Source organism: Citrobacter sp. CK188 (assembly GCF_030333525.1).
GTDB lineage: Bacteria > Pseudomonadota > Gammaproteobacteria > Enterobacterales > Enterobacteriaceae > Citrobacter_B > Citrobacter_B koseri.
The window spans coordinates 114741-342885 of record NZ_JAOWFU010000033.1 but is presented as its reverse complement, the minus strand read 5'-3'; the positions used below and the strand labels follow the sequence as shown (position 1 = coordinate 342885).

Genomic DNA, 228145 nt, shown 5'->3' with positions numbered 1-228145 from the left:
TGGAATATTGAGCTGCGACATGCAGCGGATCGGGCATGAGTGGCAACCGCTCATTTTCACGGTGTATTTTTCAGCCGCCGGACCTAAGTCAAACACGGATTTATAGGTGCGAAAGCCGACCGTATTTTGATTACCCGGCGGGATCTCGCCGGTTTCAACAGGCCCGCCCTCTGCGGCCCCCCAGAACAAACCTTTACGCGCCGTCCAGCGCGAGGCCGGTGAGGAAAATTCCGCCCATGCCTGCGGGGTGCTCGGCACAACATGATTATTATTGGCGCCAATCAGCTCCGTCATCATGTAGTCATTCAGCCGCTTCATCTCTTTGCGATCGGCAATATTGACCCCTTTGTTGCCTTCAACGGCAATGGCCTTGAGGTTTTTCGACCCCATCACCGCGCCGGCTCCCGCCCCGCCGCTGTGGTTACGGCTGTTGAGCATACAGGAGAGCGGCACCAGGTTTTCACCCGCCTGACCAATGGCCGCCACGCAGGTCTCCAGGCTGGTCATACGGCAGATCTCTTCGGTCGTGGCGCGCGTCCCTTTGCCCCACAGAAAATCTGCTTTTTCGAGGCTGACCTTGTCATCTTTAATATTGATCCACACAGGCGAAGCGGATTTACCCTCAATAATAATCGCGTCGTACCCGGCAAATTTCATTTGTGCCGCAAAGAAGCCGCCCATATGCGCGTCGACAACCAAATTACCTTTAGTAAACGTAGAGAGCGAAGTGATATTGACGCGGGAACTACAGGGCGCGCCAGATCCGGTCAGCGGGCCGGTGGCAAATACCAGTTTATTTCCTTCATCGAAAGGTTTCGTGCCAGGCGGGACTTCGTCATACATAATTTTGTAGCCGAACCCCATTCCGCCGACAAATTTTTTATATTTACTGGAATCTTCGAGGGTAATATCGCCTGTTGTAAGATTGACCCGTAATATATTACCTGTCCAACCGTTAGCCATAATGTTTTCCTTTGCAAGATTCAAACAGTAATATCTTTCCACTCGATAACTTTCAGCGCCCCTGTTGGACAGGCGCTGGCGCACTCGCCGCATAAAACACATTTTGACGATTTTTTCGTTTCGCTGTTTACGGTAGCCATCATCCAGGGGCAGGCAGTGGTGCAGGCGCTACAGCCAATACACCGCTTATGATCAACCGCGATGCAGCCATCGTCCTGTTTCCAGGTAATTGCGCCGATTGGGCAGACCTTCATGCACTGCGGGTCCTTACACTGGCGACAGGTATCTGCGGTGTAGTTTAAATCGCCATACAGGCCGCCGCCGGAGCCGACGCCGTTGTCGCCAAAGAAGTAATTACGGTGAATCTTAATGCGGGAGAAGAACGAGCCCACGGCGCCATCGTTGTAATTGGTGCAGGAGATTTCGCAACGATGGCAGCCTGTGCAGCGGGCGCGTTGGGTCACTAATACCCCTTTGGGCGTGTTTATCAGTCCTACCGTACCGCTATCAACGTCTTCCTGTTTGCAGCCAAAAAGTGACAGCAGCGCGGGAGCGATAGTTAATCCTGCCAGACCCTTTCCTGATATACGCAGAAATTCGAGCCGCGTTAAGCCAAAATCTAATATTGGACGTTCGACCTGGTTCATTTATTTCGCATCCTCTTCGCAAACACAGTGCTGACAACACCCGATGTTTTGCCCTAACCGGATCGCATACGTCATATCATTAAATACAAATAGACTAATCCTAAAGAGTTAGGCACATAAATAATGTGGTTATTCAGTGCTATTAACTTTGATCGTTATCAATTAAAAACCGGAAGTGAAATAATAAAAGCGGAGTGATATTTATTATCATTTAGAGGATATAAAACACGGCAATCTATTAATAATTAATAATGTGACCTCGTTCCCATTATTAATATCAATTAACTTCGTTATATATTAATATACATATCGATATTAATATAAACGCGATATCTGATTATTTACAAGGTGAAGAATTTAAATACCGGGAATAAGGGATGACGAAGCGAGCGCCATCCCTGAGAGAATTATCCTGCCAGGGCTTTGATAACCGTTTCCATCGCCTGTTTTTCAAGTTCGCTGCGCTGGAGTCGCTGGTTCGCCATGGCGGTTCGTAACACTCCCGCAATCACGATATGCTTCGGCTCTTGCCCCAGGTCGCGCATCTCCAGAACCACTTTGCCAACCACTCTGCACATCTCACGGTACAGTTCGTCGTCTTTTGTCAGGTTTCCCATTATTGTCTCTCATCGCCAGCACAAACAAACAGCATATATCACTCTAACGATGAAGACAAAACTCAAATAAATCAAACAAATAAACAGAGTGACTATTCAACTTAACCGATATCCGTCACCTCACACTCTGTAACTTGCTCACCCGTTCGGCCAGGCTCTTTTATAGGCCGGATAAGCGTCACGCTATCCGGCACTACGTGGTATTAGTTATTGACCGGAATCACCGCGCCTTTGTACTTCGTGCGGATCCAGTCCTGAATCTCTTTTGAGTGCAGAACGTCAACCAGCGCCACGATGTCTTTTTTCTTCTCGTCGCCACGATGTACGGTAATGATGTTGGCGTACGGATTGTTTTCTCCGCTCTCAACGGCGATCGGATCGTTAACCGGGTCCAGACCTGCGTCGATAGCGTAGTTGGCGTTAATCACCACCGCATCGCCTTCATCGTTGTTGTACATCTGTGGTAACAGCGCCGCTTCCACGTTCGGCAGGAACTTCAGTTTTTTCGGGTTATCCACGATGTCGCTGATGCGCGCGCTGACCTTATCCACGTCCGGCTTCAGTTTGATCACGCCCTCTTTTTCAAAAATCGACAGAATACGTCCCTCTTCAGAGACCGCGTCACGCATAATGATCCTGCCGCCTTCCGGCAGATCTTTCAGCGATTTGTATTTTTTAGAGTAGATGCCGATCGGCTCAATATGAATCGCCCCGGCGCTGACGAAATCATAGGTTTTATCACCCGCATGATCTTTCAGCACGCTATTCAGGTACGGGATATGCTGGAAGTAGTTGGCGTCGATTTCACGACCGGCCAGCGCGGTATTCGGCAGAATGTAATCCTGGAAAGGTTTAATCTCCAGATCGATCCCCTGTTTCGCCAGAATCGGTTTCGCCTGCTCAAGGATTTCCGCATGCGGTACGTTAGAGGCGCCAACGGTCAGCGTATCCGCCCAGGAGGCAAAGCTCAGGGCGCTTAAGGTTGCTGCGGCGAGTAATGTCAGTGATTTTTTCATGATAATGGTTTCCGTATTTTATTAGCGTTTATCTAACAGAGAGGTGATCACATCGCCGCAGAACTGGATAATGAAGACGATGATCAGGATAGTCACCGTCGCCACCAGCGTGACGTCGTTGTGGTTGCGCTGGAATCCTTCCAGATAAGCCAGGTTCCCTAAACCGCCTGCCCCAATCACTCCGGCCATCGCGCTGTAACTGACCAGCGCAATCAGCGTCACGGTGATCCCGGACACCAGTGCGGGTGATGATTCAGGCAGTAAAACCCGAAAAATAAGTGTGCTGAGACGTGCGCCCATCGAACGCGTGGCTTCAATCACGCCTCTGTCGACCTCGCGCAGTGCGATTTCAACCAGACGCGCATAAAACGGCGCCGCCCCGACAATCAGCGCTGGCAGCGCAGCGTTCGCGCCGAGAATGGTGCCGACCAGCGCCTTGGTAAACGGGATCAGTAAGACGATCAAAATGATGAACGGGATCGAGCGGAAAATATTCACCACCAGCGAAATGACGCTATACAGCGTGCGGTTCTGAAACAGCCCGCCGCGCGCGGTCAAAAATAGCGCCAGCCCCAGTACAATCCCCAGCACAAACGTCGCGATACCGGAAAGCGCCGTCATATAGAGCGTTTCCTGCGTTGCCGCAAAAAGTTGTTCCCATTTCAGATGGGGAAACAGATTCTCAACCATGTTGTACTACCTCACCTTCAATATCGCTCTGCCGCAAATCCGCCAGAATATTATTCAGTTGCTCTTCCGTCGCCACGACGTGCAGCCACAGTTGGCCAAACACGCCATGCGCGGTTTGCGTCATCTTGCCGTGTAAGATATTGAAAGGCAGGCCGTAACGCAGGGTAAGCTCCCCTACGATCGGCTGATGCGTACTGTGCCCGGTGAAGGTCAGCTTAATCACCGTCCCGCCCAGCTCGCTCGCCAGCTGCGGGTTAAACGCCTCCTCTTCGGCATACTGACTTACCTGGCGGACAAACTGCCGGGTAATCGGCTGTTGCGGATGAGTAAAGACGTTCAGCACATCGCCTTCCTCCACCACTCTGCCGTTTTCCATCACCGCAACGCGATCGCAGATTTTGCGCACCACATGCATCTCGTGGGTAATAAGCACAATCGTGAGCTGGAAGCGGCGATTAATATCGAGCAGCAGATCCAGAATCTGATCGGTGGTTTGCGGGTCCAGCGCGGAAGTCGCCTCGTCGCAGAGCAGCACATCCGGGTTATTTGCCAGCGCACGGGCAATCCCCACACGTTGCTTTTGCCCGCCGCTCAGTTGGGATGGGTAAGCATTCTCACGCCCGGTTAACCCCACCAGGTCGATCAGCTCCGCCACCCGCGCCTTGATTTTTGCTTTTGGCGCGCCCGCGATTTGCATAGAAAAAGCGATGTTTTCGCTGACGGTACGCGACCACAGCAAATTAAAGTGCTGAAACACCATGCTGATTTTCAGCCTCGCCTGGCGCAGGGACTCTCCTGTCGCCGCTGAAATATCATGACCATTGATGGTCACGCTGCCCACGGTCGGTTTTTCCAGACCGTTCAGCAAACGAATCAACGTACTCTTTCCGGCGCCGCTGTAGCCAATAATCCCGTAAATTTGTCCCTGTTCAACCGTCAGATTAACGTTATCCACTGCGGTAATGGACAGCTTGCCGGGCGTAAAAACTTTCGAAATATTTTTCAGGACGATCATATCGTTATCGTATCCGCTGCTGCTTATGGTTATCCTGCCAGTGCTTTTAGCTGTTTAGCAGTATGGATGTCCAAACGAGTGTAATCAGGGTGTTTCTGCTTTTAAATGACCAAAAAGGAATTTGATATATCCACAAGGAATAAGAGAGGCGCAGCGCGGGAAAATGGCTTTAGTACAATTTCGGCAACCTTTATGCGGGGAGCGGCATTATCCTTAACGCGAGCAGCGTAAACTGTTGAATTAATCGACAAAAACAGGGTAATTCGGCCATCAACACCGCCAGACGACTGCACGGCTAAACGTCCTGCCATCCAAATAGCGTTTTATATTCCATTCTGTTCTTATTCACAGACAAACATTCTTTAGGCGTGCATTTTGGCAACCCTATTATTTCGTCATGTTATTCACTGACGGATATTCACCATGACAACGTTTCACTCCGTAACGGAACTGATTGGCAATACGCCGCTGCTTCAGTTGCATAAGCTGAATAGCGGCGTAAGCGAACTCTTTTTGAAACTGGAGAACCAGAATCCAGGCGGTTCGATTAAAGATCGCGTCGCACTTTCTATGATCAATGAAGCGGAAAGACAGGGGCTGCTAAAACCCGGCGGCACGATTATTGAAGCGACGGCGGGCAACACCGGGCTGGGGCTGGCGCTGATCGCCGCGCAAAAAGGTTATGCCCTGACGCTGGTCGTGCCGGACAAAATGAGCCGTGAGAAGATCTTCCATTTACGCGCGCTTGGCGCACAGGTGGTATTAACCCGCTCAGACGTCAACAAAGGTCATCCGGCCTATTATCAGGATTACGCACGCCGTCTGGCGCAGGAGACGCCCGGCGCCTTCTATATTGATCAGTTCAACAACGCCGCGAACCCGCTGGCGCATGCTTCCACCACCGCCCCCGAATTGTTTGCCCAGATGGATGGCCGCATTGACGCCATCGTAGTCGGCGTCGGTTCCGGCGGCACGCTGGGCGGTTTACAGGCATGGTTTCGCGAACACTCCCCGCACACGGAGTTCGTGCTGGCCGACCCCGCCGGTTCAATCCTTGCCGATCAGGTCGAGACAGGCACATTCGGCACCGCCGGTTCCTGGCTGGTTGAAGGGATTGGCGAGGACTTTATTCCGCCGCTCGCCCACATCGAATCCGTTTCACAGGCCTTTCGCATCAGCGATAAAGACGCCTTCGCCACGGCGCGCGAGTTGCTCAGAACCGAAGGCATCCTTGCCGGTTCATCGACCGGTACGCTGCTCGCCGCCGCCCTGCGCTACTGCCAGGCGCAGACGCAGCCAAAGCGCGTGGCGACCTTCGCCTGCGATAGCGGCAATAAGTATCTCTCGAAAATGTTTAACGATGACTGGATGCGCCAGCAAGGGCTCATCACCCGGCCACAGGCTGGCGATCTGAGCGACTTCATCGCCTTACGTCATGACGAAGGGGCAACCGTGACCGCCGCGCCGGACGATACGCTGGCGACCGTGCTGGCGCGTATGCGCCTGTACGATATTTCGCAGTTGCCGGTTCTTCAGGAGGATCAGCTTATCGGCATTATCGACGAATGGGATCTGATTACGCATATTCAGGGCGATAACCCGCGTTTTTCCCTCCCGGTAAAAGAAGCGATGACGCGCGAGGTGGTCCGGCTTGATAAACGCGAACCGGAAAGCGCGCTGAAACCTATTTTTGATCGCGGCCAGGTGGCTGTGATTGTCGACAACGACCAGTTCCTCGGTCTGGTCACCCGTAGCGATGTGCTCACCCACTGGCGCAACCGCCTGGATAAATAAGGAACTATCATGAAATCGTATTCCACACTTAGCGTCCATAGCGGAACCTTTTCTGACGCGCACGGCGCCGTTATGCCGCCGATTTATGCGACATCGACGTTTGCGCAACCCGCGCCGGGTCAGCATACCGGATATGAATATTCACGCAGCGGCAACCCAACGCGCCATGCGCTGGAAACCGCCATTGCCGAGCTGGAAGGCGGTACGCAAGGTTATGCCTTCGCGTCCGGTCTGGCGGGCATTGCTACCGTGCTTGAACTTCTCGATAAAGACAGCCATCTGGTGGCGATTGACGATGTCTATGGCGGCACCTATCGACTGATTGAAAATGTGCGCCGTCGCAGCGCCGGACTACAGGTTAGCTGGGTAAAACCTGACGATCTGGCCGGTATCGAAGCCGCGATTCGTCCTGATACCCGCATGATCTGGGTAGAAACGCCGACAAATCCGTTACTAAAACTGGCCGATCTGGCGGCCATTGCCGATATCGCGCGTCGCCACCAGCTTATCAGCGTGGCCGATAACACCTTCGCTTCGCCGTTGATCCATCGTCCTCTTGATCTGGGGTTCGATATTGTGGTGCATTCCGCGACGAAATACCTGAACGGCCATTCAGACGTCGTCGCCGGACTGGCGGTCGTCGGGGACAACCCGGCGCTCGCACAACAGCTGGGGTATCTGCAAAACGCCGTCGGCGGCGTACTGGACCCATTTAGCAGTTTTCTGACATTACGCGGTATTCGCACGCTGGCCTTGCGAATTGAGCGGCACAGCGGCAATGCGCTGACGCTGGCGCAATGGCTGGAAAAACATCCGGCGGTAGAACACGTCTGGTATCCGGGGCTGGCGTCGCATCCTCAGCATGCCCTTGCGCGCCAGCAAATGTCACAGTTCGGCGGGATGATCTCCATCGTCATAAAAGGCGATGACCAGCGCGCCACTGACGTTATCACGCGGCTGAAATTATTCACCCTGGCGGAAAGCCTGGGCGGTGTTGAAAGCCTCGTCAGCCAGCCGTTTACCATGACTCACGCCTCTATTCCGCTTGAGCAGCGTCTGGCGAATGGCATCACCCCGCAATTGATTCGCCTGTCAGTGGGCATTGAAGATGTTCAGGATTTGCAGGACGATTTAGCTCAGGCGCTCGCCGGGTAGTTGCGCAACGCCGCCCTTTCCCGGGCGGCACAACGCAAGGATCATAATTAACGCTTTAATAACAATTTGTTGTGAATCTGCACAGATGTTTTTTGAAACGCTGTTTTCATTTTCCTTTTGTGTAAATTTCAGCGTATAATGCGCGCCAATTGTCTCTTGAATGGTTTCAGCGCATTGGACTGCAAAACTCAACGACTAAAAAACACGCCATCCCGTTGGGCTGAAACACGAGCACACATTCCTCTGCACGCTCTTTCGATGTCACCTATCCTTAGAGCGAGGCAACACCACTTTCGCAACACAGGTTTAGCTTCAAGGCCGTGCGCCCCTGAAGCCAGATTTCCATATCCTTCTCAACTTAAAGACTAAGACTGTCATGAAAAAGACGAAAATTGTTTGCACCATCGGTCCGAAAACCGAATCTGAAGAGATGTTAACCAAAATGCTGGACGCAGGCATGAACGTTATGCGTCTGAACTTCTCTCACGGTGACTATGCAGAACACGGTCAGCGCATCAAGAATTTGCGCAACGTAATGAGCAAAACCGGTAAAAAAGCCGCAATCCTGCTCGATACCAAAGGCCCGGAAATCCGTACCATTAAGCTGGAAGGTGGTAATGACGTCTCCCTGAAAGCGGGCCAGACCTTCACTTTCACAACGGACAAATCCGTTATCGGCAACAGCGAAATGGTTGCCGTCACTTACGAAGGTTTCACTTCTGACCTGTCCGTAGGCAACACCGTACTGGTTGACGATGGTCTGATCGGCATGGAAGTCACCGCGATCGAAGGTAACAAGGTTATCTGTAAAGTGCTGAACAACGGCGACCTGGGCGAAAACAAAGGCGTTAACCTGCCGGGCGTTTCCATCGCGCTGCCAGCACTGGCTGAAAAAGACAAACAGGATCTGATCTTCGGCTGCGAACAAGGCGTTGACTTTGTTGCCGCGTCCTTTATCCGTAAGCGTTCTGACGTTGTTGAAATCCGTGAGCACCTGAAAGCGCACGGCGGCGAGAACATCCAGATCATCTCCAAGATCGAAAACCAGGAAGGCCTGAACAACTTCGATGAGATCCTCGAAGCGTCTGACGGCATCATGGTTGCTCGTGGCGACATGGGCGTTGAGATCCCGGTTGAAGAAGTTATCTTCGCGCAGAAGATGATCATCGAAAAATGTATCCGCGCACGTAAAGTCGTTATCACCGCGACCCAGATGCTGGATTCCATGATCAAGAACCCGCGTCCGACCCGCGCAGAAGCTGGCGACGTGGCGAACGCCATCCTCGACGGCACCGACGCAGTGATGCTGTCCGGCGAATCCGCAAAAGGAAAATACCCTCTGGAAGCCGTCACCATCATGGCGACCATCTGCGAGCGTACTGACCGCGTGATGACCAGCCGTCTGGACTTCAATAACGACAGCCGTAAACTGCGCATCACCGAAGCGGTGTGCCGCGGCGCGGTTGAAACTGCCGAAAAACTGGAAGCGCCGGTCATTGTCGTTGCAACTCAGGGCGGTAAATCTGCTCGCGCAGTGCGTAAATACTTCCCGGACGCTACCATCCTGGCGCTGACCACCAACGAAGTGACCGCGCGTCAGCTGGTGCTGAGCAAAGGCATTGTGCCGCAGCTGGTGAAAGAAATTAACTCTACTGACGACTTCTACCGTCTGGGTAAAGAAGTCGCTCTACAGAGCGGTCTGGGCCAGAAAGGCGACGTTGTGGTCATGGTTTCCGGCGCGCTGGTACCAAGCGGCACGACCAACACCGCATCTGTTCACGTCCTGTAATAATTCCTGTGTGAATTAATTTTCTGAATAAAAAGCGCCCTCGCGGCGCTTTTTTTATTTAATCGATAGCCACTCTTAATAAAAAATCAAATCGGATTTCACTATCTAATCGCAGATTATCTAAGACGAATCCGATGGAAGGATTCTGTTTTCACTCGGTTTTTTAGCCATTTTAGCTCAATTCGATGCTTCTTTGAGCGAACGATCAAAAATAAGTGCATTCCCGTCAAAAAAATATTCTCAACCTAAAAAAGTTTGTGTAATACTTGTAACGCTACATGGAGATTAACTCAATCTAGAGGGTATTAATAATGAATCGTACTAAACTGGTACTGGGCGCGGTAATCCTGGGTTCTACTCTGCTGGCTGGTTGCTCCAGCAACGCTAAAATCGATCAGCTGTCTTCTGACGTTCAGACTCTGAACGCTAAAGTTGACCAGCTGAGCAACGACGTGAACGCAATGCGTTCCGACGTTCAGGCTGCTAAAGACGACGCAGCTCGCGCTAACCAGCGTCTGGACAACCAGGCTACTAAATACCGTAAGTAATAGTACCTGTGTAATAAAAATGGCGCACATTGTGCGCCATTTTTTTTGCCTGTGTTTTCCCTTCCCTGCTACTGCGTTGCCCGGGTTTCAACGCCGCTTCCGGGTTGGCTGTTTTGCGCGGACTCCACCACAGAGCGACCAGAAGCTACCGGCGCCTGCCCTGATGTAACGGCAACCGGATATCCCGCCCGGCGATACAGCGCGTTTTCCACCAGACGCTCATCCACCTCCTGAGTCGCCTTAAACTGCGTAAAGCCTGCTGGCAACACATACGGCATCGTCTGTACGTTTTGCTCCTCTTCAGGCGACAGCGGGCGGTGTACTTCAACGTAACGCATTCCATTTGGTTCCACGGCGAATTTCACCGGTTCGTTAATCACCCGTACCGGCGTTCCCGTTCTGACCTGCGCAAACAGCGCCTTAATGTCCGGCGCGTTCATCCGAATACAGCCGGAACTGACGCGTAACCCGACGCTGTCCGGGGCATTGGTGCCGTGAATGAGATACTCACCGTTGCCGTATGCCAGGCGCAGGGCGAAGCGTCCTAACGGGTTATTTGGCCCGGCGGGCACCACCGGCGGCAGCGTAATGCCGCGTTCAAGCGAGCGTTTGCGGATACCTGCCGTCGGCGTCCAGGTCGGATTCGGGATTTTTTGCCCGACGCGCGTCGCCATCACTGGCGTTTCCAGCCCCTCTAAACCAATACCGATAGGGTAAACCTGAACACTATTTTCACCCGGCGGGAAATAATAGAGTCGTAACTCCGCCAGGTTCACAATAATGCCTTCACGCGGCGCATCGGGTAATAACAGTTGAGATGGAATGATAATCGGCGTCCCCGGTTTAGGGACCGGCGCGATGGTATTATTTGCCTCCAGGATCAGCATTGCGGCAGTATCAAAACGCCGGGCAATCGCCTGTAAGTTTTTATCCCCCGCTTGCACGGTATAGGTTTGATTCTGCCCGACAAGGCGACTGTTTGCTGGCGGCAAGGGGTAATCCACTGCCCAGGCCGCCTGAAATGCGCTGTAAGCGCCGAAAAGTGTAACTGCAATGAGAGACGCACGTTTCATATCCACCCCCCTGGCGTTTTGCCGGATGGCGGTTAAATGCCTTATCCGGCCTACGAGTCACGTAGAGCTGTACGCCATCTGGCGTTCTACGTCTTTTCAGTTTAGCTAAGAGTTGCGGCTCTGGCGCGGATCGCGCGAATCATTGCTTCCAGTCCTTGTGAACGGGAGGGCGTGAGATGTTGCGTCAGCGCCATTTTTTCAAACCACGGCCGCACATCAAAATTCACAATATCCTGTGGCGTCATCTGATGATACAAAATGAAGACGATGGCAATTAACCCTTTTACTATTGCTGCATCGCTGTCGCCCTGCAATTCAATAACGCCGTCAGCGTTCTGACGCATAACAATCCATACCTGACTCTGACATCCCTGAATACTATTTTCCGGGTGACGATCCTGCTCATTTAATTCCGCCAGACGCTGCCCCAGTTCAATAATGTACAGATACTTTTCTTCCCAATTGGCGCAACGCTGAAAATTACGCAGCAATCTTTCTTTATCTGGTAGCGCAGCCATAGCGTCTCCCTGTTATCCCAGTAAGCGATGAATACGTTTTAGCCCGGTTGCCAGACGATCCACTTCTTCATGGGTGTTATACATTGCTATCGACGCCCGGCACATGGCGGGAACGTTGTAATACGTCATCAGCGGCATTGCGCAGTGATGGCCGGTTCGTACGGCGATACCGTAATTGTCGAGGAAGCTGCCCACGTCATAGGCGTGGTGTTTGCCCAGATTAAAGGCGATGACCCCCAGCCGGTTAGCCGGGCCATATAGCGTCAACTCCGGCACGTCCGCCAGCTGTTCCAGCGCATAGTGCATCAGGTTTTGTTCATATTCGCTGATTTCCGCCAGCCCTAACGCGCAAACGTATTCAATGGCGGCGCCAAGGCCGATAATTCCGCCCGTGTTCGGCGTCCCCGCCTCAAAACGCCAGGGCGCTTTGGTCCAGGTCGTCCCTTCCGTCAGACTAACGGTCGCAATCATCGAACCGCCGCCTTCCCACGGCGGCATATCCTGAAGCAGTTCCTCCCGGACATACAGCACGCCGATACCGGTGGGGCCATACAGCTTATGCCCGGAGAAAACGTAAAAATCACAATCCAGCGCCTGAACATCCACCGCATGGTGCATTACCGCCTGCGCGCCATCGACCAGCACTTTCGCGCCATACTGATGCGCCAGCGCGATCATTTCAGGAAGCGGGTTTTCCGTTCCCAGCACGTTCGACACATGCGCGATAGCCAGCAGTCGGGTACGCTCATCAAACAGCGACGGGAGCGTATCCAGCTGCAACGTGCCGTCCGTATTGAGCGGAATGACGCGCAGTTCCGCCCCTGTACGCGCGCACAGCATCTGCCAGGGGACAATATTGGCGTGGTGCTCCATCTCGCTGATGATGATGTTATCGCCAGCCCGAACATTCTCCGGCCCCCAGCTGTTGGCAACAAGGTTGATGCCCTCGGTCGTCCCGCGCACGAACACCAGCTCTTCCGCTGAGCGGGCGTTAATGAACAGCGATGCCTGTTTACGCACATTTTCCATCTTCTCGGTGGCCTGCGCGCTCAGCGTATGGATGCCCCGGTGCACCGCCGCATAGCCATGACGGTAAAACTCTGCTTCAGCGTCAATCACCTGGTTGGGCTTTTGCGCACTGGCCGCGCTATCCAGATACGCCAACGGCAGCCCGTTGACTTCACGCGTCAGGACGGGAAAATCAGCCCGCACTTTTTCGATGGGAAATGTCATGCTATGCCTCCCGGCAGGCGAAGCCCTATTCGCGCCAGCACCTGTTGTTTAAGCGCGTCATCGCCGAGGGCTTCCGTCAACTCAGCGGCAAACGCGTAGAGAATCATCTGTCTGGCATCCTGCTCTCCAATCCCGCGTGAACGCAGGTAGAACATCTGCTCGTCATCAATCCGTCCTACCGTCGCCCCGTGGCTGCATTTCACGTCATCGGCGTAAATCTCCAGCTGCGGTTTGGTGTCCACCTCGGCAAGTTTACCGAGCAGCAGATTGTTATTGGTCATTTGTCCGTCGGTTTTAATGGCGTGCTGCGCCACGTTGATCAAGCCATTGAATACCGCCCGACCTTTATCGCTGACAATGGTTTTATGCAACTGACGGCTGTTGCAGTAACCCTTATTGTGCTCCAGCCACGTACGGGTATCACACACTTCGTTTTTCACCGGCATCGCCAGGCTGTTAATCCGCAGCGTGGTGTTTTCACCGTTTAACTGGGTGCTGGTGTTATGTCGCAGCACGGCATCGCCCAACAGGAAACTGTGGCTGTGCGCGCTTGCATCCGCCGCCAGCAGAATGTCGTTATGGGCAAAGTGGTGGCTCACCGGGTTTTCAAACGCCAGTTTGATGTGGTGCAGATGCGCATTCGCCGCCACGTTCATGGTCAGACGCGCCCCGGTAAAGTGCCGTGCCGCGTTAAGGCTGACATAGTGTTCTATCACCGTCGCCTCTGCCCCTTCCGCCAGTTCCAGGTGGTGGCGGTAGTGCGCAGTGTTGACCTCATCGCCTTCCAGCCCCTGCGTGATGTGCATCAGCAGCAACGGCTTAGAGGGCCGCTGGTTGCGCTTAACGCTGATGTGCGTCACGCTCTGCGCCAGGCTTTCCGTCAGATGCAGGAAAACCTCCGGCTGAACCGGTGTGGCCAGCGTCTGACGTTCGTCGTTGATCGCAATGTCGAAACCGCTGGCTGTAGCGCTGTCGCTAAGCTGCGGGTTGAACTGGCCGTCAACAAACACCAGACGCACAGCGTCGATATCCAGCGCCAGCGCGTCGCGCTGTTCCTGAGTAACCTCGGCAAAACGGCTGACAAACTGGCTACTGACCAACCCTTCCAGCGGCGTGTATTTCCAGTTTTCATGCTTACGCGTCGGCAGCCCCAGGCGCAGCATCTGTTGTAAATGCTGCTGCGCGTGCGCCGAGCGGGATTCGCCCTGCGCCTCAAACAGATGGTGCCATTGTTGCAGCGCGTTACTGCTGTTCGGTAAGCCAGCCATATCCTTGCTCCTCCAGTTGTTTGACCAGAGTGAAATCGCCGGACTTCACAATCCGCCCCTGATACAGGACGTGGACGTAATCAGGTTTGATGTAGTCCAGAATACGCTGATAGTGCGTCACGATAATGAACGAACGTTTACCGTCACGCAGCGAGTTGACGCCTTCCGCGACAATTTTCAGCGCATCAATATCCAGCCCGGAGTCAGACTCATCAAGAATGCACAGTTCCGGCTCCAGCACCGCCATTTGCAGAATATCGTTACGTTTCTTCTCACCGCCGGAGAAGCCCACGTTTACCGAACGGGTCAACAAATCTTCCGGCATCTTCAAAAGCGCGATTTTCTCTTCCATCAGATCCTGAAAATCAAAACGATCCAGCGACTCCTGACCACGATAGCTGCGCACGGCATTCAGCGCTGTTTGCAGGAAAAACTGGTTGCTGACGCCAGGAATTTCTACCGGATACTGGAACGCCATAAAGATGCCTTCGCCCGCCCGATCCTCTGGCGACAGTTCCAGTAAATCTTTGCCTTTAAATTCGACAGAGCCGCCAACCACTTCATAATCTTCACGGCCCGCCAGCGTCGCGGAAAGCGTACTCTTCCCGGAACCGTTCGGCCCCATAATGGCATGCACTTCTCCAGGTCTGACGTCGAGGTCCAGACCGCGCAGAATCGCTTTATCTTCCACACTGACCTGTAAATCTTTAATGCTTAACATGTGCTTTCCTTAATACTTAACCGACGCTGTGTTCAAGGCTGATCGCCAGCAGTTTTTGCGCTTCAACGGCAAATTCCAGCGGCAGTTCAGAGAAGACGTCTTTACAGAAGCCATTAACAATCATCGAGATGGCATCCTCTTCGCTGATGCCGCGTTGCAGGCAGTAAAAGAGCTGATCTTCACCGATCCGCGACGTCGTCGCCTCGTGCTCAAGCTGGGCGCTGTTATTACGACACTCGACATACGGGAAGGTGTGCGCGCCGCAGTCCGCGCCAATCAGCATTGAGTCGCACTGGGTAAAGTTACGGGCGTTGGTTGCTGTCGGCATGATCTTCACCAGCCCGCGATAGCTGTTCTGGCTATTCCCGGCGGAGATCCCTTTTGAAATAATGGTTGATTTGGTGTTCTTACCGATGTGGATCATTTTGGTGCCGGTGTCGGCCTGCTGATGACCGCTGGTCAGCGCCACAGAGTAAAACTCACCGATGGAGTTATCGCCGCGCAGAATGCAGCTCGGGTATTTCCAGGTGATGGCCGACCCCGTTTCGGACTGCGTCCACGACATCTTGCTGTTTTCACCTTCGCACAGCGCGCGCTTGGTGACGAAGTTCAGTATCCCGCCGGTGTTGTTATCGCCGGGGAACCAGTTTTGCACGGTGGAATATTTTACTTCGGCATCTTTGTGGATGATCACCTCTACCACCGCCGCGTGCAGCTGGTAGCTGTCGCGCACTGGCGCAGAACACCCTTCGATGTAGCTGACGTAGCTGCCCTCATCCGCCACCAGAATGGTGCGTTCGAACTGCCCTGTTTTTTCCGCGTTGATTCGGAAATAGGTCGACAGCTCCATCGGGCAACGAACGCCTTTCGGCACATAAATGAAGGTGCCGTCAGACGCTACCGCAGCGCTCAGCGCAGCAAAAAAGTTGTCATTACCCGGCACCACGGTGCCCAGATATTTCTTCACCAGCTCAGGGTGATCGTGAATCGCCTCGCCAAACGAACAGAAGATGATGCCCTGTTCCGCCAGCTTTTCCCGGTAGGTAGTGGCAACGGAAACGGAGTCGAAAATGGCATCCACCGCCACCTCTTTACCCTCACGTACCGGTACGCCAAGCTGTTCGAAGGCGTCTTCCACCTCTTTGCTGAGAAACGCATTCGCACCGGTTTGCTGTACGGCACCCGGTTCTGACGCGCACGTCTCATCGCAGTTACCGCACGATGGCGCAGAGTAATAACTGTAATCCTGATAATTCAGCTTATCGTAGTGCGCTTTCAGCCAGTGCGGCTCTTCCATCTCAAGCCAGGCTTTGTACGCATTAAGGCGAAACTCCAGCATCCACTCCGGCTCATTTCTCTTGGTGGAAATCGCACGCACGACCTCTTCGCTGATGCCTTTTGCCAGCTCGTCAGTCTGTAACTGGGTGAAGAAGCCTTCTTTATAATTCAGTGGACCACCGGTCCAGGTTTTGACATCGTCAGTTGCTTCAGTATTACGAGACATAGTACCGCCTATACCCCGAAGCTTTCGCCACAGCCGCATTCGTTCTGGGCTTTCGGGTTATGAAATTTAAATAACTGGTTTAATCCTTCGCGCACATAATCGACCTCTGTCCCGTCAATAAACGGCATGGCCTGAAGCGGCACGTACAACCTCGCGCCCTCCGTTTCAAACAACAGATCGTCCTTTTCCGGCTCGCTGACGGTATCCAGCACGTAACCAAATCCCGCGCACCCCGTCTGCTTCACGCCTAAACGCACGCCAAGCATGCCGGGTTGCTTCGCAACCAGGTCACGAATATGCGCCGCCGCCTCAGGCGTTAGCGTCAGACCACGCCATGCAAAATCGTCTGGATTAAATGTTCCTGAATGCAATTCCATAGGTCCACCTCGTGTAATAAGCCACCAGGGCATAACACCATGTTAGTGATAATGATTATCACTTCAACCCTCTGACAGAAGGGTCATTCGGGTTAACCGCCCTTTTTGACCACTTTTACTAAGCATAGACCTTGTTACGAGGGTTATCAGTGATGGATTATTTTATTCAATACATTGATAGATAAAGCATTTAAGAAGAGTAAACAGCGCGGCAGGTTAAAAAATTAAATATGTATCGAAAATGCCTATTTTTGAGATAGGGTTATCAATAAAAATGGGGGTCAAAAGCGGACGATGACGGTGCTAAACAATAGCTCAAACAGCCGTCGGATTAGCAAATCCACTAACGTGAAAAAGAAAGAACGGAGTAATTAACAACGAACGATCGGTATTGTATGAATAACACCGATCGTTCGTTGCCCCACCCGGCGCTTATCTCCGGCACTCATTTCAGGCTTAGCTCTTGAAGGGGTGTAAGAATATTCTCATAAGTTTGCATCGCGTATTTAACAGATCTTGCTTTCTGCACAATTTTTATACGCCTTATGCTGCGTCAGGAACAGGCTTCACCGTCGCGCATCGCGCCTTGCACCGCCTCAAGAAACAGGCGTAGCGCGGCGGGCTGATGCTCACGGGAAAGGTATAACCCGTATACGGCCAATTGCCTCGGTTGTAGATGGGGCAACAAACGAACCAGTTTCTCCTGCGCCAGCCCCTCTCGCGCCTCTTTTTCCGGCACCAGCGCAATCCCCATCCCTGCCAGCGCCGCTTCACACAAAAGCGAAGAGATTCCGGCGCTCAGGTTGCCCTTGATCGCAACGGAGATCGGTTCTCCCTGCTCATCCAGAAAATGCCAGGATTTTCCAGCAAATCCGCTGTAATAGAGGCAATTGTGTTGCGCCAGCGCCTCCGGCGTCTGCGGCGTGCCATAGCGATGCAGATAGTCAGGAGACGCGCAGAGCACAGACTCACAGTCACCAAGCCGACGCGCAATTGTCCCTGGCTCAGGGTTATCGGTAATGCGTATCGCCACATCAATACGCTCCCCCACTAAACTGACAGGCTGATTATTAATCTCCACTTCAATGCGCAATTCAGGATAACGCGCTAAAAAAGCGGGCAGCATCGGGGCAAGAATATGCATCGCGGTGAAATGGGCGCAGGCGACGCGCAACGTGCCGGACGGCACCTCTCGCCCGGTCGCCCCCGCAATATCCAGGGAAAGCCGCGCCAGCGTTCGCGTTTTCATCAACGCGTCTTCTCCGGCAGGCGTGATCGTCAGGCGGCGCGACGAACGATGAATAAGTCTGGCTCCGGCCCATTTCTCCATTTCATCCAGATAACGGCTCACCATCGGCCTGGAGATCCCTAATGCGCGCGCAGCCGCGCTCAGGCTACCCAAATCGCAGATATGGTTAAACACCGTTGCCGCCATCACTCTGTCCATAACCTTCCATCCGATCGTTTTATGAAACTCAGCATGTCCTGATAGGGGAATTTTAACAGATCGAGATTTGCTTAAAATAAGCCACGTAAATAAATCAACATCATCTGCCGATAAGGTCACTCAGAATGAAAATCAAAACGCTGGCACTTCTGCTGTCGCTGACTAGCGCGCCATTGTTCGCCGCCCCACTGCAACTCGACGTCTATAATCCGCAGGAAAACGCGATTTTCCCGGTCTCTTCCACGCTGGTCTCTGGCCCTAAAGAAGCCATTTTATTCGACGCGCAGTTCAGTACCAAAGACGGGGAAAAGCTGGTCGAAATGATTAAAAAGAGCGGCAAGTCGCTGAAAGCCATCGTGATTACCTCCGGCGATCCAGATTTCTATTTTGGTCTGGAACCGATTGTAAAAGCCTTCCCGAACGTGAAAGTTCTGGCGACGCCGCATGTGGTGGAACACATTCGCGCAACGAAAGACGCCAAACTGCAATACTGGGGCCCGCAAATGAAAGATGGCGCGCCAGCGGCGCTCACCATCCCGCAGGCAACCACCGAGACACAATTTACGATTGATGGGGAAACGCTGGAACTGCGCCACCCGAACGATTACGCCGCTTACGTCTGGGTCCCGGCGAACCGCGCAATACTTGGCGGAACGGGAATCGCATCCGGTATCCATGTCTGGACGGCGGATACCCAGTCTCCTGAGCAGCGTGCGGCCTGGCGTCATGTGTTGACAGAGATGCACAGTTTGCAGCCGACCCAGGTGATTCCGGGTCACTATATCGGTGAACGTCCAGCAGGCGACGCCGCTATACGCTTCACGCAGGATTATCTGCAATCCTTTGAGCAAGCGCTTGAGGCGAAAAAAGGGTCAGAGTATGTCATCAAAACGATGACCGCCGCCTGGCCTGGCCTCGCTGACGAAAGTTCCCTGACGCTGAGCGCGAAAGTGAATACCGGTGAAATGAAGTGGTAAACCGCCGCTCATAACCCAAAAAATAACCCCGGCAGAGCGTGTCGGGGTTTTCTGTTAGTGTTAATTCACCGAGCGATAAAACAGTGCGGAATCAATGAACGCCCAGACGCCAGGCAAAGTAAATCTCTTCTTTTAGCTCAGAGGAAGAGAGCGTGAGTAAATCGGCAAATTCCAGCTCTAATTGTTTTAAGCGCTTCAAATACTGGGCTGGAGAAAGCTCGGTTTTATCACGGCGTAAAAATTCAATTGCCAGTTGGGTTGGGTCTAAATCGGTAGACATATCATCCTCGCTTATGTTCAAAACGTGCACAGTATAACACTTTTTTCTGCACACATTTTGACCAAAAGCAGTCTGCGATAAAGATATTTTGTGACAATGTCACACAACGGCGGTTGTCAGACGTGAAGAACAGCACAGCCGCCCCTGCTCATCAAAAATATCGATCTGCCAGACCTGATGACGAGAGCCGGTATGCAGCGCTTTGCACACCCCTCTGACGCGCCCTTCACGCGCTGAGCGAACGTGGTTGGCATTCACCTCCAGCCCCACGACTTTCTGTTCGCCCTGCGTGCACAGATAGCCCGCAACCGAGCCGATACTTTCAGCCAGCACAACGGACGCGCCGCCGTGTAGCAGACCAAAAGGTTGCTTTGTGCGGCTATCCACCGGCATCGTTGCTTCCAGCGTATCGTCGCTAATATGCTCAAAGCGAATATCCAGTAGCCCCACCATGTTCCCTTCGCCCAGAGCGTTCAGCGCTTCGAGCGTGACTTTACGTTTCCAGATCATCCAATAATCTCCAGTAGTGCCTGTAACGGATGGCGAACCCCGGTGCCTTCAACGCGTTTTACCTGGCTGCGGCAAGAGTAACCGGTCGCCAGGCAGCGATTGCGCGGCAGTCGCGCCATCGCCTGTTGCCACGACAGCGCATAGATCCCCAGCGAATTTTCATGATTTTTCACTTCATGGCCGTAAGTACCCGCCATGCCGCAGCAGCCTACGCTGACGCTCTCCAGCTTCGCCCCTAAGCGCGCAAAAATGGCCGCCCACTGCGCCGGTGCGCCAGGCAATGCCGTCACTTCGGTACAATGTCCAAAGAAATACCAGGGCTCACCGCTCACGGCAAGAGGCTGTCGGGACGCCAGCACCGTCGGCAGCCACTCATTCACCAGCTGTACGTGGAAATCACCACGCTGTTCGCCGAGGGTTTGTTTGTATTCATCACGATAGCAAAGCACCAGCGCCGGGTCGACACCGACCATCGGGATACGCAACTGCGCCACCCGATTGAGAAATTCGGCCGTTTTCTTCGCCGTCTTCGCAAATCGGTTAAGGAACCCTTTGATGTGCTGGGCCTTGCCATTTGGCGAGAACGGCAGCAATACAGGCTGAATGCCGAGCTTTTCCACCAGCCGGATAAAATCCGCCACCACCTGCGCATCGTAGTAACTGGTAAACGGGTCCTGCACCACCAGCACCGTACGCTCTTTTTGCTCCTGGCTCAGGAGTTCAAGCTGTTCCAGCGTCATATTGGCGGAACGGTGCCCGACCATTTGCTGTTGCAGCGACGGTGTCGAAAGTAGCGGTAAATCCACCATGCCGATATGTTTCTTCGCGAGGTTTCGCACCAACGGCTGATTGAGAAAGAAGTTAAAGGTTTTCGGCGCCCGCGCCATTAATGGCGCATAGCTTTCGACCGTCGCCACCATATGATCGCGCAGCGGACGCAGGTAGCGCGTGTGATAAAGCGCCAGGAAGCGTGAGCGGAACTCCGGCACGTCTATTTTAATCGGACATTGTGTCGAGCAGGCTTTGCACGCCAGGCAACCCGACATCGCCTCCTTCACCTCATGGGAGAAATCATATTCGCCTTTACGAGCGTGCCAGCTGTTGCGGGTACGGGCAATTAACGTCCGCAGACTGGCGCGTTTTTCCGGCAGATCTTTTTCCAGCTGTAACGGATCAACCCCACGGTCGGCCAGCAGGCGCAACCATTCACGCACCAGCGTCGCACGCCCTTTGGGAGAGTGAATGCGATTCAGGCTGATTTTCATTGACGGGCACATCGGGCTTTTGGCGTCAAAGTTGAAGCACAGGCCATTGCCGTTACACTCCATCGCCCCGCGCCAGACCTGACGCACCGCCAGTGGAATCTGCCGATCGTAAGTACCGCGTTTCACCGCATCGACCTTCATCATCGGCGCATCAATGCCTTCCGGCGGACAAATTTTTCCGGGGTTCAGGCGGTTTTGCGGGTCGAACGCCGCCTTCACTTTGCGTAGTTCGCCATAAAGCTGCTCGCCAAAAAACGCCGGGCTATATTCAGCGCGAAAACCTTTACCGTGCTCGCCCCACAGCAGACCGCCATATTTCGCGGTGAGCGCCACCACATCATCGGAAAGACTCTTCATCAGAATTTCCTGTTGCGGATCGCACATATCCAGCGCGGGTCTGACGTGCAGCACCCCGGCATCAACATGCCCGAACATGCCATAACTTAAGCCATGACCGTCGAGCAACGCGCGGAATTCAGCAATATAGTCGGCCAGATGCTCCGGCGGCACGCAGGTATCTTCCGCAAACGGAATCGGTTTGGCCGCGCCTTTGGCATTACCCAACAGACCAACCGCTTTTTTCCGCATGGCATAGATACGCTCCACGCCCGCCAGCTCCGCGCACAGCTGCCAGCCGATCACCCCGGCTTCCTGGCGAGCAATCAGCTCATCCAGACGCTGGCACAACGCGCTCACCTGAGCATCAATAGCCGCTTCGTCATCCCCGGCGAACTCGACGATGTTCAGGCCCAGCATCTCTTTATCAGGCACATCGGTAATCAGCTCACTGACGGAGTGCCAGACGATGTCCTCCCTCGCCAGATTAAGCACTTTAGAATCGACGGTTTCCACCGAGAGCGCCCGCGCCTCGACCATAAAGGGCGCGTTACGCAACGCGGAATCAAAAGAGTCATATTTGACGTTCACCAGACGGCGAACTTTAGGCAGCGGAGTAATATCCAGACGCGCTTCCGTGATAAACGCCAGCGTGCCTTCAGAACCGGTCAGCACGCGCGTTAAGTCAAACTCCGTCATCTCATCGTTAAAGACATGGCGTAAGTCGTAGCCCGTTAAGAAGCGGTTGAGTCTGGGAAACTTATCAATAATCAGTTGTCGGTTTTCCCGACAACGCTGGTATACGGTGTTATAGATGCGACCGATCGCGGTGTTGCTTTTACCGAGCGTTTCCGCAAGTTCGACCGGCATTGCCTGGGTATCCAGAATATCGCCACCCAGCAATACCGCGCGAACGCCCAGCACATGATCGGATGTCTTACCGTAAACTAACGACCCCTGACCTGACGCATCGGTATTGATCATGCCCCCGAGGGTCGCACGGTTGCTGGTCGAAAGCTCCGGGGCAAAGAAGTAGCCATACGGCTTCAGATACTGATTGAGTTGATCTTTGATCACCCCGGCTTCAACCCGCACCCAGCCCTCTTCCGGGTTAATTTCAATAATACGGCTCATATAGCGGGACATATCAACGATAATGCCCTGGTTCAGCGCCTGACCATTGGTGCCGGTGCCGCCGCCGCGCGGGGTAAAAATCAATGAGGCGAAGCGCGACTCTGCCGCCAGACGGGCGATAAGCGCCACATCCGCCGTTGAACGCGGGAAAACCACAGCATCAGGAAGAAGCTGATAGATACTGTTATCTGTCGACATTGTCAGACGATCGGCGTAATTCGTTGCCGTATCGCCGGTAAACCCTTGCTGCTCCAGCGCCTGCAAAAAATTGAGCACCAGCTGAACGACGCCAGGTGCCTGAGAAATCTGTGGAATCATTATAGTGACCCTTTCCTGCGGTCTGTATTGTGAATTTAATCGTTTGCGTGTTGCTCTGTTTGTTGTATCACATTTTTTTCTTACACGCCCAGCAGAATTACAGGCAGAATCCGCCTGTTAAAAACCGCTGAAATTGCTCATCATTATGGGGTAAGGTTCGCGTGTTCGCGTCGCGTCAACGTTCTGACGCACAGAAAAGGTGAAAAGGTATTTATGGTAAATCTTCGTCAGCCCAGGGATATCGCGCAAGTGCTGCTGTCGGTGCTGTTTTTAGCCATCATGATCGTGGCCTGCTTGTGGATTGTGCGTCCCTTTGTCCTTGGTTTTGCATGGGCGGGTACGATCGTTATTGCGACCTGGCCCGTTTTGTTACGTTTACAGAAAATACTCTGGGGCCGCCGTTCTCTGGCCGTTCTGGTTATGACGCTGTTGTTGGTTCTGCTGTTCATTATTCCCATCGCCCTGCTGGTCAACAGCATCGTGGACGGTAGCGGCCCGCTCATCCACGCCGTCACCGCCGGCGACATGACGTTGCCCGACCTGGCCTGGTTAAACAGTATTCCGCTGATTGGCGCAAAATTGTATGCCGGGTGGCACAACCTGCTGGATATGGGCGGCACGGCGATCATGGCGAAAGTGCGTCCTTATATTGGCACCACCACGACCTGGTTTGTGGGTCAGGCCGCGCATATCGGTCGCTTTATGATGCACTGTGGTCTGATGCTGCTGTTCAGCGCCCTGCTGTACTGGCGCGGCGAGCAGGTGGCATTAGGCATCCGCCACTTCGCCAGTCGTCTGGCCGCGAAACGCGGCGATGCCGCCGTGCTGCTGGCGGCCCAGGCCATCCGCGCCGTTGCATTGGGTGTGGTTGTCACCGCGCTGGTTCAGGCGATTCTCGGCGGGATTGGCCTCGCCATTTCCGGCGTGCCTTACGCAACGCTGCTGACGGTCGTCATGATCCTCTCCTGCCTGGTGCAACTGGGGCCGTTACCGGTGTTAATCCCGGCAATCATTTGGCTGTACTGGACGGGCGATACGACCTGGGGCACGGTGCTGCTGGTGTGGAGCTGCGTGGTCGGTACGCTGGATAACGTGATTCGCCCGGTATTGATTCGTATGGGCGCTGACCTGCCGCTGATCCTGATTCTCTCTGGCGTTATCGGCGGGCTGATTGCCTTTGGAATGATCGGTCTGTTTATCGGTCCGGTATTGCTGGCGGTTTCCTGGCGTCTGTTCTCCGCATGGGTGCATGAAGTGCCCGCGCCGGGAAACGACCCTGACGAACTCCTCGAAGAACTGGGGGAGATTGAGGACAGCCATAAATAAACCCCATCGGCCGATCGACGCATTCGGTCGGCCGATACTTTAGCATTGCTCATCAATTAGCATCCTGACCAACCTGCCTTATGGCGTAATCCTCCTTACGTAATTCATTTACGTCGCAAATTCTTCATAGTTTTTAAACTATTGGGACGAATCTGATCGACGCAAAAAATCTCCACGCCTACTATTAGGGCACGGTTATAAATCAACGCCTTGATTTATAAGCATGGAAATCCCCTGAGTGAAACAACGAATTGCTGTGTGTAGTCTTTGCCCATCTCCCACGATGGGCCTTTTTTTAAGTGCCTGCCCTCACACCCCTTTTCTCCACCGCCAACAATTCTGATATGCCCACGCATGACGTCGGGTGGGATAGCGCGCATCGCAAAAAAAAACGGCTCCTTTTTACGGGAGCCGTTGCGGATTAGGATCAGCGCTGACGCTTATTTTTTCAGTTCAGCCAGACTCAACCAGGTCTGTACGACGGTGTCCGGGTTCAGCGACAGGCTGTCGATTCCCTCTTCCATCAGCCAGGCGGCGAAGTCTTCGTGATCGGACGGCCCCTGACCACAGATGCCGACATACTTGCCTTGTTTCTTCGCCGCGCGGATCGCCATCGACAGCAGCGCTTTCACCGCCTCGTTACGCTCATCGAACAGTTCAGAAACCACGCCGGAGTCGCGATCCAGACCCAGCGCCAGCTGCGTCATGTCGTTAGAACCAATCGAGAAGCCGTCAAAGTGCTCCAGGAATTGTTCAGCCAGCAGGGCGTTGGACGGAATCTCACACATCATGATGATCTTCAGCCCGTTCTCACCCCGCTTCAGCCCCTGACGCGCCAGCTCGTCAACTACCGCTTTCGCCTGCTCAACGGTACGTACAAACGGGATCATGATCTCCACGTTGGTCAGTCCCATATCGTTGCGCACGCGTTTCACCGCTTCACATTCCAGCGCGAAGCAATCACGGAAGCTGTCAGAGACATAGCGACCGGCGCCACGGAAGCCCAGCATCGGGTTCTCTTCATCGGGTTCGTAACGCTCGCCGCCCACCAGGTTGGCGTATTCGTTCGATTTGAAATCCGACAGGCGCACGATAACGCGTTTCGGATAAAATGCCGCGCCCAGCGTCGCAATGCCCTCTGTCAGACGACCGACATAGAACTCACGCGGTGAATCGAAGCCTTTCATCATCTCGCGGATTTCGTTTTGCAGTTTCGCATCCTGGTCATCAAATTCCAGCAGTGCGCGAGGATGCACGCCAATCATTCGGTTGATAATAAATTCGAGACGCGCCAGGCCAACGCCTTCATTCGGCAGGCAGGCGAAGTCAAAGGCGCGATCCGGGTTACCGACGTTCATCATGACTTTCAACGGCAGATCGGGCATGGTGTCCACGCTTGAACTTTTGACGCTGAAGTCGAGCAGGTCAGCATAGACATAGCCGGTATCGCCTTCGGCGCAAGAAACGGTGACGTTTTCATCATCCTTCATGCGTTCCGTCGCGTCGCCGCAGCCGACAACCGCCGGAATACCCAGTTCACGGGCAATAATGGCCGCGTGGCAGGTACGACCGCCACGGTTGGTCACGATGGCCGCCGCTTTCTTCATGATCGGTTCCCAGTCCGGGTCGGTCATGTCAGTCACCAGCACGTCGCCAGGCTGGATACGGTTCATTTCGCTAATGTCGTGGATGACTTTAACCGCCCCCGCGCCAATGCGATGTCCGATGGCGCGGCCTTCCGCGACCACTTTCCCCTGCGCATGCAGCGTGTAGCGCTCCATTACCTGACCACGAGAACGGACGGTTTCCGGGCGGGCCTGTACAATAAACAGTTTGCCGGTATGGCCGTCTTTCGCCCATTCGATATCCATCGGGCGACCGTAGTGTTTCTCAATCTGTACGGCCTGTTTCGCCAGTTCCTGCACTTCTTCGTTGGTCAGCGAGAAGATGTCGCGCTGTTCCTGCGGCACATCTTCAATTTTGACCTGCTTGCCGTGCTCCTGGGTTGGCGCGTAAACCATTCGGATTTTTTTCGACCCCATCGTGCGACGAACGATCGCCGGGCGATTCGCCGCCAGCGTCGGTTTATGCACGTAGAATTCATCCGGGTTGACTGCGCCCTGCACCACCATCTCGCCCAGACCCCAGGCTGAAGTGATAAACACCACCTGATCGAAACCGGACTCGGTATCAATAGAGAACATAACCCCGGACGAGGCCAGGTCGGAGCGTACCATCCGCTGTACGCCAGCGGAGAGCGCGACGCCGCGATGGTCATACCCCTGGTGAACGCGATAAGAGATAGCGCGGTCATTAAACAGCGAGGCAAAAACATGTTTCACCGCCACCAGCACCGCATCGAAACCCTGCACGTTGAGGAAGGTTTCCTGCTGGCCGGCGAAAGAGGCATCCGGCATATCTTCAGCCGTTGCGGACGAGCGCACGGCGAAAGACGCCTGCGCATCATCCGCAGAGAGCTGTGCATAAGCATCGCGAATAGCGTTTTCCAGCTCTGGCTGGAAAGGAGTGTCGATAATCCACTGGCGGATCTGCGCGCCGGCCTTCGCCAGCGCGGTGACATCGTCAATATCCGTTTGATCCAGCAGTTCATAAATACGCTGGTTTACGCCGCTTTGATCCAGAAACTGGTTAAACGCATCGGCGGTCGTTGCAAAACCATTCGGTACGGAAACACCCATACCGGAAAGGTTAGTAATCATTTCACCCAGGGAGGCATTTTTGCCCCCAACTCTGTCTACATCATTCATGCCGAGTTGGTTATACCAAAGCACCAGCGGTGACGAGCCATTGTTGGACATCGAACAATCCTTTTGTGATAAATGAACGAGTTTAGAAACTACATTATTGCGTATTTATCTTTGCATATTTAAACCCCTGAAAAAAACGGTGAATCGTTCAAGCAGATTTATTTTTTATTTTTTCAGATTGTTTACGCATTTGCGCAAACCCGCGGGCGACGGGCGATCTCCCCAAAAACTGTCGGTATAAACATAAGTTCCGAAAAATGAAATGCACTTTTCACTTAATATAAAAATAGCGTTTCATTTTATAAAATAAGTATCGTGATATACGCTTCTGGCAAATTTTAATTTATGCTTTCAGATAATTATGTTTGCTCCTCAGGATAAACAAAATGGATAATGTTGTTGATCGCCATGTTTTTTATATTTCCGATGGTACGGCCATCACCGCCGAGGTTTTGGGTCATGCGGTGATGTCGCAATTCCCTGTGACCATCAGCAGCATTACGCTGCCGTTCGTTGAAAACGAGAGTCGCGCCAGGGCCGTGAAAGATCAGATCGACGCGATTTATCAGCAAACTGGCGTGCGTCCGCTGGTGTTCTATTCGATTGTTCTGCCGGAAATTCGCGCCATCATCTTACAAAGCGAAGGGTTCTGTCAGGACATCGTGCAGGCGCTGGTGGCGCCGCTACAGCAGGAAATGAAGCTCGACCCAACGCCAATCGCGCATCGCACCCACGGGCTTAACCCCGGCAACCTCAACAAGTATGACGCGCGTATCGCGGCAATCGACTATACCCTTGCGCACGACGATGGGATCTCCTTGCGCAATCTGGATCAGGCGCAGGTGATCCTGCTGGGGGTTTCACGCTGCGGAAAAACGCCGACCAGCCTCTATCTGGCGATGCAGTTTGGCATCCGGGCGGCGAACTACCCCTTTATTGCTGACGATATGGATAACCTGGTGTTGCCCACGTCGCTTAAACCGCTACAGCATAAGCTTTTTGGCCTGACCATTGACCCGGAACGTCTGGCGGCAATCCGCGAGGAACGCCGTGAAAACAGCCGCTACGCATCGCTACGCCAGTGCCGGATGGAGGTTGCGGAAGTTGAAGCGCTCTACCGTAAAAATCAGATCCCTTGCCTGAACAGTACTAACTATTCGGTAGAAGAAATTGCCACCAAGATTCTCGACATCATGGGGCTGAATCGTCGAATGTACTAACAAACTAGTGCAAGAGTTCAATTTTTTGCTATCATGCCGCTCTGCTTGCGAGGTGTGAAACGCCTCGCATTTGAAATCAGCAGGTGAAGGTTGAAGTGTGTTATTGTGATGCCCATCACTTCCCGGTAGTCCTGCCGTTGAAGCAACAAATTTCTGAGACTTGTCATGAACAGAACCGACGAACTGCGTACCGCGCGTATTGACAGCCTGGTCACCCCTGCTGAGCTAGCGCTACGTCATCCTGTATCATCCTCCGTCGCCAGCCACGTTACTGACTCCCGACGCCGGATTGAAAAAATATTAAATGGTGAAGATCGCCGCCTGCTGGTGATCATCGGCCCCTGCTCGATTCACGATCTGGACGCTGCGATGGAATACGCAACGCGCTTGCAAACGTTGCGCAACACGCATCAGGCGCGTCTGGAAATCGTTATGCGCACCTATTTTGAAAAACCGCGCACGGTTGTGGGCTGGAAAGGCCTCATCTCCGATCCCGATTTAAATGGCAGTTACCGCGTAAATCATGGCCTCGAACTGGCGCGCAAGCTGCTGTTGCAGGTCAATGAGCTGGGAGTCCCCACCGCCACCGAATTTCTCGACATGGTCACCGGCCAGTTTATTGCCGATTTGATCAGCTGGGGCGCCATTGGCGCGCGCACGACGGAAAGCCAGATTCACCGTGAAATGGCTTCCGCGCTCTCCTGCCCGGTTGGGTTTAAAAACGGGACCGATGGCAACACGCGCATCGCCGTTGATGCGATTCGCGCATCGCGCGCCAGCCATATGTTCCTCTCGCCGGATAAAACTGGCCAGATGACGATTTATCAGACCAGCGGGAACCCGTACGGCCATATCATCATGCGCGGCGGTAAAAAACCGAATTACCACGCGGAAGACATCGCTGCCGCCTGCGATACGCTGCATGAGTTTGGTCTGCCGGAACACCTGGTGGTGGACTTCAGCCACGGTAACTGCCAGAAGCAGCATCGCCGCCAGTTAGAAGTTTGTGATGATATCTGCCAGCAAATCCGTAACGGTTCTACCGCAATTGCCGGGATCATGGCCGAAAGTTTCCTGCGTGAAGATACGCAGAAAATCGTCAGTGGTCAGCCGCTGGTGTACGGTCAGTCCATTACCGACCCTTGCCTGAACTGGGAAGATACTGAATTACTGTTAGAAAAACTTGCCTCAGCGGTTGATAGCCGTTTTTGACATCATGCCCATCCTCGCGGGGATGGGCGCGCTTCTTTCCCCTCCACGCATTCCCCACTCGCCTGATTTGCTACCAGAATTAACACTTGCTGTCGCCATACACAATATTGATAATAATAATCATTGTTAAACTGATTATTATTAATTATCGATATGCCACTTATGGACGACATTGAGTTACTTCATTTTAAGGAAAGAGACAGCGTGCCCCCTTCCCCTGCTGCCGAGCGGCGTATCAGCAGCCAGACATTGTTAGGCCCTGAAGGCAAAGTCATCATCGATCATGACGGCCAGGAATACCTGCTGCGCAAGACGCAGGCAGGTAAGTTGCTGTTGACCAAGTAGCAATCAGCTTGAGCAACTGACTTCCAGCCGTTTACCCCAGTCCGGCGGACGGTTGACATAATCGTCATCTCTGTCGGCAAAGGGGTCGCGCAGAACCTGATGCAGTTGATGTAATTCGCCCATATCCCCCTGCTCAGCGCTGGCTATCGCGCGTTGCGCCAGCCAGTTGCGCAGCACCACCGCAGGATTCACGCGCTGCATGTGCTGTTGACGCGTTGCATCATCCACCTGCTCCTGCTGTAAACGCGCCCGGTAACGGCTGAACCACCCGTCAAAGGCCGCGCGATCGATAAATTCGTCACGCAGCGGCGATGCCGCGCTCTGTTGCTCAGTCTGACTCAACATACGGAACGTTCGGCTATAATCGCTGCCTTCGCGTGCCATCAGGGCGAAAAGCTCGTTGAGAAGCGCGTTGTCCTCTTTTTGTTCGGTAAAGAAGCCCAGTTTTTGCCGCATGCGCTGCCCGTAGTGCGTGAGCAACGCCAGCTGATAGCCATCCAGCGCATCATTCAGCGTATCGACCGGCATAAACGGCGACAGGGTTTGCGCCAGGCGTTGCAGATTCCACAATCCGACAGCCGGTTGATTATCGAAGCTATAGCGCCCCTGGTGATCGGAGTGGTTACAGATAAACCCTGGCTGATAATCATCCAGGAAACCGAAAGGACCATAATCTATCGTCAGCCCCAGTACAGACATGTTATCGGTGTTCATCACGCCATGCGCAAAACCTACCGTTTGCCAGTCAGCAATCAACCTCGCCGTGCGCGCCACTACGTCCCGGAACCAGAGCGCATACTTGTCCTCTTCCGTCTGAAATTGCGGCCAGTAATGGCGAATTGCAAAATCGGCCAGCTGACGGACTTTATCCGGCTCACGCCGATAGTAAAAATGTTCGAAATGACCGAAACGCATATGGCTCTGCGCCAGACGCATGAGCATCGCGCCGGATTCAACCGTTTCCCTGTAAACAGGCGTGTCACTGGTGACGATAGACAGCGCCCGCGTTGTGGGGATGCCAAGATAGTGCATCGCCTCGCTGGCCAGACTTTCACGGATCGTTGAGCGCAGCACTGCTCGCCCGTCGCCCATGCGGGAGTATGGCGTTAGTCCGGCGCCTTTCAGGTGCCAGTCAAGCGTACTGCCGTCCGCCAGCAGTTGTTCGCCTAACAGAATACCGCGTCCATCACCGAGCTGGCCGGCCCAGACGCCAAACTGATGGCCGCTATAAACCTGAGCCAGAGGCGACATGCCGGGCAGTAATGACTCGCCGCCCCATACGCCTGCGCCGTTTTCCATAGCAAACAACGAAGGTGGTATCGCCAGCTGCTGCGCCAGCGCATCGTTATGCCAAATCAGGCGGGCATTACTCAGAGGAGTAGGAGAAAGTGCTGTATATGTGGCTGGCAGTTCGTCACGCCAGCAGGATGTAAAAGACAGGGTCATAGGGCCTCCTGCCTGTAGTGTAGACGGTTAATACCCGCTTAAACACCAGCAAATAAAAAGGTTATCCCTGAACCAGCGTCGTAACCTGGCTCGCTGGCACGGCAGGCCATAAACATCCTTGCAGCGCGCTAAATCCCATTGATGATATCCGCGCCAGCATCTCTTCAGTATCAATACCCGCAATCATTATCGAATCACAGCACGGTGATATCTGCGAAATAATAGCCTGCATAAAGGGTTCAAAAGAAAGACTTGCGGATCTTTGCTGGACAAAGTTTTTATCCAGCGCGACGCGTTTGAAGAGACCATCAAAGATCGCTTTTATCGATGTATCGCCAGCGCCGAAATTGGCAAGGATGAGGGGAAATCGTCCGGCTAACTCAGCCAGAATTTGATTCTCTTTCCCAAGACTTAATTCAGGATAATTCTCATTAATCATCAGTTCCAAAAATGGAAAGCGCCTTACATGGGATACAAACTCGCCGTCTGATAATAATGATGCGACGACGGCTGGCGTTAAATTAATCCAGGCAATAAGTTTATGTTGAATAAAAAAATGTTGGCACGTTTCCAGCAATGCGAGTTTTTCTTCGAACAGACAACGCTGTTCTTCTGCTGACAGGCGCGGCATGACCAGCTCCGTCGGCATACGGACATTACCGTCTTCAGTGACAAAGTTTGCAACAATCTCCAGGCCGACGAGTTTCTCTTTCTCTGTTCGGGCAGGAACAAAATAAAGGTGAGAATGATAAAAGTTATCCAGTGAAACAATCATTGTGCCAGCCCCGCTGCATGGGTGTAATCCGGCATCCTGTAAGAAAGAACGAAGAAAGATGTCATTTCTGATACGACTGGAGGTGCTTTCATTTTTTCCTTTTTAGCCGGTAAACCGGGTCCTTTTTTTAGCTTATCTCGATTATAAACCAATATCCAGTTTTGCATTTTCCGCAAGACACCGGATAAATCATTTTGACTAAAAATACTTTTGCAAAATGTAGGGTTAAAACTATTTCTGATAACTCACGATAGCCCTGGCATTCAGACAATGAGAAATCAATTTCTTAAATATAGATGATGAAGCGGCCGCTGGGTATCCGCTTTACCATCGATAGCATTAAATACGTCTCGCCTGCCAGAAATTTTTCCGCCAGTAGACATTGTCGAGCGATGAGCGCATCACGCCGCGGCTGGTAGACGCATGAATAAATTGATTGTTGGTATCATAAATGCCGACGTGCAAACCACTTTCCCCCGATCCGGTTTTAAAAAAGACCAGGTCGCCGGGCAGCAGTTCATCTTTGTCGATTTCCGTACCAATTTTTGACTGTTGGCGCGTTTCACGCGGCAGTTGTAAATCAAATTTGTCGCGCATCGTCATCAACACAAATCCCGAGCAGTCCACCCCGCTACGGCTCATTCCGCCATAGCGATACGGTGTACCTCTCCAGGACTGTAGCTGATCGTTCAGGCCCGCGATAACCATAATGGAATCCGAAAGCCTGGCGTTAGGTGCTGGCGCACGATGGCTGCTACACCCTGCCAAAAACAGTGCTGCGATAAGAAGAAGCCAAAAGCGCATTCAGGACGAATCCTCTATCTTTTTATTCTTGCTTCTATTTAGCGTGGAAATTATGTGTTTTTCAAGAACCCATTTAACTTAAGTGGTTGATATGAGCATTCTGTGGCCTTCAACGTCCAGCCGACGGAAGTTCATGCCGTATGCCCGGGCCAGATTTGGCGGCGTCAGCACCTCGTCACGCCGCCCGCTGGCGATCAATTTCCCCTGTTTCAGCAACCAGGCGCGATGCGCGTGGCGCAGAGTATGGTTAAGGTCATGGCTGCTCATCACGATGGCGATACCCTGGCTGCATAGCTGGCTCAACAGCCTATCCAGCGCGTTTTGTTGCGCAACGTCCAGACTGTTCATCGGCTCATCCAGTAGCAGAAGTTGCCCGCGCGGGTTAGCGTGAGGGTGAATTTGCAATATCACCGCCGCCAGACGTACACGCTGCCACTCGCCGCCGGAGAGTTGATTCGCGCTCCGCCCCAGCTTGTCGCTCAGCCCAAGCGCCTGCGCAACGTCATTCAGCAGGTTCGTTTGCGTTTTATCAGGTTGATGCAGCGTCAGGAAATGCCAGACCGGCATTGAAAATGGGGAATTCTGCTGCTGCGCGAGATAGGCCCGATGTTGAGCCAGTTTCGCCGCAGGCCATACCTCCAGCGACACGCCGTCGAATATGACGGTGCCTTCCCCGAAGGTTAAGCCCGCCATACGCGCCAGCAGCGTACTTTTCCCTGCCCCATTCGGCCCCACAAGGTGAAGAATCTCGCCAGGCTTAACGTCGCCGGAAAGCGGCCCCAGACGCGTCGTTTCGGCAACATCCTGTAACTGCATCAACGAGATCATTATTTTGCCAACGCGATTTTGATACTTTCCACCATACCCGGATCTTCAGGCGTCATGTCCGGTGAGAAACGCTGTACGACCTGTCCATCCCTGCCGATTAAAAACTTCTCAAAGTTCCACAAAATATCGTCCGGGTAAAGCGGCGCGCGGCCTTTACTCGCCATGCGCTCATAGAAACCGCTACCTTCCGGCGCAACGGCGGCAGGCGCTGCGGCAATCAACTTCTGATACAGTGGATGGCGGTTCTCACCATTGACGTCAACCTTGCTGAACATCGGGAATGTGACGCCCCAGGTGGTGCTGCAATAGGTTTTAATCTCCTCTTCAGTGCCAGGTTCCTGACCAAGAAACTGGTTGCAGGGAAAACCTAACACCGTAAAGCCCTGGTCGGCCCAGGCTTTCTGAATATTCTCCAGCTGTTCGTATTGTGGCGTTAAGCCACATTTCGAGGCCACATTAACCACCAGCAGTACGTTTCCGGCGTACTTCTCAAGCGTGGTGACATCCCCGTCGATCGTCGTCACTTCAGTGTTGAGAATGGTATCTTGCATAGCGTCTCCCATATAACAGGCGGATGTGAGTGATCAAATATCAGCTTTTAATCATAGACTGCGAGTGTTGAAAACAGCGACTCCCCGATGCGGACAATCGCGGCGTCACGCTGCGCCATTGTCGCCGGAGTTTGTGTAATATAGATAACCACGAGCAAAGGTTTTTGTGATGTCGGCCAGACAACGCTGACAATAGAACGCGAACCGTTGTCGCCCGCCCCGGTTTTATCCGCGATTTTCCAGCCGTCCGGCAAGACCGAACGCAGCAGACCGTCAGCCACTTTGTCGTCCCGCATCCATTGCATAAGCTGCTCTCTTGAGGATGGCTGCAACACATTCCCCAGCAGTAGCGTATTGAGCGTCTTCGCTATCGCGACAGGCGTCGTGGAGTCGCGTTCATCACCGGGAATGGCGCTGTTCAGTTCGGGCTCATAGCGATCGAGGCGGGTTATCGTATCCCCCGAATCACGCAAAAACTGCGTGACGGCCTGCGGCCCGTTGAGCTTCCTGGCGATGAGATTGGCGGCCGTGTTATCGCTGTAGCTTACCGCCGCGCTGCACAATTGCGCCCAGTTCATGGCGTCTGGCGCCACATGTTTTTCAGTAATCGGCGAATACTCCACCAGCTGCGAGGGTTCAAACTGCGTTGAAGCAGAAAGCGCCAGCGCCTTCCTGTCGACTTCGCGTAATAACGCTGCGCATAACAGCGGCTTGTGCGTACTGTTTAACGGGAACCGTTCTTCTCCCCGATAATGGGTGATACTGTTGGTCGCCGTATCAAGTACCGCAATGCCAATCCGGGCATGAAGACGCTGTTCTTCCTGCGTCGCGATAGCCGACACGTATTGCGCCGTCAGCGGTGCGGCCATCGCAGAACCGCTGAGTGCCAGCACACACAGACCCCATTTCATCCGTTGCCACATACTAATGACTTCCTCATTTCTCATTTTGGCTAGCGCCTGGATTTTAATAATAGCCAGATGAAGACCGGTGCCCCCATCGTCGCCGTCACTACGCCGATAGGCAGTTCCGCCGACGCCAGCGCCAGACGGGCGATGACATCCGCCAGCAGCAGAGCTATCGCCCCCGCCAGCGCGCAGCCCGGCAGCAAAGCGCGATGATCGCTCAGACCGCAAAGCCGTAAGATATGTGGGATCACCAGGCCGATAAACCCAATCGAACCCGCAAGCGCAACGCTAACACCGACCATCCAGCCCGTGGCGACCACCAGCAAATTGCGCCAGAACCACAGCGGCAGCCCCAGTTGACGCGCGGACGTTTCGCCCAGCGCCAGAATATTCATCGGCTGCGACTGGCAGCAAATCCAGAGTGAAACCGGGATCAGGGCAATCATCAGCCAGGCCTGCTGCCAGTCCACCCCGCCGAATCCTCCCATCATCCAGTACATCAACTGGCGCAGGTCGAAGGAGGTTGAAAAATAGATGGCCCACGTCATCATCGCGCTGCAAATAATGCCAAGCGCAACGCCCGCCAGCAGCAGGCGGCTGGTTGATAAATGTCGACGGGCAAATCGCAGGAGAATAAGTGTGATGATAAGCGCGCCGGCAATAGCGCAAATCCCCAGCGCCCAGCCGGGTAACTGACCTTGCCCCAGTAGCACCGCGGCAATAAGGCCCACGCCAGCGCCGTTGGAGACGCCAAGCAATCCGGGCTCGGCAAGCGGGTTTTCAAATAACGCCTGCATTACCGCGCCTGACAGCGCCAGCGCGGCGCCTACCAGCAGAACAGCAAGCGTGCGAGGGAGTCGTATCTGCCAGACAAACAGTTCACCACGGGCGCTGAACCAGTCGCCAGGGGCTATCCACTGATCTCCGGCGCACAGGCTTAATACCACTGCCAGCAGCATAAGCACCGACAGACTGGATAACCAGCGCACATTACGGCGCTGTTGTTGGCAGGCAAAAGTCAGCATGTTTTCCATTCAGCTGAAAAGGGATGATGTTGATTTTACGGTGCGTAACCATCGCAGGAAAGAAAAAAGGCCGCAAAGCGGCCTTTTTAGTTAGATCAGATTACTCTTCTTTGGGCGAAGCGTTTTCAACCCGGCTTTTCAACTTCTGTCCGGGTCTGAAGGTCACCACGCGCCGTGCTGTAATGGGAATATCTTCGCCCGTTTTCGGGTTACGTCCCGGACGTTGATTCTTATCACGCAGATCGAAGTTACCAAAACCAGAGAGTTTCACCTGCTCACCGTTTTCCAGAGCACGACGAATCTCCTCGAAAAACAGCTCGACCAGTTCTTTGGCATCCCGCTTGCTAAGCCCAAGCTTATCAAACAGATATTCTGACATTTCAGCTTTTGTAAGCGCCATAGGTTCAATCCCTCAATGATGCCTGGAATCGCTCTTTTAATGCCTCTACACATTTGGCGACGGTAGCGGCAATCTCCTCTTCTTCGAGTGTACGGCTGGTATCCTGAAGGATCAGGCTGATAGCGAGGCTCTTATAACCCTCCGCAACACCCTTACCGCGGTACACGTCAAATAAGTTTACGCCAACTACCTGATTTACGCCAACTTTCTTACACTCGGATAAAATATCCGCTGCGGGAACGTTTTCTGCGACCACCACCGCGATGTCGCGACGGTTAGCCGGGAAGCGCGAAATCTCGCGCGCCTGAGGCACCACGCGGTCTGCGAGCTTATTCCACTCCAGTTCAAACACCAGAGTGCGACCGTTCAGATCCAGTTTACGTTCCAGCTCAGGATGAACAACCCCAATAAAACCAATGCGTTCACCTTTCAGATAAATCGCCGCGGACTGCCCAGGATGCAGCGCCGGATTCGCTTCCGCCCTGAACTGAATGTCGGCCAGTTTGCCGGTGAGATCCAGCACCGCTTCCAGATCGCCTTTCAGATCATAGAAATCAACGGTCTCTTTCGCCAGATTCCAGTGCTCGTCATAACGGTTGCCGCAAATCACCCCTGCCAGCATCAGATCCTGACGAATGCCCAGATTTGCCTGGGTATCCGGCACGAAACGCAGACCGGTTTCAAAGATACGCACGCGGTTCTGCTGACGGTTCTGGTTATAAACCACCGTTGGCAGCAGGCCGGTCCACAGTGAGAGACGCATCGCCGACATCTCAATGGAGATCGGGCTTGGCAGCAACAGCGCTTCTTCGCCCGGATGCAGCAGTTGCTGAACCTTCGGATCGACAAAGCTATAGGTGATCACTTCCTGGTAGCCTTTGTCATTGAGCATGGTTTTCACACGCTTCAGCGACAAGTTGGCTTCATGGTGAGTCCCCATGATTAAACCTGCCTGAATCGGCTCATCAGGAATGTTGTTGTAGCCATACACGCGGGCCACTTCTTCGACCAGATCTTCTTCAATCTCCATGTCGAAACGCCAGCTCGGCGCGACCGCTTTCCACTCGTCCTGACCTTCAGTCACTTCGCAGCCCAGACGACGCAGAATATTGCTCACCTGTTCATCGGCAATGTGATGCCCGATCAGACGATCCAGCTTGCTACGACGAAGCGTAATGGTCGCGCGTTTCGGCAGCGTGGCGTCATTCGTGACGTCGATAACCGGACCGGCTTCGCCGCCGCAAATGTCGATCAACAGGCGGGTGGCGCGCTCCATTGCTTTGTACTGCAACGCCGGGTCCACACCACGCTCATAGCGGTGGGAAGCATCGGTATGCAGACCGTGGCGACGCGCACGACCGGTAATAGACAGCGGGCTAAAGAACGCGCATTCCAGCAGCACGTTTTGCGTTTCCTCATTCACGCCGGAATGCTCGCCGCCAAAGATACCGCCCATCGCCAGCGCTTTGTGGTGATCCGCGATCACCAGCGTATCGGTGCTCAGCTTCGCTTCTGTGCCGTCCAGCAGCACCAGGGTTTCGCCCTCTTTGGCCATACGCACGACAATACCGCCTTCAATACGGTCTTTGTCAAAGGCATGCATCGGCTGACCCAGTTCAAGCAGTACATAGTTGGTGACGTCAACGACAGCATCAATGGAACGAATGCCGCAACGACGCAGCTTCTCTTTCATCCACAGCGGCGTAGGCGCTTTAACATTAATGCCTTTCACCACGCGACCCAGGTAGCGCGGGCAGGCATCCGGTGCTTCAACCGCGATCGGCAGCGTGTCATTGATGGTGGCTGCAACAGGTGCGATCTCCGGCTCAACCAGCGCGATTTTGTTCAGGACAGCGACATCACGCGCCACACCGATGATCCCTAAGCAGTCGGCGCGGTTCGGCGTCACGCTGATTTCAATGGTGTTATCGTCAAGCTTCAGGTATTCGCGGATATCGGTTCCGATCGGCGCATCCGTCGGTAATTCGATGATGCCGCTATGGTCGTCGGAAATCCCCAGTTCGGAGAAGGAGCACAGCATCCCTTCCGACGGCTCGCCGCGCAGTTTAGCGGCTTTGATTTTGAAATCGCCCGGCAGAACCGCGCCGATAGTTGCAACGGCTACTTTCAGCCCCTGACGGCAGTTAGGCGCGCCACAGACGATATCCAGCAGGCGTTCGCCGCCCACGTTCACTTTCGTAACGCGCAGTTTATCTGCGTTCGGGTGCTGGCCGCACTCCACCACTTCACCCACAACCACACCGTTGAACTCACCGGCGACGGCGTCAACGCCATCCACTTCTAGGCCCGCCATCGTAATCTGATCCGACAGCGCATCGCTGTCGATTGCCGGGTTCACCCATTCGCGTAACCACAGTTCACTGAATTTCATTGTTTTACCCTGCCTTTATTTAAACTGTTTGAGGAAACGCAGATCGTTTTCGAAGAATGAGCGCAGATCGGTCACGCCATAACGCAGCATGGTCAGACGCTCCATCCCCATACCAAACGCGAAGCCAGAGTAGATTTCCGGGTCGATGCCCACGTTGCGCAGAACGTTCGGATGCACCATCCCGCAACCCAGCACTTCCAGCCATTTGCCGTTTTTGCCCATTACATCCACTTCTGCGGACGGTTCCGTGAACGGGAAGTAAGAAGGACGGAAACGGATTTGCAGGTCTTCTTCAAAGAAGTTACGCAGGAAGTCGTGCAGCGTGCCTTTCAGGTTGGTGAAGCTGATGTTGGTGTCAACAATCAGCCCTTCCATCTGATGGAACATCGGGGTGTGCGTTTGATCGTAGTCGTTACGGTACACTCGACCCGGCGCAATAATACGGATCGGTGGCTGCTGTTCTTTCATGGTACGAATCTGCACGCCGGAAGTCTGCGTACGTAGCAGGCGGGTGGCATCAAACCAGAAAGTGTCGTGGTCAGCGCGGGCCGGATGATGGCCTGGAATGTTCAGCGCATCGAAGTTATGGTAATCGTCTTCGATCTCCGGGCCAGTCGCCACGGTAAAACCAAGCTCACCGAAGAAACTTTCAATACGATCAATGGTACGTGTTACCGGATGCAGACCACCGTTCTCAATACGACGCCCAGGCAGAGAAACGTCGATGGTTTCCGCCGCCAGACGTGCATTCAGCGCCGCGTTTTCTAAATCCGCTTTGCGCGCGTTCAGCGCTTGTTGTACCTGCTCTTTTGCTTCATTGATAACCGCGCCGGCTGCCGGACGCTCTTCTGGCGGCAATTCACGCAGGGTCGTCATCTGAAGGGTTAAATGCCCTTTCTTGCCCAAATATTCGACGCGTACATTGTCTAACGCGGCAACATCTGACGCCTGGTTAATGGCTGCCTTCGCACTGGCAACCAGCTCTGCGAGATGTGACATGGTTTTCCTCATTGTGTCGGTGAAGACACCGGTTCGTTGGACTTAATCTCTCGATTTCAGGTACAAAAAAAGCCTCCATCAGGAGGCTTTTTCGCGCTGTTTTTCGTTTCTTCTTTCACGCGCTAGCCTCCTGGAGTCAGGTGCTAAAGTAAAAAAAGAAGCGGAAAATAGCAGCATTCATGCTTGCGTTACCTTGTGTGGTAAAACCGGACAACCTTTATTGAAAAGGGTTACGGATAAATTGTCAACTGATTGATTGCACTACAAATAAAAGAGAGGGAGCCAGGCTCCCTCTTTTCACTGGCTTATGCCAGAGCTGCTTTCGCTTTTTCAACCAGAGCGGTGAACGCTACTTTGTCGAATACTGCGATGTCAGCCAGGATCTTACGGTCGATTTCAACAGAGGCTTTTTTCAGGCCGTTGATGAATTTGCTGTAAGAAATACCGTTCTGACGTGCTGCTGCGTTGATACGCGCAATCCACAGTTGACGGAACTGACGCTTACGTTGACGACGGTCACGGTAAGCATACTGACCAGCTTTGATAACTGCCTGGAAGGCAACGCGGTATACGCGAGAACGCGCACCGTAGTAGCCTTTGGCTTGTTTCAAAATTTTCTTGTGACGTGCGCGTGCAATTACACCACGTTTTACGCGAGCCATAGTGCTCTCCTGTATCTATTCTGATTCGCCCTTCATCTTTCACATTTTCGCGGCGTTAACCGCCTTGCGACATGCGAAATCTATCGGGCATAAAAAAGTTAAAAAAAACGTTAACGGCTTATGCGTACGGCAGGCACGCGATTACCAGACCCAGATCGCCTTTGGAAACCATGGCTTTCGGGCGCAGGTGACGTTTACGCTTGGTCGCTTTTTTGGTCAGAATATGACGCAGGTTAGCGTGCTTGTGCTTAAAACCACCTTTACCGGTTTTTTTGAAGCGCTTAGCAGCACCGCGTACGGTCTTAATTTTTGGCATTTTAATAACTTCCACTTCGCATTGTTAATAAACGAAACCCAGGCGAACAAAATCTGTGAAGCCCGAAGGCTCCACAGGAATTGCTACTTGAAGGCCTTACTGTTTCTTCTTAGGAGCGAGCACCATAATCATCTGACGGCCTTCGATCTTCGTAGGGAAGGATTCGACAACTGCCAGTTCAGCCAGATCTTCTTTCACGCGATTAAGCACTTCCATACCGATCTGTTGGTGGGCCATCTCACGACCGCGGAAACGCAGCGTGATCTTGGCCTTATCGCCCTCTTCGAGAAAGCGAATCAGGCTGCGGAGTTTTACCTGATAGTCGCCTTCATCTGTACCAGGACGGAATTTAATTTCCTTAACCTGGATAACTTTTTGCTTTTTCTTCTGTTCCTTAGAAGACTTACTCTTTTCATAGAGGAATTTGCCGTAATCCATTATACGACAAACCGGCGGCTCGGCGTTAGGGCTGATTTCGACTAAGTCTACTCCAGCTTCTTCAGCTTTTTCCAGAGCTTCTCTCAGACTCACAATACCAAGCTGCTCGCCTTCCAGACCTGTTAAGCGAACTTCCTGGGCGCGAATTTCGCCATTGATACGGTTAGGACGCGCCGTTTGAACTCGTTTTCCGCCTTTAATACTTTATTCCTCCAGTTGTTGAAGACTGCGGCTGCGAATCTCTTGTTGCAGCTTCTCGATAACTTCATTTACGTCCAGGCTGCCCAAGTCTTTGCCACGACGGGTACGCACGGCTACTTTGCCTGCTTCTACCTCTTTGTCGCCACAGACCAACATGTAAGGGACACGACGTAAAGTGTGCTCGCGGATTTTAAAGCCTATCTTCTCATTTCTCAAGTCTGCTTTTACACGAATGCCCGCATTTTGTAGTTTCTGCGTCAATTCGTTAACGTATTCAGACTGAGTATCGGTAATGTTCATCACCACTACCTGAACCGGCGCAAGCCAGGTCGGGAAGAAGCCCGCGAACTCTTCAGTCAGGATACCGATGAAACGTTCCATTGACCCAAGAATCGCGCGGTGAATCATCACCGGCACCTGACGCTCGTTGTTTTCGCCAACATAAGAGGCGTTCAGACGAGACGGCAGAGAGAAGTCCAGCTGTACCGTACCGCACTGCCATGCACGATCGAGGCAGTCATACAGGGTAAATTCAATTTTCGGACCGTAGAATGCGCCCTCACCCAGTTGATACTCAAACGGGATGTTGTTTTCTTCCAGCGCAACGGCCAGATCCGCCTCAGCACGATCCCACATTTCATCGCTACCGATACGTTTTTCGGGGCGAGTGGAAAGTTTGACGACGATTTTCTCGAAGCCAAAGGTGCTGTACATATCGTAGACCATACGAATACAGGCGTTCACTTCATCGCGAATCTGTTCTTCAGTACAGAAGATATGCGCATCATCCTGGGTGAAGCCACGTACGCGCATCAGGCCATGCAAGGCGCCTGACGGTTCGTTACGATGGCAGCTACCGAATTCCGCCATACGCAGCGGCAGATCGCGGTAGGACTTCAGACCCTGGTTGAAGATCTGCACGTGGCCCGGACAGTTCATCGGCTTGATGCAGTATTCACGGTTCTCTGAAGAGGTAGTGAACATCGCATCTTTGTAGTTTTCCCAGTGCCCGGTTTTTTCCCACAGCACACGGTCCATCATGAACGGACCTTTAACTTCCTGATACTGATATTCTTTGAGCTTAGAACGCACAAAGACTTCCAGTTCACGGAAGATAGTCCAGCCGTCGTTATGCCAGAACACCATACCCGGCGCTTCTTCCTGCATATGATACAGGTCAAGCTGCTTACCGATTTTACGGTGGTCGCGCTTGGCGGCTTCTTCAAGGCGTTGCAGATAGGCGTTCAGGGATTTTTTATCCGCCCACGCCGTACCATAAATACGTTGCAGCATCTTGTTGTTGCTGTCGCCACGCCAGTATGCCCCTGCGGTTTTCATCAGTTTGAAGTGATGGCAGAAACGCATGTTCGGCACGTGCGGGCCTCGGCACATATCGACATATTCTTCATGATGATACAAGCCCGGCTTGTCATCATGCGCAATATTCTCATCAAGAATAGAAACCTTATAGGTTTCGCCACGCTTCACGAAGGTTTCACGCGCTTCGTGCCAGCTCACTTTCTTCTTAATGACGTCGTAGTTTTTCTCAGCAAGCTCGTGCATCCGTTTTTCGAGCGCGTCGACATCTTCCTGGGTTAACGTACGGTCGAGATCAATATCATAGTAAAAACCGTTATCGACAACCGGACCGATAGCCATTTTGGTGTTCGGCCAAAGTTGTTTAATCGCGTGCCCTAACAGGTGCGCGCAGGAGTGACGAATGATCTCCAGACCTTCTTCATCTTTCGCGGTGATGATTGCCAGCTGAGCGTCGTTTTCAATGAGATCGGACGCGTCAACCAGTTCGCCATTAACGCGACCTGCGATACAGGCTTTCGCCAGTCCTGGACCAATGTCCAGCGCAACATCCATGGGGCTTACAGCGTGGTCGTAATGGCGTTGGCTGCCATCAGGAAGAGTAATAACAGGCATGTTATATCCTTATTTGCAGTGGTGACCCATACGCAAGATCACATACAAAGTTTCAATATTTAAAATTATCAAAAAGTTATGGGCTGATTCCCGCTTCACTCTGCGAAATATGTCACGGCCCGCCTGAATGGCGAGACTGGACCTACACCCGTTTTTTGATAACACCGTTTGACAGTGTACACGGCATTGACTGCCGATCAAAGCCGCAATCACGCCGAACTGTATGATGTAAATCAATTCCCTGACGCGCCATCGCTTTTGTTACACTGAGAGCATCAGTCCGATTTTGACAGGAAGAGAGAAAATGCCAACAAACCGCTTTGCCAAAAAACACTGGAAGATGGTTGTCGTATTGCTCCTCATTTGCGGCGCAATGTTGCTGCTCCGCTGGGCGGCGATGATTTGGGGCTAATATCCGAAGCGTTCGCCGAAAGTTAATTCCTGCGAATGAATAGAAAGCATCAATAATATGCACGTTCAACGCGTTTTTATGAATGGCATTCGCCACGGAAACTATAAATATAATTTCACTTAGCGCACAATCGCGATAAAAACGCTAATTTAAAAAGCCGGGTCGTGTTTAAAACAACCCGGCGGGCGATTACATCTTATACCCTAACGATACCGTCGTGCGGCGATCGGTATGTTCCGGCGCCGTTGCGGGCGGTTCGGAGTTCCAGGTCAGGTTATAAGCCACCTTTAAACCAAAATGCTCGTTGATCGCGACATTCAACGCCGTCTCTGAGTTGAGGGTGGTATCTTCAGCGCCGAAAACGGACACGCCCTGCGTAAATTTGGTGTTATCCGTCATCTGCCAGGCGTAGCTACCGGAAGCGTAGCCCAGCGGTTGAGTCTCGGTTTTGCCATCGGTATGTTCGTCATAGCGTACGCCAGGACCGAATTCAAAACGGAAGCTGTGCACCGGCCCGTTGAGGAACTGACGGCCATAACCGGCGGTCAGTGTGTCACGCTCACGATAACCGTTGTAACGGTCTGTCAGCCAGCTTGCCTGGCCAAACAGGTAATCGTAGTCGGTCATATTGAAACGGCTACGGCCGCCTACCGCGTATTTCTCCGAAGAGCGCTCATCGTTGGAGGATGTATTGCTGGCATTCCCCCACAGCGACCAGGCGGTGGTTGCACCGTACCAGGTCATCGTGGTGTCAGCCGTTAAAGAAGAACTTTTCGTGTTGCCTGACTGAGCAAGGTAGCCCGCATTCAGGTTACCTTCGAAGGGTTTCTTCGCAGTGGCGGGATCATCCATGACAGTAAAAACGGAATCATCAGCAGCGGCATGCATTGACGCAAATACGCCCCCTGCCAACATTAATGCAGCGGGTACTGTCTTCAAAAGCTTCATTTATAAAGAGTCCGTACAACAAAAAAAGAGACCGTTACGGTCCCGGAAACTTTCATAAGGATCAATGACAAACGATCCAGGAAAGGTAACAAATTATAAAAAGGCTCGAATAACATAGCAATGAATTCTTATTTCATTTTTTGAATAAGAGAGTTCCCAAAGCAGATATTTATTTATATATCTTTCTCCCGGTAATTTTAAATAAATATCCAGTAAATCATATTGTTAATTACTTCCCTTTCCGGGCATTCAGTGCCAGACTGAAGTCAGCCTAACAGGAGGTAAAGATGATACGTATCTATACGTTAACACTTGCGCCCTCTCTCGATAGCGCAACAATCACCCCACAACTCTATCCCGAAGGGAAACTTCGCTGTTCATCACCCGTTTTTGAACCTGGCGGCGGCGGAATCAACGTTGCCCGCGCGATTGCCCATCTTGGCGGAACCGCAACCGCGATTTTCCCCGCAGGCGGCGCGACCGGCGAACATCTGGTCGCACTTCTGGCCGATGAAAACGTCCCCGTCGTCACCATCGACGCCAAAGACTGGACGCGACAAAACCTGCATGTTCATGTGGAGTCCAGCGGGGAGCAATATCGCTTTGTCATGCCCGGCGCCGCACTCGACGATGACGAATTTCGCCAGATTGAAGAACAGGTTCTGGAGATCGAATCCGGCGCCATTTTGGTTATCAGCGGGAGTCTGCCGCCCGGCGTCAAGCTGGAAAAACTGACGCAGCTTATTGCCGCCGCGCAGAAACAGGGCATCCGCTGCATTATTGATAGTTCGGGCGATGCGCTCAACGCGGCGTTATCTCTCGGCAATATTGAACTGGTCAAACCGAACCAAAAAGAGCTGAGCGCGCTGGTCAATCGCGAACTCACGCAGCCTGACGATGTGCGCCAAGCGGCGCAGGAAATCGTGAAGAGCGGCAAAGCGCGCCGCGTCGTTGTTTCTCTGGGGCCGCAGGGGGCGCTGGCGGTGGATAGCGAAAGCTGCGTCCAGGTTGTTCCCCCTCCCGTCAGAAGTCAAAGTACCGTCGGCGCGGGCGACAGCATGGTTGGCGCAATGACGCTAAAACTGGCGGAAAACGCCTCGCTGGAAGAGATGGTGCGTTTCGGCGTCTCGGCAGGCAGCGCGGCGACGTTGAATCAAGGGACACGTCTGTGTTCCCGGGACGATACGCAGAAAATCTACGCCTGGCTTTCTCAGTGATCGGCCATCCCCCTCCTTATTACGAGGGGGTTTCAGCGGCAAAGCTATCAGCATACGAATTAACCGACTATGCTAAAAAATCATGTGATTACAAAGAGGTGATTTATGGCCAGTGGCGATGTCATCCGCTATGTCATAACCGTGAAATTTCATGAAGACTCGCTGACAGAGATTAACGAGTTGAACAACCATCTGACGCGGTGCGGTTTTCTGCTCACCATGACCGACGAGCAAGGGCATGTGCATGAACTGGGTACCAACACATTTGGTTTTATCAGCGCCCTGAGCGAAGATGAGATCGCCGCGCTTACCGCCGGGCTGGCGGAAAGCGCTTTAGATAAGAAACCAGAAATATCGGTCATGACATGGGAGGAGTGGACTAAAGACCGATAATATCAGTGCCATTGTGCAAAAACGCGTCTACGGTGTGCGTTAGCTCGTGTTTTTTCACCGCATTTATGCGCTAACCTTATGATCTGGCAGACAACATGGGGAGAGACATCATGTGGCAGGCTATCAGTCGTCTTTTAAGCGAGCAATTAGGTGAAGGCGAAATCGAACTGCGTAATGAACTGCCCGGCGGAGAGATCCATGCCGCATGGCATTTACGCTATGCGGGACGCGATTTTTTCGTCAAATGTGATGAAAGAGAGCTCCTTCCCGGCTTTACGGCGGAAGCTGACCAACTGGAACTGCTTTCGCGCAGTAAAACCGTCACCGTCCCGAAAGTCTGGGCGCAGGGCTCAGACAGAGACTACAGTTTTCTGGTGATGGATTATCTTCCTCCCCGTCCTCTGGATGCCCACAACGCCTTTATCCTCGGTCAGCAACTTGCCCATTTACATGAATGGAGCGACCAGCCCCAGTTTGGCCTTGATTTTGATAACGCCCTGTCCACCACGCCTCAACCCAATGCCTGGCAACGACGCTGGTCAACATTTTTTGCCGAACAACGCATTGGCTGGCAGCTCGAACTGGCGGCAGAAAAAGGCATCGCATTTGGCAATATCGATGCGATCGTTGAGCATGTTCAGCAGCGTCTGGCCTCACATCAGCCGCAGCCTTCGCTGCTGCACGGCGATTTATGGTCAGGAAACTGCGCGCTTGGGCCTGATGGCCCCTATATTTTCGATCCCGCCTGTTACTGGGGCGACAGGGAGTGCGATCTGGCCATGCTGCCACTGCATACCGACCAACCTCCGCAGATCTATGATGGCTACCAGTCCGTCTCTCCGCTACCGCTGGATTTTCTGGATCGCCAGCCGATTTATCAGCTCTATACCCTGCTCAATCGGGCGAGACTGTTTGGCGGGCAACACCTGGTGGTGGCGCAAAAAGCGATGGAAAGGTTGCTGGCGGCATAGCTATTGTGCCGGATGACAGCTTACAGATGCACTGAACCACAGGCCCGATAAGCGAAACGCTATCGGGCATTTTTCATTGCTACACAAATCCAAGAAGCGAAAAGAAAACGTAGCCCAACACGATGATAATCACCGGCAGGATATAAAGCGGGAAAAACTGTAAGAAGATCGTGTGATGCGGAACCACGATGCGCGACTCAATTTGCTCGCGTGACAACCCCTCGCTGCCTTTCGCTTTTTCCAGAATAAGCCGATCTTCAACCCCTTCGCGAAGAAAACGCGCCTGGCGGCTCATCCTGGCGCCTGAGTCCTGCAATGCCAGGCCAACGAAAATCAACACAAAAATCACCCAGAAAACAATGTTCAGACTGTGTTGAAAATCCGGCGTTGGCGAGTTATACCAGAACAGGTTCAGGAACGCGGTATTCGCCCGCATCATATCAATCATAACGTGAGTAAAATCAAGCATCACCGCGTTAATCCCTTCCTGCTTTTCGCTGTGCTCATACATAAACTTCAGCAATGAAACCAGTGTGGAAATAAGCGCAGGGATAAAAATCACCCATCCCAGAATCCTTTTTAAGACAGCAATGCGTCCAGCTTGTTGATACGTCATGAGTTCCCCTTGATAAAGACGCGTCGTTTTGGCCTAAGTCTACCTGCTGATAACCAATTTCGCCTGTTCTTTAAAGGCGCTATGATACGTCATTAGCCATAATAAGCGCTTAATCCATTGTGTTTTCACCTCAAAAGGAGAGGTTGTAATGTCAACCCCGCGTCAGATTCTTGCTGCAATTTTCGATATGGATGGACTACTGATCGATTCCGAACCGCTTTGGGATCAAGCTGAACTGGAGGTCATGGCAAGTTTAGGCGTAGATATTACCCGCCGCCATGAACTCCCGGATACGCTGGGTTTACGCATCGATATGGTTGTTGACCTCTGGTACGCCCAACAACCGTGGAATGGGCCAGACCGGCAGGCGGTTACCGACCGAATCATTTCCCGCGCCATCTCACTGGTTGAAGAAACTCGCCCGCTGCTCCCCGGCGTGCGCGAAGCGGTCGCACTGTGCAAATCTCAGGGGTTAATGGTCGGTCTGGCCTCCGCTTCCCCTCTGCATATGCTGGAAAAGGTGCTGACCATGTTTGATCTGCGTGAAAGTTTCGATGCCCTGGCCTCTGCGGAAAAACTGCCTTACAGCAAGCCGCATCCGCAGGTATACCTCGATTGCGCGGCCAAACTGGGCGTTGACCCGTTAACCTGCGTTGCGCTGGAAGACTCCGTCAACGGCATGGTCGCCTCAAAAGCGGCGCGAATGCGCTCAATTGTTGTTCCGGCGGAAGAAGGCCAGCACGACCCGCGCTTCGCCCTTGCCAACGTCAAACTGACTTCGCTGGCTGAACTGACCGCAGCGCATCTGCGCGGTTAAATAGCGACGGGCGGTGGCGACATTGCCCGTTTTGCTACGCACATCTGTTTTATAAAACACTGTTTCATTTTTTATTGTATTCCTTCACCGCCTCTTCTATCCTTTTCTCAGGGCAAAAAACTGATAAAAACCGATAGCCGAGGTGAACATGATTCTGGATGCGTTTAGTCTTGCAGGTAAAGTCGCGATAGTGACCGGATGCGATACCGGGCTTGGGCAGGGTATGACGCTGGCGCTGGCGGAAGCAGGCTGCGACATCGTCGGCGTTAATCGCAAAGTCCCCCACGATACGGCAGCAAAAGTGGAGGCGCTCGGACGCCGTTTTATGGCGATCCAGGCCGACCTGAGCCAGCAACGCGCTATCCCGGCTATTGTCGCGCAAACGGTCGAACAGTTTGGCCGAATCGACATTCTGGTGAACAACGCCGGGACGATCCGCCGCGAAGACGCGCTGTCGTTTAGCGAGAAAGACTGGGACGATGTGATGAATTTGAATCTCAAATCCGTGTTCTTTCTCTCTCAGGCCGTCGCACGGCAATTCCTGAAGCAAGGTGATGGCGGGAAGATTATTAATATCGCCTCAATGCTTTCATTCCAGGGCGGCATTCGCGTTCCTTCTTATACTGCGTCGAAAAGCGGCGTATTGGGCATCACGCGGTTGCTGGCGAACGAATGGGCGGAGCACCACATCAACGTGAACGCCATCGCTCCCGGTTATATGGCGACGAACAATACGCAGCAGCTGCGGGATGACGCCGCACGCAGCAAAGAGATTGTTGACCGCATCCCGGCCGGACGCTGGGGCACACCTGCCGATCTGCAAGGCCCGGTTGTCTTTCTCGCTTCTTCGGCGTCTGATTACGTTCACGGCTATACCCTCGCCGTCGATGGCGGCTGGCTGGCGCGCTAATTCATGTCATTTGTGACATAGAGTTACAACGTCACCTCTTCCGCCTACTGTATAAAAACCCTATACTGTATGAATTGACAGTTTATTGGGTTTTATCATGACGGCGGAAGGCCACCTTCTTTTTTCCATTGCCTGCGCAGTGTTTGCCAAAAATGCGGAATTGACGCCGGTTCTCGCTCAGGGCGACTGGTGGCATATTGTCCCTTCGGCCATCCTGACCTGCCTGCTGCCCGATATTGATCATCCAAAATCATTTCTTGGCCAGCGTCTGAAATGGATATCAAAACCTGTCGCGCGCGCGTTCGGCCATCGCGGGTTTACGCACAGCCTGTTCGCCGTGTTCGCTATGCTTGCCCTTTTCTACCTGAAAGTGCCGGAGAGCTGGATTATTCCGGCCGATGCCCTGCAAGGAATGGTGCTCGGTTATTTAAGCCATATTCTGGCCGATATGCTGACCCCGGCGGGCGTTCCCCTGCTCTGGCCCTGCCGCTGGCGCTTTCGTCTGCCGATCCTCGTTCCGCAAAAAGGCAATCAACTGGAGCGTTTTTTATGCATGGCGTTATTCGTGTGGGCTATCTGGATGCCGCAGACAATGCCCGAAAACAGTGCAGTGCGTTGGTCGTCGCAGATGATTAATATGCTGCAAATGCAGTTCGATCGCTTTATAAATCACCAGATTGCTGAGTAAACCAGCATAAATGTCATTTTTGGCATAAACAATTCCATTTGAATATAAGAGGTCGGTCACAGTTCTGCTAACCTTGCGCCAACAGGATCGCTGTCACACGGCGATACGTATAAAAAAATCAGGAGAACGGGGATGAATTTTCCATTAATCGCGAACATCGTGGTGTTCGTTGCACTGCTGTTCGTGCTGGCGCAAACTCGCCACAAACAGTGGAGTCTGGCAAAAAAAGTGCTGGTCGGTCTGGTGATGGGCGTGATCTTCGGTCTCGCCCTGCACACCATTTACGGGTCTGACAGCCAGGTACTAAAAGACTCCGTTCAGTGGTTCAACATCGTCGGCAACGGCTATGTACAACTGCTGCAAATGATCGTCATGCCGCTGGTCTTCGCGTCTATTCTCAGCGCCGTTGCGCGTCTGCATAACGCGTCTCAGTTGGGTAAGATCAGCTTTCTGACCATTGGCACGCTGCTTTTCACTACCCTGATTGCCGCACTGGTGGGTGTACTGGTCACCAACCTGTTCGGTCTGACGGCGGAAGGTCTGGTGCAGGGCGGCGCGGAAACCGCGCGTCTGAACGCCATCGAAACCAACTATGTTGGAAAAGTCGCCGACCTCAGTGTGCCGCAACTGGTGCTGTCGTTTGTGCCGAAAAACCCGTTTGCTGACCTGACCGGCGCAAACCCGACCTCCATCATCAGCGTGGTGATCTTCGCGGCATTCCTCGGCGTCGCGGCGCTGAAACTGCTGAAAGACGACGCGCCGAAAGGCGAACGCGTGTTAATCGCTATCGATACCCTGCAAAGCTGGGTGATGAAGCTGGTGCGCCTGGTAATGCAACTGACGCCATATGGCGTACTGGCGCTGATGACCAAAGTCGTCGCAGGGTCTAACCTACAGGACATCATCAAACTGGGTAGCTTCGTGGTCGCGTCTTATCTTGGCCTGATCATCATGTTTGTGGTGCACGGTATCCTGCTGGGCGTCAACGGCGTTAGCCCGCTGAAATATTTCCGTAAAGTATGGCCGGTTCTGACGTTCGCCTTTACCAGCCGCTCCAGCGCCGCGTCCATTCCGCTGAACGTGGAAGCGCAAACGCGTCGTCTGGGCGTACCGGAATCCATCGCCAGCTTCTCCGCCTCTTTTGGCGCGACGATTGGTCAGAACGGTTGTGCTGGCCTGTACCCGGCTATGCTGGCGGTGATGGTTGCGCCGACTGTCGGTATTAACCCGCTTGATCCGGTCTGGATTGCCACCCTGGTCGGTATTGTGACCGTCAGCTCTGCCGGTGTCGCGGGCGTCGGCGGCGGCGCCACCTTCGCTGCGCTGATCGTCCTGCCTGCGATGGGCCTGCCGGTCACGCTGGTCGCGCTGCTGATTTCCGTTGAACCGCTGATCGATATGGGTCGTACCGCGCTGAACGTGAGCGGCTCAATGACTGCCGGTACGCTGACCAGCCAGTGGCTGAAGCAGACGGACAAAACCCTTCTGGACAGTGAAGACGATGCCGAACTGGCACATCATTGATCCCGCGTGATGAACAAACCGCCTTAATCAGGCGGTTTTTTTATGCGAATTATTCGGCTATCTCATTTTCCTGGCGAACCTGATTCGCCCATCGCTGCGCCGACTCAGGAACGGTAAATGCAGGCGATCGCTGAAATGCCTCCCCCATTAAGATAAAGGCGACATACTTTCCGCGCAGTATCCATACGTCACGAAACGCGTCCATTTTTATCGCATGTTCTGGCGGCGCGGGCTCCACGCGTGGAACATAGCTGATAACCGGGCGATTTTGTTGGCGAAGAGGTTTCATCATCAGTTGTTTCACTAAAGGCAAATGCTAAAAATCAGAAAAACACTATCTTAGCTGATTTTGCCCCCGTTCGTCCCGCCTTGCATGTGCGGTTTACGCTGATGGCGACGCACCGCGTCTGGTCACGGGCGGGTAAAACAAGCGCCGTCAGGCTGACGGCATAAAAAATGCGGCGCAGCAATGCGCCGCAAACTCAGGAGTCAGACATCAAGAAAACTGCCGAGACGATACCCGCGTTCCGCAATCGCATACTTCAGCGACGCAGACGTCAGCACGTCAAGCTCAGTCAAGCGGGGGTAACAATAGGCGCTCTGACGGATGATATTGTCGATAAACGCCGGATGACACATCACTTCCAGTGACTTTTCGCCTCTGTCAGCAGAGGCATCCAGCACCTGAAGAAACAGCGCTTCTGAAATAGCGTCGCCGTAAAACTCGCTGCTGAATCCCTGCGAGCTACGTAACGCTACCGGCAGATCGTCAGCATTAAGCACCGACTGACGATCGATACGCAGAGCAACGCCGCGTTCTGCCGCAAACTGTGCCACAATGGGAAAAATTTGCGGGAACATATGCACATGGTGATGACTGTCCAGATGCGTTGGCTCACGGCCAAAAAGGTCGATAAAACGCTGATACTGACACTCCAGCTCATGCGAAATTTCATCCAGCGGCAAGGTCTCTTCCTCGGCCATTTGCCAGATCCATTTTCCCAGCAGCCCTTCACGCGTCAAACCCGGCATTGCCGTCAGCGGCTTCCCTAAGGTGAGCACAAAATGCATCCCCACCGCCAGTTTCGGCACGTCACGGCACAATTGCGCCGCATGGTCGATGGCTTCACCATTGACCAGCGCCGTTGTGGACGTCACAACGCCATTCCGACAAGCCTCGACAATGCCGTAGTTTTGTCCCTTGCTCAGGCCAAAATCATCCGCATTCACAATCAATAAGCGTTCCATACCCAACCTCTGTTAGTGTTGTGCGCCTTTGAGTTTCTCGATGCATTCCGCAAAATTCGGCAGCCACTTCTCGTGGGCCAGAATCAACTCCCGCGCCAGGGTTTCCGCATCGCGATCGGAGTGCACCAGCGGGCTCAGGTTAAGCGCTAACAGCACATCATTGAACTCACCGCTCAGCGCCGCCTTACTGGCTGCGACTTCAAACCCTTTGATGGTATAGATGAGGCCCAGCACTTTTTCATCGAAATGCGTGATGCGCGGGTGCGGCGTCGCCCCATTCCGCCCTAATGTGCAGGTCATCTCCACCGCCCAGTCAGCAGGGATATTATCCACATGACCATGATGCGGGATATTAACGTAGTGTTCCGTCTGCTTATCGTTATAGATAGCGTTAATCACTTCACATGCGGCGTCGGAATAGTAAGCCCCACCGCGCTGCTCCAGCTCTTTCGGTTTGATGTTCAGCTCTGGATTTTTATAAAGATCGAAGAGCTGTTTCTCAACCTTCTGCACCACCTGAGCGCGCGCGCCGCCTTTATAGTATTCGCCCATTTCAATCGCCAGCATCTCTTTTTGCTTGAAGTAGTAAAGCAGGTAGGAGCACGGCAGCATATTCAGCGAGCGAATAAGCCCTTCGCTAAACGGCAGGTCAAAAATATTTTTCACCGTTGACGCTTTTAACTGCCCGGACGCCACGCCATCCAGCAGTTCAGCAAAGCGCGATTCGCCATTCACCAGTACGTCTTTAATGAACACCATGTGGTTGAGGCCAAACAGGTCGATCGACAGATCGTCGCTGTCTTGCAATGCCAGCACGTCATGGATGAACATTTTCATCCCCACGGGGATATTGCATACGCCGATGAATTTCTTAAAGTGGGTGTGGCGATAAACCGCTTCTGTCACCATGCCTGCCGGGTTAGTGAAGTTAATGACCCACGCGTTCGGGCACAGTTCTTCGACATCTTTCACGATATCAAAGATAACCGGGATGGTGCGCAACCCTTTGAACAGGCCGCCTGCGCCGTTGGTCTCTTGCCCCAGATACCCGTGACTTAGCGGAATGCGTTCATCCTGTTCACGGGCTTTCAGCTGGCCCACGCGCAGTTGCGTAGTGACGAAATCTGCCCCTTGCAAAGCTTCGCGACGATCCAGCGTTTTGTATAATTTCAGCGGGACACCGGCTTTGTCGATCATGCGCTGGCAGAGGTCAAAAATAATATCCAGCTTCTCTTTTCCGTCTTCAACATCCACCAGCCATAATTCAGAAACCGGCAATTCATGATAACGCTTAATAAAACCTTCCAGTAATTCAGGGGTGTAGCTGCTCCCGCCACCAATTGTGACGACTTTTAATTTCTGGCTCATACTTTCTCCCTTCAGTGTAAAAACACTGGCGTGTATTACGCTCTGCCCGTTCGTCAGGTATGGCGCGGACGTCCCGCGCTATTCAGGGCAAGCGATAAAATCGTGTTGTCAGGTCAATATTGTTTACTGATTAAATTCAGTTAATTTTTTACGATAACTGTTCGGTGTAAATGAGGTCAGCTTTTTAAACGTTTTAATAAACAGACTTGGGCTACTGTAACCCGCCTCATACGCTATATCCGTTACGGAGTAGTTGGTCATTTCCAGCTGTTTTTTCGCAAAATTAATACGGATCTCATTAATAATCTGCATTGGCGTTTTGCTGTAATAACGCTGCGTTGCGCGGGTCAGATACTCCTGAGATTTTGCGGACAGGTGCACCATATTTTCCAGCGCGTTTTCACCAAACTGCGTTTTGTCGTGCATTGTCTCCACGGTCGCTTTCAGCCATTGCGGAATATCGTCAATCACCTGCTCTTCACGGTGATGGCGCAGCCGGTTAATGATGTAGAAGGTGACCACTTCTACAAACTCATCTAACCCGTTTCCCCGGAAGTTCAGCGACGCGATAACCGTTTCAATATAAGTCAGAAAAGCGCTGTTGACCCGGTATACCTGAGACGCAACAAAACAAAACGGTAATAAAGGATGATAGTGTTGTTCAAAAAAACGCTTACTGATACCAACGTTAAGAATACGCGTGGCGCCGAACTCATAGAAACTCTGGTGGTGCGATCCCAACGGGATAAACACGAAATCACCACGCTCCAGCAGCACACGTTTACCGTTGATTTCCTGATAGTAGCGCCCCGTTAACACCAGGGTAAATTCATAATAATCATGCTGATGCAGCCCACTGATGCTCTCAGTTTTGTTATAGATAAACACATGGAAATTCTTGCCGTTAAAAAGCTGTTGCTCACGAGCGGTGGCGATCTCCGGTGCGTTAACCTGTAGCTGCATCATTTATTCCTCACTGTTCCAGCTTCTCGTGAAGCTCGATTAACTCTGTAACCAGTTCCCGCGCTAACATCGACGTCATCAGGTGATCCTGAGCATGAACCAGCACCAGGCTGACTTTCATTTTACCTTCGCCCTGATCGCCTTCAATCAGTTTCGTCTGCACGAGATGCGCTTCATTGAGCGCCATCCGCGACTGCTCCATCATCGTTTTTGCCGCAGCAAAATCACCCTGCTTGGCCTGTTTCAGCGCCGCATAAGCCAGGCTGCGCGCCTGACCGGAGTTGATGATAAGCCCCATCACCACTTCTTCGAGTTCTTCAGCCTCTGACGGCGTACCCGCTACGTTTTCGAGATCCAACATACGTTTTCCTCTGGTTCAGCCCGGCATGGGGAGACCATGCCGGATTAAATTTAAAATTTCAGTGCGTTAGCGATTTCTTCTTCGCTTTCTTCTTGCTCAATTGCATTCTGCGCTTTGTTGGCGACAACCACGAAAGGCAGATAAATCAGCGTCGCGACGCCCAGGTTGAACAGTGCGACCAGCAGAGCGGCAACGCTGCCGTTGGTGTTAAAGAACGCTCCCAGACCGGTTGGCATCGTCCACGGCGCGATGTTGGTAATCGGCGGGATAATCCCCAGGTAATACGCAATCAGCGTAATGGCGGCCAGAATCGGCTGAACCAGAATGAACGGGATAAACATCACCGGGTTCATAATAATCGGCAGGCCGAACAGAATCGGTTCGTTAATCTGGAAGATACCGGACGGCAGCGCCAGTTTTGCTACCTGGCGGTAATCCGCACGACGCGAGGCCAGGAAGATAGCGATAATCAGACCCAGCGTCGCGCCACTCCCTCCGAGGAAAATATAGGAATCGAGCATCGGTTTCGCCCAGACGTGGAACGTCTTCCCGGCTTCCAGCGCCGCATCCACGGAACCAAACTGCTGATAGATGGCGATGTTTTCCAGCGCCCACGGGGTCATAATACCGCTGTCCAGCGCGGTCAATGCCAACGAGCCGTGAATACCAAAGAACCACAGCAGCGGAACAAACAGCACATAGGCCCAGCCGACCACGCTGCCCAGCGATGCCAGCGGCGTAGAAATGGTATCCATAATGATCTGGTGGAAGTTAGAACCGTAGTTCGCCAGCGCCCACGCAATGATCCCCATAATGGAGAGAATAATAAAGCCAGGAATTAACGCCGAGAATGAACGGGAAACCGACGCCGGGACGCTGTCCGGTAATCTAATGACCCAGTTGCGGCGCACAATAAAGGTAAACATTTCCGCCACGACCAGACCGATAATAATACCGGAGATAATATTCGCACCGCCCAGCCAGTTCGCGCCAACCGCATAAGCTTCGCCTACGCTATATGGCGTAACGGTCATAAAGGCCGCCACGGATAACAGCCCCGCCGCCAGCGCATCAACTTTACGCTCTTCCGCCAGCGCCATTCCGATAAAGAACGGCGCCATTAACGACATAATACCGAGCGTACCGTTATAGACGTTTCCGCCAATGCCTTTTAAGCCATTCAATGTTTCAATGGTAGAAGCATCAAGCCGAATGCCTAAAGAATAAAAAAACGACCCCTCCCCAAAGCTCAGGAAAACGTTGTTGATTAATACAAACATGGCCCCCGCAAGGGTTAACGGCATTAAGCGAATAAAGCCGTTTTTGATTGCATTAACGTGCGGCTGCTTTCCTATTTTAACAGCAAAAGGAAGGAGTACCTTTTCAAGTGAAGCAATGACGTTACTCATAGAAAAATACCCTTAAATACCGCAATAAAATATTGCGGTGAATGTTTATGAAATAACTCTTTGACGGGAAAAATTAAAACAAAAAATTAATTTGCGGCGGCTTTTTTAATTGCTGCGACAGCAGCCTTAAGCACGCCTAAACCATCGACTTTGCCATACAGCAGCGAGTCAATCACTTCCACAGGTTTATTGGGTAACAAACGCTGAATTTCGGGTAACATATAAGCAATTTGTGGGCCTAATAACACGACATCCGCTGAAAGACCTTTTTCTCCTGCCAGCGTCTCAGGAAATGCTTCAATAATAACCGGCACTTCATATTTCTCAGCCTGAGCGCGCATCTTCGATACCAGTAAAGAAGTCGACATGCCCGCAGAACAAAACAGATAAATGTGTTTCTTTTCCATAAAAACGATCCTCATATGCGATTATCTGTTAGCCAGCCATTCCGCAAGCCTTAACCTGCATCCATGCACTGGACAACTTGCGTAACCGAATTTACTTTTTTAGGTGGCTGAAATGAGTATACGGGATAGAACTGGCGGATGGTATTTCTTTGACTAACAAAATTGTCTCTCATTGACCTGTTGTTATGACCCCTCTCACATTTCAGGCAAATATTTCGCGACAATAAATAAGATTATCCCAGGAACAAAAAAACCGGCACACAGGCCGGTTCATACATATGCTCAGGCAATATACAGTTGTTACTGCTTCGGAGCCTGCGGATCGGTGTCATACTCTGCACAGCTCTGGTAGCCGGAGTTAATCACATGACCAGTGTCATCCAGCGCGACAAAATAGGTTTCAGCTTTACCATCACGTTGACCCAGGATGTAGGTCTGGCAAGTACCGCGCGCGTGAATCATGCTCACTTCAGATGAAGGCTTACCGGCAATCTGCTCAACCTGCGACCGGCTCATCCCTTTTTTCACATCTTTTACTACAGGCTGGACAAATTGGTCTTTTGTACGATCGTACGCCGTACACCCTGCCAGCATAGTCATTACCGCCGCTGCACTCAGAATTCCTGCTATATTCTTGTTCATTTTCCGTCCTCTTGTTTATCAGCGTGTTATATAAGCCTGGAATACATCAGGGCTTTTTTCAAGCCCACAATCGATGCAACAAATCTTTCAGAAAATTCCAATTAAACAAAACGATGTCGTTTTAATGCCGTAAATTGCGCCACTCAGGCCGTGGAGTCTTGTCGTTTAGAGAGCAAAGCGTTAGCTTTAACGCAGTATATTTATTCTGAAAATCTTCGGAGGGGTTAAATGACGCTACAGCAAGAGATAATCCGGGCGCTTGGCGCAAAACCGCACATTAATGCAGAAGAGGAAATTCGCCGCAGCGTAGATTTCCTGAAAGCGTACCTGAAAACATATCCCTTCCTGAAATCCCTGGTACTGGGTATCAGCGGAGGGCAGGATTCGACGCTGACGGGCAAATTGTGCCAGACCGCAATTACTGAACTGCGTGAAGAGACAGGGAACGACGCCCTGCAATTTATTGCCGTGCGTCTGCCATTCGGCGTGCAGGCCGACGAGCAGGATTGTCAGGATGCGATCGCGTTTATTCAGCCGGACAGAGTCCTGACCGTCAATATTAAAGGCGCCGTTCTGGCCAGCGAGCAGGCGTTGCGTGAAGCAGGCATTGAATTAAGCGATTTTGTTCGCGGCAACGAAAAAGCCCGCGAACGCATGAAGGCACAGTACAGTATCGCCGGAATGACCAACGGTGTGGTGGTCGGCACCGATCATGCCGCCGAAGCGGTGACGGGCTTCTTCACTAAATATGGCGATGGCGGTACCGATATTAACCCGCTTTTCCGTCTGAACAAGCGCCAGGGAAAACAGCTGCTCGCCGCGTTGGGTTGCCCGGAACATTTATATAAGAAAGCGCCAACGGCGGATCTCGAAGACGATCGCCCTTCTCTGCCGGACGAAGCGGCGCTTGGCGTCACCTATGACAACATTGATGATTATCTGGAAGGGAAAACGCTGGATGCCAGCGTCGCGAAAATCATCGAAGGTTGGTATATCCGAACGGAACACAAGCGTCGCACACCCATTACGGTGTTTGACGATTTCTGGAAGAGATCATAATCGCCGGATGGCGACGTACCGTCTTATCCGGCCTACATCACTGTATAACGCCCGTAGGCCCGATAAGCGAAGCGCCATCGGGCGCCGTCCTGTTACACTTACTGGACGGTGTCCGGCGTATAACCCGGCAACCACGTAATCTCGCTAAACAACAGCTGTCCTTCTGGCTTCAACAACCGTAACGTGTGTTTCCCGTCATGCCAGCAGGCGCCCTGATCGGCGGTCAGGAGCTTGTCTCCCAGTTGCCAGGCGCCGCTAATAACAAACACAACGCCACCGCGCGAACCGAAGGTCGTAAACGTGCGATCGGCAACCCTGACCTTCGCCTTACAACGATCGCGTCGGGTCATGATATTGAGATCCATCGACATTTGCCCTTCCGACAGCGTGGCTTTCACGACGCTATCGCCTGCAAACGTGAACGGCTGATGTCGCTTGAGGGTATGGGTAAACGCATTCACGCCTTCCAGCATCACCTCTCCGCCTTCCAGTAACGTAATAACGCGCTCAACCCCAGGAAAAAGGGAAAACTCCCCGTTCCCGGCGATAGACGCAATACTGGCGCGCCAGTGAAAATCCCGCGTCGCCGGAGGAAAACAACAAATCTCGCGCGTTTCGCCCGCACCATTGCGCCAGAGGTTTACCGGCATTTTACGGATATCAAAGTATTCCATTATCACTCCCGAGAAGGACGCAGCGCCATAATATGGCACATTGTTGTTATCGGCAGCAGTGAAGATTTACCTTAACGAGAAGAAAAGAAAAACCGCCGATCCTGTCCACATCGAGAAGAGATGTTGTGAACAGGACCGGCGGTCTTGAATGCGTTAGCGTAACGCTGAGGGATTACTCAGCAGGTGGTGTTGGCATTTTACCTTCCGGCGCCGGACGTTCTGTCAGACGCTTCTCAAAATTGGCATTAAACTGTTTTTTCTGTTCCGGCGTCAGAATGTTGTAGATCTTATTCTGCGTTTCCATGTGCGCCAGCATATTGGCTTTACGCTGTTCTTCCATCTTCGCAATCTGCGCTTCGGCTTTCGCCTTATCGAAGCTGTCGCTGGCGATGATATCGTGCATTGCGCGGCGCTCTTCCAGCGGCGGACGTTTCATCTGGTCACGCTGACCTTTCATAATGTCGCGGATTTGCTGTTTCTGCGCGTCGGTCAGGTTCAAATCTTTGAACATCATGTCATGATGCGGACCGAATTTGCCTTTGTGGTGCATCATCGGCTTCGCATCTGCCGGAGCAGCGGTAGTGGTATCAGCCGCGTGAGCCAGGTTCGCAGCGCCCAGCGCCAGGGTAGAGGCAACAAACAGTGCAGTTAATTTACGCATAATCTATGTCCTTCCTTTCAGTTATTCTTTCGGCGTAGCGCCGTGTTGACGAGATAAACTTTACCGCCTTAATCGTCAATTAGTCAGAGCAACGGTAAAACAATGAAAGTGTAAAAAACAATTTTTCGTCAATTATGAAGAAAAAAAGAATAAATCGAGGAGAGTTGCAATATTTTATTGCAAGCGGGTGATTTTGCAGGAAATATGAAGAACTATACCTGACCGATGACTATTAATAAAGCAGTTTACCAGGATTAATCCGTAATAAATCGCGATAGCACACAAAAATAAGACCCTCAGACGTTCGCCTGAGGGGAGAAATAATTACGCGAGTTTTTCCAGCATCAGGCCAGCGCGTAAACCACAGGCCACATTAGGGTTAGGAAAGAGAACATATTCAACATCATGGGTAACGATCACCCGTTCATCGCCATCCTGCGCCAGTAGCGTTCCTTCTTTGAACGGCGTGAAATTCAGCGTCTGGTTATCCATATAGAGAACAAACGCGTCGCTGCGGCGTGTAATTTGCGCCACCACGCGATAGCGAACCGGCCTTATTCCCCCTTCCATCGGCTTTTCTCCCGCCAGCAACGTCGCCAGCGCCTGCGCGGTGGGGGTAAATTGCGTCAGATCGTTGTGCCCAAACGGCAGCGCTTTGCCCAGCTCCAGCGTGCAGGACAACGCGCCAAAATGCTCACAGCTAAAATGCGTAAAGGTGCCGCCCGGCGTTTGATGAAAAACCAGCGCCTCCAGCCCTGCCGCCCCCAGCCATGACAAAAAGTGTTCATCCCAGGGGATCGACCGTTGCGGCAAGACGCCAAACCGAACGTGGCGGGAGCCGCGAATCGCAGTATGCAGATCAAGATGCCAGCGTATCCGCGTTTTGCGGCGGGAATAAAAATCCTCCAGCAGCTGTTCCAGCTCGCGAGCGCGCAGCGTTTCCCCGCTCTCCTCGAACATCTGCCAGCGCCCGTCGAACATACGGTTCATATCGCTATGGCAATAGCGTACCCCCTCGGCCAGCGCCGGAGGATTCCCCAAAATCACCAGCAATCGCCAGCGCAGGGGGATTTTCCCTTCAAACAGCGCCGAAAGGAGTGCGTCCAGCATTTCCACAGGCGCCGTTTCATTGCCGTGGATGCCCGCAGAGAGCACCAGAGCGCGGTCAACCTCAACGGCAGGCGTAAGTTCAAGCACACCAGGCATCTGCCAGCGCCAGTGAAAGCTCTCCGTTTCCCCTTGCGTAATATCGGGGGATATTCCTGCCAGCGTCTGCGCCAGAAAGTTATCCATTCCCTGCACCCTCCTGCTGGAAGGGATACACCGACCCCAGGTTAAGCAGTTGCGTCAGCGTATCAAGCGCCTCCCGCCCTTCACGCAGCAATTGCGGATCGGCCAGATCGGCGGCGGTGAGGCGGTCGCGATAATAACGATCCACCCAGTCATTGAGCGTGCTGAACAGGGTATCGTTCATCATCACCGCCGGATTCACCGCCCGCAGCTCATCCTCGGTCAATACCACGCGCAAGCGTAAACAGGCCGGGCCGCCGCCGTTCGCCATACTTTCGCGCAGGTCGAACACGCGCAGATCGCTGATGGGGTTATCAGCCGCCAGCAACGCGTTCAGATACCGCCACACACCGGCATGTTCCCGGCACTCCTGCGGCAGAACCAGCACCATCGAGCCGTCATCGCGGCTTAAAAGCTGACTATTAAACAGGTACGTGGCGACGGCATCCTGCACAGAAACCTCCCGGGCAGGCACCTCAAGCGGCATAAATCCCGCCACGCGCGACCGGAGCTGGCGCATCAGCTCGCCCTGCTTTGCGAACGCCTGTTCATGGCAGAACAGCACCTGGCGGTTCGACACCGCAATCACATCATTGTGGAACACGCCGAGATCGATAACGTCTGGATTCTGCCGGGCAAAGATAACCTGATGCGGATTCACCTGGTTAAGACGCGCCACCGCTTCACTGGCCTCGCGGGTTTGCCGCGCCGGATAGCGCACCGGACGCGTGTCGACGCCCTCTTCACGCCCATAGACAAACAGCTGAATGCCCGGCGCGCCATAATCACCGCCGAGCCGGTTATGGTTGGCAGCGCCTTCATCCCCCAGCAGCGCCACCTGCGGCAGCGCGTCATGCACTGCGAAAAACTGCGCATCACGGAAGATGGCCCGCAACAAAGACGCCGTGGTCGGCGCCTCCAGCGCGCGGTGAAATTTGTTGTTCAGGTTCGCCACCGTCAGATGCACTTTGCCGTCAAGCGCGTCCGCTGAAGGACATACCGTCGCCGCATTCGCCACCCACATCGGCGAAGCGGAGCTGACGCTGGAGAGCCAGTGAGGTGCCTGGCGCGCCACCTTCTCCAGCACCTGCTCGTCCTGCCCGCTAAAACCTAGCTGACGAAGCACGGGAATAAACGGCCGCTCGTGCGGAGGGATAACCGCCTGAGGGAACCCCGCATCCGCCAGCGCTTTCATCTTGAGTAAGCCCTGCTTCGCCGCCAGGCGGGGATTCGACACCTGAAAGCGGTGCTGTATCGACGCCTCATTACCAAAGGACAGCCCGGCATAGTGGTGGGTTAACCCCACCAGACCGTCAAAATTCACTTCATGCGCTTTCATACCGGTTCCTCGCGAGAGAAGTCCAGCCCCGGACTGAGCGAATCGGGCAGTACAAGCGTCGGCGATTCCAGGCTCGCCATCGGCCAGGCGCAATAATCTGCTGCATACCAGGCGCTGGGGCGATGGTTCCCCGACGCGCCAACGCCACCAAACGGCGCCGTGCTGGCCGCTCCGGTCAGCGGTTTGTTCCAGTTAACAATACCCGCACGCGCCTCCAGCAGTAGCTGGTCGAACTGCTTACGATCGGGAGACACCAGCCCGCACGACAAACCGAAGCGGGTGTTATTCGCCATACGAATGGCTTCATCAAAGCGCTCATAGCGCCAGACGCTCAGTAACGGGCCAAACACTTCGTCATCCGGGACCTGCTTCACGCCGGTCATTTCGATAATGCCCGGCGTCAACAAGGACGTTCCCGCTTTCAGCATACGTGGGGCCAGCAGCGTTCGTCCGCCCATCGCCTCAAGACGCTGCCAGGCCTCATACACATGACGCGCAGCCGGTTCGGAAATCAGCCCGCCGATGAACGGCTGCGGTTCATCATCCCACTCACCCGGCGTTAAACGCTGACTCACCTCCAGCAGGCGCGCCAGAAACGCGTCGCCCTGTTCCCCGCGTTTCACCAGCAAACGGCGGGCGCAGGTGCAGCGCTGTCCGGCGGTGACAAACGCCGACTGAATCGTGAGGTGTACCGCCGCATCAATATCCTCTGGATTCTCAATGATGAGCGGGTTATTCCCTCCCATTTCCAGCGCCAGGATTTTTTCCGGTTGCCCGGATAACTGACGGTGCAACTGATATCCCGTATTCGCGCTGCCGGTAAAGAGCAGGCCGTCAAGCGCGTCCAGCGCGCTGAGCGCCTGTCCCGTTTCGCGCCCTCCTTGCACCAGGTTGAGTACGCCAGGCGGCAACCCCGCCTGTTGCCACAGTTTCATCACCGCTTCGCCAGTCCACGGCGTCAGCTCGCTCGGTTTAAAAATCAGGGTATTTCCGGCCAGCAGCGCCGGAACGATATGGCCGTTGGGTAAATGGCCGGGAAAATTGTATGGGCCAAACACCGCCAGCACGCCATGCGGTCGATGGCGCAATGTCGCCGCCCCGTCCGGCAATTCGCTTTGTTGTTCTCCCGTCCGGGCATGGTATGCCTTCACCGAGATAGCGATTTTATTGATCATCGCCGCCACTTCCGTCGCCGCTTCCCAGCGAGGCTTCCCGGTTTCTCGCGCAATAATTGCCGTCAACTCCGCTTTATGAACCTCCAGCAAGGCGGCAAATTTTTCCACGATGGCCTGCCGCGCGGCGAAAGGCAGCCTGGCCCAGGCCGGAAACGCCGCACGCGCCGCACGCCCTGCCTCAGCGACCTGTGTCGCATCCGCGTCGCTGCCCTGCCAGAGCACTTCGCCATTCACCGGATTCGTTTTGACCCGGCGCTCCCCCTGACCAGTTACCCAGTCGCCATTTATCCATAAAGTCATGCGGTTTTCTCCTCAGCGCAAAGACGTACCAGACGAACGCGATCTCCCGCGTGGCATTTGAGCGCATCAAGTTGCGCCGCAGTCAGCACCAGACGTTGCGTATCCGGGTCGGTGCGAATCAGCATGGCGCGAAAGTGATGATAATTTTCATTGGCGACCAGACACGCCGGAAACTCGCCCGGCGCGGGCTGGCCTTCCACCACGTCCAGCAGGCGGCTTTTACGGATTGCCCGAACCCGATCAATGTCGCACTCCAGCGTCGGGCCGCCGTCGAAAATGTCGATATAGTTGCGGTAGCGGAAACCTTCTTTCTCCAGTACCGTTCTGGCCGGCGCCGTTTGCGGATGTACTTCGCCAATCACCGCCTGCGCTTCTTCCGATAAGAAATGGGTGTAGATAGGGTGCTTCGGCATCAGTTCAGCAATAAACGCCTTCTGCCCGGTGCCGCATAAATAGTCTGCCCGGCTGAATTCCATGGAAAAAAAGCGTTCTCCCAGGCTTTCCCAGAACGGCGAGTAGCCGTGTTCGTCGATCACGCCGCGCATTTCCGCCACAACCTTTTCATTAAATTTGTCGCGAAACGCCGCCATAAACATAAAGCGTGATTTAGAGAGCAAATAGCCGTTGCCCTCTTTACGCCAGTCGGGATCGAGGAACAGCGTGCACAGTTCGCTGCTCCCGGTGTGATCGTTACTGAGAAACAGCGTCGGCAGCGCGTTATAGACATTCAGCTCTTTAGAAGCATGCACCAGCGTGCCAACGCGATAGTTGTACCAGGGATCGTTCAACCCCACGGCCACCTCAATCGCACAAATTCCCGCAACGCTTCCTGTATCGCTGTCCTCCAGCACAAACACGTAACCCTGTTCGCTTTTCGGCAGTTCGCCACGCCACGTTTTTAGCGCACGCTCAATACGCGACGTCAGCGTCGCTTCATCTGCTGGCAGAGAGGTCAGGCCGCCGCCGGTTTTACTGGCAAGCTGCATCAACGCACTGACATCACGTCGTTCGACGGGGCGGATCACCATCATGACGAACCTCCTGCTTTGATGCGTTCACAGGCCAGCGCAAAGCGATCCAGCCCGGTTGCCACTTCCTCTTTGCTGACGTTTAACGCAGGTGCGAAACGCACCACGTTAGCGCCCGCAATCAGCACCATCACTCCGGCTTTTGCGGCTTCCTGTGAAATAAGTTTAGCTTTTCCGGCAAACTCAGCCTCCAGAACACAGCCAATAAGCAGCCCCAGTCCACGAATTTCACTGAACAATCCGAAGCGTTCATTTATGGCGTTCAGGCGTTCGACAAACCAGTCATGGCGTTGCTTAACGCCGTTCAGCATCTCCGGCGTATTGACGATTTCCAGCAGCTTTCCCGCCACCGCAGAAGCCAGCGGGTTGCCGCCGTAGGTGGTTCCGTGAGTGCCTACCGTCATCACGCTGGCGCATTTTTCAGTGGCCAACAGCGCCCCGATGGGGAAACCGCCGCCCAGCGCTTTCGCAGTGGTAAGCAGATCGGGGGTGACGCCATAATGCATGTAGGCATACAGCTCGCCGGTACGCCCAACCCCCGTTTGTACTTCATCAAAAATCAGCAAGGCATTGTGTCGGTCGCACAATTCACGCAGCCCCTGTAAGAATGCTTTCGTGGCCGGGAGCACTCCCCCTTCGCCCTGCATGGGTTCCACGATCACCGCGCATGTCGAGTCATCAATCAGTTCGCTGGCCGCGTTGAGATCGTTATACACGGCATGGCGGATATCCGGCGGCAGCGGAGCGAAATCCTGTGAATACGCAGGCTGCCCGCCTGCGCTGACGGTAAACAGTGTGCGGCCATGAAAGGCATTTTTGAATGCCACAATCCCGCTTTTATGCGTGCCAAAATGATCGTGCGCATACTTACGCGCCAGTTTCAGCGCCGCTTCGTTGGCCTCCGCGCCGGAGTTACAGAAGAAGACGCGTTCAGCAAAGGTGGCGTCAATCAGCATCTTCGCCAGTCGCAGCACCGGCTCGTTGGTGTAGCCATTTCCGGTATGCCAGAATTTGCTCGCCTGCTCATTCAACGCCTCGCGTAAAGCCGGGTGCGCATGGCCAAGCGCATTCACCGCAATTCCCCCGGCGAAGTCGATATACTCTTTCCCCTGCTGATCCCACAGGCGTGAGCCTTCTCCACGAACAGGAATAAAAGGTGCCGGGGCATAGACCGGCATCATCCATTCATCAAAATTTTCACGCGTAATTGACAGAGACATAGCGACCTCTTCCGGTAAATAAAAAGTTATTTATATGTTAATAAAATGAGTGTTTGCGCTGTAAATGTAGATTGCACTGTTCGTGCCAGCCAGAGGAAAAAATGCATAAACCGGTTTTGGAAACGAAAAATCAACGGGTTACAACCCGCCGGTATTCACTATTGCTGCATAAAAAGTGAATATATTTGCGAAGAAAAGAACAAATAAGAGGAAAAATCGAAATATTATTCAGTCGCCAAATATAATTCTGGAATTGTGATCGTAGACGAAATTTATCGGAAATTATTGCATCGTTATGACGCACTCCGCCCTGAAACAGTGCAGTTTTTGCTCCATCGTTAAGGCCATTGGCAGTTATCGTTTGATTCGCGCGACAAGTGGCAGTCAGCCCGTCTAATTTCTGCTACCATCCTTGCACTATTCACCTTGCAAAGTGGCAGCGACTATGAAATTTGTCTCTTTTAATATCAACGGCCTGCGCGCCCGTCCTCATCAACTGTCAGCCATTGTCGACAAGCACCAGCCTGACGTGATCGGCTTGCAGGAGACAAAAGTTCACGACGATATGTTCCCTCTCGAAGAGGTAGCAAAGCTCGGCTATAACGTCTTCTATCACGGACAGAAAGGCCATTACGGCGTCGCGCTACTGACCAAAGAGACGCCTGTTTCTGTGCGCCGTGGTTTTCCCGACGACGGCGAAGAGGCGCAGCGCCGTATCATCATGGCGGAAATCCCGTCGCCGCTGGGCAGTATCACCGTCATTAACGGTTATTTCCCGCAGGGCGAAAGCCGTGACCACCCGCTGAAATTTCCGGCAAAAGCGCAGTTTTATCAGAACCTGCAAAACTACCTGGACAACGAACTGAAACGCGACAATCCGGTGCTGATCATGGGGGATATGAATATCAGCCCAACCGATCTGGACATCGGCATTGGCGAAGAGAACCGCAAACGCTGGCTGCGTACCGGTAAGTGCTCTTTCCTGCCGGAAGAGCGCGAGTGGATGGATCGCCTGATTAACTGGGGGCTGGTGGATACCTTCCGTCACGCGCACCCGGAAACGGTCGATAAATTTTCATGGTTTGATTACCGCTCAAAAGGTTTCGACGACAACCGGGGGCTGCGCATCGACCTGCTGCTGGCGAGCAATCCGCTGGCCGAACACTGCGTTGAAACCGGCATTGACTATGAAATCCGCAGCATGGAAAAACCGTCCGACCATGCGCCCGTCTGGGCAAAATTCCGGGTCTGATAAACGCAGGTGAACGCGAAAAAACGACTGCTCTCAGGTTTTTTAATCATCTGTATCGCCGGGGTGGTGTGGGCTTTGCCTCCCGGTTTTCTCTCCCTTGATACCCTGAAACGCTATCACACGATGCTGGCGGCCTGGCAGCAACAGTCGCCATTCCTGAGCGCCGGTCTCTATTTTCTGGTCTATACGCTGGTGGCGGCCTTATCGATTCCCGGCGCTGCGCTGCTGACGCTGCTCGGCGGCGCGCTATTCGGACTCTGGCAAGGAACGCTGCTGGTCTCCTTCGCGTCAACCCTCGGCGCTACGCTCGCCATGCTGGCCAGCCGCTACCTGCTGCGGGAGTGGATCTCCCGCCGGTTCGCACGCCAGATGCAAACCGTAAATCATGGTATGGCGCGCGACGGCGCCTTTTATCTGTTTGCGCTACGCGTAATGCCGCTGTTCCCCTTTGTTCTCGTTAATTTACTCGCCGGGTTGACGTCAATCCGCGTACGTCAATACTGGTGGATCAGTCAGGCGGGCATGTTTCCGGCAACGGTAATTTATCTCAACGCCGGACGCCAGCTCAGCCAGTTGACATCAATACGCGACATCATTTCCCCCGGTATGCTGGCGGCCTTTGCCCTGCTGGGGCTGTTACCGCTGGCCTCCCGTTGGCTGGTTAAGCGTTTTTTACGATCCTAATTTCAGGAGCGATCATGCGTCGTACTCTATTACTGGCGGGTCTGCTGTTGACGGGCCATGTGCAAGCCGTCGAAAACTGGCAGGCGGTGAAAGATGAAGCCAAAGGCCAGACCGTCTGGTTTAACGCCTGGGGCGGCGACAATGCCGTTAATCAGTATCTCGACTGGGTCAGCGGCGAGATGAAAACGCATTACGCCATTAACCTCAGGATTGTCCGGCTTGCGGATGCCGCCGATGCCGTGAAACGCATTCAGACAGAGTCCGCCGCCGGGCGTAAAACCGATGGTTCCGTCGATCTGCTGTGGGTAAATGGCGAGAACTTCCGCACGCTGAAAGAAGCCGGACTGCTGCAAACTCACTGGGCGGAAACGCTGCCAAACTGGCGCTATGTCGATACGCGCAAACCGGTACGCGAGGATTTTTCCATGCCGACGCAAGGGGCGGAGTCACCCTGGGGCGGCGCGCAGTTAACCTTCATTGCTAACCGGGATATTACGCCGCAGCCGCCGCAAAGCCCGCAGGCGCTACTCGCTTTTGCGAAAGCCCATCCCGGTACTGTCACCTACCCACGGCCGCCGGATTTTACCGGGACGGCGTTTCTGGAACAGCTGTTACTGGCGTTAACCCCTCAACCGGATGCGCTCAAGGTCGCACCGGATGACGCGACGTTCGATTCCGTCACCGCGCCGCTATGGGCATATCTTGATGCGCTGCATCCCAGCCTGTGGCGGAAGGGAAAAGACTTCCCTCCCTCTCCCGCCCGGATGGACGCGCTGCTGCAAGCCGGTTCGCTGCGCCTGTCTCTGACGTTTAATCCCGCTCATGCGCAGCAAAAGATCGCCAGCGGCGAACTGCCCAAAACCAGCTACAGTTTCGGTTTTTCACAAGGCATGATTGGCAACGTGCATTTTGTCACGATCCCGGCAAACGCCCGCTCCAGCGCAGGCGCAAAGGTGGTTGCCAATTTCCTGCTTTCCCCCGACGCGCAGTTGCGCAAAGCCGATCCGGCGTTCTGGGGCGATCCTTCCGTGCTTGACCCGCATAAGCTGCCCGCCGGGCAGCGGGAAGCGTTACGGTCGCGCATTCCTGACGGGTTGCCGCCTACGCTGGCGGAACCGCATTCCGCATGGGTGAACGCGCTGGAACAGGCATGGCTACGCCGCTACGGTACGCAGTAACCCTGCTGGTCTGGGGCGTGATGGCGGTCATCTGGCTGCCGCTGGTTCCTGCCGCATTCACGCTTATCACGCCCGCGCTCTCCGCTACGCACTGGCTGGCGCTGTTTAGCGATCCGCAGCTTCCGCAGGCGCTGCGGGCAACGCTGGTCTCCGTCACCCTGGCGGCAACCGGCGCGCTGACTATTGCGCTGACGATCGTCGTCGCGTTGTGGCCTGGCGCAAAATGGGCGCGTCTTTGCGCCCGCCTCCCCTGGCTACTGGCCATTCCCCATGTGGCCTTTGCCGCCAGCGCCCTGCTGCTTTTTGCCGAAGGCGGGATGCTTTATCGCCTTTTCCCCTCGCTCACGCCGCAGATGGATCGCTATGGCATCGGGCTTGGGCTCACGCTGGCCGTCAAAGAGAGCGCCTTTCTGCTCTGGGTCCTGTCGGCATTATTAAGTGAAAAACAACTTTCGCAGCAGGTCATCGTGCTGGATACCCTGGGCTACAGCCGTCTGCAATGCCTGAGCTGGCTGCTGTTACCCGCCGTTGCGCCTGGATTAGGCGCGGTAATGCTGGCGATTGTCGCCTGGTCATTATCGGCAGTGGATGTCGCGATGATTCTGGGGCCGGGCAATCCACCTACGCTGGCTGTGTTAAGCTGGCAATGGCTGAGCCAGGGCGACGCCGACCAACAGGCCAAAGGCGCGCTCGCCAGTTTACTGCTCGTGGCGTTGCTTATGCTGTTTGCCCTGTTCGGCTATCTCATCTGGCGGGGATGGCAACGCACCCTTCCTGCCATCAACGGTTTTCGCCGCCAGCGCTTATCAGGCAGAAGCGGAAAAACGTTGGCGCTAACGCTGCCGTTAAGCGGCATGCTGTGCGTGTCGCTGCTGGCTTGTATGGCTGAACCCGCGTCGGTGAACCGCGAAGCGCTGGTGAACAGCCTGCAAATGGGGCTGGCGTCCACCGTGCTGGGGTTGATGACGCTGTTCTTATGGCTGGAATGGGGGCCGCAAACCGGGCACCGCTGGGTCTGGCTGCCAATACTGCTGCCTGCGCTGCCGTTGGTCGCCGGGCAATACACTCTGGCGCTGCTCGCCGGGCAAGACGGCCAGTACGCTACCATTATCTGGGGACACCTGCTGTGGGTTATCCCGTGGATGTTATTCGTCCTCAAACCCGCCTGGCAGCGCATTGACCCACGGCTGGTGCTGATCGCGCAAACGCTGGGCTGGACGCGGGCTCGTATCTTCTGGCGCATCAAGTGCCCACTTTTACTGCGCCCCGCATTGTTTGCCTTCGCGGTCGGCTTTTCCGTCAGCATCGCCCAATACATGCCGACACTCTGGCTGGGCGCCGGACGCTATCCTACGCTCACCACAGAAGCCGTGGCGCTCAGCAGCGGCGGCAGTACCACAATTCTTGCGTCGCAGGCGCTATGGCAACTGCTGTTACCCCTGCTGGTTTTCGCGCTGACGGCGCTATGTTCACGCGTCATTGGCCACTATCGTCAAGGACTCCGCTAATGCTCATCGTTCAACATCTCACGCTGCGCCAGGACAATCACCGCTTATTGAATCAGGTCGCCTTTCAGGTCAAAAAAGGTGACATTGTCACGTTAATGGGACCTTCCGGTAGCGGAAAGTCTTCGCTGTTTTCGTGGATGGTCGGCGCACTGCCGTCTCAGTTTCAGGCCTCCGGCGAGCTTTGGCTCAACGAACGACGCATCGATACGCTCCCCACCGCGCAACGTCAAATCGGTATTTTGTTTCAGGATGCCCTGCTGTTTGACCATTTCAGCGTCGGGCAGAACTTACTGCTGGCGCTGCCTGCCGCGATAAAAGGGGCGGCCAGACAAACGGAAGTGCGGCATGCTCTTGAGCGCGCCGGGCTGGACGGGTTCAGCCGCCGCGATCCGGCGTCATTGTCCGGCGGCCAGCGCGCCAGGGTGGCCCTGCTTCGCGCGCTGCTGGCGCAACCGCAGGCATTACTGCTGGATGAGCCGTTCAGCCGACTGGACGCCGGGCGCCGCGACACCTTCCGCCGGTGGGTCTTTGCCGAAGTACGGCAACAAAATATTCCGGTGGTACAGGTGACGCACGATATCCAGGATGTTCCTCCCGGCGGCACGGTGCTCCAGATGGAGGCGTGGGCGTGAATATGCTGACAAACTGCGTTAACGCAAAGTTTTTCCCTGCCAGCCAGCAGAGAATGGCGCCCTCTTATTTTAACGTCGGGCTATTCGATGAAACGTGTTTCTCAAATGACCGCGCTGGCACTGGCTTCAGGACTCGCCTGCGCTTCCTCCTGGGCTGCTGATATGGCGCAGTCGCTTACCTTCAGCCAGCTACAGCAAAAACAGGGCGCCGCGATTGATACGCGCCAGAGCGCTTTTTACAACGGCTGGCCGCAAACCCTTAATGGCCCTTCCGGTCACGAACCTTCCGCACTGAATCTGTCAGCCTCCTGGCTCGATAAAATGAGCGACGAGCAGCTCGCCGCCTGGCTGCAACGGCATCAGCTCAGGAAAGACGCCCCGCTGGCGCTGTATGGCAATGACAGTGGCGTACAGGCGGTGAAATCACGTTTACAGAAGGCAGGCTTCAGCCAGATTGCTACGCTGAGCGATGCACTGACCGATCCTTCCCGACTGCAAAAGCTCCCTCACTTCGAGCAATTAGCATACCCACAGTGGTTGCATGCCCTTCAACAAAACCAGCCGGTTACGGCTAAACCGGCGGGAGACTGGAAGGTGATTGAAGCAGGCTGGGGCGCGCCGAAATATTATCTGCTCAGCCACATTCCCGGCGCCGGATACATCGACACCAATGAGGTGGAAAGCGAACCGCTGTGGAATAAAGTCTCTGACGCGCAGTTGAAAGCGATGCTGGCGAAACACGGTATTCGCCATGACACGACGGTTATTCTGTATGGCCGCGACGTGTACGCTGCGGCGCGCGTTGCGCAGATTATGCTCTATGCGGGCGTGAAGGACGTTCGTCTGCTCGACGGCGGCTGGCAAACCTGGTCCGATGCGGGTCTGCCGGTTGAACGCGGCATGCCGGCTGACGTGAAGCCGGAACCCGACTTTGGCGTGGCGATCCCGGCGCAGCCGCAGTTAATGCTGGATATGGAACAGGCCCGCGCCCTGCTGCACCGTCAGGACGCATCGCTGGTCAGCATCCGTTCCTGGCCGGAATTTATCGGCACCACCAGCGGATACAGCTATATCAAGCCAAAAGGCGAAATTGCCGGCGCGCGCTGGGGACATGCGGGCAGCGACTCCACGCATATGGAGGATTTCCATAACCCGGACGGCACCATGCGTAGCGCAGAGGATATCGCCGCCATGTGGAAGCAGTGGGATATCCTGCCAGATCAGCACGTTGCCTTCTATTGCGGCACCGGCTGGCGCGCCTCCGAAACGTTTATGTACGCGCGGGCGATGGGCTGGAAAAACGTCGCCGTGTATGACGGCGGTTGGTACGAATGGAGCAGCGATCCGAAAAATCCGGTGTCCACCGGCGAGCGCGACCCGGACAGCAGTAAGTAGACATAATGCGCCTGATGGCGCTGCGCTTATCAGGCCTACGGGAAAGCGCCGTGCCATACTGATGCCTGATGGCGCTACGCTTATCAGGCCTACAGGGAGGATCTTTTTCCAGGCCGGATAACCTTCAGCGTCAGGTATCCACTCCAGACCCTTGTCAGGGTGGTCATCCAGCACAACGCGCCAAATACCCACGCCAGAACGGGGAAATAACGCGGAAACAGGCAGCTCAGGACAAAAAGCAATATTGTCTCGGTGCCTTCGGTCAACCCGCCCAGATAGTAAAACGATTTGTGCGCATAGCCCGGATTATCAATCTGATACTTCGCCGCCAGCGTCGCAAACGCCAGAAAACTGCTGCCCGTACCGATAAACGCAAACAGCAGCCAGCCCCCTGCCAGCGCGTTTTGTTCCGGTGCGGCCAGAATAAAGCCAAACGGAACCAGCGCGTAAAACAGAAAATCGAGGGTGATATCAAGAAATCCCCCCGCATCGGTTAACCCTCTGCGCCGCGCCAGCGCGCCATCCAGCCCGTCGAACAGGCGATTCAGCACAATGGCCGCCAGCGCGGCCAGATACCAACCCAGCGCCAGAAACGGCAGCGCCAGCACGCCAATGGCAAATCCGAACAGCGTCAGGCCGTCCGGGGTGATCGCCGGTTTATCGAGATACGCGGCACAGCGGTGCAGGAGCGGTTTAACCCGTGGGTGCAGATGCCGGTCAAACATGTGGCGCCCCTTTCAATGCGTCACACAGCCCTTGCGAAGGAATATCCAGCGCGGCATTAAAACGCGCTGACAGGTTCTGAAAGGCGATCAGCGCCGTCATTTCGGTAATCGCATCGTCAGTAAAATAGCGTTTCATCATCGCCTTGAGCGCCTCATCAACCTGCGGCGGCGTGGCGGTCACGGCCTCGGCATAAGCCAGTGCGACACGCTCCTCCTCGCTGAACAGCGTGGACGATTGCCACCCGGCAACGGCCTGTACTTTATCCAGCGCCCCACACCGTTCAGCCAGACGTAAACTGTTGGCATCCACACAGAAGGCGCAATGGCACACCTGCGAAACGCGCGTCATCAACAACGCGCGCATCACCGGCCTTACCCGCGCGCGCTTACGTTCCAGAAACCCGACAAACAGCGCCACCAGCCAGAACAGAAACGGCATTCGCCCCCACCAGCGCGTGGGGTGCAGAACGTCGCCGTAATGTTTTTTCTGCGTAGCGACGAGAGGTTTCAGACTGGAAGGGATATGGGTCAATGGGCTAACCCAGGGTTGTGGATCGTTCAACGCTTGCTCCTGAAGACTTTAGGTCACGCAAAGATAAGGATAGTATGTCACTTTCCGTTGTTGAACCTTGATGAATATGATGAAAACCATTGATGTCGTCGCCGCAATCATTGAGCGTGACGACAAAATATTGCTGGCTCAACGCCCGGAACACGCCGATCAGCCGGGTATGTGGGAGTTTGCCGGAGGCAAAGTGGAGTCCAGTGAGACGCAACCTCAGGCGTTGATTCGCGAACTGCGTGAAGAGTTGGGTATTGAGGCGGTTGTCGGGCGCTATATCGCCAGCCATCAGCGCGAAGTCTCTGGCCGGCTGATCCATCTGCACGCCTGGCACGTCCCGGCGTTTACCGGCGCCGTCACCGCGCATTATCATCAGAACATGATCTGGTGTTCGCCAAAAGAGGCGCTGCGTTACCCGCTTGCGCCTGCGGACATTCCGCTGTTAGAGGCGTTTATGGCTTTACGCGACGCCAGACCAACGGATTCGTACTGAGCGTTTTTTCGTCGCGCTGGCATTGCAGCAGCACGCCTTCGGCTTTAATCACCGCCCCTTCCGAATAGTTTTGATCCTGGTAGACGCAGCACTGATTGCAGGGCTGCGCACGCTGCCCGCTGGAGCTGAACACTTCGGGCGGGACGTTAACCTCCACATCCGGGCGATAATGCTGATTCGCCAGCGCAGCAAAAGAGACCATCGCCGCTGCTGCCGCGATAAATAAACGATGCATAGCGTTTCCTTGTTATGAAGCCTACCTTCAGTATAACGGTCGTAAGCGACTGAAACTTTAGCCACTCCATCCATCGCTTTTTATTATGACGCGCGCGCCGTTATTAATTTCCCTGGCACGCCATTTTTTTTTCTTGCTTACCGTCACACTGCTGGTGGTATAGTCAAAAACTGCATAAACACGAAACACAACATTATAAATATAACCATATCTATACATAAGAGGTTCTTATATCTATGGATCAGACATGTTCTCTGGAGTCGTTTCTAAACCATGTTCAACAGCGTGACCCCAATCAGACCGAGTTCGCGCAGGCCGTTCGTGAAGTAATGACCACGTTGTGGCCTTTCCTTGAGCAAAATCCTCGTTATCGTCAGATGTCATTGCTGGAACGTTTGGTTGAGCCAGAACGCGTGATCCAGTTCCGCGTGGTGTGGGTGGACGATCGTAACCAGGTGCAGGTTAACCGTGCCTGGCGCGTACAGTTTAATTCCGCCATCGGCCCGTATAAGGGCGGGATGCGTTTTCATCCTTCCGTTAACCTCTCGATCCTGAAATTCCTCGGCTTCGAGCAGACGTTTAAAAATGCGCTGACCACGCTGCCGATGGGCGGCGGTAAAGGCGGTAGCGATTTCGATCCTAAAGGCAAGAGCGAAGGCGAAGTGATGCGTTTCTGTCAGGCTCTGATGACGGAGCTCTATCGCCATTTAGGGCCAGACACTGACGTACCTGCTGGCGATATCGGCGTGGGCGGACGTGAAGTGGGCTTTATGGCCGGTATGATGCGTAAGCTCTCCAACAACAGCGCCTGCGTGTTCACCGGGAAAGGCCTCTCGTTTGGCGGTAGCCTGATTCGCCCGGAAGCCACCGGTTATGGCCTGGTGTACTTTACTGAAGCGATGCTCAAACGCCACGGTCTGGGTTTTGAGGGTATGCGTGTGGCGGTGTCCGGTTCCGGCAATGTGGCGCAGTACGCTATCGAGAAAGCAATGGCGTTCGGCGCTCGTGTGGTGACGGCTTCGGACTCCAGCGGCACCGTCGTGGATGAGAGCGGCTTCACCGAAGAAAAACTGGCGCGCCTGTGCGAAATCAAAGCCAGCCGTGACGGGCGCGTGGCGGATTACGCCCGCGAGTTTGGCCTGCCCTATATGGAAGGCAAACAGCCGTGGTCAGTGCCGGTTGATATCGCCCTGCCGTGCGCAACGCAGAACGAACTCGACGTGGACGCCGCGCGCGTGCTGATCGCCAACGGCGTGAAAGCGGTGGCGGAAGGCGCCAATATGCCAACCACCATTGAAGCCACCGATCTGTTCCTCGAAGCTGGCGTGCTGTTCGCGCCGGGTAAAGCGGCCAACGCAGGCGGCGTGGCGACCTCCGGTCTGGAGATGGCGCAGAACGCCGCGCGAATGAGCTGGAAAGCCGAGAAAGTGGATGCGCGTCTGCACCACATCATGCTGGATATTCATCATGCCTGCGTGGAATACGGCGGCGAAAACAAACATACCAACTATGTTCGCGGGGCGAACATCGCAGGCTTCGTCAAAGTGGCCGACGCGATGCTGGCGCAGGGTGTGATTTAATTTTCCGTGGCATGCAGGCCTGATAAGCGTTGTAGGCCTGATAAGCGCAGCGCCATCAGGCATTACCGGATGACGGCGCAAATGCCTTATCCGGCCTGTGCGTTATACGCTCGCCTCTTCTGACGGCGGGCTTTTTTTCGCCGCTCGCTTACGAGGCGCGCTCTTTTTCTTCTCGCCGCCACCGCCTGGCGCGACAATGCCCCGGAATTGACGTACCGGCGTGCGTTTAGCCTGATCGATCAACTGAAACAGCGTGCCGACCAGCGGCTGCATAAAATCCTGATAGCGGCACTGCTTTTCACTGATTTGCGTCAGGACAGACTCCCAGTGCGCCGTCATATCCGGTCGGGCAGCCATCTCCGGTAACGAGTGAATCAGGGCTTTCCCGGCATCCGTTGAATGAATGTAACGCCCTTTCTTGGTCAGGAATCCGCGCCTGAACAGCAGTTCGATAATGCCCGCACGCGTCGCTTCGGTTCCCAGTCCGTCGGTCGCTCGCAGGATCTTTTTCAGATCTTTATCCTGCACGAAACGGGCAATCCCGGTCATGGCGGACAGCAGCGTAGCATCGGTAAAATGGCGTGGCGGCTGGGTCTGACGCTCAACGACCTCGCCCTTTTCGCACAGCAGCTCGTCGTCTTTCGCCACCACCGGTAACGGCGTACCGTCGTTCTCTTCGTCACGCTCTTTATTGCCCAACAGCGTTCGCCATCCGGCCTCCGCCAGAAAACGCGCTTTGGCGACGAATTTCCCCTTCGCAATCTCCAGTTCAATGACGCATTTGCGAAATACCGCGTCCGGGCAGAATTGCATCAGGTACTGGAGTGCGATCAGGTTGTACACCTTCGCTTCATTGTCGCTGAGGGAAATTGATGAACTGCGCGCAGTCGGGATGATCGCGTGGTGAGCGTCAACTTTTTTATCATCCCAGCAGCGGTTTCGCGTGTCCGGGTCAACCACCGGCTGCGGCAACAAATCCGCAGCATGCACGCCAATGGCGTTCATCACCGCATGGCGTCCGGCAAAATGCTCTTCCGGCAGATAGCGGCAGTCGGAACGCGGATAGGTAATTAATTTGTGGGTTTCGTACAACTTCTGGCAGATATCAAGCACGTTCTGCGCGCTCAGGCCAAAGCGTTTCGCCGCTTCAATCTGCAACGCCGACAGCGAAAACGGCAACGGGGCAGATTCTGATTCCCGTTTATCGTTATAGCTGGTGACGATCGCGGGCTGACCGTTAATACGATTCACCACATGCTCCGCCAGCGGACGATGCAGCAAACGCCCCTCTTCATCCTGATACGGTTCGCACGCTTCACTGGGTTGCCAGATGGCGGTAAACCGCTCCTCAGCTGGCGTGACGATATGTGCTTTCACTTCAAAGAAATCTTTGGCGACGAAGTTCTCGATCTCTTCATCGCGGCGAACCACCAGCCCGAGAACCGGTGTCTGAACACGCCCTACCGAGAGCACGCCCTGGTAGCCCGCGTTGCGCCCGAGAAGGGTATACGCGCGGGTCATGTTAATGCCGTACAGCCAGTCGGCGCGCGCACGCGCCAGCGCGGAGACGCACAGCGGCACAAATTCGCTGTTGGCGCGCAGCCGGGAAATCGCACGCTCCACCGCCTGCGGGTTAAGATCGTTGATCAGGCAACGCTGCACCTGCTGGCGTTTTTCCGGGGACAGTTGCAGATAATCCAGCACCTCGTCCACCAGCAGTTGCCCTTCGCGATCCGGGTCTCCCGCGTGAATCACTTCGCTTGCGTCATGTAAAAAGCGCTTAATGACATTGAGCTGCTTCGTCACGGAAGGTCGAGGCTGGAGCTGCCACTTTTCCGGCACAATCGGCAGATCGGCCAGATTCCAGCGCGCATAACGACCGTCATACGCGTCCGGCTGCGCCTGTTCAAGCAGATGGCCGATGCACCAGGTCACCACCTGTCCATTCCCGCATTCGATAAAGCCGTCGCCTTTGCGGTGCGGCTTTGGCAGCACATCCGCAATGGCGCGGCCCAGACTCGGCTTTTCGGCAATAAACAACCGCATCGAATTAACGGATCTCTACCATGGCGCGACCGCCACGGGCGTCAACCAGTTCACCAATCGCCGTCAGTTCAATACCAAACTCCGCCGCGGTGACTTTCACTTCCTCTACCGCTTCCGGCGTCACCGCCAGCAGCAGGCCGCCAGACGTTTGCGGATCGCACAGCAGATCACGCACCTCGCGCGGCATGTCGCCCATCAGATGACCGTAGCTGGCGAAATTACGCTCCGTCCCCCCCGGCACTGCGCCAAGTTTAATGTACTCTTCGACGCCCGGCAGTTTTGGAATGTCCTGATAGCAGATCCGCGCCTGCACGCCTGCGCCCTGGCACATTTCGCTGAGATGCCCCAGCAGACCAAAACCGGTCACGTCGGTCATCGCTTTCACGCCGTCGATATGGGCAAACGACGCCCCCGCAATGTTCATCCGGCACATCACTTCTGTCGCCAGCCCCTGATGTTCCGGCTTGAGCAGTGATTTTTTCTCGGCAGTGGTCAACACGCCAATGCCCAGCGGCTTGGTGAGGAACAGTTTGCATCCGGCCTGCGCGGTGCTGTTTTTCTTCACGCGCTCGGTCGGCACCACGCCGGTGACAGCCAGACCGAAAATGGGCTCAGGCGCGTCGATAGAGTGCCCGCCCGCCAGCGCAATACCCGCCTGACGACAGGCAAAACGCCCGCCTTCGGTGACTTCCCGGGCAATTTCCGGCGACAGTTTGTTGATAGGCCAGCCCAGAATGGCGATCGCCATAATTGGTTTGCCGCCCATCGCGAAGATATCGCTGATGGCGTTGGTCGCCGCAATACGGCCAAAATCAAACGGATTATCGACAATCGGCATAAAGAAGTCGGTGGTGCTGATGATGCTGGTGCCATTACCCAGGTCGTATACCGCCGCGTCATCGCGGGTTTCATTGCCCACAAGCAGGTTCGGGTCGACAAACTTCGCCTGCTCGCTGTGCAGGATGGTTTCCAACACTTTAGGGGAAATTTTACAACCGCAACCAGCTCCGTGGCTGTATTGCGTTAAACGAATAGCGTGCTCGCTCATGGACATCTCCTGTCATTGCAATCGGGCTATGGTAGCGCTCATTCCATGACGTGGTAAGAGAGAGTGTCTGAATTCCGGCGTCTTTGCTCATAATCCAGACAGTTTTGCCGAATAATCGGCAGGCGCTCACCGAAAAAGCCGCCTGCCGGGGCCATGACGCTTAGAAATACGTCACGAAAGGCGTCGGGTCCGGTACGCTGATGGTCGTCGACGCTTTCAGCTGCGGCGTGCCCAGATAGAGGAAGCCCACAATTTTATCCTGTGCGCGGCAGCCGAACGCCTCGCGAACCACCGGGCTTTCGGTTAACGCGCCGCTGCGCCAGATGCCGTTGAAGCCTTGCGCAATCGCCGCCATCTGCATCGCCATAACCGCACATCCTGCTGACATTTCCTGCTCCCACAGCGGCACTTTGTGGTTCTCCTCGCATTTCGCCACCACCGTGATGATCAGCGGCGCGCGAAATGGCGCGGTGCGCGCTTTCTCTATCGCTTTCTCATCGCTTTCCGCCGCAATGGCGCCCTGCTCCAGAACAGCGCTGAAGCGCTCACGCCCCTCACCTTCAATCACAAAAAAACGCCAGGGTTGCAGGGATTTGTGATCGGGTACGCGCATGCCCGCGCGCAGAATATTTTGTAACTGTTCACCCGCAGGCGCGGGCTCGGCCAGACGAGAGGCGCTACGACGGTTTACAAGTAATTCGAGTGCGTCCATTTGGTTAACTCCAGCAATGATATTTATTCACAAAATTAACACGAGAGGGGATTTAGTTACAGCACAGGCAGTGATTCCTGCTGACAAGTGCCTGCCTGGTCATTACGATACCCACATCTTATACGCTTTCTCTCTGAGTATGACGGAGATAGCGGAATGTTAATCTGGTAGGGAGAATACATGCGAACCCTGTGGCGATTTATTGCCGGATTTTTTAAGTGGACATGGCGACTGCTGAATTTCGTCCGGGAACTGGTGCTCAACCTGTTCTTCATCTTTCTGGTTCTGGTGGGCGTCGGTATCTGGATGCAGCTTAGCGATGGCAACACCAGCCAACAAACTGCACGCGGCGCGCTGCTGTTGGATATTTCCGGCGTGATCGTCGATAAACCGTCCAGCACCAACCGCCTGGGCGTCATTGGCCGACAGCTGTTTGGCGCCAGCTCTGACCGCCTGCAAGAAAACTCACTGTTTGATATCGTCAACACCATTCGTCAGGCGAAAGACGATCGCAATATCACCGGCATCGTGATGGATCTGAAAAACTTCGCGGGCGCCGATCAGCCTTCCATGCAGTACATCGGGAAAGCGCTGCGCGAATTTCGCGATAGCGGCAAGCCGGTCTTTGCCGTAGGCGACAGCTACAGTCAGGGGCAATATTACCTGGCGAGCTTCGCCAATAAAATCTGGCTTTCTCCGCAGGGTACGGTCGATCTGCACGGCTTCGCAACCAACGGCCTGTATTACAAATCCTTGCTGGATAAGCTGAAAGTCTCCACGCACGTCTTCCGCGTCGGCACTTATAAATCCGCAGTGGAACCGTTTATCCGCGATGATATGTCGCCTGCCGCGCGCGAAGCGGACAGCCGCTGGATTGGCGAGCTGTGGCAAAACTACCTGAACACCGTTGCGGCGAACCGTCAGATCCCCGCGCAGCAGGTCTTCCCTGGCGCGCAGGCTATGCTCGACGGGCTGAGCAAAGTGGATGGCGATACCGCGAAATACGCGCTCGACAACAAACTGGTGGATGCGCTGGCGTCTAACGCCGAAGTGGAAAAAGCGCTGACCAAACAGTTTGGCTGGAGCAAAGCAGAAAACAACTATCGGGCCATCAGCTATTACGATTATTCGCTGAAAACGCCTGCCGATACCGGCGACGGTATTGGCGTTGTGTTCGCCAATGGCGCGATTATGGACGGTGAAGAGACGCCGGGCAACGTTGGCGGCGACACGACAGCGTCGCAAATCCGCGATGCGCGCCTGGACCCGAAAGTGAAAGCGATTGTGCTGCGCGTAAACAGCCCCGGCGGCAGCGTCAGCGCCTCTGAAGTCATTCGCGCCGAACTGGCCGCTGCGAAAGCCGCAGGCAAGCCGGTTGTGGTGTCGATGGGCGGAATGGCGGCATCCGGCGGTTACTGGATCTCCACCCCGGCAAGCTACATTGTGGCGAACCCGAGCACCCTGACAGGCTCAATCGGCATTTTTGGCGTTATCAACACCGTTGAGAACAGCCTGGATTCGATCGGCGTGCATACCGATGGCGTCGCCACCTCGCCGCTGGCGGACGTTTCTGTCACCAAATCGCTGCCGCCTGAAGTGCAGCAGATGATGCAGCTCAGCATTGAGAATGGCTACAAACGCTTTATCACGCTAGTTGCCGATGCGCGTAAGAGCACCCCAGCGCAGATTGATAAAATCGCGCAGGGGCATGTCTGGACCGGTCAGGATGCAAAAGCGAATGGTCTGGTAGACAGTCTGGGTGACTTTGACGACGCCATCGCCAAAGCCGCAGAGCTGGCTAAACTGAAGCAATGGCATCTTGAGTATTATCAGGATGAACCGACATTCTTCGACAGAATCATGGACAGCATGTCCGGCTCCGTGCGCGCAATGCTGCCGGAAGCCATTCAGGCGATGCTCCCGGCGCCGCTGGCGACAGCCGCCAGCGCGGTAAAAGCAGAGAGTGATAAACTGGCTGCCTTTAACGATCCGCAAAACCGTTATGCGTTCTGCCTGACCTGCGCGAACGTGCGCTAAATTGCCATTGCCGGATGGCGATGCTATCGCGTCTTATCCGGCCTACGAGTTTCGCGTAATTTGTAGGCCGGATAAGGCGCAACCGCCTCCGGCAATATAAGAGACTTCACTTCGTAAGAACATTGCCATGCAGAAGAAATCGATTTACGTTGCCTATACCGGCGGTACGATTGGTATGCAGCGCTCGGAACAGGGTTACATTCCGGTATCAGGCCATCTCCAGCGCCAGCTGGCGCTGATGCCCGAATTTCACCGCCCGGAAATGCCGGACTTCACCATTCATGAATATGCCCCGCTGATGGACTCATCCGATATGACGCCGGAAGACTGGCAGCATATCGCAGAAGACATCAAAGCGCGTTACAACGACTATGACGGCTTTGTCATCCTCCACGGCACGGACACGATGGCGTTCACCGCCTCGGCGCTCTCCTTCATGCTGGAGAATCTGGGTAAGCCGGTAATTGTGACAGGGTCACAAATCCCGCTGGCGGAGCTGCGCTCCGATGGGCAGATTAATCTGCTGAATGCCCTGTATGTCGCCGCGAATTACCCCATCAATGAGGTCACCCTCTTTTTCAATAATCGGCTGTTTCGCGGCAACCGCACGACAAAAGCGCATGCCGATGGCTTTGACGCGTTCGCCTCCCCCAACCTTCAGCCGCTGCTGGAAGCCGGAATTCATATCCGTCGCTTAAGTACGCCGCCCGCACCGCACGGCGAAGGCGAGCTGATTGTTCACCCAATCACGCCGCAGCCTATTGGCGTCGTCACCATTTATCCGGGAATTTCTGCCGAAGTGGTGCGTAACTTCCTGCGCCAGCCGGTAAAAGCGCTGATCCTGCGTTCTTACGGCGTCGGCAACGCGCCGCAGAACAAAGAGTTCCTCAAAGAACTGGAAGATGCGAGTTCACGCGGTATCGTGGTGGTTAACCTGACGCAATGCATGTCCGGCAAGGTGAATATGGGTGGGTATGCCACCGGCAACGCGCTGGCGCATGCTGGCGTGATCGGCGGCGCGGATATGACCGTTGAAGCAACGCTGACTAAGCTGCACTACTTGTTAAGCCAGAATCTGGATACACAGACCATTCGTACCGCGATGACGCAAAATCTACGCGGTGAACTGACGCCAGACGAATAAGGAACTTTTCATGACGACCCGGGCCTTACTACTGGTTGATTTGCAGAATGATTTTTGTGCCGGCGGCGCACTGGCCGTCCCTGAAGGCGACAGCACCGTGGACGTAGCAAACCGTCTTATCGCCTGGTGTAAAGCGCGCGGCGACGCGGTGATCGCCAGCCAGGACTGGCATCCTGCCGGACACGGCAGTTTCGCCAGCCAGCATCAGGCGCAGCCCTACAGCCAGGGACAACTGGACGGTTTAGCGCAAACCTTCTGGCCCGATCACTGCGTACAAAATAGCGACGGCGCGGCCCTGCATCCCCTGCTCAGGCAGAACGCCATCGACGCGGTTTTCCATAAAGGCGAGAATCCGCAGGTGGACAGCTACAGCGCCTTTTTTGATAACGGACGCCGCCAGAAAACCGCCCTGGACGCCTGGCTTCGGGAGAACGGCGTACAGACGCTGATCGTGATGGGGCTGGCGACCGATTACTGCGTGAAGTTTACCGTGCTGGATGCGCTGCAACTGGGTTATACGGTGAATGTGATTACCGACGGCTGTCGCGGCGTGAATATTCAGCCGCAAGACAGCACGCACGCCTTTATGGAGATGGCGGCCGCCGGCGCCACGCTGTATACGCTGGCTGACTGGGAAGAGACGCAGGGTTAGGTGTTCTTACTGCCTGATGGCGCTTCGCTTATCAGGCCTACTGGTCATCGCTTTGTAGGCCTGATAAGCGAAGCGCCATCAGGCTACCAACAAAAAAGCGCTACATTACAGTTTCAGCGTCGCAATCGATTTTGGCGCAATACCAAAATCCTCTTTCAACTGCTGCTTACTTTTCATCACCATCTGACCGTTGGTATCAATGGTCATATGCTGCGCGTCGGTATTGTGCCGCGCCTGCCAGAGCATCACCAGTTGCATGCTGTTCTCTTTTTGCTCCGGCGTCAGCGCAACGCCATCCGGCCATTTTCCCAGCTCAACGGCGGTAGATAAGCGCTGATAAACTTCCGGCGTCATGCTGTCGATCATCTCATCAAGATTCATGATAAGTCCGCTCCTGTGGAATAATTTGCTGAATCGTTTTTTCAGCCCTTAGTTTGTTCGCCGTTTTCATCATCGGTGAAGCTTAATGAGGCCGAATTGACGCAATAACGCTCACCCGTCGGCTGTGGGCCATCCGAAAAGACATGTCCCAGGTGCGCATCACAGTTGCCGCAGCGAATTTCTATACGCTGCATCCCGTGGGAAAAGTCCTTAATGTAACGGATAGATTCTTCACTGACCGGCTCGTAAAAGCTCGGCCAGCCGCAGCCGGAATCATACTTGGTTTGGGAATGAAACAGCGGCGCGTCGCAGACCAGACAGTGGTAGACGCCATCACGCTTATTATGCAGCAAACGCCCGGTAAATGGCGGTTCTGTACCGTGATTCTGCGTCACGTAGAATTGCATTTCGGACAACTTTTTTTTCAGATCTTCCGCAGAGGGTTGATTAGCCATTTGCTCACATCTCGCTTTAGCCATACTCACATTGCGTGACCGATTCTAACAAAACATTAACACCCCAGTGTGAACTTTTGTTCTAAACTTGATCCTTGCGAAATGGCAGCTTATGAATCGTGATCGAAATCACGTTTTTATCTCAGTTGCCCTTTAAAATTCGGGGCGCCGCCCCCATGTGGTTTCAAGCCGAAAGGAAGAGTGAGGCGAGTCAGCCGTGCAAAGCTTGTACAGAGGATTGATTTGTCGCAATGATTGACACGATTCCGCTTGACGCTGCGTAAGGTTTTTGTAATTTTACAGGCAACCTTTTATTCACTAACAAATAGCTGGTGGAATATATGACTATCAAAGTAGGTATCAACGGTTTTGGCCGTATCGGTCGCATTGTTTTCCGTGCTGCTCAGAAACGTTCTGACATTGAGATTGTTGCAATCAACGATCTGTTAGACGCTGAATACATGGCTTACATGCTGAAATATGACTCCACTCACGGTCGTTTCGATGGCACCGTTGAAGTGAAAGACGGTCATCTGATCGTTAACGGTAAAAAAATCCGTGTTACCGCTGAACGTGATCCGGCTAACCTGAAATGGGACGAAGTTGGTGTTGACGTAGTTGCTGAAGCTACCGGTATCTTCCTGACTGACGAAACCGCACGTAAGCACATCACTGCTGGCGCGAAAAAAGTGGTTCTGACGGGCCCGTCCAAAGACAACACTCCGATGTTTGTTAAAGGCGCTAACTTTGACAAATACGAAGGCCAGGACATCGTTTCCAACGCATCCTGCACCACCAACTGCCTGGCGCCGCTGGCTAAAGTTATCAACGACAACTTCGGCATCATCGAAGGTCTGATGACCACCGTTCACGCGACCACCGCTACTCAGAAAACCGTTGACGGCCCGTCTCACAAAGACTGGCGCGGCGGCCGTGGCGCGGCTCAGAACATCATCCCGTCCTCTACCGGTGCTGCTAAAGCGGTAGGTAAAGTGCTGCCGGAACTGAACGGCAAACTGACTGGTATGGCGTTCCGCGTTCCGACTCCGAACGTATCCGTTGTTGACCTGACCGTTCGTCTGGAAAAAGCGGCTTCTTACGAAGACATTAAGAAAGCGATCAAAGCTGCTTCCGAAGGCCCGATGAAAGGCGTTCTGGGTTACACCGAAGACGACGTAGTATCTACCGATTTCAACGGCGAAGTGTGCACTTCCGTGTTCGATGCTAAAGCAGGTATCGCGCTGAACGACAACTTCGTGAAACTGGTCTCCTGGTACGACAACGAAACCGGCTACTCCAACAAAGTTCTGGATCTGATTGCTCACATCTCCAAATAAGTTGAGATGAGAAATTGATCCCAAAAGGCGACCTCCGGTCGCCTTTTTTTATGGCTAAGAGTTTTCAACTCCAAGGATTGCATCATGATTAACACAATTTTCGCTCTCCCGGTCATCGAACAAATTACCCCTGTCCTCTCCCGCCGCCAGCTCGACGAGCTTGACGTGATCGTCGTCGATCACCCGCAAGTTAAGGCGTCTTTTGCACTCCAGGGCGCACATTTGCTCTCCTGGAAACCAGCAGGCGCCGAAGAAGTGCTGTGGCTGAGCAACAACACGCCGTTTAAAACAGGCGTTGCGCTGCGTGGCGGCGTACCGATCTGCTGGCCGTGGTTTGGCCCCTCTGCGCAGCAGGGGCTGCCGTCTCACGGCTTTGCCCGTAACCTGCCGTGGGCGCTGAAAGCCCACAACGAAGACGACAACGGCGCGGTACTGACATTTGAACTACAGAGCAGTGAGGCGACTCGCCAGTACTGGCCGCACGATTTCACCCTGCTTGCGCGCTTCAAAGTGGGTAAAACCTGTGAGATCGAACTAGAGGCCCACGGCGAATTCGAAACCACGTCTGCCCTGCACACCTACTTTAACGTCGGCGATATCGCCGCAGTTAAGGTCAGCGGCCTTGGCGACCGTTTCATTGATAAAGTGAACGACGCCAAAGAAGATGTGCTGGCAGACGGCGTCCAGACGTTCCCGGATCGCACTGACCGTGTTTACCTGAACCCGGAAGCCTGTAGCGTCATCCACGATGACGCGCTGAACCGCAACATTGACGTCATCCACCATCACAACATTAACGTTGTGGGATGGAACCCTGGCCCGGCACTCGCCGCCAGCATGGGCGACATGCCGGATGATGGCTACAAAACCTTTGTCTGTGTGGAAACGGCTTACGCCACCGCGCCGCAAAAAGCCAGCGAAGAAAAACCGTCTCGCCTGGTGCAAACAATTCGCGTCGCAAAACGTTAAGGGTTGACTGATGCCGGATGACGATGCTGACGCATCTTATCCGGCCTGCAACCTGTCGGAGCAGATGTCTGCGTACATCTCTGCGCTGGCATTCTCACCCATGTACCACGTCCTGTCATCGCATCCTCCCCATCAATGCACCACCGTAAAGCAAAACAGAGCGCAAGCGCCCTGTTTTGATGCACAAATTGCACTGTAAAAATGCACAATCAGAACTTATAGGTGATCCCGGTTGAGATCAGGCCGGTCCAGGATTTATCAACCATCGGGCTGTCGGTCACTTCATCCGACAAACGGGTATAACGCGCTGTACCGTAAACGCTCCAGTCCCCGAGGAAGTTGTAGTTAGCGCTGATTTCCAGGTACGGGTTCCAGCCGCTTTCTGGATCGTAGCTACGCAGGCCGCTGCGCGAGGACTCTTTGCGCGAAACGCCATAGTAGTATTCGTTCTGGTTTTCGCTGTTCCACTGCACACCAATGCCCGGCGTCAGCGTCAGCGCACCATTGGTATAGCGGTACAACCAGGCCAGATCCCACACGATGCCGTTGCTGTTATCCAGCGTATCACCCGCCAGCGTGGTGCGCAGGAAACCGTATTCGGTATTGTGGATGTAAGACAGGCCCGCCATCATGGTGCTCTTACGCTTGTCGAGTTCGCGCAGTCGGCGATCGTCGCTGTCGCCCGGCTTAAAGTACAGCGGAGACCAGTACGCGGTAATCGACAATTTATCCGCTTTGTCGTTCCACAGGTAGTATCCGCCGCCCAGCCCCCGGAACCAGAAGTTATCACTTTCATAGTTGATAACCGGCACCGGATACACATCAGCATCGTAATCTTTGTAAGGATGTTCAACCACACCAACGCCAGCGCCCAGCGTCAAGTCGTTTTCAGCTTGCGCTACGCCAGCTGATGTGGCGATAAGCACGCCAAATGCCAGAAGTTTGAGTTTGGTCACAATCCATATTCCTTATTCAAATGTTTAGCGCCAAAAGTGTAACTGCCAATACGTTTCAACCCAACTATTTTACTTATTCGTTTCACTCTCTGTAACCGGTTAATTTCTCAATAGTGGATGACAGTTTGCTTGCAGTCGGATGAACGCGGGATGACTTTCATCTCTTTTCTTTACATAACCATGCACTTTTAGCGGATGAGTTATTGATATGCCATTGAAATTCATTTATGCGCACAGGCAAGTTTTGCAAATGCCATCTACGCTTAATTTTAAGAAGGTGTATCACCGGGCACGTTGATCTCTTGCTCTGCGTTGTGGCATGAGAGTTGCTGTTTATCAGTAGAGACGTCGTTCAGTTACCTCTTCCGGGAGCCTCTACTATTCATATGAACGGCTCTTACCATGTGCTAAAAAACGAAAGGACGGCATACCATGAATATATTCGATCACTATCGCCAGCGCTATGAAGCTGCCAAGGACGAAGAGTTCACACTGCAGGAGTTTCTTACCACTTGTCGGCAAGATCGCAGTGCTTATGCCAACGCGGCAGAGCGGCTACTGATGGCTATTGGTGAGCCTGTCATGGTCGATACTGCCCAGGAACCTCGACTTTCTCGACTCTTTTCGAACCGGGTCATCGCTCGCTATCCCGCATTCGAAGAGTTTTACGGCATGGAAGACGCGATTGAACAGATTGTCTCTTATCTGAAACACGCGGCTCAGGGGCTGGAAGAGAAGAAACAGATCCTGTATCTGTTGGGGCCTGTAGGGGGCGGTAAATCGTCGCTGGCCGAGCGACTGAAATCTTTGATGCAGCATGTGCCTATTTATGTTCTGAGCGCCAACGGTGAGCGTAGTCCGGTAAACGATCACCCGTTATGCCTGTTTAATCCGCAGGAGGACGCGCAGATTCTGGAAAAAGAGTACGGCATTCCGCGCCGCTATCTCGGCACCATTATGTCGCCGTGGGCCGCGAAACGTCTGCATGAGTTCGGCGGGGATATTACCAAATTCCGCGTCATCAAAGTCTGGCCGTCCATTCTGGAACAGATTGCTATCGCCAAAACAGAACCCGGCGATGAAAACAACCAGGATATTTCCGCGCTGGTCGGCAAGGTGGATATTCGTAAACTCGAACACCACGCGCAAAACGACCCGGATGCCTATGGCTATTCCGGCGCGCTGTGCCGCGCTAACCAGGGGATCATGGAGTTCGTCGAGATGTTTAAAGCACCGATTAAAGTGCTGCATCCGCTGCTGACCGCCACTCAGGAAGGTAACTACAACGGGACGGAAGGTATCTCCGCCCTGCCGTTTAACGGCATTATTCTTGCCCACTCGAACGAATCCGAATGGGTGACTTTCCGCAACAACAAAAATAACGAAGCCTTCCTCGACCGTGTTTACATCGTGAAAGTGCCGTATTGCTTACGCATTTCCGAAGAGATCAAAATCTACGAGAAGCTGCTGAATCACAGTGAGCTGACTCATGCGCCATGCGCGCCGGGTACGCTGGAAACCCTGTCGCGCTTCTCGATTCTTTCCCGTCTGAAAGAGCCGGAAAACTCGAGCATCTACTCGAAAATGCGCGTCTATGATGGCGAAAGCCTGAAAGATACCGACCCGAAAGCGAAGTCCTATCAGGAATACCGGGATTACGCCGGCGTCGATGAAGGGATGAATGGTCTGTCCACGCGTTTCGCGTTTAAGATCCTCTCCCGCGTGTTTAACTTTGACCATGCCGAAGTGGCCGCCAACCCGGTGCATCTGTTCTACGTACTGGAGCAGCAGATCGAGCGCGAACAGTTCCCGCAGGAGCTGGCTGAGCGTTATCTGGAGTTCCTGAAGGGTTATCTGATCCCGAAATACGCCGAGTTTATTGGCAAAGAGATCCAGACCGCCTATCTGGAATCCTATTCCGAGTACGGACAGAACATTTTTGATCGTTATGTCACCTATGCGGATTTCTGGATTCAGGATCAGGAATACCGTGACCCGGATACCGGCCAGCTCTTTGACCGCGAGTCACTGAACGCTGAACTGGAGAAAATCGAAAAACCGGCGGGCATCAGCAACCCGAAAGATTTCCGTAACGAGATAGTCAACTTCGTTCTGCGTGCCAGAGCGAATAACAGCGGTCGCAATCCAAACTGGACCAGTTACGAAAAACTGCGCACGGTTATTGAGAAGAAAATGTTCTCGAATACCGAGGAGCTGCTGCCGGTGATTTCGTTTAACGCGAAAACCTCAACCGACGAGCAGAAAAAACACGACGATTTTGTCGACCGCATGATGGAGAAAGGTTATACCCGTAAGCAGGTTCGCCTGCTGTGCGAATGGTATCTGCGCGTACGTAAATCGTCTTAACAGCATAAATGGCCCGGAAAATTTTATCCGTTTACCGGGCCAACAATTCTTTTGTACGCGAAATCATTCAAGAGGTATCAAGGCGGCAAATGAGTGAATCCCCAGGAGCGTACATAAGTACGTGACTGGGGTGAGCGAATACAGCCAACGCAGAGACAACTTGAAGGATGAAGCGTAAGTTGGCAAATGCAGTACGGGGGGCTTATGACCTGGTTTATTGACCGGCGTCTTAACGGTAAAAACAAGAGCATGGTGAACCGCCAGCGCTTCTTACGCCGTTATAAAGCGCAAATTAAACAGTCGATCTCCGAGGCCATTAATAAACGTTCGGTGACCGATGTAGAGAGCGGCGAGTCCGTTTCAATCCCGACGGATGACATCAGCGAACCGATGTTTCATCAGGGACGGGGCGGCTTGCGCCATCGCGTACACCCCGGCAACGATCATTTCGTACAGAACGATCGCATTGAGCGTCCACAAGGTGGCGGCGGTGGTTCCGGGAGTGGGCAAGGCCAGGCCAGTCAGGATGGTGAGGGTCAGGATGAATTCGTCTTTCAGATTTCCAAAGATGAGTATCTGGATCTGCTCTTTGAAGATTTAGCGCTGCCTAATCTGAAAAAAAATCAGCAACGGCAGCTTACTGAGTATAAAACCCACCGCGCGGGTTTTACCTCCAACGGCGTTCCGGCCAACATCAGCGTGGTGCGTTCCCTGCAAAACTCTCTGGCGCGCCGCACGGCGATGACTGCGGGTAAACGTCGGGAGCTGCGTGCGCTTGAGGACGACCTGGACATCATCACCAAAAGCGAACCCGCGCAGTTGCTGGAAGAGGAGCGGCTACGTAAAGAGATTGCTGAACTGCGGGCAAAAATCGACCGTGTCCCCTTTATCGACACCTTTGATTTACGCTACAAAAATTATGAAAAGCGCCCTGACCCTTCCAGCCAGGCCGTGATGTTCTGCCTGATGGACGTATCCGGCTCGATGGATCAGGCCACCAAAGATATGGCCAAACGTTTTTATATCCTGCTCTACCTGTTCCTCAGCCGAACCTATAAGAACGTTGAAGTGGTCTATATCCGCCACCATACGCAGGCAAAAGAGGTGGATGAGCATGAGTTCTTCTACTCCCAGGAAACCGGGGGCACTATCGTCTCCAGCGCCCTGAAATTGATGGATGAGGTAGTGAAAGATCGCTACGACCCGGCGCAGTGGAATATCTACGCGGCGCAGGCTTCGGATGGCGATAACTGGGCAGATGACTCTCCGCTGTGTCATGAGATTCTGGCGAAAAAACTGCTGCCGGTGGTGCGCTATTACAGCTATATCGAAATCACCCGCCGCGCCCACCAGACCTTATGGCGCGAATATGAGCATCTGCAATCGACCTTTGATAACTTTGCGATGCAGCATATCCGCGACCAGGATGATATCTATCCGGTCTTCCGTGAACTGTTCCAGAAACAAAGTACGACAAGTAAAGACTAGAAATCACTCCGTCAGGTCAGTAAAAAGCCAGAACCCTGTTCTGGCTTTTCTTTATTTCCCCTTAACCGAACAGCAGGCAATGTAATTCAACTGATGGCGCTGTGATTTAAAGAAGCGAAACATCTTGATAAAACGGCTGCGATTGTCACGGATGCACAGCCCGTTATAAACAATTTTAAGCGCCCCTTTCAGCCCTTCATCGCGAATCAACCCTCGCGGAGACATCAGCGACATTTCACCGTTTTGCTGTAAAACCTGCTCAAACCCGGAATCCAGCAACAGATCGCGCCAGCCTTGTTTGGTCATTGGGCTTACATTCGATTTCACCACATGCTGAAGCTGGTTCTGCTCACCTTCCGCCAGCTTCTGGCTGGTCAGCATAATATCGTGCGTTAAGAGACGGCCACCCGGCTTCAGAACCCGATAATATTCACCGATCAGCTTTGCTTTCGCTTTGTCGGCATACATGGTGAGCATGGCCTCGTTAATCACGACATCGAAACTGTTATCGGCAAAGGGTAAGCTGTTGGCATTGGCGGCCATGACATGGATGTGATTTTCCAGCCCGTGCGCCGCAACATTGTTCCGCGCGTTTGCCAGCGCGTTTTTATCCATATCGATGGCGTAGACCGAACAACCAAAACGTTGCACCAACTCAATGGCGGTCGTCGCCATATTGCATGCCACTTCCAGCACCTGGCTGCCCGGCGTCAGCTGAGACTGGCTGAACAGCCACTCCGTCGCCTCAATGCCGCCCGGACGCAGACGGGTTTTGCCCAGGCTTGCTAAAAATGTATGGCCCGCTTTTTCATTCGCACTCATCGCGCACCTCCTTCCTGATAAGTTGCATTATAAATACAACATTAAGAGAAAAAGGGGAAGTATGAGAATGATTTTTATTTCACAACACAAAAGAGGACGAAGGCGCTGTTAGAGAGAACATCACCACTGTGATAAACTGAAGCGTCGCCCTTTGAAAACTGTTATTCATCATGAAATTGCATCATAAAGCGCTCAGGCTCTTTATCTCCGCAAGCGTCATTGTACTGACGTCCTCTTTTCTGGCTTATGAATTGATCGCCAGTGACAGGGCGATGAATGCCTATATGGGCTACATCATCGAAAAGGCAGACTCTTCATTTTTGTATGACAAGTACCAGAATCAGAGCATTGCAGCTCATTTAATGCGCACGTTCACGGAGCCCAAAACACCACCATCCGATGAACAACAATATGCGTTATGCCGCGGATTTGAAACAGACAGCAATACCCACGGCATCAATCTCACCACGCATAATAACCCATCGCTACATGGAACACTGCAAACCGCCGAGGCAAGCTGCGCGATCGTAGCTGACGACGCTCCTCTGTTGTTCGCTTTTGATCAGGCGGTGGCGGCGAATCGTAACCAGAAGGATTATGGTAAAGGGCTGGGCACTGTAGAAGATAAATTCCACTACTATCTGGATATTAAAAAACGCTACGTCTATTTCTATAACCTGATTGACTCCAGACAATTTTTTATGCACCACTGGTCTTTTCTGCGAAAAGGAACGCTGGGAATCAACCGTAACGATATTGATGGTCAATTCACAGGGCGAACAGTGCTCTCAAGCATTTATCAGGACGATCTTACGGAAAAAAATGTGATGAGTTTTTTAACTCCCGTTTATCTACATGGAAAGTTAAAAGGCATAGTAATGGTGGATATTAACCAGGATAACCTGAAGAATATTTTTTACACTCAGGATCGTCCACTGGTCTGGCGCTATCTGGACGCGACTCTGTTCGACCTTAATTCAGAGAAAAAAATCATTGTCCATCAGAGCGAAAATAACCTCTTTAATTATGTTAATTATGTTCACGACCTGCCAGGCGGAATCCGTGTCACATTATCTCTCGACATCCTGTATTTTATTGTCTCATCATGGAAACTGTTCGCCTTTTACCTGCTCGTTACCGCTACGTTACTGAACATGGTCAGAATGCATTTTCGCCTTTACCATAATGTTAATCGTGAAAATATCAGCGATGCGATGACCGGCCTCTATAACCGTAAGATCCTGACACCGCAGCTTGAACAGCGGTTGCAGCGACTGGTCAACACAGGCACCTCCGTGACGTTTATCGCCATCGATCTGGATAGGTTGAAAGTCATTAACGACACGCAGGGGCATCAGGAAGGCGATCGCACAATTACATTGCTGGCAAAAGCCATTGAAGCATCGGTGCGTAAAACAGATTACGCAATAAGATTGGGAGGTGATGAATTTTGTGTAATTCTTATCGATTCAGTTGTACCGGCAACAACTTTACCTGAGCGTATTGCCAATAAGTTGCGAATCATCGCGCCAGATAAGGTAATTAGTTTTTCCGCTGGACTTTATCATATGCAGCCTGAGGATACGATCCAGGACGCATACAAGGCCTCTGATGAGCAACTCTATCTCAACAAACAACAAAATCATGCACGTTTGTGATACCCTTTTACCGTTAAAACTTCATCGCAATATTGGGAGTGAATGATGAATGAAGTCGCTAAGGGGATCACGGCTCACCAGCGTTTGATTACCCTTTTATCGCAGGAAGGCGCCACTTATCGTGTACTCAGTCACGAGGCGGTCGGTAAGTGCGAAGCGGTTTCGGAAATTCGCGGCACCGCACTAGGCCAGGGGGCAAAAGCGCTGGTGTGTAAAGTGAAAGGCAATGGCGTCAATCAACATGTCCTGGCGATCCTTTCCGCTGACCTGCAGGCCGATCTCGCCCAACTCGCAAACCATCTCGGCGGACTAAGAGCTTCGCTTGCCAGCCCTGCCGAGGTGGATGCGCTGACCGGCTGCGTCTTTGGCGCGATTCCCCCTTTTAGCTTCCACCCTAACCTGAAGCTGGTGGCCGATCCGCTGTTGTTCGAGCGCTTCAACGAAATCGCGTTTAACGCCGGTGTGCTGGAAAAATCGGTCATTATGAATACCGACGATTACCTGCGCATTGCGCAGCCGGAACTGGTCAACTTTCGCCGAGCGCAATAACGGCTCAGAAACGTCTTTCCAGCACCAGTACGGAAATCACAATCACCGCGGCAATAGCGAAAAATGATGAGGTAATGATCAGCGTTTCAATCAGCATATGATCGTTCATGGTTTCACCCCGTTGCGACAGAGAAAACGGCTCACCTGTTATTGATAAATCGAATTAATGGCAATTTAATGACAGCAAGCCTGATCTGCCCGGAAAATTCTCCTCAGGCATTCGCCTGAAAATGTGCCGTTATTGATAAAAAAGCCTGTTCACTCACGTATTTGCGCGTACAGTAAGCAGGCTTATCTTTCTCTGGCAAGGAAACCACGATGTTTGATGTCACTCTGCTGATCCTGCTTGGACTGGCAGCGCTGGGCTTTATCAGCCATAACACCACTGTCGCCGTTTCAATTCTGGTGTTGATCATTGTCCGCGTTACCCCACTCAATACGTTTTTCCCGTGGATTGAGAAACAGGGGCTGACCGTCGGGATCATTATCCTGACTATCGGCGTCATGGCGCCGATCGCCAGCGGTTCGCTGCCTCCCTCTACGCTCATTCACTCCTTCGTCAACTGGAAATCACTGGTTGCCATCGCCATTGGTGTCTTTGTTTCCTGGCTGGGCGGGCGCGGCGTTACGCTGATGGGAAGCCAGCCGCAGCTGGTCGCGGGTTTACTGGTGGGGACGGTACTGGGCGTTGCACTGTTCCGGGGCGTGCCGGTCGGCCCGCTCATTGCCGCAGGCCTGGTGTCGCTGATTATTGGGAAGCAGTAAGCCCGACCAGATAACGGCCTGGAGTTTGCCCCAGCCCCTTTTTAAACATGGTGATAAACGCGGTCGTTGAATCATAACCCAGCGTTTGGGCGACGTGCTGCACGCTGTGTCCGTCAATCAGCGCCTGCAACGCCAGAATAAGCTGCAACTGGTGACGCCAGCGACGAAAGCTCAGGCCGGTTTCCTTTACCACCAGTCGGGCAAGATTGCGTTCGCTCATGGCGAACAGGCTCGCCCACTGCCCCAGCGTTTGCCAGCGGGCTGGTTCACGCGCCATCGTCTCCACCATTTGACGTATTTTGGGATGCCCGGAAACCGGAAGCTGCATCTGCTCCTGTGGTTGCTGCGGAAGCTCATCAAACAAGACCTGTGTCAGGCGCTGCGTCATTGGCTCGGTACGCTGAATATCCGTTCTCGCGGCAAGCGCCAGAATCAGCTCCCGGCACAATGGCGTTATTTTTAGCGTACAGCAGCGATCCGGCATCACGACCGCATCCGGCTCAATAAACAGAAAACATAATTCCGCCCCCGCCGTGACGTGGTTACTGTGGGGAATTTCGCCGGGAACCCATACTGCATACTGTGGCGGCACCATCCACATGGCGCTTTCTACCTCGCAGGTAATAGCGCCATGCAGCGCCAGGATCAGTTGCCCTTTTCGATGGTGATGCAGCGGACTGAAAAGCTCATCTTCGCGAGCGCGAATGCAAAAGGCCACAGCCGCATCATGGTGAAGGTCAGGCTCGTAGCCATCCAGTCTCAGGCCAATCATCATATTGTCCGATTTTAGCGATAAACTGTCATTTTAGCTTGATTGATCCAGAGAGTAAAAACGGTAAGGTATCGCCTCGCCTGTTGATATGAGAAAACAATGACTATTTCCCCTTCATTACGCGGCAAAAACGGTGCATTACTGATTGCCGGTATTCTGATGATTGCGACGACGCTGCGCGTTACCTTCACTGGCGCTGCGCCGTTACTGGAGACGATTCGTGCGGATTACGGGCTAACTACCGCACAAACGGGCCTCCTGACCACGCTTCCCTTGCTGGCTTTCGCGCTGGTCTCTCCGCTGGCGGCAAACATTGCGCGCCGGTTCGGCATGGAACGCAGCCTGTTTGCCGCCATGCTGTTGATTTGCTTTGGTATTGCCGTGCGCTCGCTACCTTCTGCCAGCTTCCTGTTTACCGGCACAGCCATTATTGGTTGCGGTATCGCGCTGGGAAACGTGCTGCTCCCCGGGCTGATTAAACGCGATTATTCACAGCATGTGGCAAAACTGACCGGCGCCTATTCATTGACAATGGGCGCCGCAGCGGCGGTGGGTTCGGCAATGGTCGTACCGCTGGCGTTGCATGGCTTTGGTTGGCGCGGCGCGCTGTTAATGCTGATGCTGTTTCCCCTGCTGGCCTTTCTTATCTGGCTGCCGCAGTGGCGCAACACGGCTACCGCCAACCTGAGCAACTCCCGCGCGCTACACTCGCGCGGCATCTGGCGATCCTCCCTCGCCTGGCAAGTCACCTTATTCCTCGGCATTAACTCGCTTATCTATTACGTTATCATCGGCTGGCTGCCCGCGATTTTAATCAGCCACGGCTACAGTGAAGCGCAGGCCGGATCGCTACACGGCCTGCTGCAACTGGCGACGGCTGCGCCGGGACTGTTGATTCCGCTCATCCTGCACCGGTTCAAGGATCAGCGCAGTATTGCCGCGCTGGTATCGCTCATGTGCGCTCTCGGCGCGGCCGGATTCTGGTTTGTGCCGGGGCAGGCGGTGCTGTGGACGATTCTGTTTGGATTTGGCTCTGGCGCGACAATGATTTTGGGTCTGACGTTTATTGGGCTGCGCGCCAGTTCCGCACACCAGGCGGCGGCGCTTTCGGGCATGGCGCAATCTGTCGGCTATCTGCTGGCGGCATGTGGGCCGCCGTTGATGGGTAAGATTCATGATGCCAACGGCGACTGGCACATCCCGCTAATTGGCGTGGCGGTTCTGGCGGTCGCGATGGCGATATTCGGCCTTTATGCCGGACGCGATCGGGAGATCGCAGCAAAATAACCGAACGGGCAGGCATTGACCTGCCCTTGTTTTTATCCCCGTGCGGCTCGCAGCATCGCCTGCACCAGGGGAACGGGTTTACCCGCCAGCGCGCCACGTTCATGTTGAAAAAGCGTACCAACGAAAAAGGGATGCGTTACCAGTTCCACGGCACGGATGTCTCCCGCCTCATCCCACCCGGTAACCCGCAAATCGCCATTCTCAAGTTCAGCGGCAAAATCTTCTGATACCCCGTAGTTGCAGTGATATCCTTCGGAGATAACGTCCTGCCCGTAGGCTTTGGCGACCAGCGTATTCGCCCTCAGTTCGATATCATCCGTTTTTTCCACCAGCGAGCAGCTCAACGGGGCGATAACCATCCGACCGGAAGCATCAGTTTCGGCGTGCGCCGCATCGCGCCAGCCCAGCACATTACGGGCATACTCGAGGATCGCGTGCTGGAATCCGCCGCAGGTTCCCAGAAAAGGAATGCTGTTTTCACGGGCATAACGAATAGCAATCAATGCCCCTTCGGTATTTTTATAGGGGCTGCCGGGAACAACCCAGATGGCATCATAGCCCACCAAATCTTCGTCACTATTGATGTCGGGCGTCGTCAGCCAGTCATAGTCCGCCATTAACTCCAGCACGGCGGCCGCATCATCAATAGCAAGGGGTATGGCCTGGTGCGCCACGATATCGGGGTTGTAATCACCCACCAGCGCAATACGTAGCGTGTCTTTAACAGGGGAAAGTTCCATGAGGCGTTCCTTATGTCAATGCAATGAGGGACAACATAAGGAACCTCAGACTACCGATCTTTTACTGTTATCACAATCCCTTAAATTGAGGAGGATCGAAGTGCTATAGTGATGACGTTCTACGTTTCAGAAACAGCCTGCTGCGTCAGCATGACGCGGCACGATTTTCCGGCAATCAGATTAATGAAGTCATGGCCTGGATTGAGGAGAGAAAAGGATGAAAATTCAGTGTAAACGCGTCTACGACCCGGCAGAAAAAAGCGACGGCTACCGTGTACTGGTTGACAGGCTGTGGCCGCGAGGGGTCAAAAAAACCGATCTGGCCTTTGACGAGTGGGATAAAACGCTGACGCCTTCATCTGAATTACGCAAGGCCTTTCACTCTGAAGTGATTGATTTCAAAAATTTTACTGAGCAATACCGGAGTGAACTCGACCAACAGAAGCAGGAAGGTAAACGGCTGGCGGATATTGCCCGCCAGCAGACGCTGACCCTGCTATATGCGGCAAAGAACACAGAGCAGAATCACGCACTTGTCCTGGCCGACTGGCTACGCGGATTGTGATTCGCACACAAAATCCGCCAAAACACGGCGCACGCGCAAAGCGATGCGCCAGGTATCACTTACCGCTGGCAGGATGATCTCTGCGCCAGAGATCCCACTCTTCAATCACTTCACCGCCGGGTAGTTTACATTCCGTGCGTACCCCTTGCGGGCTTTGAACGGGCACTCGCGTACCGCCCTTCTGTTCGCAATAGACGGCAGCCGGGTTTGCCATACCTATCTGCGGAGGTTTCGGCGCCTCGGGCTGGGATGACGACGAACAGGCGGAGAGCGCCAACGCGCACGGCAGCGCGACAAACATGAATCTCATATGAACTCCCGTTAACATTACACCCCGACAGGTTAACCCGCCTGCCGTTGTATCTCCATGTTTTCTTGCGATGCGTATCAGAATGAAAAGCGTGACGTTAAAACATCTTTTGTCACGCACGACGCCCTGCTATCCTTGCTCGTCTTCCTATAACGAGAACGGGTGATAGCATGAAATTAGGCATTATTTTTCCTGTCGTGATTTTCATTACGGCGGTGACTTTTTTGGCATGGTTTTTCATCGGCGGCTACGCCACGCCGGGGGCGTAACGATGAAGAAAACGACGCTCATCATGATTGGCATTGCGATTATCGCGGTGGCAGGAACCAAACTGGGCTGGTGGTAACGGGCTTATCAAAATAATAAAGGCCACCAACGGTAGCCTTTTCGTCTTACGAACTACTTCGCTTAACTTTTGATTTTTCTGTAGATAAACAGAACGACAATCGCGCCGATAACCGCTACGGCAAAGCTGCCAAAGTTGAAGCCGTCAACTTTGCCAAACCCGAAGAACGTGCTGATCCATCCCCCTACCACGGCACCGACGATCCCCAGGATGATCGTCATGAAGAACCCGCCGCCATCCTTACCAGGCATAATCCACTTCGCCAGAATACCTGCAATAAGCCCAAAGATAATCCATGAAATAATGCCCATTTTTTCCTCACTTATGTTTGTACGTTAGCGGTTTACTCGCCGTTAAAAAGAATAGCACATCATCAGAGAATTGAAATTTGTGATAAATGTCACTTTTATTATTTTTTCTTTACTCCCATAAAAGTTGGGGTTGCAAGTTTAGATGATAAAGATTATCTTTCTCATTACTGAATAGTTGAGCAAATCACTCAGGTATTCAGTACGACATTGCTCACATTGCTTCCAGTATTTTTGCCCGCCTCACTGAGTGCGGGCTTTTTTTTGACGTTTACTCGTCATTTATGACGAATCCGCTGTCATTTTCTTCATCTTTTCGCAGACAAGCCCCGCCGCGCCTGAGTTTCTGTTTCTGGCACGGTTTGTGCTTTAACAGCCCGTCGCTACGACAAACCGAAGCCAGCGCCATGCCGCGCGTCGGCTTCGACTACAATTCGCGCTATTTCAGCTTTTAACAGGTCTGTTATTGATGAAAAAAATCACCAGTGTGTGCCCGTACTGTGGGGCCGGGTGCAAGCTCAAGCTTGTTGTTGAAAATAACAAAATTATCCGTGCCGAAGGCGCAGAGGGTGTAACCAACCAGAACCAGTTATGCCTGAAAGGCTACTATGGCTGGGACTTCCTTAACGACACGCGGCTTCTGACGCCACGTCTGACCCGCCCGATGATCCGCTATCAAAAAGGCGGAAAATTTACCCCCGTCAGTTGGGATGAAGCGATCCGCTATACCGCACAACGCTTATCCGCCATTAAAGAAACCTTTGGGCCCCGCGCCATTATGACGACAGGCTCTTCCCGTGGGACAGGGAATGAAACCAACTACGTCATGCAGAAATTCGCCCGCGCCGTACTCAATACCAACAATGTCGATTGCTGCGCCCGCGTATGCCACGGCCCTTCCGTCGCCGGGTTGCAGGAGACGCTGGGTAATGGGGCGATGAGTAACTCCATCAGCGATATAGAGAACTCCAAATGCCTGCTGATTTTCGGCTATAACTGCGCAGACTCTCACCCTATTGTCGCGCGCAGAGTCATTAAGGCCAGGCAGAACGGCGCCAAAATTATTGTGTGCGATCCCCGGCGCATTGAGACCGCCCGTATTGCCGATCAGCACCTGCAACTGAACAACGGCTGCAATATGGCGCTGGTTAACGCCTTTGGCTACGTTCTGCTTGATGAACACCTTTACGACACGGAGTACGTACAAAAGCACACGGAAGGACTGGAGGCCTACCGGGAGACCGTAAAAGATTACGCCCCGGAATCCGTCGAACATTTAACCGGCGTCCCTGCCCAGCAGGTGCGTCAGGCGATGCGAACGTTCGCCGCCGCCCCTTCCGCTACGGTCATGTGGGGAATGGGCGTGACCCAGTTTGGTCAGGCTGTCGACGTCGTGCGCGGTTTGTCGAGCCTGGCGCTGCTGACGGGCAATCTGGGGCGTCCTGACGTCGGCGTCGGCCCGGTACGCGGTCAGAACAACGTCCAGGGAGCGTGCGATATGGGCGTTCTGCCTAACCAGTTCCCCGGCTACCAGGACGTGACGGATGCAGCCGCCAGAGAGAAATTCGCGCAAGCCTGGGGAATCGATGCCAGCCTGATGGATGACAAAGTCGGCACGCGTATTACCGAGGTGCCGCACCTGGCGATGGAAGGCAAAATTAAAGCCTACTACATCATGGGGGAAGATCCGCTGCAAACCGAGGCCGACCTGGGGCTGGTGCGGGCCGGTTTCGAGGCGCTGGACTTTATCGTGGTGCAGGATATTTTCATGACCAAAACGGCAGAAATGGCGGATGTTCTCCTGCCCGCGACCTCATGGGGCGAACACGGCGGCGTCTTCACCTGTGCCGACCGTGGCTTCCAGCGGTTTGAAAAAGCCATCGACCCCACCGGAGATGTGAAGCGCGACTGGGAGATTATCAGTCTGCTGGCGACCGAAATGGGCTACCCGATGCATTATGAAAGTAACCAGCACATCTGGGATGAGATGCGCGAACTGTGTCCGCTTTTCTACGGCGTCACCTGGGAGAAAATGGGCGATATGGGGCATGTGCAGTGGCCGTGCCCGGATCTTGATCACCCCGGTACGCCGTATCTTTACGCACATAGTCAGTTTGATACGCCCAGCGGCAAAGGCAAGTTATTCGCCGCGCCGTGGCGGGCTCCGGCGGAAGTTCCTGATGATGCGTTCCCGATGGTGCTCTGTACCGTTCGCGAAGTGGGACACTATTCCTGCCGCTCAATGACCGGCAACTGCGCTGCGCTACAGGCGCTGGCAGATGAACCTGGCAACGTGCAAATCAACACGAACGACGCGGAAAAACTGGGGATTCGTCATCGCGAACTGGTGTGGGTGAGTTCACGTCGCGGTAAAGTCATCAGCCGGGCCGATGTTTCAGATCGCATTAACCAGGGGACGGTCTATATGACCTATCAATGGTGGATAGGCGCCTGTAACGAACTGACTCAGGATAATCTTGATCCGATTTCGAAAACGCCTGAAACCAAATATTGCGCCGTGAAGGTCGAAGTCATTACCGATCAGCGCTGGGCGGAAAACCATGCTGCCCAATCGTACAGCGACATGAAGTCGCGTTTATGCGAGGCAATTGCATAAGCCGCGCTGTGCCTGTTAGCCCGGGGTCGGGAAAAAGAACCCGGGCGTTTTCATCAGCGAACCTCAATATTCCGCATGCTGTGGTTCCGCCGTCTGCAACGCAATATATTCATCTTGTTTATCGCGTTTCATAAATGTCAGCGTAACCAAAAAAAGCCCGATCATGAACGGCAATTCGTACAGTTCTTCAATCAAATCGGTGTATTGCTTACTGTGCAGGAACAGCGGCGCCAGTAACCGATGATGCTCCACCGTATCGGAAATTAAAAACGCACAGGCAGTAACAGTTAGCAACCACAGCGGCAGGGATTCTTCACGCAGCCGACGCGCAATTTCCTGGCGCAAAGTCTTTGAGATCAATACCGGAAGCACAAGCGCGGCGATCAGGACGACGGAGATCCCCCGGAAGATCATTTTGGGATGATCAGGAAAGTAGTCGCGCCCCCAGCTGGTGCTTCGCCCTAACAACACCAGCCACCACACCACCGCCCAAAGCCAAAACTGCTTTGCGCCGTCAGGGCGAGACAACGGCCTGATATACCAGGCGGTAAATAGCGCACCAAACAGTAGCCATAGCGCCTGCCCATTTTCAATCCATAACACCACGACGCCATTTAGCAGAGGTACGTGCCAGTTCGCAGTGAAAGGAATAACCAACGCAACAAGCGCAAGGACGAGAGACGACGAGGTTAATCGAGTATCAAATTTCATGGTGGTCATTTTCTGTTCAGTGTTTGATGCTCAATCATATATTTTATGAATGCCAGAGCATTAACAAACAATGCGATGTTCTTAAGGTTTCCTTAATATTTCTTTTCAATTAATTTCAGTTGTCAGGTACATGCTGATATCAGGCGAAAAAAAACCGCCCAGCGTCGTGATAGCGCTGTGCGGTTTAGCGTAACGGTTAAAAAATCGCGGTCGCAGGCTTCCCGAACGGGATCACCAGCCGCAAACGTCGTGCTCGTTTTCGGTGTCGTATGAGCGCACGGTGTTCACCAGATCTTTCACCACTTCTGCCGCAACGTCCGGGACCAGCAGTGTCATCGGCGCTTCAGTTTCATAATCAACTGAAACACCGTTGCTGTTATTGGTTACGGTAACGGTATAGGTCGCTTTGCCCATGATTTACTCCTTCCCGGTATGAATGACTTTTCGTTGGCTGGCGCTTTCCATCAGCACTTCCGGTGCAACAAAAAAGTCGATGTTAAAGTAGGTATCGTCGCTCATCACTTCGATGTTGTGCCATTTTTCCGGGGGAAAAACGCCGAACTGACCGGCTTCAATGATCATCACTTTTTCCGGTTCCGGGCTGTGTTCATCTGCGTATCCGAGATATTTGACCGCCCCCTGCATAACCGACAGGCGAGGATAAACCCCTGGTCGGGTTCCTTTATCAAGGTGGCGTTCGAAAATTCCGGCTGGCGCGGTGTCTTTATTCCAGAACGGAGTGGAGCGTGTATGGATATGATTTTGTGGAATTTGAAGCATTTTATTCCCTCTTCCAGTAACAACCAGCGATCTTACTGAATCGCTGCTGTAAAAAGGGTACGCCTCATAAGATGTGTTTTAAATACCATTTATTGGTTATTTTTTTCCGTCGCGCGTGGCGGTGAGCATCATCTTTAAGCAAAAAGTAAAAACGGAAGGCCCACAGAATGCGCGGGCCTGATGGCGTTATGACTGAAGCGTCGCCAGACGTGCGGCAAAACCAACGAAAATCAAACCGATAAGGGAATTCCCCACCTTCGCCAGTTTCTTTTTCGTGCGAATGTACTGCGTTACAAAAGCGCCCGAAATAATCAGGAAGCTCAGATAGAAAAAGCTCACCACTTCAAGCGTTGTCGCCAGGATAAAAAATGACAGCCCCGCGTGCGGCGCATTGACGTCAATAAACTGGACGAAAAACGAAACGTAAAAAAGGATGGCTTTGGGATTGGTCAGGCTCAGTATTAAGGCACGTTTAAAGATTGCGCCAAACGGAACCTCATCATGCGCCACTTCGCTCCCTTTCGATTTAAGCGTGGCGTAAAGGATCTTCGCACCAAGATACAGCAGATAAAAAGCGCCGAGATAACGAACGATATTAAACAGCACCGGCGTTGTTTTTATTAATGTTGCGACGCCCGCATACGCCAGAAACATCAGCACCGCATCGCCAATGAACACGCCGCTGGCGGCGAGATATCCGCCTTTCATCCCTCGCCCGACGCTGTTTTTCAGCACAAATATCGTATTAGGCCCCGGCACCAGCACGATAAAAATGGCCCCAACCAGATACGTCCAGTAGTTCAGAACTCCATACTCTGCGAACACGTTAACCTCTTCCTGAAAAAAACAGATACGCTTTACTGCGAAACAATATGCTAACGAATGAACTGAATGATGGGAAGGGAAATCATAGCGTTGCGTTATATCATGATATTTACCGGCAAAGGCGCCCTACTTATGACAGATATCGCTCTTTTGGGACGCCGTCACAACACGATGGCGGGTCCTGCCGGGCCCGCCATAATAACAACATCTTAGTGGTGCAACATCTCGTCGACGACCTCTTCGGCCTTCAGCTGGTACGGATAATAGGTTGGCCAGTTATCCATTTCTTCAAGCAATGCCTGCTGGGAAGTGTTCCCCATAAAGATATGGAAATGGCTCGACTTACGCGGCGCGATAATATGATCGCTGAACTGCACATATTTAGGCGCGTTGCTCTTCGCATCTTTACACTCAAACAGATAGCGAACGCCTTTTTTACCGGATGCGTAGGTCAGGATTTTGTGTCCGGCATAATCGTATTGGCAGGACTCAACCTGATTACCGGTGTGAAATTCCATGACACCATTCTCAATGCCGATAGTATCCACATTGGTGGCGTAGCCTTTACGGTAATAGGCCTTAATCTCCTCGGCCGTTTTGCTGTTATCTTTCTCCGCTTTCTTTTTAAATACCGGATCAAGCTCCCCGCTTACCAGATACGGATAAACAGACTGCCACATACCGTCCCAGTCCGTTAGCGCCCTGTCCTTCACGTTTTTATCGTCAAAAACGCCTTCTGCCGCCTTTTGCTCCATCTCCGTTAACGGTGCGCCATGTGAATGGTGCCCATGCGCAAGCGCGTGTCCGCTAACCAGAAGCATTCCCAGAGCTACTGCTAATTTTTCAAAATGAATCGCCAAAATATCACCCTCAATCAGTGCGTAAAGATGGAATGTTATAATATAACATAACCATTAATTCAACTCTGAATGAGAAGCATAAAAAACGGGAGCACACAGGCTCCCGCTTATTCCGACAAACTAACAGTCCCCGGCGTTACAGAGTGACAATCTCTGGCTCATCAAATACCGTGAGCGTCGGGGCTTCGCCGGTAAATTTCTCTGCGTATACCAGGGTCGTATTCCCCGCGCAGCCGTTCGCCAGCCTTGACGTCGGGATGTCCGCCGTCAGCACGTTGGCGCCGCCGTTTTTACAGATGCCATTCTCGATATCAGGCCAGGCGCCTTCATGGATACAGATGATCCCCGGTTTGATCCCATCGCTGACGTGCGCCCCGACCAGAACCTGACCACGACCATTCCATACGCGTACCAGGTCGCCTTCGGCAATGCCTCTTGCCTTCGCATCATCTGGATGAATCGTCACCGGCTCGCGATCGGCAATGGCATACTCTTTTCGCAACGACGCATAGTTCAACTGACTGTGCAGACGGTGCGCCGGATGGGCGGTCAGCAACTGTAACTGATCCTTATCCGCGGACCCTTTCCACTCATCCGGTTCAATCCATGAAGCATGAGGCGGACAGTCTTTGTAGTGATAACCTTCAATGGTTTTTGAGTAGATCTCGATCTTACCGCTTGGCGTACCGAGCGCATTCATGACCGGATCATGGCGGAAATCGGCATAACGCACATACTTGTTGTTCTTTTCGTTCTCGCGCATTTCAATCAGCTTATTCTGCTGCCAGAACGCATTGAACTGAGGCATTGCCACACGTTGAGCGCGAGCCGCCTTTTGCGCGGCGTCGTAGAATTGCTTAAGCCACGCCATCTCATCTTTACCTTCGGTATAGACCGCTTTGCCGCCGGGTTTGAGCATCTCAGCTAAATCAGCAAAGACGTCAAAGTCATTACGGGCCTCAAACTGCGGCGCAATCACCTGCTTCATGGGCACCAGATGCTGGTTGCTGTAGTCTCCGGTCATCGTGAGATCGTTACGTTCAAACGATGTGGTGATCGGGAGAACAATATCGGCATGTTTCGCCGCCGCCGTCCAGTAACACTCGGAAATCACCACCAGCTCGGGCTTCTGCCACGCTTTGATTAAGCGGTTGGTATCCTGATGATGGGTAAAGTTCGCGCCGCCTGCCCACCAGATCATTTTGATATCCGGGAAGGTCTGCTCTTTACCATTATGCTGATATTTTCCTCCCGGGTTTTCCAGCGCCTCCACAATTCGCGCCACAGGCAGATTCACCACCGCATCCGATACCGCCCAGTCGTTCCCTGCCGACGATCCCCCCTCAATTTGCGCCGATATCGCAGGCAGTACACCACCGGTACGCGTCGGGTTCCCGCCGTTGGAATAGTGATAGGAGAAACCGAAACCGCCGCCTTCCGTCCCAATTTGCCCCAGCATCGCGGCCAGCGTCACCAGCATCCAGTGTTTTTGCTCACCGTATTGCTGACGTTGAATCCCCCAGCCCGCCATCAGCATGGTTTGGTTGCTGGCAAAAATTTCCGCCAGTTTCTCAATCTGTTCTGCGGGTACGCCACAGACACCGGATGCCCATTCAGCGGTTTTCTCAACGTTGTCGCTCTTGCCGAGCAGATACTCTTCAAACTGCGGATAACCGGTGGTGTATTTTTCCAGGAACGCTTTATCGTGACGCTCTTTTTTCACCAGCGTATGCGCAATCCCCAGCATCATCGCCACGTCAGTTCCCATATGCGGGGCGATCCACGTTGCATTGTCGCCAAAAAACTCAATGGTTTCTGAGCGCATTGGGTCGATCGCGATAACAGTTTTTCCCGATTTCTTCAGCAGATTAAAATACTCAAGCCCCTGCTCATCCGTACTGCTCCAGGCTATTTTTAACGTGTTGAGCGGGTTCATCCCCCACAGCACCACCACCTGGCTGTGCTCAAGCACCATCGGCCATGTCGTCTGTTGTTCGTATACCTCAACCGATCCCACAACATATGGCATGATAACCTGCGCCGCCCCGGTGGAATAATCCCCGGTATGGCCTGCATATCCCCCGGCCATACTCATATAGCGTTGCAGCAACGTTTGCGCTTTATGCAAGACGCCGCTGGAGCGCCAGCCATAGGAACCCGCAAAAATGGAGGACGGGCCATAGCTGCTACGAATACGGCTATGCTGCTCATGAATGAGTTTCAGCGCCTGTTCCCAGCTCACCCGCACAAAGGGATCACTTCCCCGTTTACCGTCCGCTTTACCTGGATTTTCCAGATAGCTTTTACGCACCATTGGGTATTTTACTCGGGCGTTGGTATGTACCTGATCCGGCGCGGTTTGCTGCAATGAGTTCGGTATGGTTTTAGGTAATGCGCCTTTTGAAGAGACAACTTTGCCGTCTTTGACCTCCACATATACGGCCCCCCAACGTGCGGCCGTCAGGATGGCGCCGCCATTTTGGTTTTCGGCCCAGGCAGGCATTGGGATCACCGAAGAAATCGCCATAGTCCCGGTTGCCGCTCCAGCCGTCTTGATAAAGTCACGTCTTGTGAGTTTCATGATTTCTCCTGGTATTATCACTATTCATGCATGTCTTTCGCGTTGTACTGGAAGTAACGGCTCAGGATATCCAGTTCGTTTTCACTGATGTTGGTACGAGCCCCCATCCCTTTCGCCACAGAGGGCCAGGCATTGAGGGTAAAATGCTTCGCAGGAATCGGCGCATGGCAGCCTGCGCAGTACACATTGTCGAGTTTGCGCGCGTAGTCCCACATCGGTTCGCGGCTGGCGAGCGCAGAGCCGCTCCACTCGCCCTGTAGCGCCACATCCCGCCACGCGTTACCGTAATCATCTTTTTTCCAGTCAGAGAGAATGTGGAGTGATTGCTGCCCTTTCTCACTCAGACTGGCAAGGATCAACCGCTGGCCTGCCGCGTAGTAAATAACCTGCTCGCTCCCCTGCATCTGGCTCCCGCGGATCTCCACCAGCCGTGACGTTTCCGTCGATTTCAGGACATGCATTTGCGTGGCCGGATAGACCGTTGCCAGATCGCCAAGTGCGGTATTGCTTACGGCATAGAGCGTTTTTGCAGATGCGGGGGTAGATGCAGACTGGGCCTCAAGCGCTTTGAGGGCGCTGTCGTCCATTGTTATTTCGGGTGGGAAGTGGGCGACGCCTTTGTGGCAATCAATACAGGTTTGTTTTTCCTGAATGCCCATTTGGTGCATTTTGCGGGCATCAGCGCTTTGCGCGTCAAGATCCATCGCATCCATGCTATGACAGCTACGACAGGTTGCGGAGTCGCTGGCTTTCAACTGCGCCCAAACGGTTTGCGCCATCTCCAGACGATGCTCTTCAAACTTCTCTGGCGTGTCGATTTTTTTGGTGATGAACTGATGATAGACATCTTTCGAGGCAAGGAGCTTGGCTACCAGGTAATCCACCCCGCCTTCCGGGATATGGCAATCCGCGCATTCCGCACGAATCCCCTTCTGATTCTGGAAGTGAACCGAGCCCGTATACTCCTCATAAGGCGCCTGCATCGTATGGCAAGACAGACAAAATTCAGTGCTCGATGTTTTATGTAACGTCCATTGCCCCGCTAAAACAATTACTGCGCCAAGAACGATGCAAAGCAGCATCGTCCATAAAATGGTTTTATTTATTTTTCTCATTCTTCATTCTCGTCAGACAACTACCCTTTTAGAGGTAGACAATAATTAGACCGAGCAGGTTAATTATTGATATCCATCAAGCGTGGATGTGAATAAGAATTAGCATGCAAGTAAATTTGAAGGGGATCGCAGATTACACAACAACGGAATATATGAGTATAAAATCGTTAAAACACAGAAAGTTACACTGTATTATATAGATATTTAAACCATTATTAAATTAAATATCAGGAGAAAGTTTCAAATAATTAAGATGGCGATTCAAGAGAGAGAAAATATCCCGTCGTTATATAAATAAATATACAATGAAATAAAGTAAAACGGAACCCATTACTGCTTCATAACGATATTCACGGTAAAAATCATTCTCCTGACAGCCATCATGTCGGTAACACCTTCTGGTGGACGTTTTGTGTCTACATTCTTACGACTTGCGGACTCGTTCACATAACTTTGATCTGATTACTTCTTATACAACCGATAAGTCCAGTACACTTAAGGTGGAGATAAAACAAACAGGAGGTGGTGAATATGTATCGTTCTATTCTGGTGCCGATTGATATCTCAGAAGCCAGCTTGACCCGTCAGATCATCCCGCAGGTTGAGGCGCATGCTAAAACCGCAAAGGTGCATTTTTTGGCCGTAATACCTTCTGTCCCGTTCTATGCCTCACTGGGTCTGGCCTACTCCAGCGAGTTCCCGGACAGAAGCGGTCTTCAGTCAAAGGCCGCCGTCAAACTGGAGGAAATTGTTAAACAATTCAATATCCCCGAGGGCAGGAGCCAGTCCCATATTGTCTACGGCCCGCCCAAAGATCAGATCCTCAAACTGGCGGATGCGGTAGAAGCCGACCTGATTATCATTGCGTCGCATCAACCGGGTTTCAGTACCTATCTGCTGGGTTCAACTGCTGCGGCCGTTGTTCGCCATGCAAACTGCCCTGTTCTGGTTGTACGCTAATACCGCTCGCTAACCCTGGCGAAAACGGGAGCCAACAGGCTCCCGTTCTTGTATCACACCTGTTTTCTGATGAATGACTCCCGATAAAAACAGCCTTATAAAACGAATGGTTGAATCATTAAATGATAATGGTTATCATTCTCTTGCTGTAAATACCTTAGCGCCTAATACAGGTATTGAAAGCACGACATTGCTCACATTGCTTCCAGTATGATTTTGCCCGCACTCTGTTGCGGGCTTTTTTTGCCAGAGTATTCATGCTCTCAGGGAAAAGGGCATGTGAGTCGTTAAACATTAAAAGGATATTTATGAACATAAAGAGAGTTGCCGGCACGATTTCAATCGTATTGTTGACGGCTTGTGTCGACTCAGAAGTACAACCCGCGCCCTCTTCCGCCAGCCCAATTTGTCAGGGATTCGGCTGTGTAAAAACTCCCGGGAAACTTCCCAGCCGCGCCGCCACCCATAAACCGACAAAAGAAGAAAGAAACCGTGTGATCCGGGGCGAGAAACCCGATTTTGGCTCCGAAGAGTGGAGTGTCGGAGGTACGCTGCCTGGCTGGTAATTGCAGGTGCAGAGTCGTCACTCTCACAACACGCCATTCTACTGGCATAAAAAAACGGGAACTGACAGGTTCCCGTTCTTGTTTATCCTCAGGTGCATATTTACAGATACCCGGCGATATAACCGGAGATCATACGCACAAGATAAGGCCACCCGGCCATGACAAGCAGCATCAGCAGCGCGATAAGCAGCCCCGTTAATACTGACCGAATGCGTTCATGTTCCGTGCCCATTTTCACCTCCCCTGACCGCAGAAAATGAATGACTAAATTCCCAATAGCACGAACACATGACAGGTTTATGACGGCATTGTTGACCAGTAACCGCCCGGAGGCGGTTTGAAACCAGGAAGCGAGCTATTCGCCGTTACTCTCAATCGCATTTTCCTTCTTCCCATACAGAGCCGGCTTGCCTGCTGGTCGGGTCTTAAAGCGACGGTGTAGCCACATATATTGTTCAGGAGCCAGGCTGATTGCGCGTTCAATCGCCCGGTTCATTCTGGTCGCAACGGTTTCCTTGCCCTCGTCATACAGTTCATGGCCGATATCCGGGAGGATGATCAGCTCGTACCCTCTTCCATCCGCTCGGCGTCGGGGAACAAAAGGTACAACAGCCGGTCGCGCGCTTCTGACGAGCATGTAACTGCCTGCGGTAGTCGCCGCATCGGGAACATCAAAAAAAGGAACAAACACGCTGTTACGAGCGCCATAGTCATGATCAGGTGCATACCAGACAATCTCACCTTGTTTGAGCACTCGTATCATGCCTTTTAAATCATAGCGATCGAGCATGGTTTTATTTGAGCGAAGACGTCCCCGCGTCTGCAACCAGTCATACAGCGCGTTATTGTTCGGCCTGTATACGCCAATGCCCGGATTGAGCATCCCAAATATGCGCGCCCCAAGTTCAAGAGTAAGAAAGTGCATACCGATGAGAAGCACGCCTTTATTTTCAGCTCGCGCACTTTCCATATGTTCATAACCCGTAACCGTAAACCATTTGCGTAAACGCCTGTCTGACCAGAACCAGGCGATGCCGGTTTCAAGTACCCCCATGCCTACCGACTCAAAATTTTTAATCAGTAATTTCTCACGCTCCTTCGCAGGTAACGCCTTAAAGCAAAGTTCCAGGTTGCGACGGGCTATTGTTACCCTGCGAGGCAATGCGCGCATGGCCACTCTCCCCAGACAAGCGCCAAGCCTGAGCAGAATGGGATAAGGCAGCAAAACAGCACATCGTAAGAAGAAAATACCCAGCCATAGCAGCCAGTAGCGAGGATGAAAAAAAGCGAATGAAAATGTTGGGAGTCTCGTCATTGAGTAAAATACGTTCCGGTTTACTGATAACTGCGGTGTTAGCTATCTGCCTATTACAAAGAGGGGAAAACTAAACCCCCGGTTAGCACAAAAAGTCTATAAAAAGACGAAAAAGTCGTTTTGTCATTTTTTGCGACTTATCCCCTGCTCACCGCGAGGTCGTAAAAACGTCATTTACCTTTTCGCCGCCACATGACCGATCGGACAATTTCAGGTCTATTCATTAAGCACAATTGAGGTTATGTTATTACATAACTTTTAGTGAGAAGGGTAATCATCAGATGAAAGTCAGAAACATATTCGCCATATCACTGGCTGCCTCGTCGTTCAGTTGCCTGGCATTCAAATCGCCGCCCAACGTAGTACCCGGTACGGCTCCTGATAACGTTCGCACACTCGAAAGTAAGATTCTGGGAAGTTTTTACAGTCAGCATGGTACTGAGCCGCAGACAACATTTTTGGGAACCTGTGACGCTTCACCCGTTCCAGGTTGTTCATGCCCGTTTTGCACAATGCTCCGTAGCCACATCCGCTGATGGGCTAATCGTCTGAGCCACTGGCAGATGCGCATCTTCCCCGTCTGGAGACTTGCGAAATATCGTCTTAGTCCTCTGCGAGTTCGACATTCAAAAAACAAGTTCGAATGCTAATAACAAAAAACGGGAACCCTCAGGCTCCCGTTCTTGTTTAACCCAGAAACTGGATTACATATTTGCGATGATCGCGTCGCCAAATTCGGAACATTTCAGCAGCTTAGCGCCTTCCATCAGACGTTCGAAATCGTAAGTGACGGTCTTCGCGGCAATCGCGCCTTCCATCCCTTTGACGATCAGATCTGCGGCTTCGAACCACTGCATGTGGCGCAGCATCATCTCAGCAGACAGAATGATGGAGCCCGGGTTAACTTTATCCTGGCCCGCGTACTTCGGCGCAGTACCGTGAGTCGCTTCGAACAGCGCGCACTCGTCACCGATGTTCGCGCCCGGCGCGATACCGATACCGCCAACCTGCGCAGCCAGAGCGTCAGAGATGTAGTCGCCGTTCAGGTTCATACAGGCAATCACGTCGTACTCAGCCGGACGCAGCAGGATCTGTTGCAGGAACGCATCGGCGATCACGTCTTTAATCACGATCTCTTTGCCGGTGTTCGGGTTCTTGATTTTGACCCACGGGCCGCCGTCGATCAGCTCACCGCCGAATTCATCACGCGCTAACTGGTAGCCCCAGTCTTTAAACGCGCCTTCGGTGAACTTCATGATGTTGCCTTTGTGAACCAGGGTCACAGAATCACGGTCGTTAGCGATGGCATACTCAATCGCCGCACGCACCAGACGTTTGGTCCCTTCTTCGGAACACGGCTTAATACCGATACCACAGTGTTCAGGGAAGCGAATTTTCTTCACGCCCATCTCTTCACGCAGGAATTTGATCACTTTCTCGGCATCCGCAGAGTCGGCTTTCCATTCGATACCTGCATAAATATCTTCAGCGTTTTCGCGGAAGATGACCATATCGGTCAGTTCAGGGTGTTTAACCGGGCTTGGGGTGCCCTGATAGTAACGAACCGGACGCAGACACACGTACAGGTCGAGTTCCTGACGCAGCGCCACGTTCAGGGAACGAATACCGCCGCCGACCGGGGTAGTCAGAGGGCCTTTGATGGCCACGCGATAATCACGAATCAGATCCAGGGTTTCAGCAGGCAGCCAGACATCCTGGCCATAAACCTGAGTGGATTTTTCACCGGTGTAAATTTCCATCCAGGAGATTTTACGCTCGCCTTTATAGGCTTTCTCGACAGCGGCATCGACCACTTTGAGCATGGCTGGGGTTACATCAACACCGATACCGTCGCCTTCAATGAACGGGATAATCGGATTTTCAGGAACGTTGAGTTTGCCGTTTTGCAGGGTGATCTTCTTACCTTCCGCCGGAACAACTACTTTGCTTTCCATTCACCTCTCCTTCGAGCGCTTCTGGTTTGCTCGTCTGTCATCACGCTGCATGTGCGTTTGCGTCCTGCGACACGGATGCATTAGAGCAACTTTTTTGTTAATGATTTGTAATGAGCGTGTCAATACTACCCTATTGTTTGCTGCCATGAAAGACACTCGTTATTAGGCTATAATGCGGCAATTGATAAGCCCTGAAAATACCATGCAAAAAACTTCTTTTAGAAATCACCGGGTTGAGCGATTCAGCTCACGACAAGTCACTAAGCGGCGGAAAGAAAACCAGCCAAAACGCGTGGTTTTGTTCAATAAACCTTACGATGTTTTGCCGCAATTTACGGATGAGGCCGGGCGCAGCACATTAAAAGACTATATTCCTGTCCAGGGCGTCTACGCAGCAGGTCGTCTGGACAGGGACAGCGAAGGTCTTCTGGTGCTCACCAACGATGGCGCATTGCAGGCTCGTCTGACGCAGCCCGGCAAACGTACCGGTAAGATTTATTACGTTCAGGTTGAAGGCGAACCCACCGCAGAAGCGCTGGAAGCCCTGCGCAATGGCGTGACGCTCAATGATGGCCCCACTCTGCCTGCGGGTATTGAGGTGGTGGACGAACCCGAATGGCTGTGGCCGAGAACGCCACCGATTCGCGAACGAAAAAGTATTCCCACCCGCTGGCTCAAAGTGACCTTATATGAAGGCCGTAACCGTCAGGTACGGCGTATGACGGCGCACGTCGGCCACCCTACGCTGCGACTGATCCGCTACGCAATGGGCAACTACACGCTGGATAATCTTGCCAACGGCGAATGGCGAGACGCTACCGATTAAGGAAAAACCATGTTCAAACCGCACGTCACCGTCGCCTGCATCGTCCATGCAGAAGGTCAATTCCTCGTGGTGGAAGAGACCATTAACGGCAAAGCGCTCTGGAATCAGCCAGCCGGACACCTGGAAGCCGACGAAACGCTGGTGGAAGCCGCCGCGCGCGAACTCTGGGAAGAGACAGGGATTACCGCGCAACCCCAGCACTTTATTCGTCTGCATCAATGGATCGCGCCGGACAACACGCCGTTCCTGCGTTTCCTGTTTTCCATTGAACTTACCAGAATGTGCGCCACTGAACCTCACGACAACGACATTGACTGCTGTCGCTGGGTCAGCGCCGACGCGATCCTCAACGCCCCCAACCTGCGTTCGCCGCTGGTTGCCGAGAGCATTCGTTGCTGGCAGAACGGGCAACGTTATCCGCTGGCGATCATCGGCGAATTTAACTGGCCGTTTACAGAGGGTGTCAAGTAAAAGGGCTGCGTGATAGAATACGCCGCCTTGAAGTTCAATGTCGTGAGTATTCCAATGTCAGAAAGCCCAAAAAAAGTGATCGTCGGCATGTCCGGCGGTGTCGACTCCTCCGTTTCCGCCTGGCTGTTGCAACAACAGGGCTACCAGGTAGAAGGCCTGTTCATGAAGAACTGGGAAGAGGACGACGGTGAGGAATATTGCACAGCGGCAGCCGACCTGGCTGATGCGCAGGCCGTTTGCGACAAACTTGGCATTGAACTGCATACCGTAAACTTTGCCGCAGAATACTGGGACAACGTTTTTGAACTCTTCCTGGAAGAGTACAAAGCGGGCCGCACGCCAAACCCGGATATTCTGTGTAATAAAGAGATCAAATTTAAAGCCTTCCTCGAATTTGCCGCTGAAGATCTGGGCGCTGATTATATCGCCACCGGTCACTACGTCCGTCGCGCGGATGTGGACGGCAAAAGCCGCCTGCTGCGCGGGCTCGACGGTAACAAAGATCAGAGCTACTTCCTTTACACGCTCGGCCATGAGCAGATCGCCCAAAGCCTGTTCCCGGTCGGTGAACTGGAAAAACCGCAGGTACGCAAAATTGCCGAAGACCTCGGTCTGATCACCGCGAAGAAAAAAGACTCTACCGGCATCTGCTTTATCGGCGAACGTAAATTCCGCGAGTTCCTCGGTCGCTATCTCCCGGCGCAGCCAGGAAAAATCATCACCGTAGACGGCGACGAAATCGGTCAGCACCAGGGGTTGATGTACCACACGTTGGGACAACGTAAAGGTCTGGGTATCGGCGGCACCAAAGAAGGCACCGAAGATCCGTGGTACGTGGTCGATAAAGATGTCGAGAACAACATTCTGGTTGTCGCTCAGGGTCATGAGCATCCACGTCTGATGTCCGTCGGCCTGATTGCCCAACAGCTTCACTGGGTCGATCGCGAACCGTTTAGCGGCACCCTGCGCTGCACGGTGAAAACCCGCTACCGCCAGACCGACATTCCGTGCACCGTGAAAGCGCTGGATGACGAACGCATTGAAGTGATTTTTGATGAGCCGGTAGCCGCAGTAACGCCGGGTCAGTCGGCTGTCTTTTATAACGGAGAAGTGTGCCTCGGCGGCGGTATTATCGAGCAGCGCCTGCCTCTGCCGGTATAATTATTCTCTATAACTGATACAAGGAAGCAGTGATCGTGGCAAAGAATTATTATGACATCACCCTCGCACTGGCAGGTATTTGCCAGTCAGCACGCCTGGTGCAACAGCTGGCGCACCAGGGGCACTGTGATGCCGATGCGCTACACGTTTCACTGAACAGCGTTATCGATATGAACCCCAGCTCTACGCTGGGCGTATTCGGCGGCAGCGAAGCGAACCTTCGCCTCGGTCTGGAAACCCTGCTAGGCGTCCTGAATGCCAGTAGCCGCCAGGGGCTGAACGCAGAGCTGACGCGCTATACGCTGAGCCTGATGGTGCTGGAGCGCAAACTGTCAGCCGCCAAAGGCGCGCTGGACATGCTGGGCGAGCGCATTAACGGCTTACAGCGTCAGCTTGACCATTTTGACCTGCAATCAGAAACGCTGATGAGCGCGATGGCCGGTATTTATGTCGATGTCATCAGCCCGCTGGGGCCGCGCATTCAGGTGACGGGCTCACCCGCCGTGCTGCAAAGCCCGCAGGTGCAGGCAAAAGTTCGCGCCTCGCTTCTGGCCGGTATCCGTGCCGCAGTGCTCTGGCACCAGGTCGGCGGTGGCCGCCTGCAATTAATGTTTTCTCGTAATCGCCTGACCACTCAGGCAAAACAAATTCTTGCTCATTTAACCCCGGAGTTGTGATCTATGGAATTATCCTCACTGACCGCCGTTTCCCCTGTCGATGGACGCTACGGCGATAAAGTCAGCGCGCTGCGCGGGATTTTCAGCGAATACGGTTTGCTGAAATTCCGTGTACAGGTTGAAGTACGCTGGCTGCAAAAACTGGCCGCGCACGCAGCGATCAAGGAAGTTCCTGCTTTTGCTGCCGACGCAAACGGTTTCCTGGATACGATCGTCGCGAACTTCAATGAAGAAGATGCCGCGCGTATCAAAACCATTGAGCGCACGACGAACCACGACGTGAAGGCTGTTGAGTATTTCCTGAAAGAAAAAGTGGCGGATATCCCGGAACTGCATGCGGTTTCAGAGTTCATCCACTTCGCCTGTACTTCTGAAGACATCAACAACCTGTCTCATGCGCTGATGCTGAAAACCGCGCGCGACGAAGTGATCCTGCCGTACTGGCGTCAGTTGATCGACGCAGTAAAAGATCTGTCCGTTCAGTATCGCGACATTCCCCTGCTCTCCCGTACCCACGGTCAACCGGCTACGCCGTCCACGATGGGGAAAGAGATGGCTAACGTGGCTTACCGTATGGAACGCCAGTTCCGCCAGTTAAACCAGGTGGAAATCCTTGGTAAAATCAACGGCGCGGTCGGTAACTATAACGCCCACATTGCCGCTTACCCGGAAGTGGACTGGCACCATTTCAGCGAAGAGTTTGTGACGTCGCTGGGTATTCAGTGGAACCCGTACACCACACAGATTGAACCGCATGACTACATCGCAGAGCTGTTTGACTGCGTCGCGCGCTTTAACACCATCCTGATTGACTTCGATCGCGACGTCTGGGGTTATATCGCGCTCAACCACTTCAAACAGAGAACCATCGCGGGTGAAATTGGTTCTTCCACCATGCCGCACAAGGTTAACCCGATTGACTTCGAAAACTCCGAAGGCAACCTGGGCCTGGCTAACGCCGTACTGCAACACCTGGCAAGCAAACTGCCGGTTTCCCGCTGGCAGCGCGACCTGACGGACTCCACCGTGCTGCGTAACCTGGGCGTCGGTATTGGCTATGCGTTGATCGCGTATCAGTCCACCCTGAAAGGCGTAAGCAAACTGGAAGTGAACCGCGATCGTCTGCTGGATGAACTGGATCACAACTGGGAAGTGCTGGCAGAGCCGATCCAGACCGTAATGCGCCGCTACGGCATTGAGAAACCGTACGAGAAGCTGAAAGAGTTAACGCGCGGCAAACGTGTTGACGCCGAAGGCATGAAGCAGTTTATCGACAGTCTGGCCCTGCCGGAAGAAGAGAAAACGCGCCTGAAGGCGATGACCCCGGCCAACTATATTGGTCGCGCCATCACTATGGTTGACGAGCTAAAGTAATCCCCCCTGCCGGATAGCGATGCTAACGCATCTTATCCGGCCGATATTCAGCGCCCCCAATGCCGGAGACTCATCCGGCATAACTCTCCCCCCGGTTTACGAAATGTTTATCCCCGCCGCAACACAATCAGCGTTAGACTGCGAATGAAAAAAATAAACAATTTAAAAAAACATATATTTATAACAATATCAAAAAGTTGGGGAATGTACTCATCGGACAATAGCAGACAATATCAGGTATTTTATCGCCCCTAAAGTTGCCCCTAACCTACTATTTGCCCCCAGATCCGCCCCCAAAATCCATACCGAAAACCAATAAAAACCCTGTCGAAGCAGGGTTTGAAAATAATCAGTTTATAAATTCAGGCAGCAGCAGTAACACCAAGCAATTTAGAGATCTTTGCTATACCTTTAACGAATGCCATCCCAGTAGTGCTCATAACCGTCGGCCAGTTTCGGCAACACCTCGCCGGTTATGCGGTCTGTTTTGTACGACCACATATGGGCCTCTCGCGCTACCTTCTTGCAGCGCGGGTGAATGATTATCTCGTCGAAGCCACGAAGATGTGCGATCCCGTCCTCAACGCTTCCCTGCCACTTCTCGGCGGCTGAGATTTTGAAACCCTGCCGCTTGAGATAGCTGATTGTCTCAGGGCGCGCCGAGTCGGCTGTAATGGGCCATTCACGCGACCCGGGGATTGTGTCGTATAGCTCCGGCATGTGGTCCAGCTCTGTTTGCTGACCGTATGCTTCATATTCGATGTACAGCCTGTTATGCAGAATGAATGAACGCACCAGCGTGTTCGGGTCTTTGGCAAAACTGAAGTCGACGCCGAAGAACAAGCGCTCGGCCTCTTTCCAGAGATTATCTGAGAATTCGGCGACCCGGTATTTACCGGCCAGAACCTGTTTATCCAAGTTTTCCAGGTAAGTCCCTTCCCACACCCAGTCATAGGTAGCAGGGTCGAGTCGGCGCTGGTCGTTCAGGCGTTCTCCTTCGAGCACGTCGGGGAATCACGGGTTATCCGTATAGTTCACATCTCAACGGTGATGCAGTCGTCACCTGCTTCTTTGCGGAAAAGCTTGTCAGTGGCGCTACCGTCGCGCTCCGGGTTCCACGTCACCCAAATCTCTGAGCCTTCTTCGCGCACTGTTGGGCTGAGTTTCAGCCAAGCTATTTCACTGACTGATTCAGCTTCATCAAACTCCGCAGGCGTCAGCAAGTCTTTGCTGGCTTCCCACAATTTTCAGCGCCCTATAAATAACCAAATTCATGACGCATTCCTCAAGTGGTAATTAATAATGAAAAAAAATAACTAAAATTATACAATCAATCCATAATATTTGTTATTTTACTTTCTATAACCACGGTTATAAATTGACTGTATGAAAACCTTCGCAGAACGATTAATCGCCGCTATGACCGCCACTGGCTTGTCCCAAGGACAGCTAGCTGAACGTGTTGGACTCTCACAACCGGCGATTCAAAAAATGACATCAGGAAAGACAAATGGCAGCCGTAAAATGGTTGAGCTTTCGCGCGCGCTAAGCGTCAGACCAGAATGGCTAAGCGCAGGAAGCGGACCGATGCGTCATGAAGACAACACCCCCCCCAGAGAAAGAATGGGGGAAAATTGACTCATGGGACAGAAATACGCAGCTTCCTGAAGATGAGGTGGAGATCCCTTTTTTGAGAGATATAGAGTTTGCTTGTGGTGATGGCAGGGTTTCTGACGACGATTACAACGGTTTTAAGCTGAGGTTTTCAAAAGCTACTCTGCGCAAGGTAGGAGCTAACACCGACGGTTCAGGTGTTCTATGTTTCCCCGCCAGAGGAAATAGTATGGAACCTAATATTCCTGATGGCACTACGGTCGCTGTAAATACGAAAGATAAAAAAATCATTGATGGGAAAATGTATGCCATCAACGAAGATGGGTGGAAAAGAATTAAACTGCTTTATCGCACAGGACCCGAGATGATCAGCATTCGCAGTTACAATAGTGCTGAGTATCCATCTGAGGATAAAAATCTAGGAGATATAGAAATTATAGGCAGAGTTTTTTGGTGGTCAGTTTTAGACTATTAACACAGACATGGGACACCCCAAATGGATGCATTTAAAAACAGGTTAAAACTTCATAGTGAGCATGTTAAAAACGTTGGACTGCATTGCACTACTGAAGAAACAACAAAACAGGCACTAATTTTACCTTTTTTGGATATTCTCGGTTTTAGTCCATACGATCCACAAAAAGTAAAAGCTGAATACGGTGCTGATTTTCCTGGGGTGAAAGCTAATGAGCGGGTTGACTATGCCTTGTTTTGTCAAGGGATTCCAGTCATGTTCATTGAGGCCAAAGCCTATAAAGAAAAAATTGATAATCACTGCCCACAGCTATCAAGATATTTTAACTCAACCCCAGAAGTGACAATCTCAGCCATAACCAATGGAGTTGAGTGGCGGTTTTTTACTGATCTAAAAGAGAAGAACATTATGGATCCCACTCCATTCTTAAAAATAAGAATGGATGAAGTTACGGACGCCGATGCCGAGCAACTATTTAGATTTAGGCATGATAAGTTCAAACCAGAAGCCTTAAGAACTCTCGCAGAAGAAAGCGTATACCTTTCCGCTTTTACTAAAACAATAAGTTCAAGCCTTCGAGAAGTTGACCAGGAATTTGTTAGATATGTAGCAAGCAGATCGAATGTAGAAAGGCAATTGAACCAAAGATTTCTTGAGTCGATAACTCCATTAGTTAAACAAGCAGTAGAATTATCAGTAAGTGCCATGGTAGTTTCTGGGCTATCAGGAAAAAACTCAACAGAATCCCCGAACGATGAAGTTCATGATGATAACGAACAAGAAAAGTCTGACGCACAGGCGGATGTTGTAGATCCCGATAATCCTAATATTGTCACGACTTATAAAGAAAGGCAGCTCTTTGATAAAATCGTATCCATCATTGGATCTGAGCACGACATTCAATACAAAGACACTGCATCGTACTTCGGTGTTCTCTTCCAGGGTAAAACGAACCGCTGGATAGTTCGCTACTATGATAAGAAATCAAAATCATCGATCCAGCTACCTATAGAATTGAATGACATAACAATTAATGAAATCTCTAGAGCAGGGTTAACCTGCGATGCTTCAAGAATTTACATGGATAATCCTGAAGATATTTTGAGGATATCGGGATTGGTTCTTGATTCATTTGAGTACGTAAAAAACGACGAAAATTTCCGCAAGAAGTAAGAACATAACCGGCCTTATGGCCGGTTTCTTCCTCCCCATCCTAAAGCAACCAATCCACTTCTGCTATCCATGCCCCAATTTCATAAAATGAAATTCTCTTTGTTATCATGAATATATAACTTAATTATTATAACTATAAGTTAAGTTACGGGCATTGCAGATAACCATGGTTATCCTTAATCCATCGCGAAACACTAAGCACATAAGACTTCTAATTCTCAGCAGGCCGGCTTTATTAATGAGGAAACCAAGCTGGAAATCCGCGTACGCCCTGACCTTGAAATCGACATCGGCGCGGACCTGAAGACTATCAGCATGTGGAACAGGCCTGAGCGCTGCCATGTACTGCGAAACCGCAGCACTGGACCAGTTTTTCTGGGTATTCGTCAACAAAGACGAGAACTACCACTGGATCGCCATCGTCGAAGCATCCGAAGAATTGCTGAAACTCGGCATGCTGGAATACCGCAAAGCAATGCGCGCCATAGCGAACGGGTTCGACACAGGCGAATGGCTGGCACCGATTACCAAAGATTACGCCGAAGAACTCAATGATTTTGATGTCCGCCGCCTTGAAGCGCTGCGCGTACAGGCATAAGGGGGAAATCATGGAAAACACAAATATTGTTACCACTGAGCAGCAGGCACCAAACACCATTTCTGCCAGTAACGCGATTTTTAACGTACAGACGCTGGGCCAGTTAACCGCGTTCGCAAATCTGATGGCCGATTCCCAAGTGACTGTACCAGCGCACCTTGCAGGAAAACCAGTCGACTGTATGGCTATCGTGGTGCAGGCTATGCAGTGGGGCATGAACCCATACGCGGTGGCGCAAAAAACGCATCTGGTTAACGGTGTTCTTGGATACAAGGCGCAACTTGTCAACGCGGTAATCTCCAGTTCCAGTGCCATTCATGGCCGTTTTCATTACCGTTAACACCCTGAAACGAGTCGTGGGCGAGAACACACGCCTGGTTGATATTCAGCACGCAGATATTCTGAATTACCGCAAAGAACTCCTGACCGGGGAAGTTTTCAACCCTTCAATGCCAAACCGCATCAAAAATGGGCGCGCGCCCTCAACAGTCAATAAACAGATGGCTGTTTTATCAGAAATGCTGAAGCTTGCAAACCGAAGCCAGTTTATATTGCATGCTCCTTATGAAGGAGTGTCGCGACTCAAGTTATCTAAAAATGATCCCGATCCACTTTTACTTCATGAGTACCAGGCACTGATAGCCGCCCTTCCCCGTAGCCAGGCATTAATCATCATTATTGCAGTACATACAGGGATGAGGCCCCCACGGGCGAGGGAGTATGAAAAAAGTCATTTAATTTCATAACGCTGGTTTCAATCCACACAATCAGCGTTAAACTACTAATACCGTTAATTTAGGGAGAAAAGATGATGCGCGTACTGGTTGTCGAAGATAATGCCTTATTACGCCACCACCTGAAGGTTCAATTACAGGATTTGGGGCACCAGGTTGATGACGCAGAAGATGCAAAGGAAGCCGATTATTATCTTAACGAGCATCTGCCGGACATCGCCATCGTCGATTTAGGCCTCCCGGATGAAGACGGGCTTTCGCTGATCCGCCGCTGGCGCAGCAATGACGTTTCCCTTCCTGTTCTGGTATTAACCGCCCGTGAAGGCTGGCAGGATAAAGTGGAAGTGCTGAGCGCCGGCGCCGACGACTACGTGACAAAACCGTTTCATATTGAAGAAGTGGTCGCGCGTATGCAGGCGTTAATGCGCCGCAACAGCGGTCTGGCCTCGCAGGTTATCTCTATTCCGCCTTTTCAGGTGGATCTCTCCCGCCGTGAATTGTCCGTAAATGATGAAGTGATAAAATTGACGGCGTTTGAATACACCATTATGGAAACACTGATCCGCAATAATGGCAAAGTCGTCAGCAAAGATTCGTTGATGCTACAACTCTACCCGGATGCGGAACTGCGTGAAAGCCATACCATTGATGTATTAATGGGGCGCTTACGCAAAAAAATTCAGGCGCGATATCCTGATGATGTGATTACCACCGTCCGTGGTCAGGGATACCTGTTCGAACTGCGCTAATGAATAAATTACTGCGTCATCTTTTTCCTTTATCGCTGCGCCTGCGCTTTCTGCTGGCGACGGCAGGCGTTGTGCTGGTGCTCTCTCTGGCCTACGGCATGGTCGCGCTGGTTGGCTACAGCGTCAGTTTTGATAAGACAACCTTTCGCCTGTTACGCGGTGAGAGCAACCTTTTCTACACCCTCGCGTCATGGCAAAACAATAAAATCAATATCGAGATCCCGGAAAATCTCGATATGCAAAGCCCCACGATGACACTGATCTATGATGAGAACGGCAAGTTGTTATGGGCGCAGCGCAACGTTCCCTGGCTGGAGAAACGTATCCAGCCGGAATGGCTGAAAGCCAACGGTTTTCATGAAATTGAAGCCGATGTCGATGCTACCAGCACATTGCTGAGTGAAGATCATTCCGCCCAACAGCAGCTCAAAGAGGTGCGGGAAGATGACGACGATGCGGAAATGACCCACTCCGTGGCGGTGAATGTCTATCCGGCTACCGCGCGGATGCCGCAACTGACGATAGTGGTTGTCGATACCATCCCCATTGAGCTGAAACGCTCGTATATGGTCTGGAGCTGGTTTATTTATGTTCTGGCGGCAAACCTGCTGTTAGTCATCCCGTTGCTCTGGGTCGCCGCATGGTGGAGTTTACGCCCTATCGAAGCGCTGGCGCGTGAAGTGCGCGAGCTGGAAGAACACCACCGTGAAATGCTCAACCCGGAAACCACGCGGGAACTGACCAGCCTGGTGCGCAACCTCAACCGGCTGCTAAAGAGCGAACGTGAACGTTATGATAAATACCGCACCACGTTAACCGATCTCACCCATAGTCTGAAAACGCCGCTGGCGGTATTGCAGAGCACCCTGCGTTCAATGCGCAGCGAAAAAATGAGCGTCAGCGACGCCGAACCGGTCATGCTGGAACAGATCAGCCGTATATCCCAGCAGATTGGTTATTACCTGCATCGCGCCAGCATGCGCGGAAGCGGCGTGTTACTCAGCCGCGAGCTACACCCCGTAGCTCCGTTACTGGACAATCTCACCTGCGCGCTCAATAAGGTGTATCAGCGTAAAGGGGTCAACATTAGCCTCGATATTTCGCCGGAAATCAGCTTCGTCGGCGAGCAGAATGACTTTGTTGAAGTGATGGGCAACGTGCTGGATAACGCCTGTAAATACTGCCTGGAGTTTGTCGAAATTTCAGCCCGGCAGACCGATGAGCATCTGCATATTCTGGTAGAAGACGACGGCCCGGGCATTCCGCAAAGCAAGCGTGATGTGGTTTTCGATCGCGGTCAGCGCATTGACACCCTGCGACCAGGGCAAGGCGTAGGGCTGGCGGTCGCCCGTGAGATCACTGAGCAATATGAAGGGAAGATCGTCGCCGGTGACAGTTTGCTCGGCGGAGCGCGGATGGAGGTGATTTTTGGTCGCCAGCACCCGATTCAGCGCGATGAATGACGCTGGCGTGTAATATTTATGTATGTTCTTCACCGCATGTCGTTAAGCATCCGTTATAATCGGTGTCAGATACCAGCCTGCAGATAATCAACATGGAATATCAATTAACACTTAACTGGCCCGAATTTCTTGAACGCCACTGGCAAAAACGCCCGGTGGTGTTAAAACGTGGGTTCAACAACTTCATTGATCCGCTCTCCCCTGACGAACTGGCGGGACTGGCGATGGAAAGCGAAGTCGATAGCCGTCTGGTCAGTCATCAGGATGGTAAATGGCAGGTCAGCCACGGCCCATTCGAGAGTTACGACCATCTCGGCGAGAACAACTGGTCGCTGCTGGTTCAGGCCGTAAACCACTGGCATGAACCTACCGCTGCGCTGATGCGCCCTTTCCGCGCGTTGCCGGACTGGCGTATTGACGATCTGATGATCTCCTTTTCCGTCCCTGGCGGCGGCGTGGGTCCGCATCTGGATCAGTACGATGTCTTTATCATTCAGGGAACCGGTCGCCGCCGCTGGCGCGTAGGCGAGAAGCTGCAACTGAAGCAGCATTGCCCTCACCCGGACCTGCTCCAGGTCGATCCTTTTGAAGCCATCATTGATGAAGAGCTGGAGCCCGGCGATATTCTGTATATCCCACCAGGATTCCCGCACGAAGGCTACGCGCTGGAAAACGCGATGAACTACTCGGTTGGTTTCCGCGCGCCGAATACGCGTGAACTGATCAGCGGTTTTGCCGACTACGTTCTGCAACGCGAGCTGGGCAGCACCTATTACAGCGACCCGGATATCCCGCCGCGCGAGCATCCTGCCGACGTTCTGCCGCAGGAGATGGACAAGCTGCGTGAAATGATGCTCGACCTGATCAATCAGCCTGAACACTTTAAACAGTGGTTTGGCGAATTTATCTCCCAGTCTCGTCACGAACTGGACATCGCGCCGCCGGAACCGCCGTATCAGCCGGATGAGATCTATGATGCGCTGAAACAAGGCGATGTGCTGGTGCGTCTGGGCGGCTTACGCGTCCTGCGCATTGGCGATGAGGTCTACGCCAACGGTGAGAAGATTGATTCTCCGCACCGCCCGGCGCTGGAGGCGCTCTCCAGTCACATCGTGCTGACCGCCGAGAATTTTGGCGATGCGCTGGAAGACCCGTCGTTCCTCGCAATGCTGGCCGCGCTGGTCAACAGCGGGTACTGGTTCTTCGAAGGGTAAATAAGTTATTGCGATTGAGCCTGATGGCAACGCGAACGCGTTTTATCAGGCCTACGCACGGTAGGCCTGATAAGCGAAGCGCCATCCGGCGCCATCACACCACGACACCATTACTGCTGCTTCGCAGTTAGCTCCGCAATACGCACAATCACCTGCACCGCTTTCTCCATCCCTTCCAGCGTCACAAACTCGTGCTTGCCATGATAGTTATAGCCGCCGGTAAAGAGGTTCGGGCACGGTAAGCCCATAAACGAAAGCTGGGCGCCGTCAGTGCCGCCACGAATCGGCTTCATATCCGGCACAATATCGCAGTCACGCATTGCCTGCTGTGCAATATCGAGAATATGTGGGTGTTCGACCACTTTCTCACGCATATTGTAATAGCTGTCTTCGATCACCAGCTCGATGTAGCAGTCCGGGTGCAGCCCCTTCCCGACCTTTTTAGCGATCTCCATCATTTTGCGCTTGCGGGCTTCAAACTGTTTGCGGTCGAAATCGCGAATGATGTAGTGCATATCCGCACGATCAACGGTGCCTTTCATACTCGCCAGATGGTAGAAGCCTTCATAGCCTTCAGTCGTCTCCGGGCTCTCATCCGCCGGAACCTCGGCATGAATACGCGCCGCCAGCGACAGCGCATTCACCATCACGCCCTTCGCCGTACCGGGGTGTACGTTATTGCCCACGATTTTGATATTCACGGAGGCCGCATTGAAGTTTTCAAACTCCAGCTCCCCTACGCCGCCGCCATCAACGGTATAAGCCCACTGCGCGCCGAAAGCCTCAACGTCAAAATGTTTCGCCCCTTTTCCGACCTCTTCATCCGGCGTAAAGGCCACGCGAATATCACCGTGCGGAATGTCTTTCTGTTTCAGTACCGCCAGCGCGGTCATGATTTCCGCCACGCCCGCTTTGTCGTCAGCGCCCAGCAGCGTTTTCCCGTCAGTGGTGATCAGCGTCTGCCCCAGCAGTTGATGCAGAACCGGGAACATCACCGGCGACAGCACCTCATCGCCGATCCCTAGCGCAATATCGCCACCACGGTAGTTTTCCACAATCTGCGGATTCACATTTTTACCGCTGAAATCAGGTGAGGTATCCACATGAGAGATAAAACCAATCGCGGGGATATCGCCAGCAACGTTGGCTGGCAGCGTCGCCATGACGGTCCCTTTGTCACTTAACGTGACATTCACCAGCCCCATTTCTTCAAGCTGTTGTTTGAGCAAATGTAATAATTTCCACTGGCCCTCAGTGCTGGGCACTTGCCGTACGCCCGCCTTTGATTGGGTATCCAGCGACACGTAGTGTAAAAAACGCTCAAGTAGTTTATCCATGCAGTCACCCTCACTTTTCGTGACAACATTATTAATAAGCAAGAAAAGACAAATATTGCGTCAGGTCACTTTTATCCCTGCAAACGAGAATATTTCGCGTAGACACTTTTTCTGACTATAAAGCTAAGCCAGTAATTCGCAACAAGGATTGGCGATTTTAGCGGTTTGCCGTAGAATGACCGCCCTCATTAAGAGTCACCAAGGTGGTTAACCACAAACCCCGCATCGGTCAGCCATCCGTTGCGTCTACATGGGACAGAGTAAAAAATTGAATAAACAACCGCGTTCGCTTTCACCGCTGGTACAACTGGCGGGAATTCGCAAAAGCTTCGACGGAAAAGAGGTCATTTCTAATCTGAATCTGACCATCAATAACGGCGAATTCCTCACGCTGCTTGGCCCCTCTGGCTGCGGTAAAACAACCGTTCTGCGCCTGATTGCCGGTCTGGAAAATGTTGATGCCGGTCATATTATGTTGGATAACCAGGACATCACCGACGTTCCAGCGGAACACCGCTATGTGAACACCGTCTTTCAAAGCTATGCGTTATTCCCCCACATGACCGTATTTGAAAATGTGGCTTTCGGTTTACGCATGCAGAAAACCCCCGCCGCCGAGATTACCCCTCGCGTCACCGACGCTCTGCGCATGGTGCAACTGGAAGAGTTTGCGCAGCGAAAGCCGCATCAGCTTTCCGGCGGGCAGCAGCAGCGTGTGGCCATCGCCCGCGCCGTCGTCAATAAACCGCGTTTATTGCTGCTGGATGAATCCCTCTCCGCGCTGGATTACAAGCTGCGAAAGCAGATGCAGAACGAACTGAAAGCGTTGCAGCGTAAGCTGGGCATCACTTTTGTGTTCGTTACGCACGATCAGGAAGAAGCGCTAACCATGTCTGACCGTATCGTGGTGATGCGCGACGGCATTATTGAGCAGGACGGCACGCCGCGAGAAATCTATGAGGAACCGAAAAACCTGTTCGTCGCCGGATTCATTGGCGAAATCAACATGTTTAACGCCACGGTAATTGAACGTCTCGACGAACAACGCGTACGCGCCAATGTAGAAGGACGCGAGTGCAATATTTATGTTAACTTTGCCGTCGTTCCTGGTCAGAAACTGAACGTACTGTTACGCCCGGAAGATCTGCGCGTTGATGAAATTAACGATGATAACCACATTGAAGGTCTCATTGGCTACGTGCGCGAGCGCAACTACAAAGGCATGACGCTGGAATCCGTCGTCGAACTGGAAAATGGCAAAATGGTGATGGTCAGCGAATTCTTCAATGAAGACGATCCTGACTTCGACCACTCTCTCGACCAAAAAATGGCCATTAATTGGGTAGAAAGCTGGGAGGTCGTACTGGCTGATGAAGAACACAAGTAAATTCCAGAATGTGGTGATTGTCACTGTCGTTGGTTGGCTTGTGTTGTTTGTCTTTCTGCCCAACCTGATGATTATTGGTACCAGCTTTTTGACCCGTGATGACGCGAACTTCGTCAAAATGGTCTTTACGCTGGATAACTACGCTCGTCTGCTCGATCCGCTCTATTTTGAGGTCTTGCTGCATTCCCTCAATATGGCGCTCATCGCCACCTTCGCCTGCCTGGTGCTCGGCTATCCCTTTGCCTGGTTTCTGGCGAAACTGCCGGAAAAAGTGCGTCCGCTGCTGCTGTTTTTGCTGATCGTACCGTTCTGGACCAACTCGCTGATCCGTATTTACGGCCTGAAAATTTTTCTCAGCACCAAGGGCTATCTCAACGAGTTCCTGCTGTGGCTGGGTGTGATTGACGCCCCGATCCGCATCATGTTCACGCCGGGCGCGGTCATTATCGGTCTGGTCTATATCCTGCTGCCGTTTATGGTGATGCCGCTCTACTCCAGCATTGAAAAACTGGATAAGCCGCTGCTGGAGGCCGCCCGCGATCTGGGCGCCAGTAAATTGCAGACCTTTATTCGCATTATTATTCCACTGACCATGCCGGGGATCATCGCCGGATGTCTGCTGGTGATGCTGCCGGCGATGGGGCTGTTCTATGTCTCTGACCTGATGGGTGGAGCAAAGAACCTGCTGATTGGTAACGTTATTAAGGTTCAGTTCCTGAACATTCGCGACTGGCCGTTTGGCGCAGCCACCAGCATTACGCTGACGATTGTGATGGGCCTGATGCTGCTGGTTTACTGGCGCGCATCGCGGCTGCTGAATAAGAAGGTGGAACTCGAATGATCGGTCGACTGCTTCGTGGCGGTTTTATGACCGCTATCTACGCGTACCTGTATATTCCAATCATCATCTTGATTGTGAACTCCTTTAACAGTTCGCGCTTTGGCATCAACTGGCAGGGCTTTACCACCAACTGGTACAGCCTGCTGATGAATAACGACAGCCTGTTGCAGGCGGCACAGCACTCGCTGACGATGGCGGTGTTCTCGGCCACCTTTGCCACGATCATCGGCTCGCTAACGGCAGTGGCGCTGTATCGCTATCGTTTTCGCGGTAAACCGTTTGTCAGCGGCATGCTGTTCGTCGTCATGATGTCGCCGGATATTGTAATGGCGATTTCACTGCTGGTGCTGTTTATGCTGCTCGGCATCCAGTTGGGCTTCTGGTCGTTGCTGTTTTCGCATATCACCTTTTGCCTGCCCTTCGTGGTCGTTACCGTTTACTCGCGCCTGAAAGGGTTTGACGTGCGGATGCTGGAAGCGGCAAAAGACCTTGGAGCCAGTGAAGTCACGATTTTGCGTAAGATCATTCTGCCGCTGGCAATGCCTGCGGTCGCGGCTGGCTGGTTGCTCAGTTTCACCCTGTCGATGGATGACGTGGTGGTTTCGTCATTCGTCACCGGGCCTGGCTATGAGATTCTGCCATTGAAAATTTACTCAATGGTAAAAGTCGGCGTTTCGCCGGAAGTTAACGCGCTGGCAACGATTTTGTTGGTTCTGTCGCTGGTTATGGTCATCGCCAGCCAGCTTATTGCTCGTGATAAAACCAAGGGCCGTTGAGGCCCACTATTCAGGGGACGTTAAATGAAAAAATGGTCACGCCACCTGCTCGCGGCGGGTGCTCTGGCACTGGGCATGAGCGCCGCTCACGCTGATGACAACAACACGCTCTATTTCTACAACTGGACCGAGTATGTTCCACCAGGACTGCTGGAACAGTTCACTAAAGAGACGGGCATTAAGGTTATCTATTCGACCTACGAGTCGAATGAAACCATGTATGCCAAGCTGAAAACGTATAAAGACGGCGCCTACGACCTGGTGGTGCCTTCCACCTATTACGTCGATAAAATGCGTAAAGAGGGCATGATCCAGAAGATCGACAAAACGAAGTTAACCAACTTCCACAACCTCGATCCTGAAATGCTCAACAAACCGTTTGACCCGAATAACGACTACTCCATCCCGTATATCTGGGGCGCAACGGCAATTGGCGTTAACAGCGACGAAATTGACCCGAAAACCGTCACCAGTTGGGCTGACCTGTGGAAGCCTGAGTATAAAGGCGGCCTGCTGCTGACTGACGATGCGCGTGAAGTGTTCCAGATGGCGCTGCGTAAGCTGGGTTACTCCGGCAACACCACCGATCCTAAAGAGATTGAAGCGGCGTATAACGAACTGAAAAAACTGATGCCAAATGTGGCGGCGTTCAACTCCGACAACCCGGCTAACCCGTATATGGAAGGCGAAGTCAACCTGGGGATGGTGTGGAACGGTTCTGCGTACGTTGCACGTCAGGCGGGGACGCCGCTTGAGGTTATCTGGCCGAAAGAAGGCGGTATTTTCTGGATGGACAGCCTTTCTATTCCGGCGAACGCCAAAAACAAAGAAGGCGCGCTGAAGCTGATCAACTTCCTGCTGCGCCCGGATGTGGCGAAAGAAGTGGCGGAAACCATCGGTTATCCGACGCCGAACCTGGCCGCACGTAAGCTGTTAAGCCCTGAAGTGGCAAATGATAAATCACTCTACCCTGATGCCGACACCATCAACAAAGGGGAATGGCAGAACGACGTGGGTTCCGCCAGTGCTATCTATGAAGAGTATTATCAGAAGCTGAAAGCGGGACGCTAATTCAGCGTTGTAAAAAATGCCCGATAGCGCTGCGCTTATCGGGCCTGGACAAATGCGAACCGTAGGCCGGATAAGGCATTCGCCGCCATCCGGCAAAAAAATCACAGTCCTTTCAATAATTTCTCAATAAACACCGGTACGACCTGGCTTGCCGGGCCATAATATTTCTCTTCAAACTCGCTGCCAACCTGGCTTGGTTCAAGGTTTAGCTCGACCGTATGCGCGCCGTGCAGGCGGGCCTCATGCACAAACCCGGCCGCCGGATAAACATGCCCGGATGTTCCGATAGCGATAAACACATCCGCCATCGCCAGCGCCATATAGATCTCATCCATGCCAAGCGGCATTTCACCAAACCACACGACGTGCGGGCGAAGCGAAGCCGGGAACTGGCAGCAATGGCACTTATCGTCTGAGGTCACATCGCCCGTCCAGTCCAGAATTTGCCCGCTCTGGGAGCAGCGCACTTTCAACAGCTCGCCGTGCATGTGAATGATATTCTTGTTGCCCGCGCGTTCATGCAGATTATCGATATTTTGCGTCACCAGCAGGAAACGATCGCCCAGCGCCTCTTCCAGTTTTGCCAGCGCAACATGCGCCGGGTTGGGCTGAATCTCAGGCCGCTGCAACTGCTGACGGCGGGCGTTGTAAAATGACTGAACCAGTTCTGGATCGCGGGCAAACCCTTCCGGGGTCGCCACATCCTCTACCCGATGCTCTTCCCAGAGACCATCAGCGGCGCGAAATGTACGAATGCCGGATTCGGCAGAGATTCCCGCTCCAGTAAGAACTAATACTCTTGGTTTTTCCATCATTTCCGGCACCACTCTGTCTCTGAAAAAGATTCGCTGACGCAGGCGTTCACGCAAATGGCGTTTGTTTTTACGAAAACGGCTTAATCGATGAGCCCGACGCGACTGCATAACAACCTCTTTTGATTAATCGGTAAGATGTAAGAAGGCAGCGCCGCGCATCCCGCCCGCATCACCGTGTCGCGCCCGTTCAATACGCGGTACACGAGCAACAGGAAGGAGATGACGTGGCAACCTGTCTGCCAGTTGCGTTGTTATAGCAGTGAAGTTTGATAATCCTCCCCCAATCACCACCAGATCGGGATCGACGATCGTGAGGATATTCCCCAGGCAGACCGCCAGTAAATCCAGGTAACGTTCAACATGCGCACGCGCGCGTTCATCACCTTGCTCCCACAAAGCAATAATCTCCGGCGCCTGTAGAGGTTGATGATAGTAATGCTGATACAGCCACGCAAACCCGCGGCCGGAAAGATAATTTTCGATGCAGCCCAGTTGACCGCAGCCGCAGCGACGCAGAGGAAAATCGAACCCCATCAGGGTGAGCGCATCGACAGGCAAACGCATATGACCAAACTCGCCGGTAATATAGCTGCGACCGGTGATCGGCTTACCGTTGAGCACCAGTCCGCCGCCTACGCCCGTCCCGAGGATAAGCCCCATGACCAGCGGATACTGCGTGAACTCATCATCCCAGGCTTCCGACAGTGCAAAGCAGTTCGCGTCGTTATCCAGGCGAACATCACGATCCAGCCGGGCGCTGAGATCGGCGCGGAGCGGTTTACCGCTGGCGGCCGGAACATTGGCGGCATACAGCGTTCCGTCTTCCGTTTCCGGCATCCCGGGAATACCAATGCCCACGGAGCCTTTTACGTCAAACTGCTGGTCGGCTTCCGCCACCAGATCGCAGACCGCCGTTAAAAAAGCCTCATAGCCTTCGCGTGGCGTCGGTACGCGTTTTTCCCAGCGCAAACGTCGCTCGTTATCAAACACGCCTAAGGCAATTTTTGTCCCGCCAATGTCAAACCCGTAATGCATCACGCACCGCTCCTTGTTCTTATGTACTGCGACTACTGGCCGCTTAACACTCTCGCGGGGTCAATATTGCTGGCGCGTCGCGCCGGATACCAGCTCGCCAACAAGCTCAGCAACAATGCCGTAACCAGTACGTAAATAACGTCCAGCCAGTGTAATTCGGATGGCAGGAAGTCGATAAAATAGATGTCTCCAGAAAGGAACTGATGCCCTATCAGCTTTTCGATGCCTTCGATAATAGGGGTCAGTTGCAACGAGACGACCACGCCAATCGCCACACCGCACAGACTGCCGAGCAGACCCGCCAGCAGCCCATACCAGACGAAAATGGCGCGGATTAGGCCATCTTTCGCCCCTAAGGTTCTTAATACCGCGATATCGCCGCTCTTATCTTTTACCGCCATCACCAGCGTCGAAACGATGTTGAAGCAGGCCACGCCGATCACCAGCACCATCGCCAGATACATGATGGCGCGGATCATCTGAATATCATGGTACATATAGCCGTAAGTACCGATCCAGCTCTTAATGTAAACGTAACTGTCGGTCACTTCGCCAGCGTCCCGAACCAATTTATTGGCGTTAAAGACATCGTTGACCTTAATCGCGATGCCGGACACGCTGGCCCCCATATCCAGGTACTGCTGCGCGTCTTCCATAGGGATCATGGCAAAGCTGTGATCGAGCTGACCGCTCAGTTGCAGAATCCCCGTCACATGCAGACGTACTCGCTTAGGCTGCTGCAATTTATGATCGGCGCTGGCATTGGGGATCATGATCGACACCCAGTCGCCCTGCTTCACTTTCAGCGCATCGGCAACGCCCTTGCCAATGATGATCTGCTGCTCGCCCGCCCTGAAGTTATCCCAGGCATGGTTTTGCACAAACGACGGCAGCGCGCTCAAGCGCTGTTCCTGTTCCGGGTCCACGCCCTTCACCTGGATTGCGCGCAGATTCGCCCCGCTCTCCACCAGCCCGGTAAAGTTGATATAGGGCGCTGCCGCTGCAATCCCCTGTACGTGCTGCACTTTTTCCAGCGCTTCGCGCCAGTGAGTCCACGGCTGATTCACCGCTTCAATTTCACCATGCGGCACCACGGCCAGAATACGGTTGTTCAGCTCGCGCTCAAAACCGTTCATCGCGCTTAAGCCGACAATCAGTACCGCCACGCCCAGCGCGATGCCGATAGTCGAGATAACGGAAATCAGCGACACCATACCGCCGCGTCGACGACCACGACTAAAGCGCAAGCCAATCAATAACGATAAAGGCGAAGCCATTACTCAGCTCCCATCAGGCTCAGTTCTGCCGTCAGCAGACCGTCGCGCATTTCAAGCTGACGGCTCATTCGCTTCGCCAGCTGCAAATCGTGAGTCACTACCAGAAACGCCGTTCCCTGAGCGCGATTGAGTTCACCCAGAAGCTGGAAAATACTGTCGGCATTGCGCGCATCCAGGTTGCCGGTCGGTTCATCCGCCAGCACCAGGCGCGGATTGTTGACCAGCGCTCGGGCGATGGCGACACGCTGACGCTCGCCGCCGGAAAGTTCGGATGGACGATGGTTAGCACGGTGATCCAGCCCCACCGCCTGCAACATTTCACGCGCCCGCTCGGTAATTTCAGCCGGTTTTTTCTTGCCGATCAGCAGCGGCATCGCGACGTTTTCCAGCGCGGTGAAATCCGGCAGCAGGTGATGGAACTGATAAATAAAGCCAAGCTTCTGGTTGCGCAGTTCCGCTTTCGCCGCCGACGAGAGTTTGCTCATCGGCTGGCCGCTAAAAATGACATCGCCCGACGTCGGCGTATCCAGGCCGCCCAGCAGGTGCAGGAGCGTACTTTTCCCGGAGCCGGAGCTGCCGACAATCGCCATCATTTCGCCTTCGCCAATGCTGAAGCTGACATCGTGCAGCACGTCGGTTTGCACGGAGCCTTCCTGATAGCGTTTGCACAGGTTGTCGCATTGCAACAGGATCTTATTCATAACGTAAAGCCTCAGCGGGTTGGGTGGCGGCAGCGCGCCAGGAAGGATACAGCGTGGACAATAACGCGATGGCCATCGCCACCAGCGCAATAACAACAACCTGTAGCGGTTCAATCGCCACCGGCAGCGCAGCGCCATCCAGGAATGCACCAATGATCGGCATCAGGTTATTCAGTTGGCTGGCCAGCAATGCGCCCAGCACTGCCCCCAGCAGCGCGCCGATAATCCCGGCGCTGGCGCCCTGAACCATAAACACCATCATGATCTGGCGCGGCGTCAGCCCCTGGGTTTGTAAAATAGCCACTTCGCCCTGCTTCTCCATCACCATTAAACCTAACGAAGTAATAATATTAAACGCCGCCACGGCGACAATCAGGCTTAACAGCAAACCCATCATGTTTTTTTCCATGCGCACGGCCTGGAACAGCTCGCCTTTTCGCTCACGCCAGTCCTGCCATTTCGTCCCCTCCGGCAGCGTCTGCTGGCTGAGGGTATCCACCTTCAGCGGCTCATTAAGCCACAAGCGCCAGCCGGTGATATTGCCCGCCGGGTAGCGCATCAGGCGCGACGCATCCTGAATATTGGTCAGCATCTGGTAGCCATCCACTTCGCTGTTCGCCGCGAAGGTGCCAATCACCGTAAACAGGCGCTGGCTCGGCAGCCGTCCCATTGGCGTGAACTGGCTGGCGGAAGGCACCATCACGCGAATTTGATCGCCGCGATTGACGCCCAACTGCCCGGCAAGCTGCTCGCCGAGGATGACATTATACTTGCCCGCTTCAAGAGAGGTTTGCTTCACATTGACCAGAAACGGCGTTAGGGGATCTTTTTGCGCCGGGTCGATACCCAGCATCACGCCCACGGCGACGCTACGCGCGCTTTGCAGCACGACATCTCCCGTGGTAAGCGGCGCGATACGGTTGACGCCATTCAACGTAACCGCTTTTTCGGGTATCTGCTGTGGATTAAGGGAGCCCTGCTCAGACGAGAGAATTGCCTGCGGCATCAGGCCAAGGATGTTGTTTTGCAGTTCACGTTCAAAACCATTCATCACCGACAATACCGTGACCAGCGCCATCACCCCGAGAGTAATGCCAATGGTGGAAAGCCAGGAGACGAAACGACCGAAACGATCTGCTGCACGCCCACGCATATAACGCAGGCCAATAAATAGAGCGACAGGTTGGTACATGAAATCCGTCTGGTTGCTGTTAGCAAAGCCCTGAGTATATAAGCGAAAGCGGAATGGGTAAATGACTGAACCGTAAGTGTTCGTCAGCGTAATTCTGAAAAGTATCAAGAAATCAACTTCCTGAAGATACCTGCCTTGATACTCACCCTTGACCCTGATCTTTATCTTAAAAAAATAAAATACAGAATGTTACGCATTACAACACCGATCCCCGCCCGCAGGATCACAGGCTATGTTGAATAACACGAGTACGCCGTCCTGATGAAACAAAAAGAATTGTGGATCAACCAAATCAAAGGGTTATGCATCTGCCTGGTGGTCATTTATCACTCTGTGATTACGTTCTATCCCCACCTGACCGCTTTCCAGTATCCGTTATCGGAGATTCTGACGAAATGCTGGATCTACTTTAACCTCTATCTGGCGCCGTTTCGTATGCCGGTGTTTTTCTTTATTTCCGGGTATCTGATCCGCCGCTATATTGACAGCATGCCCTGGGGAACCTGTATTGATAAACGGATCTGGAGCATTGTCTGGGTACTGGCGCTCTGGGGAGTGGCGCAATGGCTGGCGCTTAGCTGGCTCAACCACTGGCTGGCGCCCGAACGCGACATCAACAATGCCTCCAACGCCGCTTATGCCGGGTCCGTCGGCGAGTTTATTCACGGAATGCTGACGGCCAGCACCAGCCTCTGGTATCTGTATGCGCTGGTTGTCTATTTTGTGCTGTGTAAAGTCTTCAGCCAATGGGCAAAACCACTGTTCGTACTGTTTGTACTGCTGAGCGTGACGATAAACTTCGTGCCGACGCCGTGGTGGGGAATGAACAGCGTGATCCGCAACCTGCCTTACTACAGCCTCGGCGCCTGGTTTGGCGCCACGCTGATGGAGTGGATTAAGCATGTCCCACTGCGTCGTTATGCTATCGCGTTTGCGGGCATTGCGCTGCTCGCCGTCATCGCCTAGCTGGCTCATGTATCCCTGCTGCTCTCACTGGTGTCGATTGTGCTGATCATGAAGCTTTTCTATCAGTATGAGCAGCGCTTCGGCATGCGTTCTTCCAGCCTGCTGAATGTCATCGGCTCAAACACTATTGCTATCTATACAACCCACCGTATCCTGGTCGAAGCGTTCAGCTTAACGTTGATTCCGAAAATCAACGGCGCGGCATGGTCGCCGCAGCTTGAGTTTGCTCTGCTGTTGGTTTACCCCTTTGCCAGTCTGCTGATTTGCACGCTGACGGGCCTTACCGTCCGAAAAATTTCGCAACGCCTGTTTGCCGATCTCTTCTTCTCTCCGCCTTCACTCCCCGCCGTTACCAGCTATTCGCGTTAATCTTTTCGCCCCCTCCCGGGGGCGAATCAATTTGCTAAAGAGAAACGATCACGGATAATAAAGAGCATTGCTTATCAGTGATATGCCCCCATAGTGTGGTGTATACCCAATAGAGATCCTGCAACCACTATGCCTGAACAACAACGTTATACTCTGCCAACCAAACCCGGCGATCAGCGCCAGTTGGGTGAGCTTACCGGCGCCGCCTGCGCCACGCTGGTGGCGGAGATTGCCGAGCGCCATGCTGGCCCAATCGTGCTTATTGCACCTGACATGCAAAACGCCCTGCGCCTGCATGACGAAGTTCGCCAGTTCACCGACCAACTGGTGATGAATCTGGCGGACTGGGAAACGCTCCCTTACGACAGCTTTTCCCCACACCAGGAAATCATCTCTTCACGCCTGTCCACGCTTTACCAGTTGCCGTCAATGCAGCGCGGCGTATTGATTGTTCCGGTAAATACGCTGATGCAGCGCGTTTGCCCGCACAGTTATTTGCACGGCCACGCCCTGGTGATGAAAAAGGGTCAGCGTTTGTCGCGCGACGCCCTGCGCGCACAGCTGGATAGCGCGGGCTATCGCCATGTTGATCAGGTCATGGAACACGGTGAATACGCCACTCGCGGCGCGCTGCTGGATCTGTTTCCGATGGGCAGCGAACAGCCCTATCGTCTTGATTTTTTTGATGATGAAATCGACAGCTTGCGCCTGTTTGATGCCGATACCCAGCGTACGCTGGAAGAAGTCGACGCCATCAATTTGCTGCCCGCGCATGAATTTCCGACCGATAAAACGGCCATCGAGCTGTTCCGCAGCCAGTGGCGTGACACATTTGAAGTTAAACGCGACGCCGAGCATATTTACCAGCAGGTCAGTAAAGGCACGCTGCCTGCCGGGATCGAATACTGGCAGCCGCTGTTCTTCAACGAGCCGCTGCCGCCTCTGTTCAGCTACTTCCCGGCGAACACGCTGCTGGTGAATACCGGCGCGCTGGAAAACAGCGCTGAACGCTTCCAGGCCGATACCCTGGCGCGTTTTGAAAACCGTGGCGTCGATCCTATGCGCCCACTTTTGCCGCCGGAATCCCTGTGGCTGCGGGTCGATGAGCTGTTCTCCGAACTCAAACGCTGGCCCCGCGTACAGTTAAAAACCGAACATCTGCCAGGTAAGGCGGCGAATACCAATCTGGGTTTCCAGAAACTGCCGGATCTGGCGGTACAGGCGCAGCAAAAAGCGCCGCTGGACGCGCTGCGTAGATTTCTTGAATCCTTCAACGGGCCGGTCATTTTCTCCGTAGAAAGCGAAGGCCGCCGCGAAGCGCTCGGGGAACTGCTCGCCCGTATTAAAATTTCACCCAAACGAATTTTGCGCCTGGATGAAGCGCTCGACGCCGGACGTTACCTGATGATTGGCGCTGCGGAGCATGGCTTCATTGATACGCAGCGTAATCTGGCGCTTATTTGCGAGAGCGATTTGCTGGGTGAACGCGTTGCGCGTCGCCGTCAGGACTCACGTCGCACGATTAACCCCGACACGCTGATCCGCAACCTGGCGGAACTGCATCCTGGCCAGCCGGTGGTACACCTTGAGCATGGTGTGGGGCGTTATGCGGGTATGACGACGCTGGAAGCCGGCGGCATCAAGGGCGAGTACCTGATGCTCACCTACGCCAACGACGCCAGACTGTACGTACCGGTGTCATCTTTGCATCTCATCAGCCGCTATGCCGGAGGCGCCGAAGAGAACGCGCCGCTGCATAAACTGGGCGGCGACGCCTGGTCTCGCGCCCGACAGAAAGCCGCGGAGAAAGTGCGCGACGTAGCGGCAGAGCTACTGGATATTTACGCCCAGCGCGCGGCAAAAGAAGGTTTCGCCTTTAAGCACGATCGCGAGCAGTATCAACTGTTCTGCGACAGCTTCCCGTTCGAAACCACGCCAGACCAGGCGCAGGCCATTAACGCCGTCCTGAGCGACATGTGCCAACCGCTGGCAATGGATCGTCTGGTGTGCGGCGACGTCGGCTTCGGGAAAACCGAAGTGGCGATGCGCGCCGCGTTCCTAGCGGTGGAAAACCACAAACAGGTCGCGGTGCTGGTGCCTACCACCCTGCTGGCGCAACAGCATTTCGATAACTTCCGCGACCGCTTCGCCAACTGGCCGGTGCGCATCGAAATGCTCTCCCGTTTCCGTAGCGCCAAAGAGCAAGCGCAGATCCTTGAGCAGGTCGCTGAGGGGAAAATCGACATTCTGATCGGCACTCATAAGCTGCTGCAAAGCGATGTGAAATTAAAAGATTTGGGCTTGCTGATTGTCGATGAAGAGCACCGTTTCGGCGTGCGGCATAAAGAGCGCATCAAGGCAATGCGCGCCGACGTCGATATTCTGACGCTGACGGCAACGCCAATCCCTCGTACGCTCAACATGGCGATGAGCGGTATGCGCGATCTGTCGATCATTGCCACACCGCCCGCCCGTCGTCTGGCGGTAAAAACCTTCGTCCGCGAATATGACAACCTGGTGGTGCGCGAGGCTATCCTGCGTGAAGTTCTGCGCGGCGGCCAGGTGTATTATCTGTATAACGACGTGGAGAATATCCAGAAAGCCGCGGACCGACTGGCGGAACTGGTGCCGGAAGCCCGCATCGCGATTGGTCACGGGCAGATGCGCGAGCGCGAACTTGAGCGCGTTATGAACGACTTCCACCACCAGCGCTTTAACGTTCTGGTGTGTACCACCATTATCGAAACCGGTATTGATATTCCAACCGCGAACACGATCATCATTGAGCGCGCCGACCATTTCGGCCTGGCGCAGCTCCACCAGCTACGTGGTCGCGTTGGACGTTCGCACCATCAGGCGTATGCCTGGCTGCTGACGCCGCATCCAAAAGCGATGACGACCGACGCGCAAAAACGTCTGGAAGCCATTGCCTCGCTGGAGGATTTGGGCGCCGGTTTTGCGCTGGCGACCCACGACCTCGAAATTCGCGGCGCTGGCGAGCTGCTTGGCGAAGATCAGAGCGGGCAGATGGAGACTATCGGCTTCTCGCTGTATATGGAGCTGCTGGAAAACGCCGTGGATGCGCTGAAAGCCGGACGTGAGCCGTCGCTGGAAGACCTCACCAGCCAGCAGACGGAAGTCGAACTGCGTATGCCGTCGCTGCTGCCGGATGATTTTATCCCGGATGTGAATACGCGTCTGTCGTTCTATAAACGCATTGCCAGTGCGAAAAACGAAAACGAGCTGGAGGAGCTCAAGGTAGAGCTGATCGACCGTTTCGGCCTGCTGCCTGACCCGGCGCGCAATCTGCTGGATATCGCGCGTCTGCGCCAACAGGCACAGAAGCTGGGCATTCGAAAACTGGAAGGCAACGAGAAAGGCGGTACGATTGAGTTTGCCGAGAAAAATCACGTTAACCCAACCTGGCTGATTGGTCTGTTGCAAAAACAACCGCAGCACTTCCGCCTCGACGGCCCGACACGCCTGAAGTTTATTCAGGATCTGGCGGAGCGTAAAACGCGTATGGACTGGGTGCGCCAGTTTATGGCGCAACTGGAAGAAAACGCGGCGGCGTAACGCTCTACGACGCCGGATGGCGGCGCAAGCGCCTTATCCGGCCTACGGGAAGCATATCCTGTAGGCCCGGTAAGCGCAGCGCCACCGGGCACATCGCCTTATCCGACCTACGGGAAGCATACCCTGTAGGCCCGGTAAGCGCAGCACCACCGGGCGTAATGCCCTCTGCCATCCCCGCGTTTTCGCCCACATTTACAACACTTTGCACTTCTCTTGCACTTCAAGACATGACAACCCGCCATAATGATCATTGACTCAATTTATTACAATAACCCTTTTATTTGTGATGATAATGAATAACATGCGACTTTCCCGCTGGCTGGCGTTTTTTACGCTCGCCGCGTCCGTAGCGCTGGCGATACCGGCGCAGGCGAACACATGGCCGCTTCCTCCTCCCGGCAGCAAACTGGTGGGCGAGAATACATTTCACGTTGTCGAAAACAACGGCGGCTCGCTGGAGGCGATTGCTAAAAAATACAATGTCGGTTTTTTAGCGTTGCTACAGGCAAACCCGGGCGTTGATCCTTACGTTCCCCGCGCGGGCAGCGTTCTGACCATCCCTCTGCAAACCTTACTGCCGGATGCGCCGCGCGAAGGTATTGTGATTAACCTCGCCGAATTGCGTCTGTATTACTACCCTCCCGGAAAAAATTCGGTGACCGTGTATCCAATCGGTATCGGTCAACTGGGTGGCGATACGTTGACGCCAACGATGGTCACTACCGTCTCGGATAAGCGCGCGAACCCAACCTGGACGCCTACGGCGAATATCCGCGCCCGTTACAAGGCTCAGGGAATAGACCTCCCTGCCGTGGTTCCCGCCGGGCCGGATAACCCAATGGGCCATCATGCGATCCGCTTAGCGGCTTATGGCGGCGTCTACTTGCTGCACGGCACGAATGCTGATTTCGGTATCGGGATGCGCGTCAGTTCCGGCTGTATTCGCCTGCGTGACGGTGATATTGAGACGCTGTTCCGTCAGGTCACGCCAGGTACGAAGGTCAACATTATTAATACGCCGATCAAAGCGTCCGTTGAACCTGGCGGCATGCGCCTGGTAGAAGTCCACCAGCCGTTATCGAAGAATATTGATGACGATCCGCAAATATTGCCGATCGTATTGAACGGTCAAATGCAGGCTTTCAAAGATGCCGCACAGACCGATGCCGCCGTTATGGAGCATGTTATGGAAGTGCGTTCAGGAATGCCGGTCGATGTCACCCGCCATCCCGGGATAACGCAGCAGTCGATGTAACGTCGGATAATAAAAAAGCCCCGCTCAGACAGCGGGGCTTTTTTGTGGCAGTAGCAGTGGCATTAATGAGGGTTAATGCTTATTTGTAGATAACCGCAGTCCCGTGGAGGGTGTTAGGACCGGTTACCGAAGTAATGCGGAAAGATTTCGCGCCCATTTCATCCGCTTTTTGCGCCAGTTGATCTTCCAGAGATCCCAGGTTAGTCCCGGCGGTTGCGGAAATGGTGCCCACTTTCTGTTGATCTACAGGCGTCGCCTGAACTTCAACAGCAGCGAAACTTGCGAAAGAGAGTGAACTCAGTACAGCGGCAGCAATGAGGGTTTTTACGTTTTTCATGATAGTGACCTTTAGCAGATGAACGGTGTCGAATATTTACTTAACGATCGATAGGTAAATCATAGATGTGATCCATGTCACACGTCAACACTTTTTTATAACGATCATTATATAAATTAAAAAGAACTTATTTTTCATATCAATACAGGTGAATTATTTTTCTTCTGAATGCGCTGGAGACTGAGCGGGATTATTTTTATAATGGTTGTTCAACAAACCCAACAAGGTACAACGGCATCATGACAACTGACTCGACAGGTTGCGTAAAAAAAAGCCGTGGCCGACCAAAAGTGTTCGACAGGGAAGCCGCGCTTGATAAGGCCATGACACTCTTCTGGCAGCACGGCTATGAAGCAACATCGCTCGCCGACCTCGTGGAAGCGACCGGCGCAAAAGCGCCCACGCTGTACGCAGAATTTACGAACAAGGAAGGGTTGTTCCGCGCAGTGCTGGACCGCTATATCAGCCGCTTTGCGGCAAAACATGAGGCCCAGCTCTTTTGTGAAGAAAAAAGCGTTGAGTCCGCGCTGGAAGACTATTTCACCGCCGTCGCGACATGCTTCACCAGTAAAGACACCCCTGCCGGGTGCTTTATGATCAACACGTCCGCCACACTGGCCGCCTCCTCCCGTGAAATCGCCCATACGGTGAAATCCCGCCACGCGATGCAGGAGCAGACGCTGACCCAGTTTTTGCGCCAGCGGCAGGAGCGCGGGGAAATTCCGGCGCACTGCAATCCACAAACGCTGGCGGAATATCTGAACTGTATTTTACAAGGAATGTCGATCAGCGCGCGTGAAGGCGCGACGTTTGACAAGCTGATGCAGATAACCCGCACCACCCTACGGCTGTGGCCGGAGATGCTGAAGGCTTAGCGCCTGACCGTCTGATAAAAAAAGCCCCTCAGCCTGAGCGAATGAGGGGCTAACGTGCAGAGTACAGCTTTTTTTACGCGTCGTTATTCAGAATCAATTGACCGTTATTATCCAGCGGGATTTGCGTTCCGGGATCTTTATCCATGCGGATTTTCCCCTGCTGATCGCCAATCTTGTAAGTGACGTCATAGCCCAGCATTTTCTCTGACTTGTCATACACCGTTTTACAACGCTGCTGCGTAGAGGTGTAGGTGTCATTTTCCTGCATTGATCCCTGGATTTGGTTACCGGCGTACCCTCCGCCCAGCGCCCCAACGACGGTCGCCACATCTTTACCACGGCCACCGCCGAACTGATGACCAATCACGCCGCCAGCAACCGCGCCAAGCACCGAACCGGCAATGCGATTTTCGTCCTGAACAGGTTTGCGGTGCGTGACCGTCACGTTGCGGCATTCCTGACGCGGTGTTTTGACGGTTTCTTTTATGGGTGTGGCTGATACGACTTGCGCATATTTCGGGCTACGGTCAAAAACGTTCAGACTGGCCACTGCCGCCACACCCAGCGCAGCAGCTACGCCAATCCCTATACCCGCCAACATTGATTTATTCACGGGAATTCCTCCTTTTTTGCTATTAGTAACAATTTTGCAACCAGCAGTGGGGTTAAGCAAATCAGAAAGAGGATGAAAAGTGCGGGGTTATGCGGCAAACAGACACGATTCAGAGAACTCTGAAGCAGATGGCGCGATTAAATTGCCGGATGGCGGCCGATGGCCTTATCCGGCCTACATGCAGTGCGAGCCGTAGGCCTGATAAGCGAAGCGCCATCAGGCGATACGGTAAGGATTAATGCAGTTTCAGACGCGGGCGAATCACACGGTTAATGCTGCCTACTAACATCATTAACCCGGTTTTAAAGTAACCGTGCAGCGCAATCTGGTGCATACGGTAAAGCGAAATGTAAACAAAACGCGCAATACGCCCTTCCACCATCATTGAACCGCGCATCAGGTTCCCCATCAGGCTGCCGACAGTCGAGAAATTAGAGAGCGATACCAGCGAACCGTGATCTTTATAAACGTAGTCTTTCATCGGTTTGCCTTTCATCTGCGCCAGAATATTATTCAGTGCGCAGCTTGCCATCTGATGCGCGGCCTGTGCGCGCGGCGGCACAAAGCCCCCTTCAGGACGTGCGCAGGAAGCACAGTCGCCGATGGCATAAACATCCGGGTCTCGGGTGGTTTGCAGCGTCGGTTCAACCACTAACTGGTTGATGCGGTTAGTTTCCAGCCCGCCAATGTCTTTCAGGAAATCAGGCGCTTTAATCCCTGCCGCCCACACCATCAGGTCAGCTTTGATGTGTTCGCCATCTTTCGTGTGCAGGCCGCCTTCGTCTGCGCTGGTCACCATCGTCTGAGTCAGTACGCGTACGCCCAGTTTGGTCAGTTCGCTATGCGCCGCAGCGGAAATACGCGGCGGCAGCGCAGGCAGAATGCGCTCACCGGCTTCAACCAGCGTCACGTTCAGCGCTTCGTTAGTCAGGCCTTTGTAGCCGTAGCTGTGCAGCTGTTTCACAGCGTTATGCAGTTCCGCAGAAAGCTCCACGCCCGTTGCGCCGCCACCGACAATCGCAATGTTGACCTTACCGCTAACACCCATGCAGGAAGAGTATTTCAGGAACAGGTTCAGCATTTCCTGATGGAAGCGACGCGCCTGATGCGGGTTGTCCAGGAAAATACAGTGTTCTTTAACGCCAGGGGTGTTGAAGTCGTTAGAGGTACTGCCCAGCGCCATCACCAGGGTGTCGTACGCGATTTTACGCTCAGGAACCAACAGTTCCCCTTTCTCGTCACGCAGTTCCGCAATGGTGATCGTTTTCGCTTCACGATCGATATCCATAACCGAACCCAACTGGAACTGGAAACCATGATTACGCGCATGCGCCAGGTAGCTCAGAGCGTCCACGCCTTCGTCCAGTGAACCGGTCGCCACTTCATGCAGCAACGGCTTCCACAGATGGCTGTGGTTTCTGTCCACCAGCGTGATTTTTGCCTTTTTCTTACGACCCAGTTTTTTACCCAACTGAGTCGCCATTTCAAGCCCGCCAGCACCGCCGCCGACAATCACGATCTTTTTCAATGGTGTAGTCAACGTGACCCCCCCTTAAATTTATTAACCAATTGTTAAGTAAAAGTTATAAATATAGCCTTTAATTAACAATAAGTTACGGTAATGCAAAGTGACTTCGCTAGTGAGAATAACACGAACGGTGCATTGGTCATACCAAAATTGATGTACATCAAGTTTTCTCGCTGAAAAGATAGACAACCCTGCCTGAATGCTCATAAAAAAACCAGCCCGAAGGCTGGTTTCTGAGGGGGGTGATCGGGTTATAACGGCTTAACCTAACGTTTTAAACGCTTTTATCCTCTGTAAATGAGGAGAGATATTCTTAAATTTATGGGTCTGCTCTTCGTCCCAGACAATTTCATAGAAATGATGCAGCTCTTTTGCCGAACGATGGCTGTCCAGCGCTTCATCATGCCGGGACAGGATCACCAGGCAGCGATCGCGGTTTTTTTCGCGGAAATTGGTGACGCATTTCGTTGCGATATCGGCATACTCTTCCGGGCGGTCGATTTTGCCTTCCATGTTCTCATAGGGGAACAGATTAGGGTTGAATACCACCTGGCGTATGTCGCACAGGAAGCCAATCCGCTCCGCCCAATACCCACCCAGTCCTACGCCACAAATTAATGGCCGATCGTCCACATTCAGTTGCAACATTTTATCTACTTCTTTCAGCAGATGCTGCATGTCATGTTTGGGATGCCGTGTGCTATAGCTGATCAGTCTGACATCCGAATCAATAAACTGTAGCTGCAACACTTTCTCGTGGTTACCCGGACTGTTGGAGTCAAAACCGTGTAAATAGATAATCATCGCATCCTCACACAAAACTCGGGTTAATGACCTGCTTTTTCTTCCTGCCAGCGTTCATTCAACTGGTTAAGCTGGGCGCTGACCGTTTTCCAGCGTGCGGAGTCCATCAACTCCTGACGCGAAAATGAACCTTTATGATACAAACGCGTAACACGTTCTGCATTGATCGGCGACAGATTATCTAACACGCTGACCGCTCCTTTACGATTATTACAGACCAGGATCATATCGCAACCCGCATCCAGCGACGCCTGCCCGCGCTCTGCGTAGCTCCCCATAATCGCCGCCCCCTCCATCGACAGGTCATCGGAGAAAATCACGCCATCAAAACCAAGTTCCTCACGCAGCACCGTTTTCAGCCAGTGCGGTGAACCACTCGCCGGACGCGGATCGACATCGCTGTATATGACGTGCGCCGGCATAATCGCATCAAGTTTGTTCCCGGTGATTAGCGAACGGAACACCGACATATCCCTGGCGCGAATTTCCGCCTCAGGACGCGGATCGGTTGGCGTTTCTTTGTGCGAATCGGCAGTGACTGCCCCGTGTCCGGGGAAGTGCTTACCGGTGGTTTTCATTCCGGCAGCATGCATCCCGTCGATAAAACGCGTCGCCATTGCCAGAGCTTTAAGCGGATCGGCATGGTAAGAACGCTCGCCAATTGCTGCGCTGATATGCCCGACATCCAGCACCGGCGCGAAACTGATATCAATGTCCATCGCGATCATCTCGCTGGCCATTAGCCACCCGGCATCCTGCGCCAGTTTGCCCCCTTCTTCCAGCCCGTGCAGCGCAGCAAAAGATTGTGCGGCTGGCAGGCGGGTAAAACCTTCACGAAAACGCTGTACGCGTCCGCCTTCCTGGTCAACCGCCACCACCAGATGATTGCGCGAAGCCACCCGAATCTGGCGGACTAACTCGCGCAGCTGCTCCGGGTCATGATAATTACGCGTAAAGAGGATCAGCCCCCCCACCAGCGGATGGGCCAGAATCTCGCGCTCTTCTGCGTCCAGCTCAAACCCTTCGACATCCAACATTACTGGACCCACACTGCTCTCCTTATCCTTTCTTTTTCAGCTGCCGCCAGGCGTCGTCGGCCAGCCTGATAAATTGTTGTTCGCCGGTTTGCTGCCAGCGGTATTCAAACCATCCGGCTTTCAGCATCATTACCCAGGGGCGCCATAACCTGACCTGCCGCCATAGCGTTTGCGGACAGATATGCGCAACGGCGGCATAGGATCTCACCAGCCGTTGATGCTGCCGCTCATCCTCTACCCATACGGCGGCCAGCTCCAGAGCGACATCGCCGTCCCCGGCGTATTCCCAGTCAATCAACCGTAGCCCCGATGCCGTCTGTACCAGGTTATCGCCGTGGACATCCATATGCAAAGGCGCCAGACGCAGCGGACGAGGTTCCCGCGCCGCTCGCAGCCGTTTTAGCATCCGTAGCCAGTACGGCGTCCTGCGTGCCGGATCGCTCCCCTGCCAGTAGCGCATAAGCAGCGGTAACAGCGAAATACGCCAGCCAAAACGCGGTTGTTGATGCAGATGATACAGTAAGCCCGCCAGTTCGTCGGTATCCGGTAATCCAGATTTTACCTCTCCCTGCAAATAGTCCACCGCCATCCAGCCTGGAATATAAAAACGCGGTTTGGGAGCAAGGGTTTCCGGTAAACGTGACAACGCGTGATACTGACGCAAAAAATCAGATTCAGGCGCGAAGGGATCATGATGGCAACGGAGCACCAGACGGCGGGCGTCATGTTCAATGATGCAACTCCCGCCGCTTAATCCGTTGTGGCAGGCGGCGACGGGATGATATTGCGGGAAGTAGCGCGACAAAACGTCGTCGCGCGTCAGTAGATTATTGTTGCTGGACTGCACCTTTACCTGACCAGATTATCTCGCCAGTTTGTACCAGCATTAACTGCATTTGCAGCGATGGCGCATTGACGTTACCCGCCGCGCTGGAATAGAGCACATATTGCGCCCCTACGTTACGGGCGATGCCAATCGCTTTACTGCGCGTACCGAGGCTGTCCTGCGGTGATAAACCCAGTTGCTGCTTCGCCATCGCCAGTTGCTGCGCGGAAACCAGCGTAAATTTACCGTTATTCGCCAGCGCATTACGTAAAGTCTCTGTGGCCTCACCCGCGTTGAGCGAACCGTTGGTGCGGTTATTTACGCTATCGACCAGCAGTACGTTACCCGCCGTTACGCCATCAGCCTGGAGCATTTTTCCGACCATCGGCTGCATCGCGCTGTTCCAGTCATAATGGCGCACGCGCGGCGCAGGCTGTGCGGTCTGGTCTTCGTGTTCAATCGGGCCCGGCTGTTGCGGGATCGTCGGCACCGATGGCACGACCGGCACAGGCTGCTGCGGCTCAGCTGGCTGTTCCGGCGCCGGTTTGACTTCATCAACCGGTGCGGGTTCACGTTGCCCCACACAACCGGAGAGGAATATCGCCAGCGCGGCCACCAGTGCGTAGCGACTCATTTTCGTCATCAAAATTCACCCCTTACAAATAAAGATAAAGTCTAACCTTATGCGCCCCCAGATAATTGGCGCTGCCATACAGCGTGACCGACGAACGCGCCGGGATAGTCACACTGCGTGGCGCTTCCAGAGGATGCATTTCCAGCCCTCTGGCGTCATACCAGTAAAACCGATAATGCACGGTAACGGGTTCTTGCCTTTCGTTATAGAGGCGTGAGGATGCAGAAGGCTGAATATCGGACGTCGTCAACGCAGGCGCTTCCGCCGTGATACCGGCCGCCAGCAGCGTTGACTCCATCACCAGTGTCTGTTCATCACTGACCGGAATTTCAGGGTGTGAGCGACAACCCGCAAGCAACAGTAAGGCCAGTGATATCGCAAGGCATCCTCTGGTCATTGTCAGAGGCCTTTATGCGCCAGCATCGGCCCCAGCGCACGCCCGCCCAGCAGGTGCATATGAATGTGATAAACCTCCTGCCCGCCATGACGGTTAGTATTCATGATCAGGCGGTAGCCGTCTTCGGCAATGCCTTCCTGCCCGGCAATTTTTGCCGCGACGGTGATCATACGGCCCAGCGCCTGTTCGTGCTCCGCCGTGACATCATTAACCGTTGGGATCAGGGTATTCGGGATGATCAGAATGTGCGTGGGCGCCTGCGGCGAAATATCGCGAAATGCGGTAACCAGTTCATCCTGGTAAACGATATCCGAGGGGATTTCACGACGGATAATTTTGCTGAATATAGTTTCTTCTGCCACGACATTTTTCCTTTTTTCAAAATTAGCCATAACGTTGCGCCATGCTACGCCGAGCCACACTGCGAGTATAGAGTATGAGCGAGTTACTCACGCTCTTTCAACTTTAACCCACGATTTATTAAGCAAAAAATCTGTCAGTTGCTGCGCTTATACTCATTTCCCTCTTCTCTTTGCACCTCATAGCACTGAAACAAGATTTCATTTTCACCCGTAACATCTGTTTACAGCATTAATGCAAGTGCGTATATTTCGCATTTGCATTTTCATGCGCATTTGATGGTTAGAAAATTAAAAGGGTTCGCCATGCCATTTCATGGTTTGAACTTAACGTTCATCATTATTAGGGGTTTTTCGATGTCTTTCACAACACACACCCAGGATGAGCAGCGTCAGCCTGCCGCAGTTCCCACTCTGCTGGCAGCCTGCATCGCTATGGCATTGATGCCTTCCACCAGCTTCGCCGCTACCACAACAGAAGAAACAATCGTTGTTGATAGCGCATCACAAGCCGACACGTCCAGCGATGAAGAACAGGACTACAACGTTAAAACGACAACCGCTGGCACTAAAATGCAGATGGCGCAGCGCGATATTCCTCAGTCTGTCAGTATCATCAGCCAGCAACGCATGGCTGATCAGCAATTACAAACCCTTGGCGATGTGATGGACAGCACGCTGGGTATCAGCAGAAGCCAGTCAGACTCCGACCGCAACCTCTACTACTCACGCGGTTTCCTCATCGACAACTACATGGTCGATGGCATCCCCACCTATTTTGAATCACGCTGGAATCTTGGCGATGCCCTTTCTGACACGGCCCTGTTTGAACGTGTGGAAGTCGTACGCGGCGCAAATGGATTAATGACCGGAACCGGCAACCCTTCCGCGTCTATCAATATGATCCGCAAACATGCCACCAGCCGTGAATTCAAAGGTAATGTGTCTGCGGAATATGGAAGCTGGAACAAACAGCGTTACGTAACCGATTTACAAAGCCCGCTGACAGAAGACGGTAACGTACGTGCGCGGATTGTTGCGGGTTATCAGAACAATGACTCATGGCTGGATCGTTATAACAGCGAGAAAACATTCTTCTCCGGCATTATCGATGCCGATCTGGGGAGCACAACCAGCCTTTCCGCCGGGTATGAATATCAACGCATCGACGTTAACAGCCCGACCTGGGGCGGTTTACCTCGCTGGAATACGGATGGCAGCACCAACAAATATGACCGCTCGCGCAGTACCGCTCCAGACTGGGCTTACAACGATAAAGAATTTAATAAAGTCTTTGTCACGCTGAAGCAGCGTTTTGCGGATACCTGGCAGGCAACGCTCAACGCCACGCATTCTGAAATCAAATTCGACAGCAAAATGATGTACCTGGATGCCTATGTCAATAAAGACACCGGTATGCTGGTTGGCCCTTACGCCAACTACGGGCCAGAGTACGGTTACATTGGCGGTACGGGCTGGAACAGCGGCAAACGTAAAGTCGATGCTGTCGATCTTTTCGCCGATGGGGGCTACGACCTGTTTGGCCGTCAGCATAACCTGATGATCGGTGGAAGCTACAGCAAACAGAATAACCGCTATATGAATACCTGGGCGAACGTATTCCCGGATGAACTGGGCAATTTCTACAACTACGACGGTAACTTCCCGGAAACAAACTGGGGTCAACAAACCGTTGCCCAGGATGATACCACGCACATGAAATCGCTCTATGCAGCGACCCGCATTTCGCTGGCCGATCCGCTGCATCTGATCATCGGCGCTCGCTACACCAACTGGAGTATCGACACGCTGACCTACCGGATGGAGAAAAACCATACCACGCCATATGCCGGACTGGTGTATGACATTGATGATAACTGGTCTGCCTACGCCAGCTATACTTCCATCTTCCAGCCACAGAACTATCGTGATAGCTCGGGTAAATATCTCACCCCTATTACGGGTAATAACTATGAAGTGGGCTTGAAATCTGACTGGATGAACAGCCGCCTGACCACCACATTGTCGGTCTTCCGTATTGAGCAGGATAACGTCGGTCAGTCGACCGGTAGACCGATTTCAGGTAGTAACGGCGACACCGCGTATAAAGCGGTAGACGGAACCGTCAGCAAAGGCGTTGAATTCGAAATTAACGGCGCTATCACCGACAACTGGCAGATGACCTTCGGCGCAACGCGCTTTATCGCGGAAGATAACGAGGGAAATGCGGTGAATCCGAACTTGCCACGTACAACCGTGAAGTTGTTTACCAGCTACCGTCTGCCAGTCATGCCTGAGTTGACCGTCGGCGGTGGCGTTAACTGGCAGAACCGTGTTCACGGCAGCGACACTGTCACACCATACGGCACATGGCGCGCGGAACAAGGCAGCTATGCGTTAGTGGATCTGTTCACTCGCTACCAGGTAACCAAAAACTTCGCCGTACAGGGCAACATTAACAACCTGTTAGACAAAACCTACGACACCAATATCGATGGTTCTATTGTCTACGGCGAACCACGTAACGTCAGCATTACTGCAAGCTATCAGTTCTGATAAACGTCACTGACGAGAAGGGAGCCATCTGGCTCCCTTTTTTACGTTCTCGCAAGCCTGATGGCGGCTAACGCCTTATCAGGCCTACAACTGTGCTATAACCGTAGGCCGGATAAGCCACGCGCCATCCGGCAACACAGCGTAAAAAAGGCAGCCATTTGGCTGCCTTAGTTCTCCCCAACGTCTTACTGCTTAGCTATTGCGGATGTATTCATCCATTTCCGTTTTCAGGTTATCGGATTTCGTACCGAAAATGGCCTGAACGCCGGAACCTGCGACGACGACACCAGCTGCGCCAAGCGTCTTCAGGCCAGCCTGATCCACTTTAGCAACGTCAGCGACGCTAACGCGCAGACGGGTGATACATGCGTCGAGGTTAGTGATGTTCTCTTTACCACCAAACGCGGCGATCAGGGCCGGAGCCATTTCACTGGTTGCGCCCACTTTGCTGTCTTCGCTCGCGTCTTCACGACCCGGCGTTTTCAGATCCAGCGCTTTAATCAGCACACGGAAGACGGTGTAGTAAATAATCGCATAACCTGCACCAACAATCGGGAACAGCCACAGTTTGCTGCTGTTGCCAGACAGAACGATGAAGTCGATCAGACCGTGCGAGAACGATGTACCGTCACGCATACCCAGCAGGATACAGATCGGGAATGCCAGACCTGCCAGAATCGCGTGGATAACGTACAGGATCGGCGCAACGAACATGAAGGAGAACTCGATCGGCTCGGTGATACCGGTCAGGAACGAGGTCAACGCTGCGGAGATCATGATACCGCCCACTTTCGCGCGGTTTTCCGGTTTAGCAGAGTGCCAGATCGCGATAGCCGCAGCAGGCAGACCGTACATTTTGAACAGGAAGCCGCCGGACAGTTTGCCCGCAGTCGGGTCGCCCGCCATATAGCGAGGAATGTCGCCGTGGAACACCTGACCTGCTGCGTTGGTGTATTCACCGATCTGCATCTGGAAAGGAACGTTCCAGATATGGTGCAGACCAAACGGCACCAGGCAGCGCTCAATGAAGCCATAGATACCGAACGCCACAACCGGGTTCTGGTAAGCAGCCCACTGAGAGAACGTCTGGATAGCCGTCCCGATCGGCGGCCAAATGAAGGACAGGATCACGCCGGTGAAGATGGCAGCCAGACCAGAAATGATCGGCACAAAGCGTTTACCCGCAAAGAAGCCCAGATACTCAGGCAATTTGATACGGTAGAAGCGGTTAAACATGTACGCTGCAATCGCACCGGAGATAATCCCCCCGAGAACACCGGTATCCGCCAGGTGTTTTGCTGCGATTTCTTCAGCAGGTAAATGCAGAACCAGCGGCGCAACCACGGCCATGGTTTTGACCATGATGCCGTAAGCGACAACCGAGGCCAGAGCCGAAACGCCGTCGTTGTTGGTGAAGCCCAGTGCGACACCAATGGCGAAAATCAGCGGCATATTTGCAAAAACAGAACCGCCTGCTTCTGCCATAACGTGCGACACAACGGCTGGCAGCCAGCTGAAGTTAGCGGAACCGACGCCCAGCAGGATACCTGCGATAGGCAGTACGGATACCGGTAGCATCAGCGATTTACCGACCTTTTGCAGGTTAGCAAATGCATTCTTAAACATAATTAGGAGTGCTCCTGAGTATTTGTGCTTATACACTTCATCCTTCAAACCGCCTCAGCGTTGGCTGCGCTCGTTCATCCCAGTCACTTACTCAAGTAAGCTCCTGCAATTCACTCACTTGCCGCCCTGATGCAGCCTGAATGATTTTGTGTATTCTACGTTTTCACGCATTGGCGAGGGGGGAGAACCTCGCCGTGGACAGGGCATCTAAGCGCCCTTTATTTATTACACAGAGTAAAATAAATAAGCTCGGTTTTGTTTGACGGCTATCACGTTTCAGCTCCTGACAGCCATAAAACCATCACATTCTGACAAAATGAGTGTCTGAATGTTACAATTCGCTCATTCACCGCCCATTTTGTGGCGGTGAACTTTACTCGCTTTAAATATTAATTACGAGCTTTAAAAAAAACTCAGTTAACGGGTTGATTGCAGGCGAGAAGCGTCGATGTGGAACAAGCGGGCAAAGTTTTCAGTGGTTGCCTGCGCCAGTTCTTCAACGGCAACACCCTTCAATACGGCCATATACTCTGCGACATCGCGAACCATTGCAGGCTGGTTCTCTTTACCACGATGTGGCACCGGAGCAAGATAAGGAGAGTCCGTCTCAACCAGCAGACGATCCAGAGGAACATAGCGGGCGGCATCACGTAACTGCTCGGCGTTGCGGAAGGTCACGATCCCGGAAAAAGAGATATAAAACCCAAGATCCAATAATTTACCCGCCGTCTCTCTGTCCTCTGTAAAACAGTGTAGTACGCCACCGCAATCCGTCACTTTTTCTTCGCGCAAAATCGCCAGCGTATCGGCACGTGCGTCACGGGTATGCACAATCACGGGTTTATTTAATTCACGGCCAATCTGAATATGGTTAATGAAGGATTCTTGCTGGCGAACTTTTGTTTCCGGCGTATAAAAATAATCCAGCCCGGTCTCCCCCATGGCCACCACGCCTTCTTCAGCGGCAAAGCGACGCAGGTCTTCCACATCGTATGTTTCATCCTGGTTTAACGGGTGTACGCCGCAGGAAAACACAACGTTATCCCGCTCGCCAACCAGTTCGCGCATACTCCGGTATCCGGGCAGGGTTGTCGCCACCGCCAGGCAGAACTTCACCTCGCGCGCGGCGGCTTTTGCCAGCACGTCATCCACGTCCTTATGCAGAGATTGATAATCCAGGCCATCAAGATGGCAGTGTGAGTCGACTAAAAACATAATGTCTCTCTCAAAGATGGGAAACAGGCAACACGGCGCCTGGTTGCAGGTAATGCTCTATGCGGAGAATAAGATCGGTTAATACCAGTTCGCGGTTTAATCCGGTCACGTTAATCAGCTGTTCGCGACAATGGCAGACATCACTGAGTATGGCCTGGATGCGTGCGACGGATAACCGTTCAGCTATCGACGCCACCAGCGTTCCGGCATCCTGATTTGTCAGGCTAGAAGTGCCATACCGGTATTTAAGGGCATCCATAAGCAGCGTTGCCAGCCAGTGTAAACGTACGGCGGCCTGTTCGTGATTCAACACCGACAGAAGGATATACCAGTCGCCAGATTGCAGCGTATTCGCCAGCGCTTCGCAAAGCGCGTTACGATGCGCCCAGCTGTCGGCCTGCAACAACGCCAGAGCGGCGCCGGGAGCCCCTGCGCTCAGGCGCAGCGCCGCCAGCAACGTCTCTTGTGACATTGTCACTTCACGAGAAAGCCAGGAAACAGCGTATTGTTCAGATGGCGGCGCAAGATGATGCAGACGGCAGCGGCTGCGTAAAGTCGCCAGCAGGCGTGCCGGTTCACGGCTGGCAAGGAAGAACCAGGTTTGCTCCGGCGGCTCTTCGAGCGTCTTTAATAAGGCATTCGCCGCGGCATCAGTCAGCAGGGCCGCATCCGGGATCAACACGACTTTCGCGCCGCCAAGTCGAGAATGTTCGTACAGCTTCTCGCCCACATCGCGTACCGCGTCCACGCCAAGGGTGCTTTTCCCCTTTTCCGGCAACAGCGAATAATAGTCAGGATGCGTACCCGCCTGCATTAACTGGCAGCCACGACAGCGCCCGCAGCTTTTATGCCCTTCCGGTTGCTGGCACAGCAAATAACGACTGAGGGCATAAATCAGCGCATCATCCCCCATTCCGGGCAACGCCTGAATCAGTAACGCATGGTGGCCCCGACCCGCCTGATAGCTTGCTACCAGTTTTTCAAAGTCTGGCCGTAACCACGGATACCATTTCATGCACCCTGCTCCTTGATCCAGGCCGTCACGGTTGTGCGAATATCGTTCATCACAGCCTCCAGCGGCTGAGTCGCATCAATGGTGCGAATGCTGGCATCGCTGGCGGCCAGCTCAAGGTAGCGGGCACGCGTGCGATTGAAGAAATCCAGAGACTCCTGCTCAATGCGGTCAAGTTCGCCGCGCGCGCGCGCGCGTTTTAAGCCAACCTCCGGCGTCACATCCAGATACAGAGTCAGGTCAGGACGGAAGTCGCCCAATACCGCATCACGCAGCGTCGCCAGCATCGTCTGGTCGATCCCTCGGCCGCCGCCCTGGTAGGCCTGGGTGGACAGGTCATGGCGATCGCCAATGACCCATGTTCCTTTTGCCAGCGCAGGCTTGATAACGGTTTCCACCAGTTGCACCCGCGCGGCATAAAACATCAGCACTTCAGCTTTATCCGTGATCGTTTCATCACCTACCGATTTGATGTCCAGCACCAGACTTCTTAATTTCTCTGCAAGCTGGGTGCCGCCCGGCTCACGCGTAAAAATCATGTCGTGAATACCCAGTTGCTCAAGTGTCTCCACCACCACGTTACGCGCGGTGGTTTTTCCGGCGCCTTCCAGGCCTTCGATGACGATATAGTTACTGCCCATTTTTTTCCTTAAGCACTTTCAGGTAGTCCTGCACTGACCGGTTATGGCTGGCAAGATTGGTGTTAAACGTGTGACCGCCCTTTCCGTCAGCCACAAAATAGAGGTACGGCGTTTTCGCCGGATGCGCGGCGGCTTTCAAAGAGGCTTCGCCAGGCATGGCGATAGGACCTGGCGGCAACCCGGTGATGGTATAGGTGTTATACGCCGTCGGCGTTTCCAGCGCCGCGCGCGACAGCTTACCATTATAACTCGCCCCCATGCCGTAAATCACGGTCGGATCGGTCTGCAAACGCATACCAATACGCAGACGGTTAATAAAGACTGATGCCACCTGATCGCGTTCGCTGGCGACGGCCGTCTCTTTCTCGATAATAGACGCCATCGTCACCAGTTGATTCTTATCTTTATAAGGCAGCCCTTCCGCGCGCCCTTCCCAGACGTCATCTACCGCTTTAACCATCTTTTGATGCGCACGCTTCAGAAGCGCGACGTCGGTGGTATTGGCGGTATACATCCAGGTGTCCGGCCAGAACCAGCCTTCAAGCCACTCCGGGTTCTCCAGCTTCAGCGCCTGCGCGACGGTTTCGTAACGGTCATCGCTAAGCGTATGCTGAATATAAGGCGCATTTCGCAACTGATTCAGGTAATCGCTCAGGCGCATCCCTTCGACCAGACGTAGCGGGAACTGTGCTTCTTTACCGCTTTCCAGCAGTTTCAGCATCTCCCGTACGGTCATGTCAGGCGTTAAACGATAGGTGCCCGCTTTAAAGTTTGATAATTCAGGTTCAACGCGCAGCAACCACTGAAACACGCGCGGCCGATTGATAATTTTGTCGGCGTAGAGTTGATCGCCTAATGCCAGACGCCCGGTTCCGGCCTTCAGGGTAAAGATCGTCTCTTCTTTTATTAACAAGGGGCTGTCGGCCAGTTGGCGCACTTTCCACATTCCTGCGCCAGCGGCAATGCCCAACACAACGACCAGCAGAAGGAAAAAGCGTAACATTCTTTTCATGACTAATTCGGGTGCTCACAAAGTGGGGCTAAAAAATCGAACAATGAACGTGCAAACATCAGTTTATCGCCACAGGCGCGCACGGGAATCACGGGCATCAACGCATTGCAGATAACCATCTCATCGGCCTGCATAAGCGCGTCCTCCCTGGCATACACTTCGACAACCTGGAAAGGCGATTGTGCCAGCGACTGTAAACAAAATTGTCGCATAATGCCGTTTACCCCCGCCTGATCCAGGCGCGGCGTGTACACCACATTCTCTTTACGCCAGAACAAATTAGCCGCACAGCATTCCGTAACCCATCCCTCGCTGTCAAGAACCAGCGCTTCATCGGCGTTTGTCTGCTCAAGATGAGACCGGATCAGTACCTGTTCCAGCCGGTTAAGGTGTTTTATACCCGCAAGCATAGGGTTACGCCCCAGCCTTACGGGGCTTAGCGCCAGCGTAATACCTTCCGTACGCCAGCGTTCATAATGGGTGGGATAAGGAGAAACGGATAAAATTCGCGTGGCCTCACGGCAGTTTGACGGGCTGTAGCCCCTGCCGCCGCTGCCACGACTCAGGATAACTTTCAGTACGCCACTGTTCTGGCCTGCTGCCATCGCCGTCATTTCGTGTTGCAGCTCCGTCCATTGACTGAAGGGAAGCAGCAGTTTTTCGCAGGCATCCTGCAAACGGCGAAGGTGTGCGGGCAGGAGGCAAATTTTACCGTCACGGATTCGCGCAGTAGTGAAACAGCCATCACCAAACTGCGTCGCGCGATCGCTTGCGGCAAGAGAATCCTGTTCACGGCCATTAATTAAGAACATAGTGGCTCCTTATTCGTGGTCGATTAGTGTGGCAGGATGGTTAACACAGGACAAGGGAAGAAAGCTGAATAAAAAAGGCCCGACAAGCGGACCTTTTTACTCTCTGGTGGAACGACTTAGACCTTTTTGAAGATCAACGAGCCGTTAGTACCGCCAAAGCCGAAGGAGTTACACAGCGTATACTCCATTCCGTTAACCTGACGAGCTTCGTGAGGCACAAAGTCCAGGTCGCAACCTTCATCCGGGTTATCCAGGTTGATGGTTGGCGGAACAGCCTGGTCGCGCAGCGCCAGAATAGAGAAAATGGACTCTACCGCGCCCGCAGCACCCAGCAGGTGACCCGTCATGGATTTCGTCGAGCTGACCAGCACACGGCTTGCCGCATCGCCAAAGACAGATTTTACCGCCTGAGTTTCCGCTTTATCGCCTGCCGGCGTAGACGTACCGTGGGCGTTGACGTAACCAATCTGACCCGGCTCAATGGCCGCATCACGCAGCGCATTGACCATCGCCAGCGCGGCGCCCGCGCCGTTTTCCGGCGGTGACGTCATGTGATAAGCATCGCTGCTCATCCCGAAGCCAACGATTTCGGCATAAATTTTCGCGCCGCGCGCTTTTGCATGTTCGTACTCTTCCAGTACCACCATGCCCGCGCCATCGCCGAGAACAAAGCCGTCACGCTCTTTATCCCACGGGCGGCTGGCCGCTTGCGGGTTATCATTACGTGTAGACAGCGCACGCGCTGCGCCAAAGCCACCGACACCCAGCGGCGTACTGGCTTTTTCCGCACCACCCGCTACCATCGCGTCCGCATCGCCGTATGCAATGATACGCGCGGCATGACCGATGTTATGTACGCCTGAGGTGCAGGCGGTAGCGATAGAGATGCTTGGCCCACGCAGGCCGTACATGATGGTCAGGTGACCTGCCACCATGTTAACAATCGTCGACGGAACAAAGAACGGGCTGATCTTACGCGGCCCACCGTTCACCAGGGAACTGTGGTTTTCTTCGATCAGTCCGAGACCGCCGATACCAGAGCCGATAGCGGCGCCAATACGGTCTGCGTTCTCTTCCGTTACTTCAAGGCCAGAATCCTGCATGGCCTGAACGCCAGCGACAATTCCATATTGAATGAAGGCATCCATCTTGCGCTGTTCTTTGCGCGAGATGATGTCGTCACAGTTAAAATCCTTTACTAAGCCAGCAAATTTCGTTGCATAGGCGCTAGTATCGAAATGGTCGATCAGGCTGATGCCACTCTGACCGGCAAGGAGAGCTTTCCAGGTAGACTCTACGGTATTGCCGACAGGAGACAACATGCCCAGTCCGGTCACAACTACACGACGCTTAGACACGTTTGTCCTCCAGGGAGGGAAAATGATTCTAGTGGGACAAAAAGATAAAACTCAGGCGGTCGAATGACCGCCTGGAGATGTTCACTTACGCCTGGTGGCCGTTGATATAATCAATGGCAGCCTGAACGGTGGTGATTTTCTCAGCTTCTTCGTCCGGAATCTCAGTATCAAACTCTTCTTCCAGAGCCATTACCAGCTCAACGGTGTCAAGAGAATCTGCGCCCAGGTCTTCAACGAAAGAAGCATTGTTGGTAACTTCTTCCTGCTTAACGCCCAGCTGCTCGCCGATAATTTTCTTAACGCGTTCTTCGATAGTGCTCATACTCTTAAATTTCCTATCAAAACTCGCTTTCGCGATGGTTTTCGTAGTGTATAAAATGTTGAAAAATTTGCAACTAAATCCCGGCAGTTCTTACCACGATTTTACGTTATTTTGAGGCCAAGACCTACAATAACGCAAATATTTTTCGTGGTTAAACCATATACATTCCGCCGTTGACGTGCAGAGTCTCACCAGTGATGTAACTTGCTTCGTCAGAGGCTAAAAATGCAACCGCACTGGCGATTTCCTGAGCGCCGCCGAGGCGACCCGCAGGAACCTGCGCCAGAATACCCGCACGCTGATCATCAGACAGCGCACGCGTCATGTCCGTTTCAATAAAGCCCGGAGCCACAACATTGACAGTAATCCCACGCGACGCAACTTCACGCGCCAGTGATTTACTGAAGCCAATCAGACCCGCTTTCGCCGCAGCGTAGTTGGCCTGACCCGCATTTCCCATGGTACCAACCACAGAACCGATAGTGATAATACGTCCATGACGTTTTTTCATCATAGCGCGCATTACCGCTTTTGACAGACGGAAAACAGATGACAGATTGGTTTCGAGAATATCGTTCCACTCATCATCTTTCATTCGCATCAGCAGATTATCGCGAGTGATACCGGCATTATTGACCAGGATATCAACTTCACCAAATTCTGCGCGAATATTTTCCAGAACAGATTCAATAGATGCCGGATCGGTCACATTCAACATCAGACCTTTACCGTTCGCACCTAAGTATTCGCTAATGGCCTGAGCGCCATTTTCGCTGGTAGCAGTACCGATGACTTTCGCGCCACGGGCAACGAGCGTCTCAGCAATTGCGCGGCCAATGCCACGGCTTGCACCGGTAACCAGCGCGACTTTTCCTTCAAAACTCATGGTTTTCCTCTTTTATTGCTCAAGCGCCGCTGACAGTGCCGCCGGTTCGTTTAGCGCCGAGGCCGTCAGGGTGTCAACAATACGTTTAGTCAGACCAGTGAGGACTTTACCTGGACCCACTTCATAAAGGTGTTCAACACCTTGTGCTGCGATAAATTCTACACTCTTCGTCCACTGCACCGGGTTGTACAACTGGCGTACCAGCGCATCACGGATAGCGTTAGCGTCGGTTTCACACTTCACGTCAACGTTATTCACAACCGGTACGGTCGGGGCATTGAAGGTGATTTTCGCTAATTCAACCGCCAGCTTATCAGCCGCAGGTTTCATCAGCGCACAGTGTGACGGCACGCTTACCGGCAGCGGCAGCGCACGTTTTGCGCCAGCGGCTTTACAGGCTGCGCCCGCACGTTCAACCGCGTCTTTATGCCCGGCGATAACCACCTGGCCCGGAGAGTTAAAGTTCACCGGAGAAACCACCTGGCCTTCAGCCGCCTCTTCACACGCTTTGGCGATGGACGCATCATCCAGACCGATGATCGCCGCCATTGCGCCGGTGCCTTCCGGCACAGCTTCCTGCATGAATTTGCCGCGCAGTTCAACCAGACGAACCGCGTCAGCGAAATCGATGACGCCAGCACATACCAGCGCGGAGTATTCCCCCAGGCTGTGTCCCGCCATCAGCGCAGGCGCTTTACCGCCCTGCTGCTGCCATACGCGATACAGCGCAACGGAAGCAGCCAGCAATGCTGGCTGAGTCTGCCAGGTCTTATTCAGTTCTTCCGCAGGCCCTTGCTGCGTCAGCGCCCACAGATCATAACCCAGCGTCGCAGAAGCTTCAGCAAAGGTTTCTTCTACGATCGGGTAGCTGGCTGCCATTTCAGACAACATCCCAACCGTCTGGGAACCCTGCCCCGGGAACACAAAAGCAAATTGCGTCATGTTTAAATCCTTATACTAGAAACGAACCAGCGCGGAGCCCCAGGTGAATCCCCCCCCGAAGGCCTCAAGCAATACCAACTGCCCGGCTTTAATCCGCCCGTCGCGCACAGCTTCGTCCAGCGCGCACGGCACAGAGGCCGCAGAGGTGTTGCCGTGTCTGTCCAGCGTAACCACCACATTATCCATCGACATACCCAGCTTTTTCGCTGTCGCGCTGATGATGCGCAGGTTAGCCTGGTGCGGAACCAGCCAGTCCAGAGCGGAACGATCCAGATTATTCGCCGCCAGCGTCTCGTCAACGATGTGTGCCAGTTCAGTTACCGCCACTTTAAACACCTCGTTGCCCGCCATCGTCAGATAAATCGGATTTTCTGGATTGACGCGATCGGCGTTTGGCAGCGTCAGCAACTCACCGTAGCTGCCGTCTGCATGAAGATGCGTCGAAATAATGCCTGGTTCTTCGGATGCGCTCAGAACCGCTGCACCCGCGCCGTCACCAAAGATAATGATCGTCCCGCGATCGGTGGGATCGCAGGTGCGCGCCAGGACATCGGAACCGATGACCAGCGCATATTTAACGGCGCCTGATTTTACATACTGATCGGCAACGCTTAACGCGTAGGTAAAACCGGCGCAGGCCGCTGCAACGTCAAACGCCGGGCAGCCTTTAATGCCCAACATGCTCTGAATCTGGCATGCTGCGCTTGGGAAAGCATGTGTTGCTGACGTGGTTGCAACCACAATCAAGCCAATCTGGTCTTTATCGATGCCCGCCATTTCAAGCGCGCGGTTTGCGGCTGTATAGCCCATCGTCGCGACTGTTTCGTTTGGCGCTGCAATATGGCGTTCACGGATGCCTGTACGCGTGACAATCCACTCGTCAGACGTCTCTACCATCTTTTCCAAATCGGCGTTAGTACGCACTTGTTCAGGCAGATAGCTGCCAGTACCAATAATCTTTGTATACATGTACGCTCAGTCACTTTTCGGTTATATACCACCGCGTGCAAACTGCTGGTATGTTGGTTGCGCTCAGGTTACACCGTTAATTGTGCACCCGTGAGTGTCCGTTTTTGCCACCTTCCAACAGTTCGAATCCGGCTGGGTATACAGATTCCAGGCGAGCGGCAATTCGCTGAGGAACTTGTCGCTGCACCGCCTGCACTGCCTGTTCAATCGCGACGGCAAATGCTCGCTGATTGGCCGCACCATGACTTTTAATCACCGTGCCACGCAATCCTAACAGACAGGCGCCATTATACTGGTCGGGGTTGAGGTGACTGAATCGCCTCGTCAGGCTTTTTTGTAACCAACGTTTTAATAACAGCAGCCACCACGACCGTTTTTTACTCTCACCCTGAGATTTCAGCAGTGAAAGGAACATCCTGACAACCCCTTCCATTGTCTTTAATGTGACATTACCTGTAAATCCGTCACATACCAGCACATCAGTTTTTCCCGTCAATAATTCATTGGCTTCAAGATAACCAATGTAATTGATGGAAGGGACTGTTTTGAGCAACGCAGAGGCATCACGAATACTGTCGAGACCTTTGGTTTCTTCTTCACCAATATTGAGCAACGCCACGCGGGGATTGGTTATCCCAATCACCTCTTCCGCCATCACGGACCCCATCACGGCAAACTGCACCAACATGGTACTGTCACAATCGACGTTGGCGCCTAAATCCAGCACCACCGTTTTTCCTTTCTGCTGATGCGGTAAAACCGTCATCAACGCAGGACGCTCAATGCCCTCAAGGGGTTTGAGCAATAACTTCGCAAGTCCCATGAGCGCGCCCGTATTACCGGCGCTCACACAGGCTTCGGCTCGACCTTCTTTCACGAGCTCCAGGGCCACACGCATTGAGCTGCCGCGACTGGCGCGGATAGCCTGCGAAGGCCGGGCATCACTGGCAATAACTGACTGTGCAGGGATAATCTGCAGACGCGAACGTTGTTCAAAGTCAGCTTTGGCAAGTAATGGCGTGATGGTATCGGGATCCCCGACTAAAAGAAGTGTGAGTTGCGAATTAGAATTCAGTGCCTGCAGTGCTGCAGGCACTGTCACGGAAGGGCCGAAATCTCCCCCCATGACATCTAACGCCAGGGTTAGACGTGTCAAGGTATCGTCGCTGCCTGGTTTGGTGTTTCCCCGCTTACGCGGGGAAATCCTCACTAAGCTTCATCACGCTTGCGCGTGATTACTTAGCGATGACCTTACGGCCGCGGTAGTAACCGTCGGCAGTGATGTGGTGACGCAGGTGTTTTTCACCAGAAGTTTTGTCTACAGACAGGCTGGTGACTGCGGTCAGAGCGTCATGAGAACGACGCATGCCACGTTTGGAACGGGTTGGTTTATTCTGTTGTACGGCCATGGACCTTACTCCTCAATTACTTACGCTTTAAGCTGGCTAATACGGCAAATGGGTTTGGTTTTTGCGCTTCATCAGGCAGTTCACCAAAGACCATGTCCGCCTCGGACACTTCACAGTGTTCAGAATCATGCACCGGAACTACCGGCAAGGAGAGGATGATTTCATCTTCAACCATTGCAAGCAGATCGATTTCACCGAATTCGTTAACCTCAATCGGCTCATACGCTTCCGGGAGTGCTTCAGCCTGTTCGTCAGAACGAACCGGACTAAAACAATACGTTGTGTGAACCTGATGGGTAAACGGCTTCCCGCAACGCTGGCATTCGAGCGATACCGTCACCTTCGCATCACCCGTAATAACGGCGAGACGTTGGTTATCGATAGCGAACGACATGGAGCATTCCACATCACTGTCCACACTGACTACAGAATCGGCGACGCGCTCTACCAGATCAGAAGTATAGATACCTTCATAATCGAGGCGTTTTTGAGCCGTACGAACCGGATCAAGAGTCAGGGGTAATTTTACCTTTTGCATAGGGCGCGCATATTAACTTTGTAACGTCATAGAGTCAAAGAAAAAGGCAGCCTGCGGTTGCCTTTTGCCAATAATTCGCACACATTGCGGGTTACAGACTTATTTTCGCTCAAACCGTGACTGTATGTCATGCTTGAAGGACGAAGAGCATAGTTTAAGATGGCTCTCATTAATACGCTATATCTGAGGGAAAAAAATATGCCCCGTCTCATCCTTGCTTCTACCTCTCCCTGGCGTCGCGCGCTGCTCGAAAAACTGGCGATCCCTTTCGAGTGCGCGGCTCCCGAGGTTGACGAAACGCCCATGTCTGGCGAAGCGCCGCGCCATTTGGTCTCTCGCCTCGCACAGGCGAAAGCACAATCGCTCGCCCACCGTTTCCCCGATCATCTGATTATTGGCTCCGATCAAATTTGCGTTCTGGATGGCGAAATTACCGGCAAACCGTTAACCGAAGAAAAAGCGCGCCAGCAATTAACCAAAGCCAGCGGTAATATTGTGACGTTTTATACCGGACTGGCGCTTTATAATTCTGCAACCGGACATTTGCAAACGGAAGTCGAACCGTTTGATGTGCATTTCCGCCATTTAAGCGAAACGGAAATAGAGGACTATGTCCGCAAAGAGCGTCCATTGCATTGTGCCGGAAGTTTTAAAAGCGAAGGTCTTGGCATTGCCCTTTTCGAGCGCCTGGAGGGGCGAGATCCCAATACCCTTATTGGGCTACCGCTGATTGCGCTGTGCCAGATGCTGCGCCGGGAAGAGATGAACCCGCTGATGGCATAGTAGACGCGTCTGGTGGCGACGCTAAAACATCTTATCAGGCCCACAGCGAAGCAATGCCCGTAGGCCTGATAAGCACAGCGCCATCAGTAAAGATGCCGGATGGCGACGTACGTCTTATCCGGCCTACAGGTTTAGCGCGATAATATCGCAACGCGCATCAGGCTTTGTTACGTAACACCTGAAGGCAATGCTTGAGTTGGTTATCCATCGGCGCTTCGATACGCATCACCTCGCCAGTCCCCGGATGGGTAAACTTCAGCGCTGCCGCGTGCAGAAAAAGCCGTGACAGCCCCGTTCCCGCAAGCTGCTTATCAAATTCGCGATCGCCGTAACGATCGTCAAACGCGATCGGATGGCCCGCATGCAGCGTATGCACACGAATCTGATGCGTACGTCCCGTCACCGGGCTACAGCGCACCAGCGTCGCAAACGCATAGCGCTCTTCAACTTTAAAGCGCGTTTCGGAGGGTTTTCCTTCCTGACTCACACGTACAATACGTTCGCCGCTTTGCAGAATATTCTTTAATAAAGGCGCCTGTACCGATTTAACATGCGACTGCCACTGGCCGCGAACCAGCGCCAGATAATCTTTCTGCATCCCCTTCTCACGCAGTTGCTCATGCAAAGAACGCAGCGCTGAGCGTTTTTTCGCAACCAGCAGTACGCCAGAGGTATCGCGGTCAAGACGATGTACCAGTTCCAGGAAACGCGCTTCTGGCCGCAACGCGCGCAGCCCCTCAATAACGCCGAAGCTCAACCCGCTTCCGCCATGCACCGCCGTGCCGGAAGGTTTGTTCAGCACCAGGATATGGTCATCTTCATACAAAATGACATCGGCCAGCGCCGCCACTTTTTGCAGATGCGGCGAAACGGCCTCTTCTTCGCGTTCGGCGACGCGCACCGGCGGAATACGCACTTCATCCCCGGCTTCGAGCTTATATTCCGGTTTGATGCGTTTTTTGTTCACCCGCACTTCGCCTTTACGCAAAATGCGGTAAATCATGCTTTTCGGTACGCCTTTGAGTTGCGTGCGCAAAAAGTTATCGATGCGTTGCCCCGCTTCGTCGGCAGTAATGGCAACTATTTTTACGGATGGAGTCTCAGTTTTCATGGGGGCCGATTCTAAATAGCCATAAGGATTAGCGCCACTCATTTTTCTATGCTTATATTTACTTCTATATCCTGTTACTCACGTTCAACATGACCAATTTGCTGGTTATTAAACCAATCGCCATGAGGAAGTGAAAAAACTGTGAGTAACCGGGTGATAAATGGTAAAAGTCATCTTGCTATAACAAGGTTAGCAGTGGAATAATGTAACCGTTTCCGTGTCGAACCTTGTTAAAACAAGAAATTTTACGGAATGACCCATTTTGCCAGACAGATCATCAACGCAGCAATGGCGTAAGACGTATTGATTTTTCAGGCAGTTAGCGGGCTGCGGGTTGCAGTCCTTACCGGTATATGTTCTATGTACTACGCGTTGCAGAAAGGCGGCAAATCTGGGAATCCCCAGGAGCTTATGCCCGGGTGAGCAGATAAAGCCAACGCATCTGCGGCGTGAAAGACGATGAACATAATGGAATCTTCTCTGGAGAGTAACTCCCAGGCTGTTCCCCTGATAATTGCGCTGTATTTCCGTATGAAATACAGGCAACCGACACTCTGCGCCTCTTTGAGCAGACGATAACCGTGAGGTTGGCGACGCGAATAGACACGAGGCCATCGGTTCACCCCCGGAAAGGCATTACTATGCCCGCAGCTTAGTCGTCAATGTAAGAATAATGAGTAAGTTACGATGAAAAGAATGTTAATCAACGCAACTCAGCAGGAAGAGTTGCGTGTTGCCCTTGTAGATGGGCAGCGCCTGTACGACCTGGACATTGAGAGTCCAGGACACGAGCAGAAAAAAGCGAACATCTATAAAGGCAAAATTACCCGTATCGAACCGAGTCTGGAAGCGGCTTTTGTTGATTACGGCGCTGAACGTCACGGTTTCCTCCCGTTAAAAGAAATTGCCCGCGAATATTTCCCCGCCAACTACAACGCCCACGGCCGTCCAAACATTAAAGATGTGTTGCGCGAAGGTCAGGAAGTGATTGTTCAGATTGATAAAGAAGAACGCGGCAACAAAGGCGCTGCGCTGACGACGTTTATCAGTCTGGCAGGGAGCTATCTGGTTTTAATGCCGAACAACCCGCGCGCGGGCGGCATCTCCCGTCGCATTGAAGGCGACGATCGCACCGAATTAAAAGAAGCGCTGGCAAGCCTCGAACTGCCTGACGGCATGGGGCTTATCGTGCGTACCGCAGGCGTCGGCAAATCCGCCGAAGCGTTGCAGTGGGACCTGAGCTTCCGCCTGAAACACTGGGAAGCGATTCAGAAAGCCGCTGAAAGCCGCCCTGCTCCATTCCTGATCCATCAGGAAAGCAACGTTATCGTCCGCGCATTCCGTGACTACTTACGTCAGGATATCGGCGAAATTCTTATCGATAATCCGAAAGTGCTTGAGCTGGCGCGCCAGCACATCGCGGCGTTGGGTCGCCCGGATTTCAGCAGCAAGATTAAGCTTTACACCGGCGAAATTCCGCTGTTCAGCCACTACCAGATCGAGTCGCAAATTGAATCCGCCTTCCAGCGTGAAGTGCGTCTGCCTTCCGGCGGCTCTATCGTTATCGACACAACCGAAGCGTTAACCGCAATTGATATTAACTCCGCGCGAGCCACACGCGGCGGCGATATCGAAGAAACCGCGTTTAACACAAACCTGGAAGCGGCCGATGAAATTGCTCGCCAGTTGCGCTTGCGCGACCTCGGCGGCCTGATCGTTATCGACTTCATCGACATGACGCCAGTACGCCACCAGCGCGCGGTGGAAAACCGTCTGCGCGAAGCGGTACGTCAGGATCGTGCGCGTATCCAGATTAGCCATATTTCTCGTTTTGGCCTGCTGGAGATGTCCCGCCAGCGTCTCAGTCCGTCTCTGGGCGAGTCCAGCCATCACGTCTGCCCACGCTGTAGCGGCACCGGCACCGTCCGCGACAACGAATCGCTCTCCTTGTCTATTCTGCGTCTGATTGAAGAAGAAGCGCTGAAAGAGAATACCCAGGAAGTTCACGCCATTGTTCCGGTCCCGATCGCCTCTTACCTGCTTAACGAAAAGCGCACCGCGGTTAATGCTATTGAGACTCGCCAGGATGGCGTGCGCTGCGTGATCGTACCAAACGATCAGATGGAAACGCCGCACTACTCCGTTTTGCGCGTACGTAAAGGGGAAGAAACGCCAACCCTGAGCTACATGCTGCCGAAACTGCATGAAGAAGCGATGGCGTTACCTTCTGAAGAAGAGTACGCCGAGCGTAAACGCCCTGAACAACCAGCACTGGCGACCTTCGCGATGCCGGAAGTGCCGCCTGCGCCGACGCCAGCAGAACCTGCGGTGAAAGCAGCGACGGCAGCACCGAAAGCCGTTGCCACTGCGCCTGCACAACCAGGTCTGCTTACCCGCTTCTTCGGCGCGCTGAAAAACATGTTCAGCGGCAGCGAAGTCGCTAAGCCGGTTGAACAACCTGCACCGAAAGCAGAGGAAAAACCGGAGCGTCAGCAGGATCGTCGTAAGTCTCGCCAGAATAATCGCCGCGACCGTAACGATCGCCGTGATAATCGCGACAACCGCGCTGAAGGCGGTGAAAACCGTGATGACAACCGTCGTAACCGTCGTCAGGCGCAGCAGCAGAACGCAGAAGCGCGTGACAACCGCCAGCAGTCTAACGACGTTGCCGATAAGGCGAAGTCCGGTGACGAGCAGCAGACGCCGCGTCGTGAACGCAACCGTCGTCGCAACGATGAAAAACGTCAGGCACAGCAAGAAGTCAAGGCGCTGAACCTGGATGAGCAACCGACTCAGGAAACAGAACAGGAAGAACGCGTTCGCCAGGCGCAGCCTCGCCGCAAACAGCGTCAGCTGAGCCAGAAAGTTCGTTACACAGACTCTGCAACCTCTGAAGCAGAAGCTGTCGCAACGCCAGTCGTCGAAGACGCTGTCGCCGCCCAGCCTGCTACGCAAAGCGCGCCTGCTCAGCGTACTGAACTGGCGAAAGTTGACCTGCCAGCGATCGCAGACGTTGCGCCAGCAGAGCAGGAAGAAAACGGCGAAGCGCGTGATAACGCAGGAATGCCGCGTCGCTCCCGTCGTTCTCCTCGCCACCTGCGCGTCAGCGGCCAGCGTCGTCGTCGCTACCGCGATGAGCGTTACCCGCTTCAATCGCCAATGCCGTTAACCGTCGCTTGCGCCTCACCGGAAATGGCGTCTGGCAAAGTGTGGATTCGCTACCCTGTCGCTCGTCCTCAGGATACGCAGGTTGAAGCACAGCACGAAGAAGAGACCGTACAAGCTCAGCCGGTTGCAGTAGAGCCGCAGGTCGTCGCTGCCGCAACCGAACAGGTTGTAGAGGCACCGGTTCAAACTGAAACCGTTGTCGCTGAACCTCAGCCCGCTACTGTGGAAACAACGCATCCTGAAGTGATTGCCACCCCGGTTGAAGAACAACCTCAGGTGATTGCAGAGGCTGACGTCCCTGTTGCGCAGGAAGTCGCTGCACAAGCGGAACCTGTCGCTGACGTTCAGGAAACCACGACGGCTGAAGAATCCGCTGACGTTGTCATCGCCGAACCGGAAGAGATCGTTAAAGAAACGGTTGAACCTGTCGTTGTTGCCGCTGAACCGGAAGAGATTATCGCTGCGCCAGTCGCCGTTGCAGTTGCTGAAACCGTGTCAGAAAGCGCGGTAACTACCGGGGAGAAACCTGTCAGCCACGCCAGTGCGCCGATGACCCGCGCGCCTGCGCCGGAATATGTCCCGGAAGCGCCACATCACAGCGACTGGCAGCGCCCTGCCTTCATCTTTGAAGGTAAAGGTGCGGCAGGTGGTCATAGCGCAACGCATCAGGCCGCCGCGCCAGCCACGCGCCCGCAGCCTGTAGAATAAGCTGAACGCAATGTTAAAGATAAGCCGACCTGCGGGTCGGCTTTTTTGTACCTGCAATCGGTGCCCGTTATCTGTTTTCCGGGCAAAAAAATGCCCGCTCCGGGGTGAAGGGAGCGGGCAGACAAAACATACCCAGTTTCATGATATGTTTCAAAACATGTGCTATCTGTTCAACTGAAACAGAGACATTCCTTGCATATCGCTAAACGCTTTATAGGACGCCTGTAACGCAGCCTGTTGCATTACATACGACGAGATGGCCGCGTTCCAGTCCACATCGACCAGATTACTCATCTGCTGTGCCTGACCCAGCGCGCGCTCGCTTCCCAATGAATCCAGAGAATCCAGCTCACTCAATTGCGTTCCCAGTTCCGCACGAACGGTCAGGACGTTATTAAGGGAGTTTTTCAGGCCACGGTTTGTTTTATCAATCGCCGCAGCAGCTTCCGCCTTCTTCACATCATCGTCAGCAACCGGCGTTTTCAGCGCTGCAATGGCCGTATCCAGCATCGCAAACAGGCTGGTTTCTGAAGCGCTGTTGTCGGGTTCCGGTACGGCATTACTGGTAATACGATTAAAAATCTGATCGCCCGTATGACCAATCACCATCGTACGCGAAGCATCAACCTGCTGGGTGATGTTTTCAGTGCCACCGCTATAGTCGCCATTTGCCTGATCAAACGGCGCTTTTTCAGTTTTATAACCTGCGAAAATGTAACGACCGTTGCCGTCGGTGCTGTTGGCCAGGTTCATTAACTGATCGCGAACCCCCTGTAGATCGCTCGCCAGCGAGGCGCGGTCATCATCGCTTAAGGTGCCGTTAGCGGCGTAAACGATTTTTTCCTGCGCAGTTTGAATTGCAGCTGTCACCTGACTTAGCACGTTTTCTTCCAGCGACACTTTCTGAGTGGCAAAGGTACGTGCCAGCGCATACTGACTGTTCTGAGCCTGGGCCTGAGCGAGTACGATAGCCTGAGAAGCGGCAATAGGATCGTCAGACGGATTAATCACGCGCTTACCGGTGGACATCTGCTCACCGTACTTCATCCATTCAGCCTGGGAATTGGTGATACCACGCATATTCTGCTGGTACATCATCTGGGTACTGATACGCATTTATCCTCCTCTCCCTTAGCGAATGCCCAACAGCGCATCAAACAGCGTATTCGCGGTTTGCAGCACCTGGGCGTTCGCCAGGTAATACTGTTGGTAGCGTTGCAGGTTGCCGTATTCTTCATCAAGGTTAACGCCGGAAATCGATTGCTGCTGGTTGTACAACTGCGTCACGACATTGCCCTGCGCCGTGCTGCTGGTTTTCAACGTGGCGGTTTTGTTCCCCACATCGCTGACCATCGTCGCATAAGCATCATTAAAGGACTTATTGCCTACCGTTTTCTGGGTTTGCAAATCCAGCAGCGCCTGACCGTTACGGTTATCGCTCCCACCCGCATCGGGATCGGAAGCCATCGCAATTTTGGATTCATCGGTCACCAGCACGTTCATGTTCACAATGGCATCGCTGACCGGTTTCAGGGTAAAGCTGTCATTCGCATTTGCCCCTGCCCCGACCGTCACTTCCAGTCCGTCAAACGTCAGTTTCCCGTTGGTTTCAACCGCCTTAAAGCTGGTGTTGTCTGACAAGCGGGTGACCTGCCAGTCCTGACCATCAAATACCAGCTTATAATTGGTAGCCTGTACCGCGGAACTGTCGGTGACTTCCGCAGACAAGGTTCCGCTACCCGTATTTTTCGCATTACTCAATACGGACGGTTTACCGATGGAAAAGAAGTCCTCGCCCTGATCGCCATTGGCATCATATCCCTGTTTATGCTGGGCATTAAACGCTTCGGCAAAGGCCAGCGCCAGCTGGTTGAGGGTATTGCGAGTCTGATCCAGATCCTGAGAGCGGAACGTCAGCAACCCGCCAAGCGAGCCGCTATTGAGCAATTTTTCCGGGATTTCAATGTTTCCGGCAGTCGCATCAACATAGGCGACCGTGGTGCGTGACGGATCGGCGCTGGACGGCACCGCGGCCAGTTGACGAGCACTGCTGCCCTGCACCAGGGTATAGCCATTCGCCATCGTCAGGTTATAGGTGCCGCCGTCCTGGACGCTAACTTCCACACCGACAATCTGGTTCAGCTCACTCACCAGTTGGTCGCGCTGGTCGAGAAGATCGTTCGGTGAAGCGCCCGCGCCCACCCCGGTCAGACGGGAAATCTGATCGTTCAGGCTGGCGATTTGCTTCGCGTAATTGTTGATCTGCTCAACGCTGGAGCCAATGGCAATATTGACCTGCTTATCCTGATCGCGCAGGTACTGATCGGTCGTTTTAAACTGGTTTACCAGGCCGTCGGCTTTACCGATAAGCGCCTGACGCGCCGCCGGGTCTTCCGCGTTGCTGACCAGCGTTTGCAGGCTGGTGAAGAAACCTTGCAGAGAGGTCGAAATCGAGCTGGTAGTACTGGAGAGCAGGTTATCAATTTTCGACATTTGCTCATACCGCACGGTCAAACCACTGCTCTGATTCTGCGCCGCGCGTAACTGATTGGTAATAAAAGAATCATACTCACGCTGTACGCCAGAAACGTAGACGCCATTACCGACCCAACCGCCCGCTCCCAGCGTACTGTTGGCCTGCGCCATAATCGTCGTCTGTCGGGTATACCCGGCAACGTTATAGCTGGAGATGTTATTACTGGCAGTATTTAACGCAGCCTGGGCTGCGCTAAGTCCGCTCATGGCGTTGTTAATTAAGCTGGACATGGAGGTTCCTTGTAATCCTTCAATACTGGTTATTATCGGCAGCGGGTTCCTGGACTTGAGCTATTTAAAAGAGATTGTCGAGATTCGCGCTGTACGTTTTGCTCACCTTGTCGCTCATGGATTTCAGCTGTTGAATCATGCTGGTTAATTTACGCGCATAGTCAGGATCGGTTGCATAACCGGCATTTTGTAACGCCTGTGCGCCCTGTTCAGCGGTAGACGCGGCGGTCACTGCGGCATAGCGCGGGTTACGGGTCAGCAGCCCCACATAATCCGATAGCGCCTCCAGATAGGAACTGTAAACACGGAATTTCGCTTTTACCTTCTTCGCTTCGCCGTTCTCATATTCGGTGGTGGTGATCTCTGTTACCGGCCCCTTCCAGTTGGACGAGGCCTTAATGCCAAACAGGTTAAAGCTCGGCTCGCCATTTTCACGGCGGATCTGTCGCTGACCCCATCCCGACTCCAGCGCCGCCTGCGCCAGAATCAGATGATGCGGCACGCCGCTTTGTTCACTCGCCAGGCGTGCCGGAAGCGAAAGCTGGGCCAGGAAGTCTTTGCTGTCGCCGGACAGCGGCTCATCATTATTTTCCGGCGCTTTTGGCATCGCCTTACGCACCAGCTGCGTCAGCGCCTGATTTTGATAGCTGGTCACCGTTTCCAGAGGGAACTTCATTGGCACCTGCGGCGCTTCTTCCGCAGGCTGCGTCTGCCCCTCGGTCATCTGCCTGACCATCATCTCCGCCAGTCCCAACCCTTTACCGGCGGTCATCTGCTGCGCAATCTGCTGGTCATACATGCTGGTGTACAGTCGCGTTTGATCGCTGCTGAATATGCCGTCTTTCGGCAGCGCTTCACGCATGCTTTTCAGCATCATCTGCACAAACATCCCTTCAACCTGACGAGCGACCGGGCGGATATTCGCCGCCGGATCTTGCCCCGCTTTGGCTTTCAGCTCATTGAGCGATTGCGCATCCCAGGCCGCGCTGGCCAACAGTTTGCTGTCACCAATCATCAGATAATTTCCAGTTTGGCGCGCAGACAACCCGCGCTCTGCATGGATTGCAGGATGGACATCAGATCCATCGGCGTGGCGCCCAGCGCATTCAGCGCGCGGACGACGTTGTTCAGGTTGGCGCTGGAACGGACGCTTTGCAGCGAACCGCCGCTCTGACGTAAATCAATCTGCGTTTGTGGCGTGACGACCGTCTGCCCCCCGCCAAACGGCGTGTCCGGCTGGCTGACGTTCGCCTGGCGATTCACCGTTACGGACAAATTGCCTTGCGCGACGGCGCAACTGTCCAGCGTCACTTCACGGTTCATCACCACGGAACCGGTACGGGAGTTAATCACCACCTTCGCGTCCTGTGGTGTGACGTTCACCTCCAGATTCTGGATATCCGCCAGGAAACGGACCTGCGAGCTGTTGCCGCTGGGTACGCGAACCTGAATCGTGCGCGCATCCAGCGCGGTCGCACTGCCATAGCCACGGGCGCGGTTGATGGTGTCAGTGATCTGCTGCGCCATTGCGAAGTCTTCGTTGTTCAGTTGCAGATTGAGGGTATTTCCGCCGCCAAACTGGCTGGGCAGCTCGCGTTCAATAATTGCGCCATTGGTGATACGCCCGCCATTGAGCTGGTTAACCTGTACGCTGCTGCCGCCCGCAGACGCCCCTGCGCCGCCGACTAAAATATTTCCCTGCGCCAGGGCATACACCTGGCTATCGACCCCTTTCAGCGGCGTCATCAGCAATGTACCGCCGCGCAGACTTTTCGCGTTCCCCATTGAGGACACCACCACGTCGATCGTTTGCCCCTGGCGACCGAATGCCGGAAATTGCGCAGTGACCATTACCGCCGCAACGTTTTTCAACTGCATATTGGTGCCCGTCGGGACGGTGATCCCCAACTGAGACAGCATGTTATTCAGCGTCTGGGTGGTAAAGGGCGTCTGGGTCGTCTGGTCGCCCGTCCCGTCCAGGCCGACCACCAGCCCGTAACCAATCAGCGAGTTTTCCCGCACCCCCTGCACGCTGGTCAGATCCCGAATACGATCGGCATGCGCCAGGGTGGTTGCCAGTATCAGTACAATTCCAACAAGAGATTTAAACACTGGAGACCTCGCTTACATCGGCGACAAGTTAAGGAAGAAACGTTGCAGCCAACCCATATTTTGCGCCTCGTTGATATAGCCGTTGCCGACATATTCAATGCGCGCATCCGCAACCTGTGTTGACGGAACGGAGTTGCTGCCGCTGATGGTGCGTGGGTTCACGACCCCGGAGAAGCGGATGAACTCAGTGCCCTGATTAATGGCGATCTGTTTTTCACCCACGACGTGTAAATTGCCATTTGCCAGTACCTGATCGACGGTCACGGTCAGCGTGCCGCTAAAGGTATTGCTGGCGTTCGCGCCGCCTTTACCGTTGAAGGAGTTCCCGCCAGAGGCTTCCATATCTGCACGCGCGTTGCCGAACAATCCCTGCAAATAACGAGGAACCGTATCAAAGCCGAAGTTGGTTTTACCGTCACGGCTGGCATTGGCGGAGGAGCTCTTACTGGCGCTGACGTTTTCCTGCAATACAATCGTCAGCGTATCGCCGATATTGCGTGGACGTCGGTCTTCAAACAGCGGCTGATAGCCATAGTTGATCGGCTGCGCAGACTGAAAAATGGAACCATTCGCCACCGGAGTCGGGCCCGGTATGGGCTGTGCAGTGGTCGCGCCCTGCACGAGCGGTGTGGAAGGTATCCAGGCACATCCTGTCAGTGAAACCACCAGCAGGGCCATAATCGGGTAATGGTGCGCAGCGTATTTTTGCATTGCCTTCATCTTCAAAATCAGTGTGCCGGTGAGGTTTCCCTCACCGGACGACACTTAGAGTTGCGTCAGTTTTTGCAGCATCTGATCGGTAGTCGATACCGCTTTGCTGTTAATTTCGTAAGCGCGCTGAACCTGGATCATATTCACCAGTTCTTCCGCCACGTTTACGTTAGAGGTTTCGACATAGCCCTGATACAGCAGACCCGCACCGTTAAGCCCTGGCGTACTCTCATTCGGCGCACCCGAGGATTGCGTTTCGGTGTACAGGTTTTCACCAATGCTTTCCAGACCCGTATCGTTCATGAACGTGGTCAGGTTAAGCTGCCCCACCTGTACCGGCGCGGCCTGCCCCTGCTGAGTTACGCTTACCACGCCATCGCGACCCACGGTGATGCTCAGCGAGTTCGCCGGAATGGTGATCGCTGGCTGTACCTGGAAGCCGCCCGCCGTGACCAGTTGGCCGTTCTGATCCACCTGGAAAGAACCGTCACGGGTATAAGCAGAAGTGCCATCCGGCAACATCACCTGGAAGAAGCCCTGCCCTTTGATGGCGACATCTTTACTGTTGTTAGTCTGAGACAGGTTGCCCTGACTATGCAGACGCTCGGTGGCGACCGGGCGAACGCCCGTACCGATTTGCAGACCAGAAGGTAAGGTCGTCTGTTCTGACGACTGCGCGCCAGGCTGACGAATCGTCTGGTACAGCAGGTCTTCAAACACCGCGCGTTGACGCTTAAAACCATTGGTGCTGACGTTTGCCAGGTTGTTGGCAATCACATCCATGTTGGTTTGCTGCGCGTCCAGGCCGGTTTTGGCGATCCATAATGAACTGATCATAAAATGTCCTGTATTAACTCATCGACAGCAGTTGGTTAGCGCGCCCGGCATTGTCATCCACGCTGCTGATAACCTTCATCTGCATTTCAAAACGGCGGGCGTTAGCGATCATATCGCTCATGGCGGACACCGCATTCACGTTACTGCCCTCCAGTACGCCAGACATCACGCGAATGGACGGGTCAGCCTGCAACACCGGGCCACGCGCAGCCTGTGTCGCCGCGCTTAAACGGAACATACCGTCATCGCCGCGTTGCACTTCGCTGCCAAGCGCTTTCACCAGCTTCAGACGTCCTACCGGTGCGACGGTATTGGCCGGATCGCCAGGGTTAAGCGCAGAGATAGTCCCATCTGCCGCGATAGTGATTTCTGAACCTTCAGGAACGGCAATCGGCCCGGCTTCACCGATAACCGGATGCCCCTGAATTGTCAGTTGCCCGGTCGGGTCCACCTGAATGCTGCCGTTACGGGTGTATCCCTCGTTACCATCAGCGGTCTGAACAGCCAGCCAGCCATCCTGTTGCAGCGCCACATCCAGCGGGCGCGAGGTGTAATCCATCTGCCCGGGCGTCATATCGGCTCCCGGCGTGGACGCAGCCACCAGCGTACGCGTCGGTAAAGAGAGACCTTCCACCGGCACTGCGCGCAACGCATTGAGTTGCGCACGAAAACCCGGCGTGGAGGCGTTCGCCAGGTTGCTGGCCGTCACCGCTTGTTGATTAAGCGTCTGACTGGCCGCGCCCATGGCGGTATATATTGCGTGATCCATTAAGCCATCCCGTCAGGCGCTTAGCGCAGGTTAACCAGGGTGTTGAGGATCTGATCCTGGGTTTTGATGGTCTGCGCGTTTGACTGATAGTTACGCTGCGCGACGATCATATTCACCAGCTCTTTACTCAAATCCACGTTTGAGGATTCCAGCGCGCCGTTGGTCAACTTACCGAAGTTACCCGTACCCGCCGTACCAAGCAGCGCAACGCCTGAAGCCTGCGTCGCCGCCCAGACGTTATCGCCCTGAGAAGCCAGACCTTCATTGTTGGCGAAGTTAGCCAGCACGATCTGCCCCAGAACCTGCGTTTGTTCGTTGGAATAGTTACCCACTACGGTGCCGTCATCATTGATCTGATAGCTCACCAGATCGCCCGGCTTATAGCCGTTCTGGTTGGTCGCGACGATATTGTTCGCACCGGTGTTCTGCTGCATGGAATTCAGGAAGCTCAGGGAGAAAGAGGCTGGGTCCGCACCATTAATTGCGCCAGTGACGATATTGGCGGAACCGCCAGAAACCAGCATCCCGTTTTCATTGAATTCCATCGTGGTAGACAACGTCGGCGTCGCAGTTGGATCGCTGCTGTCCATGGTGTGAACTTCCCAGGTGTTGTCCTGCGTCTTAACAAAGAACACATTCACATCATGGGCGTTACCCTGACTGTCAAAAACGGTAACGGTACCCTTTTTGTTATAGGAATCCGCATCGCTCGGATCAAACGGCGTTTTCGACGGCAGTTCATCGCTGGAGTTAAGGTTGATCTGCATAGACGCCGTGGTAGTCGCCTTCGCGGCCATCAGGGTGTTCGGGATGGTGATCGGGCCTGGGTTGGCACCCTGCTGGATCGTCGGCGGCGTTCCGGTTGCCGGATAGCCGGTCAGTTGCAGCCCCTGCATGTTAACCAGATTGCGGTTCTCATCCAGTTTGAACTGGCCGTTACGGCTGTAGAAAACGGAGCCGTTGCTGTCTACCAGACGGAAGAAACCGTTCTGGCTAATCGCGACATCCAGGCCACGCCCGGTGTTGGTGGTAGTGCCGTCGGTAAAGTCCTGGGTAATCCCGGCGACTTTAACGCCCAGGCCCACTTTGGAGCCCGCGAACATATCAGCAAAAGACGCCGTACCGGATTTAAACCCGTAGGTGGCGGAGTTGGCGATGTTATTACCAATAACATCGAGGTTGGTCGCTGCTGCGTTCAGACCGCTGACCGCTTGAGAAAAGGCCATGACTTACTCCTGATAAGTGTAAAGGCTTAAATGATCTGCCGTACTTCGTCGAGTGTGGTGGTTCCGTAGGTCCCTAAATCCAGGGTATTACCGCTACTGTTGCGGATAACCCCCTGAACCAGCGCAAACTGAAGCGGTTGCGCCACAAGCTGCGTACTGCCGTTGCTGGCGGCGATCGCGACGTTATAGGAACCGTTTGGCGCGCTTGTGCCATCCTCCAACGTACCGTCCCAGGTAAAGGTATGAACGCCAGCCTTCAGCTCGCCGATATTGATCGTGCGCACCACCTTGCCGTCTTTGTCGGTAATGGTGGCGGTGACTTTATCCGCTGCCTGCTGCAACTCCACGCCAAACGGCGTCGTGGTGATGGTCGCGCCCTCTTCGGTACCCGTACCGGCCAGAATGGTGGTGCCGGGGATCATGACGCCATGACCAATCAGGGTGCTGGCCTGTAGCGACTGGCTGTTGTCGATCTGCCCAGAAATCGCGCCCAACGTGGTGTTCAGTTTTTCAATTCCGCTAACGGTGCTGATCTGCGCCAGTTGCGTGGTCAGCTCGTTGTTTTGCAGTGGGTTGGTCGGGTCCTGATTCTTCAACTGCGCGACCAGCAATGTCAGGAAGCTGCTTTGCAAATCACTCGCGCTGCTTCCCGTCAGCGAACTGCCACTGCTGGTGGATGCGACTCCCGAGTTGGTCGAGTCATTCATATTTACGGCAATAGACATACGCGCCTCCTTTACTGGCCTAATGTCAGCGTTTTAAGCATCATGCTTTTTACGGTATTAAGAACTTCGACGTTTGCCTGATAGCTGCGCGAGGCTGACATGGTGTTGACCATTTCACCGACCACGTCCACATTAGGCATTTTTACGTACCCGTTGGCGTCCGCCAGCGGGTTGCCAGGCTCATACACCAGTTTGTCCGGCGCCTGACTTTCAATAACGTCCGCCACTTTTACCCCACCGGTTGCCGCCCCTGGCGCCGCGTCTACCTGAAAGACCACCTGTTTAGCGCGGTACGGTTGACCGTCCGGCCCGGTGACGCTATCGGCGTTTGCCAGGTTACTGGCCGCCACGTTAAGACGTTTGGACTGCGCGGTGAGCGCCGACCCGGCAATATCAAAAATGTTTAACAGCGCCACGAATTAGTTTCCTCCCTGTAGCACATTCATCATGCCTTTGATTTGTCCACCCAACACGGTGAGGCCCGTCTGGTATTTCAGACTGTTATCCGCAAACTGCGTACGCTCGCGGTCCATATCGACGGTATTGCCATCAAGGGACGGCTGGTCAGGAATACGGTAGAGCAGATCCACCGAAGGAGACGCAACGGTCTGGGCCGGAATGTGTTGTGCAGAGGTGAGCTTCAACGCGATCCCGCCGGCTTCTTCCCGGCCACGCACCATGACTTTTTTGAGTTCGCTGGCGAAATCCATATCACGCGCCTGATACCCAGGGGTGTCGGCGTTAGCGATATTGGCGGCCAACACCTCCTGGCGTTGAGCGCGCAGATTCAGCGCTTCCTGTTGAAAACGTAAGGCGGCATCGAGCTTATCGAGCATATCTCCTCCGCAAATGACAAAATTCAGCCGACAGCTTAAATCCCATCACGCGCGCGTTATCGCCGGAATAAACGCAAAATGCGTCGCTATTTGTTGCGTTGATGCTTGTGGTACGCAGGTAGAATCCTGTCATTGCTTAAACTGGCGGGAAGTGACGATGCAAACGTTAAAACGTGGAATAGCGCTGCTGGCGCTGCTGTTCAGCCCCCTGACGATGGCTCAGGATCTGAATGCCCAGTTAACGGACTGGTTTTCTCAGCGTCTGGCAGGGTTCAGCGATGACGTCGTCGTCACGATCCGCACGTCGCCCAATCTGTTGCCGAATTGCGAACAGCCCGCGCTGAGCGTAACCGGAAGTGCGAAGTTATGGGGGCATGTGAACGTACTGGCGCGCTGCGCGAACGAAAAGCGCTACCTACAGGTAAATGTACAGGCAACGGGGAATTACGTTGTTGCCGCGGCCCCCGTCGCCCGTGGCGGTGCGCTTGGCCCGGCTAACATCACGCTAAAACGCGGACGGCTGGATCAGCTTCCCCCGCGAACCGTCCTGGACATCAACCAGATTCAGGACGCCGTCAGCTTGCGCGACCTCGTTCCCGGGCAGCCAATACAGCTCAGTATGTTGCGCCAGGCATGGCGGATAAAAGCTGGTCAGCGCGTTCTGGTGGTGGCGAGCGGCGACGGATTTAGCGTCAATGCGGAAGGCCAGGCATTGAACAATGCCGCCGTCGCGCAAAACGCGCGCGTACGCATGTTGTCAGGCCAGGTCGTGAGTGGAACCGTCGATCCTGATGGGAATATTCTTATTAATCTATAATGAGTTAAAGATTTTGTAGTGGCTGCCGATAAATAATCAACCAATGATGATAGCTGGCTGCTACAGCGTAACCCCTCGATGAGGATAAATAAATGAGCATTGACCGTACCTCACCTTTGAAGCCCGTTAGCACTGTCCAACCGCGCGAAACCAGCGATGCGCCGGTACAAAAAGCGCGTCAGGAAAAAGCGTCAACCACGACCAGTACCAGTGTGAAGTTAAGCGATGCTCAGGCGAAACTGATGCAACCCGGCACCAGCGACATCAATATGGAGCGCGTGGAAGCCCTGAAAACGGCGATTCGTAATGGTGAGTTGAAGATGGACACCGGTAAAATTGCAGACTCGCTGATCCGCGAGGCGCAGAGCTACTTACAGAGTAAATAAGCGTATGACTCGTCTGTCAGAAATTCTGGATCATATGACGGCTGTCCTCAATGACCTGAAAAAGGTGATGGATGCCGAGCAGCAGCAGCTCTCCGTAGGTCACATTAACGGTAGCCAGTTACAGCGTATTACAGAAGAAAAAAGCTCTTTACTGGCGACGCTGGATTATCTGGAGCAGCAGCGCCGTCTTGAACAAGATGCGCAGCGTAACGTTAATGATGATGTCGCCAGACGCTGGCAGGCGATTACGGAAAAAACGCAGCATTTACGCGATCTCAACCAACATAATGGTTGGCTGCTGGAAGGGCAGATTGAACGGAATCATCAGGCGCTCGACATGCTGAAACCGCATCAGGAACCGACGCTGTATGGCGCGAACGGTCAAACCGCCTCTCCCCACCGTGGCGGGAAAAAAATCTCTATCTGATTGCCGGATGGCGGCTACGCCTTATCCGGCCTACACGATCACAGAACAACTCGTATGCCCGGTAAGCGGCAGCGCCACCGGGCGATTTGCCGGATAGAGGCTCTATGCCGTCCGGCGAGTAAATTCCTTCACTTTAAAGCCCAACACCGCCAGCGCGGCGAAATAGGCGGCAATCCCCACAACCACAACCGCCATCAGTCGGGCCAGACGCCACAGCATTGTCCCTTCTGACCACTCAGGCATAATATGCAACATGCCAACCAGCGCGGCGGACATCACCAGCACGGAAATCACCAGGCGGGTCAGGAACCACGTCCAGCCCGGCTGCGGAGTAAAGATTTTCTGTTTGCGCAGTTGCCAGTACAGCAGCGACGCATTCAGACACGCCGCCAGACCAATAGACAGCGACAGACCGGCATGCTTCAACGGCCCGATAAACGCCAGGTTCATCAACTGAGTCATGATCAGCGTCACAATGGCGATTCTGACCGGCGTTTTGATATCCTGGCGCGAGTAAAATCCCGGAGCCAAAACTTTCACCACGATTAAACCAATCAGACCAACGGAATAGGCCACCAGCGCGCGCTGGGTCATCGACGCATCAAAGGCAGTGAACTTGCCGTACTGGAACAGCGATACCGTCAGCGGTTTGGCCAGAATGCCCAGCGCGACGGCGCTCGGCAACGCCAGCAGAAAACACAGACGCAGCCCCCAGTCCATCAGACGGCAATACTCATCATGATTGCCGCTGGCAAAACTTTTAGACAGTGAAGGCAGCAAAATGGTGCCCAGCGCCACGCCCAGAACCCCTGACGGGAACTCCATCAGTCGGTCAGCATAATACATCCAGGAGACCGAACCGGAAGCCAGAAACGAGGCGAAAATGGTGTTGATGATCAGAGATATCTGGCTTACCGAAACGCCGAGGATCGCCGGGCCCATTTGCTTCACAACGCGCATCGCGCCTGCGTCACGAAAATTGATGCGCGGCAATACCAGCATCCCAATTTTCTTCAGATGAGGAAGCTGGTAAACCAGTTGCAGCACGCCGCCCACCGTCACCGCCCAGGCCAGCGCCAGTACGGGAGGATTAAAATACGGCGCGGCAAACAGCGCAAAGCCGATCATACTGATGTTCAGAAATGTGGGCGCAAACGCAGGAATCGAGAAACGGTTCCAGGTGTTGAGGATCGCGCCCACCAGCGAGGCCAGCGAAATCAGCAGAATATACGGAAAGGTGATTTGCAGCAGTTTGGTGGTCAGGGCGAATTTATCAGCGGTATCAGCAAAACCCGGCGCGGTTACCATGATCACCCACGGCGCGGCGAGCATACCGGCCACCGTCACCACGGCTAACGCCAGGGTCAGCAGGCCGGAGACATAGGCGACAAAAACCCGGGTCGCCTCTTCGCCCTGCTTGCTCTTGTATTCTGCAAGGATCGGCACAAACGCCTGGGAAAATGCCCCTTCGGCAAAAATACGCCGCAACAGATTCGGTAACTTGAATGCCACGAAAAAGGCGTCGGTCGCCATCCCTGCGCCAAAAATTCTGGCGACAATCGCGTCACGCGCAAAACCAAGCACGCGCGAAAACATGGTCATCGAGCTGACGGCAGCCAGCGATTTTAATAAATTCATCAGTGTTGTATTCCAGACCCTGGAGCAAAACCCTTGCATGGCCGACCGCAGGCCGGATAAAGGCGTTTACGCCGCCATCCGGCAATATCGCTGCGCCTGATAACCACGTACAAACGTCTTATCAGGCCGACAGAACGATCCACGGTTTGCCATCATTCTCTGTCAGAAAGAGGTGTTATTTTGAGTTGGCATATAGTACCTGGATTATGATGAATTACTACAGCCAGATGTTACAGGGCGTTATTCGCTCATTGCCTCGCGCCAGAGTTTCTCTACGACGCGCTGCGCCAGAATCGCCTGTTCGCCCGCCGTTTCAGGAACCGTCTGATTTTGCACGCATTCAATAAAATGACGGGCGCATCCGGCAAATCCACGTTGTTCCTGGGTTGTCTGCCAGCCCGGAATGGGTTTATGCACCACGCCCTGACCGCGTTCCTCGCGCCATTCGCGCATGTCCGTCACGTCAAACAGGCCACCGTCCGTCACCGCCTGCACACATTCACGCTGACTCCCGGCGCGACGGTGCATACTGGTGGTGATTTGCAACTGATCCGTCGAAAAATGGTGTTCGGCATACAGCATCTCGCCAAGATCGTTGGTCTGCAACGTGCCGCCGTTCAGTTGCGCCTTGCCGTCCGTCAGCCACAGCGCGGTGTCCACAACGTGCAGGTAGTCATCCAGCAGCGTGAAACGCAAATCATGCGGCCCGACGCTGTCCGTCCGGTGTTTATCCATACGGACAGAAGCGGCGGCGCCCAGTTGCGCTTTCAGATCACGGTAGAGCGGAGCGAAGCGTCGGTTAAACCCGACCATTAGCGTCAAATTTTTACGCGCGGCCAACGCCACCAGCCGTTCCGCATCGCGCAGGTTTTCCGCCAGCGGTTTATCGACGCAGACATGAACCCCGGCATTGAGCAGTTCGCTCACCACCTCATAATGCGTCGCCGTGCTGGAGTGGACGAAAATGGCGTCGCAGGTTGACGCCAGCGCTGGCAACGACTCAACGTACGGCATCCGCCAGCTTTCACAAATGCGCAGCGCCTTATCCCGCGAAGGAGACCAGGCCCCCTGTAGCGTCCAGTCGCCGGATGCGCCCAGTACGGGCAACCAGGCTTTTTGGGCGATCCCCCCTAACCCAACAACACCGATACGTAATTTTTTCACGTTAGTCTCCCAGGTGCGCCAGGAGCGAATCAAGGCGCTGTTTCAGTTCCGCGACTTCGCCTTCCAGCGCCTCAACGCGCGCATGCAGATCGCCCGACGCCGTCTGCGGCGCGTCATCTGAACTCACCGGTTCATCAACTTCGCCGCAAAACAGGTGCATATACCGGCTTTCACGCTTACCCGGTTCGCGCGCCAGGCGCACTACGTAAGGGCCGTCGTCACGGGCGGCAAGCTGTTCCAGCGTCGTTTCCACTTCCGCCATATCGCTGAATTCATACATGCGGGATGCACGGCTGCGCAGTTCACCTGGCGTCTGGGCGCCGCGCAGCAGCAGCGTGGCAATCAGCGCCACCTCCGCCGGACTCAGTTTAAGATTGCCAAACTCGGAGTTGCAGAAGCGCTGTTCATATTTGGTGACGCGATTGCCGAAACCGCTCACCGTCCGCAGAAAATGGCGTTTCACCAGGTTATCAAGCTGTTCCTGCACCTCATGTTCCGATAAGTTCATTACCGGTTCACGGTTGGTTTTTTGATTGCAGGCGGTAACCACGCCGTTAACCGAGAGCGGGTACTGCTCCGGCGTTGTCACCTGTTTTTCCAGCAGGCAGCCAATCACTCGCGCTTCAGTGGCGGTTAGTTCGTATTTCATCGTCCTCTCCTTAGCGACCGGGGGTCCATTCAGTCGTCGTCAACGCCGTCAGCACATGATCGCGCCACTGCCCGTCAATCAACAGGTAATCTTTCGCATACCCTTCTTTTTCAAAGCCGAGTCGCGCCAGCAAGTCGCCGCTGCGCTTATTATGCGGCATATAGTTCGCCATAATACGGTGAATATGTTGCGTGCGCTGCATATAGCGAATCGCCGAGGTTAAGGCCTCATACATCAGCCCCTGCCCCTGCCACTTTTGTGCGATGGAGTATCCCAGATAACAGGCGTGGAATGAGCCACGCACCACGTTAGAAAAATTGGCCACGCCGATGATCTCTTTCTCTTCCGGGTCGAGCAGCGCGAAATAGAACGCTGAACCCTGTTTGTGAAACTCGGCGATCATGCTCAGACGCGCCTGCCAGCCCGAAGGATAGCAGTGGCTTTCATCACGAACGGGTTCCCAGGGTTTTAAAAAATGACGATTTTCCGCGTAATAATCGGCCAGACGCCAGGCATCACGCTCATGTACTAAACGCACAACCAGACGGTCGGTTGTTAAGCGTACTTTTGGCACGTTACTGCGATAGCCAAACATTCTATACCTACTCCTTCCCGTAACGTCTTCACACCCTGATAACGTTACTATACCTGCGCCTGTACGCTCTGTGAAAAGTGCAAATCGTCATTTTTTGGCTTATTCACACATTTTGATGAAAACTCTCTATCAAGATGGACTTTTGATAAAAAAATATTGTCCCGGCAAAGGTGGGAAAAAACGCGCCGACACCGCAGAATAGAAGGTGCTCACCTTTTAAACTCAACAGAATTCGAGTTGCAGGACGACGGCAAGCGAATCACTCCCTGAAAGCGCACAGAAATACGTGGCCGGGGAGCGCTAACGCCGCCGACGCGCCTGCGACGTGAAGGATGACGAGTGTCTTTCCCGGGAGGGGAAATGTCGCGTGTCTCGCAGGCCAGGAACCTGGGTAAATATTTCCTGCTCATCGATAATATGCTGGTCGTATTAGGCTTTTTCGTGGTGTTTCCACTGATCTCCATTCGCTTTGTCGACCAGATGGGCTGGGCGGCATTGATGGTCGGCATTGCGCTCGGACTGCGCCAGTTCATCCAGCAAGGGCTGGGCATATTTGGCGGCGCGATTGCCGACCGTTTTGGCGCGAAGCCAATGATTGTTACCGGGATGCTTATGCGCGCAGCCGGATTCGCGACGATGGGGATCGCCCATGAGCCCTGGCTGCTCTGGTTTTCCTGCTTTCTTTCCGGGCTTGGCGGCACCCTTTTCGATCCGCCGCGCTCTGCGCTGGTCGTCAAGCTGATTCGCCCTGAACAACGCGGTCGTTTCTTTTCGCTGTTGATGATGCAGGACAGCGCGGGCGCCGTGACTGGCGCGCTATTGGGTAGCTGGTTGTTGCAGTACGATTTTCGTCTGGTATGCGCGACGGGGGCGGTACTGTTCGTTTTGTGCGCCGCGTTTAACGCCTGGCTGCTTCCGGCGTGGAAACTGTCAACGGTGAAAATCCCGGTACGCGAGGGCATGGGGCGCGTCATGGCGGACAAACGGTTCGTGACTTACGTACTGACCCTGGCGGGATACTACATGCTGGCCGTACAGGTGATGCTGATGCTGCCCATCATGGTCAATGACATCGCGGGATCACCGTCCGCCGTCAAGTGGATGTATGCGATCGAAGCCTGCCTCTCACTGACGCTGCTCTACCCGATCGCCCGCTGGAGCGAGAAACGTTTTCGCCTCGAGCACCGCCTGATGGCCGGACTGCTGCTGATGTCGCTCAGTATGTTGCCTGTCGGGCTGGTCGGTAATTTACAGCAGCTCTTCACGCTCATTTGCACGTTCTATATCGGTTCGGTCATTGCAGAACCGGCGCGTGAAACGCTCAGCGCCTCGCTGGCCGATGCGCGGGCGCGCGGCAGCTATATGGGCTTCAGTCGACTGGGTTTAGCCATTGGCGGCGCGATAGGGTATATCGGCGGAGGATGGTTGTTCGATATGGGGAAAGCGCTGCAACAGCCTGAACTGCCCTGGATGATGCTTGGGGTAATCGGAATCATGACCTTTCTTGCGCTCGGCTGGCAATTCAGCCACAAACGGACGCCACGCGGCATGCTGGAGCCAGGCGCCTGATTTGATACCTGCTTTCATCTCCTCCATACTGAAAGAGAACCGACAGTTAAATGGAGGAGAAACGTGAAGCTTTATATTTACGATCACTGCCCTTTCTGCATCAAAGCCCGCATGATTTTCGGCCTGAAAAATATTCCCGTTGAGCTAAACGTCCTGGCAAACGACGACGACGCAACGCCCACCCGCATGATCGGCAAAAAAATGGCGCCCATTCTGCAAAAGGACGACAGCCGTTATCTGCCCGAAAGTATGGATATCGTCCATTATGTGGACAACCTTGACGGCAAACCCTTGCTGATCGGAAAACAGAACCCCGCGATTGATGAGTGGTTACGCAAAGTTAACGGTTACGCCAATCGCCTGCTCCTTCCGCGTTTCGCAAAATCGGCATTTGATGAGTTTTCCACGCCGTCGGCGCGGAAATACTTCACCGAGAAAAAAGAGGCCATGATTGGCGACTTTGGCGAAAATCTGGCGCATTCCAGTGGGCTCATCAAAAACATCAGCGACGATCTGCGCGCGCTGGATAAATTGATTGTGCAGCCTAATGCCGTGAACGGTGAACTGTCTGAAGACGATATTCATCTGTTCCCGTTATTACGTAACCTGACGCTGGTCGCAGGCATAAACTGGCCAACCCGGGTCGCTGATTACCGTGATAACATGGCAAAACAGACGCAAATCAACCTGTTATCGTCTATGGCCCTCTAATGTTTGTGGGTGGAGGCGCCATGCCGCCACCCTTTCAGTTTTTTCTGCTGGTGCGCGGCGTGCTGGTGCCACATGCTGCTTTGTGTCAGGATTACGACACGGGCATCATGTTGAGGAACCCCATGAAAAAGATTGTCTTTGCCGCTGCATTGTTGGTTAGCGGCCTGTTGGTTGGCTGCAACCAACTCACGCAGTACACGGTAAGCGAGCAAGAAATTAATCAGGCGCTTGAAAAACGGAATAATTTTTCCAAAGACATTGGCTTACCGGGCATCGCGGATGCGCATATTGTACTGACGAATCTCAGCAGCCAGATTGGCCGGGAAGAGCCCAACAAAGTCACGCTAACCGGTGATGCGAACCTGGATATGAGCTCCCTGTTTGGCAGCCAGAAAGCCACCATGAAACTGAAGCTGAAAGCGCTACCGGTCTTTAACAAAGAAAAAGGCGCGATTTATCTGCAAGAAATGGAAGTGGTGGATGCAACCGTAACGCCGGAAAAAATGCAATCGGTGCTGCAAACGCTGATGCCTTACCTGAATCAGTCGTTGCGTAATTATTTTAATCAGCAACCGGCCTACGTTTTGCGTGAAGACAGCAGCAAAGGCGAAGCGCTGGCGAAAAAATATGCCAAAGGCATAGAGGTTAAACCGGGCGAAATCATCATCCCGTTCACCGACTAACGCACCAGGGCGCATTTGCGCCCTTTTTTTTCGTGCAAACGAAAACGTTTCCGCTTATCCTTGGTTTCCGGCAAAAATGACTATCCCCCAGCCGGAGCATATTAATGACTGCACCATCCCAGGTTTTAAAGATCCGCCGCCCAGACGACTGGCACGTTCACCTTCGCGATGGCGACATGTTAAAAACTGTCGTGCCTTACACCAGTGAAATTTATGGCCGCGCGATAGTGATGCCGAACCTGGCGCCACCTGTTACGACGGTCGATGCGGCCATCGCATACCGCCAGCGCATTCTTGATGCCGTTCCTGCCGGGCATGACTTTACCCCACTGATGACCTGCTACTTAACGGATACGCTTGATCCTGATGAGCTTGAGCGCGGATTCCGCGAAGGCGTCTTTACCGCAGCAAAACTCTATCCGGCCAACGCGACCACCAACTCCAGCCACGGCGTCACCTCTGTCGATACGATCATGCCGGTACTGGAGCGCATGGAAAAACTCGGCATGCCGTTGCTGGTACACGGCGAAGTTACCCATGCTGATATCGATATTTTTGACCGCGAAGCACGGTTTATTGAAACGGTGATGGAGCCGCTGCGCCAGCGTCTGACGGCGTTGAAGGTCGTGTTTGAGCACATTACCACCAAAGATGCCGCAGAGTACGTTCGCGACGGCAACGAGCTGTTAGCCGCCACCATCACGCCACAGCATCTGCTGTTTAATCGCAACCATATGCTGGTCGGCGGCATTCGCCCGCATCTGTATTGCCTGCCGATCCTCAAACGTAACGTCCACCAGCAGGCCTTGCGTGAACTGGTCGCCAGCGGATTTAGCCGCGCCTTCCTCGGTACCGACTCCGCGCCGCACGCCCGTCATCGGAAAGAAACCAGCTGCGGCTGCGCAGGCTGCTTTAATGCCCCGACGGCGCTTGGCAGCTACGCTACGGTCTTTGAAGAGATGAACGCCCTCGCGCATTTTGAAGCGTTCTGCTCACTCAATGGGCCACGGTTCTACGGCCTGCCGGTCAATGAAACCTACGTTGAACTGGTACGCGAAGAGCAGCTCGTCCCGGAAAGCATCACGCTTGCCGATGACTCACTGGTGCCCTTCCTGGGCGGCGAGCGCGTACGCTGGTCAGTAAAATAATAAAAAAAATGTGGCCAACTGTTGTAAGCCAGAAAGGTTAACTGTATAAATACACAGTATATTCAACAGGGGGCCATTATGCGTATTGAAGTCACTATAGCGAAAACGTCACCTTTGCCTGCTGGCGCGATTGACGCGCTGGCTGGTGAACTCTCCCGCCGTATCCATCACTCTTTTCCAGATAACGCGGGCAATGTTGTCGTCCGTTATGCCGCAGCCAACAATTTGTCGGTCATTGGCGCGACAAAAGAGGATAAAGAACGCATCAGCGAAATCCTACAGGAAACCTGGGAAAGCGCGGATGACTGGTTCGTCAATGAATAAAAAATGATATGCAGTAATGTTCGTTTTTGCCGGGTCGCCCCGGCTTTTTTATTTGCGCAACTGGTCGCTTTTTAATCCATTACTCAAAATAACTGCACAACATGCCAAAAAAATATGAATAACATGCTGTTTTATTGTGCACATAATTCTTAAAAAGAAGAAATTTATTCTGTCACCCTTTAAATTTCCAGTGAATAGCCTTATTTATTGATATACTGAAGTTGCTTCAGAAAAAAACACGCATTGAACCTCGAAAACCGTTGTCTTGTAACACGTATTAGGGGGCATAATGGAAAAGAATAATGAAGTCATTCAGACTCATCCGCTTGTAGGATGGGACATCAGCACCGTTGACAGCTATGATGCGCTGATGTTGCGTTTGCACTACCAGACCCCGAATCGCCCTGACCCTGATGGGACTGAAGTTGGTCAGACGCTCTGGTTAACCACCGATGTTGCCAGACAATTTATTTCGATATTAGAAGCAGGCATCGCCAAAATTGAATCTGGCGATTACCAGGAAAATGAGTATCGCCGTCATTAACGTGACGCGACCCCTCCACCCAAAGGCACCTTAAAAGGTGCCTTTATCGTTTCATACTCTCAATAATTCCACTGACAGAAAGTCGGCCGACAAACGCGCCGCCGCGACGGCAATCCGAAAGCATGACGAGTATAACTTGTATATCTCAATTCACTTATTTACCCTGCAATAATCGCGATAGCAGAGAGAAGCTGATGAAATACGACTTAATCATTATTGGCAGCGGTTCCGTCGGCGCCGCAGCCGGATATTATGCCACTCGCGCCGGACTGAAGGTTCTGATGACAGATGCCCATATGCCGCCACATCAACAGGGCAGCCATCACGGCGATACCCGGTTAATCCGCCACGCTTATGGCGAGGGTGAGAAATACGTTCCTCTGGTGCTGCGTGCGCAAACGTTATGGGAAGAGCTTTCAACGCATAATGAAGATCCCATCTTCGTCCGCTCCGGCGTCATAAACCTCGGCCCGGCGGACTCGCCATTTCTGGCGAACGTGGCGCATAGCGCACAGCAATGGCAGTTGAACGTTGAGCAACTGGATGCCGCCGCCATCATGGCGCGCTGGCCTGAAATTCGCGTCCCTGACAACTACATTGGCCTGTTCGAAACGGACTCCGGTTTTCTGCGCAGTGAACTGGCGATCAAAACCTGGGTTCGCCTTGCCGAAGAGGCTGGCTGTGCGCAGCTCTTTAACTGCCCCGTCACCGCCCTTCATCACGATAGCGACGGCGTTACCGTTGAAACCGCTGACGGCGAATACCGCGCGAAGAAAGTGTTGATCAGTGCCGGTACATGGGTACAGGCGCTGGTGCCGGAACTCCCCATCCAACCCGTTCGTAAAGTTTTTGCCTGGTATCAGGCTGACGGGCGCTACAGCATGAAAAATAACTTCCCGGCGTTCACTGGAGAACTCCCGAACGGCGATCAGTATTACGGTTTTCCCGCCGAAAACGACGCATTAAAAATAGGAAAACACAACGGTGGTCAGTTGATTCACTCACCGGAAGAGCGCAAGCCGTTTGCCGCCGTCGCCAGCGATGGTTCCGAAGCGTTCCCCTTCCTGCGCACTATCCTGCCCGGCATTGGCTGCTGCCTGAACGGCGCCGCCTGTACCTATGATAATTCCCCGGATGAAGATTTTATTATCGATACATTACCGGGACATGATAATACGCTGATCGTCACCGGTCTGAGCGGCCACGGCTTTAAGTTCGCCTCGGTATTAGGTGAGATTGCCGCCGATTTCGCGCAGGGTAAATCGCCGGCTTTTGACCTGACGCCATTCAAACTGAAGCGCTTTACGCAATAATGACCCAATGGCCTCGCAAACGGGGCCGTTTCTTTTTGAGGAGTCAGGCTGTGCGTCGTATTTTTCACTATCTGATCAATAATATTCGTGAGCATTTTATGCTCTACGTTATTTTATGGTCGCTGCTGGCCATCATGGACATTATTTATATCATGTTCTTTTAATTTATTTCAGCTGACAAAAATTGACAAAACCTGAGATTACTCTAACTTTCATTGTAATAATTTGACCAATAAGAAACCTCCCGCCCTCCTGCCCCATATAGATAAAACCGCTAATCACCTCGAATCTTCTGACGCACAATGACAAATTCAATCAATTTTATTGAAATAAAAACAAATATCGCCAGGATTGTTATTTATTAGTTGCATTAATGTCTCTAACAGGTCATTTTCATTCTCTCCTGAAATATCCATTGGTGTGTTTATGCAATTCAAAAATACTCCTCAGCGCTATGGCGCCATTTCTGTATTGCTTCACTGGCTGGTCGCCATTGTTGTATACGGCATGTTTGCCCTGGGTTTATGGATGGTGACGCTCAGCTATTACGATGGCTGGTATCACCAGGCGCCGGAATTGCATAAAAGTATCGGCATCCTGCTAATGATGGGGCTGGTTATACGTGTTTTCTGGCGTTTCGTCTCACCACCGCCAAAGGCGCTGAAAAGCTATTCACGCCTGACCCGTCTGGGTGCGGCGGTGGGCCACCTTGCGCTGTATCTTCTGCTCTTCGCCATTGTGATCAGCGGCTATCTGATCTCAACCGCCGACGGCAAACCGATCAGCGTGTTTGGGTGGTTTGACGTGCCCGCCACGCTGGCCGACGCGGGCGCTCAGGCCGATCTTGCCGGTAGTCTGCACCTGTGGCTGGCCTGGAGCGTTGTGATTTTGTCCGTTCTGCATGGGCTAATGGCCCTGAAGCACCATTTCATCGATAAAGACGACACCCTGAAGCGTATGCTGGGGAGATCGTCGCCTGACTATGGAGTTGAAAAATGAAAAAAAGCCTGCTGGGACTGACTTTTGCTTCCCTGTTATTCACCACTGGTTCTGCAATCGCGGCAGACTATAAAATTGATAAAGAGGGACAACACGCCTTCGTTAACTTCCGTATCCAGCACCTGGGTTACAGCTGGCTGTACGGGACGTTCAAAGATTTCGACGGGACATTTACCTTCGATGAAAAAAATCCGGCAGCGGATAAAGTGAACGTCACCATTAACACCAACAGCGTTGATACCAACCATGCGGAGCGTGATAAGCACCTGCGTAGCGCTGATTTCCTGAACGTCGCGAAATTCCCGCAGGCGACGTTTACCTCGACCAGCGTGAAAAAAGATGGCGACGAGCTGGATATCACCGGCGACCTGACGCTCAATGGCGTCACCAAACCGGTCACGCTGGAAGCGAAGCTGATCGGCCAGGGTGACGATCCGTGGGGCGGGAAGCGCGCGGGCTTTGAAGCGGAAGGTAAAATTAAGCTGAAAGACTTTAACATCACTACCGACCTCGGCCCTGCATCGCAGGAAGTCGATCTGATTATCTCGGTGGAAGGCGTACAGCAGAAGTAACGAATGCCGGATGGCGGCTTCGCCTTATCCGGCCTACAGCAGCACATATTGTAGGCCCGGTAAGCGGAGAGCCACCGGGCGCAATGCCGGATGGCGCTACGTTATTCCGCCGGGTCGGGAATGCCCAGTTGGGTATTCAGACGGCCACGCGATTTATTGAAGATTTTATTGCCATTCTCACGGCCAGCGCGGCGACGGCGCTGTTCCTCTTCCGGCAAACTGCTCTCTTCACAGCACAGCTCGCTACAGCAGCCTTTAAACTTCTCGGCGCAAGCCGGGCACTGAATAAACAGCAGATGGCAACCATCATTTTTACAGTTGGTATGGCTGTCGCACGGAGCGCCGCACTGGTGACAATGCGCGATAACCTCATCAGAGATCCGCTCTCCCATACGCTCATCAAACACAAAATTCTTACCGATGAAACGCACCGGCAGTCCCTGCTCGCGCGCCTTACGCGCGTACTCAATGATGCCGCCTTCAATGTGCCACACTTTGTTAAAACCGTTATGCTTCATCCAGGCGCTGGCTTTTTCACAACGAATACCGCCCGTACAATACATGATGATTTTCTTGTCTCTATGCTCCTGCATCATTTCAACAGCTTTCGGCAACTGCTCGCGGAACGTGTCAGCCGGAATTTCCAGCGCATTTTCGAAATGCCCCACTTCATATTCGTAGTGGTTACGCATGTCGATAAACACGGCATCAGGATCGTCCAGCATGGCGTTCACTTCCGCCGCTTTCAGGTACTCGCCAACGTCGCTGGCATCAAAATTCGGATCGTCGATACCATCAGCCACAATCCGCTCGCGTACTTTCATACGCAGCACCCAGAAGGACTTACCGTCATCGTCCAGCGCAATATTCAGACGCAAGCCGTTTAATGCGGGATCAAACGCATACAGCTGCTCACGAAACGCCGCGACCTGACTTTGCGGCACGCTGATCTGTGCGTTAATGCCTTCACGCGCCAGATAAACGCGACCAAAAACATTCAGCGAGGTAAACATCTGGTACAACGCGTCGCGCGTGCTCTGCGGATCGACGATCGTGAAATATTTATAAAAAGAGATGGTCGTGCGCGGCTCCGTTTCAGCTAACATCCGGGCTTTAAGCGCATCGTTCGAAATGCGGTTGTGTAACACTGGCATGGTGTACGTATCCTGCAATCAGTAAAAATGAAATCGGGCGGCATCATAAAGCAAACATCGCCAATTTACATCCACACATTTTGCGCTACATTTCATTCTTCATACTAAGAAATTAACAACAATTGCCGCTTTTATCGTCGTTCTCCAACCACAAATTTTTGCTGTACACGAAAAAATGCGACAATACAGGGAATTGCTCGTTTACAGACAGGATAGAGATGACGAATTTACCTAAGTTCTCCGTTGCGCTACTGCATCCACGTTATTGGTTAACCTGGCTGGGTATTGGTGCTCTTTGGTTGGTCGTGCAATTGCCCTACCCGGTGATTTACAAACTGGGTTGTGCAATGGGACGTCTGGCGTTGCGTTTTATGAAGCGCCGCGCCCGCATCGCCTATCGTAATCTTGAATTGTGCTTTCCGCAGATGAGCGAGCAAGAACGCCACCAGATGGTGGTGAAGAACTTCGAGTCTGTCGGGATGGGCGTGATGGAAACCGGCATGGCCTGGTTCTGGTCCGACCGCCGTATTTCACGCTGGACAGATGTCAGCGGCGTTGAGCATATCCGCGACGTTCAGGCCCGGGAGCGAGGGATTCTGCTGGTTGGCCTGCACTTTCTGACGCTGGAGCTGGGCGCGCGCCAGTTTGGTTTGCAACAGCCTGGCATTGGCGTTTATCGTCCGAATGACAATCCGTTGCTCGACTGGCTACAAACCTGGGGACGTATGCGCTCCAACAAATCGATGCTCGATCGCAAAGACCTGAAAGGCATGATCAAAGCGCTGAAAAAAGGTGAAGTGGTCTGGTATGCGCCGGATCATGACTATGGCCCGCGCGCCAGCGTGTTTGTCCCGCTGTTTGCCGTGGAACAGGCCGCCACCACGTCAGGAACCTGGATGCTCTCCCGGATGTCCAACGCCTGTCTGGTGCCGTTTGTTCCGCGTCGTAAACCCGATGGCAAAGGCTATGAGCTGATTCTCCTGCCGCCGGAATGCTCACCACCGCTGGATGACGCCGAAACCACCGCGGCCTGGATGAACACGATCGTAGAGAAATGCATCATGATGGCGCCCGAGCAATACATGTGGTTGCACCGCCGTTTCAAAACGCGTCCTGAAAGTATGCCCTCCCGTTACTGATTCATCAGGTGCAGCCGGGCGACGGTTGCACCTTCTCATCGCCTCTTTTAGCTTTAAAAGCTACTCACATTGCCGCCCTCAGCAGGCAGGCGCATAATAAGAGAGTATTGCCTTATTTTTATTCTGATGATAGCGCAAACAGCGCATCACACTGCGGATCGCTATGTCACCCTCTGATGTCCCCATAAACTGGAAACGCAATCTCACCGTAGCCTGGCTGGGCTGTTTTTTGACCGGCGCGGCGTTTAGCCTGGTGATGCCATTTTTACCCCTCTACGTTGAGCAGCTCGGCGTAACGGGCCACAGCGCGCTGAATATGTGGTCGGGGCTGGTTTTCAGTATCACCTTCCTGTTTTCCGCTATTGCCTCGCCTTTTTGGGGCGGGCTGGCCGATCGCAAAGGGCGAAAGATCATGCTGCTGCGCTCAGCCCTCGGCATGGCGATGGTTATGCTGCTGATGGGGCTGGCGCAGAACATCTGGCAGTTTCTGATCCTGCGCGCATTGTTAGGTCTGCTCGGCGGATTTGTGCCAAACGCAAATGCGCTTATCGCCACTCAGGTGCCGCGTAATAAGAGCGGCTGGGCGTTAGGAACGCTTTCTACTGGCGGCGTCAGCGGCGCATTGCTCGGCCCTCTGGCGGGCGGATTACTTGCCGACCAGTACGGATTACGCCCTGTCTTTTTCATCACCGCCAGCGTGCTGTTGGTCTGTTTCTTACTGACGCTCTTTTTTATTCGCGAGCGTTTTCAGCCTGTCAGCAAAAAGGAGATGTTGCACGTCCGGGAGGTCGTTGGCTCACTAAAAAACCCAAAGCTGGTTTTGAGTCTGTTCGTCACCACGCTGATCATTCAGGTTGCAACCGGATCGATCGCGCCTATTCTGACGTTATATGTGCGAGAGCTAGCCGGTAACGTCAGCAATATCGCATTTATCAGCGGAATGATCGCCTCGGTGCCCGGCGTGGCGGCGTTGCTCAGCGCGCCCCGGCTCGGCAAACTGGGCGATCGCATTGGCCCCGAAAAGATCCTGATTACCGCCCTGATTATCTCTGTCCTGCTGCTGATCCCGATGTCATTCGTACAAACGCCCTGGCAGCTTGGCGTGCTGCGCTTTTTACTTGGTGCGGCGGACGGCGCCCTGCTCCCCGCCGTACAGACTCTGCTGGTCTATAACGCCAGCAATCAGATCGCCGGGCGCATCTTCAGTTACAACCAGTCATTTCGCGATATTGGCAACGTCACAGGCCCGTTAATGGGGGCAGCTATTTCTGCCAGCTACGGTTTTCGCGCCGTGTTTTGCGTCACCGCAGGCGTCGTGTTGTTCAACGCAATTTATTCGTGGAACAGCCTGCGGCGGCGCAGAGAGACCCTCGCGGCAAAATGATTTTTGCGCTTTCATACTTGCAAAACCGGAGAATCAGCTATTCTTTCCCTGAATACCTCATCAAATCAAAGGGAGACAGTGATGACTATGTACGCCACGCTGGAAGAAGCCATTGATGCAGCCCGTGAAGAGTTTCTGGCTGACAACCCGGAACTCGAACAAGATGAAGCCAATGTTCAACAACTCAATATCCAGAAATACGTGCTACAGGATGGCGACATCATGTGGCAAGCCGAGTTTTTTGCCGATGAAGGCGAAGAAGGCGAATGTCTGCCAATGCTGAGTGGCGAAGCGGCGCAAAGCGTCTTTGACGGCGATTATGATGAGATAGAGATTCGTCAGGAGTGGCTGGAAGAGAACACTCTGCATGAGTGGGATGACGGTGAATTTCAGCTCGAGCCGCCTCTGGATACCGAAGAAGGCCAGACTGCGGCGGATGAGTGGGATGAGCGTTAACTACTCATAAGGGCCGTGGTGTATATCCAGCGGCAGCAGCAGCGTATCAAAAACCAGTGAAAACGGCAGATCGAGAACCGTGACATAGCGCCACGCGGAATCCCGGACATCCCACTGCACGCCGGGATAGTATTGATTACCGTGCCCTTGTCCGGGGATCGTCCTGCTAATGATGCTGCCGCACCCACTCAGAAGTAGCGCCATTACGCCAACCACGATTATTCGCACCGGATACCTCATTCGTCGTTTTGTTCAGTATAAAAAAATACCGGCAGCAGGCCGGTATTTTCAGATAATTGTCAGCGCATATTTGTCGGCCTGATAAACGCCACGTTTATCAGGCCGCTACGGCTTACTTCTTCTGCAACGCCAGTGGGTTCAGATTGATACCCTGATAGTAGTTAACCCACGATGAGTATCTTTCCGGTGAATTCCAGACGCGATAGTGTAAACGCGCCATCGTCACCGGATCGCTCAACAACACCAGACGGCGGTCGCGATTCAGTTTTTCCGGCGTTTCATTCAGCGCCTGCTCCACATGGCGGTCGCGCGCAATCTCCAGCACCTTACTGGCGCGGTGACGGGCCGTAGCCATCGCCGTAGCCAGCGCGTTAAACGACGGATTAAACACCGCGTGCATAAAGCCGTCATCCAGCGTGCGATTGCGGTTCATCGCCAGGTATTTGTCAGTATCCACCAGCACCTGCGGCGGGGAATACTCTTCCGGGATGAGGAACAGCTTCCAGCGTTTGGTGCGCAAGCCTACCGTTGAACGGCTGGAAACCACGGACACAAACGGCGACAGGATCAGCGAGAAGACAATCGGCGCCAGCCAGAACAGGAAACGTAAATCCAGCCAGGCCATGCCAACCGCCCATACCAGGCCGAGCAGCAGCTGGGAACCGTGACGCATGAAGGCTTCACCCCACGGGGTAGAGTCATCGTCACGCTGCGGTGAATTCCAGACCACTTCCCAGCCGAGGAATGCGCTCACCACAAACACCGTGTGGAACAACATGCGTACCGGCGCCAGCAGCACAGAGAACAGCACTTCCAGCAGCAACGACAGCGTTACGCGCACAAATCCGCCATACTCTTTTGTGCCCTTACACCAGATGAGCATAATACTCAGCAGCTTCGGCAGGAACAGCAGCACCATCGTGGATGCAAACAGCGCAATCGCCAGTTCGGGGCGCCACTGCGGCCAGACCGGGAACAGCTGGCGCGGTTGCAGGAAGTATTGCGGTTCGGTCAACGCATGAACCACCTGCAAAGCGGTGGAAAGCGCCAGGAACATAAACCACAGCGGCGCCGACAGGTAAGACATAACCCCCGTCAGGAACACCGCACGGTGAACCGGGTGCATCCCTTTCACCAGGAACAGGCGGAAGTTCATCAGGTTGCCATGACACCAGCGGCGGTCACGCTTAAGTTCATCCAGCAGGTTCGGTGGCAGTTCTTCATACGAACCCGGCAGATCGTAGGCAATCCAGACGCCCCACCCTGCACGACGCATTAACGCCGCTTCCACGAAGTCGTGCGAGAGGATGGAACCCGCGAACGATCCTTCGCCCGGCAGCGGCGCAAGCGCACAGTGTTCGATGAATGGCTTCACGCGAATAATCGCGTTGTGGCCCCAGTAATGCGACTCGCCTAACTGCCAGAAGTGCAGCCCGGCGGTAAACAGCGGGCCGTACACGCGGGTAGCAAACTGCTGGCAACGCGCATACAGCGTATCCATACCGGACGCTTTCGGCGACGACTGGATGATCCCGGCATTCGGGTTCGCTTCCATCAGACGCACCAGGCCGCTCAGACACTCGCCGGTCATCACCGAGTCAGCGTCCAGCACCACCATGTAGCTGTACTGGTTGCCCCAGCGACGGCAGAAGTCATCGATATTGCCGCTTTTGCGCTTCACACGACGGCGGCGACGGCGATAGAAAATCTGTCCTTCGCCCTGCACTTCAGCAATCAGCTCCATCCACGCTTTTTGTTCCGCCACGCAGATATCGGGGTTGTAGCTATCGCTCAGGATATAGACGTCGAAATGCGCTGCGTTGCCGGTGGCTTTAACCGATTCCCACGTAGCACGTAGCCCCGCGAACACGCGGTCAACGTCCTCGTTGCAGATAGGCATAATCAACGCGGTACGGTGCTCTGGATTCAGCGGCTCATTTCCCACCGTTGACGCCGAAATACTGTATTTATCGCGGCCAATCAGCAGTTGCAGGAAGCCCATAAGCGCGGTCCAGAACCCCGCAGACACCCAGCAGAACAGCACGGCGAACAGGATCAGGATGCCGGTTTGCAGCACATACGGCAGCAGTTGCATAAAGGAGACCCACAGATCCTGCCCGATCATGTCGGCAGGATTGATGAGCGCCCAGCCCTGGTAAGGAAGAATGGTCTTCATATACCAGGTCGCAACCACCGTCTGCGCCAGCGTCAGCAGCAACAGGATGTAGCGGCGGATTGTCACGACGGTACGCCATTTTTGCTCGTTCTCCTGCTCTTCTTTCGTCAGGCGGGAGAGATAACGCGGCGTCACGTCCCGGCCGCGCAAGCGATCCCAGAAACGACCCAGCGGGTTGGTGCGCCAGGGATCGGGGAACATAGAAGAACGCGTCGCTTTCGGCATTGCCTGCAACTGATCGCGTCCCTCATCATCCTTAATCAGTTGCCCTTCGGCCAGCGAATCCGGCCAGGCCTGCTCAAGGCGCGCTTTAACAGATCCCTGCGGTGAATCGTCTTCTCGCGAGTAAGCTCGATGCTCAACATCCAGCGCCTCATGGACGGCGCGGATGTCCGTTTTCGGCAGCGCCGCTTTCTCAATGTCTGAAAGCGGCATTGCGTCAATATACTCAGTTGTCTTATTCATTGGCAGGTAACTGGTAGCTCCAGGTTTCACTCAACGGCTGATCGGCATTCACCAACGCAGCACGCATTTCAGTGGTTTTCTTCGCGTCTTTCACTTTTACGCGCAGCGTCAAACGCCAGCCTTTCGTCACCGGGTTATAACGCACTGAGTTCTCAACGATTTCGCCGTTATCGCCAATACTGGTTTGCGCCGTGACAGGGGTATCCTGCGGCAGCTTTTTCATATCTGTGCCGACAAAATCCACGACGAAGGCGATGGTGCCGTCAGGCTGGCGAATCAGGTTAGACTGTTTGACATCGCCCGTAGAGCGACGCGTCTGCTGAACCCAGGCATTCTCCGGCGCATGAAGTTTCTCTTCATCGCGGGTAAACGTCATGGTGTACTTGAAGTTCATCTCTTTGCCTGCTTCAGGCAGTTGATCCGGCGTCCAGTAGGCCACGATGTTATCGTTAGTTTCATCGTTGGTCGGAATTTCCACCAGTTCGATTTTCCCTTTGCCCCACTCGCCTTTCGGCGTGATCCAGGCGCTTGGACGCAGGTCGTAGCGATCGTCTAAATCTTCAAAACGCGAGAACTGGCGACCGCGTTGCAGCAAGCCGAACCCTTGCGGGTTTTCCATCGCATAGCTGCTCACCGCGAGATGTTTCGGGTTATTCAGCGGACGCCAGATCCATTCACCGTTGCCCGCATGGATAGACAACCCGTTAGAGTCGTGCAATTCCGGGCGATAGTTGGTTGCCGGAGACGGCTGGTTCGGCCCAAACAGGAACATGCTGGTTAACGGCGCAACGCCCAGTTTACCGACTTTATCACGCAGGTAGACTTTCGACTGAACGTCCACCACGGTGTCACGCCCAGGGATGATGACGAAGCGGTATGCCCCGGTCGCACGCGGGGAATCGAGCAACGCATAGATGGTCAAACGTTTGTCAGTCGGTTTTGGACGCTCAATCCAGAACTCGCGAAAGCGGGGAAATTCCTCACCGGAAGGCAGCGCGGTATCAATCGCCAGACCACGCGCGGAAAGGCCATAGACCTGGCCTGCGCCAATGACGCGGAAATAGCTGGCACCGAGCATGCTGACGATTTCATCGTTTTTGTCTTTGCTGTTGATCGGGTACAGCACTTTGAACCCGGCGAAGCCGAGGTCTTTGACGGTGTCTTTATCATGCTGAACATCGCCAAAATTGAAATAGTCCGGGTTGTATTTGATTCTTTTTACCGTCGTCGCGGTAACTTCGTTGATCCTGACCGGTGTGTCGAAGTACATACCCTGGTGGTAGAACTCGAGCTTGAATGGGGTCTTGATATTGCTCCAGTACGCTTTATCACGGTTAAACTGGATCTGCTGATAGTCCGCATATTTCATGTCGCGGAAAACGGAGGGCAAGTTACTTTTCGGCGCCTCATAGCCTTTACCGGCTAAGGATTGAGCTTGTTTTGCAACATCATCGATGGTGAACGCCCAACTCGACGATGTGTACAGCGTTAACATTACCGCCGCGCCCAACCAACGCATTTTCATCATTTGTCGTTTATGTTTCATAATAAGTAAGCACTTCCCCCTTTGTGTGCTTATATCGATCCGATCCATTTTAATGGATAATCAGGCAATCCGACAACTGAATCCCGGCTTTGTTCAGCGCGCTGGCTCATGGATTAAGCAGGTTTTGCTCCTGTTTTCACTTTGCGTGCTTATCCTGGAGACAGGTTGTTGGACTTCGTGTAGGGTTGCCCCCGAATGTAAACATTATTCGTCCCAGGGATAAGACGAAAAGTCTGAGAATATGTATCTATCTATGAATCCAGTACCTCCACAGCGTGAATATTTTCTTGACTCCATCCGCGCCTGGCTGATGTTGTTGGGGATCCCCTTTCATATCTCGTTGATCTATTCAAGCCATACCTGGCATATCAACAGCGCAGAGCCCTCATGGTGGCTGACCCTGTTTAACGATTTTGTCCACGCATTTCGCATGCAGGTCTTTTTTGTTATTTCCGGTTATTTTTCGTACATGTTATTCCTGCGTTATCCATTAAAACGCTGGTGGAAAGTGCGTGTTGAACGCGTAGGTATTCCTATGCTGACGGCCATTCCTTTACTCACCTTGCCGCAATTTATCATGCTGCAATTTGTCAAAGGAAAAACCGAGAACTGGCACACGCTTTCTTTGTATGAGAAATACAATACGCTGGCCTGGGAATTAATTTCTCATCTGTGGTTTTTATTAGTGCTTGTTGTATTAACAACCCTGAGCATGTGGGCATTCAGCCAAATCAAAAAAAGCGCGGAACGCACAACGAAGCCGTTATTCGCCGCCGTTTCGATGACCAAATTGACGCTTATCTTCTTTATCCTTGGCGTCGGTTACGCCGCGCTGAGACGCGCCATTTTTATCATTTATCCCTCTATTCTTAGCGATGGCATGTTCAATTTCGTCGTCATGCAAACGCTGTTTTATCTCCCTTTCTTTATCCTGGGCGCGCTGGCATTCATCAACCCGGCGCTGAAAGCGCTGTTTACCGTACCGTCACGCGGATGCACGCTGGCTGCGGCGCTCGCCTTCGTTGCCTACCTGCTGAACCAGCGTTATGGCAGCGGCGATGCCTGGATGTATGAAACAGAATACGTCATTACCATGCTGATGGGATTGTGGATGGTTAACGTGGTCTTTTCGCTGGGCCACCGTTTACTTAATTTCCAGTCCGCTCGCGTCACCTATTTTGTGAATGCTTCGCTTTTCATCTATCTGGTGCATCATCCACTAACGCTGTTTTTCGGCGCGTATATTACGCCGCATATTACGTCGAATCTGCTGGGCTTTTTATGCGGGCTGGTCTTTGTTATCGGTATTGCGCTGGTTCTGTATGAACTGCATTTACGGGTTCCCGTACTGAAATTTTTATTTTCGGGCAAACCCGCGGTTAAACGTGATAACAGCAAGGCTGTCGCCAGTTAAGCTATCCGCTGAAGGGCGTTAAAGCAGCCATTCGACGGGCAAGACAGACGCCAGTCGCACCAGAACCCGCTTCCAGAATCCTGTGGCGGGTTCTTTTTTCAGTACCACCTCGTCACGCAGGTGGCGATCAACCCAGTTAATCCTTCCCCAACGATCCAGCCGCAGTTGCCAGGCGTCATCACGCTGGCTCTGCATAAAACGGTTATGAATCAGCGTTGCCAGCGTTTCGCTTTCAATCACAAACCCCATTTCGGTATTGAGTAACGTCGATCGGGGATCGAAATTGAGCGAACCGATAAAAACCTTATTCCCGTCAATGCTGAAGGTCTTCGCATGCAGGCTGGAGCCTGAGTTACCGGTTAAACCACGATCGTGAAGTTCAGCCGCATGCCCGTTAGTGGGTTTAAGCTCATAGAGCTCAATGCCGTAGCGCAGAAGTTTTTTACGCCACCGCGCATAGCCCGCATGGACGACCGCCACATCGTTCGCCGCCAGTGAATTGGTAAGAATCGCGATCCTGACCCCTTTTCTCACCAGTTGCAGCAGTTGCGCGACGCCCGCCCGGGTGGGAACAAAATAGGCGGAAATAATGTCGATACGTTCCGTTGGCGACCCCATCACATCGAACAGGCGTTGCGGCAGAAGCGAATGACGCTGCGCTTTCCCCTCGCCTTTTAAAGGATCGTCGCTGAGCAGACGGGTTTTCGCCCATATCAGCGGTAAAGCGCCGCGATCAAGATGGGACATAAAGTGGCTGGTTTTCAGCTTATGCAAATAGCGGCGCGTAATGTCGTCGTTGTACCAGGAATCCGGTAAGTCAATGCGTCGGGTGATTTCCTGCTCAGACAGCGACAACACTTTTTGCAGCGTTGAAACCGATTTGCAGTGCCAGTAACGTTCAAAATCATCCGCCACGTCTTTTACGACAGGGCCAATCGCCATCACGTCGAGATCGGAAAACAGCGGCTCTTCACCTGCGCCAAAATAGGCATCGCCAATATTCCGCCCGCCGACAATGGTGACTGCGCCATCTGCCGTATAGCTTTTATTATGCATACGCCGATTAAGCCGGGCAAAGTCGGTTAAATACCCCAGCGCACGCAGCATACGAAAAGAGAAAGGATTAAACAGGCGCACTTCGATATTGGGGTGGCTATCCAGCAGTTGCAGCGTATCATCAAGCCCCGGCGTGTTGTTATCATCCAGCAGCAGGCGAACATGAACGCCGCGCTTTGCCGCCGCCAATAATATCGAAAACAGCAGACGCCCGGACATGTCATCCTCCCAGATGTAATACTGCACATCCAGGGTGCGTTCAGCCATTTCTGTTAATCGATAGCGTGCGGCAAAGGCATCCAGGCTGTCATCCAGGGCGAGAATGCCGCATTCGCCGGGATGACGTTCACACAGCGGGGTAACAGCGCGCTCAAGTCGGGTCAACTCACTCATCACCTTGTTGGGTCAGTAATCGCTCGTAAAGTCGGGCAGTTTCTTCATCATAACAGACAAAGTATACCTGCTCAGGTAGCGCGTGGCGGGCAAGAAAATCCGCAACCGTATTGACCGCGATCTCTGCTGCGGCGGGGCGTGGGTAGCCGTAAGCGCCGGTGCTGATCGCCGGAAACGCGACAGACCGGTAGCCATTGGCCAGCACCAGTTGCAAACTGTTGAAATAGGCATCTTCCAGGAGCTGGGATTCGTTGTGATCACCGCCACGCCAGACGGGCCCTACCGTATGGATCACCGCTTTCGCCGGCAGATTGCCTGCCAGAGTAATGACCGCGTGTCCTGTCGGGCACTCGCCCTGCTGCTGCCTGACTTTTTTGCAGGCTTCCAGTAGCGCCGGACCCGCTGCACGATGAATCGCGCCGTCAACGCCACCGCCCCCCAGTAATGAAGCGTTGGCGGCATTAACAATCACATCTACCGTGAGCTGGGTTATGTCGCCATGTTGTACATGAATACGCGATTTCATAGATCCCCCTTACCTTAACCTATAGCCTAAGTGTACAGCAGGGCTTTCAATGAAATCGCGTTTTTTAATCGAACGATTTTATCTCTGACGTGATGCGTTTATTGGTATTCAATACTCATAATCGCCAGACGTTGTTGCGGATCGAGATAGTTGACTCTCACGGATGCAATTTGTCGAAGGCTTTGCGGGGCGGTTGTAACCTGTTGCAGGGTAAAACGGTTAGTTTTCATCTGGCCATTATTCACGCATGTCATGTCAATATTTTGCTGCCGGGCACTGACCTCACAGGGAGGTTCGACAATCTGACCACGAAAATGAATAACGCCGCCGGTAGTGATTTGTTGAGCTGTAACAGAGGAAGAAAAGAGAATGCAGACGCCAAGGCCTGCTCCGAGGATATTTTTCGAACACAACGCAAACATACAATAGCTCCTCAATGATCAATCATACTTGAAGGATCGGAGTTTTCCTTCCACTGCGACGCTCGCGGTGAACGGAAACGACGTTGTTGCCTCTCTATAATTCATAGAACAGTAATCCATCCCCTGCCACAAACAATCACCAAATAAATCAAATGATTAAGATGATTTCTCAGGAGATGGCCATTGCTGCGACAAATGCAACGACTGCCCGTCGGAAACGGTAACGATAATTTTTACCGAGTCCTCCGGGGAAATATTTAAACTGAGTTTCGTTAAATCAATGGGTTGATTAGCGGGCAAAGAAAGGGTTGTTTTCTGCTGTGTACGGCTTTGCCCTCCTTTCCCATCACGAACGGCAAAAATTTGGACTTCGCACACACAGGGTTTGCTGAGCGTAACCTGGGGGACAATGGTGTAAATTTCACCTTGTTGTGTGGTATTAAATGTAATCTGGCTGGAGAGCGCGGCAAGGAGTAATAGCGTATTCATTATATCCTCACGAAAAAAAACAGGGCTTTCGCCCTGTTTATTATGAGTACCCGACCTGAATCAGTACTGGTTAGCCGTGGCGTTGTTGCCGAAGCCGACCTGAGTAACCGATACCTGGGAGTCGGACGCAGTCTGGTTAACCAGCGCGCCGTTGCGGCCACCAAACTGGCTCACAACGATATCAGAGTTTTTGGCATTCCACTGATCGATAGTCGCGCTGTTTCTGTACCCATTCTGGGTCAGGTCAATGCCGCTGTTGTCAGCGCCCTGGCCTACGTCTGCGCCGTTACCATGACCATATTGTTTGATGGACAGATCTGATTTACGAGCATCGCTTTGCAGAGCAAGAGCAGAGTTTGCGCTACCGTACTGGAAAATACTCAGGGTAGATTCAGGGCCGGAATTATTACCGCCATTATTATGACCGCCGCCACCGCCCCACTGCGGAACAACACCTGCCAGAGCACTGCCAGAAACTACGATTGCTGCGAATGCTGCCACTTTTAAAAGTTTCATGGTAAACCCCCATCGGATTGATTTAAAAGTCGTCATGGTATTAACGTTGCGTAACGCGAATAGCCATGCGCGACTGTCTCTGCACTACAACTGCTGTTTTTTGCGTACCGTACTGCGTAATATCTGCTTTATTACCAGAACCTTTCTGAATAATCATTGCAGTATTACCATAAGAGCCTTGCGATATACTTGCATCATTGGCATAACCCGCCTGATCAATATATGCAAGGTTATAAGCTCCTGACTGGTCAATCTTCGCTCGGTTATTTCCGCCTTCTTGTGAAATAACAGATAAAAGTTTTGAGCCGTCCTGGCGTGTTTTTGCACTATTATAAGTGCCCTTTTGACCAATAATGGCTGCCTGATTAAATGAAGACTTGCTTAATTCATTTACCGCAAAATTATATTCCGCATTTGCCAGATCATAACTTGTCGCGGCTGCAATCCCAGGCGCACCCAGTATTGTTAACATCATAAATAACAATTTGTTTTTCATGTTGTCACCCTGGACCTGGTCGTACATTACGTTAATTTAAAAGCGTTTCAATTTGACTGTTAACGCGATTCGTTTTTTGTTAACGCCGCGTTACGATGAAGAGTATGTCCGTGGAAACATTTTAAATAACTCACCCGCGAGTGGTATTTTGATATTCAGCGTCACACCAAAGTGCTAATTCACTGTTGACTCCACTGTTATTTACGAAAAATTTATTTTCTTATCTGTAGCGGGCTAAACATTTCTGCCAGTGAGAGGGAAAAACCGTTTTCTGCATATCATTATGCGTTTCTCCGGGCATCACACTGCATCGCCGTCACAACTCGTGACAAACATCATTTTTTTCTCACTAAAAATGGCCAGGCGGCCATGAGTCGAACGTTTTAAAATTAACTTGTCAGACAAACTCAAAAATAATTTTAAATTATGATTTAAAATCAATAAGTTATTATAATTTGTATGATTTTTTAAATCTATGCAATAACAGCAACATGTACAACTTTTCTATCAAATCTAATCTCTAAAAAATCCACACATTAACATATGAATATATAATTTTACATTTTGTTACAAGTTTAACACTTGCTTTAAGGTTTGTAATGACTAGATTGAAATCAGTTGTAGTCCATCTGTTTTAATATTTTTACCCTTTTTGGGTCGATGTTTTATTTCTACACACAGCAGTGCAACATCTGTCAGTACTTCTGGTGCCTCGTATTTTAGCTGAGGCAGCTGTCAGATGTGCGACTAAAAAAAGTGGGGTTTCATCATGTTTAATGAAGTCCATAGTATTCATGGTCATACATTATTGTTGATCACAAAACCATCTTTGCAGGCCACTGCATTATTGCAGCATTTAAAGCAATCACTGGCTGTTACCGGAAAACTACATAATATTCAACGTTCTCTGGATGATATATCCGCCAGCTGCATTGTTTTACTGGATATGATGGAAGCGGATAAAAAAATCATCCATTACTGGCAAGACAATTTGAGTCGGAAAAACAACAATATCAAGACGTTATTGTTGAACACTCCCGACGACTATCCCTTCCGTGATATTGAAAACTGGCCACATATCAATGGCGTGTTTTACGCAACGGAGGATGAAGAACGTGTCGTTAACGGCTTGCAGGGGATCCTGCGAGGCGAATGCTATTTTTCGCAAAAGCTGGCCAGTTACCTGATCACCCATTCAGGGAACTACCGTTACAACAGCACGGAATCAGCGCTTCTCACTCATCGTGAAAAAGAGATCCTCAATAAACTGCGAATCGGCGCCTCAAACATTGAAATCGCCCGCTCGCTTTTTATCAGCGAGAATACGGTAAAAACACATCTTTATAATCTTTTCAAAAAGATAGCTGTTAAAAACCGTACTCAGGCGGTCTCGTGGGCAAACGATAACCTCAGGCGATAAAGCCATGAAACGCTATCTGACCTGGATTGTGGCAGCAGAATTACTGCTTGCCGCAGGGAATCTTCACGCTGCGGAAGTTGAAGTGGAAGTTCCCGGACTCTTAACTGACCATACCGTCTCATCAGTCGGCCACAATTTTTATCGCGCCTTCAGCGACAAATGGGAAAGTGAGTACACAGGCAATTTGACCATCAATGAAAGACCCAGTGCGCGTTGGGGAAGTTGGATTACGATAACGGTAAATCAGGACGTTATATTCCAGACTTTTTTATTCCCAACGAAAAGAGACTTCGAGCGAACCGTTGACTTCGCGCTGGCGCAAACTGAAGAAGCATTAAATCGTCGGCAAATAGATCAAACGCTATTAAGCACGAGTGATTTAGCGCGCGATGAATTCTAAAATATGATTTAGTCTGGAGGCTGCCATGCGTGTCAAACATGCAGTAGTTATGCTCATGCTTATTTCACCATTAAGTTGGGCCGGAAATATGACATTCCAGTTCCGAAATCCTAATTTTGGTGGAAACCCAAATAACGGCGCATTTTTATTAAATAGCGCTCAGGCACAAAACTCTTATAAGGACCCAAGTTATTACGACGACTTCGGGATTGAAACCCCGTCTGCCCTGGATAACTTTACGCAGGCTATTCAATCGCAAATCCTTGGCGGATTGCTGACGAATATTAACACCGGCAAACCAGGCAGAATGGTGACCAATGATTTTATCATTGATATCGCCAACCGGGATGGGCAACTGCGACTTAATGTCACGGACAGGAAAACCGGGAAAACCTCGACGATTGAAGTGTCAGGTTTGCAAACACAGTCAACCGATTTCTAAGCCCCAGCTACCAAAGGACAATAATCATGCAGCGCTTACTTATTTTGGTTGCAGTATGTTTACTGAGCGGATGCTTAACCGCCCCGCCTAAAGAAGCCGCGAAACCGACATTAATGCCTCGTGCGCAAAGCTATAAAGATTTGACGCACCTGCCGATGCCAACGGGTAAGATTTTTGTCTCGGTTTATAATATTCAGGATGAAACGGGCCAGTTTAAGCCTTATCCGGCGAGTAACTTCTCGACTGCTGTTCCGCAGAGCGCCACCGCGATGCTGGTGACCGCGCTGAAAGACTCCCGCTGGTTTATCCCGCTGGAGCGTCAGGGACTGCAAAACCTGCTGAACGAACGCAAAATTATTCGTGCAGCGCAGGAAAACGGCACGGTGGCTATCAATAACCGAATCCCGCTTCAGTCCCTCACCGCCGCGAATATCATGGTGGAAGGGTCGATTATCGGTTACGAAAGCAACGTGAAGTCAGGCGGGGTCGGTGCGCGGTACTTCGGTATCGGTGCGGATACGCAGTATCAGCTTGACCAGATTGCGGTAAACCTGCGCGTGGTTAACGTCAGCACCGGCGAGATCCTCTCTTCGGTCAATACCAGCAAGACCATCCTTTCCTATGAAGTGCAGGCCGGGGTGTTCCGCTTTATTGATTACCAGCGACTGCTGGAAGGTGAAATCGGCTACACCTCTAATGAACCGGTGATGCTGTGTCTGATGTCAGCGATTGAAACGGGCGTTATCTTCCTGATTAACGACGGGATCGATCGCGGCCTGTGGGATTTGCAGAACAAAGCGGAGCGTCAGAACGACATTCTGGTGAAATACCGCCACATGTCCGTACCGCCGGAATCCTGATATTTCACCAACCGTAGAATGCCCGATGGCGCAGGCTTATCGGGCCTACAGCAGGCAGGATAAGTTTGCGCCATCAGGATTGACATCATATGAACGTGGGGGAAACCTCACGCTTTTTTATTTGCTGACCGCCGTCGGCGAAGAATCTCTTACCCGACGAGACGCCAGCCACAGCCCGCTATTTTTCATCGCATAGCCAAACACGAGTCCCAGCGCCAGCGAAGGCAGAACCAGTCGCCAGTCCCCCTGCCCTGCAAACGTCGCGCATGCGCCGATAAAGGTGCCAGGCACAAAAGAAAGCAACAGCTGCTTCGCCTGAACGCACATCAAAAACGCGACGATTCCCGTCATGACGTAACTGACGATCTCCAGATGCGGAGCCAGCGCGCTGCCGTGAATAATCACCAGCGCCCACACCACGCCGCTCAGGAGCGTACATGCAGAAATCAATAACCCTTTCAGGCCGCCCTGCGGGCAGGCGAAATAGGCCGTACAGCCCAGAAAACCCGCCCAGCTGAGCAGGCCAAAGGAAACGGCCACCCATCCCCAGATACCGGAGAGAATGCCCGTTGTGATTGCAATGGAGATAAGTATGTTCATGCCGCGCATCATAGCAGAAAAGCGGCATACGAATGAGATCACGCACACATTTTATGCAAGACAATTAATCACGTTGCATAACAAAGTGACCATGATCACATTTACTCTTCAGCGCCTTCCTGTAACTCATCCCACATTGCGCCGATCGCATCGCGCGTCAACGGCGCCATCGTACGCCAGAATGGCGTCGCGGCATGGGCTTCCACTTTGCCAAGGAAAGTACCGCACCAGGGAAGCAGGTATTCAATAAACAGCGTTTCCAGCGCTTCGCTCTCATCTTCAGCAGACTGATCCTCCAGCCAGGAGGCGGCCAGCAGCAGCGTACCGATATGGTCGGCAGGGGTATCCGCCAACGGCATACCGCGAGCGGAAAGAAACGCGCGAACATCGGACTCCTTCGCCCCTTCCACCCAAGCGCTGCGATAAGGCGACACGGCGCACTCGTCGCCGACAAACAGCGCATTGTAGTCCGCCGCCAGTTGGGTCATGTCGCAACTTTTCTGCAACCGCGCCAGAAGCTCATCCTGCTCCAACGGCCAGCTTGCCGACAATTTACCCTCGCGGATCAGCGTAAACAGAGGAACCAGCAGAGGGTCCTGCGGTTGGCGGTAATACAGCGATCCCAGCACACGACACAGGATAGAAAACTCATTCATTGATATATTCCAGTTATCAGCAATTAAAGTTCAGCAAACTCCGGGATCGGCGCCATACCGCGCGATTCCAGAAATCTCAGTAAGCGTCCTGGCGAAACGTTTAAAACGCGTTCTTCCGGGAAATCCACTTCATCCAGGATCTTCCGGCATTCGGCAAATTCACCGAGTGTAAACGCAGTATGGGAATCTGACCCTAACGCTACCCATCCGCCAGCGTCACGCACGGCCGCGGCCACCGCGCGGCAATTATCTTCACTGCCTTTGCGCGAATGCAGGAATGACGAGTTATTGATTTCCAGCGCCACCTGGTATTTAGCCGCCGCCTGCGCAATCGCGGTGATATCGACAGGATACTTTGGGTTGCCCGGATGGCTGATAATATGCACATTTCCGCTGGCCATCGCGGCAATCATCGCCTGGGTATTGGTCTCTTTATCGTGCGGCGCGAAAACCGGTTCATGGAAACCGGCGATAATCACATCCAGCGAGTTCAGCATCGGGCCCGTGCAGTCAATCTCGCCATCGATATTCTTGATGTTGGCTTCAATACCGCGAAGAATGCCCACCCCGTCAACCAGACGCGGCCAGATACGCATGTTGATAAAGTGCCAGTGATGCGGAGCATCGGCCATATCCGGGCCGTGATCGGTAATGGCAAAGAGCTTAATACCTTTGCGTTTCGCTTCGGCAATATAATCGTGCAAGGTACTGTATGCGTGGGTGCTGGCGACGGTATGCATATGCAAGTCAACGGGATACATAACTCACTCCTGTAGTCGTTTTCCGACAAGGATAGCAGGTATCGTCGCCATTTATTAGTCGAAACCCGGCGCTAACCGGGTTGTCATCAGTAGCCGCGAACGCGATCGACCTGACCCGTCACGGATTCGCCGCGTTCCAGATGCGTAATGGTGCGCGAAATATAGTCCACGGCTTCCGCCGGGCGGGTGACGGCGGCAATGTGCGGCGTCATCGCCACGCGAGGGTGTTGCCAGAGCGGACTCTCTTTTGGCAACGGCTCGCGGCTGAAAACATCCAGCATCGCCCCTTTGAGTTTTTCGCTATTCAACGCGGCAAGCAGATCGTCCTCATTAACATGCACACCACGCGCCAGGTTAAGCAGGTAAGCTCCATCCCGTAACCGATTGAGCAAGCCGGAATTAATAATGCCCACCGTCTCCGCCGTATTTGGCAGCAGGTTGATCAGCACCCTTGTTTGATTCAGGAATGCGCCTAACTCCTCAGCTCCCGCAAAACTCTCTACGCCAGGCCAGGATTTACGGCTACGGCTCCAGCAGCGAAGCGGGAATCCCCATGCCTGGAGCGCTTCAGCGACTTTGGCGCCCAGCACCCCCGCCCCCATAATACCGACGGTGAATTCATCGCGATCATATTCCGGCAGCGGCTGCCATGTTGACTGGTTTTTCAGCGCCTGATAATCATCGAAGCGGCGGAACCAATGCAGCACCTGGCTCACGGCATACTCCTGCATTTGCAGGCCCATGCCGGTATCTTCCAGGCGGAACAGCGGGATAGAGGCATCCAGCATTTCCGGGTGCGCTTTGAGCTTACTCAGAATGGAATCCACACCTGCGCCAAGCGCAAATACGGCTTTTAGCTTCCGTCCTTCGAGCATCTCCACCGGCGGATGCCACACGAGCGCATAATCCGCAGGTTCGTTATCACCGGGTTTCCATTCACGAATATTCGCGCCGGGAATCGCCTTTGCCAAAGCGTTAAGCCACCAGGCCGTATCGAAGGTCGGGTGATAGAACATTATCTCCATGTTGACTCCTGAGTGTTGTTGTGCGGAATTTACTCGCACTTATTATCATCATTTTCATAGGGATCATCAGCATAACAAATTTAGAGATGCTGGCAAAAAAAGCAGTTTCCGCTTATTTAAACTGCATGTTGATTGAAGTTTGTGTAATTGCACGATTTTTTAGAAAAGGTGATTGACGCCGGGGGCGTATTTCCCTAAATTAGCGCCCGTTCCAGCAACACTGGAACGACAATATGGTGAGGTGTCCGAGTGGCTGAAGGAGCACGCCTGGAAAGTGTGTATACGGCAACGTATCGGGGGTTCGAATCCCCCCCTCACCGCCATATTCAGAAAAAGAGCTCGTACGAAAGTACGGGCTTTTTTTTTGCATGTTGCACGCGCTGTGGGGGGATGAGAACCCACGACCGGGGTTCGACAACTGGCGGCAGCCAGTTGGACAGACCGCGAACGCAGAGAGCGGGCTGCCCGCAGGGCGAGCGAAGCGAGTCAATCCCCCCTCACCGCCATATTCAGAAAAAGAGCTCGTACGAAAGTACGGGCTTTTTTTCGCATATTGCACATGCTATCCGGCTGACAAGAACACCGTAGGCCCGGTAAGCGTTAGCGCCACCGGGCGCCTGCACATCGCCGGATGGCAGCGCAAGCGCCTTATCCGGCCTACAAAAACATCCCAGGACCGGTAAGCGTTAGCACCATCGGGCACCTGCACATCGCCGGATAGCAGCGCAAACGCCTTATCCGGCCTACAAAAACACCCCTGGACCGGTAAGCGTTAGCGCCACCGGGCTCCCGCACATCGCCGGATGGCAGCGCAAGCGCCTTATCCGGCCTACAAAAAACAAAGCCCGGTTTCCCGGGCTATGAGATCTGACGACGCTTCAGTTGTAGGCATGAAGGGTTCGTTGGCACAATGCCGAACGCACGCAGTCGTCTTTATGGAAACGGACAATACCTATCATCTCATCTTCTTCAAAGCGAGCTAACGCATCACTTAACCCTGATTGAACATGAGCCGGTAAATCGCACTGGGTAATGTCGCCATTTACGATAACCGTCACGTTCTCCCCGAGGCGCGTTAAGAACATCTTCATTTGCGCAGCAGTCACATTCTGAGCCTCGTCAAGAATGACGACTGCATTTTCAAATGTACGTCCGCGCATATAGGCGAACGGCGCGATTTCCACCTTACCAATCTCAGGCCGCAGGCAGTATTGCATAAAAGATGCGCCCAGGCGTTTCACCAGCACGTCATAGACGGGCCGGAAATAAGGCGCGAACTTCTCGGATATATCGCCTGGTAAGAAGCCGAGATCTTCATCGGCCTGCAAAACCGGACGGGTAACAATAATCCTGTCTACATCTTTATGTATCAGGGCCTCTGCTGCTTTTGCCGCACTGATCCAGGTTTTTCCACACCCGGCTTCGCCAGTGGCGAAGATCAGTTGTTTACTCTCGATAGCATTCAGGTAGTGCTCCTGAGCCTCATTTCGCGCTACGATTGGTGTGGCGTCACGGCTATCACGCGCCATGCCTATCGCTTCTACGCCGCTCATCTGCACAAGCGAGGTGACCGATTCTTCTTCACGTTGTTTGTGGCTACGCGAATCCCGTCTCAGCACACGTTTTGCTTCACGACGAGCTTTGATCACTGCTTTTTGTCTTCCCATGGATAGCACCTTGAGTTGTTGGTATACATCACACGCGCCGTTGGCGGCACGATTATGCGCACGAACATCTGAGGGTTGGCTTCCTTGTAAGCCATTGCTTGCTTTTTGAAAAGACGCCCTACACGGCTACGCGCACCGAATACGACGTCAGTAACAGGGATAAAAAGAGGAAGTGAGAGGAATTTAGCGGTGACGACAGGGCTACCGGAGGAGAGGCATCCGCATAAGTTATTGCTGTTACTGCGAAAAACGTGTCCAGTACAGGACCTTACCATTCGCGATCTCCATAGTGAAAAGTGTCATCACTGCCGGGAACTACCGCTATTACGTATTAGTACAACATAATTTATCATTAATGCAACAACATATTTACCATGCATTAACCAAAGTTCCCCTTTGCACTGGCAATAGTCTCTTACAGAGATATTACAAAATTATTTCACCTGAACGCTCATAGTAAAAATTAATACTTTCATTCATCGACATACAGAGAAACACACCACAATTCTGAATAAAAAGCCCGCGCATGGCGGGCTATGAAAGTAAACGGACAGCGGTCAGATTACTCTGCCTGTAAACGCGACGGCGGTGCGGAGTGGTAATACGCATCCGCTTTCGCAAAACGTTCTTGCATAGCCGACGACGGCGCTTTACCCAGCAGGCTAAAGACCACAATCCCGATGCTGCCGAAGATGAAGCCAGGGATGATTTCGTACAGATCCAGCCAGCCAAACTGTTTCCAGACAATAACCGTCAGCGCCCCGATAACCATTCCGGCCAGCGCGCCGTTACGGGTCATACGCGACCACATCACCGAGAACAGCACGACCGGGCCAAACGCCGCGCCGAAGCCCGCCCACGCATAGCTCACCAGACCGAGCACGCGGTTTTCAGGGTTAGCAGCCAGCGCGATAGACACCAGCGCAACCACCAGCACCATAATGCGCCCTACCCATACCAGCTCTTTCTGGCTCGCGCCTTTACGCAAGAAGGCTTTGTACAAATCTTCGGTAATCGCGCTGGAGCACACCAGCAGCTGGCAGCTTAACGTCGACATCACCGCCGCGAGAATAGCGGACAGCAGAATACCGGCAATCCACGGGTTGAACAGGATTTGCGCCAGTTCAATGAACACGCGTTCCGAGTTCTGATTCACCGCTCCGGCCAGTGCCGGGTTATTGTTAAAGTAAGCAATGCCGAAGAAGCCGACAGCCACCGCCCCCGCCAGACACAGGATCATCCAGCTCATACTGATGCGACGCGCGTGCACGATGCTGTGGTGAGAATCCGCCGCCATAAAGCGCGCCAGAATATGCGGTTGACCAAAGTAGCCCAGCCCCCAGCCCATCAGGGAGATAATGGCGACAAAGTTCAGCCCCTTGAGCATATCCACATTCTCAATGCTCTTTTGTTTAATCACTTCCAGGGAGTCACCAAAACCGCCGACGCTGATGATTACCATAACAGGCGTCAGAATCAGGGCGAAAATCATCAGGCTGGCCTGGACGGTGTCTGTCCAGCTCACGGCCAGGAAGCCGCCAATAAAGGTATAGATAATGGTGGCTGCCGCCCCCGCCCACAGCGCAGTTTCATAGCTCATGCCAAAGGTGCTTTCAAACAGACGCGCCCCTGCCACAATCCCCGATGCGCAATAAATGGTGAAAAACAGCAGGATAACCAGGGCAGAGATAATGCGCAGAACGCGACTTTTATCTTCAAAACGCCCGGTAAAATAATCCGGCAGAGTCAGGGCGTTATCATTGAATTCAGTGTGGACGCGTAAACGTCCAGCCACCAGTTTCCAGTTAATCCATGCCCCTAACGTCAGACCAATCGCGATCCAGCTTTCAGAAATCCCCGACAGGAAAATCGCCCCCGGCAGACCCATCAGCAGCCAGCCGCTCATATCAGATGCGCCAGCGGATAATGCCGTCACAAACGGCCCAAGGCTGCGGCCGCCGAGAATATAGTCATCAAAGTTTTTGGTCGAACGCCATGCAATAAACCCTATCAATATCATGCCAAAGATATAGACACAAAACGTCACCAACATCGGTGTGCTAATAGCCATCAAAAGTCTCCAGATTTTATGTGCCGGCAATAATAAGAGCTGCCGTTTTATACCCTGCCGGAACGTGGCAATGGTGTTTATGTTTACCAGGGCGACCGTATCCTGCCGGAAGCGGTGGTCATTCACAATCGATTTAACACATCATTTACATCAAATTTTATTCGGGTGGGATACTATTTTTCTCCAGGTTGCACTCTCTCACATTTTTTAAGGTTGCACCTTTCAAAAGTGTTAACTGCCGCAGAGAAAAAGATTTGGTTATTGTTTTTATCCTATCCAGAAGCGTCTCTTCTTTTAACATTTCATTCATTTTTAAGCTTGCAAGGCAGGTCACATTTAACGAGGTTGCACAAAGTTGCAACATAGTGGATATTTCTCGATAACTATCAGCAGCACATATCAGAACAACAGGAGTAGACGGCATGGGAACCACCACGATGGGGGTTAAGCTGGACGACGCGACGCGCGAACGTATTAAAACAGCAGCAACACGAATTGATCGCACCCCACACTGGCTGATCAAACAGGCAATCTTTAATTATCTGGAAAAACTGGAAAGCGACGAGGCGTTACCGGAGTTGCCCGCCCTGCTGGCTGGCGCCGCCAATGAAGGCGATGAGTCAACCGCACAGCAGGAAGAAAACCACCAGCCTTTCCTTGAGTTTGCCGAGCAGATCCTGCCTCAGTCGGTCTCCCGCGCCGCGATTACCGCAGCTTACCGTCGCGCCGAAACCGATGCGGTGCCGATGTTAATGGAGCAGGCGCGTCTGCCGCAGCCGGTGGCCGAGCAGGCCCACAAGCTGGCCTATCAACTGGCGGAGAAACTGCGTAACCAGAAAACGGCCAGCGGTCGCGCCGGGATGGTGCAGGGGCTGTTGCAGGAGTTCTCCCTCTCCTCACAGGAAGGCGTCGCGCTGATGTGCCTTGCGGAAGCGCTGCTGCGTATCCCGGATAAAGCGACGCGTGACGCGCTCATCCGCGACAAAATCAGCAACGGCAACTGGCAGTCGCATATTGGCCGCAGCCCGTCGCTGTTTGTTAATGCCGCCACCTGGGGTCTGTTGTTTACCGGCAAGCTGGTTTCTACCCACAACGAAGCCAGTCTCTCTCGCTCGCTGAACCGGATTATCGGTAAGAGCGGCGAGCCGCTGATCCGCAAAGGCGTGGACATGGCAATGCGCCTGATGGGCGAGCAGTTCGTCACCGGTGAAACCATCGCCGAAGCGCTGGCGAATGCGCGTAAGCTGGAAGACAAAGGCTTCCGCTACTCCTACGATATGTTAGGCGAAGCGGCGCTGACCGCCGCCGATGCGCAGGCTTATATGGTTTCGTATCAGCAGGCTATTCACGCCATTGGCAAAGCGTCTAACGGACGCGGAATTTATGAAGGGCCGGGGATCTCCATCAAGCTTTCCGCCCTGCACCCGCGCTACAGTCGCGCGCAGTATGACCGTGTGATGGAGGAGCTGTATCCGCGCCTGAAATCACTGACGCTGCTGGCGCGTCAGTATGATATCGGCATCAACATCGACGCCGAAGAAGCTGACCGTCTGGAAATCTCCCTCGACCTGCTGGAAAAACTTTGTTTTGAGCCGGAACTGGCTGGCTGGAACGGCATCGGTTTCGTGATTCAGGCTTATCAGAAACGCTGCCCGTTTGTGATTGATTATCTGATTGATCTCGCCACGCGTAGCCGTCGCCGCCTGATGATCCGCCTGGTGAAAGGCGCGTACTGGGACAGTGAAATCAAACGCGCCCAAATGGACGGACTGGAGGGATACCCGGTTTACACCCGCAAGGTCTATACCGACGTTTCTTATCTGGCCTGCGCGAAAAAACTGCTCGCCGTACCGAATCTGATTTACCCGCAGTTTGCGACCCATAACGCCCATACTCTGGCGGCGATTTATCAACTGGCGGGGCAGAACTACTATCCGGGCCAGTATGAATTCCAGTGTCTGCACGGCATGGGCGAACCGCTGTACGAGCAGGTCACCGGTAAAGTGGCGGATGGCAAACTCAACCGTCCGTGTCGTATTTATGCCCCGGTCGGCACGCATGAAACGCTGCTGGCATATCTGGTGCGCCGCCTGCTGGAAAACGGCGCTAACACCTCCTTCGTTAACCGTATTGCCGACGCCACGCTGCCGCTGGATGAACTGGTCGCCGACCCGGTGGAGGCCGTGGAAAAACTGGCGCAGCAAGAAGGGCAAACCGGCTTGCCGCATCCGAAAATCCCGCTGCCTCGCGACCTCTACGGACAAGGCCGGGAAAACTCCGGCGGGTTGGATCTGGCTAACGAACACCGTCTTGCTTCCCTCTCCTCCGCTCTGTTGAACAATGCGCTGCAAAAATGGCAGGCCAAACCGATGCTGGAACAGCCGGTCGCTGACGGAGAGATGACGCCGGTGATCAACCCGGCAGAGCCGAAAGACATCGTCGGCTACGTGCGCGAAGCCAGCGCTGCGGACGTTGAACAAGCGCTGCAAAACGCGGTTAACAACGCCCCTATCTGGTTCGCGACGCCACCGCAGGAACGCGCCGCCATCCTGCAACGCGCGGCGGTATTAATGGAAGGCCAAATGCAGCAGCTGATTGGCATTCTGGTACGCGAAGCCGGGAAAACCTTCAGTAATGCCATTGCAGAAGTACGCGAAGCGGTGGATTTCCTCCACTACTACGCCGGGCAGGTACGCGATGACTTTGATAACGAAACGCATCGTCCTTTAGGCCCGGTCGTCTGTATCAGCCCGTGGAACTTCCCGCTGGCCATCTTCACCGGACAAATTGCCGCTGCGCTGGCGGCGGGCAACAGCGTCCTGGCGAAACCGGCGGAACAAACGCCGCTGATTGCCGCCCAGGGCATCGCCATATTACTGGAAGCCGGTGTTCCGCCGGGCGTAGTGCAGTTGCTGCCCGGCCAGGGTGAAACCGTTGGGGCGCAGTTGACCTCCGACGAGCGCGTACGCGGCGTGATGTTTACCGGCTCGACCGAAGTCGCCAGCTTATTACAGCGTAACATCGCCACCCGTCTGGATGCGCAGGGTCGCCCGATTCCGCTGATTGCGGAAACCGGCGGGATGAACGCCATGATCGTGGACTCCTCCGCCCTTACCGAACAGGTGGTTGTGGATGTGCTGGCATCTGCGTTTGACAGCGCCGGGCAGCGCTGCTCGGCGCTGCGCATACTGTGCTTGCAGGATGATATCGCCGACCACACCCTGAAAATGCTGCGCGGGGCAATGGCGGAATGCCGCATGGGCAATCCGGGCCGTCTGACCACCGACATTGGCCCGGTTATCGATAACGAAGCCAAAACCAATATTGAGCGCCATATTCAGGCGATGCGTACGAAAGGTCGTCCGGTATTCCAGGCCGTACGTGAGAACAGCGATGATGCGCGCGAATGGCAAAGCGGCACCTTTGTTCCGCCAACGCTGATTGAACTGGAAAGTTTTGATGAGCTGCAAAAAGAGATCTTCGGGCCGGTGCTGCATGTGGTGCGTTACACGCGCAACCACCTTCCCGAACTGATTGCGCAGATCAACGCCTCCGGCTACGGTCTGACGCTGGGCGTACATACCCGAATTGACGAGACCATTGCGCAGGTCACCGGTTCAGCACACGCAGGCAACCTGTACGTCAACCGTAATATGGTCGGCGCGGTCGTGGGCGTCCAGCCATTCGGCGGCGAAGGCTTGTCCGGCACCGGGCCGAAAGCGGGCGGTCCGCTCTATCTCTACCGTCTGTTGGCAAATCGCCCGGAAAACGCGTTGGGCATAACGCTTGCCCGTCAGGATGCGGACTACCCGGTAGATGCCCAGCTTAAAGCCGCGCTGACTCAGCCGCTTGACGCGCTGACCGGGTGGGCGACGGATCGCCCGGCTTTGCATACGCTTTGTCAGCAGTTTAGCGAGCTGGCGCAGGCCGGAACCCAGCGTCTGCTGCCTGGCCCTACCGGTGAGCGCAATACCTGGACGTTACTGCCGCGTGAACGCGTATTGTGTCTGGCTGATGACGAGCAGGACGCTCTGGTGCAGGTCGCCGCCGTGACAGCGGTCGGTAGTCTGATTTTGTGGCCGGACGATGCCTTCCATCGCGAACTGGCGAAGCGCCTGCCTGCTGCGGTTTGTGAACGTATTCAGTTTGCGAAAGCGGACACGCTGACTTCGCAGCCGTTCGATGCGGTGATCTTCCACGGCGATTCCGATCAGCTACGGGCGCTGTGCGAGGCGGTAGCCGCCCGTGACGGCGCGATCGTGTCGGTACAGGGCTTTGCCCGTGGTGAAACCAATATCCTGCTGGAGCGTCTGTATATCGAGCGCTCGCTCAGCGTTAACACCGCTGCGGCAGGTGGTAACGCCAGCCTGATGACAATTGGTTAAGGCTGTGGTTAATTAAGGCTTTGGAAAATGCCCGGTGGCGCTACGGCTCACCGGGCCTACAAAACACATTTGTAGGCCGGATCAGGCAAAGCCGCCATCCGGCAATGTTTTAGAGCCAGAGGGAAGTATGAAGCGAATTATATTCACATGCGCTGCGCTGCTACTCAGCGCTCCGGCACTGGCCGATGACTGCGCCAACGCCAGCACGCAAATGGAGATGAACACCTGCGCCGCCGCGCAATTTCAAACCGCCGATAAAAAACTCAATGAGACGTACCAGAATGCGCTAAAACGCGCCGAACCGCCGCAGCGTGACTTGCTGAAAAAAGCGCAAATCGCCTGGATTGCCCTGCGGGACGCCGACTGCGCGCTGGTCAGTTCCGGCACGGAAGGCGGCAGTATACAGCCGATGATCGCCAGCCAGTGCATGACGGACAAAACGGACGAACGCGAAGCGTTTTTAGCTTCGCTGCTGCAATGTGAGGAAGGCGATTTGAGCTGTCCGTTGCCGCCTGCCGGTTAACGTACGCGAATGCCTTCAATAATCATCCGCTGTACGCTTTCGACCGTTTGATTGAAAAAGGCTTCATCACGCAGCGTTGCGCCCGTTACCGCTTCGACCTGAGGCGCAAAATCGGCGTAATGCTGCGTTGAAGCCCAAATCATAAAGATCAGGTGATGCGGATCGACGGGCGCCAGTTTTCCACTGTTTACCCATCCGGCAATCAATGCCGATTTTTCGTCAATCAGCGCCTTCAAATCCCCGGTCAATTCTTCCATCAGCAACGGCGCGCCCGCCAGCATCTCCATGCAAAAAAGCCGGGAAGCCTGCGGATAATCACGGGAGACCTCCAGTTTAAGACGGATGTACTCTTTGATCGCCACCAGCGGCGCGAAATCTTCACGAAAGGCCTTTAACGGCGCCAGCCAGATATCAAGGATTTGCCGCAGTACGGCGACATAAAGCGCCTCTTTCGACGGGTAATAATAGAGCAAATTGGTTTTGGACACTCCCGCCTGCTCAGCCACCTGCTCCAGACGTGAACCATGAATACCGTACTGGGAAAACGTATTTAATGCAGCGGTTAAAATCGCCTGGCGCTTGGCGCTGACGGCTTGTGAACGTTTACCTGTTTTTTTCTCTGCGCGTTGAACCATGCGCCCTCTCCTTGTTTTATTGCCGCCAGGATACCGTGGCAACGGCGCTTTTTTCTTTTTGAACGTCAGGACGCTTAGTTTGCGTCGCCTGCGGCGACACTTCAATCTTACGGACAAAAAAACCGCCGGAGGAACCGGCGGCGGTGGCATCATAACGTTTACCAGCGGCATGCGCTAAACATTATGGCGTTAACTTACAGGCTAGCTGTTACGGTTACCGTGACTGCTTTTGCCCCCTTTTTTGCCTGCTTCTGATGCACGCTGCGGGTCATTCTTAAAGTTGCCCCCGCTGTGCTGGCCACCTTTACGACCTGCTTCTGATGCTCTTTCGCGGTCTTCCGCAAAATTACCGGAACCGCCCCGATGGTTTGCCATTACTGACCTCCGTCATAGATTAGACATCATATTGCATCGGTGTTGAGGAAGATCTCCTCACGCGGCATATGGCAGACGCCACAATTATTGCCACGCGGAACTAAGCTTAGCGAAGTTACCCCGACTGACCAGTAAATCGTAATATTCTGCAATAGGTTCGTCAGGGGGACAGGAATAATCCCCCCAAGAAATCAATAAGCCTCTCTTATGGTTAAAGAAATCCGAACGGCGAAAAATGTATCATTTTGCAACAAAAACGACGCTGATAAATCTTGTTATAAATCAAAGAAATGGTTGTGATATTTGCACTCTCTCCAGGACGTCATATCTTTAAATAGAGGTAGCGAATCGCTACGGACACGGTTAACTCGAGGAGTAGTGCAAAATGGCAAAAATTCTGGTGCTTTATTATTCCATGTACGGACACATCGAAACCATGGCGCATGCGGTGGCGGAAGGGGCAAACAAAGTGGACGGCGCAGAAGTCATTATCAAACGCGTACCGGAAACGATGCAGCCTGAAATCTTCGCAAAGGCCGGAGGTAAAACACAAAACGCACCAGTCGCAACCCCGCAGGAACTGCCTGATTACGACGCCATCATTTTTGGTACGCCGACGCGCTTTGGCAATATGTCAGGCCAGATGCGCACCTTCCTGGACCAGACGGGCGGTTTGTGGGCATCCGGCGCGTTGTATGGAAAACTCGCCAGCGTATTCAGCTCGACAGGCACCGGCGGCGGTCAGGAACAAACCATTACCTCAACCTGGACCACGCTGGCTCACCACGGCATGGTGATTGTCCCTATCGGTTACGCCGCGCAGGAACTGTTTGACGTCTCGCAGGTTCGCGGCGGTACGCCATACGGCGCCACCACAATTGCCGGGGGCGATGGTTCACGCCAGCCAAGCCAGGAAGAACTTTCTATCGCTCGCTATCAGGGTGAATATGTTGCAGGTCTGGCAGTAAAACTCAACGGCTAATCTTCAACAGGAGGATTCGAATGCCAACTCAAGAAGCGAAGGCTCATCACGTCGGCGAATGGGCAAGTCTGCGTAATACATCACCAGAAATAGCCGAAGCCATTTTTGAAGTCGCGAAGTATGACGAGAAACTGGCTGAAAAAATTTGGGAGGAAGGCAGCGACGAAGTGTTGCTTAAAGCCTTTGAGAAGACGGATAAAGATTCGCTATTTTGGGGCGAACAAACCATCGAACGTAAAAATGTCTGACCTTTTCTCCCCCGCCTGCGCGGGGGAGAACCTCTGCTATTTTGCCGCGCTGTTCAACACGTTATCGAACTTATCAAGAGGACAGAAGCCGTTTGCGTCTATCGGGCATCCCGCCAGTTCCAGCGTGACGCGCTGCGCCGGTGATTTCAGCGTCAGGACGTCCGCGTTACGCAACTGCTGCGAGCTCTGATACACATATTCGATTTTCATCAGGTCGCGATTGCCTTTGCTGTCATGCCAGCGCTGGAACACAATCTTGCCGCCAATCGGGGTGCGTTCGTACTGATCGTGCAGCTGGTAAGGTTTGAAATCCAGCGCCGTCAGCAGCGAAGCAATATTCGAGTCATGCCCCACCAGAACGGTAATTTTCGGCGCGCTGCTACGGTCAGTCACCAGCGCTTTATCAATATATTTGACCAACGGTTTGGCGACGTTGCGCGCCACTTCACCCGAGGTAAACAGGCTGTCCTG

The 228145-nt window shown here is 53.4% G+C and carries 229 protein-coding genes, 1 tRNA gene, 2 other RNA genes, 5 pseudogenes and 1 other annotated feature (2 of these 238 only partly in view); of the genes and pseudogenes, 95 read left to right on the top strand and 142 right to left on the bottom strand.

All coding sequences use genetic code 11. The annotated features are described in order from the left end of the window. The 6 genes from OGV67_RS13235 to OGV67_RS13210 form a co-directional block, all read right to left on the bottom strand. Positions 1-963 carry the 5' end (the start) of an aldehyde ferredoxin oxidoreductase gene (locus OGV67_RS13235; RefSeq protein WP_115614832.1) on the bottom strand. The gene continues 1140 nt to the left of window position 1, outside the view, so 963 of the gene's 2103 nt are visible here — the first part of the coding sequence; the start codon lies at positions 961-963; the stop codon falls past the left edge of the window. Between the two features lie 20 nt (positions 964-983). Further along, entirely contained in the window at positions 984-1610 is a 627-nt protein-coding gene (locus OGV67_RS13230) for a ferredoxin-like protein (RefSeq protein ID WP_012132569.1), read from the bottom strand. A 407-nt stretch (positions 1611-2017) separates the two neighbouring features. Then, positions 2018-2227: a fumarate hydratase FumD gene (gene fumD / locus OGV67_RS13225; protein ID WP_012132570.1), complete on the bottom strand. Its 210-nt coding sequence runs from the start codon at positions 2225-2227 to the stop codon at positions 2018-2020. Between the two features lie 203 nt (positions 2228-2430). Then, complete coding sequence (locus OGV67_RS13220) at positions 2431-3243, bottom strand: MetQ/NlpA family ABC transporter substrate-binding protein (RefSeq protein ID WP_012132572.1); 813 nt, start codon at positions 3241-3243, stop codon at positions 2431-2433. A 21-nt stretch (positions 3244-3264) separates the two neighbouring features. Next, positions 3265-3933 carry a methionine ABC transporter permease gene (locus tag OGV67_RS13215; RefSeq protein WP_012132573.1) on the bottom strand — a complete coding sequence of 223 codons (669 nt, stop codon included), beginning with the start codon at positions 3931-3933 and terminating at the stop codon, positions 3265-3267. Further along, the gene (locus OGV67_RS13210) at positions 3926-4948 is read right to left on the bottom strand and encodes a methionine ABC transporter ATP-binding protein (RefSeq protein WP_047457318.1); all 1023 of its coding nucleotides are present in this window, start codon (positions 4946-4948) and stop codon (positions 3926-3928) included. Before OGV67_RS13210 ends, OGV67_RS13215 begins: the two co-directional genes overlap by 8 nt. Positions 4949-5371: 423 nt before the next feature. Between OGV67_RS13210 and OGV67_RS13205 the strand changes: the two genes are divergently transcribed. The 5 genes from OGV67_RS13205 to lpp all read left to right on the top strand — a co-directional run bounded on the left by OGV67_RS13205 (position 5372) and on the right by lpp (position 10234). Next, positions 5372-6742, top strand: a complete 1371-nt coding sequence (locus OGV67_RS13205) for a pyridoxal-phosphate dependent enzyme (RefSeq protein WP_071258175.1) — start codon at positions 5372-5374, stop codon at positions 6740-6742. 9 nt (positions 6743-6751) lie between these two features. Next, positions 6752-7897 (top strand): trans-sulfuration enzyme family protein, encoded by a 1146-nt coding sequence (locus tag OGV67_RS13200; RefSeq protein ID WP_012132577.1) that lies wholly within the window; start codon positions 6752-6754, stop codon positions 7895-7897. Between the two features lie 174 nt (positions 7898-8071). Continuing rightward, positions 8072-8266 carry a protein YnhH gene (ynhH, locus tag OGV67_RS13195; protein WP_244264181.1) on the top strand — a complete coding sequence of 65 codons (195 nt, stop codon included), beginning with the start codon at positions 8072-8074 and terminating at the stop codon, positions 8264-8266. Between the two features lie 7 nt (positions 8267-8273). After that, positions 8274-9686 (top strand): pyruvate kinase PykF, encoded by a 1413-nt coding sequence (gene pykF / locus OGV67_RS13190; protein ID WP_012132579.1) that lies wholly within the window; start codon positions 8274-8276, stop codon positions 9684-9686. A gap of 311 nt (positions 9687-9997) precedes the next feature. Then, on the top strand, positions 9998-10234 hold the full coding sequence (gene lpp, locus OGV67_RS13185; RefSeq protein ID WP_001082307.1) for a murein lipoprotein Lpp: 237 nt from the start codon (positions 9998-10000) through the stop codon (positions 10232-10234). Between the two features lie 68 nt (positions 10235-10302). Here the strand turns inward: lpp and ldtE are convergent, their stop codons facing one another. The 8 genes from ldtE to OGV67_RS13145 form a co-directional block, all read right to left on the bottom strand. Continuing rightward, positions 10303-11307 (bottom strand): L,D-transpeptidase LdtE, encoded by a 1005-nt coding sequence (ldtE, locus tag OGV67_RS13180; RefSeq protein ID WP_104868719.1) that lies wholly within the window; start codon positions 11305-11307, stop codon positions 10303-10305. A 101-nt stretch (positions 11308-11408) separates the two neighbouring features. Next, positions 11409-11825, bottom strand: a complete 417-nt coding sequence (gene sufE, locus OGV67_RS13175; RefSeq protein ID WP_058669049.1) for a cysteine desulfuration protein SufE — start codon at positions 11823-11825, stop codon at positions 11409-11411. Positions 11826-11837: 12 nt separating this feature from the next. Continuing rightward, complete coding sequence (gene sufS / locus OGV67_RS13170; RefSeq protein ID WP_012132582.1) at positions 11838-13058, bottom strand: cysteine desulfurase SufS; 1221 nt, start codon at positions 13056-13058, stop codon at positions 11838-11840. After that, complete coding sequence (sufD, locus tag OGV67_RS13165; protein ID WP_115614833.1) at positions 13055-14326, bottom strand: Fe-S cluster assembly protein SufD; 1272 nt, start codon at positions 14324-14326, stop codon at positions 13055-13057. Before sufD ends, sufS begins: the two co-directional genes overlap by 4 nt. Next, a complete protein-coding gene (gene sufC / locus OGV67_RS13160; RefSeq protein WP_012132584.1) occupies positions 14301-15047 on the bottom strand; it encodes a Fe-S cluster assembly ATPase SufC in 747 nt (248 codons plus the stop codon). Before sufC ends, sufD begins: the two co-directional genes overlap by 26 nt. 16 nt (positions 15048-15063) lie before the next feature. Then, entirely contained in the window at positions 15064-16551 is a 1488-nt protein-coding gene (gene sufB / locus OGV67_RS13155) for a Fe-S cluster assembly protein SufB (RefSeq protein WP_286465616.1), read from the bottom strand. An 8-nt stretch (positions 16552-16559) separates the two neighbouring features. Further along, on the bottom strand, positions 16560-16928 hold the full coding sequence (gene sufA, locus OGV67_RS13150; RefSeq protein WP_012132586.1) for a Fe-S cluster assembly scaffold SufA: 369 nt from the start codon (positions 16926-16928) through the stop codon (positions 16560-16562). A 553-nt stretch (positions 16929-17481) separates the two neighbouring features. Beyond that, entirely contained in the window at positions 17482-18375 is an 894-nt protein-coding gene (locus OGV67_RS13145) for a LysR family transcriptional regulator (protein WP_012132587.1), read from the bottom strand. A 125-nt stretch (positions 18376-18500) separates the two neighbouring features. On the opposite strand from OGV67_RS13145, the gene OGV67_RS13140 reads away from it, so the two are divergent. After that, positions 18501-19352 carry a Vmh family MBL fold metallo-hydrolase gene (locus OGV67_RS13140; protein ID WP_012132588.1) on the top strand — a complete coding sequence of 284 codons (852 nt, stop codon included), beginning with the start codon at positions 18501-18503 and terminating at the stop codon, positions 19350-19352. 91 nt (positions 19353-19443) lie between these two features. Here OGV67_RS13140 and OGV67_RS13135 read toward each other — a convergent pair whose 3' ends face one another. The 3 genes from OGV67_RS13135 to ydiJ form a co-directional block, all read right to left on the bottom strand. Continuing rightward, a complete protein-coding gene (locus OGV67_RS13135; protein WP_024130379.1) occupies positions 19444-19632 on the bottom strand; it encodes a YdiH family protein in 189 nt (62 codons plus the stop codon). A gap of 99 nt (positions 19633-19731) precedes the next feature. Beyond that, positions 19732-20142: a 1,4-dihydroxy-2-naphthoyl-CoA hydrolase gene (gene menI / locus OGV67_RS13130; protein WP_012132590.1), complete on the bottom strand. Its 411-nt coding sequence runs from the start codon at positions 20140-20142 to the stop codon at positions 19732-19734. Next, positions 20139-23195, bottom strand: a complete 3057-nt coding sequence (ydiJ, locus tag OGV67_RS13125) for a D-2-hydroxyglutarate dehydrogenase YdiJ (protein ID WP_047457338.1) — start codon at positions 23193-23195, stop codon at positions 20139-20141. The genes menI and ydiJ overlap by 4 nt, the downstream gene beginning before the upstream one ends. A gap of 213 nt (positions 23196-23408) precedes the next feature. On the opposite strand from ydiJ, the gene ydiK reads away from it, so the two are divergent. Beyond that, on the top strand, positions 23409-24521 hold the full coding sequence (gene ydiK, locus OGV67_RS13120; RefSeq protein ID WP_047457341.1) for an AI-2E family transporter YdiK: 1113 nt from the start codon (positions 23409-23411) through the stop codon (positions 24519-24521). Between the two features lie 191 nt (positions 24522-24712). Then, an RNA gene (gene rprA / locus OGV67_RS13115) (antisense sRNA RprA) lies at positions 24713-24820 on the top strand. 141 nt (positions 24821-24961) lie between these two features. On the opposite strand, the gene ppsA is transcribed toward rprA, so the two are convergent. After that, positions 24962-27340 carry a phosphoenolpyruvate synthase gene (gene ppsA, locus OGV67_RS13110; protein WP_012132593.1) on the bottom strand — a complete coding sequence of 793 codons (2379 nt, stop codon included), beginning with the start codon at positions 27338-27340 and terminating at the stop codon, positions 24962-24964. Positions 27341-27675: 335 nt separating this feature from the next. Between ppsA and ppsR the strand changes: the two genes are divergently transcribed. From ppsR to hemP, 3 genes are all read left to right on the top strand, one after another. Then, a complete protein-coding gene (gene ppsR, locus OGV67_RS13105; RefSeq protein ID WP_012132595.1) occupies positions 27676-28509 on the top strand; it encodes a posphoenolpyruvate synthetase regulatory kinase/phosphorylase PpsR in 834 nt (277 codons plus the stop codon). Between the two features lie 165 nt (positions 28510-28674). Next, positions 28675-29721: a 3-deoxy-7-phosphoheptulonate synthase AroH gene (gene aroH, locus OGV67_RS13100; protein ID WP_115614836.1), complete on the top strand. Its 1047-nt coding sequence runs from the start codon at positions 28675-28677 to the stop codon at positions 29719-29721. Between the two features lie 153 nt (positions 29722-29874). After that, a complete protein-coding gene (gene hemP, locus OGV67_RS13095) occupies positions 29875-30066 on the top strand; it encodes a hemin uptake protein HemP (RefSeq protein ID WP_012132598.1) in 192 nt (63 codons plus the stop codon). Positions 30067-30069: 3 nt separating this feature from the next. Here the strand turns inward: hemP and selO are convergent, their stop codons facing one another. From selO to thrS, 16 genes are all read right to left on the bottom strand, one after another. After that, positions 30070-31512, bottom strand: coding sequence for a protein adenylyltransferase SelO (selO, locus tag OGV67_RS13090; protein ID WP_115614837.1), 1443 nt, complete (start codon positions 31510-31512; stop codon positions 30070-30072). 61 nt (positions 31513-31573) lie between these two features. Continuing rightward, entirely contained in the window at positions 31574-32287 is a 714-nt protein-coding gene (locus tag OGV67_RS13085; protein WP_012132600.1) for an EAL domain-containing protein, read from the bottom strand. After that, positions 32284-32454, bottom strand: coding sequence for a hypothetical protein (locus tag OGV67_RS13080; RefSeq protein WP_153257548.1), 171 nt, complete (start codon positions 32452-32454; stop codon positions 32284-32286). The genes OGV67_RS13085 and OGV67_RS13080 overlap by 4 nt, the downstream gene beginning before the upstream one ends. 172 nt (positions 32455-32626) lie before the next feature. After that, entirely contained in the window at positions 32627-33091 is a 465-nt protein-coding gene (locus OGV67_RS13075; RefSeq protein WP_012132602.1) for a C40 family peptidase, read from the bottom strand. Positions 33092-33169: 78 nt separating this feature from the next. Next, positions 33170-33919: a vitamin B12 ABC transporter ATP-binding protein BtuD gene (btuD, locus tag OGV67_RS13070; protein WP_115614838.1), complete on the bottom strand. Its 750-nt coding sequence runs from the start codon at positions 33917-33919 to the stop codon at positions 33170-33172. Beyond that, complete coding sequence (locus OGV67_RS13065; protein WP_024130381.1) at positions 33919-34470, bottom strand: glutathione peroxidase; 552 nt, start codon at positions 34468-34470, stop codon at positions 33919-33921. Before OGV67_RS13065 ends, btuD begins: the two co-directional genes overlap by 1 nt. Positions 34471-34517: 47 nt before the next feature. After that, on the bottom strand, positions 34518-35393 hold the full coding sequence (bla, locus tag OGV67_RS13060; protein ID WP_114647412.1) for a class A beta-lactamase: 876 nt from the start codon (positions 35391-35393) through the stop codon (positions 34518-34520). Between the two features lie 29 nt (positions 35394-35422). Beyond that, on the bottom strand, positions 35423-36403 hold the full coding sequence (gene btuC / locus OGV67_RS13055; RefSeq protein WP_071258189.1) for a vitamin B12 ABC transporter permease BtuC: 981 nt from the start codon (positions 36401-36403) through the stop codon (positions 35423-35425). A 100-nt stretch (positions 36404-36503) separates the two neighbouring features. Further along, positions 36504-36803: an integration host factor subunit alpha gene (gene ihfA / locus OGV67_RS13050; protein WP_001229266.1), complete on the bottom strand. Its 300-nt coding sequence runs from the start codon at positions 36801-36803 to the stop codon at positions 36504-36506. A gap of 4 nt (positions 36804-36807) precedes the next feature. Further along, on the bottom strand, positions 36808-39195 hold the full coding sequence (pheT, locus tag OGV67_RS13045; protein ID WP_115614839.1) for a phenylalanine--tRNA ligase subunit beta: 2388 nt from the start codon (positions 39193-39195) through the stop codon (positions 36808-36810). A 15-nt stretch (positions 39196-39210) separates the two neighbouring features. Beyond that, on the bottom strand, positions 39211-40194 hold the full coding sequence (gene pheS / locus OGV67_RS13040) for a phenylalanine--tRNA ligase subunit alpha (protein ID WP_024130384.1): 984 nt from the start codon (positions 40192-40194) through the stop codon (positions 39211-39213). Between the two features lie 62 nt (positions 40195-40256). Then, positions 40257-40380 (bottom strand) — a sequence feature (Phe leader region). Beyond that, positions 40331-40375: a pheST operon leader peptide PheM gene (gene pheM / locus OGV67_RS13035; RefSeq protein ID WP_001386830.1), complete on the bottom strand. Its 45-nt coding sequence runs from the start codon at positions 40373-40375 to the stop codon at positions 40331-40333. (Overlaps the previous feature by 45 nt.) Before the next feature lie 119 nt (positions 40381-40499). Then, positions 40500-40856, bottom strand: a complete 357-nt coding sequence (rplT, locus tag OGV67_RS13030) for a 50S ribosomal protein L20 (RefSeq protein ID WP_000124850.1) — start codon at positions 40854-40856, stop codon at positions 40500-40502. A 118-nt stretch (positions 40857-40974) separates the two neighbouring features. Further along, positions 40975-41172 carry a 50S ribosomal protein L35 gene (rpmI, locus tag OGV67_RS13025; RefSeq protein WP_001124225.1) on the bottom strand — a complete coding sequence of 66 codons (198 nt, stop codon included), beginning with the start codon at positions 41170-41172 and terminating at the stop codon, positions 40975-40977. Between the two features lie 96 nt (positions 41173-41268). Next, the gene (infC, locus tag OGV67_RS13020; protein WP_047457361.1) at positions 41269-41811 is read right to left on the bottom strand and encodes a translation initiation factor IF-3; all 543 of its coding nucleotides are present in this window, start codon (positions 41809-41811) and stop codon (positions 41269-41271) included. A gap of 3 nt (positions 41812-41814) precedes the next feature. Then, positions 41815-43743, bottom strand: coding sequence for a threonine--tRNA ligase (thrS, locus tag OGV67_RS13015; protein ID WP_024130385.1), 1929 nt, complete (start codon positions 43741-43743; stop codon positions 41815-41817). Between the two features lie 304 nt (positions 43744-44047). On the opposite strand from thrS, the gene yniD reads away from it, so the two are divergent. Continuing rightward, positions 44048-44155 carry a small membrane protein YniD gene (gene yniD / locus OGV67_RS13010; RefSeq protein WP_096753848.1) on the top strand — a complete coding sequence of 36 codons (108 nt, stop codon included), beginning with the start codon at positions 44048-44050 and terminating at the stop codon, positions 44153-44155. Between the two features lie 189 nt (positions 44156-44344). Here yniD and OGV67_RS13005 read toward each other — a convergent pair whose 3' ends face one another. Next, the gene (locus tag OGV67_RS13005) at positions 44345-45103 is read right to left on the bottom strand and encodes a DUF481 domain-containing protein (protein WP_012132613.1); all 759 of its coding nucleotides are present in this window, start codon (positions 45101-45103) and stop codon (positions 44345-44347) included. A gap of 287 nt (positions 45104-45390) precedes the next feature. On the opposite strand from OGV67_RS13005, the gene pfkB reads away from it, so the two are divergent. From pfkB to OGV67_RS12990, 3 genes are all read left to right on the top strand, one after another. After that, entirely contained in the window at positions 45391-46320 is a 930-nt protein-coding gene (pfkB, locus tag OGV67_RS13000) for a 6-phosphofructokinase II (RefSeq protein WP_012132614.1), read from the top strand. 105 nt (positions 46321-46425) lie between these two features. Further along, a complete protein-coding gene (locus OGV67_RS12995) occupies positions 46426-46713 on the top strand; it encodes a type V toxin-antitoxin system endoribonuclease antitoxin GhoS (protein WP_012132615.1) in 288 nt (95 codons plus the stop codon). Positions 46714-46823: 110 nt separating this feature from the next. Further along, positions 46824-47684, top strand: coding sequence for a fructosamine kinase family protein (locus OGV67_RS12990; protein WP_024130386.1), 861 nt, complete (start codon positions 46824-46826; stop codon positions 47682-47684). 79 nt (positions 47685-47763) lie between these two features. Here OGV67_RS12990 and OGV67_RS12985 read toward each other — a convergent pair whose 3' ends face one another. Continuing rightward, positions 47764-48300: a YniB family protein gene (locus tag OGV67_RS12985; protein WP_115614840.1), complete on the bottom strand. Its 537-nt coding sequence runs from the start codon at positions 48298-48300 to the stop codon at positions 47764-47766. A 148-nt stretch (positions 48301-48448) separates the two neighbouring features. Here OGV67_RS12985 and hxpB point away from each other — a divergent pair, with 148 nt between their 5' ends. From hxpB to tcyP, 4 genes are all read left to right on the top strand, one after another. Further along, positions 48449-49117, top strand: coding sequence for a hexitol phosphatase HxpB (gene hxpB / locus OGV67_RS12980; protein WP_115614841.1), 669 nt, complete (start codon positions 48449-48451; stop codon positions 49115-49117). 148 nt (positions 49118-49265) lie between these two features. Further along, positions 49266-50027 carry a 2-dehydro-3-deoxy-D-gluconate 5-dehydrogenase KduD gene (kduD, locus tag OGV67_RS12975; protein ID WP_012132619.1) on the top strand — a complete coding sequence of 254 codons (762 nt, stop codon included), beginning with the start codon at positions 49266-49268 and terminating at the stop codon, positions 50025-50027. Between the two features lie 85 nt (positions 50028-50112). Next, positions 50113-50715, top strand: a complete 603-nt coding sequence (locus OGV67_RS12970; RefSeq protein WP_077956894.1) for a metal-dependent hydrolase — start codon at positions 50113-50115, stop codon at positions 50713-50715. A 132-nt stretch (positions 50716-50847) separates the two neighbouring features. Continuing rightward, entirely contained in the window at positions 50848-52239 is a 1392-nt protein-coding gene (gene tcyP / locus OGV67_RS12965; RefSeq protein WP_115614842.1) for a cystine/sulfocysteine:cation symporter, read from the top strand. Positions 52240-52288: 49 nt separating this feature from the next. On the opposite strand, the gene cedA is transcribed toward tcyP, so the two are convergent. The 8 genes from cedA to osmE form a co-directional block, all read right to left on the bottom strand. Then, positions 52289-52552, bottom strand: a complete 264-nt coding sequence (cedA, locus tag OGV67_RS12960; RefSeq protein ID WP_196050445.1) for a cell division activator CedA — start codon at positions 52550-52552, stop codon at positions 52289-52291. A 176-nt stretch (positions 52553-52728) separates the two neighbouring features. Then, positions 52729-53487 (bottom strand): chitin disaccharide deacetylase, encoded by a 759-nt coding sequence (gene chbG, locus OGV67_RS12955; protein ID WP_047457377.1) that lies wholly within the window; start codon positions 53485-53487, stop codon positions 52729-52731. A 12-nt stretch (positions 53488-53499) separates the two neighbouring features. After that, entirely contained in the window at positions 53500-54855 is a 1356-nt protein-coding gene (locus OGV67_RS12950; RefSeq protein WP_012132625.1) for a 6-phospho-beta-glucosidase, read from the bottom strand. Positions 54856-54978: 123 nt separating this feature from the next. Beyond that, positions 54979-55821 carry a transcriptional regulator ChbR gene (chbR, locus tag OGV67_RS12945; protein ID WP_012132626.1) on the bottom strand — a complete coding sequence of 281 codons (843 nt, stop codon included), beginning with the start codon at positions 55819-55821 and terminating at the stop codon, positions 54979-54981. Positions 55822-55828: 7 nt separating this feature from the next. Then, entirely contained in the window at positions 55829-56179 is a 351-nt protein-coding gene (chbA, locus tag OGV67_RS12940) for a PTS N,N'-diacetylchitobiose transporter subunit IIA (protein ID WP_012132627.1), read from the bottom strand. A gap of 50 nt (positions 56180-56229) precedes the next feature. Beyond that, positions 56230-57588: a PTS N,N'-diacetylchitobiose transporter subunit IIC gene (chbC, locus tag OGV67_RS12935; protein WP_012132628.1), complete on the bottom strand. Its 1359-nt coding sequence runs from the start codon at positions 57586-57588 to the stop codon at positions 56230-56232. A gap of 86 nt (positions 57589-57674) precedes the next feature. After that, entirely contained in the window at positions 57675-57995 is a 321-nt protein-coding gene (gene chbB / locus OGV67_RS12930; RefSeq protein WP_024130389.1) for a PTS N,N'-diacetylchitobiose transporter subunit IIB, read from the bottom strand. Between the two features lie 300 nt (positions 57996-58295). Then, positions 58296-58637, bottom strand: a complete 342-nt coding sequence (gene osmE, locus OGV67_RS12925) for an osmotically-inducible lipoprotein OsmE (RefSeq protein WP_012132630.1) — start codon at positions 58635-58637, stop codon at positions 58296-58298. A 228-nt stretch (positions 58638-58865) separates the two neighbouring features. On the opposite strand from osmE, the gene nadE reads away from it, so the two are divergent. Further along, positions 58866-59696 (top strand): NAD(+) synthase, encoded by an 831-nt coding sequence (gene nadE / locus OGV67_RS12920; RefSeq protein WP_049008582.1) that lies wholly within the window; start codon positions 58866-58868, stop codon positions 59694-59696. A gap of 98 nt (positions 59697-59794) precedes the next feature. On the opposite strand, the gene ves is transcribed toward nadE, so the two are convergent. From ves to astC, 7 genes are all read right to left on the bottom strand, one after another. Beyond that, a complete protein-coding gene (gene ves, locus OGV67_RS12915; protein ID WP_012132633.1) occupies positions 59795-60370 on the bottom strand; it encodes an environmental stress-induced protein Ves in 576 nt (191 codons plus the stop codon). Positions 60371-60542: 172 nt separating this feature from the next. Further along, positions 60543-61031, bottom strand: a complete 489-nt coding sequence (spy, locus tag OGV67_RS12910; RefSeq protein ID WP_047457387.1) for an ATP-independent periplasmic protein-refolding chaperone Spy — start codon at positions 61029-61031, stop codon at positions 60543-60545. Positions 61032-61355: 324 nt separating this feature from the next. Continuing rightward, positions 61356-62324: a succinylglutamate desuccinylase gene (gene astE / locus OGV67_RS12905; protein ID WP_115614844.1), complete on the bottom strand. Its 969-nt coding sequence runs from the start codon at positions 62322-62324 to the stop codon at positions 61356-61358. Beyond that, positions 62317-63660, bottom strand: coding sequence for an N-succinylarginine dihydrolase (gene astB, locus OGV67_RS12900; RefSeq protein WP_012132637.1), 1344 nt, complete (start codon positions 63658-63660; stop codon positions 62317-62319). The genes astE and astB overlap by 8 nt, the downstream gene beginning before the upstream one ends. Beyond that, a complete protein-coding gene (gene astD, locus OGV67_RS12895; protein WP_115614845.1) occupies positions 63657-65135 on the bottom strand; it encodes a succinylglutamate-semialdehyde dehydrogenase in 1479 nt (492 codons plus the stop codon). Before astD ends, astB begins: the two co-directional genes overlap by 4 nt. Then, complete coding sequence (astA, locus tag OGV67_RS12890) at positions 65132-66166, bottom strand: arginine N-succinyltransferase (protein WP_012132639.1); 1035 nt, start codon at positions 66164-66166, stop codon at positions 65132-65134. The genes astD and astA overlap by 4 nt, the downstream gene beginning before the upstream one ends. Then, a complete protein-coding gene (astC, locus tag OGV67_RS12885; protein ID WP_115614846.1) occupies positions 66163-67383 on the bottom strand; it encodes a succinylornithine/acetylornithine transaminase in 1221 nt (406 codons plus the stop codon). The genes astA and astC overlap by 4 nt, the downstream gene beginning before the upstream one ends. A gap of 445 nt (positions 67384-67828) precedes the next feature. Between astC and xthA the strand changes: the two genes are divergently transcribed. The 6 genes from xthA to OGV67_RS12855 all read left to right on the top strand — a co-directional run bounded on the left by xthA (position 67829) and on the right by OGV67_RS12855 (position 74032). Further along, on the top strand, positions 67829-68635 hold the full coding sequence (gene xthA / locus OGV67_RS12880) for an exodeoxyribonuclease III (protein ID WP_012132643.1): 807 nt from the start codon (positions 67829-67831) through the stop codon (positions 68633-68635). 9 nt (positions 68636-68644) lie between these two features. After that, on the top strand, positions 68645-69319 hold the full coding sequence (locus tag OGV67_RS12875; RefSeq protein WP_012132644.1) for a TVP38/TMEM64 family protein: 675 nt from the start codon (positions 68645-68647) through the stop codon (positions 69317-69319). A 14-nt stretch (positions 69320-69333) separates the two neighbouring features. After that, complete coding sequence (locus OGV67_RS12870) at positions 69334-70497, top strand: ABC transporter substrate-binding protein (RefSeq protein WP_115614847.1); 1164 nt, start codon at positions 69334-69336, stop codon at positions 70495-70497. Continuing rightward, on the top strand, positions 70470-72005 hold the full coding sequence (locus tag OGV67_RS12865; protein WP_286465641.1) for an ABC transporter permease family protein: 1536 nt from the start codon (positions 70470-70472) through the stop codon (positions 72003-72005). The genes OGV67_RS12870 and OGV67_RS12865 overlap by 28 nt, the downstream gene beginning before the upstream one ends. Next, entirely contained in the window at positions 72005-72637 is a 633-nt protein-coding gene (locus OGV67_RS12860; protein WP_115614849.1) for an ATP-binding cassette domain-containing protein, read from the top strand. Before OGV67_RS12865 ends, OGV67_RS12860 begins: the two co-directional genes overlap by 1 nt. Before the next feature lie 87 nt (positions 72638-72724). Next, positions 72725-74032, top strand: a complete 1308-nt coding sequence (locus OGV67_RS12855) for a sulfurtransferase (RefSeq protein WP_114848552.1) — start codon at positions 72725-72727, stop codon at positions 74030-74032. 89 nt (positions 74033-74121) lie between these two features. On the opposite strand, the gene OGV67_RS12850 is transcribed toward OGV67_RS12855, so the two are convergent. Together OGV67_RS12850 and OGV67_RS12845 are read right to left on the bottom strand one after the other, a co-directional pair. Beyond that, entirely contained in the window at positions 74122-74757 is a 636-nt protein-coding gene (locus OGV67_RS12850) for a CDP-alcohol phosphatidyltransferase family protein (RefSeq protein WP_115614850.1), read from the bottom strand. Then, a complete protein-coding gene (locus OGV67_RS12845; RefSeq protein WP_115614851.1) occupies positions 74750-75319 on the bottom strand; it encodes a carboxymuconolactone decarboxylase family protein in 570 nt (189 codons plus the stop codon). Before OGV67_RS12845 ends, OGV67_RS12850 begins: the two co-directional genes overlap by 8 nt. Positions 75320-75398: 79 nt before the next feature. Between OGV67_RS12845 and OGV67_RS12840 the strand changes: the two genes are divergently transcribed. Next, positions 75399-75812, top strand: a complete 414-nt coding sequence (locus tag OGV67_RS12840; protein WP_111925695.1) for a pyrimidine (deoxy)nucleoside triphosphate diphosphatase — start codon at positions 75399-75401, stop codon at positions 75810-75812. On the opposite strand, the gene OGV67_RS12835 is transcribed toward OGV67_RS12840, so the two are convergent. Further along, positions 75772-76014 carry a YnjH family protein gene (locus tag OGV67_RS12835; RefSeq protein WP_172773950.1) on the bottom strand — a complete coding sequence of 81 codons (243 nt, stop codon included), beginning with the start codon at positions 76012-76014 and terminating at the stop codon, positions 75772-75774. The genes OGV67_RS12840 and OGV67_RS12835 overlap by 41 nt on opposite strands. Positions 76015-76283: 269 nt before the next feature. Here OGV67_RS12835 and gdhA point away from each other — a divergent pair, with 269 nt between their 5' ends. Continuing rightward, entirely contained in the window at positions 76284-77627 is a 1344-nt protein-coding gene (gene gdhA, locus OGV67_RS12830; protein WP_012132655.1) for an NADP-specific glutamate dehydrogenase, read from the top strand. Between the two features lie 102 nt (positions 77628-77729). On the opposite strand, the gene topB is transcribed toward gdhA, so the two are convergent. The 3 genes from topB to OGV67_RS12815 form a co-directional block, all read right to left on the bottom strand. Further along, a complete protein-coding gene (gene topB / locus OGV67_RS12825) occupies positions 77730-79673 on the bottom strand; it encodes a DNA topoisomerase III (RefSeq protein ID WP_115614852.1) in 1944 nt (647 codons plus the stop codon). Positions 79674-79677: 4 nt separating this feature from the next. Continuing rightward, positions 79678-80721, bottom strand: a complete 1044-nt coding sequence (gene selD, locus OGV67_RS12820; protein ID WP_024130393.1) for a selenide, water dikinase SelD — start codon at positions 80719-80721, stop codon at positions 79678-79680. Between the two features lie 160 nt (positions 80722-80881). After that, positions 80882-81433 carry an NAD(P)H nitroreductase gene (locus OGV67_RS12815; RefSeq protein ID WP_058669024.1) on the bottom strand — a complete coding sequence of 184 codons (552 nt, stop codon included), beginning with the start codon at positions 81431-81433 and terminating at the stop codon, positions 80882-80884. Positions 81434-81613: 180 nt separating this feature from the next. Here OGV67_RS12815 and sppA point away from each other — a divergent pair, with 180 nt between their 5' ends. From sppA to pncA, 3 genes are all read left to right on the top strand, one after another. Continuing rightward, positions 81614-83470: a signal peptide peptidase SppA gene (gene sppA, locus OGV67_RS12810; RefSeq protein ID WP_012132659.1), complete on the top strand. Its 1857-nt coding sequence runs from the start codon at positions 81614-81616 to the stop codon at positions 83468-83470. 127 nt (positions 83471-83597) lie between these two features. Beyond that, complete coding sequence (gene ansA, locus OGV67_RS12805; RefSeq protein WP_058669022.1) at positions 83598-84614, top strand: asparaginase; 1017 nt, start codon at positions 83598-83600, stop codon at positions 84612-84614. A 10-nt stretch (positions 84615-84624) separates the two neighbouring features. Beyond that, positions 84625-85266: a bifunctional nicotinamidase/pyrazinamidase gene (gene pncA, locus OGV67_RS12800; protein ID WP_058669021.1), complete on the top strand. Its 642-nt coding sequence runs from the start codon at positions 84625-84627 to the stop codon at positions 85264-85266. A gap of 105 nt (positions 85267-85371) precedes the next feature. Here pncA and OGV67_RS12795 read toward each other — a convergent pair whose 3' ends face one another. Next, a complete protein-coding gene (locus tag OGV67_RS12795) occupies positions 85372-85647 on the bottom strand; it encodes a YeaC family protein (RefSeq protein WP_012132664.1) in 276 nt (91 codons plus the stop codon). Positions 85648-85688: 41 nt separating this feature from the next. After that, on the bottom strand, positions 85689-86102 hold the full coding sequence (gene msrB, locus OGV67_RS12790) for a peptide-methionine (R)-S-oxide reductase MsrB (protein WP_047457431.1): 414 nt from the start codon (positions 86100-86102) through the stop codon (positions 85689-85691). Between the two features lie 341 nt (positions 86103-86443). On the opposite strand from msrB, the gene gapA reads away from it, so the two are divergent. Beyond that, the gene (gene gapA / locus OGV67_RS12785; protein ID WP_012132666.1) at positions 86444-87439 is read left to right on the top strand and encodes a glyceraldehyde-3-phosphate dehydrogenase; all 996 of its coding nucleotides are present in this window, start codon (positions 86444-86446) and stop codon (positions 87437-87439) included. 84 nt (positions 87440-87523) lie between these two features. Next, positions 87524-88408 carry a D-hexose-6-phosphate mutarotase gene (locus OGV67_RS12780; RefSeq protein ID WP_047457434.1) on the top strand — a complete coding sequence of 295 codons (885 nt, stop codon included), beginning with the start codon at positions 87524-87526 and terminating at the stop codon, positions 88406-88408. A gap of 209 nt (positions 88409-88617) precedes the next feature. On the opposite strand, the gene OGV67_RS12775 is transcribed toward OGV67_RS12780, so the two are convergent. Further along, entirely contained in the window at positions 88618-89364 is a 747-nt protein-coding gene (locus OGV67_RS12775; RefSeq protein WP_012132670.1) for a MipA/OmpV family protein, read from the bottom strand. Positions 89365-89796: 432 nt separating this feature from the next. On the opposite strand from OGV67_RS12775, the gene yeaG reads away from it, so the two are divergent. Both yeaG and OGV67_RS12765 read left to right on the top strand, forming a co-directional pair. Next, positions 89797-91731 carry a protein kinase YeaG gene (gene yeaG, locus OGV67_RS12770; RefSeq protein ID WP_012132672.1) on the top strand — a complete coding sequence of 645 codons (1935 nt, stop codon included), beginning with the start codon at positions 89797-89799 and terminating at the stop codon, positions 91729-91731. Between the two features lie 204 nt (positions 91732-91935). Further along, positions 91936-93219 (top strand): YeaH/YhbH family protein, encoded by a 1284-nt coding sequence (locus OGV67_RS12765; protein ID WP_058669020.1) that lies wholly within the window; start codon positions 91936-91938, stop codon positions 93217-93219. Between the two features lie 51 nt (positions 93220-93270). Here OGV67_RS12765 and OGV67_RS12760 read toward each other — a convergent pair whose 3' ends face one another. After that, complete coding sequence (locus OGV67_RS12760; protein ID WP_049008788.1) at positions 93271-94041, bottom strand: class I SAM-dependent methyltransferase; 771 nt, start codon at positions 94039-94041, stop codon at positions 93271-93273. Between the two features lie 170 nt (positions 94042-94211). Between OGV67_RS12760 and dgcJ the strand changes: the two genes are divergently transcribed. Further along, positions 94212-95699: a diguanylate cyclase DgcJ gene (gene dgcJ / locus OGV67_RS12755; protein WP_115614854.1), complete on the top strand. Its 1488-nt coding sequence runs from the start codon at positions 94212-94214 to the stop codon at positions 95697-95699. Between the two features lie 45 nt (positions 95700-95744). Continuing rightward, complete coding sequence (locus OGV67_RS12750; RefSeq protein WP_114848584.1) at positions 95745-96248, top strand: YbaK/prolyl-tRNA synthetase associated domain-containing protein; 504 nt, start codon at positions 95745-95747, stop codon at positions 96246-96248. Between the two features lie 4 nt (positions 96249-96252). On the opposite strand, the gene yoaI is transcribed toward OGV67_RS12750, so the two are convergent. Next, on the bottom strand, positions 96253-96357 hold the full coding sequence (yoaI, locus tag OGV67_RS12745) for a small membrane protein YoaI (RefSeq protein ID WP_096753847.1): 105 nt from the start codon (positions 96355-96357) through the stop codon (positions 96253-96255). Positions 96358-96566: 209 nt separating this feature from the next. On the opposite strand from yoaI, the gene OGV67_RS12740 reads away from it, so the two are divergent. Then, positions 96567-97013, top strand: a complete 447-nt coding sequence (locus OGV67_RS12740) for a DUF441 domain-containing protein (RefSeq protein ID WP_012132677.1) — start codon at positions 96567-96569, stop codon at positions 97011-97013. Here OGV67_RS12740 and OGV67_RS12735 read toward each other — a convergent pair. Continuing rightward, positions 96996-97785, bottom strand: a pseudogene (locus OGV67_RS12735) (AraC family transcriptional regulator); the annotation flags it as partial. The gene OGV67_RS12740 and the pseudogene OGV67_RS12735 overlap by 18 nt on opposite strands. A 99-nt stretch (positions 97786-97884) precedes the next feature. Between OGV67_RS12735 and OGV67_RS12730 the strand changes: the two are divergent. Continuing rightward, positions 97885-99072 (top strand): CynX/NimT family MFS transporter, encoded by a 1188-nt coding sequence (locus OGV67_RS12730; protein ID WP_115614855.1) that lies wholly within the window; start codon positions 97885-97887, stop codon positions 99070-99072. Positions 99073-99104: 32 nt separating this feature from the next. Here the strand turns inward: OGV67_RS12730 and OGV67_RS12725 are convergent, their stop codons facing one another. Further along, entirely contained in the window at positions 99105-99812 is a 708-nt protein-coding gene (locus OGV67_RS12725; protein ID WP_012132680.1) for a CTP synthase C-terminal region-related (seleno)protein, read from the bottom strand. A gap of 217 nt (positions 99813-100029) precedes the next feature. Between OGV67_RS12725 and OGV67_RS12720 the strand changes: the two genes are divergently transcribed. Beyond that, positions 100030-100377 carry a DUF488 domain-containing protein gene (locus OGV67_RS12720; protein WP_012132682.1) on the top strand — a complete coding sequence of 116 codons (348 nt, stop codon included), beginning with the start codon at positions 100030-100032 and terminating at the stop codon, positions 100375-100377. Between the two features lie 55 nt (positions 100378-100432). Here OGV67_RS12720 and OGV67_RS12715 read toward each other — a convergent pair whose 3' ends face one another. Continuing rightward, positions 100433-100687: a putative hemolysin gene (locus OGV67_RS12715; protein WP_024130397.1), complete on the bottom strand. Its 255-nt coding sequence runs from the start codon at positions 100685-100687 to the stop codon at positions 100433-100435. Between the two features lie 170 nt (positions 100688-100857). Here OGV67_RS12715 and OGV67_RS12710 point away from each other — a divergent pair, with 170 nt between their 5' ends. Next, positions 100858-100956, top strand: coding sequence for a YoaK family small membrane protein (locus OGV67_RS12710; protein WP_024130398.1), 99 nt, complete (start codon positions 100858-100860; stop codon positions 100954-100956). 139 nt (positions 100957-101095) lie between these two features. On the opposite strand, the gene OGV67_RS12705 is transcribed toward OGV67_RS12710, so the two are convergent. Continuing rightward, the gene (locus OGV67_RS12705; protein ID WP_012132684.1) at positions 101096-101344 is read right to left on the bottom strand and encodes a GlsB/YeaQ/YmgE family stress response membrane protein; all 249 of its coding nucleotides are present in this window, start codon (positions 101342-101344) and stop codon (positions 101096-101098) included. A 466-nt stretch (positions 101345-101810) separates the two neighbouring features. Between OGV67_RS12705 and fdhF the strand changes: the two genes are divergently transcribed. Further along, positions 101811-103958, top strand: a complete 2148-nt coding sequence (fdhF, locus tag OGV67_RS12700) for a formate dehydrogenase subunit alpha (RefSeq protein WP_110494329.1) — start codon at positions 101811-101813, stop codon at positions 103956-103958. A 63-nt stretch (positions 103959-104021) separates the two neighbouring features. Here fdhF and OGV67_RS12695 read toward each other — a convergent pair whose 3' ends face one another. The 7 genes from OGV67_RS12695 to OGV67_RS12665 all read right to left on the bottom strand — a co-directional run bounded on the left by OGV67_RS12695 (position 104022) and on the right by OGV67_RS12665 (position 110830). Next, on the bottom strand, positions 104022-104669 hold the full coding sequence (locus OGV67_RS12695) for a hypothetical protein (RefSeq protein ID WP_115614856.1): 648 nt from the start codon (positions 104667-104669) through the stop codon (positions 104022-104024). A 231-nt stretch (positions 104670-104900) separates the two neighbouring features. After that, positions 104901-105083: a DUF1869 domain-containing protein gene (locus OGV67_RS12690; RefSeq protein WP_012132688.1), complete on the bottom strand. Its 183-nt coding sequence runs from the start codon at positions 105081-105083 to the stop codon at positions 104901-104903. Between the two features lie 3 nt (positions 105084-105086). Then, positions 105087-105449 (bottom strand): DUF1971 domain-containing protein YeaR, encoded by a 363-nt coding sequence (yeaR, locus tag OGV67_RS12685; RefSeq protein ID WP_024130400.1) that lies wholly within the window; start codon positions 105447-105449, stop codon positions 105087-105089. Positions 105450-105635: 186 nt separating this feature from the next. Then, positions 105636-106274: a leucine efflux protein LeuE gene (leuE, locus tag OGV67_RS12680; protein WP_012132690.1), complete on the bottom strand. Its 639-nt coding sequence runs from the start codon at positions 106272-106274 to the stop codon at positions 105636-105638. A gap of 209 nt (positions 106275-106483) precedes the next feature. Further along, positions 106484-107134 carry a metal-binding protein ZinT gene (gene zinT / locus OGV67_RS12675; protein ID WP_024130401.1) on the bottom strand — a complete coding sequence of 217 codons (651 nt, stop codon included), beginning with the start codon at positions 107132-107134 and terminating at the stop codon, positions 106484-106486. A 136-nt stretch (positions 107135-107270) separates the two neighbouring features. Continuing rightward, entirely contained in the window at positions 107271-109715 is a 2445-nt protein-coding gene (locus OGV67_RS12670) for a trimethylamine-N-oxide reductase 2 (protein WP_071258212.1), read from the bottom strand. Between the two features lie 20 nt (positions 109716-109735). Further along, positions 109736-110830, bottom strand: a complete 1095-nt coding sequence (locus OGV67_RS12665) for a NapC/NirT family cytochrome c (RefSeq protein WP_047457454.1) — start codon at positions 110828-110830, stop codon at positions 109736-109738. Between the two features lie 531 nt (positions 110831-111361). Between OGV67_RS12665 and uspF the strand changes: the two genes are divergently transcribed. After that, positions 111362-111790, top strand: coding sequence for a universal stress protein UspF (gene uspF / locus OGV67_RS12660; RefSeq protein ID WP_112002359.1), 429 nt, complete (start codon positions 111362-111364; stop codon positions 111788-111790). A gap of 666 nt (positions 111791-112456) precedes the next feature. Here uspF and OGV67_RS12655 read toward each other — a convergent pair. The 3 genes from OGV67_RS12655 to icd all read right to left on the bottom strand — a co-directional run bounded on the left by OGV67_RS12655 (position 112457) and on the right by icd (position 115626). Continuing rightward, positions 112457-112588: a hypothetical protein gene (locus OGV67_RS12655; RefSeq protein WP_012132696.1), complete on the bottom strand. Its 132-nt coding sequence runs from the start codon at positions 112586-112588 to the stop codon at positions 112457-112459. 123 nt (positions 112589-112711) lie between these two features. After that, complete coding sequence (locus OGV67_RS12650) at positions 112712-113671, bottom strand: Kdo(2)-lipid IV(A) acyltransferase (RefSeq protein ID WP_024130404.1); 960 nt, start codon at positions 113669-113671, stop codon at positions 112712-112714. A gap of 704 nt (positions 113672-114375) precedes the next feature. Further along, the gene (gene icd / locus OGV67_RS12645; protein ID WP_047457457.1) at positions 114376-115626 is read right to left on the bottom strand and encodes an NADP-dependent isocitrate dehydrogenase; all 1251 of its coding nucleotides are present in this window, start codon (positions 115624-115626) and stop codon (positions 114376-114378) included. A gap of 172 nt (positions 115627-115798) precedes the next feature. Between icd and rluE the strand changes: the two genes are divergently transcribed. The 5 genes from rluE to purB are packed head-to-tail and all read left to right on the top strand — an operon-like array spanning position 115799 to position 120135. Then, positions 115799-116452 carry a 23S rRNA pseudouridine(2457) synthase RluE gene (gene rluE, locus OGV67_RS12640; RefSeq protein WP_012132700.1) on the top strand — a complete coding sequence of 218 codons (654 nt, stop codon included), beginning with the start codon at positions 115799-115801 and terminating at the stop codon, positions 116450-116452. A gap of 9 nt (positions 116453-116461) precedes the next feature. Further along, a complete protein-coding gene (locus tag OGV67_RS12635) occupies positions 116462-116923 on the top strand; it encodes an NUDIX hydrolase (protein WP_012132701.1) in 462 nt (153 codons plus the stop codon). A gap of 54 nt (positions 116924-116977) precedes the next feature. Then, complete coding sequence (mnmA, locus tag OGV67_RS12630; protein ID WP_024130406.1) at positions 116978-118084, top strand: tRNA 2-thiouridine(34) synthase MnmA; 1107 nt, start codon at positions 116978-116980, stop codon at positions 118082-118084. Between the two features lie 35 nt (positions 118085-118119). Beyond that, positions 118120-118761: a high frequency lysogenization protein HflD gene (hflD, locus tag OGV67_RS12625; RefSeq protein WP_024130407.1), complete on the top strand. Its 642-nt coding sequence runs from the start codon at positions 118120-118122 to the stop codon at positions 118759-118761. 3 nt (positions 118762-118764) lie between these two features. Then, entirely contained in the window at positions 118765-120135 is a 1371-nt protein-coding gene (purB, locus tag OGV67_RS12620) for an adenylosuccinate lyase (RefSeq protein ID WP_012132704.1), read from the top strand. Between the two features lie 411 nt (positions 120136-120546). On the opposite strand, the pseudogene OGV67_RS12615 reads toward purB, so the two are convergent. Next, a pseudogene (locus OGV67_RS12615) lies at positions 120547-121337 on the bottom strand (PBSX family phage terminase large subunit); the annotation flags it as partial. Positions 121338-121521: 184 nt separating this feature from the next. Between OGV67_RS12615 and OGV67_RS22160 the strand changes: the two are divergent. From OGV67_RS22160 to roxA, 9 genes and pseudogenes are all read left to right on the top strand, one after another. Further along, positions 121522-121773 carry a helix-turn-helix domain-containing protein gene (locus OGV67_RS22160; RefSeq protein WP_502873434.1) on the top strand — a complete coding sequence of 84 codons (252 nt, stop codon included), beginning with the start codon at positions 121522-121524 and terminating at the stop codon, positions 121771-121773. Beyond that, positions 121730-122224, top strand: a complete 495-nt coding sequence (locus OGV67_RS12610) for a S24 family peptidase (protein WP_502873433.1) — start codon at positions 121730-121732, stop codon at positions 122222-122224. The genes OGV67_RS22160 and OGV67_RS12610 overlap by 44 nt, the downstream gene beginning before the upstream one ends. 21 nt (positions 122225-122245) lie before the next feature. Continuing rightward, a complete protein-coding gene (locus OGV67_RS12605; RefSeq protein WP_110494337.1) occupies positions 122246-123397 on the top strand; it encodes a type I restriction endonuclease in 1152 nt (383 codons plus the stop codon). 234 nt (positions 123398-123631) lie between these two features. Then, positions 123632-123995, top strand: a pseudogene (locus tag OGV67_RS12600) (RecE family exodeoxyribonuclease); the annotation flags it as partial. Next, positions 123958-124332: pseudogene (locus OGV67_RS12595) on the top strand (recombinase RecT); the annotation flags it as partial. The pseudogenes OGV67_RS12600 and OGV67_RS12595, both read left to right, overlap by 38 nt. After that, positions 124313-124741, top strand: a complete 429-nt coding sequence (locus tag OGV67_RS12590) for a site-specific integrase (protein ID WP_115614858.1) — start codon at positions 124313-124315, stop codon at positions 124739-124741. The pseudogene OGV67_RS12595 and the gene OGV67_RS12590, both read left to right, overlap by 20 nt. 65 nt (positions 124742-124806) lie before the next feature. Next, positions 124807-125478: a two-component system response regulator PhoP gene (gene phoP / locus OGV67_RS12585; protein ID WP_024130426.1), complete on the top strand. Its 672-nt coding sequence runs from the start codon at positions 124807-124809 to the stop codon at positions 125476-125478. Continuing rightward, positions 125478-126941, top strand: a complete 1464-nt coding sequence (phoQ, locus tag OGV67_RS12580) for a two-component system sensor histidine kinase PhoQ (protein ID WP_012132787.1) — start codon at positions 125478-125480, stop codon at positions 126939-126941. The genes phoP and phoQ overlap by 1 nt, the downstream gene beginning before the upstream one ends. Positions 126942-127033: 92 nt before the next feature. Beyond that, positions 127034-128155 (top strand): [50S ribosomal protein L16]-arginine 3-hydroxylase, encoded by a 1122-nt coding sequence (roxA, locus tag OGV67_RS12575; protein ID WP_047457471.1) that lies wholly within the window; start codon positions 127034-127036, stop codon positions 128153-128155. A 110-nt stretch (positions 128156-128265) separates the two neighbouring features. Here the strand turns inward: roxA and pepT are convergent, their stop codons facing one another. Next, positions 128266-129492 (bottom strand): peptidase T, encoded by a 1227-nt coding sequence (gene pepT, locus OGV67_RS12570; RefSeq protein WP_047457474.1) that lies wholly within the window; start codon positions 129490-129492, stop codon positions 128266-128268. Positions 129493-129742: 250 nt separating this feature from the next. Between pepT and potA the strand changes: the two genes are divergently transcribed. From potA to potD, 4 genes are read left to right on the top strand one after another with little or no spacing between them, the layout of a single operon-like run. Further along, positions 129743-130879 (top strand): spermidine/putrescine ABC transporter ATP-binding protein PotA, encoded by a 1137-nt coding sequence (gene potA / locus OGV67_RS12565; RefSeq protein WP_012132791.1) that lies wholly within the window; start codon positions 129743-129745, stop codon positions 130877-130879. Continuing rightward, on the top strand, positions 130863-131720 hold the full coding sequence (potB, locus tag OGV67_RS12560; RefSeq protein ID WP_049011765.1) for a spermidine/putrescine ABC transporter permease PotB: 858 nt from the start codon (positions 130863-130865) through the stop codon (positions 131718-131720). Before potA ends, potB begins: the two co-directional genes overlap by 17 nt. Beyond that, complete coding sequence (gene potC / locus OGV67_RS12555; protein ID WP_012132793.1) at positions 131717-132496, top strand: spermidine/putrescine ABC transporter permease PotC; 780 nt, start codon at positions 131717-131719, stop codon at positions 132494-132496. Before potB ends, potC begins: the two co-directional genes overlap by 4 nt. Positions 132497-132520: 24 nt before the next feature. Continuing rightward, a complete protein-coding gene (gene potD, locus OGV67_RS12550; protein WP_071258216.1) occupies positions 132521-133567 on the top strand; it encodes a spermidine/putrescine ABC transporter substrate-binding protein PotD in 1047 nt (348 codons plus the stop codon). Between the two features lie 101 nt (positions 133568-133668). On the opposite strand, the gene cobB is transcribed toward potD, so the two are convergent. Genes cobB through lolC form a run of 5 tightly spaced genes read right to left on the bottom strand, consistent with a single transcriptional unit; the run spans position 133669 to position 138587 of the window. Then, positions 133669-134490, bottom strand: coding sequence for a Sir2 family NAD+-dependent deacetylase (gene cobB, locus OGV67_RS12545; RefSeq protein WP_115609374.1), 822 nt, complete (start codon positions 134488-134490; stop codon positions 133669-133671). Positions 134491-134505: 15 nt separating this feature from the next. Further along, positions 134506-135417 (bottom strand): N-acetylglucosamine kinase, encoded by a 912-nt coding sequence (nagK, locus tag OGV67_RS12540; protein ID WP_058669012.1) that lies wholly within the window; start codon positions 135415-135417, stop codon positions 134506-134508. A gap of 32 nt (positions 135418-135449) precedes the next feature. Beyond that, the gene (gene lolE, locus OGV67_RS12535) at positions 135450-136694 is read right to left on the bottom strand and encodes a lipoprotein-releasing ABC transporter permease subunit LolE (protein ID WP_058669011.1); all 1245 of its coding nucleotides are present in this window, start codon (positions 136692-136694) and stop codon (positions 135450-135452) included. After that, positions 136694-137395, bottom strand: a complete 702-nt coding sequence (gene lolD / locus OGV67_RS12530) for a lipoprotein-releasing ABC transporter ATP-binding protein LolD (RefSeq protein ID WP_012132798.1) — start codon at positions 137393-137395, stop codon at positions 136694-136696. Before lolD ends, lolE begins: the two co-directional genes overlap by 1 nt. Beyond that, complete coding sequence (gene lolC, locus OGV67_RS12525) at positions 137388-138587, bottom strand: lipoprotein-releasing ABC transporter permease subunit LolC (protein WP_181899693.1); 1200 nt, start codon at positions 138585-138587, stop codon at positions 137388-137390. Before lolC ends, lolD begins: the two co-directional genes overlap by 8 nt. A 261-nt stretch (positions 138588-138848) precedes the next feature. Between lolC and OGV67_RS12520 the strand changes: the two are divergent. The 3 genes and pseudogenes from OGV67_RS12520 to ldtC all read left to right on the top strand — a co-directional run bounded on the left by OGV67_RS12520 (position 138849) and on the right by ldtC (position 144753). Continuing rightward, positions 138849-139922 (top strand): annotated as a pseudogene (locus tag OGV67_RS12520) (acyltransferase family protein). Positions 139923-140051: 129 nt separating this feature from the next. Then, on the top strand, positions 140052-143498 hold the full coding sequence (gene mfd, locus OGV67_RS12515) for a transcription-repair coupling factor (RefSeq protein WP_058669010.1): 3447 nt from the start codon (positions 140052-140054) through the stop codon (positions 143496-143498). 289 nt (positions 143499-143787) lie between these two features. After that, complete coding sequence (gene ldtC / locus OGV67_RS12510; RefSeq protein ID WP_024130431.1) at positions 143788-144753, top strand: L,D-transpeptidase LdtC; 966 nt, start codon at positions 143788-143790, stop codon at positions 144751-144753. A gap of 79 nt (positions 144754-144832) precedes the next feature. On the opposite strand, the gene bhsA is transcribed toward ldtC, so the two are convergent. Continuing rightward, the gene (gene bhsA / locus OGV67_RS12505) at positions 144833-145090 is read right to left on the bottom strand and encodes a multiple stress resistance protein BhsA (RefSeq protein ID WP_047457498.1); all 258 of its coding nucleotides are present in this window, start codon (positions 145088-145090) and stop codon (positions 144833-144835) included. 239 nt (positions 145091-145329) lie between these two features. On the opposite strand from bhsA, the gene comR reads away from it, so the two are divergent. After that, positions 145330-145965 carry a TetR family copper-responsive transcriptional repressor ComR gene (gene comR, locus OGV67_RS12500; RefSeq protein ID WP_024130432.1) on the top strand — a complete coding sequence of 212 codons (636 nt, stop codon included), beginning with the start codon at positions 145330-145332 and terminating at the stop codon, positions 145963-145965. A 73-nt stretch (positions 145966-146038) separates the two neighbouring features. Here the strand turns inward: comR and OGV67_RS12495 are convergent, their stop codons facing one another. From OGV67_RS12495 to hinT, 8 genes are all read right to left on the bottom strand, one after another. Continuing rightward, entirely contained in the window at positions 146039-146578 is a 540-nt protein-coding gene (locus OGV67_RS12495) for a glycine zipper 2TM domain-containing protein (RefSeq protein ID WP_024130433.1), read from the bottom strand. Between the two features lie 235 nt (positions 146579-146813). Beyond that, positions 146814-148118, bottom strand: coding sequence for an NADH-quinone dehydrogenase (ndh, locus tag OGV67_RS12490; RefSeq protein ID WP_115614861.1), 1305 nt, complete (start codon positions 148116-148118; stop codon positions 146814-146816). Positions 148119-148367: 249 nt separating this feature from the next. Then, entirely contained in the window at positions 148368-148910 is a 543-nt protein-coding gene (gene ycfP / locus OGV67_RS12485) for an alpha/beta hydrolase YcfP (protein WP_012132812.1), read from the bottom strand. Between the two features lie 23 nt (positions 148911-148933). Next, a complete protein-coding gene (gene nagZ / locus OGV67_RS12480; protein WP_115614862.1) occupies positions 148934-149959 on the bottom strand; it encodes a beta-N-acetylhexosaminidase in 1026 nt (341 codons plus the stop codon). A gap of 10 nt (positions 149960-149969) precedes the next feature. After that, positions 149970-150794, bottom strand: a complete 825-nt coding sequence (gene thiK, locus OGV67_RS12475; protein WP_115614863.1) for a thiamine kinase — start codon at positions 150792-150794, stop codon at positions 149970-149972. After that, a complete protein-coding gene (gene lpoB, locus OGV67_RS12470; protein ID WP_104868796.1) occupies positions 150775-151416 on the bottom strand; it encodes a penicillin-binding protein activator LpoB in 642 nt (213 codons plus the stop codon). Before lpoB ends, thiK begins: the two co-directional genes overlap by 20 nt. Before the next feature lie 13 nt (positions 151417-151429). Then, positions 151430-151804, bottom strand: a complete 375-nt coding sequence (locus OGV67_RS12465) for a YcfL family putative periplasmic lipoprotein (protein ID WP_071258229.1) — start codon at positions 151802-151804, stop codon at positions 151430-151432. Positions 151805-151806: 2 nt separating this feature from the next. Beyond that, entirely contained in the window at positions 151807-152166 is a 360-nt protein-coding gene (gene hinT, locus OGV67_RS12460) for a purine nucleoside phosphoramidase (protein WP_047463701.1), read from the bottom strand. A gap of 354 nt (positions 152167-152520) precedes the next feature. Here hinT and fhuE point away from each other — a divergent pair, with 354 nt between their 5' ends. Next, complete coding sequence (fhuE, locus tag OGV67_RS12455) at positions 152521-154719, top strand: ferric-rhodotorulic acid/ferric-coprogen receptor FhuE (RefSeq protein WP_115615340.1); 2199 nt, start codon at positions 152521-152523, stop codon at positions 154717-154719. 192 nt (positions 154720-154911) lie between these two features. On the opposite strand, the gene ptsG is transcribed toward fhuE, so the two are convergent. The 14 genes from ptsG to yceD all read right to left on the bottom strand — a co-directional run bounded on the left by ptsG (position 154912) and on the right by yceD (position 167461). Further along, positions 154912-156345, bottom strand: a complete 1434-nt coding sequence (gene ptsG / locus OGV67_RS12450; protein ID WP_024130440.1) for a PTS glucose transporter subunit IIBC — start codon at positions 156343-156345, stop codon at positions 154912-154914. Between the two features lie 417 nt (positions 156346-156762). Beyond that, entirely contained in the window at positions 156763-157560 is a 798-nt protein-coding gene (locus tag OGV67_RS12445; protein WP_012132822.1) for a metal-dependent hydrolase, read from the bottom strand. A 10-nt stretch (positions 157561-157570) separates the two neighbouring features. Continuing rightward, a complete protein-coding gene (holB, locus tag OGV67_RS12440) occupies positions 157571-158575 on the bottom strand; it encodes a DNA polymerase III subunit delta' (RefSeq protein ID WP_110494344.1) in 1005 nt (334 codons plus the stop codon). Then, positions 158572-159213 (bottom strand): dTMP kinase, encoded by a 642-nt coding sequence (gene tmk / locus OGV67_RS12435; RefSeq protein ID WP_012132824.1) that lies wholly within the window; start codon positions 159211-159213, stop codon positions 158572-158574. Before tmk ends, holB begins: the two co-directional genes overlap by 4 nt. Further along, on the bottom strand, positions 159203-160225 hold the full coding sequence (yceG, locus tag OGV67_RS12430) for a cell division protein YceG (RefSeq protein WP_049008934.1): 1023 nt from the start codon (positions 160223-160225) through the stop codon (positions 159203-159205). The genes tmk and yceG overlap by 11 nt, the downstream gene beginning before the upstream one ends. Before the next feature lie 2 nt (positions 160226-160227). After that, positions 160228-161037 carry an aminodeoxychorismate lyase gene (pabC, locus tag OGV67_RS12425; protein WP_012132826.1) on the bottom strand — a complete coding sequence of 270 codons (810 nt, stop codon included), beginning with the start codon at positions 161035-161037 and terminating at the stop codon, positions 160228-160230. Between the two features lie 116 nt (positions 161038-161153). After that, entirely contained in the window at positions 161154-162395 is a 1242-nt protein-coding gene (gene fabF, locus OGV67_RS12420; protein WP_012132827.1) for a beta-ketoacyl-ACP synthase II, read from the bottom strand. Between the two features lie 85 nt (positions 162396-162480). After that, on the bottom strand, positions 162481-162717 hold the full coding sequence (acpP, locus tag OGV67_RS12415; RefSeq protein WP_000103754.1) for an acyl carrier protein: 237 nt from the start codon (positions 162715-162717) through the stop codon (positions 162481-162483). Between the two features lie 151 nt (positions 162718-162868). Beyond that, positions 162869-163603 carry a 3-oxoacyl-ACP reductase FabG gene (gene fabG, locus OGV67_RS12410; RefSeq protein ID WP_012132828.1) on the bottom strand — a complete coding sequence of 245 codons (735 nt, stop codon included), beginning with the start codon at positions 163601-163603 and terminating at the stop codon, positions 162869-162871. Positions 163604-163615: 12 nt separating this feature from the next. Beyond that, on the bottom strand, positions 163616-164545 hold the full coding sequence (fabD, locus tag OGV67_RS12405) for an ACP S-malonyltransferase (RefSeq protein WP_114848571.1): 930 nt from the start codon (positions 164543-164545) through the stop codon (positions 163616-163618). 15 nt (positions 164546-164560) lie between these two features. Beyond that, positions 164561-165514 (bottom strand): beta-ketoacyl-ACP synthase III, encoded by a 954-nt coding sequence (fabH, locus tag OGV67_RS12400; protein ID WP_012132830.1) that lies wholly within the window; start codon positions 165512-165514, stop codon positions 164561-164563. A gap of 76 nt (positions 165515-165590) precedes the next feature. Next, the gene (plsX, locus tag OGV67_RS12395) at positions 165591-166670 is read right to left on the bottom strand and encodes a phosphate acyltransferase PlsX (protein WP_071818860.1); all 1080 of its coding nucleotides are present in this window, start codon (positions 166668-166670) and stop codon (positions 165591-165593) included. A 79-nt stretch (positions 166671-166749) separates the two neighbouring features. Beyond that, entirely contained in the window at positions 166750-166923 is a 174-nt protein-coding gene (rpmF, locus tag OGV67_RS12390) for a 50S ribosomal protein L32 (RefSeq protein ID WP_000290727.1), read from the bottom strand. A 16-nt stretch (positions 166924-166939) separates the two neighbouring features. Beyond that, entirely contained in the window at positions 166940-167461 is a 522-nt protein-coding gene (yceD, locus tag OGV67_RS12385) for a 23S rRNA accumulation protein YceD (protein ID WP_012132832.1), read from the bottom strand. Positions 167462-167659: 198 nt separating this feature from the next. Here yceD and OGV67_RS12380 point away from each other — a divergent pair, with 198 nt between their 5' ends. Next, positions 167660-168244: a Maf family protein gene (locus tag OGV67_RS12380; protein WP_012132833.1), complete on the top strand. Its 585-nt coding sequence runs from the start codon at positions 167660-167662 to the stop codon at positions 168242-168244. Between the two features lie 157 nt (positions 168245-168401). Here the strand turns inward: OGV67_RS12380 and rluC are convergent, their stop codons facing one another. Further along, positions 168402-169355 (bottom strand): 23S rRNA pseudouridine(955/2504/2580) synthase RluC, encoded by a 954-nt coding sequence (gene rluC, locus OGV67_RS12375; RefSeq protein ID WP_012132836.1) that lies wholly within the window; start codon positions 169353-169355, stop codon positions 168402-168404. Positions 169356-170042: 687 nt separating this feature from the next. Here rluC and rne point away from each other — a divergent pair. Beyond that, positions 170043-173231 (top strand): ribonuclease E, encoded by a 3189-nt coding sequence (gene rne, locus OGV67_RS12370; protein ID WP_286465590.1) that lies wholly within the window; start codon positions 170043-170045, stop codon positions 173229-173231. A 162-nt stretch (positions 173232-173393) separates the two neighbouring features. Here rne and flgL read toward each other — a convergent pair whose 3' ends face one another. From flgL to flgB, 11 genes are all read right to left on the bottom strand, one after another. Beyond that, on the bottom strand, positions 173394-174347 hold the full coding sequence (gene flgL, locus OGV67_RS12365) for a flagellar hook-associated protein FlgL (protein WP_112002272.1): 954 nt from the start codon (positions 174345-174347) through the stop codon (positions 173394-173396). Between the two features lie 15 nt (positions 174348-174362). After that, positions 174363-175997: a flagellar hook-associated protein FlgK gene (flgK, locus tag OGV67_RS12360; protein WP_012132839.1), complete on the bottom strand. Its 1635-nt coding sequence runs from the start codon at positions 175995-175997 to the stop codon at positions 174363-174365. A 64-nt stretch (positions 175998-176061) separates the two neighbouring features. Continuing rightward, entirely contained in the window at positions 176062-177012 is a 951-nt protein-coding gene (gene flgJ, locus OGV67_RS12355; protein WP_047457531.1) for a flagellar assembly peptidoglycan hydrolase FlgJ, read from the bottom strand. Continuing rightward, positions 177012-178109, bottom strand: a complete 1098-nt coding sequence (locus OGV67_RS12350) for a flagellar basal body P-ring protein FlgI (protein WP_012132841.1) — start codon at positions 178107-178109, stop codon at positions 177012-177014. Before OGV67_RS12350 ends, flgJ begins: the two co-directional genes overlap by 1 nt. Positions 178110-178121: 12 nt before the next feature. Continuing rightward, complete coding sequence (gene flgH / locus OGV67_RS12345) at positions 178122-178820, bottom strand: flagellar basal body L-ring protein FlgH (RefSeq protein WP_024130441.1); 699 nt, start codon at positions 178818-178820, stop codon at positions 178122-178124. 54 nt (positions 178821-178874) lie between these two features. Next, positions 178875-179657, bottom strand: coding sequence for a flagellar basal-body rod protein FlgG (gene flgG / locus OGV67_RS12340; RefSeq protein ID WP_012132843.1), 783 nt, complete (start codon positions 179655-179657; stop codon positions 178875-178877). Between the two features lie 13 nt (positions 179658-179670). Further along, positions 179671-180426: a flagellar basal-body rod protein FlgF gene (gene flgF / locus OGV67_RS12335; RefSeq protein WP_115614864.1), complete on the bottom strand. Its 756-nt coding sequence runs from the start codon at positions 180424-180426 to the stop codon at positions 179671-179673. A gap of 20 nt (positions 180427-180446) precedes the next feature. Beyond that, entirely contained in the window at positions 180447-181652 is a 1206-nt protein-coding gene (gene flgE, locus OGV67_RS12330) for a flagellar hook protein FlgE (protein ID WP_012132845.1), read from the bottom strand. A 26-nt stretch (positions 181653-181678) separates the two neighbouring features. Beyond that, positions 181679-182377, bottom strand: a complete 699-nt coding sequence (flgD, locus tag OGV67_RS12325; protein WP_012132846.1) for a flagellar hook assembly protein FlgD — start codon at positions 182375-182377, stop codon at positions 181679-181681. 11 nt (positions 182378-182388) lie between these two features. Beyond that, positions 182389-182793, bottom strand: coding sequence for a flagellar basal body rod protein FlgC (gene flgC, locus OGV67_RS12320; RefSeq protein ID WP_012132847.1), 405 nt, complete (start codon positions 182791-182793; stop codon positions 182389-182391). 3 nt (positions 182794-182796) lie between these two features. Beyond that, on the bottom strand, positions 182797-183213 hold the full coding sequence (gene flgB / locus OGV67_RS12315; RefSeq protein ID WP_115614865.1) for a flagellar basal body rod protein FlgB: 417 nt from the start codon (positions 183211-183213) through the stop codon (positions 182797-182799). Between the two features lie 157 nt (positions 183214-183370). On the opposite strand from flgB, the gene flgA reads away from it, so the two are divergent. From flgA to flgN, 3 genes are all read left to right on the top strand, one after another. Continuing rightward, the gene (gene flgA / locus OGV67_RS12310) at positions 183371-184030 is read left to right on the top strand and encodes a flagellar basal body P-ring formation chaperone FlgA (protein ID WP_049010759.1); all 660 of its coding nucleotides are present in this window, start codon (positions 183371-183373) and stop codon (positions 184028-184030) included. A 92-nt stretch (positions 184031-184122) separates the two neighbouring features. After that, a complete protein-coding gene (flgM, locus tag OGV67_RS12305; protein ID WP_115614866.1) occupies positions 184123-184416 on the top strand; it encodes a flagellar biosynthesis anti-sigma factor FlgM in 294 nt (97 codons plus the stop codon). Between the two features lie 4 nt (positions 184417-184420). Next, the gene (flgN, locus tag OGV67_RS12300) at positions 184421-184843 is read left to right on the top strand and encodes a flagella biosynthesis chaperone FlgN (protein ID WP_012132851.1); all 423 of its coding nucleotides are present in this window, start codon (positions 184421-184423) and stop codon (positions 184841-184843) included. A 102-nt stretch (positions 184844-184945) separates the two neighbouring features. Here the strand turns inward: flgN and murJ are convergent, their stop codons facing one another. From murJ to rimJ, 4 genes are all read right to left on the bottom strand, one after another. Further along, the gene (murJ, locus tag OGV67_RS12295) at positions 184946-186481 is read right to left on the bottom strand and encodes a murein biosynthesis integral membrane protein MurJ (protein WP_049011711.1); all 1536 of its coding nucleotides are present in this window, start codon (positions 186479-186481) and stop codon (positions 184946-184948) included. Between the two features lie 240 nt (positions 186482-186721). Continuing rightward, positions 186722-187645: a Gfo/Idh/MocA family protein gene (locus OGV67_RS12290; RefSeq protein WP_047457547.1), complete on the bottom strand. Its 924-nt coding sequence runs from the start codon at positions 187643-187645 to the stop codon at positions 186722-186724. A 1-nt stretch (position 187646) separates the two neighbouring features. Next, entirely contained in the window at positions 187647-188294 is a 648-nt protein-coding gene (locus tag OGV67_RS12285; RefSeq protein ID WP_047457550.1) for a YceH family protein, read from the bottom strand. A 10-nt stretch (positions 188295-188304) separates the two neighbouring features. Beyond that, positions 188305-188889: a ribosomal protein S5-alanine N-acetyltransferase gene (rimJ, locus tag OGV67_RS12280; RefSeq protein ID WP_024130443.1), complete on the bottom strand. Its 585-nt coding sequence runs from the start codon at positions 188887-188889 to the stop codon at positions 188305-188307. A 360-nt stretch (positions 188890-189249) separates the two neighbouring features. Between rimJ and mdtH the strand changes: the two genes are divergently transcribed. The 10 genes from mdtH (at position 189250) to OGV67_RS12230 (ending at position 196752) form a co-directional block, all read left to right on the top strand. Further along, positions 189250-190458 (top strand): multidrug efflux MFS transporter MdtH, encoded by a 1209-nt coding sequence (gene mdtH, locus OGV67_RS12275; protein ID WP_012132860.1) that lies wholly within the window; start codon positions 189250-189252, stop codon positions 190456-190458. Positions 190459-190521: 63 nt separating this feature from the next. Continuing rightward, positions 190522-191169: a glutaredoxin 2 gene (grxB, locus tag OGV67_RS12270; RefSeq protein ID WP_024130444.1), complete on the top strand. Its 648-nt coding sequence runs from the start codon at positions 190522-190524 to the stop codon at positions 191167-191169. A gap of 122 nt (positions 191170-191291) precedes the next feature. Next, the gene (locus tag OGV67_RS12265) at positions 191292-191852 is read left to right on the top strand and encodes a lipoprotein (protein ID WP_024130445.1); all 561 of its coding nucleotides are present in this window, start codon (positions 191292-191294) and stop codon (positions 191850-191852) included. 104 nt (positions 191853-191956) lie between these two features. Further along, entirely contained in the window at positions 191957-193000 is a 1044-nt protein-coding gene (pyrC, locus tag OGV67_RS12260; RefSeq protein ID WP_058668995.1) for a dihydroorotase, read from the top strand. Between the two features lie 78 nt (positions 193001-193078). Beyond that, on the top strand, positions 193079-193324 hold the full coding sequence (dinI, locus tag OGV67_RS12255; RefSeq protein ID WP_012132864.1) for a DNA damage-inducible protein I: 246 nt from the start codon (positions 193079-193081) through the stop codon (positions 193322-193324). A gap of 289 nt (positions 193325-193613) precedes the next feature. Further along, positions 193614-193868: a biofilm formation regulator BssS gene (gene bssS / locus OGV67_RS12250; protein ID WP_012132867.1), complete on the top strand. Its 255-nt coding sequence runs from the start codon at positions 193614-193616 to the stop codon at positions 193866-193868. Positions 193869-194062: 194 nt separating this feature from the next. Then, positions 194063-195181 carry an N-methyl-L-tryptophan oxidase gene (solA, locus tag OGV67_RS12245; protein WP_112002276.1) on the top strand — a complete coding sequence of 373 codons (1119 nt, stop codon included), beginning with the start codon at positions 194063-194065 and terminating at the stop codon, positions 195179-195181. A gap of 50 nt (positions 195182-195231) precedes the next feature. Next, positions 195232-195345 carry a YceO family protein gene (locus tag OGV67_RS12240; protein WP_047457560.1) on the top strand — a complete coding sequence of 38 codons (114 nt, stop codon included), beginning with the start codon at positions 195232-195234 and terminating at the stop codon, positions 195343-195345. Positions 195346-195607: 262 nt separating this feature from the next. Continuing rightward, complete coding sequence (locus tag OGV67_RS12235; RefSeq protein WP_012132871.1) at positions 195608-196180, top strand: cytochrome b; 573 nt, start codon at positions 195608-195610, stop codon at positions 196178-196180. After that, positions 196177-196752 (top strand): YceI family protein, encoded by a 576-nt coding sequence (locus tag OGV67_RS12230; protein WP_012132872.1) that lies wholly within the window; start codon positions 196177-196179, stop codon positions 196750-196752. The genes OGV67_RS12235 and OGV67_RS12230 overlap by 4 nt, the downstream gene beginning before the upstream one ends. Positions 196753-196853: 101 nt before the next feature. Here the strand turns inward: OGV67_RS12230 and trhO are convergent, their stop codons facing one another. After that, positions 196854-197906: an oxygen-dependent tRNA uridine(34) hydroxylase TrhO gene (gene trhO / locus OGV67_RS12225; protein ID WP_112002277.1), complete on the bottom strand. Its 1053-nt coding sequence runs from the start codon at positions 197904-197906 to the stop codon at positions 196854-196856. Between the two features lie 218 nt (positions 197907-198124). Here trhO and OGV67_RS12220 point away from each other — a divergent pair, with 218 nt between their 5' ends. From OGV67_RS12220 to OGV67_RS12210, 3 genes are all read left to right on the top strand, one after another. Continuing rightward, on the top strand, positions 198125-199045 hold the full coding sequence (locus OGV67_RS12220; RefSeq protein WP_115614867.1) for a Kdo(2)-lipid IV(A) acyltransferase: 921 nt from the start codon (positions 198125-198127) through the stop codon (positions 199043-199045). Between the two features lie 163 nt (positions 199046-199208). Continuing rightward, positions 199209-200429 (top strand): multidrug efflux MFS transporter MdtG, encoded by a 1221-nt coding sequence (gene mdtG, locus OGV67_RS12215; RefSeq protein WP_071258243.1) that lies wholly within the window; start codon positions 199209-199211, stop codon positions 200427-200429. Positions 200430-200510: 81 nt separating this feature from the next. After that, positions 200511-200885, top strand: coding sequence for a MysB family protein (locus tag OGV67_RS12210; RefSeq protein ID WP_012132878.1), 375 nt, complete (start codon positions 200511-200513; stop codon positions 200883-200885). Here the strand turns inward: OGV67_RS12210 and OGV67_RS12205 are convergent, their stop codons facing one another. From OGV67_RS12205 to mdoG, 3 genes are all read right to left on the bottom strand, one after another. Then, a complete protein-coding gene (locus tag OGV67_RS12205) occupies positions 200886-201113 on the bottom strand; it encodes a YceK/YidQ family lipoprotein (RefSeq protein ID WP_024130446.1) in 228 nt (75 codons plus the stop codon). Between the two features lie 124 nt (positions 201114-201237). Then, positions 201238-203766, bottom strand: a complete 2529-nt coding sequence (mdoH, locus tag OGV67_RS12200) for a glucans biosynthesis glucosyltransferase MdoH (RefSeq protein WP_286465584.1) — start codon at positions 203764-203766, stop codon at positions 201238-201240. After that, on the bottom strand, positions 203759-205294 hold the full coding sequence (gene mdoG / locus OGV67_RS12195) for a glucans biosynthesis protein MdoG (RefSeq protein WP_077956924.1): 1536 nt from the start codon (positions 205292-205294) through the stop codon (positions 203759-203761). The genes mdoH and mdoG overlap by 8 nt, the downstream gene beginning before the upstream one ends. Positions 205295-205565: 271 nt before the next feature. Here mdoG and mdoC point away from each other — a divergent pair, with 271 nt between their 5' ends. Next, the gene (gene mdoC / locus OGV67_RS12190; RefSeq protein WP_012132882.1) at positions 205566-206726 is read left to right on the top strand and encodes a glucans biosynthesis protein MdoC; all 1161 of its coding nucleotides are present in this window, start codon (positions 205566-205568) and stop codon (positions 206724-206726) included. 18 nt (positions 206727-206744) lie between these two features. Here mdoC and OGV67_RS12185 read toward each other — a convergent pair whose 3' ends face one another. The 6 genes from OGV67_RS12185 to csgB form a co-directional block, all read right to left on the bottom strand. Further along, complete coding sequence (locus OGV67_RS12185) at positions 206745-208175, bottom strand: phospholipase D family protein (RefSeq protein ID WP_080975442.1); 1431 nt, start codon at positions 208173-208175, stop codon at positions 206745-206747. Further along, the gene (gene ymdB, locus OGV67_RS12180; protein WP_115614868.1) at positions 208168-208701 is read right to left on the bottom strand and encodes an O-acetyl-ADP-ribose deacetylase; all 534 of its coding nucleotides are present in this window, start codon (positions 208699-208701) and stop codon (positions 208168-208170) included. Before ymdB ends, OGV67_RS12185 begins: the two co-directional genes overlap by 8 nt. Positions 208702-208799: 98 nt before the next feature. Beyond that, on the bottom strand, positions 208800-209123 hold the full coding sequence (locus tag OGV67_RS12175; RefSeq protein WP_047457582.1) for a YmdA family protein: 324 nt from the start codon (positions 209121-209123) through the stop codon (positions 208800-208802). Between the two features lie 156 nt (positions 209124-209279). Beyond that, complete coding sequence (gene csgC, locus OGV67_RS12170) at positions 209280-209612, bottom strand: curli assembly chaperone CsgC (RefSeq protein WP_024130449.1); 333 nt, start codon at positions 209610-209612, stop codon at positions 209280-209282. Between the two features lie 60 nt (positions 209613-209672). Then, a complete protein-coding gene (csgA, locus tag OGV67_RS12165; RefSeq protein ID WP_024130450.1) occupies positions 209673-210128 on the bottom strand; it encodes a curli major subunit CsgA in 456 nt (151 codons plus the stop codon). Positions 210129-210168: 40 nt separating this feature from the next. Beyond that, positions 210169-210624, bottom strand: coding sequence for a curli minor subunit CsgB (csgB, locus tag OGV67_RS12160; protein ID WP_047457584.1), 456 nt, complete (start codon positions 210622-210624; stop codon positions 210169-210171). Positions 210625-211393: 769 nt separating this feature from the next. On the opposite strand from csgB, the gene csgD reads away from it, so the two are divergent. The 4 genes from csgD to csgG are packed head-to-tail and all read left to right on the top strand — an operon-like array spanning position 211394 to position 213746. Then, the gene (gene csgD / locus OGV67_RS12155) at positions 211394-212044 is read left to right on the top strand and encodes a biofilm master transcriptional regulator CsgD (RefSeq protein WP_012132891.1); all 651 of its coding nucleotides are present in this window, start codon (positions 211394-211396) and stop codon (positions 212042-212044) included. A gap of 4 nt (positions 212045-212048) precedes the next feature. Then, complete coding sequence (csgE, locus tag OGV67_RS12150; protein WP_012132892.1) at positions 212049-212444, top strand: curli production assembly/transport protein CsgE; 396 nt, start codon at positions 212049-212051, stop codon at positions 212442-212444. Positions 212445-212469: 25 nt separating this feature from the next. After that, complete coding sequence (gene csgF / locus OGV67_RS12145) at positions 212470-212886, top strand: curli production assembly/transport protein CsgF (protein ID WP_012132893.1); 417 nt, start codon at positions 212470-212472, stop codon at positions 212884-212886. Between the two features lie 26 nt (positions 212887-212912). Beyond that, positions 212913-213746: a curli production assembly/transport protein CsgG gene (gene csgG / locus OGV67_RS12140; RefSeq protein WP_024130452.1), complete on the top strand. Its 834-nt coding sequence runs from the start codon at positions 212913-212915 to the stop codon at positions 213744-213746. Between the two features lie 117 nt (positions 213747-213863). Here csgG and OGV67_RS12135 read toward each other — a convergent pair whose 3' ends face one another. The 4 genes from OGV67_RS12135 to ghrA all read right to left on the bottom strand — a co-directional run bounded on the left by OGV67_RS12135 (position 213864) and on the right by ghrA (position 216788). After that, positions 213864-214346, bottom strand: coding sequence for a DUF1097 domain-containing protein (locus tag OGV67_RS12135; protein ID WP_065422796.1), 483 nt, complete (start codon positions 214344-214346; stop codon positions 213864-213866). Positions 214347-214447: 101 nt separating this feature from the next. Further along, positions 214448-215002: a TorD/DmsD family molecular chaperone gene (locus OGV67_RS12130; RefSeq protein WP_012132896.1), complete on the bottom strand. Its 555-nt coding sequence runs from the start codon at positions 215000-215002 to the stop codon at positions 214448-214450. Positions 215003-215025: 23 nt separating this feature from the next. Further along, positions 215026-215763: a phosphatase gene (locus tag OGV67_RS12125; protein WP_012132897.1), complete on the bottom strand. Its 738-nt coding sequence runs from the start codon at positions 215761-215763 to the stop codon at positions 215026-215028. Positions 215764-215849: 86 nt separating this feature from the next. Next, the gene (gene ghrA / locus OGV67_RS12120; protein WP_115614870.1) at positions 215850-216788 is read right to left on the bottom strand and encodes a glyoxylate/hydroxypyruvate reductase GhrA; all 939 of its coding nucleotides are present in this window, start codon (positions 216786-216788) and stop codon (positions 215850-215852) included. A 235-nt stretch (positions 216789-217023) separates the two neighbouring features. Between ghrA and OGV67_RS12115 the strand changes: the two genes are divergently transcribed. Both OGV67_RS12115 and OGV67_RS12110 read left to right on the top strand, forming a co-directional pair. Continuing rightward, positions 217024-217111 (top strand) — tRNA-Ser (locus tag OGV67_RS12115). Positions 217112-217158: 47 nt separating this feature from the next. Further along, positions 217159-217294: non-coding RNA, RtT sRNA (locus OGV67_RS12110), on the top strand. A gap of 372 nt (positions 217295-217666) precedes the next feature. Here OGV67_RS12110 and phoH read toward each other — a convergent pair. The 3 genes from phoH to OGV67_RS12095 form a co-directional block, all read right to left on the bottom strand. After that, complete coding sequence (gene phoH / locus OGV67_RS12105; protein WP_012132901.1) at positions 217667-218455, bottom strand: phosphate starvation-inducible protein PhoH; 789 nt, start codon at positions 218453-218455, stop codon at positions 217667-217669. Positions 218456-219017: 562 nt separating this feature from the next. Further along, positions 219018-220526: a sodium/proline symporter PutP gene (gene putP / locus OGV67_RS12100; protein ID WP_024130454.1), complete on the bottom strand. Its 1509-nt coding sequence runs from the start codon at positions 220524-220526 to the stop codon at positions 219018-219020. 157 nt (positions 220527-220683) lie between these two features. Beyond that, positions 220684-220950, bottom strand: coding sequence for a hypothetical protein (locus OGV67_RS12095; protein WP_147294130.1), 267 nt, complete (start codon positions 220948-220950; stop codon positions 220684-220686). Here OGV67_RS12095 and putA point away from each other — a divergent pair. Then, on the top strand, positions 220949-224911 hold the full coding sequence (putA, locus tag OGV67_RS12090) for a trifunctional transcriptional regulator/proline dehydrogenase/L-glutamate gamma-semialdehyde dehydrogenase (protein ID WP_049011776.1): 3963 nt from the start codon (positions 220949-220951) through the stop codon (positions 224909-224911). The genes OGV67_RS12095 and putA overlap by 2 nt on opposite strands. Positions 224912-225038: 127 nt before the next feature. Further along, positions 225039-225434 (top strand): lysozyme inhibitor LprI family protein, encoded by a 396-nt coding sequence (locus OGV67_RS12085; RefSeq protein ID WP_071258246.1) that lies wholly within the window; start codon positions 225039-225041, stop codon positions 225432-225434. Here OGV67_RS12085 and rutR read toward each other — a convergent pair. Then, a complete protein-coding gene (gene rutR / locus OGV67_RS12080; protein WP_012132906.1) occupies positions 225431-226069 on the bottom strand; it encodes an HTH-type transcriptional regulator RutR in 639 nt (212 codons plus the stop codon). The genes OGV67_RS12085 and rutR overlap by 4 nt on opposite strands. A gap of 201 nt (positions 226070-226270) precedes the next feature. Next, positions 226271-226444, bottom strand: coding sequence for a con-10 family general stress protein (locus tag OGV67_RS12075; protein WP_012132907.1), 174 nt, complete (start codon positions 226442-226444; stop codon positions 226271-226273). A gap of 385 nt (positions 226445-226829) precedes the next feature. Here OGV67_RS12075 and wrbA point away from each other — a divergent pair, with 385 nt between their 5' ends. Next, positions 226830-227426 carry an NAD(P)H:quinone oxidoreductase gene (gene wrbA / locus OGV67_RS12070; RefSeq protein WP_047457630.1) on the top strand — a complete coding sequence of 199 codons (597 nt, stop codon included), beginning with the start codon at positions 226830-226832 and terminating at the stop codon, positions 227424-227426. Between the two features lie 20 nt (positions 227427-227446). Beyond that, the gene (locus OGV67_RS12065; protein ID WP_047457633.1) at positions 227447-227674 is read left to right on the top strand and encodes a YccJ family protein; all 228 of its coding nucleotides are present in this window, start codon (positions 227447-227449) and stop codon (positions 227672-227674) included. Positions 227675-227710: 36 nt separating this feature from the next. On the opposite strand, the gene agp is transcribed toward OGV67_RS12065, so the two are convergent. Then, a protein-coding gene (gene agp / locus OGV67_RS12060; protein WP_115614872.1) for a bifunctional glucose-1-phosphatase/inositol phosphatase crosses the window boundary here: on the bottom strand, positions 227711-228145 show its end. It continues 807 nt past the right edge of the window; the window shows 435 of its 1242 coding nt (coding positions 808-1242); its start codon lies beyond the right edge, outside the window; the stop codon is at positions 227711-227713.

Coding starts and splice junctions, on each gene's coding strand:
- OGV67_RS13230 (WP_012132569.1), bottom strand. CDS start 1,610: ATGAACCAGGTCGAACGTCCAATATTAGATTTTGGCTTAACGCGGCTC.
- fumD (WP_012132570.1), bottom strand. CDS start 2,227: ATGGGAAACCTGACAAAAGACGACGAACTGTACCGTGAGATGTGCAGA.
- OGV67_RS13220 (WP_012132572.1), bottom strand. CDS start 3,243: ATGAAAAAATCACTGACATTACTCGCCGCAGCAACCTTAAGCGCCCTG.
- OGV67_RS13215 (WP_012132573.1), bottom strand. CDS start 3,933: ATGGTTGAGAATCTGTTTCCCCATCTGAAATGGGAACAACTTTTTGCG.
- OGV67_RS13210 (WP_047457318.1), bottom strand. CDS start 4,948: ATGATCGTCCTGAAAAATATTTCGAAAGTTTTTACGCCCGGCAAGCTG.
- OGV67_RS13205 (WP_071258175.1), top strand. CDS start 5,372: ATGACAACGTTTCACTCCGTAACGGAACTGATTGGCAATACGCCGCTG.
- OGV67_RS13200 (WP_012132577.1), top strand. CDS start 6,752: ATGAAATCGTATTCCACACTTAGCGTCCATAGCGGAACCTTTTCTGAC.
- pykF (WP_012132579.1), top strand. CDS start 8,274: ATGAAAAAGACGAAAATTGTTTGCACCATCGGTCCGAAAACCGAATCT.
- lpp (WP_001082307.1), top strand. CDS start 9,998: ATGAATCGTACTAAACTGGTACTGGGCGCGGTAATCCTGGGTTCTACT.
- ldtE (WP_104868719.1), bottom strand. CDS start 11,307: ATGAAACGTGCGTCTCTCATTGCAGTTACACTTTTCGGCGCTTACAGC.
- sufE (WP_058669049.1), bottom strand. CDS start 11,825: ATGGCTGCGCTACCAGATAAAGAAAGATTGCTGCGTAATTTTCAGCGT.
- sufS (WP_012132582.1), bottom strand. CDS start 13,058: ATGACATTTCCCATCGAAAAAGTGCGGGCTGATTTTCCCGTCCTGACG.
- sufD (WP_115614833.1), bottom strand. CDS start 14,326: ATGGCTGGCTTACCGAACAGCAGTAACGCGCTGCAACAATGGCACCAT.
- sufC (WP_012132584.1), bottom strand. CDS start 15,047: ATGTTAAGCATTAAAGATTTACAGGTCAGTGTGGAAGATAAAGCGATT.
- sufB (WP_286465616.1), bottom strand. CDS start 16,551: ATGTCTCGTAATACTGAAGCAACTGACGATGTCAAAACCTGGACCGGT.
- sufA (WP_012132586.1), bottom strand. CDS start 16,928: ATGGAATTGCATTCAGGAACATTTAATCCAGACGATTTTGCATGGCGT.
- OGV67_RS13145 (WP_012132587.1), bottom strand. CDS start 18,375: ATGGACAGAGTGATGGCGGCAACGGTGTTTAACCATATCTGCGATTTG.
- OGV67_RS13140 (WP_012132588.1), top strand. CDS start 18,501: ATGAAAATCAAAACGCTGGCACTTCTGCTGTCGCTGACTAGCGCGCCA.
- OGV67_RS13135 (WP_024130379.1), bottom strand. CDS start 19,632: ATGTCTACCGATTTAGACCCAACCCAACTGGCAATTGAATTTTTACGC.
- menI (WP_012132590.1), bottom strand. CDS start 20,142: ATGATCTGGAAACGTAAAGTCACGCTCGAAGCGCTGAACGCTCTGGGC.
- ydiJ (WP_047457338.1), bottom strand. CDS start 23,195: ATGATTCCACAGATTTCTCAGGCACCTGGCGTCGTTCAGCTGGTGCTC.
- ydiK (WP_047457341.1), top strand. CDS start 23,409: ATGGTAAATCTTCGTCAGCCCAGGGATATCGCGCAAGTGCTGCTGTCG.
- ppsA (WP_012132593.1), bottom strand. CDS start 27,340: ATGTCCAACAATGGCTCGTCACCGCTGGTGCTTTGGTATAACCAACTC.
- ppsR (WP_012132595.1), top strand. CDS start 27,676: ATGGATAATGTTGTTGATCGCCATGTTTTTTATATTTCCGATGGTACG.
- aroH (WP_115614836.1), top strand. CDS start 28,675: ATGAACAGAACCGACGAACTGCGTACCGCGCGTATTGACAGCCTGGTC.
- hemP (WP_012132598.1), top strand. CDS start 29,875: ATGCCACTTATGGACGACATTGAGTTACTTCATTTTAAGGAAAGAGAC.
- selO (WP_115614837.1), bottom strand. CDS start 31,512: ATGACCCTGTCTTTTACATCCTGCTGGCGTGACGAACTGCCAGCCACA.
- OGV67_RS13085 (WP_012132600.1), bottom strand. CDS start 32,287: ATGATTGTTTCACTGGATAACTTTTATCATTCTCACCTTTATTTTGTT.
- OGV67_RS13080 (WP_153257548.1), bottom strand. CDS start 32,454: ATGCAAAACTGGATATTGGTTTATAATCGAGATAAGCTAAAAAAAGGA.
- OGV67_RS13075 (WP_012132602.1), bottom strand. CDS start 33,091: ATGCGCTTTTGGCTTCTTCTTATCGCAGCACTGTTTTTGGCAGGGTGT.
- btuD (WP_115614838.1), bottom strand. CDS start 33,919: ATGATCTCGTTGATGCAGTTACAGGATGTTGCCGAAACGACGCGTCTG.
- OGV67_RS13065 (WP_024130381.1), bottom strand. CDS start 34,470: ATGCAAGATACCATTCTCAACACTGAAGTGACGACGATCGACGGGGAT.
- bla (WP_114647412.1), bottom strand. CDS start 35,393: ATGTGGCAACGGATGAAATGGGGTCTGTGTGTGCTGGCACTCAGCGGT.
- btuC (WP_071258189.1), bottom strand. CDS start 36,403: ATGCTGACTTTTGCCTGCCAACAACAGCGCCGTAATGTGCGCTGGTTA.
- ihfA (WP_001229266.1), bottom strand. CDS start 36,803: ATGGCGCTTACAAAAGCTGAAATGTCAGAATATCTGTTTGATAAGCTT.
- pheT (WP_115614839.1), bottom strand. CDS start 39,195: ATGAAATTCAGTGAACTGTGGTTACGCGAATGGGTGAACCCGGCAATC.
- pheS (WP_024130384.1), bottom strand. CDS start 40,194: ATGTCACATCTCGCAGAGCTGGTTGCCAGTGCGAAGGCAGCCATTAAC.
- rplT (WP_000124850.1), bottom strand. CDS start 40,856: ATGGCTCGCGTAAAACGTGGTGTAATTGCACGCGCACGTCACAAGAAA.
- rpmI (WP_001124225.1), bottom strand. CDS start 41,172: ATGCCAAAAATTAAGACCGTACGCGGTGCTGCTAAGCGCTTCAAAAAA.
- thrS (WP_024130385.1), bottom strand. CDS start 43,743: ATGCCTGTTATTACTCTTCCTGATGGCAGCCAACGCCATTACGACCAC.
- yniD (WP_096753848.1), top strand. CDS start 44,048: ATGCCAACAAACCGCTTTGCCAAAAAACACTGGAAGATGGTTGTCGTA.
- OGV67_RS13005 (WP_012132613.1), bottom strand. CDS start 45,103: ATGAAGCTTTTGAAGACAGTACCCGCTGCATTAATGTTGGCAGGGGGC.
- pfkB (WP_012132614.1), top strand. CDS start 45,391: ATGATACGTATCTATACGTTAACACTTGCGCCCTCTCTCGATAGCGCA.
- OGV67_RS12995 (WP_012132615.1), top strand. CDS start 46,426: ATGGCCAGTGGCGATGTCATCCGCTATGTCATAACCGTGAAATTTCAT.
- OGV67_RS12990 (WP_024130386.1), top strand. CDS start 46,824: ATGTGGCAGGCTATCAGTCGTCTTTTAAGCGAGCAATTAGGTGAAGGC.
- OGV67_RS12985 (WP_115614840.1), bottom strand. CDS start 48,300: ATGACGTATCAACAAGCTGGACGCATTGCTGTCTTAAAAAGGATTCTG.
- hxpB (WP_115614841.1), top strand. CDS start 48,449: ATGTCAACCCCGCGTCAGATTCTTGCTGCAATTTTCGATATGGATGGA.
- kduD (WP_012132619.1), top strand. CDS start 49,266: ATGATTCTGGATGCGTTTAGTCTTGCAGGTAAAGTCGCGATAGTGACC.
- tcyP (WP_115614842.1), top strand. CDS start 50,848: ATGAATTTTCCATTAATCGCGAACATCGTGGTGTTCGTTGCACTGCTG.
- chbG (WP_047457377.1), bottom strand. CDS start 53,487: ATGGAACGCTTATTGATTGTGAATGCGGATGATTTTGGCCTGAGCAAG.
- OGV67_RS12950 (WP_012132625.1), bottom strand. CDS start 54,855: ATGAGCCAGAAATTAAAAGTCGTCACAATTGGTGGCGGGAGCAGCTAC.
- chbR (WP_012132626.1), bottom strand. CDS start 55,821: ATGATGCAGCTACAGGTTAACGCACCGGAGATCGCCACCGCTCGTGAG.
- chbA (WP_012132627.1), bottom strand. CDS start 56,179: ATGTTGGATCTCGAAAACGTAGCGGGTACGCCGTCAGAGGCTGAAGAA.
- chbC (WP_012132628.1), bottom strand. CDS start 57,588: ATGAGTAACGTCATTGCTTCACTTGAAAAGGTACTCCTTCCTTTTGCT.
- chbB (WP_024130389.1), bottom strand. CDS start 57,995: ATGGAAAAGAAACACATTTATCTGTTTTGTTCTGCGGGCATGTCGACT.
- osmE (WP_012132630.1), bottom strand. CDS start 58,637: ATGAACAAGAATATAGCAGGAATTCTGAGTGCAGCGGCGGTAATGACT.
- nadE (WP_049008582.1), top strand. CDS start 58,866: ATGACGCTACAGCAAGAGATAATCCGGGCGCTTGGCGCAAAACCGCAC.
- ves (WP_012132633.1), bottom strand. CDS start 60,370: ATGGAATACTTTGATATCCGTAAAATGCCGGTAAACCTCTGGCGCAAT.
- spy (WP_047457387.1), bottom strand. CDS start 61,031: ATGCGTAAATTAACTGCACTGTTTGTTGCCTCTACCCTGGCGCTGGGC.
- astE (WP_115614844.1), bottom strand. CDS start 62,324: ATGGATAACTTTCTGGCGCAGACGCTGGCAGGAATATCCCCCGATATT.
- astB (WP_012132637.1), bottom strand. CDS start 63,660: ATGAAAGCGCATGAAGTGAATTTTGACGGTCTGGTGGGGTTAACCCAC.
- astD (WP_115614845.1), bottom strand. CDS start 65,135: ATGACTTTATGGATAAATGGCGACTGGGTAACTGGTCAGGGGGAGCGC.
- astA (WP_012132639.1), bottom strand. CDS start 66,166: ATGATGGTGATCCGCCCCGTCGAACGACGTGATGTCAGTGCGTTGATG.
- astC (WP_115614846.1), bottom strand. CDS start 67,383: ATGTCTCTGTCAATTACGCGTGAAAATTTTGATGAATGGATGATGCCG.
- xthA (WP_012132643.1), top strand. CDS start 67,829: ATGAAATTTGTCTCTTTTAATATCAACGGCCTGCGCGCCCGTCCTCAT.
- OGV67_RS12870 (WP_115614847.1), top strand. CDS start 69,334: ATGCGTCGTACTCTATTACTGGCGGGTCTGCTGTTGACGGGCCATGTG.
- OGV67_RS12865 (WP_286465641.1), top strand. CDS start 70,470: ATGGCTACGCCGCTACGGTACGCAGTAACCCTGCTGGTCTGGGGCGTG.
- OGV67_RS12860 (WP_115614849.1), top strand. CDS start 72,005: ATGCTCATCGTTCAACATCTCACGCTGCGCCAGGACAATCACCGCTTA.
- OGV67_RS12855 (WP_114848552.1), top strand. CDS start 72,725: ATGAAACGTGTTTCTCAAATGACCGCGCTGGCACTGGCTTCAGGACTC.
- OGV67_RS12850 (WP_115614850.1), bottom strand. CDS start 74,757: ATGTTTGACCGGCATCTGCACCCACGGGTTAAACCGCTCCTGCACCGC.
- OGV67_RS12840 (WP_111925695.1), top strand. CDS start 75,399: ATGAAAACCATTGATGTCGTCGCCGCAATCATTGAGCGTGACGACAAA.
- OGV67_RS12835 (WP_172773950.1), bottom strand. CDS start 76,014: ATGGTCTCTTTTGCTGCGCTGGCGAATCAGCATTATCGCCCGGATGTG.
- gdhA (WP_012132655.1), top strand. CDS start 76,284: ATGGATCAGACATGTTCTCTGGAGTCGTTTCTAAACCATGTTCAACAG.
- topB (WP_115614852.1), bottom strand. CDS start 79,673: ATGCGGTTGTTTATTGCCGAAAAGCCGAGTCTGGGCCGCGCCATTGCG.
- selD (WP_024130393.1), bottom strand. CDS start 80,721: ATGAGCGAGCACGCTATTCGTTTAACGCAATACAGCCACGGAGCTGGT.
- OGV67_RS12815 (WP_058669024.1), bottom strand. CDS start 81,433: ATGGACGCACTCGAATTACTTGTAAACCGTCGTAGCGCCTCTCGTCTG.
- sppA (WP_012132659.1), top strand. CDS start 81,614: ATGCGAACCCTGTGGCGATTTATTGCCGGATTTTTTAAGTGGACATGG.
- ansA (WP_058669022.1), top strand. CDS start 83,598: ATGCAGAAGAAATCGATTTACGTTGCCTATACCGGCGGTACGATTGGT.
- pncA (WP_058669021.1), top strand. CDS start 84,625: ATGACGACCCGGGCCTTACTACTGGTTGATTTGCAGAATGATTTTTGT.
- OGV67_RS12795 (WP_012132664.1), bottom strand. CDS start 85,647: ATGAATCTTGATGAGATGATCGACAGCATGACGCCGGAAGTTTATCAG.
- msrB (WP_047457431.1), bottom strand. CDS start 86,102: ATGGCTAATCAACCCTCTGCGGAAGATCTGAAAAAAAAGTTGTCCGAA.
- gapA (WP_012132666.1), top strand. CDS start 86,444: ATGACTATCAAAGTAGGTATCAACGGTTTTGGCCGTATCGGTCGCATT.
- OGV67_RS12780 (WP_047457434.1), top strand. CDS start 87,524: ATGATTAACACAATTTTCGCTCTCCCGGTCATCGAACAAATTACCCCT.
- yeaG (WP_012132672.1), top strand. CDS start 89,797: ATGAATATATTCGATCACTATCGCCAGCGCTATGAAGCTGCCAAGGAC.
- OGV67_RS12765 (WP_058669020.1), top strand. CDS start 91,936: ATGACCTGGTTTATTGACCGGCGTCTTAACGGTAAAAACAAGAGCATG.
- OGV67_RS12760 (WP_049008788.1), bottom strand. CDS start 94,041: ATGAGTGCGAATGAAAAAGCGGGCCATACATTTTTAGCAAGCCTGGGC.
- dgcJ (WP_115614854.1), top strand. CDS start 94,212: ATGAAATTGCATCATAAAGCGCTCAGGCTCTTTATCTCCGCAAGCGTC.
- OGV67_RS12750 (WP_114848584.1), top strand. CDS start 95,745: ATGAATGAAGTCGCTAAGGGGATCACGGCTCACCAGCGTTTGATTACC.
- yoaI (WP_096753847.1), bottom strand. CDS start 96,357: ATGAACGATCATATGCTGATTGAAACGCTGATCATTACCTCATCATTT.
- OGV67_RS12740 (WP_012132677.1), top strand. CDS start 96,567: ATGTTTGATGTCACTCTGCTGATCCTGCTTGGACTGGCAGCGCTGGGC.
- OGV67_RS12730 (WP_115614855.1), top strand. CDS start 97,885: ATGACTATTTCCCCTTCATTACGCGGCAAAAACGGTGCATTACTGATT.
- OGV67_RS12725 (WP_012132680.1), bottom strand. CDS start 99,812: ATGGAACTTTCCCCTGTTAAAGACACGCTACGTATTGCGCTGGTGGGT.
- OGV67_RS12720 (WP_012132682.1), top strand. CDS start 100,030: ATGAAAATTCAGTGTAAACGCGTCTACGACCCGGCAGAAAAAAGCGAC.
- OGV67_RS12715 (WP_024130397.1), bottom strand. CDS start 100,687: ATGAGATTCATGTTTGTCGCGCTGCCGTGCGCGTTGGCGCTCTCCGCC.
- OGV67_RS12710 (WP_024130398.1), top strand. CDS start 100,858: ATGAAATTAGGCATTATTTTTCCTGTCGTGATTTTCATTACGGCGGTG.
- OGV67_RS12705 (WP_012132684.1), bottom strand. CDS start 101,344: ATGGGCATTATTTCATGGATTATCTTTGGGCTTATTGCAGGTATTCTG.
- fdhF (WP_110494329.1), top strand. CDS start 101,811: ATGAAAAAAATCACCAGTGTGTGCCCGTACTGTGGGGCCGGGTGCAAG.
- OGV67_RS12695 (WP_115614856.1), bottom strand. CDS start 104,669: ATGAAATTTGATACTCGATTAACCTCGTCGTCTCTCGTCCTTGCGCTT.
- OGV67_RS12690 (WP_012132688.1), bottom strand. CDS start 105,083: ATGGGCAAAGCGACCTATACCGTTACCGTAACCAATAACAGCAACGGT.
- yeaR (WP_024130400.1), bottom strand. CDS start 105,449: ATGCTTCAAATTCCACAAAATCATATCCATACACGCTCCACTCCGTTC.
- OGV67_RS12670 (WP_071258212.1), bottom strand. CDS start 109,715: ATGAAACTCACAAGACGTGACTTTATCAAGACGGCTGGAGCGGCAACC.
- OGV67_RS12665 (WP_047457454.1), bottom strand. CDS start 110,830: ATGAGAAAAATAAATAAAACCATTTTATGGACGATGCTGCTTTGCATC.
- uspF (WP_112002359.1), top strand. CDS start 111,362: ATGTATCGTTCTATTCTGGTGCCGATTGATATCTCAGAAGCCAGCTTG.
- OGV67_RS12655 (WP_012132696.1), bottom strand. CDS start 112,588: ATGGGCACGGAACATGAACGCATTCGGTCAGTATTAACGGGGCTGCTT.
- OGV67_RS12650 (WP_024130404.1), bottom strand. CDS start 113,671: ATGACGAGACTCCCAACATTTTCATTCGCTTTTTTTCATCCTCGCTAC.
- icd (WP_047457457.1), bottom strand. CDS start 115,626: ATGGAAAGCAAAGTAGTTGTTCCGGCGGAAGGTAAGAAGATCACCCTG.
- rluE (WP_012132700.1), top strand. CDS start 115,799: ATGCGGCAATTGATAAGCCCTGAAAATACCATGCAAAAAACTTCTTTT.
- OGV67_RS12635 (WP_012132701.1), top strand. CDS start 116,462: ATGTTCAAACCGCACGTCACCGTCGCCTGCATCGTCCATGCAGAAGGT.
- mnmA (WP_024130406.1), top strand. CDS start 116,978: ATGTCAGAAAGCCCAAAAAAAGTGATCGTCGGCATGTCCGGCGGTGTC.
- purB (WP_012132704.1), top strand. CDS start 118,765: ATGGAATTATCCTCACTGACCGCCGTTTCCCCTGTCGATGGACGCTAC.
- OGV67_RS22160 (WP_502873434.1), top strand. CDS start 121,522: ATGAAAACCTTCGCAGAACGATTAATCGCCGCTATGACCGCCACTGGC.
- OGV67_RS12610 (WP_502873433.1), top strand. CDS start 121,730: ATGAAGACAACACCCCCCCCAGAGAAAGAATGGGGGAAAATTGACTCA.
- OGV67_RS12605 (WP_110494337.1), top strand. CDS start 122,246: ATGGATGCATTTAAAAACAGGTTAAAACTTCATAGTGAGCATGTTAAA.
- OGV67_RS12590 (WP_115614858.1), top strand. CDS start 124,313: ATGGCCGTTTTCATTACCGTTAACACCCTGAAACGAGTCGTGGGCGAG.
- phoP (WP_024130426.1), top strand. CDS start 124,807: ATGCGCGTACTGGTTGTCGAAGATAATGCCTTATTACGCCACCACCTG.
- phoQ (WP_012132787.1), top strand. CDS start 125,478: ATGAATAAATTACTGCGTCATCTTTTTCCTTTATCGCTGCGCCTGCGC.
- roxA (WP_047457471.1), top strand. CDS start 127,034: ATGGAATATCAATTAACACTTAACTGGCCCGAATTTCTTGAACGCCAC.
- pepT (WP_047457474.1), bottom strand. CDS start 129,492: ATGGATAAACTACTTGAGCGTTTTTTACACTACGTGTCGCTGGATACC.
- potA (WP_012132791.1), top strand. CDS start 129,743: ATGGGACAGAGTAAAAAATTGAATAAACAACCGCGTTCGCTTTCACCG.
- potB (WP_049011765.1), top strand. CDS start 130,863: ATGAAGAACACAAGTAAATTCCAGAATGTGGTGATTGTCACTGTCGTT.
- potC (WP_012132793.1), top strand. CDS start 131,717: ATGATCGGTCGACTGCTTCGTGGCGGTTTTATGACCGCTATCTACGCG.
- potD (WP_071258216.1), top strand. CDS start 132,521: ATGAAAAAATGGTCACGCCACCTGCTCGCGGCGGGTGCTCTGGCACTG.
- cobB (WP_115609374.1), bottom strand. CDS start 134,490: ATGCAGTCGCGTCGGGCTCATCGATTAAGCCGTTTTCGTAAAAACAAA.
- nagK (WP_058669012.1), bottom strand. CDS start 135,417: ATGCATTACGGGTTTGACATTGGCGGGACAAAAATTGCCTTAGGCGTG.
- lolE (WP_058669011.1), bottom strand. CDS start 136,694: ATGGCTTCGCCTTTATCGTTATTGATTGGCTTGCGCTTTAGTCGTGGT.
- lolD (WP_012132798.1), bottom strand. CDS start 137,395: ATGAATAAGATCCTGTTGCAATGCGACAACCTGTGCAAACGCTATCAG.
- lolC (WP_181899693.1), bottom strand. CDS start 138,587: ATGTACCAACCTGTCGCTCTATTTATTGGCCTGCGTTATATGCGTGGG.
- mfd (WP_058669010.1), top strand. CDS start 140,052: ATGCCTGAACAACAACGTTATACTCTGCCAACCAAACCCGGCGATCAG.
- bhsA (WP_047457498.1), bottom strand. CDS start 145,090: ATGAAAAACGTAAAAACCCTCATTGCTGCCGCTGTACTGAGTTCACTC.
- comR (WP_024130432.1), top strand. CDS start 145,330: ATGACAACTGACTCGACAGGTTGCGTAAAAAAAAGCCGTGGCCGACCA.
- ycfP (WP_012132812.1), bottom strand. CDS start 148,910: ATGATTATCTATTTACACGGTTTTGACTCCAACAGTCCGGGTAACCAC.
- lpoB (WP_104868796.1), bottom strand. CDS start 151,416: ATGACGAAAATGAGTCGCTACGCACTGGTGGCCGCGCTGGCGATATTC.
- OGV67_RS12465 (WP_071258229.1), bottom strand. CDS start 151,804: ATGACCAGAGGATGCCTTGCGATATCACTGGCCTTACTGTTGCTTGCG.
- fhuE (WP_115615340.1), top strand. CDS start 152,521: ATGTCTTTCACAACACACACCCAGGATGAGCAGCGTCAGCCTGCCGCA.
- ptsG (WP_024130440.1), bottom strand. CDS start 156,345: ATGTTTAAGAATGCATTTGCTAACCTGCAAAAGGTCGGTAAATCGCTG.
- OGV67_RS12445 (WP_012132822.1), bottom strand. CDS start 157,560: ATGTTTTTAGTCGACTCACACTGCCATCTTGATGGCCTGGATTATCAA.
- holB (WP_110494344.1), bottom strand. CDS start 158,575: ATGAAATGGTATCCGTGGTTACGGCCAGACTTTGAAAAACTGGTAGCA.
- tmk (WP_012132824.1), bottom strand. CDS start 159,213: ATGGGCAGTAACTATATCGTCATCGAAGGCCTGGAAGGCGCCGGAAAA.
- yceG (WP_049008934.1), bottom strand. CDS start 160,225: ATGAAAAGAATGTTACGCTTTTTCCTTCTGCTGGTCGTTGTGTTGGGC.
- pabC (WP_012132826.1), bottom strand. CDS start 161,037: ATGTTCTTAATTAATGGCCGTGAACAGGATTCTCTTGCCGCAAGCGAT.
- acpP (WP_000103754.1), bottom strand. CDS start 162,717: ATGAGCACTATCGAAGAACGCGTTAAGAAAATTATCGGCGAGCAGCTG.
- fabG (WP_012132828.1), bottom strand. CDS start 163,603: ATGAGTTTTGAAGGAAAAGTCGCGCTGGTTACCGGTGCAAGCCGTGGC.
- fabD (WP_114848571.1), bottom strand. CDS start 164,545: ATGACGCAATTTGCTTTTGTGTTCCCGGGGCAGGGTTCCCAGACGGTT.
- fabH (WP_012132830.1), bottom strand. CDS start 165,514: ATGTATACAAAGATTATTGGTACTGGCAGCTATCTGCCTGAACAAGTG.
- rpmF (WP_000290727.1), bottom strand. CDS start 166,923: ATGGCCGTACAACAGAATAAACCAACCCGTTCCAAACGTGGCATGCGT.
- yceD (WP_012132832.1), bottom strand. CDS start 167,461: ATGCAAAAGGTAAAATTACCCCTGACTCTTGATCCGGTTCGTACGGCT.
- OGV67_RS12380 (WP_012132833.1), top strand. CDS start 167,660: ATGCCCCGTCTCATCCTTGCTTCTACCTCTCCCTGGCGTCGCGCGCTG.
- rluC (WP_012132836.1), bottom strand. CDS start 169,355: ATGAAAACTGAGACTCCATCCGTAAAAATAGTTGCCATTACTGCCGAC.
- rne (WP_286465590.1), top strand. CDS start 170,043: ATGAAAAGAATGTTAATCAACGCAACTCAGCAGGAAGAGTTGCGTGTT.
- flgL (WP_112002272.1), bottom strand. CDS start 174,347: ATGCGTATCAGTACCCAGATGATGTACCAGCAGAATATGCGTGGTATC.
- flgK (WP_012132839.1), bottom strand. CDS start 175,997: ATGTCCAGCTTAATTAACAACGCCATGAGCGGACTTAGCGCAGCCCAG.
- flgJ (WP_047457531.1), bottom strand. CDS start 177,012: ATGATTGGTGACAGCAAACTGTTGGCCAGCGCGGCCTGGGATGCGCAA.
- flgH (WP_024130441.1), bottom strand. CDS start 178,820: ATGCAAAAATACGCTGCGCACCATTACCCGATTATGGCCCTGCTGGTG.
- flgG (WP_012132843.1), bottom strand. CDS start 179,657: ATGATCAGTTCATTATGGATCGCCAAAACCGGCCTGGACGCGCAGCAA.
- flgF (WP_115614864.1), bottom strand. CDS start 180,426: ATGGATCACGCAATATATACCGCCATGGGCGCGGCCAGTCAGACGCTT.
- flgE (WP_012132845.1), bottom strand. CDS start 181,652: ATGGCCTTTTCTCAAGCGGTCAGCGGTCTGAACGCAGCAGCGACCAAC.
- flgD (WP_012132846.1), bottom strand. CDS start 182,377: ATGTCTATTGCCGTAAATATGAATGACTCGACCAACTCGGGAGTCGCA.
- flgB (WP_115614865.1), bottom strand. CDS start 183,213: ATGCTCGATAAGCTCGATGCCGCCTTACGTTTTCAACAGGAAGCGCTG.
- flgA (WP_049010759.1), top strand. CDS start 183,371: ATGCAAACGTTAAAACGTGGAATAGCGCTGCTGGCGCTGCTGTTCAGC.
- flgM (WP_115614866.1), top strand. CDS start 184,123: ATGAGCATTGACCGTACCTCACCTTTGAAGCCCGTTAGCACTGTCCAA.
- flgN (WP_012132851.1), top strand. CDS start 184,421: ATGACTCGTCTGTCAGAAATTCTGGATCATATGACGGCTGTCCTCAAT.
- murJ (WP_049011711.1), bottom strand. CDS start 186,481: ATGAATTTATTAAAATCGCTGGCTGCCGTCAGCTCGATGACCATGTTT.
- OGV67_RS12285 (WP_047457550.1), bottom strand. CDS start 188,294: ATGAAATACGAACTAACCGCCACTGAAGCGCGAGTGATTGGCTGCCTG.
- rimJ (WP_024130443.1), bottom strand. CDS start 188,889: ATGTTTGGCTATCGCAGTAACGTGCCAAAAGTACGCTTAACAACCGAC.
- mdtH (WP_012132860.1), top strand. CDS start 189,250: ATGTCGCGTGTCTCGCAGGCCAGGAACCTGGGTAAATATTTCCTGCTC.
- OGV67_RS12265 (WP_024130445.1), top strand. CDS start 191,292: ATGAAAAAGATTGTCTTTGCCGCTGCATTGTTGGTTAGCGGCCTGTTG.
- pyrC (WP_058668995.1), top strand. CDS start 191,957: ATGACTGCACCATCCCAGGTTTTAAAGATCCGCCGCCCAGACGACTGG.
- dinI (WP_012132864.1), top strand. CDS start 193,079: ATGCGTATTGAAGTCACTATAGCGAAAACGTCACCTTTGCCTGCTGGC.
- bssS (WP_012132867.1), top strand. CDS start 193,614: ATGGAAAAGAATAATGAAGTCATTCAGACTCATCCGCTTGTAGGATGG.
- solA (WP_112002276.1), top strand. CDS start 194,063: ATGAAATACGACTTAATCATTATTGGCAGCGGTTCCGTCGGCGCCGCA.
- OGV67_RS12235 (WP_012132871.1), top strand. CDS start 195,608: ATGCAATTCAAAAATACTCCTCAGCGCTATGGCGCCATTTCTGTATTG.
- OGV67_RS12230 (WP_012132872.1), top strand. CDS start 196,177: ATGAAAAAAAGCCTGCTGGGACTGACTTTTGCTTCCCTGTTATTCACC.
- trhO (WP_112002277.1), bottom strand. CDS start 197,906: ATGCCAGTGTTACACAACCGCATTTCGAACGATGCGCTTAAAGCCCGG.
- OGV67_RS12220 (WP_115614867.1), top strand. CDS start 198,125: ATGACGAATTTACCTAAGTTCTCCGTTGCGCTACTGCATCCACGTTAT.
- mdtG (WP_071258243.1), top strand. CDS start 199,209: ATGTCACCCTCTGATGTCCCCATAAACTGGAAACGCAATCTCACCGTA.
- OGV67_RS12210 (WP_012132878.1), top strand. CDS start 200,511: ATGACTATGTACGCCACGCTGGAAGAAGCCATTGATGCAGCCCGTGAA.
- mdoH (WP_286465584.1), bottom strand. CDS start 203,766: ATGAATAAGACAACTGAGTATATTGACGCAATGCCGCTTTCAGACATT.
- mdoG (WP_077956924.1), bottom strand. CDS start 205,294: ATGATGAAAATGCGTTGGTTGGGCGCGGCGGTAATGTTAACGCTGTAC.
- mdoC (WP_012132882.1), top strand. CDS start 205,566: ATGAATCCAGTACCTCCACAGCGTGAATATTTTCTTGACTCCATCCGC.
- OGV67_RS12185 (WP_080975442.1), bottom strand. CDS start 208,175: ATGAGTGAGTTGACCCGACTTGAGCGCGCTGTTACCCCGCTGTGTGAA.
- ymdB (WP_115614868.1), bottom strand. CDS start 208,701: ATGAAATCGCGTATTCATGTACAACATGGCGACATAACCCAGCTCACG.
- OGV67_RS12175 (WP_047457582.1), bottom strand. CDS start 209,123: ATGTTTGCGTTGTGTTCGAAAAATATCCTCGGAGCAGGCCTTGGCGTC.
- csgC (WP_024130449.1), bottom strand. CDS start 209,612: ATGAATACGCTATTACTCCTTGCCGCGCTCTCCAGCCAGATTACATTT.
- csgA (WP_024130450.1), bottom strand. CDS start 210,128: ATGAAACTTTTAAAAGTGGCAGCATTCGCAGCAATCGTAGTTTCTGGC.
- csgB (WP_047457584.1), bottom strand. CDS start 210,624: ATGAAAAACAAATTGTTATTTATGATGTTAACAATACTGGGTGCGCCT.
- csgD (WP_012132891.1), top strand. CDS start 211,394: ATGTTTAATGAAGTCCATAGTATTCATGGTCATACATTATTGTTGATC.
- csgE (WP_012132892.1), top strand. CDS start 212,049: ATGAAACGCTATCTGACCTGGATTGTGGCAGCAGAATTACTGCTTGCC.
- csgF (WP_012132893.1), top strand. CDS start 212,470: ATGCGTGTCAAACATGCAGTAGTTATGCTCATGCTTATTTCACCATTA.
- csgG (WP_024130452.1), top strand. CDS start 212,913: ATGCAGCGCTTACTTATTTTGGTTGCAGTATGTTTACTGAGCGGATGC.
- OGV67_RS12135 (WP_065422796.1), bottom strand. CDS start 214,346: ATGAACATACTTATCTCCATTGCAATCACAACGGGCATTCTCTCCGGT.
- OGV67_RS12130 (WP_012132896.1), bottom strand. CDS start 215,002: ATGAATGAGTTTTCTATCCTGTGTCGTGTGCTGGGATCGCTGTATTAC.
- OGV67_RS12125 (WP_012132897.1), bottom strand. CDS start 215,763: ATGTATCCCGTTGACTTGCATATGCATACCGTCGCCAGCACCCACGCA.
- ghrA (WP_115614870.1), bottom strand. CDS start 216,788: ATGGAGATAATGTTCTATCACCCGACCTTCGATACGGCCTGGTGGCTT.
- phoH (WP_012132901.1), bottom strand. CDS start 218,455: ATGGGAAGACAAAAAGCAGTGATCAAAGCTCGTCGTGAAGCAAAACGT.
- putP (WP_024130454.1), bottom strand. CDS start 220,526: ATGGCTATTAGCACACCGATGTTGGTGACGTTTTGTGTCTATATCTTT.
- putA (WP_049011776.1), top strand. CDS start 220,949: ATGGGAACCACCACGATGGGGGTTAAGCTGGACGACGCGACGCGCGAA.
- OGV67_RS12095 (WP_147294130.1), bottom strand. CDS start 220,950: ATGCCGTCTACTCCTGTTGTTCTGATATGTGCTGCTGATAGTTATCGA.
- OGV67_RS12085 (WP_071258246.1), top strand. CDS start 225,039: ATGAAGCGAATTATATTCACATGCGCTGCGCTGCTACTCAGCGCTCCG.
- rutR (WP_012132906.1), bottom strand. CDS start 226,069: ATGGTTCAACGCGCAGAGAAAAAAACAGGTAAACGTTCACAAGCCGTC.
- OGV67_RS12075 (WP_012132907.1), bottom strand. CDS start 226,444: ATGGCAAACCATCGGGGCGGTTCCGGTAATTTTGCGGAAGACCGCGAA.
- wrbA (WP_047457630.1), top strand. CDS start 226,830: ATGGCAAAAATTCTGGTGCTTTATTATTCCATGTACGGACACATCGAA.
- OGV67_RS12065 (WP_047457633.1), top strand. CDS start 227,447: ATGCCAACTCAAGAAGCGAAGGCTCATCACGTCGGCGAATGGGCAAGT.